The organism is Bacillus sp. FSL R5-0439 (assembly GCF_038008805.1).
In the GTDB taxonomy this organism is placed as follows: domain Bacteria; phylum Bacillota; class Bacilli; order Bacillales; family Bacillaceae; genus Bacillus; species Bacillus safensis.
Map to the genome: position 1 here is coordinate 1,440,338 of NZ_JBBOZW010000001.1, position 230,686 is coordinate 1,671,023.

Sequence of the window (230,686 nt, forward strand, 5' to 3'; positions counted from 1 at the left end):
GATGCTTCTGGTGCGAAAAGAAGTACAGGAATTTGTCATGGCCGAAGAGGATCGAATCAAATTCATAAGGCAGCGTCCTCTCTGGTACAGACAGCTGACGCGACATCCTGAAAATCTATCGTCCTTTGAATTAGATAAAATGAACTTTTACGAAAAAACCATTCCTCATCGTGTAAGTCAGTTGAGCAATAGCGTCCAAATGGCTGAAATGATGATTCAAATGTTCCAAGCAATGCGCAATCAAAATGGAGCCGGTTGAGGCTTTTTTGAGTTGATTAAGATGTCTATTTCCTGAGCATCCTATAAAAGTAGATGAAAGGAGAATCAGATGATGAAATGGATGCTGTCAATAGGCGCATTGCTTTTTCTTGTTACCGGGTGTCAAAGTCAACATGGAGAAGAGCAAGTGATCAAGCAAGACCCAGCATTACCAGTCATGCAGCAAGCCAAAAGCGAAATGAAGCAGCAAGGCTTTTTGAAATACAAAGTGCAGGGATCGTCGGTCTATATAGAAAGTACACTTCAAGATTTTCATCTTCAGCCAGAGCGTCTAAAAAAGAACGAGAAGGCGGGATATTTCACAGTGTATGTAGACGGGAAACGTGCAGGGAATGAGTATACTGCGGCATTTGTGGTCAAGCACCTTTCAAAAGGAAAGCATAAAATGACCGTTGTGCTGAATTCTCGTCATCCAGAATATAAACAGAAAAGAGAAACATGGGATGTATTTGTCACGTAAAAGCATTTTCTGATCCATAGGTTTCGTGGTAAACTATGAATTGGAGGTGCAACATTTATGTATGCGACAATCGAATCTGTGGAGCTCCAAGAGGAAGCAAATCAATTGGCTGCCATGATTCTTCAGTCGGAGGAGGCTGAACATTACCGCAACTGCTTTAAGCGTCTCCAGCAAGACGAAGAAGCCCAACAAATTATTGCCCATTTTACAAAAGTAAAAGAGCAATATGAGGATGTGCAGCGGTTCGGCAAATACCATCCGGACTATAGAACGATCTCAAAGGAAATGCGTGAGGTCAAAAGAAAGCTAGATCTTCACGATACAGTGGTTGATTTCAAAAAAGCAGAAACAGCGATTCAATCCATCTTAGATGAGATTAGTATTGAAATCGGTCAAGCTGTATCAGCATATATTAAAGTTCCAACAGGGAACCCATATTTTGATGGTCTATCATCATGCGGCGGTGGCTGTGGATCAGGTGGCAGCTGCGGCTGTAAAGTATCTTGACGAGACTTGAATGTCTCGTCTTTTACATAATGAATGAAAAGAATTGAAAAGCGGCAGGTGAAAAGATGGAAACCAAACGTCAAGGGATGGTCGTCTGGCTGCATTCGTTAAAGCAGTCAAAAGCGCTAAGAAAATTCGGGAATGTTCACTATATTTCAAGGAAAATGAAATATGCGGTGATCTATTGTGATATGAATGATCTTGAGCGCCATATGGCTAAGCTCAGCTCGTTACCATTTGTGAAACGTGTTGAGCCTTCATATAAACCTTTTATTAAATTAGAGTACGAGTCCAAATTGGACAAAGCAAAAGAGTATGATTATAAGGTGGGCTTTTAAAGACACAAAAAAATCCCCGCGGCATCACCCGCGGGGTCCTTCTATTCTTAATGATTCATTAAGGAGAAGGCAAAGGGAGAGGAGAAACCGGAGGAAGAACTTATGGGGAAACGTAAGTCTTCTCCGCGGTTGGCAACAGCACCACATCAGATGCTGTTATAAGTAGTATGACCCCGGATTTCTTGATCTATACATAGAAAATGAATGAAAATCCGCGCATTGTTCCTTGAGGAGTGATGTGGTAAGATAATGTTGAATTTTTTGTCATCAACAATGACCAATAGAAGCAAGCAGAAAAAGTGGTGGAAAAATGAGAGTCATCTCTGGAACGAGAAAAGGCCGCACACTTAAAGCGGTACCAGGTCAATCAACAAGACCGACGACAGATAAAGTAAAAGAATCGATATTTAATATGATCGGCCCGTATTTCGATGGCGGATGGGCCCTTGATTTATTTGCAGGAAGCGGTGGTTTAGGAATTGAAGCGCTTTCTAGAGGATTCGATCATTGCATATTTGTTGATCGCGATATGAAGGCGATTCAAACGATTAAAGGCAACCTGAATCAATTGTCGCTAATGGATCAAAGTGAAGTGTTTCGAAATGAAGCAAAGCGTGCACTCGCAGCTGTTGTGAAACGAGAGGAATCCTTTCAAGCCATCTTCCTTGATCCGCCCTATAAAGATCAACAGCTAAAAGCACTTCTTGAAATGATTGACGAGCACGCCTTGTTAACAGATGACGGCGTGATCGTGTGTGAGCACGACAAAGATGTGAAGCTGCCAGAAGAAGCAGGACAACTTCACATCACAAGACAGGAACTGTACGGATTGACTGGTATTACGATCTATAGAAAGCGGGGAAATTAATATGGGGAACATAGCCGTTTGTCCGGGCAGCTTCGATCCAGTCACATTGGGGCATTTGGATATCATCAAAAGAGGTGCAAAGATTTTTGATGAAGTGTATGTATGTGTATTAAATAATTCATCTAAAAAACCGTTATTTACTGTTGAAGAACGGTGTGAGCTTATTCGCCAAGCGACGAAGGAGCTGCCAAATATCAAAGTTGAATCCTTTCACGGCCTGCTCGTTGATTACGCAAAACAAAAAGAGGCCAAAGTTATTTTACGCGGACTAAGAGCTGTGACGGACTTTGAGTATGAGATGCAAGGCACCTCAATGAACAAAGTGTTAGACGATGAAATTGAAACGTTTTTTATGATGACCAACAATCAATATTCTTTCTTAAGCTCCAGCATTGTCAAAGAAGTAGCGAAATATCATGGGGCAGTCAAAGATCTTGTACCAAAAGAGGTAGAAGCAGCGCTGAAGGAAAAATTTAATGGATGAGTGCACCTGGCACTCATCCATTTTTTAATTTCCGATAGTAGAGCGCGATATACACAATCAAGCTGCAAAGTGTGATTAAGGGACCAGCTGTCACAAGCTGATTCCAAAGCACGCTGCTGAACATGACGACCTGCTGGCCTGCATCAAAGGCACCCGCCGGGAGAGCGATGTCTGATCGAGAGACATAAAGAGGCTTGAATAATAAAAAGGCAAAAACAGCTGCATAAATCCCGTGAAGCAAACGGGCGAAGAAAAATGGTTTAAAGCGGATATCGGTTGCCGCTAGAATGCCGGCGACTTGGGCTTGAACAGAAAACCCGCTGAATCCTAAAATAAAGCTGACGACAATGGTTTTAGCGAGAAGGGTGACTTCCTGTGCCCCCGTCATCTGGCTTCCTAATGTGATTTCAAATAAACCAGCAATCATGGCAAGGTCTAATTCTGGCGGAAGGTGCATCGTTTGCAGCATATATCCGAGCCCTATGGATAAAAGGTCTGTCACATGGACAACTGACAGCATTTTACTAAACACAGAAAATAAGATAATAAAGCCGCCAATCATAAAGAGTGTTTGGACTGATGACATGACTGCATCACTTAAAATTTGGCCGAGCGGTCTTTTCTCTGCGAGTCTTGCTGTATGAAGAGCATTGAATGCCTCTTTAAACGGCGGGAATAAAAATTTCTTACGGCTTCTTAGATGCGCATCATGCCTCGCTTTATATCCCCGCATCGTCACACCAACAGCAAGGTTCCCTAAATAATGTGCGCTTGCCAATACAATGCCTAGAGCAGGGTGATGAAAAAAACCAACAGCCACCGCACCGAAAATAAACAATGGATTCGATGAATTTGTAAAGGAAACGAGACGCTCTGCTTCGATCCGCGTCAGCTGCCTTTCCTGCCTCAATCTTGTCGTTAATTTCGCACCGGAAGGAAACCCTGAAGCCATTCCCATTGCTAGGACAAATCCGCCTACACCTGGCACCCGGAAGATGGGGCGCATAAATGGCTCTAATAATACTCCGACAAATCTGACAATCCCAAAACTAATTAATAGTTCGGACAAAATAAAAAAAGGAAGCAATGATGGAAACACAACCTCCCACCACATTGCAAGTCCATTTTTCGACGCTTGCAAAGAGGCTTGTGGGTGTGTAATCACAGTGGCTGTTAAAAAAATAAAAAAAGCAGCGATGAACAGAGTGTTCCATTTTTTCATGGAGATTTCGCCCCTTGCCGTTATGATCTATTGGCGAGCTCGTGATAAGAAATTTGCCGAGCCTGTCTTCTATTACTATACGAGCAGTAGGGGCATGTTTAGACCTATAGATTCGTATATATGCATAGAAAGAGGAGGGTGGATTTTCATGAAGCGACCGATCATCGGGCTTGCACTAGGCTCCGGGGGTGCGAGGGGAATGGCGCATATCGGGGTTTTGTCTAGTCTTGAGAAGCAAGGGATACAGGTAGATATGATCGCAGGAAGCAGTATTGGCGCACTTGTTGGGAGCTTTTATGCGGCAGGACAAGACGTAGAAAAAATGAAAAAACTTGCACTTGTCTTCAGAAGAAAGTATTATGCTGACTATACACTGCCAAAAATCGGTCTTTTAAAAGGAAATCGAATTTTGCAGCTGATTCACACGTTTACATATGGGAAAACATTCGAAGAATTAAGAATGCCCCTTGCGGTGGTCGCCTGTGACCTCGAAACAGGGGAAAAGGTTGTGTTTAAAGAAGGATCTGTCTCACAAGCAGTTAGAGCAAGCATCAGCATTCCAGGCGTGTTTGTTCCTCACGAAATGGGCGGCAGACAGCTAGTGGATGGAGCGGTTGTTGACCGCATTCCTGTGTCTGTGTTAAAAGAAATGGGCGCAGACCTTATCATCGCCTCTGATGTATCAAGGGTGAAAAAAACAGAAAAGGCGACGAGATTATCGGATGTGATTATGCAAAGTTTGGACATCCTTCAAAATGAATTGGTCCGTCATCAAACCATTCATGCAGATCTCATGATTCGGCCGAGGCTTGAAACATTTAGCTCTAGTTCGTTCACACAGGTTCAGGAGATGATTGAAGCTGGGGAGCTCGCCGCAGACCAATTAACAGGTAAACTGAAAGATGTCATTGATAAATGGGAGTGTTAATCGAATGAAAAAATTGAATATTCGCTGGCTCAGCTTTTTTGTCGTTGTTCTTGTCTTATTTGGCTTAACTTTTGTCAAACTGCCGTATTACGTGACAAAGCCGGGTGATGCAACAGAGATTGCCCCTCACATTCAAGTGGACGGTGGATACGGTGAGAAGGGCAGCTTCTCTCTTATGACAATTAAAGTAGGTCCAGCCAATCCGTATACGTATTTGCTTGCGAAAATGAATAAATATGACGAAATCGTCCCAGAAGAAAATATTAAAGCGGACGGAGAGTCGGATGAAGATTATATGAAAAGACAGCTTCAGCTAATGAAAAGCTCTCAAGAAAATGCCATGATTGCAGCGTATACAAAAGCAGGTAAAAAAGTAGATTATACGTTTAATGGGGTATATGCGAGCTACGTCATGAAAGGCATGCCTGCTTACGGCAAAATTGAAGTGGGTGACCGGATTAAAAGCGTTGATGGCAAGACGTATGACTCAGCTGATAAAATGGTGTCGTATATCAGTCGTCAAAAAGCAGGTACATCTGTCCGTTTTGTCCTTGAACGAAACGGCAAGGATATCACGCAGCAAGTGAAGTTAAAACCTTTTAAAGAAGAGCCGAATCGAGTCGGGATTGGCGTATCATTATTTACAGATCGAAATGTGAAAGTCTCGCCTTCCATTAAGGTCGATATTGAAAATATCGGCGGCCCGTCGGCAGGTTTAATGATGTCACTTGAAATTTATAACCAGCTAACAAAGGAAGACGAAACTCATGGCTATGCGATTGCAGGGACCGGAACGATTGACGCAGATGGCACGGTCGGGCCAATTGGCGGCATTGCTCAAAAGGTCGTTGCAGCAGATAAAGCAGGAAAAGATATCTTCTTTGCACCAAACGATAAAGGTGATCCAAACTCAGACTACAAAAATGCAGTGAAAACAGCGAAAGATATTAAAAGTGATATGAAAATCGTTCCTGTGGACACAATGCAGGACGCACTGAACTATTTAAACAAGTTAAAAGAGAAAGCATCTTAACTAAAAAAAGAGCAGCCTTCATCAAAGGCTGCTCTTTTTATCAAGATTGGAAGAGACCAGTCTCTTCATCATAGCGGATCGGTGAGGTTTTAAATTCTGCTTCTGTTAACTTTGTTTGCATTGGTTCGCTGATGGGAAGGCTGAAGACGCGGGAAGCACGAATGTCAAGATCAAGGGCAGGGTGTGAAAAGGAAGACAGCTTGCTGATGAGCGGTACGTCCAATTCTTTTTTGACAAGTGATAAGTATTGCTGTCCTTTCTTTGACATACCAAGTAAACGAATGTATGGCGTGTGTTTCTCGTTTAGCAGCTCATGCATCACAGTTTTCTTTACCCTCATTAAAAGGTGCGTATTCATCCGCTGCAGCCTTGTCCACGTATATCGTTTTGTTTTCAAAAGTGATAGATATTCCTCGTAGGAGGACGCATGCGTGATCGCCTTTTGCATGCGGTGTTCGATGCCTTCTTCAATTTCATAGATGCCTTCTAATTCTGCTGTATCCATTGTGTGAAACACATGTTTTAAGAAGCTGAAATAGTCTTCTTGTGTATGTAAAAGATCATAAGAAGAATAATAGTCATGTAATTGCTTAAGCGAAGCTTCCGGAAGATAAGAGGCGACAGTTTCAAATGACCCATTCTCTTTTAACGCTTTTCGGATGCTTGTTGCGCTTGCGATTTTCTGATGTTTAGGAAGCTCTTGATCATGATAACCTGATGCAATTCTTTGAGAGGTAAAGGGCTCTATGTGAGGAGATCTCTCTAAGATCGCTTTGACATAATGGAAGCCTAAAATGTTATTGGGCTTAGACAGATCCAGTAAGTGTTTAGGATCAATGATCTCTTGAAACGCAGCGGCAGAGGCAGCTGGATAACTAAGCCCTTCTTTGACCTTTGCTTTTGTGAAAAAATCAATTTCTTCTTTTTTCTCATGCCAAGCGTGAGCTGTTCGTTCAAATGCTTTGATATCTCCATCCTCGCTTCCGAAAAAAAGGGAGCGGCATTTTAAAGCGTCTAAAATGGACACAGCGCCGTTTGCAAAGGTTTCTGCCTTTTGCACTGCATAGATGTATGGAAGCTCACATACGATGTCTACACCGTTTTGTAATGCCATTTTAGTACGTGTCCATTTGGAGACGATGGCAGGCTCTCCGCGCTGGAGGAAGGAACCGCTCATGACGGCAATGGCTACATCTGAGGAGGTATGTGTTTTCGCCTGACGAACATGATAGGCATGTCCATAATGAAATGGATTGTACTCGACAACAACTCCTGTTGCTTTCAATAGATGTTCCGCCTTTCTTGCTATGGTTAAATGGTCTATGCTACAGTAGCATAAGGGAAAAATGAAGCCCATTTTTTTCAGTGTAGGCATTCCGTGAACTGATGTCAAACAACGCTCTGACATCACAAAGGACTGTAAAGAAAAAATATTGACAAATAGCATGATGAAAGCTATAATCATGTTTGTTGCTCTTAGAGGTGATACAATTGAAATGGACAGTTTATCAGTTACATCAAAAAGCTAAAAACAGCTTCGATTTTCATGAGACGGTTGACTTAAATGAACTTACTAGCCTTCATTCAGATATACGTCGCATTTCACCAGTAGAGGTGAAAGGGACTGGAGTGATCGAATCAAAGCAAGTCGCATTTGATTTAACCATCACAGGTGAAATGACATTGCCTTGTTCAAGAACGCTTGTTGATGTAAATTATCCATTTGCGATTTCAACGAAAGAACTATTTGTACTTCATAAGACAGACGATATAGAAGATGAAGACGTATCTGTTGTAGAAGACGATATCATCGACTTAACGCCTATAGTCAAGGAAGAAATTCTTCTTGAAGTGCCGATGCAAATCTTTTGCGACCAAACAGACGTAAAAGGTGCTGCACCACAGGAAGGGAACGACTGGGCGGTCATTTCGGAAGATGCACATCAAAACCGAATTGATCCGCGTCTGGAAGGCTTGAAGAAGCTCTTAGAAGAAAATAATGAATCTTAACTCTTTAAGGAGGTGGGAATAATGGCTGTACCTTTTAGAAGAACTTCTAAAATGAAAAAAAGATTGCGTCGTACGCATTTCAAACTACAAGTACCTGGTATGGTAGCTTGCCCAGAATGCGGTGAAATGAAAATTTCTCATCGTGTCTGCAAATCTTGCGGAACATACAAAGGCAAAGACGTAAAAAGCAACTAATGCTTGATAAAAAAGCGTAAGGGAATCTTCCCTTGCGTTTTTTTATTTGTCTATTTTTTAGGTTTCTCTCCTGCAAATAGTCTATCTACTCTAGTAAGCGCATATGATGTGGTATTCAGATTCAGGGGGGATGATCAATTGACGATTACAAGGCAGGATGCATGGACACAAGATGAAGATTTACTTTTAGCGGAAGTCGTCTTAAGGCACATTCGAGATGGAGGAACGCAGCTTTCCGCATTTGAGGAAGTCGGGAAAGCATTGTCAAGAACAGCTGCAGCATGTGGATTCAGATGGAACTCATACGTCAGAAAACAATATCAGGCAGGCATTGAGCTGGCGAAAAAACAGCGAAAAGAACTGCGTAAAAAGATTGGGATCCATTCCTCAGGTTTACCGCAAAATACGTTAACGATAGAAGAGAAGACATCTTCAGATCAGACTGAATTAACCTTGCGAGAAGTGATTCAGTTTTTAGAGCAGCTTGAAAAAGAACCTGCTGGCTCTGCTTATTTACGTGAAGAACTAGCGGATGCACAGCATCAACTGAAGTCGCTCACGGAAGAAAATGAACACTTGAAGCGACAATTAAAAATGACAGAAGAAGATTACCGGGCACTCATTGGGATTGTTGAAAGAGTCAAACAGAATATCAACTTAAAAGAATATGCTAAATAAGAAAACGCCCCTCACAGAGAAAGGAGGGGCGTTTTGCCATCAGTATTAAGCGGATTCACCTGTATTCTTTTGAATATGGGCGGGCTCCCAGATGAGTGGATTTTCACCTTTGTCGCGTTCCATATCATATTTCACCGCTTCAAAGCCCATTTTATCCCAAAAACCGGCAGATTTGACGCGTGGATTGGTTCGGATAGGCAACCCGAAAGATTTGGCGAAATCAACAAGTGCCTCGCCGTACCCTTTACGCTGATACCCAGGAAGCACTTCCAGCTTCCATAGCTCTAAATAATCATGATTGTGGTCAAAATACGTTGTCGTCGAGCCGTCCACTTGATAAAGGCTCATACGTGCAACCAGCTTATCTCCAAAATAAATCCCGTAAAATGGAGAGTTGCTGTCATTTTCTATCATATTACTTTCAAGGTCTTCAAGCATGGATAGTTCTTGTATGCCATATTCCTTAAATTGTTTAAATTCCTCTAAAGTTTTGTAATTGATTAGAAGTCGCTTTACTTGTGTCATATGATCTTCCCCCTTACACACATAATGTTGACAGTGATGTCGTTGAAGGCGTTTTCATCCCATCCGCCTCAAAAAGTTTTTACACTTATTATTATAGTTTTTAAATTAAAAAAATTCAATCGCGGCGCGCCATCTGCTTTTTGCATCGCGGCATGAAACTGTTAAAATGGTTGATATGATGAAGTAAACAGAAAAAGGGAAGTGCGGCAGTTGAACATTGGAATCATTGGCGGCGGTGCGATTGGTCTGCTTTGTGCTAGTTATTTATCACAGCATCATGACATCACTGTTTTGACAAGAGGAAAAGAACAGGCAGAGGAGATTCGAACATCAGGAATTAAACGAACGGTAAAAGGAGAGACATTCTGGTCGTCTGCCGAGGCAAGGGCAGAAATTACAGGAGGATTTGATCTGCTGATTGTGACGGTGAAATATCATCATTTGCAAGAGGTGCTTGATGACCTATCGACATTACCTCGTCAGCGAATCTTATTTTTACAAAATGGCATGGCCCACTTATTAGATTTAGAAAACTGGAAAACGGCGCATACAATATATATAGGTGTCGTAGAGCACGGGGCGATGAAGGTATCAGATCATGCGGTAAACCATACAGGGATTGGTGTCATCAAGTGGGGGGCTTTTCATCCTGAGGATGCAGCTGATGTGAGAAATGCTTTAAACGAAACGCCGGCTCATTTTCAGATGATTTATACGGATGAATGGAAAAAAGTGCTGGAGGAAAAACTGCTAGTCAATGTATGCATTAACCCGCTCACGGCTTTATTGCATGTGAAAAATGGGGAATTGATTGCAAATCCTTCATATGAATACATGATGAAATGTGCATTTGAAGAAGCATTGTCCATTTTAGGTCTGGATGAAAAAGAGCAGCTCTGGTCACACGTCGTTTCAATTTGTAAGAAAACGGCCGCCAATCAATCGTCGATGCTTCAAGATATCGTCAAAGGCCGTGAAACCGAAAGAAAAGCCATCGTTGGCTATCTTTTAAAAAAGGCTCAAGCTCAAGAGATTCTGGCGCCACATCTTACTTTCTTCAATCGAAGCTTGGAAGTATTGGAAAAAAAGCAAACAAAATCTTTTGAGTGAGCTCATTTACATGCTATACTTTTTTCGGGAAACTAACTATTTATTGAAGAAAGGAAGTTCTAAACATGCAATTGACTGAACTTTCCATCCGAAGTCAGAATTTATTCATACGTGATTATATAGAAGAAAAAAAAGAGATGACTGCTTTTTTTGATTATGATATACATTCTGAGCACACATGGAAAAAGAGATACGACGATCTCATGGAAATGAGCTTCCCGCGCGAGGCTTTAGCAGATTATATGAGCGCATACCACGCAAAGTTTGAATCGGCAGCGATGCGTCAGAACATTGAAAAGATCCGTGACAAGCGGAGTGTCATGGTGGTTGGAGGGCAGCAGGCAGGCCTACTTTCAGGACCGCTTTATACCATACATAAAATCATATCCATTATTCAGTTCGCAAAAGAAAAAGAATCAGCGCTTGGCGTTCCTGTGATTCCAGTCTTTTGGGTAGCAGGTGAGGATCATGACGTAGATGAAATTAATTTTGTCTACACATCTGACGAAAAAGGTCCAGTCAAGCAAAAGCTGCCATTACATAACGTTAAAAAAACTGCTGCAAAAAGAACACCGCTACATCAAGAAAAAACAGAGAAATGGCTACGTGACGTGTTTTCAACGTATGAGGAATCTGCATATACAAATGACTTGCTTGATCAGCTTCTTCGATGTTTACGCAAATCACAAACGTTTACTGATTTCTTTGAATGGATTGTATGCGACCTTTTTGAAGAAGATGGACTTCTTCTATTTAATTCAGGAGACTTAGGCGTTAAACCACTTGAGCGTACGTTGTTCAAGCACATTGTCGAGACAAATGATGCGGTCACAGCTCGTTTGAATGAAACGCAGGCTGCCATGAAACGAGCGGGATATCAGCCGATCATTGAAGCTGGTGACAATCAGGCGAACCTGTTTTACGAATATGATGAGGAGCGTTTCCTTATTGAAAAAGAAAACGGCCAGTTTTCTATATCAGAAGTGGGGCTTACATGGACGAAAGAAGAGATTTTGCAGGAAATTGAGGAGCACCCAGAACGGTTCAGCAACAATGTGGTGACGCGCCCCTTAATGCAGGAAACCCTTCTTCCGACACTTGCTTTTATGGCAGGACACGGTGAAGTCAACTATTGGGGGGAGCTGAAAGGAATCTTTGAGCATTTTAAATTGAAGATGGCACCTGTTCTTCCAAGACTGCACGTGACCATTCTTGAAAGGCACATCGATAAGAAGCTGCCGGCTAGAGAACTTTCTGTAGAAGAAGTGCTCACAAGCGGAGTAAAAGAAAAGAAAGAGGCTCACTTTGAGCAAAGCCTTCCAGACAGCTTTGTTCAAGCCGTTGATCATGCGAAACGTGAATTAGCGAAAGTTCACGGTGTATTGAGGCAAGAAGCACTGGAGGTTGAACCAAACTTCGAGCAGCTGCTAGATAAAAATGCCAAATTTATCGAAGACCAGCTTCAATTTGTTTATCAAAAGGTGGCGCAGCGTGTGGAAGAGAAGGAAGGATATATCCTTCGGGATTTTGAACGGATTGAAAACAGCTTAAAACCACTAGATGCCCCGCAAGAAAGAATTTGGAATATCATGTACTTTTTAAACAAATATGGTCCAGAATTCTTCAAAACGTTCAAAAATCTGCCATTTTCATTTCAAAACAAGCAGCAAATTGTCAAACTTTGAAATAAAGTTTTAATGAACCCTGACTAGTTCAGGGTTTTTTTTTATGTAGAAACAGTGTAAAATAAGTTTTGTGGAGAGAAGTGGTGGATAGTGGAGAGTAAGGGTGAGAAAGTGGGGCTCTGATTATCATGTTCATGGGTGAATACCAACATACGATTGATACAAAAGGGCGCATGATCATCCCTGCTAAATTTAGAGACGGTCTCGGAGAACAGTTTGTGCTGACGAGAGGGCTTGATCAATGTTTATTTGGCTACCCTATGAGTGAGTGGAAACTAATTGAAGAGAAACTCAAAGCACTGCCGCTAACGAAAAAAGATGCACGTGCGTTTACCCGGTTCTTCTTCTCCGGCGCAGTTGAATGCGATCTGGACAAGCAGGGGCGCATTAACATCGCATCAAACCTACTCCAATATGCAAAACTCGAAAAAGAATGTGTGGTCATCGGCGTTTCAAATCGAATTGAGTTGTGGAGTAAGTCGATCTGGGAACAATATACAGAAGAGCAAGAAGATTCTTTTGCTGAAATTGCTGAAAACATGATTGGGTTTGATATATAATAATCCCTTGTGCAGCAAGCTTTCTACACATTCATTTCTATTTGAAAAAGGTGGGACCATAACATCATGTTTCAACATGAGACAGTATTATTAAAAGAAACAGTTGACGGTTTAAACGTCAAAGAAGACGGTACATATGTAGACTGCACGCTGGGCGGAGCAGGTCATAGCTCATATTTACTATCTCAACTATCAGAAAAAGGTACATTGATTGGATTTGACCAAGACGATGCTGCACTGGATCATGCACGAGAGAAGCTCGCGGATTCTAAAGCGAACATTCTTTTCATAAAAAGCAACTTCCGATATTTAAAAGAACGTCTGAATGAACAAGGCATTACAAGCGTAGACGGTGTGATTTTTGATCTTGGGGTTTCATCTCCTCAGCTCGACACACCAGAGAGAGGCTTTAGTTATCACCATGATGCACCTCTTGACATGCGAATGGATCAAACAGCCGCATTGTCGGCAAAGCAAGTGGTGAATGAATGGCCATTTGAAGATCTAGTTCGGATTTTCTACAAATATGGGGAAGAAAAATTCAGCAAGCAAATCGCACGCAAAATTGAAGAAGCTAGAAAAAAAGCGCCAATTGAAACAACAGGGGAGCTTGTCGACATTATCAAAGAAGGAATTCCCGCACCTGCAAGACGAACTGGCGGACATCCAGCAAAAAGAGTGTTTCAAGCGATCCGAATTGCCGTAAATGATGAATTGAAAGTTTTTGAAGAAGCACTAGAACAAGCAATAGAGTTACTCAATCCGAAGGGGAGAATTTCTGTCATTACATTCCATTCACTTGAAGACCGGATTTGTAAAAGTACATTTAAAGAAATGTCTTCTCTTCCAGAACTTCCGCACGGACTACCAGTGATTCCAGAAGGACTTGAACCAAAGCTGAAGCTGATCACGAGAAAACCAATCGTTGCATCAGAACAAGAGCTGGAACATAACAACCGTGCCCGTTCAGCGAAGCTCCGAATTGCAGAAAAAAAGTAAAACGACACCATAGATGATGATAAAAAGGAGGTTTCTTATGAGTAATTTGGCTTACCAAAGAGAAGTAAAACAATATCAAACAGAGCAGCAAGGCCAATCGGTTGTTATTAAAAGAAGAGGTTCTATCACACTTGGTGAAAAAATCTTACTTGTCATGTTTGTCATGGCTCTTATGTGCAGCTCTATTCTCATCATTTCTAAAGCCTTTGCTGTCTATCACGCCAATATCGAGGTGCAGAAATTAGAGCAGCAAGTATCTTTAGAATCGAAGAAGATTACTGAGCTTCAAAAGGAAAAAGACTTGCTGAGTGAACCAGAAAGAATCATTGAAGCTGCGAAAAAAGCAGGCTTAAGCATTTCGAAAGATGTTAAGAAGGTCGATTAAGATGGCGATGCCTAAAAAGAATAAAATGATGAACAGAGGCGCGGCAATTGCGAGTATTTGCTTCGCCCTGTTTTTCTTTATCATCCTTGCACGTTTTATTTATATTCAGATTACAGGAACGGTCGATGGTCAAGTGTTAGCTGCAAAGGCAAATGAACAATATCAATCGAAGAAAACACTTGAAGCCAAAAGAGGATCTATTTTAGACCGAAATGGGAATGTGATTGCCGAGGATACATCTGTCTATAAGCTGATTGCGATCATGAGCAAGAAAATGACGGTCGATCCAAAGCACCCAATGCATGTCGTTGACAAAGAAAAGACAGCAAAAGAGCTGTCAAAAGTAATTGATATGAGCGAAAGCGAAATTTTAAAGCGTCTGAATACAAAAGATGCGTTCCAAGTTGAGTTTGGTAAAGCTGGGAAAGACATCAGTTTTTCAACAAAGGAAAAAATTGAAAAGCTGAAGCTTCCAGGAATCGCATTTGAAAAAGACACGAAGCGATATTATCCAAACGGCATGTTTGCTTCAAATCTGATCGGTTATGCAAGATTAGATGAGGCGACAAAGGACATGTCAGGCGCGATGGGACTTGAGAAGGCGCTGAACAAATTTTTAAAAGAAAAAGACGGCTATGTGACATATAACAGTGACAGAAGCGGATGGGCTCTTCCAAATAGTAAAGAAGACATTGTCGCTCCGAAGGATGGGAAAAACGTCACGCTGACCATCGATCAAAAAATCCAAGCGTTCCTTGAAGAAAGTATGACGCAGGTTGCTAAAAAATATAAACCGAAGAAAATCATTGCTACAGTCGTTGACCCAAAAACGGGAAAGGTGCTCGCGATGGGACAGCGGCCAAGCTTTAATTTAAATGAATTAGACATTACGAATTATAACAATGATGTCATTTCATATGCGTTTGAACCAGGTTCAACGATGAAAATCTTTACACTTGCTGCGGCAATCCAAGAAGGGGTCTACCAAGGCAATGATAAATATCAATCTGGTACTTATAAAGTAGGCGGCGGCCTTGTAAGAGACCACAACAACGGAAATGGCTGGGGGAAAATTGACTTTCATGAAGGTGTTCTCCGTTCGTCAAACGTAGCCTTTGCAAAGCTGGCAAAAGAAAAGTTAGGCTTCACGCGCTACGAACAATATTTGCAGAAGTTCCATTTCTACGACAAAACAGGTATTGACTTGCCGAATGAAGCGTCTAGTAAAATCAATTACAGATACGAATATGACAAAGCATCGACAGCTTACGGTCAAGCGTCTGCCATTACACCGATTCAACAAATTGAAGCAGCGACAGCGATAGCAAACGGTGGAACGATGATGAAGCCATATGTCATTGATCATATTACAGACCCGAACACAAACAAAACGATTTTACAGCACGAACCAACAGTAGCTGGAAAGCCAATTTCTTCAGATACAGCAAAGCAAGTACGTGACATTTTAGGTGAGGTTGTTTCCTCGAAGATTGGAACAGGTCAGCCTTACCAAATCAAAGGCTTTGACGTTGCTGGAAAAACAGGAACAGGACAAATCGGCGGTGCCGGCGGTTACCTCCAAGGAAGAAACGATTACGTCTTTTCATTTATGGGAATGGCGCCAAAAGATGATCCAAAGCTGCTCGTTTATGTAGCTGTACAGCAGCCGCAGCTGTCTGACACAGAAACTGGCTCTGCCCCAGTTGCACAAATCTTTAACCCAGTGATGAAAAATAGTCTGCTATATTTAAATATTGCACCAACAAAAACAGACGATAAAAAATCAGGCGAACAAAAAGTGAAGCAAGAAACAATGCCTTCATTCTTAGATTTAGAAGTGAAGCAGGCGGAAACAGAAGCTAAAAACAAAAACTTAACGCCTGTTGTCATCGGCGACGGCCTCTCCATTAAACGACAGTGGCCAAGTGCAGGCTCTGAATTCTCTGAAAGCCAGAAAGTTTTCTTGAAAACAGCAGGAAAAACCATCAAAATGCCTGATATGACAGGCTGGTCGAGAAGAGAAGTCCTTCAATATGCATCCATTTCTGGTGTGCATATCGAAACAAAGGGACAAGGATATGCTGTCAAACAAAGTGTGAAAAGTGGAGCGGAAATTTCAGATAAAGTTGTCACTGTGACATTTAAAAGCCCGAATTAATTGCAAAACCTAGCAAACGACTTGCTAGGTTTTTTCTTTTGCCGAGCGGGATAGACGAGACGTTCTATATAAGGACGGGCCTGCATATGATGGAAACAAGCCATATGTATGTAAGGAGTGAACCGGGCGTGCGAGTATCAAGTGTAACAGTGAGAAAACGATTGCTTTTCGTGCTGCTGATTGGGGTGATCATTTTTTTCATCATAGATACTAGATTAGGATATGTACAGTTTATTATGGGTGAGAAGCTCACAAGCTTAGCAAAAGATTCATGGAGCCGGAACCTCCCGTTCGAACCAGAAAGGGGAGATATTTTGGACCGAAATGGGGTAGAGCTTGCGACGAACAAAAGTGCCCCATCTATATTGGTCGTTCCGCGTCAAATTAAAGATCCCGCAGAAACAAGCAAGAAACTGGCGGCAGTACTGAATATGTCAGAGGAAAAAGCGTACAAGCACGTCACAAAGAAAACATCGATCGAACGAATTTCTCCAGAGGGAAGAAAAGTATCTCATGAAAAAGCAAAAGAAGTCAGAGAGCTTGATTTAGATGGCGTTTATGTCGCGGAAGACAGCATCAGACACTATCCCTTCGGCAGTTTTCTTTCTCATGTGCTTGGCTTCGCTGGAATTGATAATCAAGGGTTACTTGGACTTGAAGCCTATTATGATGATGACCTGAAAGGTGAAAAAGGCTCTGTAAAGTTCTATTCCGATGCAAAAGGGCAGAAAATGCCAGATGAAGCAGATGATTATACACCGCCTAAAGATGGGCTTGATATGAAGTTAACTGTCGATGCGAAAGTACAAACCATCATAGAGCGGGAATTAGACAACGCGCAGGCAAAATATAACCCAGACGGCATGATTGCAATTGCGATGAATCCGAAGAACGGTGAAGTGCTTGGAATGTCGAGCAGACCGGATTTTGATCCAGCGGATTATCAATCAGTTGACTCGAAAGTGTTTAACCGAAATCTACCGGTGTGGAGCACATATGAGCCAGGTTCGACGTTTAAAATAATTACACTTGCAGCAGCACTAGAAGAAAAAAAAGTCAATTTAAAACGCGATCATTTTTTTGACAGCGGATCTGTAACAGTAGATGGTGCAAGGCTTAGGTGCTGGAAAAAAGGCGGCCACGGATCACAGTCATTTTTAGAAGTGGTGCAAAACTCCTGTAACCCCGGCTTTGTTGAACTAGGCGACCGTCTAGGAAAGGATAAATTATTTTCCTATATTAAAAATTTCGGGTTTGGCCAAAAAACAGGAATTGATCTTCAAGGGGAAGGGCGAGGCATTTTGTTCCCGCTGGACCGGGTTGGCCCTGTAGAGCAGGCGACAACTGCCTTTGGTCAAGGTGTATCTGTTACGCCGATACAGCAAGTAGCTGCCGTAGCCGCAGCGGTAAATGGCGGAACACTTTACACGCCGTACATTGCAAAAGAATGGATAGATCCAATTACAAAAGAGGTTGTGAAAAAGCAATCGCCGATTGCCAAAAAGAAAGTGATTTCAGCAGAAACATCAAAAGAAATCAGATATGCGCTTGAAAGTGTAGTCGCTCAAGGGACTGGCCGAAATGCATTTGTTGAAGGATATCGAGTTGGCGGAAAAACAGGGACAGCACAGAAGGTAAAAGACGGCAAGTACATGGAAAATAACCACATTGTGTCGTTTATCGGGTTTGCGCCTGCTGATGATCCAAGTATCGTTGTATATGTGGCTGTAGATAACCCGAAAGGCACCATTCAATTTGGCGGGACAGTTGCTGCGCCAATTGTGGGTCATATTATGCGGGACAGCCTGCCTGAAATGGGTGTGAAAAAAAGAAAAGGACAAATTGAAAAGAAGTACCAGTGGCTGGACACAAAAACGATTGAAGTACCGAATCTTGTAGGGGGATCTGTTTCAGACCTTGAATCCCTCCTGATTAATCTTAAGATCGATGCTTCTGGAACTGGCAGTAAAGTGGTGAAGCAATCACCTGCTGCTGGGACGAAGGTCAAAGAAGGCTCCACCATCAGATTATACTTAAACGATGAATAATAAAGAATGAACAGAGGGTAGCCGCACTCATTCGGCTGCCTCTTTTTGTTGAAAGAGAAGGTCTGTTTGAAAAAAAGAACCTAAAGTGTGTTTTTTCCAAGAGAAACTTAAGGAATACGCTGGATGTATCCTTTTTTTTACGATAAAATATAGACTGTGTGTTTTTTTCGCAAGACATGCACGTGAACGAATTTGAGAGGTTTGATATGAAATGAAATTACAAGAACTCCTTACATACTTTAAAAGTGAAAACAACGAATTAATAAACGAAAATCCTGATATCACTTCCATCGAAATGGATTCTAGAGAGGTGAAAAAAGGAAGCCTTTTTGTCTGTATAAAAGGCTATACAGTAGATGGACACGATTATGCTGAAAAAGCGGTGAAAAGCGGGGCTGCAGCGATTGTAGCAGAACACCCTCTTAACATAACAGATGTACCAGTCATTATTGTGAAACACTCTCAAAGAGCTCTTGCAAGAATAGCTGATGCGTTTTACGAACAGCCAACTCATAAGCTGAATCTCATCGGGATCACAGGCACAAACGGAAAAACTTCCACAACACACATGATTGAACAAATGATGAGAAAAGCCGAAAAGAAAACAGGCTTAATCGGTACGATGTATATGAAGGTGAATGATGACATTCTCGATGTGAAAAACACGACACCTGAAAGTGTCACACTTCAGAAGACCTTTAAACAGATGCTTGATCAAGATGTAGACACAGCCATTATGGAAGTATCATCACACGCACTGCATCTTGGCAGGGTACATGGATGTGATTATGATATTGCCGTTTTCACAAACCTTTCGCAGGACCATCTTGACTACCACAACACAATGGAAGAATATAAACATGCGAAAAGCTTGCTGTTTTCACAGCTGGGCAGTGCCTTTCATCACGATAAGCCAAAGCATGCGATTTTAAATGCGGATGATGATGCTTCGAGTTACTATGAAAAAGTGACAGCTGCTGAAGTCATGACATATGGCTTAGAGCAAAAAGCAGATGTCATGGCAAAGAATATTCAAATCAAGCCCAAGGGAACTCAATTTGATTTAATCACTCCAATTGGCACCAAAAATGTGACAGTTGCCCTCATCGGTAAGTTTAATGTGTACAACATCCTAGCAGCTGTATCAGTAGGGATCGTATCTGGCTTAACATTTGAAACGATTGTAAGTGCTATTGAAGAGCTGGAGGGAGTCAAAGGCCGATTTGAACTTGTGAACTGTGATCAAGATTTCCCTGTGATCGTCGATTACGCCCATACACCTGACAGCTTAGAAAATGTCCTGACAACGTGTAGAGAATTAACAGCCGGCAAAATTTTCTGTGTGATAGGCTGCGGCGGCGACCGTGATAAAACAAAGCGTCCTCAAATGGCCCAAATCGCTGTGAAGTATGCAGATGAGCCTGTATTTACATCAGACAACCCAAGAAGCGAAGATCCTTCAGCTATCTTAAAGGATATGGAAAATGGTGTGCCAGACGCATATTATCATAGCTTTGTGAATCGCAAACAAGCCATCTTTTTTGCAATTGCCAATGCGAAAAAAGGCGATACAGTCTTAATAGCGGGTAAAGGCCATGAGACATATCAAATCGTTGGCGATCAAGTGTACGATTTTGATGATGCAAAGGTTGCAATGGACGCTATTTTAGATCTAAACAAATCTTAAAATGATGAAAAGAGTGTAATGAAATGAAGCATTTTGTACAAAAACAACATACGAAGAACGCGAATGAATACCTTAATAATGAATGCAATTTTCTGATGGAAAACGGCTTTGGAAATTCGGAAGGAGTAAAGAACGATGCTTGAACAGGTGATATTGTTTACAATCATAATGGGATTTTTAATCAGTGTTCTTTTATCCCCGATTTTTATTCCGTTTTTAAGAAGACTTAAATTTGGTCAAAGTATTAGAGAAGAAGGACCACAGTCTCACCAAAAGAAATCAGGTACTCCGACAATGGGCGGAATTATGATTATCTTTTCTATCACAATTACGACGATTGTGATGATCAACAAATTTTCTGAGATTAGTCCAGAAATGTTTTTATTGTTATTTGTCACGCTTGGCTACGGTCTATTAGGATTTTTAGATGATTATATTAAAGTAGCGATGAAACGAAACCTAGGTTTAACATCGAAACAGAAATTAATCGGTCAAATTGTGATCGCAGTGATTTTTTATGCAGTCTTCCATTATTATCAGTTTGCAACGACGATTCGCATTCCAGGAACAGATGTCAGCTTCGATTTAGGATGGGCTTACTTTATCCTTGTCGTTTTCATGCTTGTCGGGGGTTCAAATGCTGTGAACTTAACGGATGGACTGGATGGTCTATTATCTGGTACCGCTGCTATTGCCTTTGGAGCCTTTGCTATACTGGCTTGGAATCAATCACAGTACGATGTAGCGATCTTTTCAGTAGCTGTTGCTGGAGCCGTTCTTGGGTTTCTTGTGTTTAACGCGCATCCTGCAAAAGTATTTATGGGCGATACAGGGTCGCTTGCTTTAGGCGGAGCGATTGTAGCGATTGCCATTTTAACAAAGCTTGAAATTTTACTTGTCATTATTGGAGGAGTATTTGTTGTCGAAACGTTATCCGTTATTCTTCAAGTGATCTCCTTTAAAACAACTGGAAAAAGAATCTTTAAGATGAGTCCGCTTCACCACCACTATGAATTAGTTGGCTGGTCTGAGTGGAGAGTAGTTGTCACCTTCTGGACAGCTGGTTTATTACTTGCTGTTTTAGGAATTTACATCGAGGTGTGGTTATAATTGAATAAGATGCAAATGTTAAAAAACGAACATGTACTAGTATTAGGTCTTGCAAAAAGCGGATATGCGGCAGCTTCAATTCTTCATGAGCATGGAGTAAATGTCATAGTAAATGACCAAAAGCCGTTTGAAGAAAATGAACCTGCTCAGCTTCTTTCTGAAAAGGGGATTGATGTCATTTGTGGCAGCCATCCTCTTCGTATGTTCGATGATAATGAAATAACGATTTTAATTAAAAATCCAGGAATTCCATATGAAAATGTGATGGTTCAAGAGGCGATTCGCCGCCAAATTCCAGTTTGGACGGAAATTGAATTAGCTTATCATTTAACCTCAGCTCCTTTTATTGGGATTACTGGATCAAATGGAAAAACCACTACCACGACTTTGATTTATGAAATGCTGAAAAGCGATAGTCAAAAAACTTTAGTGGCAGGTAATATTGGCACAGTTGCCAGCGAAGTCGCTGCAAAGGCAGCTGGCGATGAGTGGATTGTAACTGAGCTGTCTTCTTTTCAGTTAATGGGAACAGTTGATTTTAGACCTAAAATCAGCTTAATATTAAATATTTTTGATGCACATTTAGACTATCACCACACTCGTGATGAATATGAAAAAGCAAAGCAGAAAGTATACGCACATCAACTTGAAGATGACATAGCTGTCATTAACCTTGATGATCCATCAGTTGTAAAACTAGCCGAAGCTTCAAAAGCAAAAAAAGTATTTTTCTCGGTAAAAGAGCAAGTAGAACATGGTGCGTATATTAAAAATGGTGCAATTTACTACATGAATGAACATATCATCGATTTAAAGGATGTTGTTCTTCCTGGTGAGCATAACCAAGAAAATATTTTGGCAGCTATATGTGTCGTGAAAAATACAGGCTGTTCAAATGAAGCAATCGCACACGTTCTCACGACTTTTAGTGGAGTGAAGCATCGTCTCCAGTTTGTAGATACAATTCAAAGCAGAAAATTCTATAACGATAGTAAAGCCACCAATATACTGGCAACAAGTAAAGCATTGTCAGCTTTTAAGCAGCCGACCATTTTACTAGCCGGCGGGCTTGATCGCGGTAATGAATTTGATGAATTGAAGCCTTTTATGAAAAATGTAAAAGGAATCATCACATTTGGTGAGACGGCACCTAAGTTTGTGAAGCTTGGTGAAGAACTGGGAATACATCACGTAAAACATGTCGATAATGTTGAACAAGCAGTACCTGCGGCGTTTAACATTTCTGAAGAAGAAGACGTGATTTTATTATCCCCGGCTTGTGCAAGCTGGGATCAACATAAAACATTTGAAGAACGTGGAGACATGTTTGTAAACGCCGTGCATATGCTTAAATAAGGGCTTGTCTCTCATAATGACTGACAGCCCAAATGAATTATGCTTGGGGTGTCGGTCTCTTGACGAATAAGAAAACTTCTCCGGACTTTTTGCTTGTTGTCATTACGTTACTTTTATTGACGATTGGTTTAATTATGGTGTACAGCGCTAGTGCTGTGTGGGCATCGTATAAATTTGATGATTCGTTTTATTTTGCAAAAAGACAGCTTTTGTTTGCCGGAATCGGAGTTATCGCGATGTTTTTCATTATGCGAGTCGATTATTGGACGTGGCGGACTTGGTCAAAGATATTGATTGCTGTTTGTTTTCTCCTTTTACTGCTTGTACTTATTCCAGGTATCGGTATGGAGAGAAATGGATCAAGAAGCTGGATCGGTGTCGGTGCGTTTAGTATTCAGCCCTCTGAATTTATGAAGCTTGCGATGATTGCGTTTCTTGCAAAATTCTTATCTGAAAAACAAAAAAATATCACATCCTTTCGTAAAGGTTTCGCACCAGCATTAGGCATTGTGTTTTCTGCATTTGCCATCATAATGCTGCAGCCAGATTTGGGAACAGGGACGGTAATGGTTGGAACCTGTATTATTATGATATTTGTTTCAGGTGCGAGAATTGCTCACTTTATATTTCTCGGTCTTTTAGGGCTCAGCGGATTTGCAGCACTCGTCTTATCAGCGCCCTACCGCATAAAACGAATTACATCGTACTTAAATCCTTGGGAAGATCCACTAGGCAGTGGGTTTCAAATTATTCAATCCTTATACGCTGTTGGTCCAGGCGGTCTGTTCGGAATGGGTCTCGGTCAAAGTAGACAGAAATTCTTTTATTTACCTGAGCCTCAAACAGACTTCATCTTTGCGATATTGTCTGAAGAGCTTGGCTTTATAGGAGGATCACTCATTTTGCTGCTCTTTAGTGTTCTATTATGGAGAGGCATACGAATAGCACTTGGAGCCCCAGACTTATACGGAAGTTTCCTAGCAGTTGGCATTATTTCAATGGTTGCCATTCAAGTGATGATTAATATCGCAGTTGTTACTGGACTCATCCCTGTGACAGGGATCACGCTCCCATTCCTAAGTTATGGCGGCTCATCACTGACATTAATGCTGATGGCAATTGGCGTACTTCTGAATGTAAGCAGGTACGCTAGATATTAATGTGCTGCTAGTTAATGAAACCATGATGACATTTATTTTGCAAAAGTACAAAAAAATGATTTGAAGAGTGAAAAAGACAGCTTTCGTATTGAAAACATGTTTTTTTGACTCTTCTTTACAGGTTTTAACGGAGCCCTGTTGTTTAAAACAGGGTTTATACTTTGTTCAGAGCAGAAAAAAATTGAGGGGAAATGGTATAATGCGTATAGTAATCAGTGGAGGCGGAACAGGCGGACATATTTATCCGGCCTTAGCTTTTATTAAAGAAGTGAAAAGACTGCATCCTAATGTAGAATTTTTATATATTGGTACTGAAAATGGACTTGAAAAGAAAATTGTAGAAAGAGAAAATATCCCTTTCAAGTCCATAGAAATTTCAGGTTTTAAAAGAAAGCTTTCCTTTGATAACGTAAAAACGGTGATGAGATTTCTAAAGGGCGTTCAAAAAAGTAAATCTTACTTAAAAGAATTCAAGCCAGATGCGGTCATTGGAACAGGTGGTTATGTGTGCGGCCCTGTTGTTTATGCAGCTTCTAAGCTGAAAATCCCGACTATTATTCACGAACAGAACAGTCTGCCTGGAATCACAAATAAGTTTCTGGCGAGATATGTTGATAAGGTAGCCATCTGTTTTGAAGAAGCAAAGGAACATTTTCCTTCTGAAAAGGTTGTATTTACGGGAAACCCTAGAGCCTCTGAAGTCGTCTCTATAAAAGAGGGGAAATCTCTTAAAGAGTTTGGGCTGGATGAAAAGAAAAAAACAGTTCTTATTTTTGGCGGGAGCCGGGGGGCTGCACCGATTAATAGAGCAGTCATTGACATGCAAAATGAATTAAAGGCTAAGAACTATCAGCTTTTATATATCACAGGTGAGGTTCATTATGAAAAAGTGCTGAACGAACTAAAGGAAAAAGATGCAGCACCTAATATGATCACAAAGCCTTTCTTGCACCAAATGCCGGAGTACTTGAAATCAATTGATGTGATTGTTGCAAGAGCGGGTGCCACAACGATTGCTGAAGTGACAGCCCTTGGAATCCCAACTATTTTTATTCCAAGCCCATACGTCACAGCAAATCATCAGGAAATTAATGCAAGATCATTAGAAAAGCATGACGCTGCAATCGTTTTAAGAGAATCAGAGCTTTCTGGAGAGAGCCTCCTTCATGCCATTGATGAAATTGCTGGTAATGAAGAAAAATTAAACGAAATGAGCCGCTTAACAAAAGAACTGGGAGTACCAGATGCGGCTGGACGTTTATATAATGTATTAAAAGAAATTACGACTACATGATGGAATGATATTAGGTAAGGCGGAGGGTAATATGGAGAACTTGAAGAATGAATTATTAGAAGCGCAAGTCGGTAAAGTGCTTGAAAATGAGCCGCTTGCAAATCATACGACAATGAAAATAGGCGGGCCGGCAGATCTATTGATTGTTCCTAAAGATATCGATGCAGTTAAAACGATCATGGATCAGATAAAAAAACACCACGCGGACTGGACGGTTATTGGGAGAGGGTCGAATTTACTCGTACTTGATAAAGGAATACGTGGCGTTGTCCTGAAGTTAGGTGCTGGACTTGATCATTTAACTGTAAATGATGAAGAAATTACAGTTGGCGGCGGCTATTCGGTTGTAAGGCTTGCAACGTCTCTTAGTAAGCAGGGTCTTTCAGGGCTGGAGTTTGCAGCTGGTATCCCGGGATCTATTGGCGGTGCTGTTTATATGAACGCAGGTGCGCACGGATCTGATATCAGTAAGATCCTTGTGAAAGCGAGAATCTTATTTGAAGATGGCAGCATCGAGTGGCTAACAAATGAGCAGATGAACTTTAGCTATAGAACATCTGTCCTTCAAAAGGAACGACCAGGCATTGTTCTCGAGGCCGTGTTTAAGCTCAAACAGGATGATCGCGAGAAAATCACAAAGAAAATGCAGCAAAATAAAGACTATCGTAAGGAAACACAGCCTTATAATCGACCATGTGCCGGAAGTATTTTTCGAAATCCGCTGCCTGAATATGCAGGACAGCTTGTAGAAAAAGCGAATTTAAAAGGGTACCAAATTGGCGGAGCAAGAATCTCTGATATGCATGGCAACTTTATTGTGAACGCTGGTGGTGCTACTGCTCAAGACGTGCTGGACTTAATTCAGTACATCCAAAAGAAAATTAAAGATGACTACAATGTAGATATGCATACAGAAGTAGAAATTATCGGTGAAGCAAATTAAAAGCTAGTTTTTATGAATGATGGCATCACAGGAAAACAAACGGCATGAAAGAATGCCGTTTGTTTTCTCATCAAAATGATGACCCAAAGGTGTGGACAAGCAGCTTTGAATGGGGTGAAGAATATACATGCGACCTGATCATGAAAATGAAAAGATCGTCAATATAGAAGAACGAATTCCTAAAATTAAAGAACAAAGGAAGCAGAAAGCGAACCGGAGACTAATCTCTTTTATTCTACTGTTTTTTATCATGGTTTTAATCATTATTTATTTGCAGACACCAATCAGTAAAATTTCTTCTTTAACTATTACGGGTAACGAGCATGTCCCTACAAAACAGCTTGTGAAACTTTCTCAAATCAAAGAAGGCGAAACAGAGTTTTGGAATTTAAATAAAGATTTAACAGCAGATCATATTAAACAAAACAAACTGATTAAAAGTGTCAGTATCAAAAAACATTTTCCAAATAAGGTCAGTATTGCTGTCAAAGAATATGCCAATATTGCGTATCTTCAAAAGGGAAATCTATACTATGAGCTTCTTGAAAATGGGACAGCATTACCAGAAGAAGTCACACCAAGTCATGCAGGACCTATTTTTGTGGATTGGGACAATAAAGAGAAGCTGAAGCAAACTGTAAGATCTTTAAATCAGCTGCCAGCCTCTATTCAGGAACTCATCTCGGAAATATATTATGTGCCGACAAGCTCAAACCAATGGCTCGTTAAATTTTATATGAATGATGGGAACACTGTGATTGCATCAATTAAAACATTCGCTGATAAAATGGAAACCTATCCTGCCATTGTAAAAGAACTTTCACCTTCTGAAAAAGGCACAATCCATATGGAAGTCGCGACGTATTTTGAAGCGTTTAAATCTAAGAAAAAGGAAGATGAACGTTGAGAGGCAAAACAGTTATATTCTCAATTGTAATGCTTGTTCTTGGTTTTCTGATTTCTTTTTCATACCAATATACTAAGCAGCATCAGGCAGAGGTCATTCGCACAGAGCAATGGAAAAAAGAATACTCCTTGAAAAGTCAGCTGACAAAGCAAGAAAAGGCGAATCAGAAACTTGAAAAAGAATTATACAGCCTTCAATCACAGGTTCAAGCCACTGAGTCCAATTTGAAAAATGAAAAAGAGCAGTATTTTAATGTATTGGAAGATGTTGAGAAATACAGGATGTTTACAGGAGAGATCGGCGTAAAAGGAAAAGGGGTAAAAGTATCCCTTGAAGATGCATCTTATATCCCGAGTGGACAAAATGTCAATAATTACATTGTTCATGAGAGCCACATTTTTCATGTGATAAACGAACTGTTTATATCAGGGGCCTCTGCCGTATCTATTAACGGACAGAGAATTACACACCAATCATACATACATTGCAACGGCCCAGTTGTCACAGTTGACGGTGTTCAGCATCCAGCGCCGTTTGTCATTTCTGCTATCGGTGATCCGGCTGTGTTAATACCTGCATTAAATATTGCAGGAGGAGTGGTCGATCAGCTGACAAGTGATCATATTTCGATGACGATTGAAAAAAAGGATATTCGTATGAATCCTCTTTTAAAACACAAAGATTAAAAGTGAAAAGGTGAGTGGTGTTGAGGAAAAAGAAGCCTTTACTTAGTTTGACAGTCTTAATGGTGATATTCGGCATCATGGTCTCCATCCAATTTAACTCATTGCAAAAGCCCAAAGTTCGTGATACTCGCGATGTGTGGGAGCTAAGAGAGGATTTATCTGCATCTAAAAGTAAAGAATTGGATTTACTGAAAGAAATTGATAAATATGATGAAATGCTGAAAAAGTATGGTCATCAAGGTGATCAATCAAAAGAAGCTCAACTAACAAAAACATTAAAAGATTTAAAAGAAAAGGCTGGTTTTACAGAAGTGACAGGAGAGGGAATTGAAGTTGATATCTCTCAGCTCTTCTCAAAGGATCTGACTGGAGAAGAAGTGAAAAATATCCCGCCTGATCTTCTGAAAAAGCTAATCAACGAAGCCAATATGTATGGGGCAAAGCATATTTCCATTAATGACCACCGTGTGATTAATACTAGTGTGATTCGAGATATTAATGGCACGACAAAAATGGATGGCTACAGCTTAGATGGTGATGAAGTGACCATCAAGATGATCAGCGACCAGGCCGACAAATTATACAGCCGTTTAAATGTATCAGATATTGCTGATTTGTTTGCTCAGGAAAATTTCGGCTTGAGTATTAGCCAGCCAAAGCAACAAATACAATTAAAAGCATATGACGGTGCAATTCAGGTAAACGAGTTGAAGCCTCTTGACGATGTAAAGGAGGGGAAATCTTAATGTGGCTTCCTGTACTTGGCTTAATCATAGGAGTTGCGATCGGTTTCTTAACAAATTTTACGATACCGAATGAGTATTCTAATTATCTTTCCCTCGCTGTACTTGCTGCACTTGATACATTGATTGGTGGAATCAGGGCACATCTGCAAGGGGCATACGATGAACTAGTGTTTGTATCAGGCTTCTTTTTTAATATTATACTTGCAATAAGTTTAGCTTTTCTGGGCGTCCATCTTGGTGTAGACTTGTATTTAGTCGGAATGTTTGCTTTCGGCGTTAGATTGTTTCAAAATATAGCAGTTATTCGAAGAATTCTACTAACTAAATGGACAATTTCTAGAGAAAAAAAGAAAAAAAGTGAGTCATAAAAAAGGATATACATATGATGTAACGAATATTTTCAGTAATCCTAATAAAAAATGTTGATTTTTTAAGTTTTGTTACACACTTGTAAAAACACATTCATTGTATTGTTGTTCAGCAAATAATAGAATAGAAAGTATTGATATGTGAGGAGGTGCCATAGAATGAACAACAATGAAATTTACGTCAGCCTTGACATCGGTACATCCAATATTAAAGTCATCGTCGGAGAAATGGCGGATGATTCGCTTAACATTATAGGTGTTGGAAATGTCCCTTCAGAAGGGTTAAAAAAAGGATCGATTGTTGATATAGATGAGACAGTTCATTCTATTAGACAAGCATTTGAACAGGCTGAAAGAATGGTAGGTTTTCCTTTACAAAAGGCGATTGTCGGAATTAACGGAAACCACATTCATATTCAGAATACGAGCGGCGTGGTCGCAGTATCTAGTGAAAACAAAGAAATACATGCTGAAGATGTGAGACGTGTCTTAGATGCTGCACAGGTAGTATCTATTCCTCAAGAACATCTCGTCGTAGACGTCATCCCGAGGCAATTTATCGTCGACGGAAGAGATGAGATCACTGATCCGAAAAAAATGCTTGGTGTTCGGCTAGAGGTGGATGGATCGTTAATTACAGGTTCTAAAACGATTCTACATAACTGGCTCCGATGTGTAGAGAGAGCTGGAATTGAAATTATGGATATTTGCTTGCAGCCGCTCGCATCGGGCTCAGCAGCATTATCGAAAGATGAAAAAAATCTAGGGGTAGCTCTCGTCGATATTGGCGGCGGATCTACAACGATTTCCGTATTTGAAAACGGGCATCTCTATTCTACTCACAGTATCCCTTTGGGCGGAGAGAACATTACAAAAGATTTGTCTATAGGACTTAGAACTTCTACTGAAGAAGCTGAACGAATCAAAAAACAATTTGGACATGCGTTTTATGATGAGGCATCGTCTGAGGAAACATTTGAAGTTTCTGTCATCGGTACCGATCAGAAACAGACGTATACACAGCTTGAAGCGGCCAATATCATCGAAGCTCGGCTGGAAGAAATCTTGCTCTTTGTGGCAGAGGAATTAAGAAATATGGGTGTCCATGATTTGCCTGGCGGATTCGTTCTAACAGGTGGACAGGCAGCTATACCAGGTATCCTTTCTCTTGCACAAACGGTCTTGCAAAACAATGTTAGAATTGCAAGTCCGAATTATATTGGGGTGAGAGAACCTCAGTATATGACAGGAGTGGGTCTGATCCACTTTGCTTATCGCAATGCAAAGATTCAGGGCAGACAGGTTGGATTCCAAATGCCGGATGAGGCGTTTCATGAAGTAGGCGCATCCATGGAGCCGGTTTCTTCTGCACCACAAGTAAAAGAAGCGCAGCCAAGACCGAAAGTAAAACAAAAAGCACAAGAAGAGACAAATAAAAAACCGGGCAAAATGAAAAAACTATTTAATATGTTCTGGGAATAGAATTAGATTTTCGACGGATTAGGAGGATTCAGCATGTTGGAGTTTGAAACAAATATAGACGGCCTAGCATCAATTAAAGTAATCGGAGTAGGTGGAGGCGGAAATAACGCTGTCAACCGAATGATCGAAAATGACGTACAAGGTGTCGATTTCATTGCAGTTAATACAGATGCACAGGCGTTAAATCTATCAAAAGCAGAAACGAAAATGCAAATCGGTGCTAAGCTGACAAGAGGGCTTGGAGCAGGTGCGAATCCTGAAGTCGGTAAAAAAGCTGCTGAGGAAAGCAAAGAACAGATTGAAGAAGTATTAAAAGGCGCAGACATGGTCTTTGTTACTGCTGGTATGGGCGGTGGAACTGGTACGGGTGCTGCACCTGTCATTGCAAAAATCGCAAAAGATTCTGGTGCATTGACAGTTGGAGTCGTGACTCGTCCTTTCACATTTGAAGGAAGAAAACGTCAGCTTCAAGCAGTAGAAGGAATTGCTTCTATGAAAGAAGCAGTTGACACATTAATTGTGATTCCAAACGATCGCTTGCTTGAAATTGTTGATAAAAACACGCCAATGCTTGAAGCATTCCGTGCAGCAGATAACGTACTACGACAAGGTGTTCAAGGGATCTCAGATCTTATTGCTACACCAGGTTTAATCAACCTTGACTTTGCTGACGTGAAAACGATCATGTCTAATAAAGGTTCTGCTCTTATGGGTATTGGTGTCGCAACAGGTGAAAATCGTGCTGCTGAAGCTGCGAAGAAAGCTATTTCTTCACCGCTTCTGGAAACGGCAATCGATGGTGCACAAGGTGTCATCATGAATATTACTGGTGGTACGAACCTAAGCCTTTATGAGGTACAAGAAGCAGCGGACATTGTTGCTTCTGCATCTGACGAAGATGTAAACATGATTTTCGGGTCTGTCATTAATGATAACTTGAAGGATGAAATTGTGGTAACCGTGATCGCAACTGGATTTATTGAGCAAGAGCCAGAGGTGACAAAACCACAAAGAAATCCATTAGGACAAGGATTAAAGCAAAATCAATCCATTCCTCAAAAGCGTGAAGTGAAACGTGAGGAGCATCAGCAGCCATCATCTCAGCCGAGACAAAATACACAATCAAGCGATGATACGCTGGATATCCCAACGTTCTTGCGCAATCGTAATAAACGCTAATCAAGTATTACTCATCCCCTTCCATTGGAAGGGGATTTTTTTCATGTCTCATATATAAAGAAACCCGTATGACTACTAATCAAAAAGTCTTAAATCTGTCTGGGTCACTTCATTCAAAATATGTATTTTGGCTTAGAGTGATTAAGTAAAAAGAATCATTTTTAAATCCTATTACAAAAAGCGACAAAATGATGATCTTTATTTGACTACATTAAATAGAACACCATGAATCTTGTCATGAACAAAGGAAAGGGAGGAGTGAGACCCGCACTCTGTTTGACCATTTGAGGAGGAGGGATTTGATTGAAAGTGAAGTTTCACAAAACCGCCGGCTATCGTTTGATGAGTCTTTTGGTGATTGGTACTTTAACGATGACAAGCTTTGGGATGGTTCAAGCAAAATCGACTTCTACCTCATATCAAGAGGAAGCTGTTTCCTCCAAGAAAACAAAAGCCAAGATCTCATCTAGGTTAATGAAACAGTTTCAACAAGAAGACAAGGTGACCTTTTTAGTCAAAATGAAGGAACAAACAAATGTCAAAAAAGTGGCGAAGGATGCTGTGTCAAAAGCAAAAAAACAGAAGTTAACAGCTGCTAAAACGCAGTACACAAAAAGATCAGCTGTTGTATCAGAACTAAGAGCAACATCTGAAGAGACGCAGGAAGCGCTGCTTGCTTATTTACAAAAGGCACAAAAGAAAAAGCAAGTGAAGGATATTCATTCGTACTATATTGTGAATGGTCTCGCTGTGACGGGAACGAAAGAAGTCATGGAAAAGGTTGCTTCCTTCCCAGAAGTAGATCAAGTGCTCCCAAATGAAATCCGTCAAATTCATCGTCCTGTTGATTTGAAGACTTCAAAGCCGAACAAACAAATCAAAGCAGCAGATGGAATCGAGTGGAATATTTCTCAAGTTCATGCCCCAGAAGCATGGGCTTTAGGCTATGACGGTACTGGTACCGTTGTGGCAAGTATTGATACAGGTGTGGAATGGGATCATCCTGCATTAAAAGAAAAGTACCGCGGATTTGATCCTGCACGTCCGAATGAACCTTCACATGAATTCAATTGGTACGATGCAACGACAGGTTCTGAAACGCCATACGATGATTTAGAGCATGGTACACATGTGACGGGAACGATGGTTGGCTCTGAGCCAAATGGAGAGAATCAAATTGGCGTCGCACCAGGTGCAAAATGGATTGCGGTGAAAGCTTTCTCAGAAGATGGTGGATCAGATGCTGATCTGCTTGACGCAGGTGAATGGATTTTAGCCCCAAAAGATGAAAACGGAAACCCTCATCCAGAAAAGGCACCTGACGTAGTGAATAATTCTTGGGGCGGCGGGCCTGGTCTTGATGATTGGTATAAAGATGTGGTCAATGCTTGGAGAGCGGCAGACATCTTCCCAGAGTTTTCAGCTGGTAATACGGATTTATTTAACCCTGGCGGTGAGGGATCTATTGCAAATCCTGCGAACTATCCAGAAGCCTTTGCGACGGGTGCAACAGATCAAAACAACAAATTGGGTTCTTTCTCTTTGCAAGGTCCCTCTCCATATGGCGTCATGAAACCAGATATTGCGGCCCCAGGGGTAAACATTCGTTCTTCTATACCTGGAAAAGGGTATGAGGATGGCTGGAATGGAACCTCGATGGCAGGTCCGCATGTTTCAGCTGTTGTGGCTCTTCTTCGCCAAGTACAGTCAGATCTGTCTGTGGAAGAGATCGAAGAAATTCTCATTGATACTGCAAAGCCGCTGACAGATCAGCAATTCCCGGAATCCCCTAACAATGGCTATGGGGCAGGATTAGTTGATGCAAGAGAGGCGATCACAGCATTAACAGATGGAATTGGCAAGATTGAAGGACAGGTAACAAAAGAAGGAGAAGATACAGAACCACCTGTTTTTTCTCATAAAGGACCGAATGAAATTTTTGCCTCTACGCCAACTCCTCTAAGCATCACAGCCGAAGATGAAGTAGCTGTGACAAATGTCTCCTTGAGCTATCAAGTGGATCAAGGGAAAAGGGAGACGCTGCAAGCAAAACGTACGGATGGAAATCATTTAAAGGGGACATATGTTGTCCAGCTGCCAGAACTTGAGGGAGAAAACGTCACGTACCGATGGATTGTGAAAGATTTTGGAGAAAATGAAGCCGCATCAGAACCGTATACGCTTCCGATTAAAACATCCATCACGACTGGCTACTCGCAAGATTTTGAAGCGTGGCCTAGTGGATGGTTCAGTGGTGGAACAAAAGATCCTTGGCAGTGGGGAAAGCCGACCACAGGTCCGAAACAAGCCTTTACTGGAGATCATGTCTACGCCACGAACCTAGACAGTCCTTATGAAAATCAAACAGATGCTCATTTATCCATGCCGATGATTGCTGTACCTGAGTCAGGCTCCTCCTTTTTACAATATCAATACTGGCATGACCTTGAAGCAAATTATGACTATGTGCATATTCATGTGCAGCCTGAGGGGGAAGATGCTGTCCAGGTGGCAGCCTATACAGGTAAAACAAGTGCATGGACAAAAGGAGAAGTTGATTTATCGGCCTACAAAGGTCAAAATGTGAGGGTTATTTTTCAGCTCAGAACGGATGGCAGTGTGACAAAAGACGGTTTTTATTTAGATGATGTGAAAATAACAGATCAAGCTCTGCCTCAAAAGGCAAAGAAACAACTTGGCATCATCAAAAAAGAAAAGCCTGCACAGGAGCAGAAGAAACCCGTCGATCCAAAAAGGGCAAAGCCTGCTAAAATAAAAGAAAAACATGTCCAGATGAAAAAGGAAAAAAGCTTAGATGCTCCGTCTATCAAAGCTCTTCCGATGAAGGCAGAAATCAGTGTTCTTGAAAGCGGCAAGTCCACGTACACAGATGAAGCGACAGGGAGATATCAGCTTTCTCATGGTGCAGGGGAGTTTACAGTGAAAGCTGAAGCATATGGATTTGAATCACGCACCCAAAAAGTCAATATTTCCTCAAATGACACGGCAGAGGCGAATTTCTCTTTGCAGCCACTTGAGAAACGAACGATCTCCGGCACAATTGTAAACGAAACAACGGGTGAAAAAGTCAAGGATGCCACGGTTTATCTTGTAGAAGATGCGAAAATTGAGCCGGTCAAAACAGATGAATCTGGCGAGTTTTCTCTAGAGGCATTGAGCGGTGTGTATACAGTCAAAGTATTTGCGAAAGGGTTTAAAGGATATTCGTTTACAGCGGATGTGACAGAAAAGCCGCTTGAAAAAGCAATTAAGCTTGAACCATTCATCGGTTTTGCTGGCGAAATTGGCTACGATGACGGAACAGCTGAAAATGCGCGGGCGTTCTATGATCCTGGCAATGGCTGGGCGGTGAAATTTTCATTAGAAAAGGGGAAGAAACAAGCGCAAGTCACAGGTGGGCTTTTCCGTTTCTGGACAACAGAGTGGCCAGCCCCTGGCGGGAATGAATTTGCGGTTGAAGTGTATGATGCATCCGGGAAGGACGGCGCTCCAGGTGAGAAAGTCGCTGGACCTTTCAAAGCGAATGCGCTGCGCAATGGTGAATGGACAAAAGTAGATTTAGAAGATCAAGCCATTACGGTGGAGGGAGATTTCTACCTTGTCTATATTCAAACGAAAAAGAATACGGAATCTCCAGGCCTTGCAACAGATGAAGATGGACCAAATGCTGAAAGAAGTTGGCAGCTGACAAGCGGTGCCTTTTCTCCTTCTCCAAAAGAAGAGGGAAATTATATGATTCGTGCGCTTGTCCAATATGAAGCAGATGTACCAGAAATAACGTCTCCAAAAGCAGGAACGGTCACGAACAAAGATGAACTGGAGATTGAAGGAAAAGCCTCTCCAGGGCTTGATGTAGCGATCTATCAAAATGATGAAGAGATTGCCAAAGTAAAAGCAGACCAGTCAGGTGTTTTCAAAGAGAAGGTCACAGTGTCAAGCGGAGAGCATGTATTCACGGCTGCTACTGTTACGGATAAAGGCGCAACGAAAAAATCCAAATCAGTAAAGGTGATCATTGATCAAACAGCCCCAGCGTTAACGATAGATACACCGAAAAAAGGGGAAAAGTCTAACAAAGAATCTCTCACTGTAGAAGGAAAGGTAACGGATGATCATCTTGATCAAGTCACTGTGGATGGAAAAAAGGCAGCAATAAAAGATGGGAAATATACTGCAAGAATACTGCTTGAAAACGGGAAAAATACGATCAAAGTAACAGCGAAAGATGCAGCAGGAAACAAAACGACTAAAAAAGTCGATATCGATGTTCAATACGAAGCACCTGAAATTTCGAAGCTGACCCCAGCAGAGAATGTCAATCTATCATCAGGTGAGTCTGTTAAAATTTCATTTCACAGCAGAGAAAAGTTAGACGCAACGTTTGTCATTCATATGCCGCTGACAAATGCTAGATCAAAGCTGCAAAATACAACAGAGCTGCCGCTTCGCGAGGTAGCTAACGGAACATATGAAGGCTACTGGACAGCTACCTCTACTGCCAAAGCAAAAGGTGCAGTCATTGAAGTGATTGTGCGGGATGATTATGGAAATGTCACACGACAAAAGGCTCCAGGCACATTAAATATCAATGAAAAATAATCCTTGAAAAAAGGCACGACTCCTAGGAGTGTGTCTTTTTCATTTCGAACAATTGTTTGAAGGCTTGTCCAGGAGCACACTCCCTTGCTTTACGCTCTCATTCCTCGACAAAAACAATAACAATCCACCAAAAGTTCTCTATCATCCCCAACAAGAATTGACAGACTTCCATCTCATGGCTGTTTTATACTGGTACAAACAAGTGCAAGTACTGCTTTTGATTCTTTGTTTCAGATGAAAGGAGCAGAAGGTGGTCATTTATTTAGATGTGATTTGGCTGTTAAACTTTTGTTTTGATCTATTGCTTCTCTTACTCACTGCATTTATTCTCAAACGACAAGTAAAAAAAAGGCGATATATGTTAGGAGCTCTGATTGGATCGAGCATTGTTCTCTTGCTCTTTACACCATTTGCAATGTTTGTGTCACACCCTCTAGGCAAACTGCTTTTTTCTGTCTTGATCGTGCTTGCAACTTTTGGATTTCAAAGATTTCGTTCCTTTTTTCAAAACCTGTTTGCTTTTTACTTTGTCACATTTTTGATGGGAGGAGGCATGATCGGGGTTCATTCGTTTTTACAAACCAATACTGTTATTCAAAACGGGCTGCTGATTTCACAAAATGATGGATTTGGTGATCCCATTAGCTGGCTTTTCGTTTTAACTGGCTTTCCTGCGATTTGGCTCTTTTCAAAGAAAAGATTAGGAGAGGTCGGTGCGAAAAAAAGACAGTTTGATGAACAAGTACTTGTGGAGATACACATTCACGGAGAGACCATCCGGCTAAAGGGACTCGTCGATTCTGGCAATCAGCTGTATGATCCTATGACGAAAACACCTGTGATGATTGTTCAGGCCGATCAGCTCATGTCCATTTGCGGAGAGCCTTTTATAGAGCTTATGAAGCAGTCTCATCCTGTTGAAGTGATGCAAAAGCTAGATGATCGATTTCCGCTTCTTGATCGTTTAAGACTTGTTCCATATCGAGCGGTCGGTCATGATCACGGGTTTCTTCTATGCTTAAAACCAGATACGGTCATCATTTATTCAAAAACACATATGATCCAGCCAGCCAAGTGTTTTGTAGGCATGAGTCTAAGCGGTTTATCAGCAGATCAGGAATTTCAATCCATCATTCATCCAGATATGTTAGACGGAAAAATCATCCAAGGGGTGTCTTAAGTTTTGGTGATGTCTTTTATCTTACGAGGTCAACTTGACATTTAGAAGGGAGAAGAAGATGAAAAAATTAAAATTTAAACTCACTTACTACTGGTATAAACTCCTCATGAAGCTAGGTCTAAAGAGTGATGAGATTTATTATATTGGTGGTAGTGAGGCGCTGCCGCCGCCATTATCAAAGGATGAAGAGCAGGAACTGCTTGTCAAATTACCAAAAGGTGATCAAACAGCAAGAGCCATCCTGATCGAAAGAAATTTGCGGTTGGTGGTCTACATCGCAAGAAAATTTGAAAACACAGGGATTAATATAGAGGATTTAATTAGTATTGGAACCATTGGCCTGATTAAGGCGGTCAATACATTTAACCCAGAAAAAAAGATCAAGCTCGCGACATATGCTTCGAGATGTATTGAAAATGAGATTTTGATGTATTTGCGCCGGAATAATAAAATTCGTTCAGAAGTGTCGTTTGATGAGCCGCTCAATATTGATTGGGACGGAAATGAACTGCTTTTATCAGACGTCCTTGGAACAGATGATGATATTATCACGCGGGATATTGAAGCAAATGTAGATAAAAAACTTTTGAAAAAAGCGCTGGAGCAATTAAATGACCGCGAAAAGCAGATCATGGAGCTCAGGTTCGGTTTGGTCGGCGGCGAAGAAAAAACCCAAAAAGATGTCGCTGACATGCTAGGAATTTCTCAATCGTATATTTCGAGGCTTGAAAAAAGAATTATTAAACGATTACAAAAAGAATTTAACAAAATGGTCTAAAAAAATTTTTTTGAAAGCTCTGTCCCTTTGCTGTCAAAGGAATCAACTTCTTTTCTCATGATTCTCATCATCACTCGTGCATATTTTTCCATCCCAAGGAGATACTGAACTTTGTACAACAGCTCCTGTAGGGAGGGAAAAAAGTGTCCAGAAATAAAGTGGAAATCTGCGGAGTCGACACCTCCAAACTGCCTGTTCTGAAAAACGAAGAGATGAGAAAATTGTTCAGACAGCTGCAAGATGAAGGTGACGATACAGCAAGAGAAAAGCTAGTCAATGGCAATTTGCGGTTGGTTTTAAGTGTGATTCAGCGTTTTAACAACAGAGGCGAGTATGTGGATGATCTCTTCCAAGTAGGCTGTATCGGATTAATGAAATCAATTGATAATTTTGATTTAAGCCACAATGTCAGATTTTCAACTTATGCGGTCCCTATGATCATAGGAGAAATCCGTCGATACTTGCGTGATAACAACCCGATTCGGGTGTCTCGTTCACTAAGAGATATTGCCTATAAAGCGCTTCAGGTCCGTGAGAGGCTGATTAGTGAGACAAGCAAGGAGCCAACGGCAGAAGACATTGCCAAAGTGCTGGAAGTGCCTCATGAGGAAATTGTCTTTGCCCTAGATGCGATTCAAGATCCTGTTTCTTTGTTTGAACCGATTTATAATGACGGAGGAGATCCGATTTATGTGATGGATCAAATTAGTGATGATCGGAACAAAGACACACAATGGGTAGAGGAATTAGCCTTAAAAGAGGGAATGCGCCGATTGAATGATCGAGAAAAAATGATTCTCCGCAAACGTTTCTTCCAAGGAAAAACGCAAATGGAAGTCGCTGAAGAGATCGGGATTTCTCAAGCACAAGTCTCAAGACTTGAAAAAGCAGCCATCAAACAAATGAATAAAAATATCTTTTAAAGCCGCCGCTTCATGTGCGGCTTTTTTCATTCTTGTGAGAGAGCACGTCTCTAGTATTGACTCTGTTATTTTTTTCATTTAATCTGTTTTTAACAAATGTTATTTTAGATATCATTTGTTAGGGAACACTTAAGCGGAAAGAAGGGTTATTATGACATTCCATGATGAAAGAAGGCTGCTCATAAAGGTTGCGCATATGTATTATGAAGAAGGCGCCACTCAATCTAAAATAGCAGAAGCTGTTGGGGTTAGCCGTTCGCTCATATCGAAATATTTGGCAAAAGCACGTGAAGCAGGAATCGTGGAAATCATTATTCATGATGAAGTGAATCAACAATATGGATCATTAGAAAGAAAAATAGAGCGGAAATATGGGCTGCGAGAAGTCGTCTGTGTGGAAACGCTCAGCCAAGAAACAACCAAAAGCCGAATCGGCGCTGCAGCGGCAGGCTTTTTGTTAAAAGTAATAAAGGATGGACAAGTTATCGGTTTTTCCTCAGGAACCACTTTGCATGAAATGGCGAAAGCGCTTACGTCAGTTCAGCACTTTCCATCCGTGACATTTGTTCCGCTTGTCGGGGGTGTGGGAAACGAAGATGTTGATATCCACGCCAACTATATTATTGCAAGGTGCACAGAAGCACTCAAATCTAAATGTGAGTTTTTACATGTGCCTGTTATGCTTGATACGAAAGAAGCGAAGGACGTACTAATCCGGCAGCCATCAATCAAAAAAGTGATTAAACTAGGAGAATCATCAAATATTGCGGTTGTCGGAATTGGCGGGGTTCCGCAGCATTCAACGATGGTGAAATCTTATATGACAAGCGGTGAGGAGGATATTCTTCAAGCGAAGGATGTGGCGGGTGACATTTGCTATAACTTTATTGATCATCAAGGGGAAGTGTATCCCCACCCGTGGAACGACCGGGTAATGGGCATAAGCCCGCAAAAGCTGAAGGAAATCCCGCTAGTCATTGGTGTCGCTGGAGGCGAAGAGAAAATTGAAGCGATCAGGGCAGCATTAGAAGGTGGATTAATTCATGTATTAATTACGGATGAACGAACAGGAGATGCCTTGTTAAAGTAACTACCTAATCATATTAGGTAGTTTTTTTGAGTCTTTAGACTCAAAAAGATTGAAAATTTTATCGATTTTAGCTTGACACAAAGTTGACACATCATATAAACTAAGTTCATAACAAATGATAAATAAAATAACAAATGTTACAAGAAACAGATTTTTGTTAATTTTTATAACATTTGTTAAAAGTTTCAGATTATTTTTCTAGCAATCTACCCGAGAAGCAAGAAAACCTGAAAGGATGATTTTTATGTCAATCTATCAACAATTGTTAGCTCGAGAACGCAGTGGAGATCCAATCAAAGTAGGCATTATTGGGGCAGGCCAAATGGGCTTTGGACTCATTTCACAAATTTCTAAAATTCCTGGCATGATTGTAGCAGGTGTTTGTGATATTCACCTTAGTGCAGCAGAGAAGGCAGCGAATTTTTACAAGCTGCATGCGAAGCCGCATCAAATGGTCGTCACAAATGATTATAGAGAAGTGATTCAATCAGATTTTGTGGAAGTAGTTGTAGATGCAACAGGTGTTCCAGAAGTCGGAGCAAACATTTCTTTGGAAGCGCTTAATTCAAAAAAACATCTCGTTCTTTTAAATGTAGAAGTTGATATTACCATCGGTTTGGTGATGCATAAATTATTCACAAATGCAGGACTTGTTTACTCTGGATCAGCTGGTGACGAACCGGCAGCAACACTAGAATTATATGAATTTGCGAAAACAATGGGACTTGAGGTGCTCGTTGCTGGGAAAGGCAAGAACAACCCATTCTTCCCAGAAGCAAATCCAGATACGTGTAAAGCAGAAGCAGATAGTAAACATATGAGTGCACATATGCTCGCTGCCTTCCAAGACGGAACAAAAACAATGGCAGAAATGAACTTATTAAGTAACGCGACAGGGCTTTTGCCAGATAAAGTCGGTATGCACGGAGTCGAAGCAAATTTAGAGAATGTAGCAGATAAATTGAATCAAAAACAACAAGGCGGCGTGCTCGATAACTTCGGAGTCGTTGAATATGTAAATGGGCTAGCACCAGGCGTATTCGTTATCGTCAAGAGTGATCTTGAGCCAGTAGATGAAGAGCTTCGTTACTTAAAAGTTGGAAAAGGTCCTCACTACACGCTTTACCGTCCCTTCCATTTAGCGAGTCTTGAAACACCTGTTACCATCGCCAAAGCGGTCTTACAGCATGACTCATCGATCCACCCGATTGGTGTACCAGTGTCAGAAACAGTCGCTGTTGCGAAAAGAGATATTCAAGCAGGAGAATCACTTGACGGAATTGGCGGATACTCCGTAAGAGGTGTACTTGAAACGCATCAAGACATGAAATCGAACGGTCATATTCCAATTGGCTTAATCAGCGGAAAAGTCGTAGCGAAAAAAGACATCAAATTAGGACAGTTCCTCACTCATGATGATGTAGAGCTTGATTCAAACACAACGGTTTGGAAGCTGCGTTCATTACAAGATCACTTATTTCAATCATAAGGACGTGAAGCTATGGAAAAATTAGCAATCGTACTTTGTATCATTCTCATCGTGCAGTATGGATTATCTTTTATTCAGATCAAGTATTACCGCAAAAGCATGGACTCACTAATTGATGACTACAGAGGGAAACAGGGATATCACTTATTTTCAGGAATGGAACGGCGCAAAGTTGGCCCTGGGGCCATTGCGCTCATCATTGTGGATGAATCGTATATCATTCAAAAATGTCATGTGCTTGGCGGCGTGTCGATCTTATCTAAATTTAAAGAAGTTCCTTCATATGAAGGAAAGCATGTAGGGGCTGTGCTGGACGAGCACCACATGATGAAGAAAACATTGAAAAAACGTAAAAAGACGCCAGCTGTCATGCAAGCACTATCCATGGCGGCTGAGCAGGCACTTGTCTCGATTTCGAAAAAAAATATAACAAATGTGAACTAAAGAAAGGGGAGATGAAACATGGAATGGATTCAATGGTTTGGAGAGCACTTTATCGGAATGTTTGAAGCCGGCGGAAAGCAATTCATGGGTCTTGTTACAGGTATCGTTCCAACGCTTGTTGTGTTACTTACTTTCACTTATGCTGTCATGAAATTTATTGGAGAAGAGCGAGTGAATAGAGCCATTCAGTTTGCAGCGAAGTATACCATTTTGCGCTACACGTTAATGCCGATCTTATCCGTTCTTATTTTGACAAACCCAATGGCTTATACGTTTGGCCGCTTCTTACCTGAAAAACAAAAACCAGCATTCTATGATTCAGCTGTTTCATTTGTTCATCCGGTGACATCACTGTTCCCGTATGCCAACGCAGGAGAACTATTTGTCTACTTGGGAATTGCGAACGGGATTAAAGAAGCTGGATATTCAATGTCAGAGCTTGCTGTTCGTTACTTCTTAGTCGGGATCGTCGTCATTTTACTACGCGGAATCATTACTGAATGGATTACAAAATATTTAGCAGGAAAAATGAAAGCGAATTCACAATAGGGGAGGGTTAGACATGACAAACCACAAAGTATTTGTTGCAAAAGGTGCTGGCGGATGGGGAGAAGGCTTAGAGCTTGAACCAACTGGTAAAAGAAGAAAGGTTGTTTCCATTACAGGTGGAGGCATTCACCCAGTTGCACGTAAAATTGCAGAAATGACAGGGACAGAAGCATGTGACGGCTTTAAAAACTCCATACCAGAAGATGAAATGATGTGTGTTGTCATTGACTGCGGAGGAACAGCGCGAATCGGACTTTATCCAATGAAACGCATTCCTACTGTAGACGTTTTGGCATCCTCTCCTTCTGGACCGCTTGCTAAACATATTACAGAAGATATCTTCGTATCAGGCGTAACAGAAAAAGATATTTCCTATGCAGAAGCATCTGATGGTGAGGCAAAAGCAGAAGGTCAGGAAAACAGTGAGTCGATTGACAAAGAGAATTTCAAAGAGACGTATGCAAAGCTGAAAGAGGAAAATATCGAGCGGCAGGAAAAAGGCAATTTTCTGATGAGATTCTCGCGTGGAATTGGGAAAGTCACCGGTACGTTCTACCAGGCTGGCCGTGATTCGGTTGATATGCTTTTGAAAAACATTATTCCATTCATGGCATTTGTCAGTATGTTAATTGGAATTATCAATTATACAAAAATTGGTGACCTGATTGCCCATTTTCTATCACCTTTGGCAGGATCTCTTTGGGGGCTCTTACTGCTCGTAGTGGTCTGTACATTGCCGTTCCTATCACCAGTCTTAGGACCTGGAGCAGTCATTGCCCAAGTTATCGGCGTTCTGATTGGTAGTCAAATCGCACTAGGAAACATTCCGCCTCAATTTGCACTTCCTGCACTATTTGCCATCAACGGTCAAGTAGGGTGTGATTTTATTCCAGTGGGGCTGTCACTTGGTGAAGCGAAGCCGGAAACGGTACAATATGGGGTACCAGCTGTTTTGTATAGCCGTCTCATTACAGGGGTTCTATCTGTTGTGATCGCATACGTTGCTAGCTTCGGTATGTATTAAACGTATTAAAGGAGGAATCGAGATACATGGTAACACAATCTGTCGTAAAAGAAATTGGGATCTTAGTCCCGCAATTTAAAGAAGATAAGCTGATTGTATTATTTGGACCCGCAGCGCCGCAGGAATTAAGAGATATGTCTGTCATTCATGAGTTCGAACATCTAGAAGAAGAGCCGCTGAAGCTGGGCGGAACCATTCAAGTGGGCGATCAAACGTACACGATCACAGCCCTCGGCAATAAAGCAAATGACAACTTTAAAGAGCTCGGCCATATTTCGATCTACTTCCAAGAGCCGTTTGATGATGTATTACCAGGAGCTGTATTTGCATCCCCGCACACGTTTCCTGATATAAAAGAAGGCGTACGAATTGAAATTTCGTAACCATAAAAAAAGCTGTTCCTAAAAAGGAGCAGCTTTTTTACATGAGGTTTACCAGAAAGAGCATTTGCGATATGCTGTAAACATTCATTATTTGTATATTCAGAATTTTTACTCAGGAGGAAGTTATCGTGTCACTTGAATTGAAGAATGTTTCATTAAAACGAAATGGGAAATGGCTGCTTGAGTCTATTGACTGGCAGGTGAACAAGCAGGAACACTGGGTACTTTACGGTTTAAATGGTGCGGGGAAAACCGCATTATTAAATATGCTCTGCTCTTATTATTTCCCCACGTCAGGCGAGATGACAGTGCTGGGACATGTCTTTGGCAAGGAGGCTCTTGGTGAAAAGCTCAGGAGGAAAATTGGACTCATCTCAGCAGGACTTGAAAAGAAATTGCACAGAGACGACAATGCTTTTGAAATTGTGCTGAGCGGCGCATTTGCTTCTATCGGGCTTTATGAAACCCCGACAGATGAAATGAGAGAGAAAGCCATTGATCTATTAAAAGCATTTGGTTCATTCAAATATGCCAACAGAACTTATGAAACACTCTCACAGGGAGAGAAGCAAAAAGTCTTGATTGCGAGAGCTTTAATGAATGATCCGCAGCTCTTGATTTTAGATGAACCTGTGACGGGTCTTGATTTTCTAGCAAGAGAGCAAGTGCTGGAGACCATCTCATTGATTGCAGCAAAGCCTGATGCGCCTACTTTGCTCTATACGACCCATCATGCAGAGGAGATTCTGCCTGTTTTTCAGCATACCTTATTATTAAAAAATGGATCTGTTTTTGATCAAGGAGAAACAAAAGAGATGATGACAAGCGGCCTGCTTTCTTCTTTTTTTGAATGTCCGGTAGATGTCATGTGGAGAAATGGCCGTCCGCATTTAAGTAAATTGTAGATAAAAGAAACTATTGGTCTGCGTCCCTGCTTTTCCATCATACATATTATAGTAGAAAACGAAAGGCGGGGAAGGACAGATGATCAGCATTTCTGAATTCCAAATCAAGGATGTCGTCGATGTATCCAGCGGGAAAAAACTAGGTACCATTGGGGACATTGATATTAATGTCACAAGCGGCAAAATCCAAGCGATTATTATTGGCGGCACAGGTAAAATGATGGGATTTTTCGGAAAAGAAGAGGAAATGATTGTCCCATGGCGAAATATAGTAAAAATTGGCGAAGATGTGATACTTGTCCGCTTGTCTTCTTAATTCGTATAACTCCTCAATGAATCATTCAATTTTTCCTTAAAATAAACTCTTCATTCTTAGCAAACAATGTCTTTTTCGGGTAAAAAGATTACGTTTTCATATCAATTTGAAAAAAAACCTGCAGAAAGGGCACATTTGAGTGTAATATTTAATGAATCCCACTAACTGTCTATGTATGTCTTGTGGTAAAATAGGAGCGAAATAAAGAGAGATGAATGAAAGGTGGGAGGCAGCTTTGACACACAAATATGACCCCTTTCAGCAGAAATCACCATATGCAATGACCATTCATGATTGGACGAACATGACATGTTCTGGTAAAGAGGTATTGGCCGGATTTACAACAAAAAATGGCGGCTTCAGCCTTACTCCATATCAATCATTGAACACTGGACTCCATGTAGGAGACGATGCTTCTAGTGTTCAAATGAATCGTCAAGTCATAGCAGATGCTGCTGCTGTGCCGCTCTCTGATTGGGTGTTTGCAGACCAAACACACGAGGATCGCATCCTGAAAGTCACCAAGGAGCAAAGAGGAAGAGGAAGTCTTCATTATGATGAGGCACTGCCAGGTACAGACGGTTTATATACGTCTGAGACGAACATGATGCTCGCTCTTTGTTTCGCTGATTGTGTTCCGCTTTATTTTCTAGCTCCGCAAAACGGATTAATTGGAACGGCTCATGCCGGCTGGAAAGGAACCGTCAAGCAAATTGGTGCAAAGATGGTTGATGTATGGGTCAGCCAAGAAGGTGCCAAGGTCGATCAGATTCAAGTCGTCATTGGACCATCCATTGGCAGCTGCTGCTACATAGTCGATGACGTCGTCATGGATCAAGTGAAACAGCTTCCTTTTTCAACAGAGGATGTGTATTCCGAGATTTCACAAGGACAATATAAAATTGATTTGAAAACACTAAACAAAAACGTATTGCTTCATGCAGGAATAAAAGAAGAAAACATACATGTCAGTTCGATGTGCACAAGCTGCAATGATCAGCTTTTCTTCTCACACCGGCGTGATCAAGGGAAAACAGGACGTATGATGTCTTTTGTCGGGTTTAAGGAGGCATAAGTGCAATTGAATGTACGAGAGAATCTCAGACAAATAAATGAACAAATAAACGAAGCATGTAAAAGAGCCGGTAGACAACCAGCAGATGTATCAGTCGTCGCTGTGACAAAATATGTCTCGATTGAACGAGCACTAGAAGCCAAGGAAGCAGGGATTGTGCACTTTGGTGAAAATCGAGACCAAGGGTTACTTGAAAAGCAGGCGGCCATAACCGATGAAAACATTAACTGGCACTTTATCGGCAGTTTACAAACACGAAAAGTGAAATCAGTCATTCAGACAATTGACTACTTACATTCGCTCGACAGAATGTCTCTTGCGAATGAAATTGAAAAAAGAGCGGATCACACAGTTCGCTGTTTTGTACAAGTGAACACATCACTTGAGGAGTCAAAACACGGCTTGAAAAGTGAAGACGTCATTCCATTTGTGAAGCAGCTCGCTGATTTCAAACAGATTGAAATTGCAGGACTGATGACGATGGCTCCATTTACAGAGGATCACACTGTGATTCGCAACTGTTTTAAAGCATTAAAAAACCTTCAAGAAGAAGTAAAACATCTTAACCAAGTAAATGCACCTTGTCAGCATTTATCGATGGGCATGTCAAATGATTTTGAAATCGCAATTGAAGAAGGTGCGACATTCGTTCGGATTGGCTCTTCACTTGTTGGAAATGAAACAGGAGGTGCGTGACATGAGCATAAAAAATAAGTTTAAAAGCTTTTTCACTCTCGACGATGAAGAGTATGAGTACGAATATATTGATGAAGAAAGAGAACCCGTTCAAGAAGAAAAAGGAACGAAGGACAAAGCAGCATTTCAAGAGCGCCCGCAGACAGGAAAACAAAATGTTGTCAGCTTGCAAAGCGTGCAGAAATCCTCTAAAGTGGTGTTAAGTGAGCCGCGTGTTTATGCAGAAGCGCAGGAGATTGCAGACCATATTAAAAACAGACGTGCAGTCGTCGTGAATTTGCAGCGCATTCAGCATGATCAAGCAAAGCGAATCATTGACTTCTTAAGCGGAACCGTTTATGCAATCGGTGGAGACATCCAGCGTATTGGCTCGAATATATTCCTCTGCACACCTGATAATGTAGATGTATCTGGCACAATATCAGAGCTATTGACAGAGGAAGAACCTCAGAGGTGGTAAATCATAGTGATTCTAAATTTCATTTTTAATATTTTAGGAACGGTATTAACGATTTACTCATTCGCGATTATTATTTACATCTTTATGTCATGGGTGCCATCTGCAAGAGAAACTGTGTTTGGCCGTTTTCTGACAAATATTTGCGAACCGTATTTAGAACCATTTCGTAAAATTATTCCGCCAATCGGTATGATTGACATCTCGCCGATTGTGGCATTGCTTGTGATTCGCTTTGCTTCAGAATATGGATTGAGAGGTCTTTATCAAATGATTGCAGGAATCATGTAAACAGGCTGCCGGGCTTGGCACTGCCAGGCTCTTTTACATAAGAGGGGAACAAAATGAGCGATATCTATCAGCATTTTAGAAAAGACGAACAGCCATTTGTCGACCAAGTGTTAGGCTGGAAAAAAATCGCACTCGACCAATATCGAATGAAATTAACAGACTTCCTTGATCCGCGTGAGCAATTTATTACCGAGTCCGTCATCCAGCATGCTGAAGAACTTGGGATCATGTTTTTTGGCGGGTATGAGGGAGCGGAGCGCAAAAGAGCTCTCATTTATCCTGATTATTTAGAACCTTCTATTGAAGATGTTGAGCTGTCATATTTTCAGGTGAACTATGCGAAAAAGTTTATTTCCTTAGAACACCCGAAGCTTCTCGGCTCATTGATTGGGACAGGCTTGAAGCGTCAAAAATTCGGAGATCTATTATTTTCAGAGGAAGATGTGCAGTTTATTTGTACAAGTGATGTCGCTGATTTTGTGCGGGCGCAGCTGACACATGTCGGCAGAGCATCCGTTTCATTAGAGGAAATCACGCAGGCAGAAATAAAGCCAGTGATGACGAAGACTGATATCAAAGAAGATACCATTTCTTCACTTCGGCTTGATGCTGTATGTGCTGCTGTCAGCCGTCAGTCTCGGCAAAAAGCACAGCTTTTAGTCAAAAATGGACTTGTCAAAGTCAATTGGAAAGTCACTGAGGACCCTTCCTTTACAATCGGTGAAGGCGATCAGCTCTCTGTAAGGGGATTTGGCCGCTTTAGCCTCAAAACGATTGATGGGAAGACCAAAAAAGATAAATTCAAAGTAACATTTGAGCTTATGACATAACGAACTTGAATCTGGAGGTGGCGAGGTTGCCATTAACACCTAATGATATTCATAATAAAACGTTCACAAAAAGCTTTCGCGGCTATGACGAAGACGAAGTAAACGAGTTTTTAAGCCAAGTACGTAAAGACTACGAGATCGTACTCCGTAAAAAGAACGAGCTTGAAGACAAAGTAAACGAGCTTGACGAAAGACTAGGTCATTTTGCCACAATTGAAGAAACATTAAACAAATCGATTCTTGTGGCGCAGGAAGCAGCAGAAGACGTTAAGCGTCATTCTGATAAAGAAGCAAAATTGATTATTCGTGAAGCAGAGAAAAATGCAGACCGTATTATCAACGAAGCGCTGTCAAAATCAAGAAAGATTGCAATGGAAATCGAAGAACTGAAGAAACAATCGAAGGTCTTTAGAACTCGTTTCCAAATGCTCATCGAAGCGCAGCTTGATCTTCTGAAAAATGACGATTGGGATCATTTACTGGAATATGAAGTGGACGCTGTCTTTGACGAAAAAGAATAAGCGCATCATCTTGACATGACGTGCTCATGTTGCATATAATACCATCATAAATTAACAAGAGATAAACGTTTGAAAGGGACACTCGCAGCTGTCACATGCGTAATTAAGCGAATCAGGGATGGTGGAAGCCTGACATTACGAGACGCTGCAATGAGATCACCCCTTTAGTTCCTTTTCTGAAAAAAACAGTAAGAAAAGGCGTCTGATCACGTTACGATTTTAGAGTGGATAAGCGGCTGCTTAAATAGCGCTTGTCTAAAAGGGTGGTACCGCGAGACAAGCCTTCTCGTCCCTTATGGGATGAGAGGGCTTTTTTTATTGTTTTTTAATCAGAATTTGCATGTGGAGGAATGGGTATGAACTACAAAGACACCTTATTAATGCCGAAAACAGAATTCCCAATGAGAGGGAACTTGCCGAACAAAGAGCCTGAAATCCAAGAGGAGTGGGCAGAGAAAGACATCTATCAAATGGTTTTAGAGCGGACAAAAGGACGCCCAACGTTTATTTTGCATGATGGGCCTCCATATGCGAATGGTGACATTCATATGGGGCATGCACTCAATAAAATCCTAAAAGATTTTATCGTCCGTTTTAAATCAATGAACGGGTACCATGCTCCGTATGTACCAGGCTGGGATACACACGGGCTGCCAATTGAAACAGCTCTTACTAAAAATAAAAAAGTAAAACGCAAAGAAATGTCTACAGCAGAATTCCGCAAACTATGCGAGGAGTATGCTTGGAAGCAAATTGAAGGTCAGCGCAGCCAGTTTAAACGCTTAGGCGTCAGAGCAGACTGGGACAATCCATATGTCACATTAAAGCCTGAATATGAAGCGCAGCAAATTCTTGTCTTTGGTGAAATGGCGAAGAGAGGCTATATCTATAAAGGATTAAAGCCAGTTAACTGGTCTCCTTCAAGTGAATCAGCTCTTGCTGAAGCGGAAATTGAATATAAAGACAAACGTTCACCATCGATTTACGTTTCGTTTAAAGTAAAAGATGGCAAAGGCGTTCTTGAAAACGGCGAACAATTCATTATCTGGACAACAACACCTTGGACGCTTCCGGCAAACCTTGGCATTTGTGTTCATCCAAACTTAGAGTACAGTGTTCTTCAAGTGGGTGCTGAGCGATATGTCGTAGCATCTGAATTGGTTGAACAAGTGGCAAAAACACTCGGCTTTGAAGAGTATGAAGTCGTGAAAACGCTAAAAGGAAAAGAATTAGACAACATCGTTGCAGAGCATCCAATCTATGGTAGAGATTCTCTTGTGATGCTTGGCGATCACGTGACAACGGATGCAGGAACAGGCTGTGTTCACACTGCACCAGGCCACGGGGAAGATGACTTTATTGTCGGTATGAAATACGGTCTTGATGTGCTCTGTCCAGTAGATGAAAAAGGTGTGATGACAGATGAGGCACCTGGTTTTGAAGGACTATTCTACGAGGATGCCAATAAAGCCATCACAGAACAGCTTGAAGCAAAAGGCGCGCTGAAGAAGCTCGACTTTATCACGCACTCCTATCCGCATGACTGGAGAACGAAAAAACCAACGATTTATCGTGCGACAGCTCAGTGGTTTGCATCCATTAAAGATTTTAGAGAAGCGTTATTAGACAATATTAAAGAAACGAAATGGGTTCCAGCATGGGGTGAAACACGCCTGTTCAATATGGTGCGTGACAGAGGTGACTGGTGCATTTCAAGACAGCGTGTATGGGGCGTTCCAATTCCGGTGTTTTATGCAGAAAATGGTGAGCCGATCATCACAGACGAAACCATCCAGCATGTATCTCAATTATTTAGAGAGCATGGCTCGAATATTTGGTTTGAAAAAGAAGCGAAAGAGCTATTGCCAGAAGGCTTTACACATCCAGGCAGCCCGAATGGTGAATTCACTAAAGAGCAGGACATCATGGATGTATGGTTTGATTCCGGTTCTTCTCACCAAGCCGTTTTAGAAGAAAGAGATGACCTAGTCCGTCCGGCAGATCTTTACCTTGAAGGCTCTGACCAATATCGCGGCTGGTTTAACTCCTCTTTATCAACAGCAGTTGCTGTCACTGGAAAAGCACCGTATAAAGGTGTCCTAAGCCACGGCTTTACGCTTGATAAAGAAGGACGTAAGATGAGTAAATCATTAGGCAACACGATTGACCCAACGAAGGTTGCGAAGCAGCTCGGTGCAGAAATTCTTAGACTTTGGGTATCTTCTGTCAACTATCAAGCCGATCATCCAGTGTCTGATGATATTTTGAAACAAGTAGCAGAAGTCTATCGTAAAATCCGTAACACATTCCGCTTCCTGCATGGAAACCTATTTGACTTTGATCCAGCAGTAAATGCTGTGCCAGTAGAAGAGCTTCGCGAAGTGGACCAATACATCTTGATCAAATTAAACAAATTGATTGATAAAGTGAAAAAAGCTTATGATGATTACGAATTTGCGGTCGTCTATCATGCGATTCACAATTTCTGTACGATTGAGCTCAGCTCTTTCTATCTCGATTTTGCAAAGGATGTCGTCTACATTGAGCATGCGGATCACCCAGACCGCCGCAGCATGCAGACTGTCTTCTACGAAACATTAATGGCATTAGTGAAGCTGACTGCACCAATTCTTCCGCATACAGCAGATGAATTATGGAGCCACTTAAGCTTTGTTGAAGAGCCAAGTGTTCAGTTAACAGATATGCCAGAAGGTGTGGCAGTTCCTCAAGCTGAAGCGACAGAAGCGAAGTTTGACCGCTTTATGGAGGTACGTGACGATGTGCTAAAAGCGCTGGAGATTGCGCGTAATGAGAAAGTCATCGGTCGTTCACTTGAAGCAAGTGTGACGCTTTATGCGACAGACGAAGTGAAAAACCTTCTTGCATCCATTAAAGAAGATGTGAAGCAGCTCTTTATCATCTCTGAATTAACGGTCGAGGATAAGCAGCATGCAGATACATCGGCGCCTGAATATACATCAGGAAGAATTGTGGTTCAAAAAGCAGAAGGAGAACTGTGCGAACGTTCCCGCATTATTTCAAAAGATGTTGGTGCAAATCCGAAATACCCAACATTGTCGCTGAAAAATGCTGAAATCGTGGAGAAATATTACCAAAATTAACAGTGCGATATCACAAGCTGGCGCCCCGTCATATGCGGGGCGTTTTCTTTTTTGAGAAAATGACAGCGTTTAGAACGAAAGGAAAAATCTTATGGCTTTAAAGTAACCAGGCAGGGCAACAATATGATTATCACGACAGGGCAGGAGTTGAAATAGCGACATGAATGGCGATCTAGAGACGATTTACACGGAACTCCTTCAAATCAAAGAAGAGCTGCAATCTAAACTGTTTGAATACGCATCATTTCGTTCACCCGCTGAGCATGTCTCGTTGAATGACGTTAAAACGACCACACTTCTTTATCACATCAAAGAAGAGCTGCAAGATGTGTCTCTCGCTATTGCAAAGATCGAACAAGGGACCTATGGCATATGTGAGGCGACAGGTAATATGATTCCGCTTGAACAAATGAGCATTCTTCCTACCGCCCGCACGGCTGACGACTTTTTATATCATAAGCAATACGAGAAAAAAGCATTCACTCCTTATCCTTCCGAATCAAATGATTCTCATTTTGAAGCCTTCCACATGTAGGGAGGTTTTTGTCTGTCAACTAAAGTTTCTTTACTCCTTCCCGTTTTCTTGATAAAATGCTTAAAGATCAAAGTATGAAGATGGAGGAACGTGTGTGTTCTATTACATAATCGCATTCGTTATCATTTGTTTAGACCAATTAACAAAATGGCTCATTGTCAAAAATATGATGCTCGGTGATTCTGTTCCAGTCATTGATGGATTCTTTTATATCACGTCTCACCGAAATTCAGGAGCCGCATGGGGAATTCTCCAAGGGCAAATGTGGTTTTTCTATGTGATCACACTCGTTGTTATTGCGGGAATTGTTTATTACTTACAAAAACATGGACAAAAGGACAAGCTGCTTGGAGTAGCGCTGGCCTTAATGCTTGGCGGAGCGATCGGAAACTTTATCGACCGTATTTTCCGTCAGGAAGTGGTTGATTTTGCTCATTTCGTATTTGGGGATTATCACTACCCAATCTTTAATATTGCAGATTCTTCTCTCTGTGTAGGGGTTATTCTGCTCTTCATTCAAATGCTGTTAGATGGAAAGAAAAATAAGGAGTCAACTACATGAATCAAGTAAATATTGCCGTTTCAGAAGAACAAACGAGTGAACGGCTAGATAAATTTCTAAGCACAACAGAACCAGAATGGTCAAGAACCCAAGTCCAGCAATGGGTAAAAGATGGGCTGATCGAAGTAAACGGGAAACAAGTAAAGGCCAATTACAAAGTACAAGCTGGGGATCAAATCAAAGTGGAGATTCCAGATCCGGAAGCGCTAGATGTAGAAGCAGAACCAATGGATCTTGATATTTATTATGAGGATGCAGATGTGTTAGTCGTAAATAAGCCTCGAGGAATGGTCGTTCATCCAGCCCCAGGTCATGTGTCAGGTACACTTGTAAATGGTCTGATGGCACATTGTACCGATTTATCAGGGATTAACGGTGTGATGCGTCCTGGAATTGTCCACCGAATTGATAAAGATACGTCTGGGCTGTTAATGGTTGCAAAAAACGATATCGCACATGAGTCACTCGTCAATCAGCTGGTGGCTAAAACTGTCACAAGAAAGTATACGGCTGTTGTCCACGGTATTATCCAGCATGATACAGGCACAATTGATGCACCAATTGGCAGAGACAAAAAAGACCGCCAAAGCATGACGGTCACAAAAGAAAATGCAAAACAGGCCGTCACTCACTTTGATGTGATTGAACGCTTTAAAGACTTCACGGTTGTCGAGTGCCGTCTGGAAACAGGAAGAACACACCAAATTCGTGTTCATATGAAATATATCGGCTACCCTCTTGCAGGAGATCCGAAATATGGGCCGAGAAAAACAGTCGATTTTAATGGACAGCTTCTGCATGCTGGTGTTTTAGGATTTGATCATCCTAGAACAGGAGAATATATCGAATTCACAGCACCAATTCCAGCTGATATGAGGGGCTTTATCGATTCATTAAGAAATAACGATTGACAGGCCGTTCTTTTTTTGAAATAATAAACGAAGAAATTGAGATTCTTTAAAACAGTCCAGAGAGGCTGAGAAGGATAACGGATCAATTTGTGCACGAGTATGCACAAATGAACGCCCCTCTCTGCCCTTTGCAGAAGGGGCTTTTTATTTGTCAAAAAGAGGTGTAAAAGATGGAACAAAAAGCAGTCATTCTTGATGAACAAGCGATCAGACGAGCGCTTACCCGAATTGCACATGAAATGATTGAGCGCAACAAAGGGATGAAGGATGTCATCCTTGCCGGGATCAAGACAAGAGGCATACATCTTGCAAAGCGCCTTGCAGAGCGCATCGAGCAAATTGAAGGAAATCCAGTCACTGTGGGTGAACTTGATATTACGCTATACCGTGATGACCTGACAAAGAAGACAGACAATCAAGACCCGCTTGTAAAGGGAGCAGACATCCCAGCTGACATTAATGACAAAACACTCATTGTCGTTGACGATGTCCTGTTTACAGGCAGAACCGTCAGAGCAGCTATGGATGCCCTTGTGGATGTAGGAAGACCATCTTCCATTCAGCTGGCTGTGCTCGTCGACAGGGGACACCGGGAGCTGCCAATTCGAGCGGATTATATCGGGAAAAACATTCCGACATCAAAAGCAGAGACCGTTATGGTTCAACTGAATGAAGTAGATCAAAACGACCTTGTCGCTATATACGAAAAATAACCTTTTTAAATGCATTCCAGAGAGTTTGCAAAGAGGGCAATAACAGAGACACCGAGCACACGGCTAACATGACGTGTCTGGTTTTTCTAGGCCTCTTTGCGCATACTCGCAAAGAGGCTTTTTTAATGAAAAAGGACACATCTAGGAGGAAAATCATGAGTCAGCAAAAAGCCAATTTAGGCATTCGAGATATCCCAAAACCATTCACATGGCTATCACTTAGCCTGCAGCATTTGTTTGCGATGTTTGGTGCAACCATTCTTGTACCAAAAATCATTGATATGAGTCCAGCCGTCGCGCTCATCTCAAGCGGTGTGGGAACGATTGTTTACTTAATCATCACAAGAGGACAAATTCCGGCGTATCTTGGATCGTCCTTTGCCTTCATCGCCCCCATACTGAATGTGAAAGCAACGGGCGGCCCCGGAGCCGCAATGGTTGGCGCCTTCATGGCGGGTGTCGCTTATGCGCTCATTGCCCTGTTCATTAAATGGCTCGGAACAGGCTGGCTGATGAAGCTTCTGCCGCCGGTCGTCGTAGGACCAGTCATTATGGTCATCGGACTCGGACTCGCTGGAACAGCAGTCAACATGGCGATGTATGTTGATCCGAATGCAACCGAGCTTGTTTACAGCCTCAAGCACTTAATGGTCGCTGGCTTCACACTGGCTGTCACGATTATCAGTATGATTTTCCTAAGAGGATTCCTTAGCTTAATCCCAGTTTTAATCGGCATTATCAGCGGCTATCTCTTTGCCTTAACACAAGGCATTGTGAACTTCCAGCCGGTCATTGACGCAAAATGGTTTGCTGTCCCAGACTTCGTCGTGCCATTTGTCGACTATACACCTGCTGTGACTTTAAGCATTCTCACAGTGATGGTGCCGGTTGCCTTTGTCACAATGTCTGAGCATATTGGCCACCAGGTGGTGTTAAGTAAGGTCGTAGGACAAGATTTTATTAAAAAACCTGGTCTTCACCGCTCCATTTTAGGAGACAGTGCGGCGACCATCTTCGCTTCACTTATTGGTGGACCACCAACAACAACTTATGGAGAGAACATTGGCGTACTTGCCATCACAAGAGTGTTCAGTATCTTCGTCATCGGCGGAGCAGCCGTGTTTGCGATCTGCTTCGGTTTTGTAGGGAAAATTTCAGCATTAATCAGTACAGTGCCGTCCGCGGTGATGGGAGGCGTTTCGTTCCTGCTCTTTGGAATCATTGCCTCAAGCGGCCTGAGAATCCTGATTGATCATAAAGTGAATTTTGAAGAAAAGCGTAATCTCATTATCGCATCAGTCATCCTAGTCATCGGAATTGGAGGGGCATTCATTGAGGTGAAACAAATCAATCTCACTCTATCTGGAATGGCACTTGCTGCGATTACGGGTGTCCTGTTAAACCTGATCCTGCCGCATCAAAAAGCGGAAGATGACGAGTCAAATGAATCAAATACAGAAAACCTTTTAAAAGAAGTCCAGTGAGGCTGACAAGGGTTCTAAATGGAGCAGAATGCACGAAAGTGCCGCTGCTTCTTTTGGAGAACCCTAAGCTGCCGAGGCTTAGGGTTTTTTTGAACCTGAAAGTGATGAAAAACTAGAGGGGGAAGAAAAAATGAATGATTTATCGACAATGAGCAGCTTATCAAAAGAAGAGATTTTTCAGCTGATTGAAGAAGCAGCTGCACTCAAAAAGGGGAAACAAGAACATGGATTAGCCGGAGAATTTGTGGCAAACCTCTTCTTTGAACCAAGCACAAGAACACGTTTTAGCTTCGAAGTAGCAGAGAAGAAATTAGGGATGAATGTCCTGAGCTTAGATGCAGCAAGCACCTCCGTTCAAAAGGGCGAAACACTTTACGATACGGTAAAAACACTGGAATCGATCGGAGTAAAGGCATGTGTGATCAGAGACAGCACCGATGAATATTATAACGAGCTGATCGGGAAGGTTGGAATTCCCATCATCAATGCAGGTGATGGCTGCGGACAGCATCCAACCCAATCACTGCTTGACCTCATGACCATTTTTGAAGAGTTTGGCGGCTTTGAAGGCTTAACGATTTCGATTCATGGAGACATCAAACATAGCAGGGTAGCAAGGTCAAATGCTGAGGTTCTCTCAAGGCTGGGAGCGACAGTCCTCTTTTCAGGACCTGCTTCCTTCCAGGATGAACAAAACCCTCACGGAACGTACGTCCAAGTAGATGAAGCCATCGCACTATCTGATGTGGTGATGCTGCTCAGAATCCAGCATGAACGGCACGCTGAAAAAATGGGCAGTGAAGATTACTTATCAACTTATGGATTAACAGTAGACAGAGCAAACAAAATGAAAGAACGCGCGATTATTATGCATCCAGCACCAGTAAACAGAGGTGTTGAAATAGATGATTCTTTAGTAGAGTCCAAGCAGTCAAGGATTTTCAAGCAAATGGAAAATGGTGTTTATATCCGAATGGCCGTATTAAAAAGAGCTTTTCAAAATAGCACACTACATCAAAAAGGGAGAGATTCTGTCTATGTCATATCTCATTAAAAACGGTTTTATCTTAACAAGCACAGGTGAAAGAGTGCAGCAGGATATTAGGCTAAAAGGAAAAGTGATTCAAGCGATTGGTCACCTAGAAAGAGAAGACGGAGAAGAGGTTATTGATGCAGCAGGGCTATTTGTGTCACCAGGCTTGATCGATCTGCATGTGCATTTAAGAGAGCCAGGCGGAGAGAAAAAGGAAACGATTGAAACAGGCTCTAAAGCAGCCGCAAGAGGCGGATATACGACGATTGCAGCGATGCCAAATACAAGACCGGTTCCAGATACAAAAGAGCAAATGGAATGGCTCATGAATCGAATCGAAGAGACTTCATCTGTGAGAGTACTGCCATACGCCTCCATCACAACGAGACAAATTGGGGAAGAGATGACGGATTTTGCAGCACTAAAAGAAGCAGGCGCCTTTGCTTTTACAGATGACGGTGTCGGCATCCAAACAGCAGGCATGATGTACGAAGCGATGAAACAGGCAGCAAGTCTTGATCAAGCGATTGTGGCGCACTGTGAAGATAACTCGCTCATTTACGGCGGGTGCGTTCATGAAGGAGAATTTTCAAAAGCAAATGGGTTAAACGGTATACCGTCCATTTGTGAATCGGTGCATATTGCAAGAGATGTTCTTTTAGCAGAAGCAGCGAACTGTCATTATCATGTATGTCATATCAGTACGAAAGAATCTGTACGGGTCGTACGCGATGCAAAAAAAGCAGGCATCCGTGTGACGGCTGAGGTGTCACCGCATCACCTGCTGTTGTGTGATACGGACATTCCAGGTCTTGATACAAACTATAAAATGAACCCGCCGCTCAGAGGGAAAGAGGATCGCGAGGCATTGATCGAGGGACTGTTAGATGGAACGATTGATTTCATCGCCACAGACCATGCGCCGCATACAGAAGAAGAAAAGAACGAAACCATGCAGCGTGCCCCGTTTGGAATTGTGGGACTTGAAACAGCGTTCCCGCTTCTGTATACACGATTTGTCAAAACAGGCGAATGGACATTAAAAGAACTCGTTGATTATATGACAATCAAACCAGCAGAAGCCTTTTCCCTTCCATACGGAAAGCTTGAAGAAGGACACATAGCTGATATTACACTCATTGATTTAAACAAAGAAATGGCAATCGATAAAACAAGCTTCTTATCAAAAGGACAAAATACACCGTTTGACAAATTGACTGTATCAGGATGGCCGGTCATGACACTTGCATCTGGGAAAGTCGTTTATGAAGAGGGGAGACTAGTAAAATGAAGAGACGCTTAGTGCTAGAAAACGGAACAGTATTCGAAGGAACAGGCTTTGGCAGCTTAGAACCATCAGTCGGAGAAGTCGTCTTTAATACAGGGATGACGGGCTATCAAGAAATTTTATCTGATCCATCATACTGCGGACAAATTGTCACACTCACTTACCCGCTTATCGGCAACTACGGCATTAACCGTGATGATTTTGAATCGATCACACCGTTTGTGAAAGGGCTGATTGTGAAAGAGCTTTGTGAAAAGCCCTCAAACTGGCGCTCTTCATACTCACTCGATGAATATTTAAAAATGAAAAACATTCCGGGGCTGAGCGGAATCGATACACGGAAGCTGACTAGAATGATTCGAAGTGCAGGGACTTTAAGAGGGGCGTTTGCAGGACCTGAAGAACAAGTGGAAGACGTTGTCCGCCGCCTTCAAACATTGCAGCTGCCAACTGATCAGGTGAGTCAAGTATCTGTGAAAAATGCGTACCCAAGCCCAGGCAGAGGGAAAAGAATTGTTCTTGTCGATTTCGGCATGAAGCACGGCATTTTGCGCGAGCTCAATAAACGTGATTGCGACGTTATTGTGGTGCCATACAACATCACTGCAGATGAAGTGCTGCAGCTAAAGCCTGATGGCATCATGCTTTCAAACGGACCTGGAGATCCTGTGGATGTACCAGAAGCCGTTGAGATGATTCAGCAATTGATTGGAAAGGTGCCGCTCTTTGGCATTTGCCTCGGACATCAGTTATTTGCTCTAGCGTGCGGTGCAAGCACAGAAAAAATGAAATTTGGTCACAGAGGGTCTAACCATCCAGTAAAAGAACTAGCAACTGGCAAGGTGACACTCACGTCTCAAAACCATGGCTACACGGTTAGCAAGATTAACGAAGACGTGCTCGAAGTCACACATATTGCCTTAAACGACAATACGATTGAAGGATTAAAACATAAAGAAGCACCAGCATTCACTGTTCAGTACCACCCAGAAGCATCACCGGGTCCAGAAGATGCAAACTACTTATTTGACCAGTTCATGGAAATGATTCATACGACTGAGAAAGAAGGGGAAGAAGTATGCCAAAACGCGTAGACATCAAAAAGATTTTAGTAATCGGATCAGGTCCTATCATCATCGGTCAGGCAGCGGAGTTTGACTATGCAGGCACACAGGCTTGCTTAGCACTAAAAGAAGAGGGCTATGAAGTCGTTCTTGTGAACTCTAACCCTGCTACCATCATGACAGATACAGAAATGGCCGACAAGGTATACATCGAACCACTGACACCAGAATTTTTAACACGAATCATTCGAAAAGAACGCCCTGATGCGATCTTGCCAACACTTGGCGGGCAAACTGGATTAAACCTTGCTGTTGAATTGTCAGACCTTGGTGTATTAGCTGAATGCGGCGTTGAAGTACTCGGTACAAAGCTGTCAGCCATCCAAAAAGCAGAGGATAGAGATTTATTCCGTAATTTGATGAATGAACTAAATGAGCCTGTACCAGAAAGTGAAATCATTCATAACCTGGAAGAAGCAATGGCGTTTACGGATCAAATCGGTTTCCCTGTCATCGTCAGACCAGCCTATACATTAGGTGGAACGGGCGGCGGAATTTGTACAAACGAGCAAGAACTGAAGGAAATCGTTGAAAACGGCCTGAAGCTAAGCCCAGTTACACAATGCTTACTTGAAAAAAGCATTGCAGGCTTTAAAGAAATTGAATATGAAGTCATGCGAGACAGCGGTGACCATGCAATCGTTGTTTGTAACATGGAAAACTTTGACCCTGTCGGTATCCATACAGGTGACAGTATTGTTGTAGCGCCAAGCCAAACGTTAAGTGATCGTGAATATCAGCTGCTTCGCAATGTGTCGCTTAAGCTGATCCGCGCACTTGGCATAGAAGGCGGCTGTAACGTTCAGCTGGCACTTGATCCAAACAGTTTTCAATACTATATCATCGAAGTAAACCCGCGTGTGAGCCGTTCCTCTGCACTTGCGTCAAAAGCGACAGGCTATCCAATTGCCAAATTGGCAGCGAAAATTGCAGTCGGCTTAACGCTTGATGAAATGATGAACCCAGTCACAGGTAAAACCTATGCAGCCTTCGAGCCTGCACTTGACTATATCGTTTCAAAAATACCGCGCTGGCCGTTCGATAAATTTGAATCTGCCAACAGACGTCTTGGTACGCAAATGAAGGCAACTGGTGAAGTCATGGCGATCGGCCGCACATTAGAAGAGTCTCTTCTAAAGGCTGTACGCTCACTTGAAGCCGATGTGCATCACATTGAATTAAAAGATGAAGCAGACATCACAAATGAAGTGCTTGAAAAACGGATTATTAAAGCGGGAGACGAACGATTATTTTATATCGCTGAGGCGCTTAGAAGAGGCTATACAGTCGAACAAATACACGAATTCTCAAAAATTGATTACTTCTTCCTTCATAAACTGGAAGGCATCATCGCCTTTGAGAAGACATTAAAAGAAAACAAAGGCAATACAGACGTATTAAAAGAAGCGAAAGAAAAAGGCTTCTCAGATATCTACATTAGCCGCGAGTGGAATATGAACGAAGCGGATGTCTACAAGCTAAGACAAGAAGCAGGCATTGTACCTGTATACAAAATGGTGGATACATGTGCGGCAGAATTTGAATCAGAGACACCTTATTTCTACAGCACGTATGAAGATGAAAATGAATCAGAACGTACAGACAAGAAAAGCGTTATCGTATTAGGTTCAGGTCCCATCCGAATTGGACAAGGGGTTGAATTTGATTATGCGACCGTTCACTCTGTGTGGGCAATTAAACAAGCAGGCTATGAAGCGATCATTATTAACAACAACCCTGAAACGGTCTCAACAGACTTTAGTATTTCAGATAAGCTCTACTTTGAACCACTCACTGTAGAAGACGTGATGCATATCATCGACCTTGAACAGCCTGAAGGAGTTGTCGTTCAGTTCGGCGGGCAAACAGCGATCAACTTAGCAGATGAATTATCAAATAGAGGGGTTAAAATTCTTGGAACTTCTCTAGAAGACCTAGACCGCGCAGAAAACCGGGACAAGTTTGAACAAACGTTAGAAACACTCGGCGTGCCCCAGCCTAAAGGGAAAACAGCAACGTCTGTGCCTGAAGCAGTAGCGATTGCCAATCAAATTGGCTACCCAGTCCTTGTCCGTCCTTCCTATGTATTAGGCGGCCGCGCGATGGAAATTGTGTATCAAGAAGCCGAGCTTCTTCACTACATGGAGAATGCGGTGAAGGTCAATCCGCAACATCCAGTGTTAATTGACAAGTATTTGACAGGAAAAGAAATTGAAGTAGATGCCGTGTCTGATGGCGAAACGGTCGTGATACCAGGCATTATGGAACACATTGAAAGAGCCGGAGTTCACTCTGGTGACTCGATTGCAGTCTATCCGCCGCAAACATTGTCTGAGGACATCAAAGCGAAGATCGCAGAATACACGATCAAGCTTGCAAAAGGACTCAACATTATTGGGCTTTTGAACATCCAATTTGTCCTATCAAAAGGCGAAGTGTATGTACTTGAAGTGAACCCGCGATCAAGCCGGACGGTTCCTTTCTTAAGTAAAATCACAGGCATCCCGATGGCCAACCTTGCGACAAAAGTCATCTTAGGCGACAAGCTCAAAAATTATGGCTACGAAGAAGGGCTTCACACAGAGCAAGAAGGAGTGTACGTTAAAGTCCCAGTCTTCTCTTTTGCTAAATTAAGAAGAGTCGATATTACACTCGGACCTGAAATGAAATCAACAGGTGAAGTCATGGGGAAAGATGTCACGATCGAAAAAGCCCTATATAAAGGATTGATTGCGTCAGGTATTCAAATTCCTAATGACGGAACAGTACTTCTGACAGTGGCTGATAAGGATAAAGAAGAAGGACTTGAGATCGCAAGAAGATTCCATACAATCGGCTATCATATTTTAGCGACAGAAGGAACGGCGAATTATTTAAAACAAGCCTCCATTCCATCAAGTGTGGTCGGCAAAATTGGAGAGGAAGGCAAAAACCTTCTCGATGTCATTCGAAACGGGGAAGCGCAATTTGTCATCAACACCTTAACAAAAGGAAAACAGCCGGCAAGAGACGGCTTTAGAATTAGACGTGAATCTGTTGAAAACGGAGTGGCCTGCTTAACGTCCTTAGATACAGCAGAAGCCATTTTAAGAGTGCTTGAGAGCATGACATTTAGAGCAGATGAAATGCCAGAAGTGAAAACGAATGCTGAGGTGACAGTAACGATATGAAAAAAGCATACTTGACGGTCGTCTCGAACCGAGAGATCGCTGATCATATTTACGAAATGACATTAAAAGGAGACCTTGTGGACTCCTTTCAAACGGCTGGACAATTCCTTCATCTAAAGGTCAGTGAATCCATGACACCGCTGCTGAGAAGACCGATCAGTATTGCCAACATTCATGCCGAGCAAAAAGAAGCAACCATCATTTACCGCGCAGAGGGAGAGGGCACAAAGCTCCTCTCCCAAAAGCGGGAGGGAGAATCAGTCGATGTATTAGGGCCGCTTGGAAACGGGTATGATCCTTCAGTCGTCCAGCCCGGAGAGACGGCATTACTAGTCGGCGGCGGAATTGGCGTACCGCCTCTATATGAACTGTCCAAGCGTTTAACGAAAAAAGGCGTCATCGTGAAGCATGTGCTCGGCTTTCAATCGAAAAAGGATGTATTTTACGAGGAGAAATTTCAAGCACTAGGCGATACGTTTATTGCAACGGTTGATGACACATACGGTGCTAAAGGCTTTGTAACAGATGTGATAAAAGAGCAAAACCTGAGCTTTGATGTGCTGCTTTCATGCGGTCCAACACCTATGCTAAAAGCGCTGAAAGACACGTATCCTGATAAGCCCGTCTATATTTCGATGGAAGAACGAATGGGCTGCGGAATTGGTGCGTGCTTTGCATGTGTCTGTCATACCGATCAGCTCGACAAACCTTACGTCAAAGTCTGTCTTGATGGACCTGTTTTTAAAGCAGAGGAGGTGGCGTTGTCATGCTAAACGTTGAGTTACCGGGATTATCTTTAAAAAATCCAATCATCCCTGCATCAGGCTGCTTCGGGTTCGGGAGAGAATTTGCATCCTTATATGACCTATCATTGCTAGGCGGTATCATGATCAAAGCCACAACCCTTGAACCGAGATTTGGCAATCCCACGCCAAGGGTAGCCGAGACAGGAGCTGGTATGCTTAATGCAATCGGCCTTCAAAATCCGGGTCTAAAAGGCGTGCTTGAAAATGAGCTGCCTTGGCTTGAACAATTTGATACACCTATTATTGCGAATGTTGCTGGCTCACAGGTTGATGATTATGTGGAAGTAGCCAAGCAAATCAGCCAAGCAAAAAATGTTCATGCCCTTGAACTGAATATTTCTTGCCCAAATGTGAAAACAGGCGGGATTGCCTTCGGTACAGATCCAAATATGGCGGCGTCATTGACAAAAGCGGTCAAGGAAGTCTCTTCTGTACCTGTCTATGTCAAGCTGTCACCTAACGTAGCCAATATTGTGGAGATTGCTCAAGCGATTGAAGCTGCTGGAGCGGATGGACTCACCATGATTAACACATTAATCGGTATGCGTTTAGATTTAAAAACGGGGAAACCCATCCTTGCCAATAAAACAGGCGGATTATCAGGACCAGCTGTCAAACCGGTCGCTGTGCGCATGGTACACGAGGTGAGTCAAGCGGTTTCTATTCCGATTATCGGGATGGGCGGAGTGCAAAGTGCTGAAGATGTACTTGAATTTTTACTAGCAGGTGCAAGTGCAGTAGCTGTCGGCACAGCCAATTTTGTGAATCCATTTATTTGCCCGGAAATCATTGAAGAGCTGCCAAATGTGTTAGCAGCATATGGTTATTCATCTGTAGAGGAATGTATCGGAAGGAGCTGGAAACATGAAGCACTTGCCCATCATCGCGCTTGATTTTCCATCAGGGAAGGACGCGCTTGCCTTTTTAGACCCTTTTGAAGGGACACCATTATTTGTGAAGGTAGGCATGGAGCTGTTTTACCAAGAAGGTCCTGCCATCATTGACGCACTAAAAGAAAAAAATTGCCGTATTTTCCTTGATCTGAAGCTTCATGATATTCCAACAACCGTGCAAAAAGCGATGAACCGGCTTGCTGCACTTGGTGTTGATTTGGTCAATGTGCATGCTGCTGGCGGGAAACGAATGATGCAGGCTGCGTTAGAGGGACTTGAAAGCGGGACTCCTGCTGGACAAAACCGCCCGGGCATTATTGCAGTGACCCAGCTGACTAGTACGTCAGAAGACATGATGAGAAACGAATTACTCATTGACCATCCGTTGCAAGAGACTGTTATCCGGTACGGACAATTAGCATATGAAAGTGGGCTGGACGGGGTTGTTTGCTCTGTTCATGAATCTAAAGCACTTCATGAACATATTTCACCATCCTTTCTCACTGTAACGCCAGGAATTCGCTTACCGAATGATCAAACTGATGATCAACAGCGCGTGGCGACACCTGCCTATGCAAAAGAGCAAGGTGTTTCACAAATCGTTGTCGGAAGATCAATCACAAAAGCTGATAAACCAATAGAAGCCTATCATCAAATTTTGAAAGAGTGGGAGTGACTGCCAGATGAAATCAAAAATCGCGAAACATCTATTACAAATCAAAGCGGTCTCATTAAAACCAGACGAACCGTTTACATGGGCGAGCGGTATAAAATCACCGATCTATTGTGATAACCGCCTGACATTGTCATATCCAGAAGTGAGACACGACATTGCTGAAGGTCTAAAAGATTTAATTCTCACTCATTTCAAGGGAGCAGAGGTTGTCGCGGGTACTGCAACAGCAGGCATTCCTCATGCGGCATTAGCAGCAGACCGCTTGAACATCCCGATGTGTTATGTCAGAAGTAAGCCGAAAGCACATGGAAAAGGAAATCAAATTGAAGGAGCCGTATCAAAAGGCCAAAAGGTTGTCGTCGTAGAAGACCTTATTTCCACAGGAGGCAGTGTGCTTGAAGTGGTCGCTGCTCTTCAAGATGAGGGCTGCGAGGTACTAGGAGTTGCCGCGATCTTCACATACGGACTGCCAAAAGCAGCGGCAGCATTTCAAGAAAAAAATATTCCATATGTCACCCTAACAGACTATGACACATTGACAGACGTGGCACTTGAACTGAAAGCGATTGAGCCTGCTGCGATGAACAAACTAAAACGCTGGAGACAAGATCCTTCCTCAGAATCTTGGATGGAAGAAACGGTCTGAAAAGTGAAAGCCCATCGTTAACAAAAACTGTGCCTGCCCGCACAGTTTTTTATTTAGGTAAAAATAGTAAAATAGACTCAAATTTTAATAAAAACTAATCCTATCAATAAAGTCGGGTTGACTTTTGTTTGAATTGTGTTAATATTTAAGACAAATTGAAACTCTTATCCAGAGAGGTGGAGGGACTGGCCCGATGAAACCCGGCAACCTGCGATTCGCAAGGTGCTACTTCCTGCAAAATGATTCTATTTTGAAAGATAAGGAAATCGTGAGCTTCCTCATCTTTCTTTCGGACTGAAAGAAAGTTTTTTTATTTTAACGGTGAGGAGGAAGAGGAGATGGAAGTGAAACAAAATCAGGATGAGGACTTAGTAAAGCATATGCAAGAACTGATTGGGGATATGAAATTCGGTTCAATAACGTTAATTGTTCAGGACGGTCAAGTGATTCAAGTGGAAAAGAACGAAAAAATTAGATTGAAGTAGTGCGGATAAAAGCAATATGAGCTGTACTCCGGAAGGGGAGAAATCATGTTAACTTATGAAAATTGGCAAGAGCCGTCCATTACATTTCAAGAAGATGATTTGTATAAAGGAGCCCTGTCTGTACTGAAATGGGCGTACGGTCATTATGGTGACCAGCTCGTATATGCGTGCAGCTTTGGGATTGAGGGCATCGTTCTGATTGATCTGATTGCAAAAGTAAAAAAAGATGCGAAAATTGTCTTTTTAGATACAGGTCTGCATTTTAAAGAAACATACGACACAATTGATGCGGTAAAGGAAAGATACCCGGGCTTAGACATTGAACTGAAAACGCCTGAGCTGACGGTTGAACAGCAAAATGAGCAGCACGGTGAACAATTATGGAAAACAAATCCTCAAAGTTGCTGCCATATGCGTAAGGTCATTCCTTTGCAAGAAGCCCTATCTGGTTATCCAGCTTGGCTTTCCGGTTTAAGAAGAGAGCAGTCACCAAAACGAGCAGGGACGAATTTCTTAAATAAGGATGAAAAATTCAAATCAGTGAAAGTATGTCCGCTTATCCATTGGACGTGGAAGGACATTTGGAGATATGCATCTAGAGAGGAACTTACTTATAATCCGCTGCACGACCAAGGATATCCAAGTATCGGCTGTGCACCGTGTACACAACCAGCATTTACTGCAGATGATCTGCGTTCTGGCAGATGGTCAGGCACAGCAAAGACAGAGTGCGGATTACATGAGTAAGGGAGCATAATGTATGGAAATCGCCGCAATTTTATTTAGTCTATTCTTTGCTTTAAACATAGGCGCAAGCGGAGCAGCTGCTTCTATGGGCATTGCGTACGGGTCAGGTGCGATTCAAAAGCCCATTTATGCGCTCAGCGTTTGTGCAATTGGGATTTTAGCAGGTTCAGTGATTGGCGGCGGTGAGGTCGTCAAAACGATCAGCTCTGGTATTATGCCAGAATCAGTCATTACACTTGAAATCGTTTGTATTATCATTGGTTCTGCTGCACTATCACTTTTCATAGCGAATCTGATGGCGATCCCTTTATCAACAAGTGAGGTCACAGTAGGGGCTGTGGTTGGTGTGGCCGTCGCGTATAAAGTATTGTTTGTGAAATCCATTTTAGTGATTGTGGCATTTTGGGTGATCATCCCGATTTTCGCCTTTCTTTTTACCTTTACTGTCGTCAAAATCATCAGAATGTTCCCTAAACGGAAGCTGTCTAAAAAAGGCACAGCTATTTTATCTGTCGTGTTAATCCTCAGCGGATTTCTAGAGGCGTTTTCAGCTGGTATGAACAATGTCGCAAATGCGGTCGGTCCGCTTGTCGCGTCAGGCGTTTTGTCAGTCGGGCAAGGAACTCTTTACGGCGGGATCTTTGTTGCACTTGGTGCGCTTTTGCTTGGGAGAAGGGTACTAGAAACAAACGGAAAGAAAATCACCCGCTATCAAACGGGCGAAGGGATTTTACTTTCGAGTACCGGTGCCGGGCTTGTCATCGTCAGCTCTATTTTTGGGCTGCCTGTTCCGCTTACACAAATCACCTCCTCGTCTATTATCGGGCTTGGAATGGCAAAAGGCGGGCCAAACATTTTTCACAAACATGTTGTGAAAAAAATGCTGAAAGTGTGGGTGGTGTCACCCTTCTTATCACTCAGCCTATCGTATTTGCTGGTGAGCCTTTTCTTAAAAGGAGACTATTACTCTATCTTTATCATGATGAGTGTACTGCTTGCCTCACTTGGTGCGCTGAGTCTGATGAAGGCAGTCAAAAATGAGAGCAGCTCTATTCATGAACAGGGCGGCGGGATTTAATCACAAATCCGACTATTAACATCTAATAAATATGAACATTGAGAGGAAGATGAACAAATGAGTTTAACACCACATGGTGGCGTATTAATTAATCGAGTAAATGAAGAATATGATCTCAGCACAGCTGCAAAGGAAATTGAACTAGATGCGATCTCCTTTGCAGACCTTGAACTCATTGCAATTGGCGGATATAGTCCAATTGAAGGGTTTTTAACAAAAGCTGATTATGAAGCAGTTGTGAGCAGTATGCGGCTAGCAAGTGGTGTCGTTTGGTCTCTTCCTATTACACTGCCAGTGACAAAAGAAAAGGCGGCGGAAATCCATCAAGGCGATATCGTGCGCTTATCTTATAATGGAACTGTATATGGGGTCATTGAAGTAGAGGATCAATACACACCAGATAAGGAAAAAGAAGCGGTAAATATCTATAAAACTGATGACCGCAATCATCCAGGCGTGAAAAAATTATTTGAACGCGGTGATACTTACATTGGCGGGAAAATTACACTGACGAAACGCAGTGAAAAACCATTCCCTCAATTTACGTATGAGCCAGAAGAAACAAGACGTCATTTTAAAGAAAATGGCTGGAAAACCATTGTTGGTTTCCAAACGAGAAACCCGGTTCATCGTGCGCATGAATATATTCAAAAAACAGCATTAGAAACGGTCGATGGTTTATTCTTAAATCCTCTTGTCGGTGAAACAAAATCTGACGATATCCCGGCAGATGTGAGAATGAAAAGCTATCAAGTGTTATTGAATGGTTATTATCCAAAAGACCGCGTCTTTTTAGGTGTTTTTCCTGCTGCAATGCGTTATGCTGGACCAAAGGAAGCGATATTTCACGCGCTTGTTCGTAAAAATTATGGCTGCACCCATTTTATTGTCGGAAGAGATCATGCAGGTGTTGGTGACTATTACGGCACATACGAGGCGCAGGAACTATTTGATCAATTTACAAGCGAAGAAATCGGTATTACGCCATTAAAATTTGAACACAGCTTCTACTGTAATACATGTGAAGCGATGGCCACACCAAAAACGTGTCCTCACGACAAAAGCGAGCATGTCATTCTTTCAGGTACAAAAGTTCGAACGATGCTGAGAAACGGTGAATTACCACCAAGCACGTTCAGCCGAAAAGAAGTCATTGAAACATTAATCGAAGGATTAAAAACGACGGTATCTTAAAGGGAGGGTATGACATGAGCAACGAACATATCGTGTGGCATGATGCATCTATTACAAAAAAAGAATATCAACAGAAAAACAAGCATAAAAGCGGCATTATCTGGCTTACAGGTTTAAGCGGATCAGGTAAATCAACGATTGCAAATGCAGCTGCAAGAGAGCTGTTTGAACAAGGCTATCAAGTCACCGTTCTTGACGGCGATAACGTGCGGCACGGACTCAATAAAGATCTAGGGTTTTCAGATGACGACAGAAAAGAAAACATCCGCCGAATCGGAGAAGTGGCGAAATTATTTGTGGAACAAGGTACGATTGTCATCACTGCTTTTATTTCTCCATTCCAAGAAGACCGCCACATTGTCAGACAGTTAGTCGAAGATGGGGAATTTCACGAAGTGTTTGTCAAATGTGATCTGAACGTGTGTGAAGAGCGTGATCCAAAAGGGTTATATAAAAAAGCGAGAAACGGCGAAATTCCATTTTTCACTGGAATCGATTCACCATATGAAGAGCCAGCTGAGCCTGAGCTCGTCTTAGATACAGGGGAATTATCCCGTGAGGAATCCAAACAGCGTCTTGTAGATTATGTAAAAGCAACAACGAAATAATCGCCTGATGGCAGGGGGAGAAAAGCAAGATGGGGAAAGTATACATTGTGGGTGCTGGACCCGGAGACCCAGATTTAATCACATTAAAGGCCCATAAGGCGATACAGCAGGCAGATGTCATCTTATATGATCGTCTTGTCAATCAAGACATTCTCGCCCACGCCAAACCAGAGGCGGAATTGATTTATTGCGGAAAACTGCCAAATCATCATACAATGAGACAGGAAGCCATCAATGAAGCGCTTGTGGCTCATGCAAAGGAAGGGAACGTTGTCGTTCGGCTGAAAGGCGGCGACCCCTTTGTCTTTGGCCGCGGCGGTGAAGAAATCGAATGCTTAGCTGAGCACGGAATTCCGTATGAGGTTGTCCCAGGAATTACTTCTGGTATTGCAGCGGCTGCTTATGCGGGCATCCCTGTGACACACCGTGAATTCAGCTCAAATGTTGCTTTTGTCACGGGTCACTATCAAAAGGATGAACATTTTGAAGAAAAGTGGGAGGCGCTGGCTACAGGGATTGATACTCTTGTGATTTACATGGGTGTCAAAAACGTGGAAAGAGTGCAGCGCCTGCTTTTAAAAAATGGACGGGATCCAGAAACACCCGCTGCATTTATACACTGGGGAACCACGACGAGGCAAAAGACAACTTGCTGCACTGTGGCGACACTGTCTGAAACCGTTGAAAAAGAAGGGATCGAGCATCCAAGTTTAATTGTTGTTGGAGATGTCGTTCATTTTCATCAAAAACTGAACTGGTTTGAACCCGCATTAATCGAGAAATGAGAATGATAGAGAAAAGACACGTACGTACATACATCGTGTCTTTTCGTCTGATGAAATAAGTGAGAGGGAGGAGCCGCATGAAACAAGCTGTCCTTTATGTTGGGCATGGAAGCCGAGTAAAAGAGGCGCAAGATAAGGCCATTTCTTTTATGAAAAGCTGTATGCCGTTAGTGAAAGCAGATATACAAGAAATTTGTTTTTTAGAGCTGACGGACCCTTCTATAGAAGAAGGATTTGAGGCCTGTGTGAAAAAAGGAGCGACACACATTGCCATCGTCCCGCTCCTCCTTTTAACTGCCATGCATGCCAAATCGGATATACCGGTCGAAATTGATAAAGTGCGCGTGCGATTTCCGCAAGTGAAGGTCACATATGGAAAGCCAATCGGGGTGAATCAAGAAGTAACAAAAGCGGTTGCCGCGAGAATTGAAGAAGCAGGATATCAAGGCGAGCGGGCGCGGATTCTTTTAATTGGCCGCGGGAGCTCTGATCCGGATGTGAAGCGAGATGTGTTTGGCATTGCAGACGATGTCAGAAGTCTGCTTCCACATGCAGAGGTTTTTCCGTGTTTTATCACAGCATGTGAGCCCAATTATCGAGATGTTCTCGCGCAGTTATCAGCAGATGACGATGGGCCTGTCTATATCGTTCCTTACTTGCTGTTTACCGGAATTTTAATGAAAGAAATTGAAAGTGAAGCCGCTCAGGCGAGAAAGCGGCTGAAAGATGTCCGGGTATGCCGGTATATTGGCTTTCATCCGCATGTTAAAGCAGCTTATATTGAACGCGTGCAAGAAACCATGTTAAACAAAGACGATGCGTTTCGTTTCCGAGGAGAAAGCCATGCTTCCAGTCCATCTTGATTTAACCAATAAACAAGTGGTCATTGCCGGCGGCGGATCTGTGGCGTTAAGAAGAGCAAAGGCGCTGTGCACGGAGCCTTGCCATATAACCGTTGTCAGTCCTAATCTTTCTGAAGAGATGGCACACTTCATTGATACATACCAATTGAATTGGAAGGAAAAGAAGGTAGACGCTGAAGATTTGAAGGATGCATTTTTCATTGTAGCTGCGACAAATGACCCTTCGGTAAATGAATGGATTGCACAAACAGCACAGCCTCACCAGCTTGTGAATTGTGTGAGCCAATCAGAGCTAGGCAATGTGATGGTGCCGAAGGTTGTCAAAGCAGGAAAAGTGACGATTTCAGTCTCTACAAGCGGTGCAAGCCCCGCCCGGACAAAACAGCTGGCGGCGGCAATTGAATCCTTGCTTGAACAAGAGGATATTGACGCACTTGATGCCCTTTACATCGAAAGAAAAAAACGACAAAGAAAAAGCCGATAAATCCTCATGTCAGGATTTTATCGGCTTTTCTTATTTATTTTCTCAGCTTGAGCACAAGATCTTGGTCAGGCGTGACAAATAATGTTTGCTGCTGATCATACGTAACAAAGCCAGGCTTTGCTCCGTTCGGTTTTTTCACATGCCGGATTTTTGTATAGTCGACAGGAACGGAGCTGGACTCTTTTGCTTTCGAAAAGTAGGCGGCAATTTGAGCCGCTTCAAGCAGCGTTTGTTCATCAGGTGCTTGGTGACGAATGACGACGTGTGATCCAGGAATATCCTTTGTATGCAGCCAAATATCATCACGAGCAGCTGCCTTTGTAGTCAAATGCTCGTTTTGTTTGTTATTTTTTCCAACTAAAATCGGAATACCTTGGGACGATTCATACGTTTCGAGCTGAATGGCCGCCGGTTTTTTCTTTTTGGCGTGACGCTTTTGTTTGGCGCGCAAATATTTTCCTTCAACAAGCTCTTCTCTCATTTCCTCTAAATCCTTCGGAGAAGCAGAGGACAGCTGCTGAATCAGCTCTTCAAAATAAGCAATTTCTTCATGAGTTCGCTCAATTTGTTCATTTACAGCTTCTACAGCATTTTTTGCCTTTTGATATTTTGTAAAATATGCTTGTGCATTTTCAGAAGGGGTTTTGTTTGTTTTAAGCGGGATTGTAATTTCTCCGCCGTCTTCATCGTAATAATTGATGACAGTCGCTTCTTTATCCCCTTTTTTGATCGCATATAAATTGGCTGTTAACAATTCGCCATAGAGCTGATACTTGTGTGCATCCTGAGATTCTTCAAGGGTTCTTTTTAGCTTTTTTAGCTTGTTTTCATTTTTCTTTTTTTCATTGACGACAAACCGTTCAAGGTCAGCCGCCTGCTGTTTGACTCTGTCTCTCTCAGCTTTTCCAAAATAAAAGCGGTCAAGCAGCTGGCTGAGTGAGTTGAATGTCTTCATCTCGCCTTGGACATGCTGAAGCTCTAATAAATAGAAATACTCTTTCCCGTCTTTTCTTGTAAGCTGCGGCGTAAAAGAATGCATGCGAATGAGCTGGAACATGTCGAGCAGTGTATTTGGGATCGTTTCTTGATTGGCAAGACCGGCCCGGTGTACTGCTTCCTTTGCAAAAAGCGGGGAAACCCCAGAGAAGGTATCGACAATTTGATTGGCGATCTTTCCTTCTTGAAAGCGTAAATGCTTCAAAATATCATCCTTTGTCACGTCAAAAGGATTCAATTTTTGCTGAGCAGGTGGCAGTAGGTATTCATAACCAGGGAGCACCGTTCGATAGCTGTTTACAGATGGAGAAAGGTGTTTCAGACCATCAATGATCTGCTGCGTTCCATCCTCTACAAGAATGAAGTTGCTATGACGTCCCATGATTTCAATGTAAAGCTTACGCGTCTGCTCATCGCCGATTTCGTTTCGGCTTCGCACGTGAAGCACAATGACCCTGTCAAATCCAATCTGTTCAAAACGTTCAATGAAGCCGCCCTCAAGATGCTTTCTGAGTAGCATACAAAACATTGGCGGCTCACTTGGATTATCGTATTGATGCTCGGTGAGCTGCACTCTTGCATAGCTCGGATGAGCCGATAAAAGGAGCTTATGATTTTTCCCGTTTGCTCGAATATGAAAAATCAGCTCGTGCTTATATGGCTGATGGATTTTTGAAATCCTTCCGCCAGTTAATGCCTTTTGCAATTCATTAGTCATACCATATGTAAAAATGCCGTCAAATGACATGTTGGATACACCCTCTTCTTTCACACAAATCTACTGAAAGAACCTTCCGTTTTCTCGTTCTTTAGGCAGTCTTATTATTATAGCATGATTTAGGACGAGTCTGAATAAACTGGCTTATAGAACACTGCATATGAGAGAGAACAAAAGAGGAGTGGACGAGGTCAAATGAATTGGCATGAACTGAACCAAACCGATTTATTAAAAACAATGAATACATCGATAGGTGACGGACTGTCAGAAAAAGATGTACAAAAGCGGCTTGAAAAACACGGGCCAAATGAATTGCAGGAAGGAAAAAAGGCGTCGGCTCTGATCATTTTTTTAGCACAGTTTAAAGATTTCATGGTGTTAATCTTGCTTGCTGCAACAATCATTTCTGCCTTTTTAGGAGAATACATTGATGCTGTTGCGATTGTGGCCATTGTTTTGATTAATGGTGTACTCGGCTTTTATCAAGAACGCCGGGCGGAAAAATCCCTTCAAGCGTTAAAGGAATTATCAACTCCGCACGTGTATGCAAGGAGAAATAATGAATGGGTCAAGATCCCGTCTAAACATCTCGTGCCAGGGGATATTGTGAAATTTTCAAGCGGAGACCGGATTGGGGCAGATATTAGATTACTAGATACAAAGAGCTTAGAAATTGAGGAGTCCGCCCTCACTGGTGAGTCTATCCCAGCAGTCAAACACGCAAGTCCACTTTCAAGCGGCCATGTTTCGCTCGGGGATTTGACGAACATGGCCTTTATGGGGACGCTTGTTACTAGAGGCAGCGGCGTAGGGGTTGTCATTGGTACAGGAATGAATACAGCGATGGGACAAATTGCCGGCATGCTGGATGCAGCAGGTAATATGGAAACGCCGCTGCAAAGGCGTCTCGAGCAGCTTGGAAAAATTCTGATTGTGGCTGCTTTATTTTTAACGGTGCTCGTTGTTGTTCTTGGTGTAGTGCAAGGACATGAATTGTATCATATGTTCCTAGCGGGTGTATCTCTTGCTGTGGCGGCGATTCCAGAAGGACTGCCGGCGATCGTCACTGTCGCCCTTTCCCTAGGGGTACAGCGGATGATCAAACAAAAATCGATTGTCAGAAAGCTCCCGGCAGTGGAAACACTCGGCTGCGCGTCAATCATTTGCTCTGATAAAACAGGAACCATGACGCAAAATAAAATGACTGTGACCCATGTGTGGGCAGAGGGAAAAACGTGGAATATTTCTGGCACAGGCTACGAGCCATCCGGTGACTTTACCTTAAACGGGGAAATCGTCCATGCCGACAAGCATCCAAGCCTGCAAAAGGTGTTATTATACGGGGCGCTTTGTAATACATCGACTATCGTTGAAAAAGACGGGGAGATGAGGCTGGATGGGGATCCGACAGAGGGAGCGCTCCTTACCGCAGCACGTAAAGCGGGTTTTACAGAGCAATTCATTGAAGCTGGATTTCATGTTATTGAGGAGTTTTCTTTTGACTCAGAAAGAAAGATGATGTCAGTCGTCGTTGAAACAAATCAAAAAGAGCGGTATGTCATTGCAAAAGGTGCGCCGGATGTACTAATGAACCGTTCAAGTCATATCATGCAAGGCGGACGCACAGCTTCTTTTTCAGCCACTCACAGGCAAGAAACAGAAGCTGCGATTCAAGGTTTAGCAAGACAGGCGCTTAGAACCATTGCCATTGCGTATAAAAAAGTCGGTCTGACAGAAAAAATCACCTCTGTACAGCAGGCTGAAGCTGATTTAACATTTATCGGATTAGAGGGCATGATCGATCCACCGCGTCCTGAAGTCAGACGAGCGATTAAAGAGTGCCGGGATGCTGGCATTAAAACGGTCATGATTACAGGGGATCACGTGGAAACGGCCAAAGCGATCGCAAAAGATTTAAGCCTTTTACCGAAGCAAGGACAGGTGCTCGACGGAAAAGCACTTGATCAAATGAGCGACAAAGAGCTTGAGCAAACGGCTGAAAATGTATATGTCTTTGCCCGGGTTTCTCCTGAGCATAAGCTGAGAATTGTCAAAGCCTATCAAAAAAATGGTCATGTTGTAGCGATGACAGGTGACGGGGTCAATGATGCGCCTGCCATTAAACAAGCAGATATCGGCATCTCCATGGGCATCACTGGTACAGACGTAGCCAAGGAAGCGTCTTCTCTTATTTTACTTGACGACAACTTTGCGACCATTAAATCCGCCATTAAAGAAGGCCGAAATATTTATGAAAACATTCGTAAGTTTGTCCGCTATTTGCTGGCATCAAATGTCGGAGAAATTTTGGTCATGCTGTTTGCGATGCTCCTCGCGCTTCCGCTTCCGCTCGTTCCTATACAAATCTTATGGGTAAACCTTGTCACAGATGGTCTACCGGCTATGGCACTTGGCATGGATAAGCCAGAAGGCGATGTCATGAAGAGAAAGCCGCGGAATGTGAAAGAGGGCATTTTTGCAAGGGGGCTTGGCTGGAAGGTCATCTCAAGAGGATTCCTCATCGGGCTTGCGACCCTTTTGGCATTTATATTTGTGTATCACCGCGATCCAAACAACCTGCAATATGCACAGACTGTCGCATTTAGTACGCTTGTTTTGGCGCAGCTCATTCATGTATTTGACTGCCGCAGTGAACGGTCCATTTTTGAACGTAATCCATTTGGGAACCTTTATTTGATCGGTGCGGTTTTGTCATCACTTTTACTCATGCTTGTGGTCATTTATTACCCGCCGCTTCAGCCAATTTTCAAAACGGTCGCGATTGCACCAATTGATTGGCTGCTGATCATCGGGATGTCTGCACTGCCAACTTTTTTACTGGCAGGATCACTTTTGACAAGAAAAAAATAATTCATTATGGTATAATTTTGAGGTAATAGTGTCTGCTATTACCTTTTTCATTTTATTAATATGAAAGAATTGGGTGTTTTAACATGATACGCAGTATGACGGGATTCGGCCAAGCGAGTAAAACGGATGGAGAACTGACAGTGTCAGTTGAGCTAAAATCGGTCAATCACCGTTTTAAAGAGGTTCATGCCCGTTTGCCGAGGCCGCTTTTATATTTCGAAGATACATTAAAAAAGATCATTCTTCGTCACGTGCAGCGCGGTAGAATTGAGCTGTTTGTCACGATTGAAGGCGGTAAACTAGCAAGCCGGTCCTTACAGATCGACTGGCCGCTGCTTGATGAATACATGAAAGCCGCAAAAGACCTCGAGGAACGCTATCACATTTCAGGCATTCAGCATGCACATGACTTATTGGGGCTTGAGCTTGCCGTTCAGGTGGAAGAGTCAGCCAGCCGAAATGAACAGCTAGAGCAGCTGCTGATGGAAGCTTGCGAGGATGCTGTCAAGGAGCTTTGCTTCATGAGAGAGCAAGAGGGAGCATCACTTCAAAAAGACTGTGAACTAAGGCTTTCTGAACTAGAGGCCTATACAGAAGAAATCAAAGTCTTTGCACCAGAGGTTGTGAGTCAGTACAAAGAACGATTGAATCAGCGATTGCAAGAATGGATCGGTGAGGCGCTTGACGAGAGCAGACTGACAACAGAGGCTGCCATCTTTGCTGACCGCTGCGACATTACAGAAGAGATTACGAGATTAAAAAGTCACTTTCAGCAATTTCAGCAAATCTTGCTGCAAGGCGGTGCTGCCGGCCGAAAACTTGACTTCCTTGTACAGGAGCTCAACCGTGAAGTGAACACCATTGGATCAAAAGCGAACCATCACCATTTAACAAAGCTGGTGGTTGAAATGAAAAGTGCTATTGAAAAAATAAAAGAACAAGTGCAAAATATAGAATAGTCATTGTGTATGCTGTTTACAGTGCGTCTCTTTCGGCGAGACTAGAGACGTTTATATTACAGGGGGACGAAAGAAGATGACCATAAAGTTGATCAATATCGGATTTGGAAACATCATTTCAGCGAATCGGATGATTTCGATCGTCAGTCCGGAATCAGCACCGATTAAACGAATGATACAAGACGCAAGAGATCGAGGCATGCTCATAGATGCTACATACGGAAGAAGAACCCGTGCTGTTGTCATTATGGACAGTGACCATGTCATCTTATCTGCCGTTCAGCCTGAGACTGTCGCGCAAAGACTTTCTGTAAAAGAAGAAATCATAGATGAAGGGCAGGGGTAATACGCCATTATGAAAGAAAGAGGACTTTTAATCGTTCTCTCTGGACCTTCGGGAGTTGGAAAAGGAACGGTCAGACAAGCCATTTTCTCCCAGGAAGATACGAAATTTGAATACTCTATTTCTGTGACGACACGCAAACCGCGTGAAGGTGAAAGAAATGGTGTCGATTATTTCTTTAAAACCAGGGAAGAATTTGAACATATGATTGAAAACAAAAAGCTGTTAGAATGGGCAGAGTACGTCGGGAATTACTACGGCACGCCTGTTGACTATGTTGAACAGACATTAAGCGAAGGAAAAGATGTTTTCCTTGAAATTGAAGTGCAAGGTGCACTTCAAGTAAGAGAAGCATTCCCGGAAGGTCTTTTTATTTTCCTTGCACCGCCTAGTCTTTCAGAACTTCAAAACCGCATCATTACACGCGGTACAGAATCTGAGGAGCTCATTCGAAACCGAATGGCCGCTGCGAAAGAAGAAATTGAAATGATGGATGCTTACGACTATGTCGTTGAAAACGATGATGTCGAGCTTGCTTGTGAAAGAATCAAAGCGATCGTCCTTGCAGAACACCTGCGCAGAGACAGAGTCGCACCGAGATATAAAAAAATGCTGGGGGTAGAATAAACCATGTTAGATCCTTCAATTGACTCATTGATGAACAAACTTGATTCAAAATATACACTTGTAACAGTGTCTGCACGCCGTGCACGTGAAATGCAGATCCACCAAGATCAGCAGATTGAAAACACAAAGTCTTACAAATTTGTAGGCAAAGCACTAGAAGAAATCGACGCTGGTCTTTTGACATTTGAAAAAGAGGATCAAGAATAACACATCGCTTCTGCAATGCAGATACGATACGTTCAAAAAAGTCAAAACTATGATTGGTTTTGACTTTTTTGAATTGTAGACGAATTTGTGAAAAAGGCCGTTAAGGGGGACAAACAAATGTTACAGTCAAAAAATATTTTGCTCGGTGTCAGCGGAGGAATCGCCGTATATAAAGCAGCAGCACTTACTAGTAAACTCGTACAAGCAGGCGCAAATGTCAGAGTGATTATGACGGAATCTGCTCGTGAGTTTGTGTCTCCGCTTACCTTCCAAGCTCTGTCTAGGCATGAGGTATATGTGGATACATTCAAAGAAAACAATCCAAGAGTCATTGCGCATATTGACGTAGCTGACTGGGCCGATCTCATTCTTGTTGCCCCTGCAACAGCACATACAATTGGTAAAATGGCCGCTGGACTTGCAGATGATATGCTGACGACGACTTTGCTTGCTTCAACAGCGCCTGTATGGATCGCTCCAGCGATGAATGTGCATATGTACGATCACCCGGCTGTGAAACGGAACATTCGCACATTATATGAAGACGGCTACCGCTTTATTGAGCCAAGTGAAGGTTATTTAGCCTGCGGGTACATTGGAAAAGGGCGATTAGAAGAGCCTGAAAAAATTGTGGAACACATCCGTGCTTTTTTTGAAGAGCCAAAAAGCTTACCGCTCTCAGGAAAAAAAGTCGTGGTGACAGCAGGTCCTACACGTGAAGTCATCGACCCTGTCCGATTCTTTACAAATCGTTCTAGTGGAAAAATGGGCTATGCGATTGCAGAGGCTGCTCAGCAAATGGGGGCAGATGTTACGCTGATTTCTGGACCTGTTTCTTTAACTGAACCTGACCATGTACATGTAGTGCACGTTGAATCAGCTGAAGAGATGTATCAAGCTGTGCTAGAGGTATATGGGGAAGCTGATCTTGTTATTAAATCAGCAGCTGTCGCCGATTACACCCCTGTCACGACCTATGCTCATAAAATGAAAAAACAGGACGGCGCTCTGGACATTGAATTCACCCGGACAAAAGATATTTTAAAAGAGCTGGGGAAAAGAAAAGAGCATCAAGTGCTGGTCGGCTTTGCAGCTGAAACGCAGGATGTAGAATATTATGCGAAAAAGAAAATTGAATCCAAGCATTTAGATATGATTGTTGCCAATAACGTCACAAAAGAGGGTGCAGGCTTTGGCACAGATACCAATGTGGCAGCGATGATCAAAGCAGATGGAACGAAAAAAGAGCTGCCGATGATGAGCAAAAAAGACCTCGCTTTTGAAATTTTAAAGGAGGCAATACAGCTGCTTCCAGAAGAGCGTGATCGAGCATGATTGCTGAAGTCATCGTAGATGTCACAACGAAAGCCATTGACCGGCCATTTGATTACCGTGTGCCAGATCGATTCAAAGATCTCGTCAAAGCGGGAATGAGGGTGGTCGTTCCCTTTGGCCCGAGGAAGATTCAAGGGTTTGTGACAAAAGTCAAAGATGAAACAGACATCAAGACAGGAAACATCAAAGAGATTGTCGATTTATTTGATTTATCACCTGTTCTGACAGATGAGCTATTGGAGCTTTCCCACTGGCTGACGGAAAAAACATTGTCTTATCATATCACGGCACTTCAATCGATGCTGCCCGCAGCCATGAAGGCAAAGTATGAAAAAGAAATTCAGGTGCTTTCAGAGGAAGAACTTCCGCAGTCATTGAAAGAGCTTTTCGGTCAGCGAGAAAGCATTCTTTATGCTGACATCCCGGCTGAACATTTAAAACAAATTCAAAAGCATGTTCAAAAAGGTCATCTAGAGGTGAGATACCATGTCTCGCAAAAATCTGGAAAGAAAAAGGTCCGCATGCTCCAGATGGCTGTATCGAAAGAAAAACTTGCAGAAAAACAGCAGCAGCTAAAGAAAAATGCGGTGAAACAAAAAGCACTGATCTCCTATCTGCTTCAAGCGGGAGAGACAACCTTTTTAGCGAAAGACTTGCAGCAGCAAACAGGCGCAAGTTCTCAAACGCTTAAAACCTTTATTCAAGAAGGGCTGTTAACAGAAAGCTATGAAGAGGTCTATCGAGATCCTTATCGTGACCGTGAGTTTACACCATCTGCTCCACTTGATCTCACGCCAGAGCAAAGAGAGGCGGCCGATCATATTCATCAAGCAGTGAGTGAGGATCAGCACGAAACCTTTCTTTTGCACGGAGTGACAGGAAGCGGCAAAACGGAGATTTACTTGCAGACAATCGATCATGTTCTTCAAAAAGGAAAAGAAGCGATCGTTTTAGTTCCTGAAATCTCGTTAACCCCTCAAATGGTGCAGCGATTTAAAGAACGATTTGGCTCAAATGTGGCCGTTCTTCACAGCGGCTTATCGACAGGAGAAAAATATGATGAATGGCGGAAAATCCATCGCAAGGAAGTCAAGCTTGTCGTTGGCGCAAGATCTGCTGTTTTCGCTCCATTTGAAAATCTAGGCATGATTATTATAGATGAAGAGCACGAATCCTCTTATAAACAAGAAGAAATGCCTCGTTACCATGCCAAGGATGTTGCCATTGAACGAGCAGGGCGGCATCAATGTCCAGTCGTATTAGGCAGTGCAACACCTTCACTTGAAACCTATGCACGTGCGAAAAAAGGCGTCTATACATTGCTGTCGCTCAGACACCGCGTCAACCAGCAGCAGCTGCCGCACGTTTCGTTAATTGATATGAGAGAAGAACTAAGAAATGGCAACCGCTCCATGTTTTCAGAGGAATTAATGCTTAGGTTAAAGGAAGTGCTTGAAAGAAAAGAACAAGCCGTTTTATTTCTGAACAAAAGAGGCTATTCATCCTTTGTCATGTGCCGTGATTGCGGATATGTAGAGCAATGTCCTCATTGCGAAATTTCTCTCACCTATCACCGCTATCAAAAACGGCTGAAGTGCCATTATTGTGGTCACGAAGCACCAGTACCTGCTGAATGTCCAGAATGCCACAGTGAGCATATTCGCTATTTTGGTACGGGGACGCAGCGTGTAGAAGAAGAGCTGACAAAAGTACTGCCAGAGGCAAGAGTCATCCGAATGGATGTGGATACAACGTCTCGTAAAGGTGCTCACGAAAAGCTACTTACCTCTTTTGGCAATAAAGAAGCGGACATTTTGCTCGGAACGCAAATGATTGCAAAGGGGCTGGATTTCCCAGATGTCACACTTGTTGGTGTTCTAAGTGCGGATACATCCCTTCACATCCCTGATTTCCGTTCAAGTGAAAAAACATTTCAGCTTCTCACACAGGTCAGCGGCAGGGCAGGGCGGCATGAAAAAGCGGGCTCGGTCATTATTCAATCGTATACGCCTTCTCACTATAGTATTGAATTAACGAAGCAGCATGACTACGAAGCCTTTTATGAACAGGAGATGCTGCATCGCCGCCACCAGTCCTATCCGCCGTATTACTTTTTGGCGATGGTGACAGTGTCACACGAAGAAGTGACGAAGGCAGCACATGTGACTGATCAAATTGTTCAGTTCCTAAAAATGAATTGTGCACCGAATACGCGAATCCTTGGCCCGGCTGCATCACCAATCGCTAAGATCAAAGATAGATATCGCTATCAATGCGTGATAAAATACAAAAGGGAAAATGAACTGGCAAGTTTACTACGGAAAATACAAGACCATTATCAAAAGGAAATGGAACAAAAACAATTGATGATTTCAATAGATATGAATCCATATATGATGATGTAAAACGGAGGGCTATAAGTGGCAGTAAAACCAATAGTCATACATCCGGCAGAAGTGCTTGAACAAAAGACAGAGCGTGTCGATACGTTCGATAAAAAGCTGAAAAAACTGCTGGATGATATGTATGATACAATGCTTGAGCTGGATGGAGTTGGACTAGCCGCACCACAAATCGGTGTTTCAAAAAGAATCGCTGTTGTAGATATTGGAGAAGAATCTGGCAGAATTGATTTAGTGAACCCCGAGGTGCTTGAAGTAGAAGGAAGCCAAACAGATATTGAAGGCTGCCTGAGCTTTCCATCCTTATACGGCACTGTAGAGAGACCAAACTATGTGAAGGTAAAAGCCTTTGATAAGAAAGGCAAACCATTTACAATAGAAGCAGATGGATTTTTAGCAAGAGCCTTATTACACGAAATTGATCATTTAGACGGCATTTTATTTACGTCAAAAATCATTGAAACCTATACAGAAAAAGAACTTGCGGAAATGGAAGGGTGAAGAAAATGGCACGTATCGTATTTATGGGAACCCCTGATTTCTCAGTACCTGTGCTGCAAACACTGATAACAGAAGGATACGAAGTGGTAGGGGTCGTCACGCAGCCAGACCGCCCGAAAGGAAGAAAGCGAGTGCTCACACCGCCTCCTGTGAAAGTGGAAGCCTTAAAGCACGGCATTCCTGTGTTGCAGCCTGAAAAGGTACGCCTAGATGAAGAAATTGATAAGGTGCTTGCATTACAGCCGGATTTAATCGTCACAGCGGCATTTGGACAAATTCTACCTAAACGGTTACTTGATGAACCTAAGTTTGGCTGTATCAACGTTCATGCCTCGCTCCTGCCAGAACTAAGAGGCGGCGCGCCGATTCATTATGCGATCCTTCAAGGCAAAAAGAAAACAGGCGTTACGATCATGTACATGGTGGAAAGGCTTGATGCAGGTGACATGATCAGTAAAGTAGAAGTGGAAATCGATGAATTAGACAATGTTGGAACATTGCATGACAAATTAAGTACAGCTGGTGCCGCACTGCTAAAAGATACGGTGCCAAATGTTCTGAGCGGATCTATTTCTCCGATTCCGCAAAATGAAGAAGCGGCCACATACGCACCAAATATTAAGCGGGAGCAAGAAAGGTTAGACTGGACAAAAACCGGTGAAGAGCTTTACAACCAAGTTCGCGGGCTAAATCCATGGCCAGTTGCCTATACTGAATGGAACGGCGCTCATCTAAAAGTATGGGAAGCGAAAAAGGTTCCGCTACAAGCGCAAGAAGAACCTGGGAAAGTGATTGAGCTTCAAAAAGAAGGTCCGGTCATTGGAACGGGTAATAAGCAAGGCCTCTTGTTAACAGGTGTGCAGCCAGCTGGTAAGAAAAAAATGAGCGGCGAAGACTTCTTAAGAGGCGCAAATATCGAAATTGGGCAGAAATTAGGGTTAATGAATGAAGAAAAGTAATGTGAGAGAAGTAGCGCTGGACGCTTTAATCAAACTCGAACAAAACCAAGCTTACAGTAATTTGCTTTTGCAGTCAGTCATGAAAGAAAAAGACTTAGCTGATCAAGACAAACCGCTGTTAACAGAGCTTGTGTATGGTACACTGCAAAATAAGCTGGCATTAGATTATATGCTTGCGCCCTTTGTGAAAAAACCGCAAAAGGTGGCTCCGTGGGTGATGCAGCTTTTACGGATGTCACTTTATCAAATGGTGTACCTTGAAAAAATCCCAGATCGTGCAGCCATTCATGAAGCTGTCGAGCTAACGAAAAAGCGCGGGCACAAAGGCATTTCTTCACTTGTGAACGGTGTTCTTCGTTCCGTACAAAGAGAAGGCATTCCGTCATTTGATGTGATCAAAGATCCAGTAAAGCGGCTGTCCATTGAGACAAGCCACCCATTATGGCTTGTGCAGGAATGGGTTCAGGCGTACGGATTTGAAGCGGCAGAAAACATGTGCCGCATTCATTTAGTCCCGCCAAAGCAAACCCTTCGCGTCAATCGAATGAAAACTGACCGGACGGCACTGCAGCAAAAACTAATGGATGCAGGCATCGAAACGGAGCTTGGCGACTTATCTGAAGATGCACTTAAGCTCATGAAAGGGTCCATCGTCTCAACCCCTTCTTTTCAAGAAGGCTATGTTACGATTCAAGATGAAAGCTCAATGCTTGTTGCAAGAGCGCTTGACCCTCAGCCAGGAGAAACGGTGCTTGACGCCTGTGCGGCTCCTGGCGGAAAATCAACTCATATTGCAGAACGTATGAATGATGAGGGGAAAATTGTTTCACTCGACTTACATGAACATAAAGTGAAACTCATCAAACAAGCAGCAAAACGTCTGAACCTTACTCACATTGAGGCAAAAGCACTTGATGCAAGGAAAGCGGCAGACTATTACAGCGAAGCTTCGTTTGACCGTATTCTCATTGATGCGCCGTGTTCCGGTTTTGGCGTCATTAGACGAAAACCAGATATGAAATATACAAAGTCACAAGAAGACTCAGCAAGGCTTGCAGCTATCCAGCAGGCCATTTTAAAGGAAGCGGCCCCGCTTTTAAAACCGGGCGGAACCCTTGTATACAGTACATGTACAATGGATCCAACAGAAAATCAACAAGTGATTCATGCGTTTTTACAAGAACACCAAGACTTCGAACCCGATCTATCTCTTAATGAACGGCTGCCTGAGCAGGTTGCTCCGTTTGTTCAAAACGGAAGTGTACAAATTCTTCCTCATTATTTCGGAACAGATGGTTTCTTTATTTGCAGCATGAGAAAGAAGGGATAAAAAATGACAGAACAAAAAGTAAGAAAAGAACTGAAGACAGAAATGCCGTCGATCTACTCATTTGAGCTTCACGAAATGAAAGAATGGTTAAAAGAACAAGGCGAAAAGCCTTTCCGCGCAGCTCAAATTTTCGAGTGGCTTTATGAGAAACGTGTGACATCCTTTGACGATATGTCTAACCTTTCAAAGGATTTAAGAGAAAAATTAAAAAATCAATTTGCGATCACCACATTAAAAACCGTGATCAAACAAACGTCTCAAGACGGAACGATCAAGTTTTTATTTGAATTACATGATGGTTATACCATTGAAACAGTGTTGATGCGCCACGAATACGGAAACTCTGTCTGTGTTACAACTCAGGTTGGCTGCCGAATTGGCTGTACATTCTGTGCATCTACACTTGGCGGGTTAAAACGAAACCTTGAAGCAGGAGAAATCGTTGCTCAAGTATTGAAAGTGCAACAGGCACTTGACGAAACAGATGAGAGAGTCAGCTCGGTTGTTATCATGGGAATTGGAGAACCATTTGATAACTTTGACGAAATGCTTGCTTTCCTTAAAATCATCAACCATGACAACGGCTTAAATATTGGCGCGCGTCATATTACAGTGTCGACAAGCGGAATCATTCCAAAGATCTATCAATTCGCTGATGAGCAAATGCAAATCAATTTTGCTGTCTCCCTGCATGCACCAAACACAGAAATCAGAAGCCGTCTAATGCCGATCAATAAGGCATATAAGCTGCCGAAATTAATGGAAGCCATTGAATACTACATTCAAAAAACAGGAAGACGTGTCAGCTTTGAATACGGCCTGTTTGGCGGAGTAAATGATCAAGTTCATCATGCAGAAGAGCTTGCAGACTTATTAAAAGGAATCAAGTGCCACGTGAACCTCATTCCGGTGAACTATGTACCGGAAAGGGATTATGTAAGAACACCGAGAGAACAAATCTTCCTATTTGAAAAAACGCTGAAAGAACGCGGCGTAAACGTAACGATTAGACGAGAGCAAGGCCATGATATTGATGCTGCTTGCGGTCAGCTAAGAGCGAAGGAGCGTCAGGAAGAGACGAGGTGACGAATGTTGATAAGGGCAGCCTTTCAAACCGATACAGGAAAAGTCCGTCAGCATAATGAAGATGATGCAGGTATTTTTGAAGCAAAAGAAGACACCCTTCTAGCTGTTGTAGCTGATGGAATGGGAGGTCATCTTGCTGGTGATGTCGCCAGCAGGATGGCCGTCTCTTCTTTAAAAGAATACTGGGAAGAAACATCTTCAATCCCAGCAAAACCAGCAGAGCAAGAAAGCTGGTTAATCTCAAAAATTAGTGACATTAATGATCAAGTATATGAACATGCGAAAAACAATGAGGAGTGCCAAGGAATGGGGACAACCATTGTTTGTGCGCTCGTTCATTTGCAAACGGTCACAATTGCCCATATTGGAGACAGCCGCTGCTACTTGCTAAGAGAAGGAGCACTGACCCAGCTAACAGATGACCATTCACTTGTAAATGAGCTTGTGAAAACAGGTGAAATTTCTAAAGAGGATGCAGAATATCATCCAAGAAAAAATGTGCTTACAAAAGCATTGGGAACAGATAAACACGTTCAAATCGATGCACATACTTTTGAAGTGGACCCAGGAGATCAAATCCTGCTTTGCTCAGATGGATTATCAAATAAAGTAGAAGAAGAGAATTTGATTCATATTTTAAACCAAACGACCGCACCAGATGAAAAAGTAACAGCATTAATCCAAACAGCGAATGACAACGGCGGTGAAGATAACATTACAGCAGTATTGTTAGAAATCTCCTCCCAGCCAGAGGAGGGTGACAGCAAGTGTTGATCGGAAAACGGATCAGCGGCCGTTATCAGATTCTTCGCGTCATAGGCGGAGGCGGAATGGCAAACGTTTATTTGGCGGAGGATATGATTTTAGATCGCGAAGTCGCGATTAAAATTTTGCGCTTTGACTTTGCAAGCGATGATGATTTTATTAGACGTTTCCGGCGCGAGGCGCAATCAGCCGCAAGCTTAGATCATTCAAATATTGTCAGCATCTACGATGTAGGGGAAGAAGATGACATTTATTATATTGTCATGGAATATGTCGAGGGGATGACGCTAAAAGAATACATACACGCCAATGGCCCGCTTCATCCGAAAGAAGCCGTTCGCATTATGGAGCAAGTCGTTGCGGCGATGGAAGAAGCCCATGCGAAACAGCTCGTCCACCGGGACATTAAGCCTCACAATATATTAATAGACAACATGGGGAATATTAAAGTCACTGATTTCGGGATTGCCATAGCACTCAGCTCAGCGACCATCACCCACACAAATTCGGTCCTAGGATCCGTGCACTATTTGTCTCCAGAACAAGCACGCGGAGGTCTTGCGACGAAAAAATCAGACATCTATTCACTTGGCATTGTGCTCTATGAACTCATTTCTGGCCGCATGCCATTTGAAGGGGAATCAGCTGTCAGTGTTGCGCTGAAGCATTTGCAATCAGAGCCGCCATCTGTGAGAAGGTGGAATCCTTCTGTTCCACAAAGCGTGGAAAACATCATTTTAAAGGCGATGGCCAAAGATCCTTTTTATCGATATGAAGATGCATCTGAAATGCAAAAAGATTTACAAACTGCTTTCGACCCTTCAAGGCTAAAAGAAAAACGCTTTGTGATCGAAGAAGATCATGAAGCAACGAAAGCGATCCCAATCATTCAAGATCATCAAGTCGATCAAGACAATGAAAAAACAGCTGTCCATCCAGTGCAAAAACCGAAGAAAAAAGAGAAACAAAAGCCGAAAAAGAAACGGAAAAAATGGCCTTGGATTGTGGCATCCATCCTATTTATTCTGACTGCTGCGACTATTTTAGCCATCACTGTGTTTCCGGGACTGCTTTTTCCAAAAGATGTGGAGGTCACTGATGTATCTGGCATGACGATTGATAAAGCCGAGGACACCTTGAAGAAAGCCGGCTTTACCGTCGCCTCTGATCCAATTGAGATCGCTGATGAAAAAATTGAAAAAGGGCTTGTCGTCAAAACAGACCCGAAAATCGGCACAAAGGTAAAAGAAGGAACCGAGATTCAGCTTTACCAAAGTACGGGCAAGGAAAAGACCGAATTACCTGATGTAACTGGTGAAAAGGTCGATAAAGCAAAAGAATTATTAGCGAAAAAAGGGTTTAAGCAAGTTGTTGTGGAGGAAGTAAATGATAATGACACCGAATCTGGGATTGTCATGGAACAGAAACCTTCAGCGAGTACTGAGCTTGTGGCAGCAGATGAAGAAGTGACGTTGACGGTCAGCATAGGTCCTGCCGATATTACTTTGCGGGATTTAACGACATATAGTAAACAGGCTGCATCGAATTATTTAGAGGATAACGGATTAAAGCTTGATGAAAAAGAAGCGTATTCTGATGATGTGCCAAAAGGTGAAGTGATGAAACAGGAGCCAGGAGCTGGTACTGCTGTGAAACCAGGTGATACGGTTAAGATCACCTTCTCACTCGGACCGAAGAAAAAACCGGCTAAAACAGTGACTGAGAAGATTGCCATCCCGTATGAACCAGTAACAGAAGGGCAAGAGATGACCGTTCAGATTTCCATTGACGATGCTGAGCATAGCATTTCTGATTCATATGAAACCTTTAACATCACTGCACCAACCGAACGGACCATTAAATTTAAGATTGAACCAGGTCAAAAAGGATACTATCAAGTGACGGTTGATGATAAAGTCGTAAGCTCTAAAACAATTGAATACCCTGAAGATGAATAAAGGAGGGACTTTATGCCTGAGGGCAAAATTATTAAAGCATTAAGCGGATTTTATTATGTGCTTGATGAGTCTTTAGAAAGTGGAAAAGTGATTCAGTGCAGAGCAAGAGGCATTTTTCGTAAAAACAAAATCACACCTCTTGTTGGAGATTATGTTGTGTATCAAGCAGACAACGATAAAGAAGGCTACTTATTAGAAGTAAAAGAGCGGACAAATGAACTTGTTCGTCCGCCTATTAGTAACGTCGATCAAGCGGTGCTCGTTTTCTCTGCGACAGAACCAACCTTCAGCACATCGCTTTTAGACAGATTTCTAGTGCTTGTAGAAGCAAATGATATTGAGCCGATTATCTGTATCACAAAAGTGGATTTATTGAAAACAGATGAAGAGCGTGAAAGTATTCAAGGCTATGCAGAGGACTATCGGCAAATTGGATATGATGTTCATTTAACATCCACGATCGAGGGAGACGGAATTGAAAAGCTGACCCCGCATTTTCACAATAAGATCACTGTATTTGCTGGTCAGTCTGGTGTAGGCAAGTCCTCCCTTTTAAATGCGATGAGTCCTGATCTGGCGCTGAAAACTAATGATATTTCCTCCCATCTTGGAAGAGGGAAGCATACGACAAGACATGTCGAACTCATTCGTACAGCAGAAGGGCTTATTGCAGATACACCTGGCTTTAGCTCACTCGAATTTACCGGCATCGAAGCGGAAGATTTAGGTCTTTACTTTTTAGAAATCAAAGAGCGGAGTGCAGATTGTAAGTTTAGAGGCTGCCTGCACGTGAAAGAGCCAGGCTGTGCGGTAAAAGATGCGGTCGAACAAGAGCAAATCAGAGAGTATCGCTATCAGCATTATTTAGAGTTTTTAACTGAAATCAAAGACAGAAAGCCGAGGTACTAAATCATGGTTTATATTGCCCCTTCCATTTTATCAGCAGATTTCGCCAATTTGGAGAAAGATATCCGTGATGTGGAACAAGGCGGAGCGGATTACATCCATATCGATGTGATGGACGGCCATTTTGTACCGAATATCACATTTGGGCCGAATGTTGTGCAAGCAATCAGACCGCATACAAAGCTGCCGCTTGATGTTCACTTAATGATTGAGCAGCCAGACCGGTATATTCCTGCATTCGCCAAAGCAGGTGCTGACATTATTTCTGTCCATGTTGAGGTTTGTCCGCACTTGCACCGAACGATACAGCACATAAAAGAACAAGGTGTAAAAGCAGGTGTCGTCTTGAACCCGCACACACCTGTTTCTCAGATTGAGCATGTATTAGAGGATGTAGACCTTGTCTTATTCATGACGGTGAATCCTGGTTTTGGCGGACAGGCGTTTATTCCTTCTGTCCTCACGAAGGTAAAAGAAGTGAAGACCCTTAGCGAACAAAAGGGCTTATCAGACTTACTCATAGAAATAGACGGCGGTGTCAATGTAGAGACTGCAAAAAGCTGTAAAGAGGCGGGCGCTAATTTACTTGTGGCCGGCTCAGCGGTATACGGTAAAGACAACCGTGCAGCTGCTATTCAGGCTATTCGAGAAGCGTAAAAAAAGGAACCAAAGTCACTCTGATCTTTGGTTCTTTTTACATGGAGAGGAGCGTATATCATGCACATACATATCGTAGCCGGCGGTCCTTTTGAATACATTCCGCCCCTTGAACATGAAGCATCGCAGGATGATATTCTCTGGGTTGGTGTAGACCGGGGAACGCTTTTTTTACTAGAGCGCGGCATCATGCCTGCCAAGGCTTTTGGTGATTTTGACAGTGTGACAGAAGAAGAGCTTTGTGAGCTGAAAAAGAAATTGCCTGCCCTGAATGTATTTCAGGCTGAAAAGGATGAAACCGATTTAGAGCTTGCACTGAACTGGGCCATGTGCCAGCACCCAGCGCATATTTACATCTACGGCATTACAGGAGGAAGGGCTGATCATTTTCTAGGAAATATTCACCTTCTATATCAAGGCATTCAGCACAAGCAGAACATGACTCTTGTAGATAAACAAAATATCATTCAAATGTTTGAGCCTGGTACATACGAAATCAAAGAAGACCCGGATAAAAAATATGTGTCGTTTCTGCCCTTTGGTACATCGGTTGAAAAGCTGACATTAAAAGGTTTCAAATATCCTCTGAAAAATTGTCATATTGAGCCCGGTTCCACACTATGTATTAGTAACGAACTCATCCACTCAAATGGTACTTTTTCTTTTCATAAAGGCATATTAATAATGGTAAGAAGCAAAGATTGACCAACCTATCAATGTGGATGGCTGATTAAGCTCAATTGTGCTGCAAGCGGTACTTTTAGGAGGGGGACAAAATGAAATTTTATACAATCAAACTGCCTAGATTTCTTGGCGGCATTGTCCGTGCGATGCTTGGTTCATTTAAAAAAGATTAATGAGTAATCTCCTTTATTTCCACATAAAAACGCCTGCTACAGTTTATTGTAGCAGGCGTTTACTCTTGCTTATACACGCTCAACTTTACCAGATTTCAAAGCTCGAGCTGATACATATACTCTTTTAGGCTTACCGTCCACTAGAATACGAACTTTTTGAAGGTTCGCGCCCCATGTACGTTTTGTAGAGTTCATTGCGTGAGAACGGTTGTTCCCAGCTTTTGTTTTTCTGCCTGTAATAACGCATTTACGTGCCATTTGTTTCCCTCCTAACTGCGAAAACATCATCATATTCTTCATATACGTACTTAGAGATGCCTCAAGATACTTTAATAATTTACCACAGCTTCAAGGGGTTTGCAAGGATTGTTTACTCCTCTTTCAAGAAAAATACCTTGACATCTTGATAAAAAATCAAGGCTATAGTATAAGTAGGATTGGGTCGGATTGAATGATTTCTTTTAAAAAGAAGGGTCTTATAGTAAAATAGTGATAACTCAGGGCAATTTCTCAAAAAGGGGGAACCAATGTGTCCATTGAACTTAGAACGAAATACGGACAAATTGATATATCAAATGAAGTCATTGCAATGGTGGCAGGAGGCGCTGCGATCGATTGCTATGGTATTGTTGGCATGGCGTCCAAAAATCAAATCAAGGACGGTTTGACGGATATTCTCCGCAAAGAGAACTTCAGCCGGGGTGTTCTTGTGCGTCAAAAAGAAGACCGCATTCATATTGATATGTACATCATCGTCAGCTACGGTACAAAAATATCAGAAGTCGCACATAATGTTCAAACGAAAGTCAAATACACGATTCATCACACAATTGGACTTTCTGTTGACTCGGTCAACATTTATGTACAAGGAGTAAAAGTTACGAACCCGTAGTAAGGAGGAAATATATTGTCTATTAGAAATCTTGATGGCCGCTCATTTGCAAAAATGATTCTTGCAGGTGCTCACCATCTTTCTCAAAACGCACAAATTGTGGATGCGTTAAATGTTTTTCCAGTGCCAGACGGAGACACGGGGACAAATATGAATTTGTCGATGACTTCAGGGGCAAAAGCAGTTGAAGAAACAAATACCGATCATATTGGGAAGGTCGGCGTGGCTCTCTCGAAAGGGTTATTGATGGGCGCAAGAGGAAACTCAGGCGTGATCCTGTCACAGCTCTTTAGAGGTTTCAGTAAACATATTGAACAAAAAGAAACGATTGATGCAAAAGAATTTGCTCTTGCCTTACAGGCGGGTGTTGATACAGCATATAAAGCCGTGATGAAACCGATTGAAGGAACCATCTTAACGGTTGCAAAGGATGCAGCAAAGAAAGCGGTTGCTGTTTCAGCGGCAGAAGATCAAATTGACCGCGTTCTAGAGTTAACGATTGAGGAAGCAAGAGCATCACTTGATCGAACGCCAGATCTGCTTCCTGTCTTAAAAGAAGTGGGTGTTGTCGATAGTGGAGGTAAAGGACTTCTATGCGTATATGAAGGTTTCCTTGCTTCATTAAGAGGAGAAGAGCTTCCTCCTAAAGCTGCTTCTTTACCGACGCTAAAAGAACTTGTCAGTGCAGAGCATCATAAAAGTGCGCAAAGCCATATGAACACAGAAGATATCGAATTTGGCTATTGTACTGAATTTATGGTGAAATTTGAAGAAGACAAACAGTCCTTTGATGAGAATGCCTTCAGAGAAGACTTAAGTGAATTCGGAGATTCACTTCTTGTAGTGTCTGACGATACACTTGCGAAAGTTCATATTCATGCAGAGCAGCCGGGAGATGTTTTATCATATGCCCAGCGCTACGGCAGCTTGATTAATATGAAAATTGAGAACATGAGAGAGCAGCATAGCTCAATCGTAAACGAAGAAAGAGAACATGCACCTGCTGCACCAAAAGCACCTGCTGCTGAAAAACAGCGCTTTGGTGTCGTCAGTGTCGCAATGGGAGAAGGAATTGCTGACTTGTTCAAAAGCATCGGAGCTTCCGTCGTCATTGAAGGCGGGCAGACGATGAATCCGAGCACAGAAGACATTGTCACAGCAATAGAAAGCGTACATGCCGAAACCGTCTTTATCTTACCTAATAATTCTAATATTGTCATGGCAGCTAAACAGGCGGCAACTGTCTCAAACCGTGAGGTCGTTGTCATTCCGACGAAGACCGTTCCTCAAGGAATGTCGGCACTTCTTTCTCTCAATGAAGCAGCTTCAAATGAAGATAACGAAAGAGCGATGCTAGAAGCGATTGACCATGTGAAAAGCGGGCAAATTACCTTTGCAGTGAGAGATACCCAAATTGATGGAATCGACATTGCGAAAGGTGACTATATGGGTCTGTTCAACGGGAAAATCACCTTAACAGCGAAAAATCAATTAGATGCAGCAAAAGAACTTCTCGCCAAAATGGTGACAGAAGATGATGAGATTGTCACCATCATTAAAGGGGAAGATGCATCATCCGATGAGCTGGATGCGTTACAAGCCTTTATTGAAGAATCATTTGAAGATGTAGAAGTTGAAGTCCACGATGGAAAACAGCCGCTTTATTCATATATTTTGGCGGTTGAATAACGAAAGAAGGGCAAATAAAGCCCTTCTTCTTCTTTTGCAATTTTTTACTAGCCATTCAACGGTAAAATGAGTTGCGGGAAACGAATGAATCCATTAGTCTAAAGAAAGAACCAAACCATACGTGAGTGGTGATGAGAGGGGAAGACCTATGAAATTTAGAAGTGTGTTTGATATTATTGGACCTGTCATGATTGGGCCATCAAGTTCGCACACAGCGGGTGCGGCTCGTATCGGGAGAGTAGCTCGCAGCTTATTTGGAAGAGAGCCGAAACGAATTGTCGTTTCATTTTATGGTTCCTTTAAAGATACGTATAAAGGGCATGGTACAGATGTCGCCATTATCGGCGGTGTTCTTGACTTTGATACATTTGATGAACGAATCAAAACAGCGATCGATATTGCTAAAAGCAAAGAGATCGATATTGAATTTAAAGAAGAAGAGGCAGTGCCGGCGCATCCAAATACAGCAAAAGTAGAGATTTCAGATGCGAACGGAAGCCTTGAATTAATCGGCATTTCCATCGGCGGAGGTAAAATTGAAATCACAGAATTAAATGGCTTTGAGCTCAGGCTTTCAGGGAATCATCCTGCCATTCTTGTGGTTCATAACGATCGCTACGGGACGATTGCGGCAGTTGCCAATGTCTTAGCGAAATTCGCCATCAACATCGGTCATATGGAAGTGGCGCGTAAAGATGTCGGGCAAGAGGCGCTGATGACGATTGAAGTGGATCAAAATATTGACCCAGCTGTCCTATCAGAGCTTGAAACGCTGCCAAACATTATTCAAGTCACACAAATAGCAGAGTAACAACAAGGAGGTTATGAATGATGTTTAAAAACGTCAAAGAACTCGTGCAGCTAACAGAAGAACGGAATACCTCCATTTCAGAAATTATGATTGTGCAAGAAATGGAAGTGACAGGGAAGTCACGTGAAGAAATTTTCTCCCAGATGTACCGCAATCTAGAAGTGATGGAGCAGGCTGTGGAAAACGGGCTGAAGGGTGTGAAATCATTATCAGGGTTAACAGGCGGAGATGCAGTCAAACTTCAAGCCTATATCGCATCAGGCAAAACGCTGTCTGGTCATACAATATTAGATGCTGTTAGTAAGGCTGTTGCAACAAATGAAGTCAATGCCGCAATGGGAACCATTTGTGCAACGCCTACAGCAGGCTCAGCAGGTGTTGTACCAGGTACGTTATTTGCAGTAAAAGAAACATTAAAGCCAACAAAGGAACAAATGGTCAGATTCCTGTTTACTTCTGGTGCATTTGGTTTTGTTGTGGCGAATAACGCCAGCATTTCTGGTGCAGCAGGCGGCTGTCAGGCAGAGGTAGGTTCTGCATCAGGTATGGCAGCAGCAGCAATTGTCGAAATGGCAGGCGGTACACCGCAGCAATCTGCAGAAGCGATGGCGATTACACTCAAAAATATGCTTGGACTTGTTTGCGATCCAGTAGCAGGACTTGTCGAAGTGCCGTGCGTGAAACGAAATGCAATGGGTGCATCTAACGCTATGATCGCAGCAGACATGGCACTTGCCGGCATCACTAGCCGCATTCCTTGTGATGAAGTCATTGATGCGATGTACAAGATCGGTCAAACGATGCCAACAGCTCTTCGTGAAACAGCACAAGGCGGACTCGCTGCGACACCGACAGCAAGAGAGCTTGAAAAGAAGATTTTCGGAGGTGTGACCTCATCTCGTGATACAGAAACTGCAAGATAATGTCTCTGTCCTGAAGGGGATTGGAGAGGAAACCGAAAAAACACTCAATGAACTTGGAATCTACACAGTAGCCGATTTACTCGGCTACTTTCCTTATCGATATGACGACTATGAGCTTCGTAACTTAGAAGAAGTAAGGCATGACGAACGAGTCACAGTTGAAGGGAAAGTACATAGTGAGCCCGTTCTCACCTATTATGGAAAAAAACGAAGCAGGCTGACATTCAGGCTGCTTGTCGGGCGTTTTCTCATTACAGCGATTTGTTTCAATCGTCCATATTTAAAACGAAACCTTGTGTTAGGTGATACAGTTTCCGTCACAGGAAAATGGGATAAAAACCGCCAATCTATCATGGTCCAGGAATTTAAAAAAGGAACGCACGAGCAAGATGGCAGTATAGAGCCCGTTTATTCAGTAAAAGAAAATGTGACCGTGAAAATGATGAGACGCTTTGTGAAACAAGCCTTGTCACTTTATGCAGACAAAGCTGAAGATCCATTGCCAAAGCAGCTTGTTTCTGCCTATAAACTCATGTCCTATCAGGAAGCATTAAAAACCATTCATCTCCCAGAAACAAGAGACTCACTCAAGCAAGCAAGACGCCGTTTTGTGTACGAGGAATTTCTCATCTTTCAGCTGAAGATGCAGGCGATTAGAAAGAAAGAACGAGAGAGAACATCAGGCATCCAGCATCCGTTTTCCAAAGAGGCTGTTTTTGAGTTTGTTCACAGCCTGCCATTTCCACTGACAAAGGCACAATCACGAGTGCTTGATGAAATCATGTCGGACATGGCGTCTCCATATCGAATGAACCGTCTGCTTCAAGGAGATGTAGGTTCAGGGAAAACAGCTGTTGCAGCCATTGCGCTTTATGCCGCTCATTTATCAGGTTTTCAAGGTGCATTAATGGTCCCAACAGAAATTTTAGCAGAACAGCATGCTGATTCGCTTTACCAGCTGTTTGAAAAATGGGGACTGAATATCGCCCTTTTGACAAGCTCTGTGAAAGGAAAGCGCCGCAGAGAATTGCTTGAACGTCTAAAAGAAGGCGAGATTGACATTTTAGTCGGTACCCACGCACTCATTCAAGACGAAGTCGAATTTCAGCAGCTCGGTCTAGTCATCACAGATGAGCAGCACCGGTTTGGCGTAGAGCAGCGGAAAAAACTGCGAAGTAAAGGGCAGGATCCGGATGTCTTGTTTATGACTGCTACACCTATTCCGCGAACACTTGCGATTACTGTCTTTGGAGAAATGGATGTATCCGTCATTGATGAATTGCCAGCTGGCAGAAAACAAATCGAAACGTATTGGGTGAAGCATGACATGCTTGAGAGAATTCTTGCTTTTGTGGATAAAGAGCTGAGAAAAGGCAGACAGGCATATATTATTTGTCCGCTCATTGAAGAATCAGACAAGCTGGATGTTCAAAATGCGCTTGATGTCCATAGCATGCTCACTGAGGCATACCGCGGCAAGTGGTCAATCGGCTTAATGCATGGGAAACTGGCAAGTGATGAAAAAGATCAAGTCATGAGAGCCTTTACCGCAAATGAAGTGCAAATTCTTGTTTCAACCACAGTCGTTGAAGTCGGGGTCAACGTGCCGAATGCAACCATCATGGTTATTTATGATGCAGACCGCTTCGGGTTGTCTCAGCTTCATCAGCTAAGAGGGCGGGTCGGCCGAGGAGAGCATCAATCATTTTGTATTTTAATGGCTGATCCAAAGTCAGAAACGGGAAAAGAGCGGATGCGGATCATGTCCGAAACAACCGATGGCTTTGAGCTGTCTGAAAAGGACTTAGAACTAAGAGGACCCGGCGACTTCTTCGGTAAAAAACAAAGCGGGATGCCCGAATTTAAGGTAGCAGATATGGTTCACGACTATAGAGCGCTGGAAACGGCTAGAAAAGATGCGGCAGACCTTGTCCAATCGGACGCCTTTTGGACTGATCCCGAATACAAAGAACTCCGGCAAACGCTGATAGACAGCGGTGTGTTGGGCGGAGATAAATTAAGCTGATCAAACGCTGGAGGAATTTTCTTGTCTTTTTGAAACAAGGATTGATTTATCATCTATGAGATTATATACTACTATTAGTACCTAGTCATAAATGTACGGATGGTGTCTGCATATGAAACTAAATAAAAAAGAACGTCAAAAGCTCCTCCAGCAAACGATCAGCTCGACTCCATTCATTACTGATGAAGAATTGGCAAGTAAATTCGGTGTCAGCATACAAACGGTTCGTCTTGATCGTTTAGAGCTGTCGATCCCTGAATTACGCGAAAGAATTAAGCATGTGGCCGAAAAGACATTAGAGGATGAAGTAAAATCACTTCCACTGGATGAAGTGATTGGAGAAATGATTGATGTAGAACTTGATGACCAAGCCATTTCCATTTTAGAAGTGAGAAAAGAGCATGTATTCAGCCGAAACCAAATTGCCAGGGGACATCATCTCTTCGCCCAGGCAAATTCGCTGGCAGTTGCCGTAATCGACGATGAATTGGCTTTGACAGCAAAAGCGAATATCAGGTTTACAAGGCAGGTGAAACAAGGCGAAAGAGTCGTCTCTAAAGCCAAAGTAGCCTCACATGATAAAGAAAAAGGAAGAACCGTAGTTGAAGTAAACAGCTATGTTGGTGAGGAAGTTGTCTTCTCAGGTGACTTCGTCATGTATCGCTCAAAACAAAAGTAAAAGGTGGCACGTAATATGAGAATTGCAGTCGATGCAATGGGGGGAGATCATGCCCCTAAAGCCATTATTGACGGTGTGCAAAAAAGCTTAACAGCATTTTCAGATATCGAGATTACACTTGTCGGCGATGAAAACAAAATCAAACCATACATAACAAACAACGATCGCATCACGATTTTAGATGCAAAAGAAGTCATTGAACCGACGGATGAACCAGTGCGTGCAGTCAGACGTAAAAAGGATTCATCTATGGTGAAAATGGCGCAGGAAGTCTCCGAGGGACGAGCAGATGCCTGCATCTCAGCAGGAAATACCGGTGCCCTCATGACAGCTGGGCTGTTTATCGTAGGCAGAATTGACGGTATTGACAGACCAGCCCTTGCCCCAACTTTGCCAACACTGGATAGCAGCGGCTTCTTATTACTAGATGTTGGTGCCAACGTTGATGCAAAACCAGAACATCTCGTGCAATATGCCATGATGGGATCCATCTACGCAGAGCGTGTCTTCCCAAAGAGCAATCCGCGTGTTGGACTGTTAAATGTAGGAACAGAAGATAAAAAAGGCAACGATTTAACGAAAAAAACCTTTGAATTATTAAAAGCATCAGACTTGAATTTTGTAGGAAATGTAGAGTCCCGTGACTTATTAGAAGGTGTTGCTGACGTTGTTGTCACAGATGGTTTCACAGGAAATATTGCGCTTAAAACAATTGAAGGCACAGCCCTTTCTGTCTTTAAAATGCTGAAAGAAACATTAACATCCAGTTTCACAGCAAAAATAGCAGCAGGCATGATGAAGCCGAAATTGATGCAGATGAAATCTAAAATGGATTACTCTGAATATGGCGGTGCCGCTTTATTTGGTTTAAAGGCACCTGTTATTAAAGCGCACGGCTCCTCTGATGAAAATGCCATTTTCCATGCAATTCGTCAGGCACGTGATATCGTAGAAAAAGACGTTTCAGCTATCATTCATCAAGAAGTCCAAAAAGAAACGACGAAAGAGTCTTAATGGAGGTAAAGCAGCATGACTAAAATTGCATTTTTATTCCCTGGCCAAGGCTCTCAAAAAATTGGCATGGGAAAAGATTTATTTGATCAAGAAGCAGTATCTAAAGCTGTATTTGAAGAAGCAGACAATACCCTCGGGTTTGATTTATCTTCTATGATTTTTGAAGGGGATGCAGAAGAACTGACGCTCACTTATAACGCGCAGCCAGCTCTTTTAACGACAAGTATCGCCATCTTAAAAAAATTTGAAGAGAGCGGAATCAAAGCCGATTATGCAGCGGGACACAGTCTTGGCGAATACACTGCCCTCGTTGCAGCAGGCGCACTTTCGTTTAAAGATGCTGTTTATGCAGTCAGAAAGCGCGGAGAATTAATGAATGAAGCTGTTCCAGCAGGAGAAGGCGCCATGGCAGCGATTCTCGGCTTAGACAAAGCGGCACTTGTCGAAGTGACAAAAGAAGTGACAGAAAGCGGTCACCTTGTAGAGCTCGCTAACTTAAACTGTCCTGGTCAAATCGTCATCTCTGGTACAGCAAAAGGGGTAGAACTTGCTTCAGAGAAAGCGAAAGAAAAAGGCGCAAAACGTGCAATTGCTCTTGAAGTGAGCGGACCTTTCCATTCTGCATTAATGAAACCAGCTGCTGAAAAATTTACAGATGTTTTGTCAAAGCTGGATATTGCGGATGCCAAAACTCCGGTCATCTCAAATGTAACAGCAGACATCGTGACATCTCGTGATGACATTGAGACAAAGCTCATTGAACAACTGTATTCTCCAGTTCGTTTTGAAGAAAGTGTGGAACGCCTTATTGATCTAGGCGTCACAACATTTATTGAAATTGGTCCTGGCAAAGTGCTTTCAGGTCTTGTGAAAAAAGTGAATCGCCGCCTGACGACGATTTCCGTTTCAGATCAAGAAACCATTGAAGCAGCCATTCAAACACTCAAGGGGGATTCTTGATGCTTACAAATAAAACAGCCGTTGTAACAGGAGCATCACGCGGGATTGGCCGTTCCATCGCGATTGATTTAGCGAAAAGTGGTGCAAATGTTGTCGTGAACTATTCTGGAAACGAAGCAAAAGCAAATGAAGTCGTCGATGAAATCAAAGCACTCGGCCAGCAGGCATTTGCTGTGAAAGCTGATGTCTCAAATGCTGAAGAAGTACAAGCCATGATGAAACAAGCGATCGATACCTTTGGTTCAATTGACATTCTTGTGAATAATGCAGGAATCACAAAGGACAACCTGCTCATGAGAATGAAAGAGAATGAATGGGATGATGTTATTAACATAAACTTAAAAGGTGTCTTTAACTGTACAAAAGCCGTGACACGTCAAATGATGAAGCAGCGAAACGGAAGAATCATCAATTTGGCTTCAGTTGTTGGTGTGTGTGGTAACCCTGGACAAGCAAACTATGTTGCAGCAAAAGCTGGCGTCATTGGATTAACGAAAACAACAGCAAAAGAGCTGGCAACCCGTCATATTACAGTTAATGCAGTAGCGCCAGGCTTTATTTCAACAGATATGACAGACAAGCTTGATGAAAATGTACAGACGGAAATGCTCAAGCAAATTCCGCTCGCACGCTTTGGTGCACCTGAAGATATTAGCAACGTCGTTGTCTTTTTAGCTTCAGAAGGAGCAGGTTATATTACAGGCCAAACCATCCAAGTAGATGGCGGAATGGTCATGTCCTAAGAAATATCAAAATTTCATTAGGTTTTCTCTAGTTTTTTAAAAACAATTCAACTATAATACTTTGAGGGGAGGTGAAAGGCAATGGCAGACGTATTAGAGCGTGTATCAAAAATTATTGTAGACCGCCTTGGCGTTGATGAGGCTGACGTGAAAATGGAAGCTTCATTTAAAGAAGATTTAGGCGCTGATTCCCTTGATGTAGTTGAGCTAGTTATGGAACTTGAAGATGAGTTCGATATGGAAATTTCTGACGAAGATGCTGAAAAAATTGCAACAGTCGGTGACGCTGTGAACTACATAAATAACCAGCAATAAGCGTAACAAAGTCCCGTCTACTTTCGACGGGACTTTGAAAATTTATGTTAGTTTCAACACATTCAGCTGATCAATTGTCAGCCTTTTTCAGATGCTGGGAGCAATGTTTCCCTGCATGTAGAAAGAGAGACTCCATATAATCAGTATCCTTAAAGGCGATTACGCCTACCTGGAGGTTGCTATGCCAAAACAATATAAAGACAAACAGAAACAGAGCAAAAAACTAGAGCAATTTAGAGAATTCCAGCAGCGCATTTCTGTACACTTTAAAAATGAAAAGCTTCTATATCAAGCTTTTACCCATTCCTCTTATGTGAATGAACACCGGAAAAAGCCATACGAGGACAATGAAAGACTTGAATTTTTAGGAGATGCTGTTTTAGAATTGACCATCTCTCAATTCTTATTTGCAAAATATCCAGCGATGAGCGAGGGAGATTTAACGAAACTAAGAGCGGCGATCGTATGTGAACCGTCACTTGTATCACTAGCGCATGAGCTGTCCTTCGGTGACCTTGTTCTCTTAGGAAAAGGCGAAGAAATGACAGGCGGCAGAAAACGCCCAGCACTCTTAGCGGACGTATTCGAGGCGTTTATCGGTGCACTTTATTTAGATCAGGGGCTGGAACCAGTTGAACGGTTCCTAGAAGCGTACGTTTATCCGAAAATTAATGATGGAGCGTTCTCGCACGTCATGGACTTTAAAAGCCAACTGCAAGAATTTGTGCAGCGCGATGGAAAAGGTGTGCTTGAATACCGCATCCTGCATGAAAAAGGGCCTGCACATAACCGGGAATTTGAAGCAAATGTATCCCTTCGAGGTGAAGTGCTCGGAATCGGAAATGGACGCTCTAAAAAAGAAGCAGAACAGCACGCTGCACAGGAAGCACTTGCTAAATTGCAGAAACATCATATGAACCAATAAAATCCCCCTCGTTATTCAGGGGGATTTCACTCTGTTTTCCATCATCTTTTTACACTTCATATGGTAAGATGATAGTACTTTAAATACATAAGGAGGATCACTCTCATGTTCCTCAAACGTTTAGACGTGATAGGATTCAAATCATTTGCACAGCGAGTGACCGTGGACTTTGTCAAAGGGGTCACAGCTGTTGTTGGACCAAACGGAAGCGGCAAAAGCAATATTACCGATGCCATCCGCTGGGTACTTGGAGAACAATCAGCGAAAAGCCTCCGCGGAGGAAAAATGGAAGATATCATTTTTGCAGGAAGTGACTCAAGGAAAAGAGTCAATCTAGCAGAGGTGACTTTAACATTAGATAACGAAGACCACTTTTTACCGATCGATTTTCACGAAGTCAGTGTGACAAGAAGGGTTTATCGTTCAGGAGAAAGTGAATTTCTCATCAACAATCAATCTGTCCGCTTAAAGGATATTATTGATCTTTTCATGGATTCAGGTCTTGGAAAAGAAGCTTTTTCAATCATCAGTCAAGGAAAGGTAGAAGAAATTCTATCAAGTAAGGCAGAAGAGAGAAGAAGCATCTTTGAAGAAGCGGCTGGTGTTTTGAAATATAAAACAAGAAAGAAAAAAGCCGAGAATAAACTGTTTGAAACGCAGGACAACTTAAACCGAGTAGAAGATATTCTGCATGAACTAGAAGATCAAGTAGAACCATTAAGAATGCAAGCCTCTATTGCAAAAGACTATTTGCAAAAAAAAGAAGAGCTTGAAAATGTCGAAATCGCCCTCACTGTCCATGACATCGAAGCACTTCATGAAAAATGGACAACACTTGGTGAAGCAGTCGAGCGCTTCAAACAAGATGAAATGAAGCAGTCTACAGATATCCAAGCAAAAGAAGCCAAAATTGAAGAGTCGAGAGACCGCATTCAAGCGCTTGATGAATCAATTAATGACCTGCAAGAAGTTCTTCTTTTCACAAGTGAAGAATTAGAAAAGCTTGAAGGAAAAAAAGAAGTGCTAAAAGAACGAAAAAAAAATGCCGCCGCAAACCAAGGGCAGCTAGAAGAAACGCTCGTTCGCTTAAGTAAAAAGCAGGCACTGTTAACCGAAAAGATTGAACAGCAGAAAATTACGCGGGACAGCTTGCAAAAAGAAGTGCAGCAGCTAAAAGATGAAGTGAACACAAAGCAGCATCAACTGTCGCTTCATAGCGAAGATGTGGAAGGTCAAATTGAACAGCTGAAAAGCGATTATTTTGATCTGCTCAATGAACAGGCTTCCATCCGTAATGAACGTAAATTACTAGAAGAACAGCAGCGCCAAGCGGCGATGCAGCTAGAGCGACTGACGCAAAATAACCAAAAACATATCGAAGAACGAGTGTCTGTCAAAGAAAAGAAAACAGAGGCTGAGCAGCAGCTTTCAGCACTGGAAGATGACATTCTGGCTCAAGTCAAACGTTTTAGAGAAGCAGAACAAAAGCTTGAGCAAATAAAACGTCAATACGAGAAAAAAGAAACGGCTCTTTACCAAGCCTATCAATACGTACAGCAGGCAAAATCCAAAAAAGAGATGCTTGAATCCATGCAGGAAGACTTCTCAGGCTTTTTCCAAGGAGTGAAAGAGGTCTTAAAGGCAAAAGAACGGTTAGGCGGTATTCACGGTGCCATTGCAGAGCTGATTCAAACGGATCAGCAGTATGAGACAGCAATTGAAATAGCGCTAGGTGCAGCCACGCAGCACGTCGTCACAGAAAATGAAGCTGCTGCGAGACAAGCGATTGGATACTTAAAGCAGCATTCCTTTGGACGTGCAACCTTCCTGCCAATGAACGTCATCAAAGAAAGAACCATTCAGCTCAGAGATGTCCAAACAGCAGAGCAGCACGCTGCATTTATCGGTGTAGCGAGTCACCTCGTTTCCTTTGACGAAAAGTATCAAAAGGTGATTCAGAATTTACTTGGAACTGTGCTGATCGTTAGAGACTTAAAAGGCGCCAATGAATTGGCAAAAATGCTTGGACATCGTTACCGTATCGTGACCCTTGATGGAGATGTCGTAAACCCCGGCGGTTCAATGACCGGTGGCGGCGTAAAGAAAAAGAACAACTCTCTTCTTTCAAGAAACCGGGAGATCGAAACGTTAACAAAGCAGCTCGTTGAAATGGAAGAGAAAACAACGATCCTTGAAAAAGAAACAAAAGAAACGAAGCAATTGATCGGAGCAAACGAAAGCCAATTAAACGAACTGCGCCAGCGCGGCGAAACGCTTCGTGAAAAGCAGCAAGAACTCAAAGGAAAGCTATACGAACTGCAAGTCGCAGAAAAAAATATCAATGCTCATCTTGAACTCTATGATCAAGAAAAAGAAGAATTGCAGCAGCGTTCTACTGAACTTGCGGATAAGGACAAAAAGCAGGTTACTCTTGAAGCCTCTATAGGTGAAAAATTGACGGCTCTTGATCAAGAGATCAATACATTAACAAAGCGTAAGCAGACGCAAAGCTCAACGAAAGAAACCATTTCTGCCGAATTAACAGAGCTGAAAATCTCGCTTGCCAAAAAAGATCAGTCCTTAGCCAATGAACAAGAAAAGCTTTCGAGTTTAATGGCTGAATTAGAAGAGGCTGAACAGACGCTGATGGAAACAAAAGAAGATCTGTCACTCTTAACAAGTGAAATGTCATCTAGTTCAAGCGGAGCCGAACAACTGGAAGAAGCGGCGAAAGAGAAGCTGGAAAACAAAAACAAAACAACCGCACTCATTTCAGAGCGGCGTAAGCAGCGTCTTGCTCTTTCTGAAACATTAGAATTCGCTGAACGTGAACTTAAAGAACAAAAGCGTTTATACAAGCAGCTCACTACAAGCTTAAAAGATGAAGAGATTAAGCTAGGCCGTATGGAAGTCGAGCTCGATAACCTGATTGCTTATTTGAACGATGAATATGCTCTTTCGTTTGAAGGAGCAAAAGAGATGTATCAGTTGACGTTATCGCCAGATGAAGCGAGAAAACGAGTGAAGCTGATCAAACTAGCGATTGAAGAGCTTGGAACAGTAAACTTAGGCAGCATTGACGAGTATGAACGTGTCAATGAACGCTATCTCTTCTTAACAGAGCAGCGAAATGATCTGACAGAAGCGAAAAATACATTATTCCAAGTCATCGAAGAAATGGATCAAGAGATGACAAAGCGCTTCTCTGAGACATTCTCTCAAATTCGCGGGCACTTTGAATCTGTATTCCAAGCATTATTTGGCGGCGGAAGAGCTGATCTTAAGCTGACAGATCCAAATGATTTGCTCAACTCTGGCGTTGATATTGTCGCGCAGCCGCCAGGGAAAAAACTGCAAAACTTAAGCCTGCTTTCAGGCGGGGAGAGAGCCTTAACAGCGATCGCTTTACTATTCTCTATTTTAAAAGTGAGACCTGTTCCATTCTGCGTATTAGATGAGGTAGAAGCGGCGCTTGATGAAGCAAATGTTTTCCGTTTTGCGCAATATTTAAAGAAATACAGCGAGGAAACACAGTTCATTGTCATTACGCACCGCAAGGGAACAATGGAAGAAGCCGATGTGCTCTACGGTGTGACCATGCAGGAATCAGGTGTTTCTAAGCTTGTATCTGTCAAACTAGAAGAAACGAAAGAGCTTGTCCAGTAATTAAAGGAGGTTTTTGAACCAATGAGCTTTTTTAAGAAATTAAAAGAAAAATTTACGCAGCAAACCGATTCAGTATCAGAAAAGTTTAAAGATGGACTCGAAAAAACGAGAAACTCCTTCCAGGGAAAAGTAAATGAACTGATTTCTCGCTACCGCAAAGTCGATGAAGACTTTTTTGAAGAGCTCGAAGAGGTTCTGATCGGCGCTGATGTTGGTTTCACAACTGTGATGGAACTGATTGATGAGCTGAAAAAAGAAGTGAAATTAAGAAACATTCAAGACCCAAGTGAAGTACAAGCGGTGATTTCTGAAAAACTGGTTGACATCTACAATAGCGGAGAGGAACAAATTTCTGCGCTGAACATTGAAGACGGGCGTTTGAATATCATTTTGTTTGTAGGCGTCAACGGTGTTGGGAAAACAACGACTATCGGCAAGCTTGCAAACAAGCTGAAAAATGAAGGGAAATCCGTCATTTTAGCAGCAGGTGATACGTTCCGTGCCGGTGCGATCGAGCAGCTTGAAGTTTGGGGAGAGCGTTCAGGTGTTCCTGTCGTCAAACAAACAGCAGGCTCTGATCCAGCAGCGGTGATCTATGATGCCGTTCAATCAGCAAAAGCGAAAAATGCAGATGTCCTCATCTGCGATACAGCAGGAAGACTTCAAAACAAAGTCAACTTGATGAAAGAGCTGGAGAAAGTCAAGAGAGTTATTGAGCGCGAGGTTCCAGATGCACCTCATGAAGTATTGCTCGCTCTTGATGCGACAACAGGTCAAAATGCCATGGCACAAGCCAAGGAATTTTCTAAAGCGACAAATGTGACAGGGATTGCTTTAACAAAGCTTGACGGTACTGCAAAAGGCGGAATTGTTCTTGCGATTCGAAATGAGCTGAACATCCCAGTAAAGCTTGTCGGTTTAGGTGAAAAGGTGGACGATTTGCAAGAGTTTGATGCAGAATCGTATGTGTATGGATTATTCTCAGACGTAATTGATCAACAAGACTAACAAAAAAATGCCGGCAAAACTGCTGGCATTTTTATTTATACGTAGCTTCATGAAGTGACAAGATAAAAACTTGACACACAGAAGAGAACCGTGTAAACTTAGTTGATGTAAAGGGAATGAACTTAACAAAGGGGAGAGAGCCCATGACGCTTGAAAAAACAACGAGAATGAATTACTTGTTTGACTTCTATCAATCGTTGTTGACCGCAAAGCAAAAGAGCTACATGTCGCTTTACTACCTAGACGATTTTTCCCTCGGTGAAATTGCGGATGAATATGAAGTATCAAGGCAGGCTGTTTATGATAATATTAAACGGACTGAAGCGATGCTTGAACAATATGAAGAAAAGCTGCTCTTGTTTAAGAAATTTAAAGAGCGTAAAGAACTTCTCAAAAAAATGAGAGAGCTTGTAGCTGATTCTGCGCAAACGGAAGAAGCAGAAGCTTTAATTGAATCGCTTGAGAAATTAGATTAGGAGGCGGCACAGTATGGCATTTGAAGGATTAGCCGACCGACTGCAGCAGACGATTTCAAAAATCCGCGGCAAAGGAAAAGTGTCAGAGCAAGATGTAAAAGAAATGATGCGCGAGGTACGCCTTGCCCTTCTTGAAGCTGACGTCAATTTTAAAGTAGTCAAAGACTTTGTGAAAAAAGTAAGTGAGCGGGCAGTTGGACAAGAGGTCATGAAAAGCCTTACCCCTGGACAACAGGTCATTAAAGTTGTAAAAGAAGAACTCACTGAATTAATGGGCGGAGAAGAGAGTAAGATCGCTGTAGCGAAAAAATCTCCAACAGTCATTATGATGGTTGGTCTTCAAGGGGCAGGTAAAACAACCACAACTGGGAAGCTTGCCAATTTACTTCGCAAAAAACATAATCGCAAGCCGATGATGGTGGCTGCTGATATTTATAGACCAGCAGCGATCCAGCAGCTTCAAACGCTTGGGAAACAGCTTGATATGCCGGTGTTTTCATTAGGTGATCAAGTCAGCCCTGTCGAAATTGCCAAACAGGCAATTGAAAAAGCGAAAGAAGAACACCATGATTATGTCATTTTAGATACAGCAGGACGTCTTCATATCGATGAAGAATTAATGGATGAACTTCAAAAAGTAAAAGAAGTAGCGAATCCAGAAGAAATTTTCCTAGTTGTTGACTCTATGACTGGTCAAGATGCTGTCAATGTCGCAAAAAGCTTTAATGAACAGCTTGGTTTAACAGGTGTTGTTCTCACAAAACTAGACGGTGATACAAGAGGCGGTGCAGCCCTTTCTATTCGAGCTGTCACCAATACGCCGATTAAATTCGCTGCACTAGGAGAAAAGCTTGATGCAATTGAACCATTCCATCCAGAGCGGATGGCATCAAGAATTCTTGGCATGGGAGATGTGCTCACGCTGATTGAAAAAGCACAGGCAAACGTCGACCAAGATAAAGCGAAAGAGCTTGAGCAAAAAATGCGGACAATGAGCTTCACGCTCGATGATTTCCTCGAGCAGCTTGGCCAAGTTCGAAATATGGGTCCTCTTGATGAACTGATCCAAATGATGCCGGGAGCCGGTAAAATGAAAGGGCTCAAAAACGTCCAAGTGGACGAAAAGCAGCTCAATCACATCGAAGCGATCATTAAATCAATGACGACTCAGGAAAAAGAACAGCCAGAGGTCATCAATGCAAGCCGAAGAAAACGGATTGCAAAAGGAAGCGGAACATCTGTACAGGAAGTCAATCGCCTTTTAAAGCAATTTGATGAAATGAAAAAGATGATGAAGCAAATGACCAACATGTCCAAAGGAAAGAAAAAGGGCTTTAAATTACCATTTATGTAATTGGTTATACATGATAAAACCGTTGTTAAGAAAAAACACTTTACAAACCCTTTTATCATTGTTAATATACTATCTTGTTGAAATATTTTCGGAGGTGCTAGTAAAATGGCAGTAAAAATTCGTTTAAAACGTATGGGAGCAAAAAAATCTCCTTTCTATCGTATTGTTGTAGCAGATTCTCGTTCACCACGTGACGGTCGTTTCATCGAAACAGTTGGAACTTACAACCCAGTGGTATCACCAGCTGAGGTGAAAATCAACGAAGAATTAGCGCTTAAATGGCTTCAAAATGGTGCGAAACCATCTGATACAGTTCGCAACCTTTTCTCAAGCCAAGGAATTCTTGAAAAATTTCATAATGCGAAAAACAGCAAATAATGAATGAGCTGTCCTTGGAAGAATTGATTGTGTCCATCGTCGAGCCACTTGTTGATTTCCCTGAAGATATTCACGTATCTTCATTAGAAAAAGATGAGCAGGTGATTTACACACTGTCTGTCAATGCTGAAGATACCGGAAAAGTGATCGGAAAGCAGGGACGTACAGCAAAAGCGATACGAACAGTCATTTTTGCAGCAAGTGCAGAGTCTTCTAAGAAAGTTCAACTTGAGATTGCTGACTAAAAAGGGAGAGGGCTTAGGACCTCCCCTTTTTTTACACGTTTAAATCTATTTTTCGTTATACTGTAGAGGACAAATGCCTTCGGATAGGGGGACAAAAAGGAAGATGCAGATCATTCAACATGTCACCGTGATGCAAGTATTAACTGAAAGCAGTAAGGACAAACTGTTAACGACTTTTTTGGAGAAAAAAGAAAGACTAGAACGTGAATGCAATCAATTATATTTTCAACTAAAAAAACATGAAAAAGAACCACATCAGCAAGAAGCCATCCCTCAATTTCAAAAAGCGATCGATAAAAGGCAAGAGAAGATCAGGCAGATTGATTTTCAAGTAGAGCAGCTTCATATTTTGCCGCTTGGAAGTGAAATGAAAGAAACAGAAGTGGATGCACTGGTTGAAGTAAAAATAGGTGATAAATGGGATGACAAAATGCAAGATAATGTCATCGTCGTGAAAGACGGCACCATTGTGGAAATACGTCAGGGGTGATTGAGAACATGGAGCTAGAATGGTTGAATGTTGGAAAGATCGTCAATACACACGGAGTGCGCGGAGAAGTACGCGTCGTGTCAAAGACGGATTTCCCAGAAGAGCGTTACAAAAAGGGAAGCGTGCTCTATATTTTTAAACAAGGTCAAAAAGAGCCGCTGAAAGTGACTGTCGCATCACACCGCCAGCACAAACAGTTTGATTTACTCACATTTGAAGAAATCAACTCATTAAATGAAGCAGAGCTTCTGAAAGAGTCAATCTTAAAGGTAGAAAAAGAACATCTTGGGTCATTAGACGAAGGAGAATTTTATTTTCACCAAATCATTGGCTGTGAAGTATACGATGAAGAGGACAAGCTGATCGGCCAAATCAAAGAAATCCTTACGCCAGGGGCAAATGATGTGTGGGTGGTTGGAAGAAAAGGCAAAAAAGATGCCCTCATTCCATATATTCCATCTGTCGTCAAAAACATTGATATCTCATCCAAAACTGTTCGCATTGAAATGATGGAAGGACTCATTGACGAATGAAAATCGACTTTTTAACCCTTTTTCCTGAAATGTTCGAAGGTGTGCTTCACTCATCGATCTTAAAAAAAGCACAGGAGAAAGAAGCTGTTTCATTTCATGTTGTCAATTTTAGAGAGTATTCGGATCATAAGCATAAAACAGTGGATGACTATCCGTATGGCGGCGGTGCTGGTATGGTACTGAAAGCACAGCCCGTATTTGATGCGGTAGAAGATTTAACGAAGAAAGCAAGCACGAAGCCCCGAGTTATTCTTGTCTGTCCTCAAGGGGAAAGATATACACAAAAAAAGGCAGAAGAACTTGCAAAAGAAGAGCATCTTATGTTCATTTGCGGCCACTATGAAGGCTACGATGAGCGCATCAGGGAGCATCTTGTCACAGATGAGATCTCAATCGGAGATTTCGTCCTCACAGGCGGAGAGCTGCCAGCGATGATGATTGCAGACAGTGTGGTCAGGCTTTTGCCTCATGTGCTTGGAAAAGAAGCATCTCACATCGAAGATTCATTCAGTACAGGTCTGCTTGAGCACCCGCACTATACAAGGCCAGCGGATTATAAAGGACTAAAAGTGCCGGATGTGCTCCTCTCTGGAAATCATGCCAAAATAGAAGAGTGGCGGCGCAAAGAATCATTGAAGCGAACTTATACAAGACGGCCAGATTTGATCGATTCTTGCAAAACATTAACGGATGATGAAAAAAGATGGCTTTGGCAGCTTCATAATGACTAGATTGTATTGCACACGGCATAGAGGTATGGTATGATACTACTTGTGACTTGGACGGCTTGCTGATCCAAGTTTGAAAACGATGTTCCGCTGCAATGAAGAAAGAGGACATGAGCATCTGTTGGAAGGAGTTGAAAACGATGCAACATTTGATTGAAGAAATCACAAAAGAACAATTACGCACTGATCTTCCTGCGTTCCGTCCTGGTGACACTTTACGTGTACACGTTAAAGTTGTCGAGGGTACTCGTGAGCGTATCCAGATCTTTGAAGGTGTTGTAATTAAGCGTCGTGGTGGTGGAATCAGCGAAACTTTCACAGTTCGTAAGATCTCTTACGGTGTAGGCGTTGAGCGTACATTCCCTGTACACACACCAAAAATCGCTAAGATCGAAGTTGTACGTCACGGTAAGGTACGTCGTGCGAAACTTTACTACCTACGTGAACTTCGCGGTAAAGCGGCTCGTATCAAAGAAATCAGACGATAATGATATCAAAGGAAAGAGCTTGTTACCTGTAACAGGCTCTTTTTTTGTACAATGTATAAAGATAACAGGTAGAAGAGAGAAGGTGCACATATGACGATTCAATGGTTTCCAGGCCATATGGCAAAAGCAAGACGTGAAGTCACAGAAAAATTAAAGCTCATCGACATCGTATTTGAATTAACCGATGCAAGAATTCCGATGTCCTCTAGAAACCCAATGATCGAAGAAATCCTTCAAAATAAACCCAAAATCATGCTATTAAACAAAGCTGATAAAGCAGATCCTCGTATGACAAAGGAGTGGCAGGCGCATTTTGAGCAGCAAGGCGTTCGGTCACTAGCTATTAACTCTGTCGATGGACAAGGGTTAAATCAGATCATCACAACTTCAAAAGAAATTTTAAAAGAAAAGTTCGACCGCATGAAAGCGAAAGGCGTCAAACCACGTGCCATTCGAGCACTGATTATCGGGATTCCCAACGTCGGAAAATCGACCTTAATCAATCGTTTAGCGAAAAAGAACATTGCCAAAACAGGAGACCGTCCTGGTATTACGACATCACAGCAATGGGTAAAGGTAGGGAAAGAACTAGAGCTGCTCGATACCCCTGGAATCCTCTGGCCGAAGTTTGAAGATGAGCAAGTAGGACTCAGACTTGCGGTGACTGGAGCGATCAAAGATTCGATCATCAACTTACAGGATGTCGCTGTGTATGCACTTCGTTTTCTAGAAGAGAACTACCCAGAGCGATTAAAAAAACGCTATGACCTAGCGGAGATACCTGAAGATACGGTTGAGCTGTTTGATGCAATTGGGACTAAGCGCGGCTGTCTAATGAGCGGGGGATTCATAAACTATGACAAAACCACCGAAATCATTATTCGGGATATTCGAACAGAAAAATTTGGTCCCCTCACTTTTGAGAAGCCTGAAAGCTAAAAGACACGCAGCTCATGCGGGTCTTTATTTTTTGTGAAAAACTGCCGATATAAAGAAGGAGGCTGCGAAAAAGCCTATGTACACGGTGAAACAAATAAAAGAACTAATAGAAAAGCATGCAGGCGATGAGTCATACATTCGTGAGCTTGTAAAAGGTGATACGAGAAAAAGTGTCCAAAAACTCATAGAAAAGTGGCACAAAGAGAGAGAAAAGCAGCAAGCACTTCGCGTGGCATGGGATGACATGCTGCAATTTGAAAACAAAGCAAAGGCGCAGGGATACACATGTATTGCGGGAATAGATGAAGCAGGAAGAGGACCGCTCGCCGGCCCAGTTGTGGCAGCAGCCGTCATATTAAAGGAAGATACAGTCCTGCTCGGTTTAAACGACTCAAAGCAATTATCTGAGAAAAAAAGATTGGCTTATTATGATTTAATTCAAAAAGAAGCACTTGATATCGGAATCGGCATTGTTGATGCGGCGACGATCGACGAAATCAATATTTACGAAGCATCAAGACTGGCGATGGTGAGAGCTGTGGAGCAGTTAACTCATACACCAGATTATCTACTCATAGATGCCATGACACTCCCGCTTTCAACTCACCAAGAGAATATCATCAAAGGAGATGCAAAAAGTGCATCCATTGCAGCAGGTGCATGTATTGCGAAGGTGACAAGGGATCAGATGATGGAAGAGTATGGGCGTAAGTATCCTGAGTATCAATTTGAAAAACATAAAGGGTACGGAACGAAAGAGCACTTGGCTGCGATTCAAACATATGGTACGGCCCCAATCCACCGATTATCGTTTGCGCCAGTGAAATCTGTTATATCATAAATTTTAATCTAAGGAGGCTGCCTGTGATGACAAGAGTTGAGGATATACATACAGCACTGAATAGCCGGCTGAATACGGCTGAATCTGTTCCATTAAACACCGAAGGGAAGGAAAATGTTCATCGGCTGATTCTCGGTAAAGTACTAAAAATGCTTGGAGATGATACAGCCCTTGTTCAAATAGGCTCAACGAAAATAAAAGCGCAGCTGGCGGCTCAGCTTAAAGCAGACGCATTTTATTGGTTCCAATTTGAACAAGAGGGCGGAGGCAGCCTCAATAAACTAAGACCCGTTCAGCAATTTGATCAAGATCCTAAGACGTTAAAGGATGCAGCAGCTAAACTATTAGAAGGACTTTCACTGAAAAATGGGCTTGAAAACATGCTGACAGCTACAGCTTTTTTAAAGGAAAAGTCCGTCATTAACGAAGGGGAGTTAAAAACGGCAGTGAAATGGATCGAACAGCTTCAAGGAGCTGATGTGAAGAAAGGGCTCCAAGCACTCCTCTTTGCTTTAAAGAAAGATTTACCGATCCAGCAAGGGGTACTTCAATCTATTTTAGCCGTGAAATCATCCTCTGCTCTTCATCAGGATATAACAGCGCTGCTAAATCAATTAACACAGCTTCCGAAGCACACAGATGCTACACAGACCCTTACACAAGCCGTTCGGTCAGTTGTAGATGCAGAGACAGCCGTCCATGCAGAAAAGCTCTTATCAGTCCTTGTAGCAGCGAGAGAAGGCGAGGCGAAGCAAGGCGGTAGTTTACCAGTAACGACTCAGCTCAATCCGTCTAAGCAAAAAGAAAATAGCCATGCCCCAATCGTTCAAGAGCGTCAGCCGTCCCAAGTTCTTCAGACAAACGTGCAGCAGCAGTCAATAAGTCCAAAAGAGCTGCAAATCCCGCTTCAGCAAATTGAGCGGATACTGGCCAGCTTGATGAAACAAGGTGCAGATGGGCAGCAAGAACCCAACTTAAAACAGCTCACAGCATTGCTGCACGGACTCCAGCAGGCAGGCACTCAGCCTGACGCAAAAGCAGCTGTACTGCAAAAAGAGTTCCCATTCCTTTCGAAACCGGAGGCGAAAGCATTGGCTCAGGCGGTGCAGCAGACTGAACCAACATTAAGCAATAAAACTGATGTGCTCGATTTACTAATGACGATGAAAAAGGCAATCGGTGTGCGTGATGAAATTGGTATGCTGAAACTGCTTGAAAAAGGCAGCCAGGATGTCAAAAGTCAGGAGCTGCACCAATTAAAGCTTACCTTAAATGATGTGAGACAGGCTGATTTACCAGAGCACGTTAAAAAAGAAGTGGATCAATTATTTCATAGATTGAATGGACAGTTATTTGTGCAGCAGGAGAACCAAACCGTCAGTCAAATGATGGTTTCCTATCCTCTTTTCTCAAAACATAGTGTTCAAGATTTAACCTTTATACTAAAGGGACATAAGAAAAAAGATGGTTCTATTGATATTTCTCAGTGCCGCCTGATGTTTTATTTAAACATGGAAAACCTTGAAGAAACCTTAATAGACTGTACGATTCAGCAAAAGGTCATGTCCATTACTGTCGAGACAGCTCATGAACTGCAAGGAACCATTAATCCGATGATTCCGGCTGTACGGGAGAATTTAAATGCTCTAGGATACAGTTTAACGGGAATTACAGCAAAAAAGAGACAAGAGCCAGTAGATCCGTCTCAATTTCTAGATGAACACTTTCATAAAATCAGCGAGAAAGGGCTGGACTTACGAGTATGAAGGATTCAAAACCGCTTAGAAGAGCGGTCGCTCTGCATTACGATGAAGAAAAACAAAAGGCGCCAAAAGTCGTTGCAACAGGCAGCGGCTATGTGGCAGATCATATTATTGAAGAAGCAAAAAAGTCGGGAGTCCCTATCCAGGAAGACCGTAATTTAGTCGAACTCATGCGCCACTTAACGTTAGATGAGGAGATCCCTGAAGCGTTATACGATACTGTAGCAGAAATTTTTTCGTTTATCTACAGGTTAGATCAAAAAATGAAAAAATAAGGTAAAATAAGTGATTTGACTGAAAAATTTATATTTTTAATAAAATAAAAGTTTGAATGTTTAGAAGGATTTTACGATTTTACATAGAACCCTAGACATTCTCTTTTTTATTCTTTAAAATGAAAGCGCAGTCTATTTTATAATTTTTGTTTCTACATATGTTGGGAGGATGGGAAATGAATATCCATGAGTACCAAGGAAAAGAAATCCTAAGAAAATATGGGGTTTCAGTTCCAAATGGTAAAGTAGCATTTACACCTGATGAAGCAGTGAAAGCATCAGAAGAGCTAGGGAGCTCTGTATATGTCGTAAAAGCACAGATTCATGCAGGCGGCCGTGGTAAAGCAGGCGGGGTAAAAATTGCAAAAACGAAAGATGAAGTGAAAGGGTTTGCAGAGGAATTGCTCGGCAAGACACTTGTCACACATCAAACAGGGCCTGAAGGGCGCGAAATAAAACGCTTACTTATTGAAGAAGGCTGCGATATTCAAAAGGAATACTATGTTGGACTAGTTTTGGACAGAGCGACATCAAGAATTGTATTGATGGCATCTGAAGAAGGCGGTACTGAAATTGAAGAAGTAGCAGAAAAAACGCCAGAAAAAATCGTGAAAGTTGTTATCGATCCAGCGATTGGCCTGCAAGGCTATCAGGCGAGAGAAGTAGCATTTAAAATTAATATTCCAACAAAATTAGTTGGCCAAGCTGTTAAGTTTATGACAAGCCTTTACAATGCGTTTGTTGAAAAAGATTGTTCAATTGCTGAGATTAATCCACTGGTTGTAACAGGCGATGGAAAAGTCATGGCACTTGATGCAAAATTAAACTTTGATAGCAATGCCTTATATAGACAAAAAGATATATTAGAATACCGTGACCTTGATGAAGAGGATCCAAAAGAAATTGAAGCATCTAAGTATGACTTAAGCTACATTTCTCTAGATGGAAACATTGGCTGTATGGTCAATGGAGCAGGTCTTGCGATGTCTACAATGGATATCATCAAGCATTACGGCGGGGACCCTGCAAACTTCCTAGATGTTGGCGGCGGTGCAACAGCTGAAAAAGTAACGGAAGCATTTAAAATCATCTTATCTGATCAAAATGTAAAAGGGATTTTCGTGAACATTTTTGGCGGCATCATGAAATGTGATGTCATTGCAGAAGGTGTTGTTGAAGCGACGAAACAAGTCGGCTTAACATTACCACTTGTTGTACGTCTGGAAGGAACAAACGTTGAATTAGGGAAGAAAATCCTGAGTGATTCAGGCTTAAATATCACTTCTGCTGAGTCTATGGCTGACGGGGCAGAAAAGATTGTATCTTTAGTCAAGTAGAGCAGAAAGGCAGGGAACCTAAATGAGTGTATTTATTAATAAAAATACGAGAGTAATTGTTCAGGGGATTACCGGTTCAACCGCATTGTTCCATACAAAACAAATGATTGAGTACGGAACAAATATTGTTGGCGGTGTCACACCTGGAAAAGGTGGAACTGAAGTAGAAGGAGTTCCTGTATTTAATACTGTATCTGAAGCAGTTCAGACAACTGGAGCGAACGCTTCTGTTATCTATGTACCAGCACCATTTGCGGCAGATGCCATTTTAGAGGCTGTTGACGCAGAAGTCGATCTCGTCATTTGTATCACAGAACATATTCCAGTTCTGGACATGGTCAAAGTGAAGCGTTACATGGAAGGTAAGAAAACAAGACTTGTTGGACCAAACTGCCCAGGTGTCATCACACCTGAAGAATGTAAAATTGGTATCATGCCTGGCTACATTCATAAAAAAGGTCATGTGGGTGTTGTTTCTCGTTCTGGAACGCTTACATATGAAGCGGTACATCAGCTTTCAGAAGCTGGCGTTGGTCAATCGACAGCTGTAGGAATCGGGGGGGACCCGGTAAATGGGACAAACTTTATTGATGTGTTAAAAGCATTCAATGAAGATCCTGAAACGCATGCTGTGATTATGATCGGTGAAATCGGTGGTACGGCTGAAGAAGAAGCAGCTGAATGGGTAAAAGCAAATATGACTAAACCAGTCGTAGGCTTTATTGGCGGTAAAACGGCGCCTCCAGGAAAACGTATGGGACATGCTGGTGCCATTATTTCTGGTGGTAAAGGAACAGCTGATGAAAAGGTAAAAACAATGCGTGAATGTGGTATTGAAGTGGCAGAAACACCATCTGTCATGGGAGAAACGTTGATTAAAGTATTAAAAGAGAAGAATCTCTTCGAAGCTTGTAAAACGCATTAATGACACAAGAAGACTTGTTCTTTGACAAGTCTTCTTCTTTCTATCTTAAACTGGAGGAATGGTATGTACAACGTGTCCGAAAGAATGATTTTTCACCGCTTAAAAGGCCTCATCTCACCCTCATTACTTACAAAATGGTGGAAAGTCGATCCTGAGCTATATATAAATGAAGAAACACATCATTTTAAACAGGATCGAGCATTACAAACAATCGACTTTACCCGCTTAAAACAAGCTGAAGAAAATGAATTCCCCATTTTTCAACACATCGTTCAAGCCTATTTAAAGCAAAACATTCACATGATTCCCATCACATCACCCTTATATCCAAGCACACTAAAAAATATTTATGATCCTCCCCCTGTGTTATTCCTAAAAGGAAACGTATCATATTTAAATGAAGAAAAAAGTTTAGGTGTAGTCGGCACGCGACTTCCATCGTCTTATGGAGAAGCATGTGTGAAAAAAATTGTTGGTGACCTTGTCAAAGAAGAGTGGATGATTGTTAGTGGGCTAGCTAAAGGAATCGATGGACTTGCACATAAAGAGAGCATCAGGAAAAAAGGGAAAACGATCGGCATTATAGCCGGCGGCTTTCAGCATTTATACCCAAAAGAGCATGCGCAAATGGCTCAATACATGAGCGAGCATCATTTGCTTTTGTCAGAGCATCCGCCTTATGTCAAACCAGAAAAGTGGCATTTTCCAATGAGAAATCGTTTAATTAGTGCGTTGACGAGAGGAACTCTTGTGATTCAGTGCAAAGAAAAGAGCGGTTCTCTTATTACAGCCTATCAAGCACTTGAGCAAGGAAAAGAAGTATTTGCGGTTGCCGGATCCATCTTTGATCCTAATTCCACAGGGCCGGCAAGACTCATTCAGCAAGGGGCAAAGCTTGTTCATTCCACAAAGGATATTTTAGAGGAATTCTCCTTCCGCAGCGTTCAATATACTGAACTCTCATAAAAATATCGTTTGACAAAAGACATCGGAATATTTAATAATAGTGAGGATTTAAGTTTACACTTTGTTTTTCGTGTTTATAATGATGTTCATCATAAAGAATTTTTAACGATTGCCTGTTAGATAGGTGCAATTAACATAAATATGAATTGTGAAATGTATAAAGAGAGAACACCTCTTAAGGGGGATTTTGAGTATGGCTGATTATTTAGTCATCGTTGAGTCGCCAGCAAAGGCGAAAACGATTGAGCGTTATTTAGGAAAAAAGTATAAAGTAAAGGCTTCAATGGGACACGTAAGGGATTTACCGAAAAGTCAGCTCGGTGTTGACACTGAGCATGACTTCGAACCGAGATATATTACGATTCGCGGGAAAGGCCCAGTTTTAAAGGAATTAAAAACAGCGGCGAAAAAAGCAAAGAAAGTCTTTCTCGCGGCTGACCCCGATAGAGAGGGAGAAGCGATTGCTTGGCATTTAGCACATAGCCTTGACCTTGACCTCTCTTCTGACTGCCGTGTTGTTTTTAACGAGATTACAAAAGATGCGATTAAAGATTCCTTTAAGCATCCTCGTATGATCGATATGGACTTAGTTGATGCACAGCAGGCAAGACGAATTTTAGATCGTCTCGTTGGGTACAAAATCAGTCCGATTTTATGGAAGAAAGTGAAAAAGGGCTTAAGTGCTGGCCGTGTTCAATCAGTTGCACTCCGACTCATTATTGATCGCGAGAATGAAATTAATGAATTTAAACCAGAAGAATACTGGACAATTGACGGTACATTCCTCAAAGGAAAAGAAAGCTTCGAAGCAAGTTTCTTTGGCCTCAACGGGAAAAAGCATCCACTGAAAACAAAAGAAGATGTAAAAGAAATCCTTTCGAAATTAAAAGGAAACAAATTCTCTGTAGAGAAAGTAACGAAAAAAGAACGTAAACGTAATCCAGCTGTTCCGTTTACGACTTCTACTTTACAGCAAGAGGCTGCAAGAAAATTAAACTTCCGTGCAAAAAAGACGATGATGATTGCACAGCAATTATATGAAGGAATTGATCTTGGTAAAGAAGGTACAGTCGGTCTCATCACTTATATGAGAACGGACTCAACACGTATTTCAAATACGGCGATTGAAGAAGTATCTGCTTTCATTGATCAGACGTACGGCAAGAATTTCTTAAATACAACAAAACGAACGGCTAAAAAGAATGAAAACGCACAAGATGCTCACGAAGCCATCCGTCCGACTTCTACGTTAAGAAAACCGGCAGATGTCAAGCATGTGCTAAGCCGTGATCAGCTTCGCCTGTACAAATTGATTTGGGAACGATTCGTGGCAAGCCAAATGGCGCCGGCTGTTCTTGATACAATGAGTGTGGATCTTGATCATAATGGTCTTACTTTCCGTGCGAATGGAAGTAAAGTGAAATTCCCTGGGTTTATGAAGGTTTATGTAGAAGGGAAGGACGACCAGCTCGAGGAAAAGGACAAAATGCTTCCTGATCTGAAAGAAGGGGATACAGTCCTTTCAAAAGATATCGAACCTGAACAGCATTTCACACAGCCGCCTCCACGCTACACAGAGGCAAGATTGGTCAAAACACTTGAAGAGCTCGGTATAGGCCGTCCATCTACGTATGCACCAACATTAGATACGATTCAAAAGCGCGGTTATGTCGCGCTTGATAATAAACGATTTACTCCGACAGAGCTTGGAGAGATTGTACTCAACTTAATCATCGAATTCTTTCCTGAAATCATTAACGTTGAATTTACAGCGAAAATGGAAAAGGAACTTGATAGTGTTGAAGAAGGTACGATCGAATGGGTTCGTATTATCGACAGCTTCTATCAAGACTTTGCAAAACGGGTAGAAAAAGCTGAAGCAGAGATGCAAGAAGTTGAGATTGAGCCGGAATACGCAGGTGTTGATTGTGAAGAGTGCGGACATCCGATGGTGTACAAAATGGGTAGATACGGCAAGTTCATGGCGTGCTCTAACTTTCCTGACTGCCGTAACACAAAACCAATTGTCAAAGATATCGGTGTCAAATGCCCGTCATGTCATGAAGGAAACATCGTTGAACGAAAATCGAAGAAACGCCGCATTTTTTACGGCTGTGATCGTTTTCCAGAGTGTGAATTCGTTTCTTGGGACAAACCAATTGAAAGAAAGTGTCCAAAATGCGAAAATATGCTTGTAGAGAAAAAGCTGAAAAAAGGCGTTCAAGTTCAATGTGTGAACTGTGATTATAAAGAGGAACAACAAAAATAGCGGTGAGCAACCTTGTTCACCTGCTTTTTTATGTCATCAAACAGAACTTACGAAATAGGAGAGTTGTCGAATGAGTCAATTTGTAAATGTGATCGGAGCCGGTTTAGCTGGAAGTGAAGCTGCATGGCAAATCGCTAAACGAGGAATTAAAGTCAATTTATACGAAATGAGACCTGTGAAACAAACGCCGGCTCACCACACAGATAAATTTGCGGAGCTTGTATGCAGCAACTCACTGCGTGCGAACGCTTTGACGAATGCAGTAGGTGTATTAAAGGAAGAAATGCGTCATTTAGATTCAGCCATTATCGCAGCGGCAGATGAAAGCTCAGTTCCTGCAGGCGGCGCGCTTGCAGTAGACCGTCATGAATTTGCAGCAAACGTGACAGATCGCGTGAAAAATCATCCGAATGTTACGGTTTTTCAAGAAGAAGTGCAAAGCATTCCAGAAGGTCCGACAATTATCGCGACTGGCCCGCTGACATCAGAAGCACTTTCCAAAGAATTAAAATCGTTAACAGGAGAAGAATATCTCTATTTCTACGATGCAGCGGCACCTATTCTAGAGAAAGATAGCATTGATATGGATAAGGTGTACTTGAAATCACGCTATGACAAAGGAGAAGCCGCATATTTAAACTGTCCAATGACAGAAGAAGAATTCGATCGTTTTTATGAGGCGCTCATTTCTGCTGAAACTGTGCCATTAAAAGAATTTGAAAAAGAAATCTTCTTTGAAGGCTGCATGCCAATTGAAGTCATGGCGAAAAGAGGAAAGAAAACGATGCTGTTTGGCCCGATGAAGCCAGTAGGACTGGAAGATCCGAAAACAGGAAAAAGACCTTACGCTGTTGTTCAATTAAGACAGGATGATGCAGCAGGTACTTTATATAACATCGTTGGCTTCCAGACACATCTAAAGTGGGGCGATCAAAAGGAAGTATTCCGTTTGATTCCAGGCCTTGAAGAAGCAGAGATTGTTCGTTACGGAGTAATGCACCGTAATACATTTATTAACTCGCCAAGCCTTTTAAGACCGACTTATCAGTTTAAAAATAGAGATGATCTATTCTTTGCCGGACAAATGACAGGCGTTGAAGGGTATGTCGAGTCTGCAGCTTCCGGACTTGTAGCAGGCATTAACGCCGCTCGTTTTGTCAAAGGAGAAGAGCTTGTGACACTTCCTGAGGAAACGGCGATTGGCAGTATGGCTTATTACATCACGTCGACAAACAAGAAAAGCTTCCAGCCGATGAATGCGAATTTTGGTTTGCTGAAAGATCTAGGTGTTCGAATTAAAAACAAACAAGAACGTTATGCAGAGTACGCTAAGCGCGCAATCGAAACTATTCAAACTATTTCGAAATCTCTGTAGTAAAACATTGCACGGAAAGCAAGATATGTGATACCATTTAAAAGCCTTAAAGAGGTGTAAAAATGACGAATAAACAGCGTCTTGTCCACTTATTCATTGAATATCTGCAAATTGAAAAAAACTATTCAGCTTTAACGATCTCAGGATATACAGAAGCCATTGAAGAGTTTGTCAGATTTATGAACATTCAAGGAATAGACGGTTTTGAAGAGGTATCCTATCAAGATACGAGAATTTATTTAACAGAAGCTTATGAAAAAGGCCTGACAAGAAGAACGATTAGTAAGAAAGTCTCTGCGCTTCGCAGCTTTTATAAATTTTTATTAAGAGAACAGCTTGTGAAAGAAAATCCTTTTTTACTCGTTAGCTTACCAAAACAGGATAAGCGGATTCCTTCATTTTTGTATGAGGAGGAACTAAAAGAGCTTTTTACAGTTTCTGATGTCAGCACACCGCTTGGGCAAAGAAATCAAGCCATTTTAGAACTTCTTTATGCAACAGGTATGAGGGTCAGTGAGTTATGTTCATTAAAAGAATCTGATCTTGATTTATCGATGGATACAGTGCTAGTTCATGGGAAAGGCAGCAAGCAGCGGTATGTTCCTTTCGGGTCATATGCTCATGAAGCGCTCATTACTTATTTAGAGGATGGAAGGCAGAAGCTGAAATCTAAGGGGAAAGAACGCGCTGATGCACATGTGTTTTTGAATCAGCGCGGGACGCCTCTTACAGACCGAGGTGTTCGATTCATTCTCACTGAATTAATGAAAAAGGCGTCAGGTACATTACATATCCATCCTCACATGTTAAGGCACACCTTTGCCACGCATCTCTTAAACGCGGGGGCGGATTTGAGAAGTGTTCAAGAACTTCTCGGTCATTCAAATTTATCATCTACACAGGTGTACACGCATGTATCAAAAGATTCTTTAAGAAACACGTACATGTCTCATCACCCAAGGGCTTTTAAACGATCCTAAAAGGAGGTTTTTTCATGTCATCATTTCATGCAACAACCATCTTTGCCGTTCAACATAAAGGAAAAAGTGCAATGGCTGGCGACGGTCAAGTTACTTTCGGGCAGGCTGTCGTAATGAAACACACAGCAAAAAAAGTGCGCCGTCTTTTCGGAGGCAAGGTGCTTGCAGGTTTTGCAGGTTCAGTAGCAGATGCGTTTACACTCTTTGAAAAGTTTGAAACAAAGCTTGAAGAATATGGTGGCAACTTAAAGCGGGCAGCCGTAGAACTAGCGAAGGAATGGCGAAGTGACAAGATGCTAAGGCAGCTTGAGGCCATGCTCATCGTCATGAACAAAGAGAGCATCCTGCTCGTCTCTGGAACTGGAGAGGTCATTGAACCAGATGATGGGATTTTGGCCATTGGCTCAGGCGGCAACTATGCCCTTAGCGCAGGGAGAGCACTCAAAACCCATGCAGGTGATCATCTCTCAGCGAGAGAAATTGCAAAGGCCGCTCTTGAAACGGCCGGAGAAATCTGTGTCTACACGAACGATCAAATCACTTTAGAAGAGCTTGAATAGAAAGGACATGAGACGTATGGAGAAAAAGCCGTTCACCCCAAGAGAGATAGTTGAAAAGCTTGATCAATATATCATTGGTCAGCTTGATGCGAAAAAAGCAGTGGCGGTGGCTTTAAGAAACCGTTACAGAAGAAGTCTTTTACATGATAAGCTAAAGGATGAAGTCGTTCCTAAAAATATTTTAATGATCGGCCCTACAGGTGTGGGGAAAACAGAAATTGCCCGAAGAATTGCTCGAATTTCTGGTGCGCCTTTTATTAAAGTGGAAGCGACGAAATTTACTGAAGTGGGTTATGTTGGCCGTGACGTAGAGTCAATGGTGAGAGATTTAGTTGAAACAGCGATTAGACTCGTCAAAGAAGAAAAAATGAAAGATGTTCAAGATGAAGCAGAAAAACAAGCAAATAAACGTCTTGTTCATTTACTTGTTCCTGGTAAGAAAAAAAGCCAGTCTGTAAAAAATCCTTTTGAGATGCTGTTTGGCGGTTCAGATGAAGATGACCGTGATCGAGATCATTCAAATGAAGAAGTGGAACTCGAATCGACAAGAAAGCGAATTGCTCATCAGCTGGCGATGGGAGAACTTGAAGATCATTACGTCACGATCGAAGTAGAAGAACAGCAGCCTTCCATGTTTGATATGCTTCAAGGCTCGGGTATGGAGCAAATGGGTATGAACATGCAGGATGCGCTCGGCAATCTCATGCCTAAAAAGAAAAAACGCAGAAAGCTGACTGTCAGAGAAGCAAGAAAGGCGTTAACGGCTGAGGAAGCTTCAAAACTGATTGATATGGATGAAGTCAGTCAGGAAGCGGTCTACAAAGCAGAGCAGCAAGGAATTATTTTTATCGATGAAATCGACAAAATCGCCAAAAGCGGCGGTGCATCATCTGCAGATGTTTCTCGTGAAGGTGTTCAGCGTGATATTTTACCGATTGTAGAAGGTTCAACTGTGATGACGAAATATGGTGCCGTTAAAACTGATCATGTGCTTTTTGTTGCAGCAGGTGCATTTCATATGGCAAAGCCATCAGATTTGATTCCCGAGCTTCAGGGGCGCTTCCCAATTCGTGTAGAATTAGATAAATTAAGTATAGAAGACTTTGTGAAAATCTTAACGGAACCAGATAATGCATTATTAAAGCAATATAAAGCTTTACTTGAAACAGAAGGTATATCTCTTGAATTTTCTGACGATGCTATTCATAAGATTGCCGAAGTGGCTTATCATGTCAATCAGGAGACAGATAACATCGGTGCAAGAAGGCTTCATACCATACTTGAGAAGCTGCTTGAAGAGCTTTCATTTGAGGCGCCTGATATTACGATGGAGACAGTGACCATTACCCCTCAGTATGTCGAAGAGAAGCTAGGAAAGATTGCAAATAACAAAGATTTAAGTCAATTTATACTTTAACAAATGAATAAAGTAATCTAGGAGGATCATTATTATGGCGTTACTACAAAAAACAAGGATTATTAACTCAATGCTGCAAGATGCAGCGGGGAAACCAGTTAATTTCAAAGAGATGGCGGAAACACTGAGAGATGTCATTGATTCAAACATTTTCGTATTAAGCAGAAGGGGAAAGCTTCTTGGTTACTCCATTAATCAACAGATCGAAAATGCACGTATGAAAAAAATGCTTGAAGATCGTCAGTTCCCTGAAGAATATACAAAGAGTCTATTCAATGTCCCAGAAACGTCTTCAAACCTTGATATTAACAGTGAATATACAGCTTTCCCGATTGAGAACCGTGACTTATTCCAATCAGGTTTAACAACAATTGTTCCAATTATCGGCGGAGGAGATCGTTTAGGTACGTTAATCCTGTCCCGCTTACAAGATACATTCACAGATGATGATTTAATTCTTGCTGAATACGGGGCAACAGTTGTTGGAATGGAGATTCTTCGCGAGAAAGCAGAGGAAATCGAAGAAGAAGCAAGAAGTAAAGCGGTTGTCCAAATGGCGATTAGCTCTCTATCATACAGTGAGCTTGAAGCGATTGAGCACATTTTTGAAGAGCTTGATGGAAACGAAGGTCTTCTTGTCGCAAGTAAAATTGCAGACCGTGTAGGGATCACTCGTTCAGTGATCGTAAACGCATTACGTAAGTTAGAAAGTGCAGGCGTAATCGAATCTCGTTCTCTTGGAATGAAGGGAACGTACATCAAAGTGTTAAACAACAAATTTTTAATTGAACTCGAAAATTTAAAATCTCATTAATCAAAAACCCTTTTTAGCCGAAATAAATGCTGAAAAGGGTTTTTTTATGTGAAAAAATGAGGATTTGTCCGAAAAATGTCACTCTTTTTTCCAAGAAACCCCTTACAAATCTGTAGTGCTTTGAATCTAGGCCTTTATACCTATTCGTAAAATAGATATATATTACGAGTTTTTTTTACATATACATCATAGACTTTAATCCTATTATTTCTTACAATGAACATATGGTTTTACAAATCTCGACATGATTAAATGGAATGAAATACATATGATTGGAGGTATATGGTTTTGGATATATTTTCTGGAACGATAAGCAACCTTGAGAATGCCTTGGGTAGAGCGAATGTTAAGCAAAAAGTCATAAGCAATAATATCGCGAATATAGACACACCGAACTACAAGTCGAAAAACGTCGCATTCCATGACATGCTAAATGACGCATCGAACAAATTAGATGCTAAAAAAACATACCAAGGTCACATTGATTTTTCAAAAACAGGGTCTAATTATTCAGTTGTTTCTAGCAACCGTACTTCATATCAAGAAAACGGAAATAATGTCGATATTGATCAAGAGATGAGTGAACTCGCTAAAAACCAAATTCAGTATAATGCTTTGGTGGAAAGAATGAGCGGGAAATTTAATTCTCTTAAAACAGTTTTGACAGGAGGTAAGTGATGTCGATTTTTTCAGGAGTGAACGCTTCGGCCTCAGCATTAACGGCACAGAGGCTCAGAATGGACGTTGTATCCTCAAACCTTGCAAATATGGATACAACAAGAGCTAAACAGGTTGATGGCAACTGGGAGCCTTATAGACGTAAACTTGTCACATTACAGCCGTCAGGTGAATCATTTTCATCTATATTGAACTCAAGTATGAATTCGAGCGGCAAATTAGGAAACGGCGTCAAAGTAACAAAGATTACAGAAGACGAAACTCCATTCAACCTTCAATATGATCCTACAAATCCCGATGCCAATGAAAATGGATATGTTCAAACACCAAATGTCGATCCATTAAAAGAAATGGTCGACCTCATCAGCAGCTCAAGATCATATGAAGCGAACGTGACTGCTCTAAATGCGAACAAAAACATGCTGATGAAAGCTTTAGAAATAGGAAAGTAAGGTGAAAAGAATTGGTTAATGCAATATCTCCTTTCCAGCTTCAAACCGCTCAGCAAGCAAGTGAATTGACGAATGCATCGTCCTTGCAGGCGGCTGCACCTAAAAGTCAAACGAATTTCTCTGATGTGCTGAAGAATTCCATTGAGGCATTAAATCAATCACAGCTGAAATCAGACCAGTATACAAATGCGCTTGCACAAGGAAAAGATGTCAATCTCGATGAAGTCATGATTGCTTCACAAAAAGCGAGTGTCACACTCACAGCTGCGACAGAGTTTCGAAATAAAGCAGTCGAAGCGTACCAAGAGATTATGAGAATGCAGATGTAGGAGGTGCTGGTGGACAAAAAAAGACTGAATGGAATGACCGGGGGTTAAGATGAATCGTACTTTAATGCAATTAAGAACAAAAACAGTTGAGTTTTGGCGAAATCGATCAAAATTACAAAAAATACTCATGATTGGCGGCGTTGCTGCCCTAGCAATCATTATTACGGTTGTTAGCATCTTTGCTTCTTCTGAAAAAATGGTTCCGCTCTTTAGAGACTTGTCTGAGGCAGAAGCTGGACAAATCAAACAGGAACTAGATGGCAAAAACGTTAAATCGGAACTTGCAAACAATGGAACAACGATTCTCGTTCCAGAAAAGCAAGCAGACTCTTTAAAAGTAACACTCGCATCTGAAGGGCTTCCTAAGACAGGCAACATTGATTATTCCTTCTTTGCAAACAATTCAGGCTTCGGTTTAACAGATAATGAATTTGATGTTCTGAAAGTAGACGCAACTCAGACAGAACTATCCAATCTGATCAACACAATTGATGGGATTAAAGATTCAAAAGTGATGATTAACCTGCCAAAAGATTCCGTTTTTGTTGGAGAAGAGCAAAGTAATGCATCAGCATCCATTGTGCTGCAAGTTGAGCCTGGCTACACGCTTACGCCGCAGCAAGTAAAAGGCCTTTATCATCTTATTTCAAAAAGTGTGCCGAATTTAAAAACAGAAAACATTGTCATTATGGACCAAGATTCCAACTACTACGACTTAAACACCAGTTCCGATTCTTATGCAAGTGGAATGGATGCACAGCAGCAGAAAAAAGAGGAAATCGAAAAGAATCTTCAAAGAAAAATTCAGCAGCTGCTCGGAACAATGATGGGTCAAGATAAAGTGGCTGTATCGGTCACAACAGACATTGATTTTACTGAAGAAAAAAGAAAAGAAGACCTTGTAGAACCTGTTGATAAAGAAAACATGCAGGGGATTGCTGTCAGCGCTGAAAAGATTGCTGAAACATATTCAGGCAATGGAGCAGCAGCTGGAGGCACCGCTGGAACAGGTGACGATGATGTCACAAATTATCAAGGTGCCGATGGAGCGAATGGAAGCGGAGATTACGAGAAGAGTGAAGATCGTATCAATTATGAAGTCAACCGCATTCATAAAGATATCAAAGAAAGCCCTTATAAAATTAGAGATGTTGGCATTCAAGCGTTGGTCGAACCACCAACTGCAAACGATGCAAACTCTTTAACAGCTGAAAGACAAGATGATATCAAAAAGATTCTTTCAACGATCATTAGCACATCGATTGATAAAGAATACACAAATGGTCAAGCGCTCACTCAAGCAGACTTAGATAACAAAATCGTTTTATCAGTATCAAAATTAGACGGTAAACAGCAAACTGCGGCAGATAACCCTTCAAATAATATTCCAATCTGGGTTTATATTGTAGGCGGTGTGCTCCTACTTGCAATTATCGCTCTTATCATTCTTCTTGTACGTAAGCGTAGAAGAGATGAGGAAGAAGAGTTTGAGTTTGATGAACGTACACCAATCGATGTTCCTGATATCGACACTGAACCAGAAACAGAAGAAATGGTGAGAAAAAATCAGCTTGAAAAAATGGCAAAAGAAAAACCAGAAGACTTTGCTAAATTGCTACGCAGCTGGCTGTCCGAGGATTAGGAGGAATACACATGTCGAGAAAAGATCCAAATCGACTAACAGGCAGACAAAAAGCAGCAATCCTAATGATTTCCTTAGGGCTAGACGTGTCAGCATCTGTATACAAACATCTGTCTGAAGACGAAATAGAAAAATTAACATTAGAAATTTCCAATGTACGAAGTGTAGATACTGCTAAAAAAGATGAAATCATCGAAGAGTTTCACAGCATTGCCATCGCGCAGGACTACATATCGCAGGGCGGTCTTATGTACGCAAGACAAGTGCTTGAAAAAGCGCTTGGTGAGGACAAAGCGGACAGCATCTTAAACCGGTTAACATCCTCTCTTCAAGTAAAACCATTTGATTTTGCTCGAAAGGCTGAACCAGAACAAATTTTAAACTTTATCCAGCATGAGCATCCACAAACGATTGCGCTCATCCTTTCCTACCTGGATCCAGTGCAGGCTGGGCAAATTTTATCTGAATTAGGCGAGGAAGTACAAACTGAGGTTGCAAGACGTATTGCCTTAATGGACCGCACATCTCCAGAGATCATCAATGAGGTGGAACGCATTCTTGAACAAAAGCTGTCTTCAACCTTTACGCAGGACTACACGCAAACAGGCGGAGTCGAAGCGGTTGTGGAAGTGCTAAATGGTGTAGACCGTGCTACGGAGAAGACCATTTTAGACACACTTGAAATTCAAGATCCTGAACTTGCTGATGAAATTAAGAAACGTATGTTTGTCTTTGAAGATATTGTCACTCTTGACAGCAGAGCGATTCAGCGTGTCATCAGAGATGTTGAAAATGATGACTTATTGCTCGCACTCAAAGTGGCAAGCGAAGAGGTCAAAGAAATTGTCTTCCGCAACATGTCACAGCGGATGGTCGAAACATTCAAGGAAGAAATGGAGTTTATGGGGCCTGTCCGGCTTAGAGATGTCGAGGAAGCACAAACCCGTATTGTCAGCATCGTAAGACGACTTGAGGAAGCTGGAGAAATCGTCATAGCTCGAGGCGGAGGAGACGATATCATTGTCTAGGATTATCAAACATGAAACATCTGTTATTCCTGAACAAGGACGGCAAACGATTCCTTTACAGCAAGTGGAGTTTAAAAGAGAACATCACGAAGAAGAGCTTGTCAATGAAACCGAGGCATCACAGCTTGTACTTAGTGATGCAGAAGATCAGGCGAGCCGCATATTAGAACAAGCAAACAGTGAGCTGGAAAAAACAATGGCTGAAATCAATCAGCGCAGAACTGATTTTGAAGAAGAAAGAATACAGCTCATTGAAGAAGCGAAACAAGCAGGTTATCAAGACGGCTTTCAAAAGGGCGAAGCAGATGCGAATTTGCAGTACCAAGCTATTCTTGATCAAGCAAATGACATCGCCGGTCTTGCAAGGCAGGACTACGAAGAAAAAATTGAAAGCTCTGCTGAGCAAATTGTGGAACTTGCTTTTGAACTCGCCAAACGCGTTTGGAATGCAGCAGAGGAGACGAAAGATCAATTTTTGGCTCTTGTGAAGCAGGTCATTTCAGAAGTGAAAGAATATGACGATATTTCCATCTATGTTGACCCTGAACATTACGAGCATGTGATGGAATATAAAGACGAATTGATTAGAATCCTTCAAAAGGATACACATCTTGCCATTTACTCGGATGAAAAAGCGCCAAGAGGAACTTGTTACGTAGAAACAAGTTTTGGAAAAGTGGAAGCGAGTGTTGATACCCAATTGAATCAGTTGAAAGAAAAATTATTAGAAGTCATTGATTCAGGTGATCACAAATGAAAATGGATGTGTTAAAAGAAACGATTGAAACCGCTGATCCTTATAAACGATTTGGAAAAGTCAACCGAGTGGTTGGGCTGATGATTGAATCTAAGGGGCCGGAGAGTTCGATCGGTGACGTGTGTCTCATTCATAAAAAAGGGAGCAAGCACCATCCGATCAAAGCAGAGGTCGTAGGGTTTAGAGATGAAAACATTCTGCTCATGCCTTATGTAGAAGCATCCAATATTTCACCAGGAAGTCTTGTGGAAGCGACGGGTGAGTCGCTGAAGGTCAAAGTAGGGACTGGATTAATTGGTGAAGTCGTTGATGCCTTCGGTGATCCGCTTGATGGCAGTATGCTTCCGAAAGGACTTGCACCTGTTTCGACAGATCAATCACCCCCAAATCCGATGGACAGACCGCCTATTCGAGAAAAGATGGGTGTCGGCGTTAGAGTCATTGATAGTCTGCTCACAGTTGGCACTGGTCAAAGGATCGGGATTTTTGCCGGAAGTGGTGTTGGAAAAAGTACCTTAATGGGGATGATTGCAAAGCAGACAGAAGCAGACCTCAATGTGATTGCCCTTGTTGGAGAGCGTGGCCGTGAAGTTCGTGAGTTTATTGAAAAGGATTTAGGTGCTGAAGGACTGAAGCGATCAATTGTTGTCGTCGCAACTTCTGACCAGCCTGCACTGACGAGACTGAAAGCTGCCTATACTGCAACAGCCATTGCGGAATATTTCAGAGATAGAGGCAAAAATGTCATGTTCATGATGGATTCTGTTACGAGGGTTGCCATGGCGCAAAGGGAAATAGGTCTTGCAACTGGCGAACCGCCAACAACAAAAGGATATACACCATCAGTGTTCGCTATACTGCCAAAATTGCTCGAACGAACTGGAACAAATCAGCTTGGTTCGATCACAGCGTTTTACACAGTTCTTGTTGATGGGGACGATATGAATGAACCGATCGCTGATACAGTGAGGGGGATCCTGGATGGCCACATTGTCCTTGATCGTGCTTTAGCCAACAAAGGACAATTTCCCGCTGTTAATATTTTGAAAAGTATCAGCCGTGTCATGAGCAATATCGCAAGTCATGATCACAAGGAAGCGGCTAACCGGTTCCGCCAGCTTTTATCCACTTATCAAAACGCTGAAGACCTCATTAATATAGGAGCATATAAAAAAGGCTCCTCCAAAGATATTGATGAGGCCATGCAGGCTTACCCTCATCTGATTTCATTTTTAAAGCAGGATGTAGAAGAGGCTGTATCTATTGAAGACAGTGTGAGTTTATTGCTCAGTTTGATGAATAGAGAGGATTGACAAAAACAGTGAGATATCAATACAAATTTCAAAAGCTCTTAGAACTGAAAGAAAGTGAAAAAGACAAGTCACTTGCAGCGTACCAACAATCCGTTTCGGCATTTGAGCAAGTCGCTGAAAAACTCTATGAAAATATGAGTAAAAAAGAGCTAATGGAAAAAAGCAAAGAAGAAAAGCTGAGAAGTGGAATGAGTGTTCAAGAAATGCGTCATTACCAGCAATTTGTGACCAACTTAGATAACACCATTCAGCATTATCAGCAGCTTGTGATCATGAAACGTCATCAAATGAATGAAAAACAATCTGATTTAACTGAAAAAAACATTGAGTTTAAAAAGTTTGAAAAAATGAAAGAAAAGCAATTTGAAAAGTTTTCCCTTGAACATAAGGCAATTGAAATGAAAGAAATGGATGATATCTCTATCAGCCAATTCATGTTTCAAGGACATTAGGAGTCGAGATGAATGCCTAAGAAGGAAAAAACAAAGGAATCAGGCGGCGGGAAATTTCAATGGATCTTGTTTATTGTCATCATCCCATTGATTGTGCTTGTGATTGTCACTGGCACGATCCTTTATATGGCAGGTTTTGATCTAAAAAAACCGCTCCAAAACATTCCGGTGATCAGCAGCTTAGTTGGTTCAGATGACACCTCAAAAACGTCATCTTCACCTAATGATCAAAGCGATGCAGAGTTGAAAGAACTGAAAAAGACTATTAAAGAGCAAAAAAATGAGCTCGAAATTGCACAAAAAGATTTGAAAACAAGTGATGAAGAGATTAAAAGACTGAATCAAAAAATCAACTCACTTGAAAAAACATCTGAAAATGATGCAAAGAATACGTCAGCCAATGACAGTTCATCGAATAACAGCTCATCAAATAATACGTCAGGTAATAACTCGGCAGCGGAGTCCTCTGATGCAGCGGCATCCTCTAATCAGCAGACAAAAGGAAAGATCGCCAGCATTTATGAAAGCATGGACCCAGGGAAATCCGCCAAAATTTTATCAGAACTAAGTGATAAAGAGGCATTAAAAATCCTTGAAGAGCTGAGCAAAAATAAACTGACAGACATATTAGCAAAACTGACACCTCAGAAGGCAGCAACGTTTACAAAAGAGCTTGCCAAAAAAGAAGAACGTGAAAATGGGGGTGGACAATAAGTGAAGCTATTGGATATTGCAGCCTTACAGCAATCTTCTCAAGGTCTCTCGGGACTAAAGGGAGGCGGCGCGGCAACTGCCAGCGGTTTGTTTAAACAATTACTTAGCGGAGCAGGCGCCCAAAGCGGTCCTGTTGATGCTGAGACAGCCGCTTCTACCTCACTTTCTATCAATGATGCGATGCAGATCATTGAAAAATGGATGCAATCACCTGAAGAAGGAATGAGCGCAGATCTACTAAGTGCGCTTCAAACACTACAAGGTCAAACACTTGAAGCAACTGATCTCAAGTCACTTGAAGAATTATTTCAAAAAATGGAATCTTCCATTTACGGTGATCAAGCTGAAAAGCCAGGTTCTGAACATAGTGAACAGCTCATACAAGTCCACTTTTTCATCTATCAATTGCTTAATCAACAGCCGCTCAGCTTTGATGCGAAACTTGTGCAGGATATTGAAGGAAAAGGTCAAGACTTCATCGACTTTCTTTCGAAAAACGGGGTAGATGAGAAACTCGTTCAGCAAGTAAAAGAGCAGTTCTTTTCGCAGGGTTCAGCACCAAAGCTGAATTCGATGACTCAAAGTGAGCTAAAGCACTTTAATCAGTTAATCGATCATATGATGGCGAGTGCGAAAGGATCTGACAAAGAGTGGAAAATTTCACTAGGAGAGTTGAAGGAACTGGTCTCTCCAAAACAAGAATCTACTCTCGCTTCTCCGGCAAAAGGGAATGCATCTCTTGAGTGGCTCATCAAAAAAGAAGTCGTTAAAGGACAAAGCACTGCTGCGCCAGCTTCTGAAAAAATAATGACCCACTCGCTTCTGCCAGGTCATAAGCAGTTTTTCCACCTGCAGTCAGCGGCTCCTGTTCAGCAGACACAAACGACGGATGAAAAGCCAGGAACAGTTGATCAGCAAATTCTAAACACGTGGAAGCAAATGAAATTCACGCCGTTTGGCAATTCAAGCGGACGGTTTACCGTTCGATTAAATCCTGAAAATCTTGGATTTATTACCATTCAGCTAACGAAACAAAACGGTATGTATGCGAGTAAAATTACTGCCTCGACGCAAGCAGCAAAAGAGCTGTTAGAGCATCACCTTCCGCAGCTCAAGCAGGCGCTTCCGAATATGTCGGTTCAAGTGGACCGTTTCCATATACCGCTTCAATCAAATGAGCAGCCGTTATTTGGACAGTTTAGTGAAGAAAACAAGCAGCAGCAGCCAAAAGGACAGAATTTCCAGCAGACTGATGAACAGGAAGCAGAATTCCAAGATGTCCTAGATGCTCTTGTTGGGTCAGATGAAGAAGAGGAGGAGATCTAATGGCAACAGTTGATGCTACGAATAGAACAGCCGCACAAACAGACACTTCTTCAAAAGCAGAAAAGAAAACAGATACGCTCGGCAAAGATCAATTCTTGAAAATTTTGCTCACACAGCTTCAAAACCAAGATCCGACAAACCCACTTGATGACCGTGAGTTTGTCACGCAGCTTGCCACTTTTTCATCTTTAGAACAGCAAACCAATATGAACGATTCGATCACCAAGCTGAATCAGCTCATGTCTACATTTGTTGCACACCAAGATCCGTTTACGACGTATGTAGGCTGGATTGGTAAAGAAGTATCGGGCAAGCTGGATGATAAAGAGATATCGGGCACTGTGAAGTCTGTTAAAAACATAGACAATGAATACTTGCTTATTTTGGAAGATGGAACGAAAATCAGCCCTTGGGACGTTACAGCAGTTGGAGAAAAAACGAAGTAATTCGAGGAGGAAAATAAATGTTACGCTCACTTTACTCAGGAATTAGCGGAATGAAAAACTTCCAAACAAAATTAGATGTGGTAGCCAATAACGTAGCCAACGTCAATACACACGGATACAAAAAAAGCCGTATCACGTTTAAAGATATGGTCAGTCAAACCATTTCAAGCTCAGGTGGACCGACGAACAATTCTGGTTCGATCAACTCAAAACAAGTTGGTTTAGGATCATCTTTATCTTCTATTGATAAAATCATGAAACCAGGCTCTTCTCAAAATACAGACGAACCATATGATTTCTATATTAATGGAGATGGATTTTTCCGTATTCAAAAGCAAGGTGAAATCCTATTTACAAGAACAGGGAACTTCAAACCTGATTCAAATGGGGATTTGGCAACACCTGATGGAAACTATCTACTTGGCATGGATGGACAAAGAATCAACATTCCAAGCGACAATGTGTCAAGTGTCAGTGTTGGGCCAGATGGGACCGTTTCTGTTGTTGAGAACAACGTTTCTCGTACTGTTGGGCAAATATCACTTGTGTCATTCAGTAATGCAGGAGGATTAGATAAGATTGGGGATAACCTATATCGCCAAACGCTCAGTTCCGGTGCACCAAGTAATGCCATCGCTCCTGGAACTCAAGGAACAGGTGAACTTCAAACAGGGAAACTTGAAATGTCAAACGTTGATTTAACAGACGAGTTTACCGAAATGATTATCGCGCAGCGCGGATTCCAATCGAATGCAAAGACGATCACAACTTCTGATGAAATTCTGCAAGAGCTTGTGAATCTGAAACGATAGGAGGTAGGGGGAGCGGATGATCGCTTCTCTGCTCAATATGATTGAAGTGACAAGATTAAATGGCAAAGGATTTATGCTGAACGCTCTCCATATCGAGCAAATCGAAAGTTTTCCAGACACGACCATTACTTTGGCCAATGGAAAGAAATTCGTTGTGAAAGAAGATGAAGAGCAGCTTCAAGAGAAAATCATTTCTTTCTACAGAAAAATCCAAGTCATTTCATTGAATCAAGGAATAGAGGAATTTGAATGAAGAAGAAATTAGTCGTAGTAATGCTAATCATGATTATTGCCATCGTCGGAATTGGAGCAGGCATCTTTTTTCTGCTGAATGGGTCAGACGAAGCAAAAGCTGAAAAAGAGCCAACAGCAGATGAAGTCGTAAAAGCTTCTGTTGAAATTCCTGAGATTATCACCAATTTAAAATCTGAAGGAAATGCTGTCAAACTTGTCCTGAATATTGAAACGGACTCTGAAAAGGCAAAATCAGAGCTTGAGAAAAGAAGTTTCCAAGTAAAAGATGCTGTAATCGACATTTTATCAGACACGAATGCAGATGAACTTGATGGCAAAAAAGGCAGAGAACATTTTAAAACACAAGTCAAAAACAAAGTGAATAACTATTTGCAAGATGGCAAGGTGAAAGAAGTATATATAACCTCCTTTAATCTGCAATAGAGGCGATTAATTAACGCGACGGAGGTGAAGAAATGTCAGGAGAAGTGCTTTCCCAGAATGAGATCGACGCATTATTATCCGCCATCTCAACAGGCGAAATGGATGCAGAAGAGCTGAAAAAAGAAGAAACGACGAAAAAAGTGAAAGTGTATGACTTTAAACGTGCACTGCGCTTTTCAAAAGACCAGATTCGAAGTTTAACAAGGATTCATGATAACTTCGCTAGACTGCTCACCACGCATTTTTCAGCGCAGCTAAGATCATATATTCAAATTACTGTCAGCTCGGTTGACCAAGTACCATACGAAGAATTTATTCGTTCGATTCCTAATATGACATTATTAAACTTATTTTATGTCAGCCCGCTTGAAGGAAGAATCATGCTTGAAGTGAACCCAACAATCGGCTATGCGATGATGGACAGGCTGATGGGCGGGATTGGCATTAGTCATAATAAGACAGAATCACTTACAGAAATTGAAACAAAGATTATCTCAAACATGTTTGAGGGAGCTTTGGAAAATTACAGAGAAGCGTGGCAGTCCATAACCGACATCGAGCCTGAAATGGCAGATTTCGAGGTAAATCCCCAGTTTGTTCAAATGGTGTCACCAAACGAAACAGTTGTCGTCATTTCTCTTAATACACAGATTGGCGAGGTAAGCGGGGTTATTAACCTATGTATTCCTCACGTTGTATTAGAGCCTATTATTCCGAAGCTGTCTGTACACTACTGGATGCAGTCTGAACGAAATGAACCAAAACAGCAAGAGACAAAGGCCATTGAAAAACGGATTATGAAGGCAAAAATACCGGTAGTCGCAGAGCTGGGACAATCGGAAATGACGGTGGAAGAGTTTTTGAATTTGGAAATTGGTGATTGTATTGCCTTGGACAAACCAGTAAATGCGCCTCTTACTGTTATGGTCGGAAATAAACCGAAATTCTTGGGACAGGCCGGCCGCGTGAATCGGAAACAGGCGATTCAAATTCTAGATCACGACATAAGAGGTGAAGAAGATGGAGAATAACGGAAGTAAATTATCACAAGACGAAATCGATGCGCTCCTTAAAGGAGGCAGCAATGATGATATAGAGCCTGATACAATCCTTTCTGCAATGGAGCAAGATGCCATTGGAGAAATCGGTAATATTTCATTTGGCAGCTCTGCAACAGCACTTTCAACCCTATTAAATCAAAAAGTGGAGATTACAACTCCAACGGTTACAGTGATTCAAAAAAGTAAGCTGAATGAGGAATTTCCTCATCCGTATGTCGCTATTGAAGTGAATTATACAGAAGGCTTCAGCGCAAGTAACCTGCTTGTTATCCAGCAAACAGATGCAGCAGTCATTGCGGACTTAATGATGGGCGGAGACGGGACAAATGCTGACCCTTCTTTAAGCGAAATTCATTTAAGTGCAGTGCAAGAAGCGATGAACCAAATGATGGGTTCTGCTGCGACGTCTATGTCGACAGTCTTTAATAAAAAGATTGATATTTCTCCGCCGCGCGTCGAATTACTTGATGTGAAAGAAGGAGAAGGGACAGACCGTATTCCAGCTGAAGAAATGCTTGTCAAAGTATCCTTCAGATTAACAATAGGTGAACTGATCGATTCAAATATTATGCAGCTTTATCCTATTACATTTGCGAAGGATTTAATCGCAGAATTAACAGTCCCTGCGAATGAAGAAGAGCCTGTTCAAGAAGCTCAAGTGAGCACACCTGAACCTCAGCTGGCAGCACCGCAAACGCAGTCTGCCCCAGCGCAGCAAGCAGCACCGCCGAAAAGACAGGCGAAGCCGGCAGCACCTGTAAATGTGGCGCCAGTCGAATTTGAAGCGTTCAGTGAGCCTCAGCATACAACAAGCCAGCTTGGAAATCTTGATATGCTGATGGACATTCCGCTTTCCATTACGGTGGAACTTGGAAGAACTCAGCGCAGTGTGAAAGAAGTTCTTGAGCTTTCAGCTGGAAGTATCATTGAACTGGACAAACTTGCTGGTGAGCCAGTAGACATTCTAGTTAACAAACGAATCGTCGCCAAAGGGGAAGTCGTTGTCATTGATGAGAACTTTGGTGTTCGTGTGACTGACATTTTAAGCCAGTCAGAAAGACTTTCTAATTTAAAATAAACAAACATACAGGGAGAGAATAAGTAAATGGCTACTAAGGTATTAATCGTAGATGATGCAGCATTCATGAGAATGATGATCAAGGATATTCTTGTAAAAAACGGATTTGATGTAGTAGGAGAAGCAGAAAACGGCGCACAAGCAGTTGAAAAATACAAAGAAACATCTCCTGATCTTGTCACAATGGATATCACAATGCCAGAAATGGACGGAATCACTGCACTAAAAGAAATTAAACAAATCGATGCTTCTGCAAAAATCATCATGTGTTCTGCAATGGGACAGCAGTCAATGGTTATTGACGCGATCCAAGCAGGCGCAAAAGACTTTATCGTGAAGCCATTCCAGGCAGACCGTGTACTTGAAGCAATTAATAAAACGTTAGGCTAAAAAAGGGTGTAAGATTTGTTGAAAAAACGTTTGATATGTATAGCAATGATCAGTTTTATGCTTTTCTTGACGATGCAGCCTGCCTCACTGTTTGCTGAAACGAAAGATCCTGAGAATGGCACAGTGAATGACTGGCTCAAAGATGAGAAAGAAAGCAAAAAGGATACAGAGAAGAAAACCACTGACAATCAAACGAATCCGGCAGAAGAAGTTCCCTCTTCTTCTGTCTCCATTATGGATTTTGTCAAAATGATTGGTGCCTTACTATTTGTCATCCTGCTTATTTATGGATTGGTGAGATTTGTTGGTAAGCAAAACCGCTTACTCAAACCATTTCGCTATGTTGAAAATATTGGCGGAACGACAGTCGGACAAAACCGTTCAGTCCAGCTGATCAAGGTGGGCAAACGAGTATTAGTTGTCGGCGTAGCAGATTCAATCCAGCTGCTAAAAGAAATTGATGATGAACAAGAATGTGAAGCAATCGTAAAACAATATGAAGAAGCGATGGAGAGTAAGACCGATTTACCAAAAATGGTTCAAAAATTCACCTCGCAGGTAAAGAAACATGATCAGCCGACCACTTCTTCTTTTTCAGCCAATTTAAAGGCGCAGCTAGCCGAATTGAAAAAGACCCAATCAGAAGTCAGAAAGAAAGGCCCGAAACAAAATGAATGAGTTTATCGATTTATTTAATTCCAGCGGTGCAGGAAATATTAGCACATCTGTCCGTCTTCTATTACTTTTAACTGTATTTTCGGTTGCACCGGGCATTCTCATTTTAATGACGTGTTTTACACGGATTGTGATTGTTCTTTCATTTGTCAGAACATCACTTGCAACCAACTCAATGCCGCCAAACCAAGTGCTTGTTGGACTTGCTTTGTTTCTCACATTTTTTATCATGGCACCCACGTTCTCACAGATTAATAAAGAGGCGCTCACGCCGCTTTTAAATGATGACATCACGTTAAATCAGGCGTATGAAAAAGCCGAAGTGCCGATTAAAGAGTTTATGAGTAAACATACAAGACAGAAAGATTTGGCTTTATTTCTTAGCTACGCAAAAATGGATACACCTGAATCGATTAAAGATATTCCATTAACGGCGATGGTTCCCGCTTTTGCCATCTCAGAATTAAAGACGGCATTTCAAATTGGTTTTATGATCTTTATTCCATTTTTAATTATTGACATGGTGGTCGCAAGTGTTCTGATGTCAATGGGGATGATGATGCTTCCGCCGGTTATGATATCACTCCCTTTCAAAATATTGTTATTTGTTTTAGTCGATGGATGGTATTTGATAGTTAAATCTTTGCTGCAAAGCTTTTAGAGTAGGTGCTTAAAACATGAGTTCAGAATTTGTCATTACGATGGCTGAAAGATCAGTGTATGTAGTATTGCTTGTGAGTGGGCCGCTTCTAGCGCTCGCACTCATTGTGGGACTGATTGTCAGTGTGTTTCAGGCGACAACCCAAATTCAAGAACAGACGCTTGCGTTTATTCCTAAGATTGTTGCAGTACTCATTGGACTCGTTGTGTTTGGTCCATGGATGCTTTCAACAATTGTGTCTTTTACGACAGAACTGTTCTCGAATTTAGATCGATTTGCAGGTTAAGCAGAGATGTCAATCATAGAATTATTCCCTGCTTTTCTTTTAGTTTTTATTCGGATCACCGCTTTTTTTGTGACAGTACCGCTTTTAGCGCATAGAACGATCCCAGCTGTACACAGAGTTGGATTCTCACTGTTTTTAGCTGTCATTAGTTTTAGCACCATAAAAGAACCGCCAGCACTTGACATCGACGGTCTTTATATGATGCTTGCGGTGAAAGAAGCAATGGTCGGTCTGCTGCTTGGGCTGATTGCATACATCATGGTGTCCGCTGTTCAAATTGCCGGCTCATTCATTGATTTTCAAATGGGTTTTGCGATTGCCAATATTATCGATCCGCAAACAGGGGCGCAGACGCCGCTGATGGGACAGTTTTTTTATACGGTCACACTGCTGTTGATGCTGGCAACAAACGCACATCACCTGCTGCTTGATGGAATCTATTACAGCTTTCAATACATTGCAGTTGATCAATACGCGCTGAATTTCGGCAGTGAATCCTTTGCTTACTTTATCGCAAAGAGCTTCAACCAAATGTTTATCATTGCCTTTCAAATCTCGGCACCTGTAGTGGCAAGTCTGTTTTTAGTCGATTTGGCACTGGGGATTGTGGCACGTACAGTTCCGCAAATGAACGTTTTTGTGGTCGGACTTCCTATTAAAATGGGTGTGAGTTTTATTATGATCATCATCTGTATGGGCGTCATCTTCGGTGTTGTCCAAAATACATTTGAAACGATTGTACTCACCATGAGGAATTTCTTAGCATTGGTCGGTGGTTCGTCATGATGACAAGGCTTAGACTAGACTTGCAATTTTTCGCAGGTGAAAAAACAGAAAAAGCAACGCCGAAAAAAAGACGGGATTCACGTAAAAAAGGACAGGTTGCCAAAAGTACCGACGTCAATACAGCCATCTCATTTCTATTAATCTTTTTATCATTCTTTTTTATTGGGCCTTTTATGAAAGAGCGGATTATCGCGCTCATTGAACGTTTTTATTCAACAACCATGCTAATGAAGGTTAGCACATCTAATATTCATCAATTATTCTTGGAATTGCTTCAGGAAACAGGGATCCTCCTTATGCCAATCCTTGGTGTTGGTATGCTGGCAGGCGTTCTCAGTAACTATTTACAAGTCGGCTTTCTCTTTTCGACAGAAGTGATTCAACCGAAATTAGAAAAGCTTGACCCAATCAAAGGATTTAAACGAATATACAGTATTCGAGCCCTCGTAGAGCTATTAAAATCCATTTTGAAAATTGGCTTTGTTGGCTTTGCGACATTTATTGCTCTTTGGATGCACTTTGATGAAATTCTGCGGCTTCCTTTATTAACAGCAGAGGAAACCCTTCATTTCGTCGCAAATATGACCTTGATTATGGGGCTGTATGCTGCTGGTGCTCTTCTGATCTTGGCAGGGCTTGATTATATGTATCAGAAATTTGATTATGAAAAAAACTTGCGGATGTCCAAACAAGACATCAAAGATGAGTATAAAAAATCAGAGGGTGACCCGCTCATCAAATCAAAGATTAAACAGCGTCAGCGGGAAATGGCCATGAGACGGATGATGCAGGAAGTCCCAAAAGCGGACGTCATCATTACAAACCCAACCCACTATGCCATTGCTTTAAAGTATGACGAAGAAAAAATGGACGCGCCCTATGTTGTAGCAAAGGGAACGGATATTTTGGCTTTGAAAATTAGAACGATTGCGAAAGAACATGATGTCATGACTGTAGAGAACAGGCCGCTTGCCCGCGCGCTCTATGATCAGGTCGACATCGACCAAGCGGTGCCAGAAGAATACTTTAAGGCCATCGCAGAAATTTTAGCTTACGTCTATAAAACGAAACAAAAGATTTTATGAATTTTTGGTTTTAAAAGGAGAGAACAGGCATGTCAGCAAGAGATTTATCTGTTTTATTCAGTGTTATTTTAATTGTGGCGATGCTGGTCATACCGTTTCCGCCCGTTTTATTAAGTATTTTAATCATTATTAATATTTCTCTTGCGCTTATCGTGCTTCTCACCACAATGAACATGCAAGAACCACTGCAATTTTCAATTTTTCCATCATTGCTTTTGCTCTTAACGCTGTTTCGTTTAGGGCTTAACATCTCTACAACACGTTCTATTCTTTCAACAGGAGATGCTGGGAAAGTTGTCGAAACGTTCGGTTCATTTGTTGTTGGAGGAAATATCCTCGTTGGTCTTGTTGTTTTCCTTATCCTGATCATCATTCAGTTTATTGTTATCACAAAAGGGGCAGAGCGTGTATCAGAGGTTGCGGCAAGATTTACACTCGATGCGATGCCTGGTAAACAAATGAGTATTGACGCAGATTTAAATGCAGGAATGCTGACAGAAAGTGAAGCAAGAAATCGCCGTGAAAAAGTAGCGAGAGAAGCAGACTTTTATGGAGCGATGGATGGTGCCAGTAAGTTCGTTAAAGGGGACGCCATCGCAGGTATTATCATCGTCATCATCAATATTATATTTGGAATCATTATCGGGATGCTTCAGCAAGGCATGTCGATTCAAGAATCAGCTTCACACTTTACCCTATTAACGGTAGGAGACGGAATCGTTTCGCAAATTCCGGCACTCCTCATTTCAACGGCGACAGGGATTGTTGTGACTAGAGCAGCTTCTAATGGAAACCTTGGGTCAGACATTACAGGTCAGCTCTTCGCATTCCCAGCCATGCTTTATGTGACAGCGGGCACGATCTTCCTTCTTGGGCTGTTTACGCCAATCGGCATACTTTTGACAGGGCCGATCGCAGGTTTACTTGCACTTGGCGCATACATGATGTCGAAAAACAAACAAGACCAAGAAGAAATTGAAGAGGTACTGGAGGAACAGGCAGAGGTAGAAGAGATGAAAAGTCCAGAAAGCGTTATTCATCTCCTGCAAATGGATGCCATTGAATTTGAATTTGGCTACGGCCTCATCCCGCTCGCTGATGCAAACCAGGGCGGTGACCTGTTAGACCGAATTGTGATGATCCGAAGGCAGCTTGCCCTCGAACTGGGTCTTGTCATTCCAGTCGTCCGGATCCGGGACAATATTGCACTGAACCCAAATGAATACCGATTGAAAATTAAAGGGAACGAAGTAGCAAAAGGGGAGCTGCTGCTTGATCACTACTTAGCGATGTCCCCAACGCCTGATGATGATCCAATTGAAGGGATTGAAACAATCGAACCATCCTTTGGACTGCCGGCTAAATGGATATCCGAAGCAGAAAAAGATCAGGCTGAGATGCTAGGCTATACGGTTGTGGACCCAGCATCTGTCGTGTCTACTCACATCACAGAGAAGATTAGACAAAACACACACGAACTGCTCGGACGCCAAGAAACGAAGCAATTAATCGATCATCTGAAAGAAAGTTATCCTGTCTTAGTGGATGAGGTAACGCCAAATCCGCTGGCAGTCGGTGATATTCAAAAAGTACTGGCGAAGCTGCTGAAAGAAAAGGTCTCTATCCGAAACCTTGTCACCATTTTTGAGACGCTTGCAGACTACGGAAAATTAACGACTGATACAGATTTATTAACAGAGTATGTCAGACAGGCCCTGGCAAGACAGATTACCGCACAGTATGCAAGAGAAGATGAATCACTCAAAGTCGTGACATGCTCAGGCCGAGTAGAAAAGGTGATTGCAGACAGCGTTCAGCAAACAGAGCATGGCAACTACTTATCGTTAGATCCAGAATCCTCTGAAAGTGTGATTCAATCAGTGGCGAGAGAAATTGAACAGCTTTCGCTTCGTCAGGAAACGCCGGTTCTATTATGCTCTCCTCCTATAAGAATGTACGTGAAGCAGTTGTTAGAAAGATATTTCCCAGATTTACCGGTACTATCTTATAACGAACTAGAAGCGAATGTGGAAGTACAGAGCATCGGAGTGGTGGATATCTAATGAAAATGAAAAAAATCACAGCAAATTCTATGCAGGAGGCAACGATTCAAATCAGGCAGCAGCTTGGGAAAGATGCCGTTATTTTAAATTCCAAAACCGTTGTCAAACGCAAACTGTTTGGTTTAAAGAAACAGCAAATGGTCGAAGTGATTGCAGTGCTGGATCAAGATTTCGAAGAAAGAGCTGGTAAAGGGTTAAACCCTGTGCCGCCTCTTCCAGTGTTACCAAAAAAGGAACAAGTTCAAAAGCAGCCCGAAGAGCCATCCTTTGCTCCCAAAGCGGCGAAACCAGCGCATACTCATACTCATACTCAGCCTTTAGAATATGTGAGGAATGAACGGCATGCTGGTATTCTGCCTGAACCTCTCGTAGCAATCGATCAAAAGCTAAAGGATCAAGGTCTTGATGATGCTATTCGAGACGAATGCCTGAAAGGTCTTTTAACAAAGGGCGCGGTTAAAGAAGATCACATAGAAAAAGAACTTGAACAACTGCTGACAGATATGCTACCAGCTAAAACCTCTGATGAGCCGATGATTTCTTCAAAATACATTGTACTGTTCGGTTCAACTGGAGCTGGTAAAACGACAACGATTGCAAAGCTGGCTGCTAAAACGGCCATTCAGCAGCAAAAAAAGATCGCTTTTATTACAACTGATACGTACCGGATTGCAGCGATCGAACAGCTGAAAACATATGCTGAACTGCTGAATGCACCGCTTGAGGTTTGTTATTCGAGAGAGGATTTTGTAAAAGCTCAAGAGACCTTTAAAGAGTATGATCATATTTTCATCGATACAGCAGGCCGTAACTTTAAAGAAGAAGCGTATATCAAAGAGCTGACCGACATTATTCCATTTGATGAGAGCATTCAAAGTTTTCTCGTGATGAGTGCTACATCAAAATATCAAGACATGAAAGCCATGGTCAAGCGCTTTGAACACGTTCCAATCGATCAATTCATTTTTACAAAAGTAGATGAAACGGACACGATGGGAACCATTTTTCAAATCATTGCTGACTCTCAAATCAAACTTGGTTTTTTAACAAATGGCCAAAATGTGCCTGAGGATATTCTTGAAGGTTCTCCTCGTGAACTTACAAGGATGGTTTTACAATCATGAAGCCCGACCAAGCAGAAGGGTTAAGAAAACTAGTTCAGCAGAGTCAAATGATCACACCGGCTCCTCATAACGTCAACGGACAGGCAAAAACCATTGCCGTTATGAGCGGCAAAGGCGGGGTAGGTAAATCGAATTTGACACTGAATATGGCACTGTCTATCGCAAGCACAGGCAAAAGAGTGTTAGTGATCGATCTTGATTTTGGGATGGGGAATATTGATATTTTACTAGGGAAAACATCGACTAGCTCTATATTAGATGTTCTCGTTAGAAAAAAATCCTTCCAAGCAGCTATGACAAAAGGAACGGACAACCTATATTACATTTCTGGCGGAAGCGGACTTGAACAGCTGTTTTCTTTAGATAAAGATCAATGGTCGTTCTTTTTGGAAGAGATGGAAAAAATGATGCAGGGCTTCGATTGTATTTTCTTTGATATGGGTGCCGGGCTGTCAAAAGATCAGCTGCCATTTGTCTTATCAGCAGGAGAAGTAGTCGTTGTGACTACGCCAGAGCCAACATCCATCATGGATGCCTACAGCGCAATTAAACACTTAGCCATTCATCAGTTTGAACGGTCTGTGCAAATCATTGTCAACCGGTGTAAAACCCCGTCAGAAGGGTCTGAAACCTACCGGAAATTAGCAGGAGTGGTCACAAGTTTTCTTCACAGAAAACTTGTATTCGCTGGCGCTGTGCCTGATGATCCTGCGGTTCCTAAAGCAGTATCAGAACAAATTCCATTTTATATGAAGCAGCCTCATTCAAGGCTGAGTAAAACCATTAAGATGCTGGCAGAAACACTATATCATCAGCAGATAAGAGAGGCACGGAGAGAACAGCATACGTTTATAGATAAGTTGTCCTCTTTTTTTAAAAGGAGGAAGGTGGACTCATGATTAGAGTGCTAGTAGTAGATGACTCGGCCTTTATGAGAAAACTCATTAGTGATTTTCTAAGTGCTGAGCAAGAAATTGAAGTCGTCGGAACGGCGCGAAATGGGGAAGATGCCTTAAAACGGATCAAGGAACTGAATCCAGATGTTGTCACATTAGATGTGGAAATGCCTGTTTTAAATGGAACAGAAGCATTAAAACAAATTCTGGCTGAACACGACCTTGCCGTAATTATGGTGTCAAGCCAGACAAAGCAAGGAAAAGATTTAACCATCCATTGCTTAGAACTCGGTGCTTTCGACTTTGTGACAAAACCTTCGGGAAGTATTTCGCTCGATTTGCACAAAGTGAGAGGGCAAATTGTAGAGCGGGTACTTGCGGCAGGACTGTCAAGGAAACGCACTGAAGAGAAGGTGTCTCCTAAGCCGGTGATAAAGCCGCCAAGTCCAGTGGCTGCACCCCGTCTGCAAACAGTAAAAGGCGCCTCACTCCGAAAGATTATTTCTATTGGAACATCTACAGGAGGGCCAAGGGCACTTCAACGAGTCGTAACGAAGCTGCCTAAGGACATAGAGGCACCTATATTGATTGTGCAGCATATGCCGGCAGGATTTACGGCATCACTTGCTGCTAGGTTAGACCATTTATCACAAATTACGATTAAAGAAGCGCAAGATGGAGACATCGCGAAAAATGGAGTGGCTTACATAGCTCCTGGTGGAATGAATATGTCACTTCATGACCAAGGGGGATCACTTGTTATCAGGCTGTCCCCTGAAGACACGGAAAGCCGGCACAAACCATCTGTTAACTATTTATTTGAATCCATCAGCAATATAAAGGGTTACGAGAAAATCGCTGTCATTATGACAGGCATGGGCAGTGACGGTACGGAAGGTGTCAAAAAAATGGTCGCAAGCGGTCATACGAAAGTCATTGCAGAAAAAGAAGAATCATGTGTTGTTTTCGGAATGCCTAAATCAGTCATTAAAGCATGCCTTGCACATGAAACAAGGCATGTGGATGACATCGCACATGCAATTATAAGCTCCATGAAAAAAGAGAGGGCGTGAACACGTTGGATGTAAACCAATACTTAGATATCTTTTTAGATGAAAGCAGAGAACACTTACAAACTTGTAATGAAAAACTTCTTGATTTAGAAAAGAACCCAACCGACTTGCAGCTAGTGAATGATATATTCAGAGCAGCTCATACATTGAAAGGCATGAGTGCAACGATGGGCTTTGATGATATGGCTCACTTAACGCATCATTTAGAAAACATGTTTGATGCTATCCGTAATGAACAAATGATTGTCACTCCTGAGTCAATGGATACGATGTTCGAAGCACTCGATCATCTTGAAGCAATGGTTCAATCGATTGCAGAAGGAGGAGACGGGAAACGTGATGTCACTGAGATTAGTAAAAAGCTAGATGTGACAGGAAGCCATGCTGAGGCAGCTTCTAGCGTTGAAACAGCAGATGCATCAGCAGCTGCTAATGACTTAGATTATAACGAATTTGAACGAACGGTTCTTGATGAAGCGAGAGAGCAAGGCTTTAAATGCTATGAACTCAACGTGACATTAAGCGAAGCGTGCTTACTAAAAGCCGTTCGTGTCTATATGATTTTTGAAAGACTAAATGAAGCAGGCGAGGTTGTCAAAACCGTTCCGAATGCAGAGCTGTTAGAATCAGAAGATTTCGAATCAGAATTCAGCATTTCTTATCTTTCTAAACTGCCGATGGACGAAGTGCAGAAAATCGTCACGGCGATCTCAGAGGTTGAGAAGGTTGAGATCTCTGAAGTCTCCGCATTTGATGAAGCAGCTCCGGCTGAAAAACAAGAGGCGCAGCCTGAACAGAAAAAAGAAGAAGTCTCCGTTCCTGCTGCGAAAGCGCCAGCAAATGATGCACCAAAAGCAAATGGCAATAACGGTGCAGCTGCCGGCGGAACAAAAACAATTCGTGTCAACATCGACCGTCTAGATTCTCTAATGAATCTATTTGAAGAACTTGTGATTGATAGAGGCCGATTAGAACAGATTGCCAAAGAACTAGAAAATAACGAACTCACAGACACAGTCGAAAGAATGACACGTATTTCTGGAGACCTGCAATCAATCATCCTGAACATGAGAATGGTACCTGTGGAAACTGTCTTTAACAGATTCCCGCGTATGATTCGTCAATTGACGAAAGAGCTTAATAAGAAAATTGAACTTATTATTGAGGGTGCTGAGACAGAGCTTGATCGAACAGTGATCGACGAGATTGGAGATCCGCTCTTGCACTTACTTAGAAACAGTCTAGATCACGGGATTGAATCACCAGAAGAACGTGTGAAAAAAGGCAAGCCGGAAAAAGGTACGGTTCTATTAAAAGCGTATCATAGCGGAAACCATGTCTTCATTGAAGTAGAGGATGATGGAGGCGGGATTAACCGTAAAAAGGTGCTTGAAAAAGCATTAGAGCGCGGAGTTATTACAGAAAGAGAAGCAGAAACACTTGAAGATCATCAAATTGATTCATTGATCTTTGCAGCAGGATTCTCTACAGCTGACACGATTTCTGACATCTCAGGCCGCGGTGTAGGTCTTGACGTTGTGAAAAACAAGCTGGAATCACTTGGCGGATCTGTGAGTATTAACTCAACAGAGGGACAGGGCTCCCTATTCTCGATCCAGCTTCCGCTGACACTATCGATTATTTCCGTTCTTCTTGTAAAACTGGAAGAGGAAACATTTGCGATTCCGATTTCTTCTATTATTGAAACGGCTGTCATTAAGAAAAGTGACATCCTGCAAACGCATGATCGTGAAGTGATTGATTTCCGCGGATTTATCGTACCGGTCGTGTACTTGAAGAAACAATTCCACGTACCAAATGCGAATGAATTAGAGGAAGAGCTGCACATCATTGTTGTTCGTAAAGGAGACAAGCTGACAGCATTTGTGGTCGATTCATTTATTGGTCAGCAAGAGGTTGTATTGAAATCACTAGGAGATTATCTGCCAAACGTATTTGCGATATCCGGCGCAACGATCCTAGGTGACGGTCAAGTTGCACTCATCGTTGACTGTAATGCACTGATCAAGTAAAAAACAATAGAGGAGCGGTCTGAAATGAGTACAGATATCAAAACTGGCGAAAAGATGATTGTGTTTATCGTAAACAAAAAAGAATACGCCATTTCAGTATCAGAAGTAAAGTCCATTGAAAAATGGCAGCAGCCGACAAGAGTTCCTGGCGTTGCCCCTTATATATGCGGTGTTATTAATTTACGCGGTGTCGTGACACCTGTCATTGACCTGAGAGTCAGACTTGGTTCTACTGACAACGAGATTACAGATGAAACAAGAATGATCATTGTACAAGTTGGTGATATTGAAGTCGGCTGGATTGTTGATGAAGCAAATGATGTCATAACCGTCCATCAGGAAGAAGTAGAATCTTCTCCTGAATCGGCTGAAAAAGAAGGACAGTCATGGGTGACAGGTATTATTAAGCATGATCAGCGTCTTTTCAATATCATTCATGCCGGTGCTGTCCTCGACAAGAGCGTTCAAGGTGCACCTGTTCATTAAGGGGGATGTGAAATGAGCATTTTCAACGAAATTAAAGATGAACAGCTAGATATTTTAGGAGAGGTTGGTAATATCGGGGCAGGCCACGCAGCGTCTGCTCTTGCCAACCTATTGGATCGCAAAATTGATATGGCTGTTCCTTTTGTCAAGGTTCTCTCGTTTGAAGATTTAATGGATTTCTTTGGCGGTGCAGACCTTCCCGTTGCAAGCATTTTCCTGCGAATGGAAGGGGATTTAACCGGGTCAATCTTTTTCATTATGCCGTTTGAGCAAGCGGAGCAATTTGTAAGAGAGCTTGTCCAGGATCCGGCATTTGATATTGATACGATTCATGAACATGAGATGGGGACGTCAGCACTTCATGAACTGGGAAATATTTTAGCGGGCTCTTATCTATCAGCCCTTGCCGATTTAACAAAATTGCAGCTTTACCCAAGTGTTCCAGATGTCACGCTCGATATGTTCGGAGCTGTCATTAGTGAAGGGTTAATGCAATTCAGTCCTCTTGGTGATCAGGCGATTGTGATTGATACATCTATTTTTGATGATCAAAATAAGCAAGAGCTGAAAGGAAATATGTTTCTATTACCAGACTTTGAATCGTTTGAAAAACTATTCAAAGCATTAGGTAACCTATAATGAACGTGCAAATTCCGGCAGTTGTAAAGGTTGGTATTGCGGATGTTCAGCTTGTCAAAACACCGGACCGCATTCGGACATCAGGTCTTGGTTCTTGCGTAGGGCTTGTCTTGTTTGATCAAGAGAAAAAGCTGGCAGGCCTTGTCCATGTTATGCTGCCAGACTCCTCTCTTTCAAAAGGGACGGTGGAGAACTTGGCTAAATATGCAGATACAGGTGTCAAGCATACAATTGATCTGCTCCTAAAAGCAGGCGCACGCAAACATGCGCTAAAGGCAAAACTTGCTGGCGGGGCGGAAATGTTTAAGTTTAAGTCAACCAATGATCTTATGAGAATTGGACCTAGAAACGTTTCAGCTGTGAAAGAACATCTGTCTCTTCATCATATCCCGATTATTAGTGAGGATACAGGCGGAAACAGTGGCCGTACGATTGAATTCGATCCGCTTACGGCAGAGCTTGAGATCCGTACTGTGAAGCAAGGCATTATGAAGATATAACTAAGGAAGTATAGGGGGATAAAGATGCAATCCTTAAATTACGAAGATCAGGCGCTATGGGCTAGATGGAAAGAGTGGAAAGACCCTGCTGCTGGAGATGATCTTATGCGCCGCTATATGCCGCTCGTCACATATCATGTTGGAAGAATTTCCATCGGTCTCCCGAAGTCAGTGCATAAAGAAGACTTGATCAGTCTAGGGATGCTCGGTTTATATGATGCCCTTGAAAAATTTGATCCCGGAAGAGATCTGAAGTTTGATACATATGCATCCTTCAGAATCCGCGGGGCCATCATCGACGGTCTTCGTAAAGAGGACTGGCTGCCTCGTACATCAAGAGAAAAAACAAAAAAAGTAGAAGCGGCTATTGAAAAGCTTGAACAGCGTTATTTGCGTAATGTGACGCCGACAGAGGTGGCTGAGGAACTCGGCATGAGTGAACAAGATGTTGTCACAACGATGAATGAAGGATTCTTTGCAAATCTGCTCTCAATCGATGAGAAGCTGCATGATCAAGAAGACGGAGAAAACGTCCAAGTCATGATTCGCGACGAGAAGTCTGTGACTCCAGAAGAGAAAATGCTGAAAGATGAATTAATTGAACAGCTTTCTGAAAAAATCACTGAGCTTTCAGAAAAAGAAAAGCTCGTGATCAGTCTTTTCTATAAAGAAGAACTGACATTAACGGAAATCGGTCAAGTGCTCAATTTATCTACCTCGCGCATTTCGCAAATTCATTCAAAGGCCTTGTTCAAGCTTAAGCATCTGCTTGATAAAGCCATTCAATCTTAAAGAGTTAGTGAGTGAAAAAATATGTTATGGCTGATTAGCTTCATGCTTCATGCTGCACTTATTTATTTTGTGATTATTTTATATACGAGAATGAATTCGCTGAAGGCAACAGAACAAAAACAGCGAGAACTTCTAGAAGAAACGGAAAATACCCTGGCTGCATTTTTGATGGAAGTCAAAGAAGAGAATGACAAGCTAACAAAAGTGGCAGCCGCTTCCCCTGATTTTTCTGCTGAAGAGCTGAAATCGGATCTTCAGACACCAAAGCAGCCACAACCACCAATTGAATCCCAGCAATCGGTCGAAAGTGAAGATCCCGTACCAGAGCACCTGTCGGCTCTCCTTAGTGAAGTTGAGGTGCAGGAAGAGAAGGTAAACGAACCCGTTCCACCACTTGAAACAGAGGCTTCTCTGCCTTCTGAAAGTGAAATAGAAGAAACATTCGAAAATCAAGTGAAGACCCTATATGATGAAGGGCGGTCACTAGAAGAAATAGCGAAAGAAATGAAAACTGGCAAGACAGAAATCGAGCTTTTATTAAAATTTAGCGGAAAGCTGTAAAGGATTCTTGATTGTCAGTCCATCATGTGTTATATTATTTCTTGGTGTTAAATACACACGCTTAATGATTCGTATGAAGGTGCTGCCGTGGCGCAGTTTTATGTGAACATGACTTAAGCGGAGGAAAAAAAACCATTATATTAGGAGGCAACAAAATGTCAGTTATTTCTATGAAACAATTGCTAGAAGCTGGTGTTCACTTCGGTCACCAAACTCGCCGTTGGAACCCAAAAATGAAGCGTTACATCTTTACAGAGCGTAACGGTATCTACATCATCGACCTTCAAAAAACGGTGAAAAAAGTAGAGGAAGCTTACAACTTCACGAAAAACCTTGCTGCTGACGGAGGAAAAATCCTTTTCGTTGGTACGAAAAAGCAAGCACAAGATTCAGTGAAAGAAGAAGCAATCCGTTCTGGTATGTTCTATGTGAACCAACGCTGGCTTGGTGGAACTTTAACAAACTTTGAAACAATCCAAAAACGTATTAAACGTTTGAAAGATATTGAAAAAATGCAAGAAAACGGTACATTCGAAGTTCTTCCTAAGAAAGAAGTCGTTCAACTGAAAAAAGAATTAGAGCGTCTTGAAAAATTCCTAGGCGGAATCAAAGACATGAAGAGTCTTCCGGATGCACTTTTCATTATCGACCCTCGTAAAGAGCGTATTGCAGTTGCAGAAGCTCGTAAATTGAATATCCCAATCATCGGTATCGTTGACACAAACTGTGATCCAGACGAAATTGATGTTGTGATCCCTGCAAACGATGATGCAATCCGTGCTGTAAAACTTCTAACTGCTAAAATGGCAGATGCAATTCTTGAGTCTAAACAAGGCGAAGAAGAAGCTGTTGTAGAAGAAACGACAGAAACTGAAACAACAACTGCGTAACCTATTCAAAAGGTGATAAGAGGGAAATGCCTTTTATCACCTTTTTTTCACCTAGTAATCCGTGTTTTAACATAGAAGGAGGAAATGTAAAATGGCAATTACTGCTCAATTAGTTAAAGAACTGCGTCAAAAAACTGGTGCAGGTATGATGGACTGTAAAAAAGCGTTAACAGAAACTGATGGTGACATCGAGAAAGCAATCGACCTTCTAAGAGAAAAAGGAATCGCAAAAGCTGCGAAAAAAGCAGACCGTATTGCGGCAGAAGGATTAACTCTTATCAAAACTGACGGCAACACAGGCGTCATTCTAGAAGTGAACTCTGAGACTGATTTCGTTGCGAAAAACGAAGGATTCCAAGCACTTCTTAACGAACTTGCTGATCATTTGCTTGCTGCTAAACCTGCAACAATTGAAGAAGCTCATGCTTCTAAAATGGAAAACGGTTCAACAGTTGAAGAGCATATCACATCTGCAATTGCGAAAATCGGAGAGAAAATCACTCTACGCCGTTTCTCTGTCATCACAAAAGAAGATAATGCTGCATTCGGTTCATACCTGCACATGGGCGGACGTATTGGTGTGTTAGCTGTTCTTAACGGAACAACTGACGAAGAGCTTGCAAGAGACATCGCAATGCACGTTGCAGCTGTAAACCCTAAATACATTTCTCGTGACCAAGTGTCAGAAGAAGAAGCAAACCGTGAGCGTGAAGTATTAACACAGCAAGCGCTTCAAGAAGGAAAGCCTGAAAACATCGTAGCTAAAATGGTAGAAGGCCGTCTAAACAAATTCTTCGAAGAAATTTGCTTACTTGACCAAGCGTTCGTTAAAAACCCAGATGAAAAAGTGAAACAAGTTGTAGCTGCGAAAAACGCAACTGTTCAAACTTATGTTCGCTATGAAGTGGGCGAAGGTATCGAAAAACGTCAAGACAACTTTGCTGAAGAAGTTATGAGCCAAGTGAAAAAATAATGTTTGAAAAGCTCTCTGGGGCTTTTTTAGGGGAGCACAAGCACTGTGTTCCCTATTTTTTAGAGGATATTGATTTACAAAAGGCAGTTTCTTACGCATAATAAGAGACGGTATAGTTTACACTTGGAGGTTATCATGAGCAAACCGAAATATAATCGCATTGTACTGAAGCTAAGTGGCGAAGCACTAGCGGGTGATGCTGGAAATGGAATTAACCCAACTGTCATTCAATCCATTGCAAAGCAAGTAAAAGAAATTGCAGAGCTTGATGTTGAAGTTGCAGTCGTTGTAGGCGGAGGAAACCTTTGGCGCGGAAAGACAGGCAGTGATCTAGGAATGGACCGTGCAACAGCAGACTACATGGGGATGCTGGCAACAGTGATGAACTCACTGGCGTTACAGGACAGCCTAGAAACGCTTGGCATTCAGTCTAGAGTGCAAACCTCTATCGAAATGAGACAGGTTGCAGAACCATACATAAGAAGAAAAGCGATCCGTCATCTTGAGAAGAAACGTGTCGTCATTTTTGCTGCTGGAACAGGTAACCCTTATTTCTCTACAGATACTACGGCAGCACTTCGTGCAGCAGAAATTGAAGCAGATGTCATTTTAATGGCGAAAAATAATGTAGATGGTGTCTACAGTGCTGATCCTCGTACAGATGCGGATGCAGTAAAATATGATAAGCTTTCATATCTTGATGTACTTAAAGAAGGGCTTGCTGTAATGGATTCTACTGCGTCCTCATTATGTATGGACAATGACATTCCATTAATTGTCTTCTCCATTATGGAAGAAGGAAATATTAAACGTGCCGTAAATGGCGAATCAATCGGAACGATCGTGAGGGGGAAATAACGTGTCAAAAGAAGTGTTGAACCAAACGAAAGAAAAAATGGAAAAAGCTGTACAAGCATACGGACGTGAGCTTGCAACTGTTCGTGCAGGCCGTGCAAATGCTTCACTGCTTGATAAAGTGACAGTTGATTATTACGGTGCACAAACACCTCTTAACCAAATTGCGTCAATCACAGTGCCAGAAGCACGTATGCTGATTATCACACCTTACGATAAAACAGCAATCGGTGATATCGAAAAAGCGATCCAAAAGTCTGATCTTGGCATCACGCCAACAAGTGACGGAAATGTGATCCGCATTGCGATTCCTGCGCTGACAGAAGAAAGACGTAAAGAGCTTGTGAAAGTAGTGAAAAAATACTCAGAAGAAGCAAAAGTAGCTGTTCGTAACGTTCGTCGTGATGCAAACGATGATTTGAAAAAGCTTGAGAAAAATGGGGAGATCACTGAAGATGAATTAAGATCATCGACAGAGGATGTCCAAAAATTGACAGATGAATATGTCGCTAAAATTGATGACGTGACGAAAGATAAAGAAAAAGAAATCATGGAAGTTTAAGAAAAAACTATGTACAATAGATAATAGTGAAAAGACCCTCTTCATGTTTACAGGGGGTTTTTTTGTTAATACTGTTGATGACTATATTATTAGCGGGAACGCAACCTTTTTGGGTGATGGAGGAATCTCATGCTCAATATACTCAAAAATTGGAAGAATCAGCAAACAGCAGCTTCCAACTTAGAAAGCCTGACAAAAGAAGACATATTAAATGGAGAAATTCCTGAACATATCGCCATTATCATGGATGGGAACGGAAGATGGGCGAAAAAACGTGCTCTTCCACGGGTAGCAGGTCATCATGAAGGAATGAAAGTCGTCAAGCGCATGACAAAGCTTGCAAATGAGCTGAATGTCAAAGTGCTGACTTTGTATGCTTTCTCTACGGAAAATTGGAAACGTCCAAAACTAGAAGTAGACTTTTTAATGAAACTTCCTGAAGAATTTTTAAACATCTACCTGCCTGAACTCATCGAGGAGAATGTCCGTGTGCGTTTAACAGGTGATCCAGACGGCCTCCCGCAGCATACGAAAAAAGCGGTAGAGAATGCAGTAAAGAGTACGGCAAATAACGACGGACTCGTTTTGAACTTTGCGCTCAACTATGGGGGGCGCACAGAAATCGTCTCCGCATGCAGACAAATTTCTGAAATGGTCAAAGAAGGTAAGCTTCAAGCAGAAGACATCACAGAAGAGATGTTTTCAGCTTATTTAATGACAGAATCTCTTCAAGATCCGGATTTGCTCATTCGCACGAGTGGAGAAATTAGATTAAGCAACTTTATGCTTTGGCAAATTGCTTACAGCGAGTTTGTCTTTACGGATGTGCTTTGGCCTGACTTTTCTGATGAGCACCTTATAGGCGCTATTGGAGAGTACCAGCGCCGCGGCCGGAGGTTCGGTGGAATTTAGAGGGTGGTGCAGATGAAACAAAGAATTTTGACGGGTGTTTTGGCAGCTGCAGTCTTTTTACTTGCTGTTATATATGGACAGATGCCATTTACCCTGCTGATTTATTTAATGGGAAGTGTCGCTCTCTTTGAGCTTTTAAGAATGAAAAAAATCTCGATTTTCAGCTTTCCTGGTATTGTCAGCTTAATATTGCTTTGGCTTTTAATGGGCGGAGACAACAGTTTCTTCCCAAACGTGGACGCATCAAAAATGCAGATTGCTTTATTCGCAGTCTTAATACTTTTAACTTATACAGTTTTGAGCAAAAACTCTTTTACATTCGATGAGGTTGCTTTTGTTGTATTAGCCACATTATATATTGGCGTTAGTTTCTATTATTTTATCCAAATTAGAGGCTTATATGGCATGAGTGCGATCTTCTTCGCAGCAGTGATTATTTGGTCTACTGACTCAGGAGCCTACTTTATTGGGAAATCTATGGGGAAACGAAAGCTTTGGCCTGAAATCAGCCCAAACAAAACAGTAGAAGGATTTATCGGCGGAATCGTCACAGCGGTCGTGTTGTCACTTGTGTTTCAGGCGGTTACAGGATTTTTGCCATCATATCTGCTTGTGATGTTTATTACTCTTTTACTCAGTATCTTTGGACAGCTTGGCGACCTAGTGGAATCTGCTTTAAAGCGTCATTATCACGTGAAGGATTCAGGGACAATTCTCCCTGGCCATGGCGGAATTTTGGACAGGTTTGACAGCTTTTTATTCGTTCTGCCGTTTTTATACTTACTGCTCGCAACGTTTGCCAGCTAACCTCATAGAAACTTATTGAACGAGAGAAGGAGTGGCAATTTGAAATATATTTCGCTATTAGGCGCAACAGGATCAATTGGAGAACAAACGTTAGATGTGATCAGGCAGCACCCGGACAAATTTAAGCTGAAAGCCATGACCTTTGGCAGAAATATAGCAAAAGCGATTCCGATCATTGAGCGCTTTCAGCCTGAATTCGTTGGCTGTGTAGACGAAGAAACCTATCGCATGCTAAAAAATCATTCATTTGCATACGGTGTGAAGCTGGCTGCTGGTGATGAAGCCAACATCGAGGCAGCGACCTATGATGCAGTGGACGTAGTGGTAAATGCACTTGTAGGAAGTGTTGGACTTGTTCCAACATTAAAGGCCATTGAACAAAAAAAGACGATTGCACTCGCAAATAAGGAAACACTTGTAACAGCTGGTCATATAGTAAAAGAGTACGCTAAAACATATGATGTACCTTTACTTCCTGTCGATAGTGAGCATTCCGCTATTTTTCAATGCCTGCAAGGTGAACAAGCTAAAAATATTGAACGCTTAATCGTGACAGCTTCAGGTGGTAGTTTCCGAGATAAAAAACGAACTGAACTTGAAGGTGTTACGGTTGAAGAAGCGCTGAACCACCCGAACTGGTCGATGGGAGCGAAAATCACCATTGATTCAGCGACGATGATGAATAAAGGGCTCGAGGTGATTGAGGCACATTGGTTGTTTGATATCCCTTATGAACAAATTGATGTGCTGCTACATAAAGAGAGCATTATCCATTCGATGGTGGAATTTCACGACAAAAGCGTCATGGCTCAGTTAGGGACACCTGACATGAGAGTGCCTATTCAATATGCACTCACATACCCTGACAGGGCGCCGTTACAAGAAGCGAAATCATTGAACCTTTGGGAGATTGGACAATTGAATTTCCAAAAAGCGGATTTTGACAGGTATCGCTGCTTACATTTTGCTTATGAATCAGGTAAAATAGGAGGGACAATGCCTGCTGTACTTAATGCAGCAAATGAAATAGCAGTCGATGCATTTCTGAAAGGCAAAGTAACGTTCCTGCAAATTGAAGAATTGATTGAAAAGGCACTAATTAGACATCATGTGATTTCAACGCCTAGTTTGCAAGATATCCATGAAGTGGACAAAGATACACGAGACTTTGTTCAATCAATCCTCACATAAGGTGGTATGTTCGTGAATACAGTGATTGCGTTTATTATTATTTTTGGAACGCTCGTTTTTTTCCACGAGCTTGGCCATTTAATTATGGCGCAGCGCGCGGGGATTTTATGCCGCGAGTTCGCAATTGGTTTTGGGCCGAAGATTTTCTCCTTTAAACGAAAGGAAACCGTTTATACCATTAGACTCCTCCCTATTGGCGGATTTGTGAAAATGGCTGGAGAAGACCCAGAAGTCATCGAAATTAAACCAGGTCATACAGTGGGGCTCTTATTCAATGAGCAAAATGAAGTAGAAAAGATCATTTTAAATGATAAAGAAAAATATCCTGATGCACTTGTCATCGAAGTGGAGCAGATCGATTTAGATCATGCCATGAGAATCTCGGGATATGAAGCTGGAAATGAAGATATTCTGACTGGCTACAATGTCAGTCAAACAAGCTTCTATATTGCAGATGGTGAAGAAATTCAAATTGCACCATACAATCGTCAATTTGGTTCAAAAACAGTTTGGCAGCGAATTAAAGCCATCGCAGCTGGACCAATTATGAACTTTATCCTGGCGTATGTGATTTTGGTTGCTTTAGGCTTTATCCAAGGGGTAACCGTTGATGATCCTGTACTCGGTAAGCTGACAAAAGATGGACGAGCGGCGGAAGCTGGACTGATGCAGGGAGATCACATCGTGTCCATTAACGGCGAGAAAATGAATTCTTGGACAGACGTCGTTCAAACAGTTCAAAAGAACCCTGAGAAAAAAATGAATGTCGTCATTGACCGAGACGGCAAAGAAAGTACTGTGCAGGTTGTACCAGAAGCTGTGAAAGCTGACGGAAAAAGCATTGGCCGTTTCGGATCATATCCGCCAACGGAAAATGGATTTTTGAAAGTCATTTCATCTTCAGGCACAACTGTCATTTCAACGGCAGGTCTGATCTTAACGAACTTGCAAAAAATTGTCACAGGACAATTTTCACTAGATATGTTAGCAGGTCCTGTTGGAATTTATGACATGACAGGAGAAGTAGCCAAACAAGGTGTGTTAACATTAATGCAGTTTGCGGCGTTCCTCAGTATCAACCTAGGCATCGTGAATTTGTTACCGATTCCTGCATTAGACGGAGGACGTTTACTATTCTTATTTGTTGAAGCCATTCGCGGTAAACCAATTAATCGTGAGAAAGAAGCACTTGTTGTCTTTATTGGTGTTGCTTTCCTCATGCTGTTAATGTTAGTGGTAACGTGGAATGACATCCAGCGGTTATTTTTATAAAAACCATTCTCTCTTGTTTCTCATTCCGGGAAACAAGAGTTTTTGTGAGAAGTCCTATTTCATAAATGAGGTGTAACGACATGAGACAATCCCTGACTTTCATTCCAACTCTTCGAGAGGTGCCGGCAGATGCTGAGGCAAAAAGCCATCAACTCTTAGTAAGAGCTGGATTTATTAGACAAAATACAAGTGGAATCTATCATTATCTGCCGCTTGCGCATAAAGTCATTCAGCATATTCAATCCATCGTCCGCAAGGAAATGGAAAAGGCAGGCGCAGCTGAGCTGTTAATGCCAGTGCTTCAGCAGGCAGAAATGTGGCAAGAGTCAGGAAGATGGTATACATACGGTCCAGAACTGATGCGTATGAAGGATCGCCATGGCCGCGAATTTGCGCTTGGTCCAACCCATGAAGAAGTGATTACATCACTAGTACGCAGCGAAGTGAAATCGTATAAGAAGCTACCTTTAACTCTATATCAAATTCAATCAAAATTCCGTGATGAACAGAGACCACGCTTTGGACTGCTGCGCGGACGTGAATTTATTATGAAGGATGCATACTCATTCCATTCTTCACCAGAAAGCCTTGACGAGACATACAACAAAATGTTTACAGCTTACTCTAATGTGTTCTCAAAAGTGGGTCTCAACTTTAGACCAGTCATTGCAGATTCTGGGGCAATGGGCGGAAAAGATACACATGAGTTCATGGCACTCTCAGAGGTCGGAGAGGATACCATCGCTTATTCTGATACTTCCTCATATGCTGCAAACATTGAAATGGCTGAGGCTGTATATCACGGAGAAGAAGCAAATCCTGTGGACTTCAAAGAGCTTGAAAAAGTCCACACGCCGCAAGCGAAAACAATTCAAGATGTGGCTGGATTATTAGAAGTTGATCCTTCTGCATGCATGAAATCTGTTTTGTTTAAAGCAGACGATGCGTATGTTCTCATCCTTACTAGAGGCGATCATGAAGTAAATGATGTGAAAGTGAAAAACTTAGTAGGAGCACAGCTTGTTGAACTAGCATCACGCGAAGAAGTGCTAGAAGTCATTGGAACTGAGCCTGGATTTGTTGGACCTGTTAAACTGGAAGCAGAAGTCGATATTTATGCGGACCTTGCTGTGAAGGGAATGACAAATGCAGTCGCTGGTGCAAATGAAGCGGATTATCACTATGTCAATGTCAACCCTGCACGTGATGTGTCAGTGAAAGAATTCACAGATCTTCGCTTGATTCAAGAAGGAGATGTTTCTCCAGACGGGGAAGGCACCATCCAGTTTGCAAAAGGGATTGAAGTAGGACAAGTCTTTAAACTCGGCACTCGTTATTCTGAGTCAATGGATGCAACGTACCTTGATGAGAATGGACGGGCGCAGCCAATGATTATGGGCTGCTATGGCATCGGCATCTCTAGAACTCTTTCAGCGATTGTTGAACAGCATCATGATGAGAAAGGAATCATTTGGCCGGAAACAGTGGCACCATATGACCTTCACCTTCTTGCATTAAATATGAAAAACGATGCGCAAAAAGAACTGGCTGAAACGTTGTACGAGCGCTTAGAAGATGAAGGCTTTGACGTACTTTTCGATGACCGCCAGGAGCGTGCAGGAGTGAAATTTGCAGACAGTGATTTAATTGGACTGCCAATTCGCATTAGCTGCGGTAAACGTTCAGAAGAAGGTATTGTTGAAGTGAAGTTTAGAAAATCAGGTGAATCACATGAAGTATCTGTTGATGATCTGATTTCATTTATACGCCAAGCATAAAACGAACAAAAAAATGAAGGTACCTCCTGTAGAAAAGAGGTACCTTTCTGATTGACAAAAGGAGGGTCCTGTCTTGGATGAACAATTACCGATCACACGGCGGCAATTTCATATATTACTCAATCAGATTCAAATGACAGATGATGACCTCAGTCGTTACTTTGAAGAAGGAGAAATCGTCAAATTGACGGTGCACAAAGCGACGAAAACATGGCATTTCCTTTTTAAATTTAAGGCTCTTTTGCCTTACAAAGTATACGCCATGTTTCTCAGCAGACTGACAAATGCATTTTCTCATATTGCACAAATTACTTGTACGATTGAAGTGAGTGATCCGCACATCTCTGAAGATCTCGTACAATCGTACTGGTCACATTGTGTGGAAGAACTTCAAGGAATTTCTCCCCCAATCATCAGTTTGCTTCAGCAGCAAAAACCATCGCTGTCTGGCCATAAAATCATCATTAAAACGAAAAGCGAAACAGAGGCACTCGCTATTAAGAAGAAGTACAGCCCGATGCTCCAGGCCGCATTTAAACAAGTAGGTTTTCCAGAGCTGCAATTCGATACAGAAATTTTTGTATCAGATCAAGAGATTCAGAAGTTCAGAGAACAAAAGCTTGCTGAAGATCAAGAAAGAGCCATGCAAGCCCTCACTGAGATGGAGAAGAAAGAAAGTGAGGAGCAGGATGAAGCTCCATCAGGCCCTCTGATGATTGGCTATCAAATCAAAGACAATGAAGAAATTCGTACGCTTGACAGTATCATGGACGAGGAAAGAAGAATCACCGTTCAAGGCTACGTATTCGATGCAGAAACGCGTGAGCTGAAAAGCGGGAGAACGCTTTGTATCTTTAAGATCACTGATTATACAAATAGTATATTGATCAAAATGTTTGCAAGAGAAAAAGAAGATGCTCAGCTGATGAAATCATTGAAAAAAGGCATGTGGGTGAAAGCAAGAGGAAGCATTCAAAATGATACGTTTGTCAGAGATCTTGTCATGATCGCTAATGATGTCAATGAAATGAAACCGCAGCTGAAAGAAGATACAGCACCTGAGGGTGAAAAGCGTGTGGAGCTTCATTTACATTCACCTATGAGCCAAATGGATGCTGTCACTGGCATCGGCAGGCTTGTTGAACAAGCAAAAAAATGGGGACATGAAGCCATTGCCCTGACAGATCATGCCGTTGTACAATCCTTCCCGGATGCGTATGCAGCAAGTAAAAAGCATGGCATCAAAATGATGTACGGTGTGGAAATCAATTTAGTGGACGACGGGGTACCGATTGCATATAACCCAGAGCACCGCTTGTTAGAGGATGCGACATATGTCGTATTTGACGTAGAGACAACTGGACTTTCAGCCGTTTATGACACGATCATTGAGCTGGCAGCAGTGAAAATCAAAGGCGGGGAAATCATTGACCGCTTTGAGGCGTTTGCAAATCCCCATCACCCGTTATCAGCGACAACCATCGAATTAACAGGTATCACCGATGATATGGTGAGAGATGCACCAGATGTCGTCGACGTCGTACGGGATTTCAAAGAATGGATTGGACAAGATATTCTTGTTGCGCACAATGCGAGCTTTGATATGGGCTTTTTAAATGCAGCGTATAAACGCCTCTTAAAAACAGATAAAGCGTCAAACCCTGTCATTGATACACTTGAACTTGGCCGTTTCCTTTACCCAGAATTTAAAAATCACCGGCTGAACACCCTCTGTAAAAAGTTTGATATTGAACTAACGCAGCATCACCGGGCGATTTATGATGCAGAGGCGACAGGCTATCTCATGCTGAAGATGCTAAAAGATGCGGCTGAAAAAGAGATTGCCTATCACGATCAATTGAATGAAAACATGGGGCAGTCGAATGCTTACCAGCGCTCACGTCCTTACCATGCAACTTTGATTGCTCAAAATGAGACAGGTCTTAAGAATTTATTTAAGCTTGTTTCACTTTCTCATATTCATTATTTCTACCGTGTCCCGCGTATTCCACGCTCCCAGCTTGAGAAATATCGAGAAGGTTTAATTGTTGGGTCTGCTTGTGATAAGGGTGAGGTATTTGAAGGAATGATGCAAAAGTCACCTGATGAGGTGGAAGACATTGCAGCATTTTATGACTATTTAGAGGTACATCCGCCAGAAGTGTATCAGCACCTGCTGCAGCTTGAGCTAGTTCGAGATGAACGTGCGTTAAAAGAAATCATCACAAACATTGTCAAACTTGGCGAAAAGCTGAATAAACCAGTTGTGGCGACTGGGAATGTACATTACCTGCATCCAGAAGACAAAATTTATCGTAAAATCTTAATTTCATCACAAGGTGGAGCGAATCCGCTGAACCGACATGAACTGCCAAAAGTTCATTTTAGAACGACAGATGAAATGCTTGAAGCGTTCTCCTTCCTAGGAGACGAAAAAGCGAAAGAGATCGTCGTAACAAATACGCAAAAAGTATCTGAGATGGTCGAAAGCATTAAACCTATCAAAGATGATCTTTACACACCAAAAATTGAAGGTGCAGATGAAGAAATACGGGAAATGAGCTATCAAATGGCGCGCAGTATCTACGGAGATGACCTGCCGAAAATCGTAGAAGACCGCATTGAGAAAGAATTAAAAAGTATTATCGGTCATGGTTTCGCCGTTATTTACTTAATCTCTCATAAGCTCGTAAAAAAATCACTTGATGATGGATATCTTGTTGGTTCAAGGGGATCTGTCGGATCATCTCTTGTTGCGACATTAACAGAGATTACTGAAGTAAATCCACTTGCACCTCATTATGTATGCCCAAGCTGTAAGCACTCTGAGTTCTTTAATGACGGATCTGTTGGTTCAGGCTTTGACCTTCCAGATAAAGACTGTCCTGAATGTGGAACGCCGTATAAAAAAGACGGACATGATATTCCGTTTGAAACGTTCTTAGGTTTTAAAGGAGACAAAGTCCCTGATATTGACTTGAACTTCTCAGGTGAATATCAGCCGATAGCGCATAACTATACGAAAGAGTTGTTCGGAGAAGAGTATGTATACCGAGCAGGGACGATTGGTACCGTTGCAGAAAAAACAGCATACGGTTACGTGAAAGGCTATGCAGGGGATCATAACCTTCATATGAGAGGTGCTGAAATCGACCGGCTTGTACAAGGCTGTACAGGGGTAAAACGGACAACGGGCCAGCATCCAGGCGGGATTATCGTTGTGCCGGATTATATGGACATTTACGATTTCTCACCTATTCAATACCCAGCAGATGCGACAGGTTCTGATTGGAAGACGACACATTTTGATTTCCATTCGATTCACGATAACTTGCTCAAGCTGGATATTCTTGGGCACGATGATCCAACGGTCATTCGTATGCTTCAAGATTTAAGCGGAATCGATCCAAAAACGATTCCAACAGATGACCCTGAAGTCATGAAGATTTTCCAAGGGACAGAGCCGCTAGGTGTAACAGAAGAGCAAATAGGCTGTAAAACAGGTACACTCGGTATCCCGGAATTTGGAACAAGATTTGTTCGGCAAATGCTAGAGGATACAAAACCAACGACCTTCTCAGAGCTTGTTCAGATTTCTGGACTCTCACACGGTACGGATGTATGGCTCGGAAACGCACAAGAGCTCATTCACAATAAAACGTGTGAACTAAGTGAAGTCATTGGGTGCCGTGATGATATTATGGTCTATCTCATCTATCAAGGCTTAGAGCCGTCACTTGCCTTTAAAATCATGGAATCTGTTCGTAAAGGAAAGGGACTTCCTCCTGAATGGGAAGAAGAAATGAAGAATAATAATGTACCAAACTGGTATATTGATTCTTGTAAAAAGATCAAATACATGTTCCCTAAAGCCCACGCGGCTGCTTATGTATTGATGGCTGTTCGTATTGCTTATTTCAAGGTGCATCATGCACTCCTGTACTATGCGGCTTACTTTACCGTTCGTGCGGATGACTTTGATATTGAAACGATGACAAAAGGATCGAATGCGATTCGAGCCGTTATGGATGATATTAATTCAAAAGGTTTAGATGCATCACCGAAAGAAAAGAACCTATTAACTGTACTAGAGCTTGCCCTTGAAATGTGCGAAAGAGGCTACCATTTCAAAAAAGTTGACCTCTATCGCTCAAGTGCAACAGAGTTTATCATTGATGGAGACGGACTAATTCCACCATTCAACTCGATCCCTGGACTCGGAACAAACGTTGCGTTAAATATTGTTCGCGCGCGGCAAGATGGGGAATTCCTTTCAAAAGAAGATTTACAAAAGCGTGGAAAAGTCTCAAAGACTATTCTTGAGTATTTAGATCGTCAAGGCTGTTTAGAAGCACTTCCTGATCAAAATCAGCTTTCTTTATTCTAATGTGATGAATAAGAGCGCCCTTAAAAGGGCGTTCTTTTCTATGTATACAATAATATTATTATGTTAACTAATAAAGATTTTTCATCAACTGGAATTATTTTCATATCCATTCATATATCTTGATTTAGCGTGATGTTTTAAGAGAAGAGATTGTATGTCATTCTTTCTACCCAAATAGAGCTCAAAAGAGAATTTCGCCGTCTGAAATGTTCTTAAGCGACATATGATCATTCTGGGTACAGTCAGAAGGAGAATCAAGAGAAAACTTCGATGAGCGTAAAGCTGATTGCTGTTTACTATGCTTATTTTTGAAACATATTTGATTCTTTTCAAAACTGTACAGATCACGAAACGAAGTATCAAAAGGAGGCGGTGCGTCTATTGATCAATGTTTCACTAAAAAGAAGGGGTGAGCAATAGAGAAATGGCATCTTACAACTATGTAGAGGTTTTACAAAAATCCATGCTTTTTTATGAAGCGCAGCGGTCAGGCCGGCTTCCGGAAAACAATCGTCTTAACTGGCGGGGAGATTCTGGGCTAGAGGACGGGAAGGATGTTGGGCATGATTTAACTGGCGGCTGGTATGATGCAGGAGATCATGTGAAATTTGGACTTCCGATGGCTTATTCAGCAGCCGTGCTTGCATGGACAGTATATGAATACCGGGAAGCTTATGAAGAGGCGGAGCTGCTTGATGAGATACTAGATCAAATCAAGTGGGCAACGGATTATTTTTTGAAAGCACATACGGGCCCGAATGAATTTTGGGCGCAAGTAGGTGATGGAAATGCTGATCATGCTTGGTGGGGACCAGCAGAAGTGATGCCGATGAACCGGCCAGCTTTTAAAATTGATGAACATTGTCCTGGAACAGAAGTAGCTGCACAAACTGCGGCGGCTTTAGCAGCAGGTTCTATCATTTTTAAAGAAACAGATGCGTCTTATGCGGCAAAGCTTTTGACGCACGCTAAACAGCTATATGCATTTGCTGACAAGTATCGCGGCAAATATTCAGATTGTGTCACCAATGCGCAGCCATTTTACAACTCCTGGAGCGGCTATGTTGACGAACTGATTTGGGGCGGAATCTGGCTGTACTTGGCGACAAATGAAGAAACTTATTTAAACCAAGCATTAAAAGCGGTAGAGGAATGGCCGGAGGATTGGGATTATACGTTTACCATGTCATGGGACAATACTTTTTTTGCTTCACAAATCTTACTTGCAAGAATCACGAAAGAGAACAGATTTATAGAATCCACTGAGCGCAATCTTGATTACTGGACCACAGGCCTCGTTCAAAATGGAAAAGTAGAAAGAATCACCTATACGCCTGGTGGTTTGGCATGGCTAGATCAATGGGGTTCACTTCGTTATGCCGCCAATGCAGCATTTTTAGCCTTTGTTTATGCTGATTGGGTATCTGATCAAGAAAAGAAGAATCGATACCAATCGTTTGCGATCAAGCAAACTCACTATATGTTAGGTGATAATCCGCTGAATAGAAGCTACGTCGTTGGGTTTGGCCAGAATCCGCCGAAGCACCCGCACCATCGTACTGCACATGGCTCATGGTCTAACCAGCTGACAATCCCTCCAAATCACCGGCACACACTTTATGGAGCGCTTGTTGGAGGTCCTAATGCACAGGATCAATATGACGATGACATCTCTGATTATATATCTAACGAAGTGGCGACTGATTATAATGCCGCCTTTACTGGAAATATCGCCAAAATGGTGCAGCTCTTTGGTCAAGGCCAATCAAAGCTGCCAAATTTCCCGCCTAAAGAACAGGTGGAGGATGAGTTCTTTGTAGAGGCAGCTGTGATGCATAACGATACAACATCTACTCAAGTGAAAGCAGTGCTGTACAACAGGTCCGGCTGGCCGGCAAGAACCAGTCAAACACTCTCCTTCAGATATTACGTTAATCTGAGCGAGGTCTTTGCAAAGGGATTGACTGAAAAGGATATTCAGGTGACAGCAGCCTACAATGAAGGCGCTTCCTTATCGCCTTTAAAGGTATATGACGCATCAGCTCGCGTCTATTTTGCAGAAATTGATTTTACCGGCGTAGCTATTTCTCCTAGAGGAGAATCTGAGCATAAGAAGGAAATACAATTTCGAATATCTGCTCCAAATGGATCGAATATATGGGATGCCTCAAATGATTATTCCTATCAAGGATTAACATCCACTATGCAAAAAACAACGAAGATTCCTGTCTTTGACGATGGTGCTTTAGTATTTGGCACACTTCCAGACAAATAAAAATCAACGATTTTATTGAAAGGGTGAAGGTCTTGTCAAATAAAGAACGGTTTTTAACGCTTTATCATCAAATCAAAAGCGATGCGAATGGATATTTTTCACCAGAAGGAATTCCGTATCATTCAATCGAGACGCTCATTTGCGAAGCGCCTGATTACGGACATATGACAACTTCAGAAGCGTATAGCTATTGGCTATGGCTTGAGGTACTGTACGGACATTACACAGGGGATTGGAGCAAATTAGAGGCAGCTTGGGACAATATGGAGAAGTACATCATCCCAGTCAATGAAGATGGACATGATGAGCAGCCGCATATGAATGCTTATAATCCGTCCAGTCCAGCCACATATGCAGCAGAGAAACCATTTCCGGATCAATACCCAAGCCAATTAACCGGTGCCCGTCCTGCTGGTCAAGATCCAATTGATGGTGAATTAAAATCAACCTATGGATCGAATGAAACGTATTTAATGCACTGGCTCCTTGACGTAGATAACTGGTATGGCTATGGGAACTTGCTCAACCCATCACATACAGCCGCATATGTGAACACATTCCAGCGTGGTCCACAGGAATCTGTATGGGAGTCCATCCCTCATCCATCACAAGACGATAAATCTTTTGGTAAGCCGAATGAAGGCTTTATGAGCTTGTTCACAAAAGAAAATCAAGCTCCAGCTGCTCAGTGGCGTTATACGAATGCAACAGATGCTGATGCACGTGCGATACAAGCGATGTATTGGGCGAAGGAGCTCGGCTATAATCAGTCAGCTTATCTTGATAAAGCGAAAAAAATGGGGGATTTCCTTCGTTACGGCATGTACGATAAATATTTTCAAACGATTGGAAGCGGGAAGCAGGGGAATCCGTATCCTGGAAACGGAAAGGGTGCCTGTCATTACTTAATGGCTTGGTATACCTCTTGGGGCGGAGGACTTGGGGAGTATGCAAACTGGTCATGGCGTATTGGAGCGAGCCATTGTCATCAGGGATATCAAAATCCTGTCGCTGCTTATGCTTTATCCTCAGATAAAGGAGGCTTAAAGCCATCTTCTGCTACCGGGGCAAGCGATTGGGAAAAAACTTTAAAGAGACAGCTTGAATTTTACGTATGGCTTCAATCGAAAGAAGGAGCCATAGCAGGAGGCGCAACCAATAGCTGGAATGGAGACTATAGCGCTTATCCGGCGGGAAGAAGTACTTTTTACGATATGGCATATGAAGATGCGCCTGTTTACCTTGATCCACCATCAAATAACTGGTTTGGAATGCAGGCGTGGCCAATGGAGCGCGTAGCAGAGCTTTATTATATTTTTGTCAAAGATGGCGACAAAACATCTGAAAATGTCCAAATGGCCAAATCTGCCATAACAAAATGGGTCAACTATGCATTAGATTATATTTTTATCGGCAGCCGTCCTGTGTCGGATGAAGAGGGTTATTTCTTAGATGAGCAAGGACAGAGAATTCTAGGAGGAACAAATGTTTCGGTTGCTACAACAAGTGCGCCTGGAGAGTTTTGGCTACCTGGAAATATTGCTTGGAGCGGACAGCCTGATACTTGGAATGGATTCCAGTCTGCAACAGGAAATCCAAATTTAACAGCTGTCACAAAAGATCCAACTCAGGATACAGGCGTATTAGGGAGTCTTGCCAAAGCTTTGATTTTCTTTGCTGCAGCCACAAAGCTGGAAACAGGTGATTATACAGCGCTTGGTGCAAGAGCGAAAGATGCAGCCGCGCAGCTTCTAGAGGTTGCATGGAATTACAATGATGGCGTCGGCATAGTGACCGAGGAAGATAGAGAAGACTATGACCGTTTCTTTAGAAAAGAAGTGTATTTTCCAAATGGATGGAACGGGACATTTGGTCAAGGAAATCAGATTCCTGGAGCCAGCACCGTTCCTTCTGACCCGCAGCGAGGAGGGAATGGGGTCTATACGAGTTTTGCTGACCTTCGTCCGAAGATTAAACAAGATCCAGCGTGGTCTTCACTCGAAAGTAAATATCAGTCTTCATTTAATGAAGCTACAGGCAAATGGGAGAATGGCGCACCAGTTTTCACTTATCACCGCTTCTGGTCTCAAGTGGATATGGCCACTGCCTATGCTGAATATCATCGTCTGATCAACTAAGAGATCAAAGGTCAAATTCAAGCTGTCGGCTTCTAGCCGGCAGTTTGAATAGAAAATATCAAGAATCCAATGAAGATAAGGGTGAGTTTATATGGTCAAAGAAAGAAGTTTTCTTCATCATTCATTCAATAGGGGCGAAAATGGACAGGACAGTCTGATGTGGAAAAAAGAGGCGGATGATCGAATCTCAGAGCATAGACAAAGAGATCTTGTGATCAACGTAACAAACGGTGAAAAAAAGCCAATAGCAGGTATAGAGGTTGAAATAAAGCAAATCAGACATGAATTCGCCTTTGGTTCAGCGATGAATGATCAAGTGTTATTTAATCAACAATATGCTGATTTTTTCGTGAAGTATTTTAATTGGGCTGTTTTTGAAAATGAGGCAAAATGGTATGCGAATGAGCCACAAAGAGGGAGAATCACCTACGAAAAAGCAGATGCGATGCTGAATTTTGCAGATCGACATCAGCTTTCAGTGAGAGGGCACGCTTTGTTTTGGGAGGTAGAGGATGCGAATCCAAGCTGGCTAAGGTCACTGCCAAATCATGAAGTATATGAAGCCATGAAAAACCGGCTTGAGCATGCGGGCAATCACTTTAAGGGAAGGTTCCGTCATTGGGATGTAAACAATGAAATGATGCATGGTTCATTTTTTAAAGATCGCTTTGGGAAAAATATTTGGAAGTGGATGTATGAAGAAACGAAAAAAATTGACCCTCAAGCACTATTGTTTGTGAATGATTATAATGTGATCTCATATGGTGAACACCATGCCTATAAAGCGCATATCAATGAACTGCGTCAGTTAGGCGCACCTATTGAGGCGATTGGGGTTCAAGGCCATTTTGAAGAACGGGTCGATCCAGTCATTGTCAAAGAGAGACTCGATGTGCTTGCTGAGCTAGGTCTTCCAATATGGGTCACAGAGTACGATTCGGTTCACCCTGACCCTAATCGAAGAGCGGATAACCTGGAAGCTTTATATCGCGTCGCATTTAGTCATCCAGCCGTAAAAGGAGTGCTGATGTGGGGATTTTGGGCAGGAGCCCATTGGAGAGGGGAAAATGCAGCCATCGTGAATTATGATTGGTCTTTAAATGAAGCAGGAAGACGTTATGAAAAGCTTCTAAATGAGTGGACGACCCAAAGAATTGAAAAAACAGATGCTAATGGCCATGTGAGATGTCCAGCATTTCACGGAACATATGAGGTTCGAATCGGTAAAGAAAGTAAAATGTTGAAACAGCAGACGATTGAACTTGATTCAAATGAACAAACACCGTTTCAACTAGACGTGATCCTGCCTCAAGAAGGATAGAGATAGATTGTGAGGAGAATGTAAATGAAAAAGTGGGCTCAAAGAGTATCTTGCTTCATACTTGTGGCCGCTATATGGTCCGGCTGGTTTTCGCTTACGATTAAAGCGGCCGCTTATGTGCAGACGTCTGGTACACAATTTACGCTGAACAATCAACCATTTTACTTCGCCGGCACAAATAATTACTATTTCCATTACAAATCTAAAAAAATGGTAGATGCTGTGTTCGATGATATGAAAGCAATGAATTTAAAGGTCATACGGATTTGGGGCTTTCACGACGGGGCCCCTCAAGAAAACTCAGTCTTACAATCTAGTCCAGGGGTCTATGAAGAATCGGGATTTCAAAAACTAGATTATGCCATTTATAAAGCAGGAAAGGAAGGAATAAAGCTTGTCATCCCACTAGTGAACAATTGGGATGACTTCGGCGGTATGAATCAATATGTGAAGTGGTTCGGGGCAGGATCGCATGATGCCTTTTATACAGATCCTCGTATTCAAAAGGCTTACAAAAATTATGTCCGCTATGTATTAGAAAGAACCAATACGTATACAGGTGTTCAATATAAAGACGATCCAGCTATTATGACGTGGGAATTAGCCAACGAGCCGCGGATGCAGTCAGATCCAACGGGAAATGGACTAGTCAAATGGGCAGATGAAATGAGTACATGGATCAAATCGCTTGATCGTCACCACCTTGTTGCAGTAGGAGATGAAGGATTCTTTCGTATACCAGGACATGAAGATTGGTTTTACGGAGGAGGGGAAGGCGTCGATTGGGACCGTCTAACATCTCTTCCTAATATCGATTATGGAACCTATCATCTGTACCCAGACCATTGGAACAAGTCTGCTGTCTGGGGAGTGAAATGGATCGAAGACCATATCACCCGCGGAAATTCAATCGGAAAACCAGTTGTGCTAGAAGAGTTTGGCTACCAAAATCAATCAGCTCGTCCAGACGTATATCAAAGCTGGCTGTCAGCGGTAGAGCGGCTTGGAGGAGCTGGCAGTCAATTTTGGATTTTAACAAGCATTCAGGATGATGACTCGCTTTATCCGGATTATGACGGATTCCGCATCATAAAAGGGAGCAGGGAGGCAGCACTTATCAGTGAACATGCGAAAAGAATGAATGAAAAAAACCGATGATGAATGCCTGCTGAATAAGGAACTTCATTTGCATAAAAAAATTGGATATGGTATAGTTTTTATGGAAATGCTAACGATTACCGAGACAAGAGTGGGGAAACCCGCTCTTTTGTATTGAACAGGCAATTTTTGTCTCGACATTATTCATCCGTTTTCTGCTCCCCCTGCTCACATAAAGCAGGGTTTTTATGCAGAATGATTGATAAGAGCGTTTATCGAAAGCACAAGGAGGAAGAGAATGAGCAAAAAAGTAGTGGATGTCGTAAGCGAAATGGTGCAGCCAATTTTAGATGGCTTACAGCTTGAACTCGTTGATGTTGAATTTGTCAAAGAGGGTCAAAACTGGTTCCTTCGCGTGTTTATTGACTCTGATAAAGGTGTCGATATCGAAGAGTGTGCCAAAGTGAGCGAAGCCTTGAGCGAAAAGCTTGATGAGGCAGATCCGATTAGCCAAAACTACTTTCTTGAAGTGTCCTCTCCTGGAGCGGAGCGCCCATTAAAGAAAAAAGCTGATTTTGAAAAAGCACTTGGAAAAAATGTTTTCATGAAAACATATGAACCAATTGATGGTGAAAAAGCATTTGAAGGTGAGCTTACAAGCTTTGATGGTGAGATTGCAACAGTGACAGTGAAGATCAAGACAAGAAAGAAAGAGATCAATATTCCATACGAAAAAATAGCTAACGCAAGATTAGCAGTTTCGTTCAATTAACCTTTTCATTGATATAAGGGGGAACCATAAAAATGAGTAGTGAGTTGTTAGATGCCCTGACTGTTCTTGAGAAAGAGAAGGGTATTAGTAAAGAAATTATAATTGAAGCGATAGAAGCTGCACTCATTTCTGCATATAAGCGTAATTTTAATCAAGCACAAAATGTTCGTGTTGATTTAAACCGCGAAACGGGAACGATTCGTGTGTTCGCAAGAAAAGATGTTGTAGATGAAGTGTATGATTCTCGCCTTGAAATCTCTGTAGATGATGCAGCCAATATTAACCCGAATTACATGGTGGGTGACGTCGTTGAGATTGAAGTCACACCAAAAGACTTCGGACGCATTGCAGCTCAGACAGCGAAACAAGTTGTGACGCAGCGAGTGAGAGAAGCAGAGCGTGGTGTTATCTACACTGAGTTTATCGACCGCGAGGAAGACATTATGACGGGAATCGTTCAGCGAATTGACAGTAAATTCATTTACGTGTCACTTGGCAAAATCGAAGCCCTTCTTCCTGTCAATGAACAAATGCCAAATGAAGAATACAAACCTCATGACCGCATTAAAGTGTTCATTACAAAAGTAGAAAAAACAACAAAAGGGCCACAAATTTATGTGTCTAGAACACATCCAGGTCTTTTAAAGCGTTTATTTGAAATTGAAGTACCAGAAATTTATGATGGTACTGTAGAGCTTAAATCGGTTGCTAGAGAAGCTGGAGACCGTTCTAAAATATCTGTTCGTACAGATGATCCTGATGTTGATCCAGTTGGCTCCTGTGTTGGACCAAAAGGTCAGCGTGTACAAGCAATTGTCAATGAGCTAAAAGGCGAAAAAATTGACATTGTCCATTGGTCTAATGACCCGGTTGAATTTGTTGCCAATGCGCTGAGTCCATCAAAAGTACTTGATGTCATTGTGAATGAAGAAGACAAGGCGACAACAGTCATTGTCCCTGATTATCAGCTGTCATTAGCGATTGGTAAAAGAGGTCAAAATGCTCGTCTTGCAGCGAAGCTGACCAGCTGGAAAATTGACATTAAAAGCGAAACAGATGCAAGGGAACTCGGTATTTTCCCAAGAACTGAAGACTCTGAATCTCTTTTCTTAGAGGCTGAACCAGTAGCTGAGGAATCTGACGAATAAGAGGTGATATAAAAGGTGAAAAGCCGAAAAAAAATCCCGCTTAGAAAATGCGTCGTGACGGGAGAAATGAAACCAAAGAAAGAACTGATCCGTGTTGTTCGTTCGAAAGAAGGAGAAGTGTCAGTTGACGCTACTGGAAAAATGAACGGACGCGGAGCTTACCTTTCTCTCGATAAAGAAACCATTCTTGCGGCAAAGAACAAACGCAGTTTACAGCAGCAATTTCAGACACAGATTGACGAACACATATTTGAAGAATTACTAGAACTAGCTGAAAAGGTGAAAAAACCTAATGAATGAATCTGAATGGTATCCTTTGCTTGGTCTAGCAAATCGAGCTCGTAAAGTCGTGTCAGGAGAAGATCTGGTGATCAAAGAAATTAGACATGCGCGTGCTAAGCTGGTTCTTCTTGCAGCAGATGCCTCACCTAACACAGAAAAAAAGGTATCTGACAAATGCAAATTTTATAATGTTCCGGTTAGAAAAGTTGAAGACCGTTCCGTTCTCGGACGTTCTATTGGGAAAGAAGCTCGCGTAGTTGTCGCTGTCACTGACCAAGGCTTCGCTAAGAAGCTCATAAGCTTGCTCGATTAATTTATTTGGGGGTGAACGAATGGCTAAAGTGAGAGTATATGAATACGCAAAAGCCATAGATGTTTCAAGTAAAGATATTATAGCAGCGCTTAAGGATATGAACGTGGAAGTGAACAACCACATGGCGACGCTTGAAGACGACACTGTGAAAAAGCTAGACGCTATCTATAAAAAAGCCAAAGCAAAAGAGACAGCTAACGAGAAACCCGCAGAACAAAAAAAACAATCATCTAACAAAAACAATGATAGAAAGAAGAATGACGTGCAGAATAATCAATTTAATAAAAACAAAAAAAACAACAACCAAAACAAAAACAAAAATAAACGCGGTGGAAATAACAAACCGCAGCATCAGCAAGCTAGACCTGTGAAGCCTAAAAAAGAGCTTCCTGAAAAAATTGAATTTACAAATTCAATGACTGTCGGCCAGCTGGCTGATGAGCTTGGAAAAGAAACAGCTGAAATCATCAAAAAGCTGATGATGCTTGGTGTCATGGCAACGATCAACCAAGAACTTGACAAAGATACAGTTGAATTAATCGCTTCTGAATATGGTGTTCCAGTAGAGGAAGTCATTATTTTAGAAGAAACTGAACTTGAAAAGTATGAAGTTGAAGATAAAGAAGAAGATATGCAAGTACGCCCTCCAGTTGTAACGATCATGGGACACGTTGACCACGGGAAAACAACTCTTCTTGACAGCATTCGTAAGACAAAAGTCGTCGAAGGCGAAGCAGGTGGAATCACGCAGCATATCGGTGCATACCAAATCGAAGAAAATGGCAAAAAAATTACGTTCCTTGATACACCTGGACACGCAGCATTTACAACGATGCGTGCACGTGGTGCCGAAGTAACGGATACGACAATTCTGGTCGTTGCAGCAGATGATGGTGTCATGCCGCAAACAATTGAAGCGATTAACCATGCGAAAGCGGCAGAAGTGCCAATCATTGTCGCTGTCAATAAAATTGACAAACCAACAGCAAACCCTGACCGCGTGATGCAGGAATTAACTGAGCATGGTCTTGTACCAGAAGCTTGGGGCGGGGAAACGATCTTCGTGCCACTATCTGCAAAAACAGGTGAAGGCATTGACGAATTGATCGAAATGATCCTTCTTGTCAGCGAAGTAGCAGAACTGAAAGCCAACCCAAATCGTGCGGCAAAAGGGACTGTTATCGAGGCTGAGCTTGATAAAGGAAGAGGTTCTGTTGCAACCCTTCTTGTTCAAACAGGTACACTTCATGTAGGTGACCCAATCGTTGTCGGAAATACCTTTGGCCGTGTACGTGCAATGGTTAATGACATCGGCCGCCGCGTGAAAACAGCTGGACCATCTACACCTGTTGAAATCACTGGTTTAAATGATGTACCAAATGCAGGGGATCAGTTCCTCGTGTTCAAAGATGAAAAAACAGCTCGTCAAGTCGGTGAGGCGCGTGCTTCTAAGCAGCTGGACGAACAGCGTTCAGACAAAGCAAAATTATCTCTAGACGACCTATTTGAGCAAATCAAACAAGGTGACGTAAAAGATATCAACTTGATCGTGAAAGCAGACGTACAAGGCTCTGCTGAAGCATTAACGGCAGCTCTACAAAAAATTGAAGTCGAAGGCGTAAAAGTGAAAATCATCCATACGGGTGTTGGAGCGATTACAGAATCAGACATCATTTTAGCAAGTGCTTCTAATGCCATCGTAATCGGCTTTAACGTACGCCCTGATGGAAATGCGAAGAGCACAGCTGAAACAGAGAACGTAGATATCCGTTTGCACCGCATTATCTATAAAGTCATCGATGAAATTGAAGCTGCGATGAAAGGAATGCTTGACCCTGAATATGAAGAAAAAGTCATCGGTCAAGTTGAAGTTCGTCAAACGTTCAAAGTATCTAAAATCGGTACAATTGCTGGCGGCTATGTAACTGAAGGAACGATTACAAGAGATAGCGGAATCCGCTTAATCCGTGACGGCGTCGTTATTTTCGAAGGCGAAGTTGACGTATTAAAACGATTTAAAGATGATGTGAAAGAAGTTTCACAAGGCTATGAATGTGGTATTACCATTAAGAAATACAATGATATCCGTGAAGGTGATGTTATGGAATCATTCGTTATGCAAGAAATCGAAAGAAAATGATCGGTTATACCGAATGTGAGTGTATGATCTATGATGCATCCTCACTGAAGGAAAAACGTGCGGTTCTTCAGCGTATATTGACAAGAACGCGTCATAAATTCAATGTAACCATTGCTGAAATGGATTACCAGGATACATGGCAGCGTACATCAATTGGAATCGCCGTGGTTTCCTCATCTCGGGTTCAAGTGGAAAAGGAACTTCAGCGTGTATTAAGCTTTATCGATTCTTTTCCAGAAATTGAACGAACGATCACGAAAACTGAGTGGTTTTAATTAGAGGTGATAAGATCATGAGTATGAGAGCAACCCGTGTGGGTGAGCAAATGAAAAAAGAATTGGGCGACATCCTAGGCAGAAAGCTAAAAGATCCAAGAATCGGCTTTTTGACTGTAACCGATGTCGAAGTATCCGGTGATTTGCAAATTGCCAAAGTCTACATTTCTGTTCTTGGCGACGAGAAGAAAAGAGAGGAAACCTTAAAAGGCCTTGCAAAGGCTAAAGGGTACATCCGCTCTGAAATTGGCAATCGAATCAGACTTCGCAAAACACCAGAACTTCATTTTGAATTCGACGAATCCGTAGATTACGGAAACCGAATTGAAAGCCTGATTGCTGAATTAAACACAAAAGATCACGAATAAGACGTTGAAATAAGGATAGGCGATGATCGTCTGTCCTTTTTCATCGTTTATGAAAGGAGAGAACGCAGATGATAAATGGTGTTCTTTTATTACATAAAGAAAGAGGCATGACCTCTCATGACTGTGTGTTTAAGGTAAGAAAAATCTTGCACACAAAAAAAGTCGGACATACAGGCACCCTCGACCCAGAGGTTTCAGGTGTTCTGCCTATTTGTATCGGAAGAGCAACGAAGATTGTAGAATACTTAACAGATAAATCGAAAACGTATGATGCAGAAATCACGATTGGTTTTTCTACAACAACAGAAGACCAAACAGGTGAGATCGTAGAAGAAAAAAAAGTGGAAAAACCGATCTCAGAAAAAGACATTGATGCGGCGCTGAAGCAGTTTGAAGGAACCATTGAACAAATTCCTCCCATGTTTTCTGCTGTGAAAATTGGCGGGAAAAAGCTCTATGAATATGCTAGAGAAGGTATTGAAATTGAACGGCCAAGCCGTGAAATTACCATTCACCGTATCGAGCGGACTACACCTGTCACATATGAGGATGGCAGCGTGTCATTTAGATTCACCGTACTATGCTCAAAGGGAACATATGTGAGAACATTAGCGGTTGATATCGGGAAGAAACTAGGGTTTCCAGCCCACATGTCACACCTCATTCGCACAGGGTCTGGTGATTTTACACTTGATGAATGTATCACGCTGGATGAGCTGCGAGAGATAAGCGAGGAAGGAACTGTAGATGAGCACCTTGTTCCGATCGAGCGTGCGCTCAATCATTTGCCGAAATGGGAGATAAATGATACATTAGCAAGTAAAGTGGAAAACGGTGCAGTCCTGCCAATGCCTGATGAATTTGCTCATTTCGCAGAGGAGGATCGTGTCGCTGTTTTTGCTCCTTCAGGTCGTTGTCTGGCGATATATATGAAGCACCCGACCAAACCGAACCTGATGAAGCCGGCGAAGATCTTATCTCAGGACAAGCAATCTTAAAGAAAAGGTGACATCTCGTGAAGACTATACATATTTCACACCCACATACATTGAATCAAAAGGATCAAGTCCCGTCTGTCATGGCTTTAGGGTACTTTGACGGTGTTCACCTCGGGCATCAAAAAGTCATTGATGAAGCAAGAAGCATTGCGAAAAAAGAAGGATTGGCCTTAGCGGTCATGACCTTTCATCCGCATCCATCACATGTTTTGCAAAAGGCACGGGAACCAAAAGACTTAATTACACCGCTTGAGGATAAAATTGATTTTATCAAGCAGCTGGGCGCTGACTATTTATACATCGTACAATTCAGCGAGAGCTTTGCAGCTCTATCTCCTCAAGAGTTTGTGGATCAATATTTGGATGAATTGAATGTGAAGCACGCAGTAGCGGGGTTTGATTTTACGTTTGGCCGTTTTGGTGCAGGCACAATGGAAACGTTTGATGAATATGGAAAAGGCCGTATCACGGCAACCATCGTCCCTAAGCTGTCCAATCAAGACCGAAAAGTCAGCTCCACTCTCATCCGTTCCGCATTAAAAAATGGGGATGTTGAATATGTGAGCGAGCTTCTAGGAAAACCTTATCAGCTTCGCGGCATTGTCATCCATGGAGACAAACGCGGACGGACGATCGGGTTTCCGACAGCTAATGTCGGCTTATCTGCTGAATACATTATTCCGCCAACAGGGGTATATGCTGTAAGAGCAGAAGTGAAAGGCAAAGTATATGACGGCGTTTGTAATGTTGGGTATAAACCAACGTTTTATGAAAAGCGACCTGATCAGCCTGCCATTGAAGTAAACCTCTTTGATTTTAACGAAGAAATATATGGCCAGCCGATTAAATTACAATGGTTCAAGCGCATACGCAGTGAACGTAAATTTAACGGAATTCAGGAGCTGACGGCTCAAATTAGTCAAGATAAAGAAGAAGCGATTCAGTTTTTTCAAGATCAACACAAGCAAACAAAAAAAATATAGAAAAACTGCTCTACCATTTGCAAATTCAGCATATTTTTAGTATGATAATTCCTGTAGCTTTAAAACCACTTACTTGGCAGGCCGACTTCACCGACGGTTGCGAGGTAGATGGGGCTAACATGATTTGGAGGTGAAACAGGATGGCAATTACTCAAGAGCGTAAAACGCAATTAATTAATGAGTTCAAAACACACGAATCTGATACTGGATCTCCAGAAGTTCAGATCGCTGTCCTAACAGAATCAATTAACAACTTGAACGAGCATTTACGTACTCATAAGAAAGATCACCACTCACGTCGCGGTCTTTTGAAAATGGTAGGTAGACGTCGTAATCTTCTTACGTATCTACGTAATAAAGACGTAACTCGTTACCGTGAGTTAATTAACAAACTAGGCTTACGTCGATAATCGTAAAAAGCGGGAGGATTCCCGCTTTTTTATCGTATAATCACTAATATTTTATGGTTAAAATGTTGAAAGAATGGCAAAAACCCTTCTACATACAGCTTTCACATTGATATGTGAAAATCATTTTGTTCATAATAAGAACTAACTAAAACTTTACGATAAGAGAGGAGTTTATCTCAGAATGGGACAAGAGAAACATGTCTTCACCATAGACTGGGCTGGACGTCAACTGACAGTTGAAACTGGCCAGCTTGCAAAGCAAGCAAACGGAGCGGTCCTCGTACGCTACGGAGATACAGCTGTGCTTAGCTCAGCAACAGCTTCTAAAGAACCAAAACCACTTGATTTCTTCCCGCTCACTGTGAACTACGAAGAAAGACTATACGCAGTAGGTAAAATTCCTGGCGGCTTCATTAAAAGAGAAGGCCGTCCAAGTGAAAAGGCGATCCTTGCAAGCCGCTTAATTGACAGACCAATTCGTCCGCTGTTTGCAGATGGATTTAGAAACGAAGTACAAGTTATTAGTATCGTCATGAGTGTGGATCAAGATTGCTCATCTGAAATGGCTGCAATGTTTGGCTCATCTTTAGCTTTATGTGTGTCTGACATTCCATTTGAGGGACCAATCGCCGGCGTTACAGTAGGACGAGTGGATGGAAAGCTGATCATTAACCCAAATGTGGAGCAGCTTGAACAAAGTGACATCAATCTTGTGGTTGCTGGAACAAAAGATGCGATCAACATGGTAGAAGCTGGTGCTGATGAAGTACCGGAAGAAACAATGCTTGAAGCGATCATGTACGGTCACCAAGAAATAAAACGCTTAATCGAATTCCAAGAAGAAATTGTGAAGGCAGTCGGTAAAGAAAAAATCGATATTCCTTTATATGAAGTAGATCAAACGTTAGCAGACGAAGTAAAAGCCCTTGCTGAAGCAGACCTGCTGAAAGCGATTCAAGTACATGAGAAGCATGCGCGTGAGGATGCAATCAGTGCTGTGAAAAAAGCTGTAGTCGAAAAGTTTGAAGCAGAAGAACGTGACGAAGCAACGATTAAACAAGCGAAAGATGTATTAAATAAGCTTGTCAAAAACGAAGTTCGCCGTCTGATCACTGAAGAGAAAGTACGTCCAGATGGACGCGGTGTAGATCAAATCCGCCCACTTTCTTCAGAAGTAGGACTCCTGCCAAGAACGCACGGTTCAGGCTTATTTACAAGAGGACAAACACAGGCGCTCAGTATTTGTACATTAGGTGCACTTGGCGATGTGCAAATTCTTGATGGTCTAGGTGTTGAAGAATCAAAACGCTTCATGCATCATTACAACTTCCCGCAATTCAGTGTTGGTGAGACAGGTCCAATGCGTGGTCCAGGCCGCCGTGAGATCGGACATGGCGCACTAGGTGAACGTGCACTAGAACCGGTGATTCCATCCGAAAAAGATTTCCCTTATACGGTTCGCCTTGTTTCAGAGGTATTAGAATCAAACGGGTCTACATCACAAGCAAGTATTTGCGCAAGCACACTTGCGATGATGGATGCGGGTGTTCCAATTAAAGCACCAGTTGCAGGGATTGCAATGGGACTTGTGAAATCAGGGGAATACTACACAGTGCTGACAGACATTCAAGGAATGGAAGATGCACTTGGAGATATGGACTTTAAAGTTGCAGGTACATCAAAAGGTGTCACAGCACTTCAAATGGACATCAAAATCGATGGTCTATCAAAAGACATCTTAGAAGAAGCTCTTCAACAAGCGAAAAAAGGAAGAATGGAAATCCTAGACAGCATGCTGTCAACGATTCCTGCTTCTAGAGGAGAATTGTCTCGTTATGCACCAAAAATCTTAACGATGACAATCAATCCGGATAAAATTCGCGATGTCATTGGACCAAGCGGTAAACAAATCAATAAAATCATTGAAGATACCGGTGTGAAAATCGATATTGAACAAGATGGTACAATCTTTATTTCTTCTACAGAAGAAGATATGAACCAAAAAGCGAAGAAAATCATTGAAGATCTTGTGAGAGAAGTTGAAGTAGGACAGCTTTACCTAGGTAAAGTCAAACGCATTGAAAAATTCGGTGCCTTCCTTGAAATCTTCAGTGGAAAAGATGGACTTGTTCATATTTCTGAGCTTGCGCTTGAGCGTGTGGGCAAAGTAGAAGATGTTGTGAAACTTGGCGATGAATTACTTGTCAAAGTCACTGAAATCGATAAACAAGGCCGTGTGAACCTTTCTCGGAAAGCTGTTTTACGTGAAGAAAAGGAAAAAGAAGAAAAGCAGTCTTAATGAGATCAAATAAAATGTGTTAGAAGCCAGGTATCCGTGCCAGGCTTCTTTCTTTTCTTGCGCTAACAATAGTTCTAGCTTGTTTCTCCCCATCATAATTTGTGGTAAAGGGGAGGGACAACCATTGAAAAAAACGTTACCATTCATTGTGTTTGTATTTTTACTGCTCGTGTCATATCAAACGATGAAGCAGCCGGCTGCTGTTACATATATTGAATCAATGAAAGAGCATGCCGAGGTAGCATCTGTTTCAAAAGATATTTTATATCAGGAGATTGAATCGAAGTCTTCTGACTATGAAGTAAAGGCGCAAAATGCTAAGATTGATAAAGTGTGGAAAAAGATACCTGGCTTAAATGGACAGACAGTTGATATCGATGCTTCTTATGAAAAAATGAAGAAACAAGGGTCATTCGATGAAAAGCTGCTTGTTTTGAATGAAACAAAACCATCTATTCATTTACATGAACTTGGTGCTGAGCCCATTTATAAAGGCCATCCAGATAAAAAAATGAATGCATTCCTCATCAACGTAGCTTGGGGTGACGAGCATTTAATCAACATGTTAAAGACGCTGGAAAAGCATCAAGTCAAGGCGACCTTTTTCTTAGAAGGCAAATGGGTGAAAAAAAGCACAGAGCTTGCTAAAAAAATCGTGGCAGATGGTCATGAAATTGGAAATCATTCATACAATCACCCAGATATGCGCACACTGACAAGAGAACGAGCATTAGAGCAGATAACGAAAACAAATCGCCAAATTGAAGAATCCCTTGGGAAGAAACCAAAATGGTTTGCGCCTCCAAGCGGCAGCTTTAAAGAAGAAACAGTTAAGCTTGCCAAACAAGAAGGCATGGAAACCATTATGTGGACAGTAGACACCATCGACTGGCAAAAGCCATCACCGGCTATTTTACAAAAGCGGGTGCTTGGGAAAATTCACAATGGGGCGATGATATTAATGCATCCAACAGATGCAACGGCGAAAAGTCTTGACGCACTTATCACTCAAATCAAGGAAAGAGGATATGAATTAGGGACGGTTTCTGACCTCCTAAGTGAAAAAAGACATCCGTGATGCGATCTGTTTGTTGAATAGGAGGAGCAAAACTTGGTCAAAACGTATACTTGCCAAAACGGAGTAAGAATTGTACTCGAAAACAATCCCACTGTAAGGTCTGTCGCAATTGGCGTCTGGATTGGAACAGGCTCTAGACATGAGACACCTGAAATTAATGGGATCTCACACTTTTTAGAGCATATGTTCTTTAAAGGGACAAAGACAAGATCTGCACGTGATATCGCAGAATCCTTTGACCGCATTGGTGGTCAAGTGAATGCCTTTACATCAAAAGAATATACTTGCTACTATGCAAAGGTGCTTGATTCACATGCTGGCTACGCCCTCGATGTATTAAGCGACATGTTCTTTCACTCTGCTTTTGATGAAGAAGAGCTGAAAAAAGAAAAAAATGTGGTGTATGAAGAAATTAAAATGTATGAGGATACACCTGATGACATCGTTCATGATTTATTAAGCAAAGCCATTTATGGTGAACATTCATTAGGATATCCGATTTTAGGAACAGAGGAAACACTTTCTACCTTTAACGGAGACTCACTTAGAAAATATATGGATGAATTCTACACGCCGGACCGCGTTGTGATCTCTGTTGCAGGGAACGTAGATGAGACCTTTATTCGTGAGGTTGAAAAGCTATTCGGCTCTTATGAAGGAAAAGGGAAAAAGCAGCCTGTCGAAGCCCCAGCATTTCATTATGACAAGCTCACACGCAAAAAGGAAACGGAACAAGCGCACCTATGCCTGGGCTTTAATGGCCTTCCAGCGGGAGATAAAGGCATCTATGACTTAATCGTCTTAAATAATGTTCTTGGCGGAAGCATGAGCAGCCGATTATTCCAGGATGTAAGAGAGGACAAAGGACTTGCTTATTCCGTCTTCAGCTATCACAGTTCATTTGCAGATAATGGAATGCTGACGATTTATGGCGGAACTGGAGCGAAGCAGCTAAACCTGCTTTCTGAGACCATTTTACAAACATTAGACGTCTTAAAGCGTGAGGGAATCACGCAGAAAGAACTAGAGAACTCTAAGGAGCAAATGAAAGGCAACCTTATGCTCAGCCTTGAAAGCACAAACAGCAAGATGAGCCGAAACGGTAAAAATGAACTGCTCCTTGGCAAACATCGGACACTCGATGAAATTATTGACGAAATCAACAGCGTCACATTAGACGGCGTGAATAACTTATCTAAACGCATCTTTACAGAAGATTACGCGCTCTCGCTTATTAGTCCGACGGGTGATCAGCCATCATAATGTAAACAACACGGCAGACTCAAAACAGTCTGCCGTTTTTATTGTAGGTAAAGAAGAAAGGGGTTCTGCTTTCATGGAACTTGAAAAACTGAAACAGCTTTCTCCACTTCTGACACAAACTATTTCCTTCCAACGAATGACATCTGGTTTTTCGGGAGATCGTACCTTTTTGGTTACAATATCATCTAGTGAAAAGATGGTGCTTAAATTATCGGACATTCAAACGTATTCCCGCTTTAAAAGAAAAGCATCAGTTCAGCGGAAGTTTAAAGATCGAGGGATTCTTTGTTCTGAATTGATTGAGATTGGAATAAGTGCTGAACTAAACTGTACCTATCGTATTTTCTCCTATATTGAAGGCGAGATTGGTAGAGATTCCATCCATCTACTCACGAATGAAGAGCAGTATGAGATCGGGAGGCGGGCAGGTAGAGAGCTAAGTTTGATGCATGCATGTCATGCACCTTCTCATGTTCGTCCATGGAATGAGAAGGTCATGGCAAAACATGAACGGTATGTACATGCTTATCAATCAAGTGGCTTGTCGTTTCCCAATGATCAGTTTGTATTAGATTTTATCAAGTCGCATGCTGATGATGTAAAAGAGAGACCTAACCAGTTCCAGCATGATGATTTTCATTTAGGGAATATCATCATACAAGGTAATCAGTATGCTGGTGTGATTGATTTCGATCAATCCGACTGGGGCGACCCGGTTCATGACTTTTATAAATTGTCCTTATTTAGTCGAGAAAGCAGCATTCCGTTTTCAGTTGGACAATTGGATGAATACCTAAGTAAGCAGTCCACAAATAATTTTTGGATTCTTTTTTCCATCTATACAGCAATGAGCTGCTTTTCCTCTATTGTCTGGACACTTTCCTATGATCCGGGACATGTAAAAGACATGTTGAACCGAGTGGAGAGAATGCTGACAGATCATAATTACTTTCATCAACTTAAGCCTATTTGGTATACCAACTCGCATCACATAACTTGAAAAGAGCAGGACGGTCTATTTCTTCCTTTTGATGCATATATGATACGGAAGGGAAGTGATGCGATTTTGAGGCTGAGTGAACTGTCGGGAAAAGAGATTGTCGATATTAAAAGAGCGGAGCGGCTTGGCGTGCTTGGACAAACTGATCTTGAAATCAATGAACAGGACGGTCAAATTACAGCACTCATTATACCTTCCGTGAAGTGGTTTGGCTTTCGAAAACAAGGAAATGACATCCGCGTCCCGTGGAATCACATTCAAAAAATAGGATCAGATATGATCATTCTCGATGTGCCTGAAGAACTTCAGCCGCACGGAGAAAAAGAGCACCCACAATAATGGGTGCTCTTTTTCTTTTCTCTCTCTGATTCGTTCACAGGCTGAATCCTCTCCTCATATGCTGAAAGGGAGATTCAGAAAATATTACAGACTTTTTTAAATAAAGAAGGTGAACGGTCAGTATGTTGAGCGGTTTAACGGTTGCGGTGATCGGGGGAGATGCAAGGCAGCTTGAAATTATTCGCAAGTTGTCACAGCAGCATGCCAAAGTGTTTTTGGTCGGATTTGATCAGCTGGATCATGGATTTATCGGTGCTGAAAAGCTGAAAATGTCTGAACTTCCATTCGAACAAGTAGACAGTATGATCCTGCCAGTATCAGGGGCAACGGATGAAGGCGCTGTTGCTACAGTTTTTTCAAACGAGCAGGTCTTGCTAGAAGCTAAATATTTAGAAAGAACCCCTGCCCATTGTACCTTGTACTCAGGTATTTCAAATACGTACTTAGACAATCTGGCAAAGCAGGTGAACCGGAAGCTTGTGAAGCTGTTTGAGCGAGATGATATTGCCATATATAACTCTATTCCAACAGTTGAAGGAATTATCATGATGGCCATTCAGCAAACGGACTATACGATTCACGGGTCTCACGTCGCTGTTCTCGGACTTGGAAGAACAGGACTCACCATTGCGCGCACATTTCGGGCACTAGGGGCAGACGTAAAAGTAGGGGCGGCAGACACAGCACATTTAGCGCGTGCCTTTGAGATGGGACTTGATCCATTTTCAATGGACCAGTTAAAAGAAGAAGTAACGGATGTTGATATTATCATCAATACCATTCCAAGTCTTGTATTAGATTCATCTGTCATCGTCAGCATGACACCAAAGACACTCATTTTGGATATCGCCTCCCGCCCAGGCGGAACAGACTTTGACTTTGCACAAAAGCACGGAGTGAAGGCACTTCTTGCACCAGGACTCCCAGGGATTGTTGCACCAAAGACAGCAGGACAAATCATTGCAAAAGTGCTTTCCGGGCTTTTATGTGAACTTGCGGAGGAAAAAAGGGGGATGGAATCATGACAACATTAAAAGGGAAAAGAATCGGCTTTGGTTTAACAGGTTCCCACTGTACGTATGAAGCCGTTTTTCCGCAAATCGAAGCACTTGTAAAAGAAGGGGCAGAGGTGCGTCCAGTAGTGTCGTACACGGTGCAGAGCACGAATACGAGATTTGGAGAGGGAGCAGAGTGGATCGAGCGGATTGAGAAGCTGACTGGATTTAAGGCGATTGACTCAATCGTGAAAGCAGAGCCGCTTGGACCTAAGCTGCCGCTTGATTGTATGGTCATTGCTCCTTTAACTGGAAACTCAATGGCGAAATTTGCAAATGCCATGACAGACAGTCCTGTTTTAATGGCTGCTAAAGCGACCATTCGAAATCATCGACCTGTCGTTTTAGGTATCTCAACAAATGATGCGTTAGGCTTAAATGGTACAAATCTGATGAGACTGATGTCGACAAAGAATATTTTCTTTATTCCGTTTGGCCAAGATGATCCATTCAAAAAACCGACCTCTATGGTCGCAAATATGGATCTGCTATCTCAAACAGTAGAAGAGGCACTCCAGCATAGACAAATTCAGCCGATTTTAATTGGACCAAACGAATAATAGATTCACTAGAAAATCATGAAAGATTCAAAAAAGATGCTTCAAGCCTTGCTTTTCTATGGTAAAATAAAATGTAAAAAGTCATAGGATGGCCATCCGAAAGAAAAGAATCATGGATGGGTCGGAAGGAGTTTTACTGATGGGAAGAGGATTGCATGTAGCTGTAGTTGGAGCGACTGGAGCTGTCGGTCAACAAATGTTAAAAACACTAGCTGACAGAGATTTTGAAATGGATACACTTACTCTACTATCCTCAAAACGTTCTGCTGGAACAAAAGTGACATTCAGAGGTCAAGAGTACACTGTTCAGGAAGCAACACCTGAAAGTTTTGAAGGAGTGAATATTGCATTATTCAGTGCTGGAGGAAATGTTTCTAAAGCGCTGGCTCCTGAAGCAGTCAAACGAGGTGCGATTGTTGTAGACAACACTAGTGCTTTTCGTATGGACGAAAACATCCCTCTTGTCGTACCAGAGGTAAACGAAAAAGATTTGCATGATCATCAAGGGATCATTGCAAACCCTAACTGTTCAACGATTCAAATGGTAGCGGCATTAGAACCGCTTCGTCAGGCGTATGGAATGAAAAAAGTCATTGTTTCTACGTATCAAGCAGTATCAGGTGCGGGACATGAGGCCATTGACGAACTATACAGCCAATCACAAGCCATTTTAAATAAAGAAGATGTAACACCAGAAGTTATGCCTTATCAAATTGCATTTAATGCGATTCCGCAAATTGATAAATTCCAAGACAATGGCTATACATTCGAAGAAATGAAAATGATCAACGAAACGAAAAAAATCATGCATATGCCAGAGCTCGAAGTAGCGGCAACATGCGTGAGACTTCCAATTGAAACGGGACATTCAGAATCTGTCTACGTCGAACTAGAATCAAATGATGCAACAGTGGAAGACCTCAAATCAATTCTAAAAGATGCACCAGGAATTACGCTGCAAGATGATCCGTCTCAGCAAATTTATCCAATGCCTGCAGATGCTGTTGGGAAAAACGACGTATTTGTCGGCCGCATTCGGAAAGATTTGGACCGTCCAAACGGGTTCCATATGTGGATTGTATCTGATAACCTGCTTAAAGGTGCTGCATGGAACTCAGTTCAAATTGCAGAAAGCTTAAAAGCATTAAAATTAGTTTAACATTCAATGGATGATGAGGACGAACAGAAGAGAGTTAGGCATCTTTCGCCTGCTCTCTTCTGTTACGTCAGAATGAACTTGGAGTGAAAACAGTGAAAATAATTGTCCAAAAATTTGGCGGTACATCTGTCAAAGATGATCAAGGTAGAAAAAGGGCACTTGCACATATCTTATCTGCAAAAGAGAAAGGATATAAGTCGGTTGTCGTCGTTTCTGCAATGGGAAGAAAAGGCGATCCCTATGCGACAGATACGCTGCTTGGTCTGCTTTACGGCAGCGCGCAGCATATGACAAATCGAGAAAAAGACTTGCTTGTTTCCTGCGGAGAGAACATCTCAGCTGTTGTGTTTTCAAGTATGTTGAACGAGAACGGTCTAAAGGCTGTAGCGATGACTGGAGCTCAGGCGGGCTTTGTGACAGATAAGGAGCATACAAGTGCGAAAATTATTGACATGAAGTGCGAACGTCTGGAGGCAGCACTGTCTGAACATGATGTTGTCGTTGTTGCTGGATTCCAGGGAGCTGCGAAAAATGGAGACGTGACAACAATCGGACGAGGTGGCAGTGATACGTCCGCCGCTGCTTTAGGCGCAGCATTGCAGGCAGACTTTATTGATATTTTTACAGATGTAGAAGGTGTTATGACAGCAGATCCCCGCATTGTTGAAAATGCAAAACCGCTGAGAGTCGTGACATATACGGAAATTTGCAACCTCGCATATCAAGGGGCAAAAGTCATTCACCCGAGAGCTGTCGAAATTGCGATGCAGGCAAAAGTACCAATGAGGGTCCGTTCAACATACTCTGATGATGAGGGCACACTCGTTACATCACACTACTCAGATAAAATGAGCCATGATGTGTACGACCGCCTCATTACGGGTATTGCACATGTCAATGATGTGACGCAAATCAAAGTTCCAGCAAAAGAAGGTCAGTACAGCGTACAAACAGAGGTCTTCAAAGCAATGGCAAACGCACAAATCAGTGTCGACTTCTTCAACATCACACCGAGTGAAATTGTGTATACAGTAACAGGTGCAATGACTGAAAAGGCAACGTCGATCCTAAAAGATCTTGGCTATACGCCAATTGTGACAACAAATTGTGCGAAAGTATCAGCTGTTGGCGCAGGAATTATGGGTGTACCAGGTGTCACATCTAAAATTGTATCGGCACTATCCGAGCAAAACATTCCGATTTTACAATCTGCTGACAGTCATACGACCATTTGGGTGTTAGTGAACGAAGAAAACATGAGAGCGGCCGTCAATGCCCTGCATGAAGTGTTTGAACTTTCAAGATAAATGTGATTGAATCATGATGAGGTGAAAAAAATGAATTTCGGAAATATCGCAACAGCTATGATTACACCTTTTGATAAAAAGGGCAACATCGATTTCCAAAAGCTATCAATTCTCATTGATTATTTATTAAAAAACGGCAGTGACTCCTTAGTCGTTGCAGGGACAACAGGCGAATCGCCAACTTTATCGAATGAAGAAAAAGTCGCTCTTTTTCAGCAATCGGTCAAATTAGCAAATGGTCGTTGTAAAATCATTGCAGGAACAGGCAGTAATAATACAAATGCGTCTATCAAACTAACGAAAAAAGCAGAAGAAGCGGGCGTTGATGCAGTGATGCTTGTCGTACCTTATTACAACAAGCCATCACAGGAAGGCATGTATGCACACTTTAAAGCCATTGCCGAGTCTACATCTCTTCCTGTCATGCTTTACAATGTACCAGGAAGAACGGTCGCTTCATTAGCACCAGAAACAACGATTAAGCTTGCGCAAATACCTAACATTGTTGCCATCAAAGAAGCAAGCGGCGATCTTGATGCCATGACAAAAATCATTGCTGAGACGCCAGAAGATTTCGATGTATATTCAGGGGACGACAGCTTAACACTTCCGGCTGTATCTGTTGGTGCAAAAGGAGTTGTCTCTGTTGCGTCTCATATCGTAGGGCTTGATATGCAGCAAATGCTGAAAAGCTATGCTTCAGGCCAAACAGCGAATGCAGCATTGATCCATCAAAAGCTGCTTCCAATCATGAAACAGCTTTTCTCAGCGCCAAATCCAACGCCTGTCAAAACAGCTCTTCAGCTGAAAGGACTAGACGTCGGATCTGTTCGTCTTCCGCTTTTGCCTTTGTCAGAAGAAGAGAGACTGGATTTAAGCAGCGTTTTAAACAGCTGATCAAAACAAAAGATTTCGTAAGCGGTCATTCTCAGATGTCCCTGAGTATGACCGTTTTTTATACATAAACACTTTCTTAAAATGTGACTTCATCTTGTTTTCTAAAATTAGATTCAGTTATAATAGCATTAAGCGATGATGGACGGGCTTGAGACTAGGAGGATAAGAATTTTGAAAAAGAAAAATACAGAGAACGTAAGAATTATTGCACTCGGAGGCGTTGGAGAAATCGGAAAAAACCTATATGTCATTGAGATTGACTCTGACATATATGTAGTAGATGCAGGTTTAATGCATCCAGAAAATGAAATGCTGGGCATTGACGTCGTCATTCCTGATATCTCTTACTTAACAGAACGTGCTGATCGGGTGAAAGCAATTTTTCTTACCCACGGACATGATGAAGCAATCGGAGGCGTATTCCATTGCTTGAGCAAATTGTCTGTACCAGTCTACGGAACGAAGCTGACCCTTGCGTTACTTCGAGAAAAATTAAAGCAGTATGGCTTCAATCAAAAAGCTGATTTGCGTGAGGTACATGCAAAATCAGTCATTACTTTTGAAACAACAAAAGTATCATTCTTTAGAACGAATCACAGCATCCCTGATTCAGTTGGGATCAGCTTCAAAACCTCTCTTGGTTCAATCGTATGCACAGGTGATTTTAAATTTGATCAAACCCCAGCGCTTAACCAAGCCTGTGACATCGGAGAGATTGCGAAAATTGGAAACAATGGCGTTTTAGCACTACTTTCAGACAGTGCAAATGCTGAAAAACCAGGCTATACACCTTCTGAGGCGCTCGTCCAAGACGAAATCTCAAATGCGATGTACAATGCTGAAAATCGTGTGATTGTTGCTGTGTCTTCATCTAATATTAACCGCGTGCAGCAGATCATTAATGCAACCAATCAAAATGGCCGTAAGCTTGCCGTTGCAGGGAAGAATATGATGACAACCCTTCAGCTGGCGATCAAGCTTGGTTATGTGACAGCAGACGAAGAATTATTTGTACCCGTTCAAGAAGTGAAGAAAATGGCGAAAAACGATGTGGTCATCCTGACTGCTGGAAGCCACGGAGAGCCGCTTGCTGCTTTAACAAAAATGGCAAAGCAAAATCACAAACAGCTTCATATTGAAAAAGATGACACTGTCGTGATTGCATCTACACCACTTCCTGGACAAGAACTCACATACTCTAAAACAGTGGATTTCCTCACAAGAAGCGGAGCACAAGTCATTTTTGCACAAAAACGTGTGCATGTATCTGGACATGGCTGCCAAGAAGAGTTAAAGCTTATGCTGAACTTACTAAAACCGAAGTATTTAATTCCGGTGAATGGCGAATATCGTATGCAAAAAGCACATTCTCGTATTGCCGAAGAAGTAGGTATGAAACGTAGCGACATTTTCTTGATTGATAAAGGAGATGTGGTTGAGTTTAGAGGACAGAACGTCAAAATCGGTGAAAAAGTTCACCAAGGGAACATTTTAATCGATGGTCTTGGCGTTGGTGATATCGGAAACATCGTGCTACGCGATAGACGCCTGTTGTCTCAAGACGGCATCTTGATCGTTGTCATTACGCTCGATAAACAAAAGAAACAATTAATTTCTGGACCTGAAATCATCACAAGAGGATTTGTCTATGTAAGAGAATCCGAAGAGCTGATTGTGAAAGCAACAGAAATGGTCAAAGGGATTGTCAAAGAGCAAACGGAAAACTCAATTGTTGAATGGTCAACATTGAAACAATCCATGCGCGATGTTCTCAATCAATTCCTATATGAAAAAACAAAACGTAAGCCGATGATCATTCCAATTATTATGGAAGTGTGATGAGAAAAGCCCAAAGAGTATAAGCTCTTTGGGCTTTAGATTATTGACAAAGTGCTAAAATGAACTTTATTTTAGCACTTTGTCTTCTTTTTAGCGTGATAGAAAACCTTTGCAGTCTAGAAAGGACGAGCACCGGAGCGGAGCGAATTTGACATTCGTGAGCACCGAAGCGCAGGACTGCGGGCGAATGCGAGGGTTTGTCTACACGCTAAGCCCAAGGAGCATAAGCTCTTTGGGCTTTTTTGATGTAGCGTGAGGAATGCGGATGGAATATGGGCTATTTGTTCATAATAGGAGAAGAGTTTGAGGAAAGGATGGAGACAAATGGACGAAAAGAATGAACAGCAGCCTGAGCGAAAGCCAGAAGAAAAAGACAGCATTATGAGCAAAATACAGCAGCTTGGTGAAACAGCCGTTCCGCAGCTGCCGCAAGATACAAATATCCATTGCCTCACCATTATTGGACAAATTGAAGGCCATATGCAGCTTCCACCACAAAATAAAACAACCAAATACGAACATGTCATTCCACAAATCGTAGCCGTTGAACAAAACCCGAAAATAGAGGGCCTTTTGATCATTTTAAATACAGTAGGGGGAGATGTTGAAGCGGGACTCGCAATTGCAGAAATGCTTGCTTCTTTATCAAAACCAACTGTTTCGATTGTGCTTGGCGGCGGCCACTCGATAGGTGTCCCGATTGCTGTATCGTGTGACTATTCGTATATTGCCGAAACAGCCACGATGACCATTCACCCTGTGCGATTAACAGGTCTTGTCATTGGTGTTCCGCAAACCTTTGAATACTTAGATAAAATGCAGGAAAGAGTTATTAACTTTGTCACAAGCCACTCCAACATTACAGAAGAGAAGTTTAAAGAGCTCATGTTCTCCAAAGGCAATTTGACAAGAGACATCGGAACAAATGTCGTTGGTCATGAGGCAGCGGAATACGGACTCATGAATGAAGTCGGCGGTGTAGGACAAGCGATTAAAAAGTTGAATGAACTTATCGGAGAAAGGGCATCTCAAAACGAGGGGCTGATCCAATGATTTTATATACGCCTATGCCATATGAAGCCATTTACGCTGAGGAACGGGGAGAACGTAAACTCCAGCAGGTAAACATTCAAGGTGTGCCAGTGATGGTTGAAATGAAAGAAGATGAAGCAGAAATCGTTCAGGTCATGAGCACCAATCCTATGGATTTTCTCAATCAAGAGCTTGCACCAGGCAAGCGATTGAAGTTACATTTAGGCACCAATCAAACCGACTCATATGAATGATTCTATGCTATAATAAAGGGAAAACTTACAACAAGATGCAGCCAAAACCAGGCTGCTTTCTTTCTGATCTTTCGGTAGGTTATATTTTCTTTCGTAGTAAGGTGATGAGTATGGCTAAAAAGAGAAAACGGAAAACGAGAAAAAAACAAAATAAACAGCTAAAACTGAAATATGAATTAAATGGGTTAGTCTGTATTGCCATAGCGATCATTGCCATTTTACAGCTGGGCGTTGTTGGACAAACCTTTGTACATCTATTCCGATTCTTTGCAGGTGAATGGTTTATTCTCTGCCTTATCGGATTATTTCTTTTTGGTGTGACGATTTTCTGGAAAAAACAAATCCCAGATATTTTGACAAGAAGAAAAGCAGGTCTCTACTGCATCATTGCGAGTATCTTGCTTTTGTCACATGTGAAGCTTTTCCAGCATCTTTCATCTGCTGGCGTCATTGGCTCTCAAAGTGTAATTAGAAATACATTTGAGCTTTTCTTGATGGATATGAAAGGTGAAACAGGGTCATCTGATTTAGGAGGCGGCATGATCGGAGCTGTATTGTTTGCTGCTTCTTATTTCTTATTTGCGCAAGCAGGCTCGCAAATCATGGCGATTGTTCTGATGCTGATTGGAATTGTTCTGATTACAAACCGATCCCTGCAGGAAATGGTGAAAAAAGTGACGATTCCTGTATCACAATTTATGGTGAAGCAGTGGAAGGCGTTTGTTGAAGATATGAAAGGAATCAGGCAGGCGAAAAAGAGCGCGTCCTCTCAGAAAACAGGTGAAAAGAAAAAACGTTCACGCATTCAAGAACAGGACGAGGATGATCTGATCTTGATCGAAGAGGAAACGCCGTCTTCTGAGAATAGCCAGCCGATTATTTCAAGCTTTGCAGACAGAGATGACATTCTCACCCCGCCCGTTCAAAAGAAGCAGGCGGCAAAAGAGACAGAGCCTCTTCAAGAGTCTGTGCAAAGTGCACCAGTTCAATCAGATACAGCTGATGAACCAAAAGAGGCACCGCCGATGACATTTACAGAACTTGAAAACAAAGATTACGAATTGCCATCACTTGATATTTTGGCAGAGCCGCAGCATTCAGGTCAGCAAACAGATAAGAAAAATATATATGAAAATGCAAGAAAGCTTGAAAAAACATTTCAAAGCTTTGGTGTGAAAGCAAAAGTCACACAGGTTCATTTAGGTCCAGCTGTGACCAAATATGAAGTATATCCAGATGTTGGCGTGAAGGTCAGCAAAATCGTCAATCTAAGTGATGATTTAGCACTCGCCCTTGCAGCAAAGGACATTCGAATTGAGGCGCCGATTCCTGGTAAATCAGCCATCGGGATTGAAGTTCCGAATGCAGAAATCGCTATGGTTTCATTAAAAGAGGTATTAGAATCGAAGCAAAATGACCGTCCAAATGCTAAGCTCCTTATTGGCTTAGGCCGCAATATCTCGGGTGAAGCCGTGCTTGCTGAAATGAACAAAATGCCGCATTTACTTGTAGCAGGTTCGACTGGAAGCGGAAAAAGTGTGTGTATCAATGGCATTATCACAAGTATTCTCATGAGAGCGAAGCCTCATGAAGTGAAAATGATGATGATTGATCCAAAAATGGTTGAATTAAATGTGTATAACGGCATTCCGCACCTTTTGGCACCTGTCGTAACAGACCCTAAGAAAGCTTCTCAAGCACTTAAAAAAGTAGTCAGCGAAATGGAACGCCGCTATGAATTGTTTTCTCATACGGGGACAAGAAATATTGAAGGATACAATGATTACATTAAACGAATGAATCAAACAGAAGATGCCAAACAGCCAGAGCTTCCTTATATTGTTGTCATTGTAGACGAGCTTGCTGATTTAATGATGGTGGCTTCCTCTGATGTGGAAGACTCCATTACAAGACTTTCTCAAATGGCTCGTGCTGCGGGAATTCATTTGATTATCGCCACACAAAGACCTTCTGTCGATGTCATTACAGGTGTCATTAAAGCCAATATCCCGTCCCGCATCGCCTTTAGCGTATCCTCCCAAACAGATTCAAGGACGATCCTTGATATGGGGGGCGCAGAAAAGTTGCTGGGCAGAGGGGACATGCTGTTTTTACCTGTTGGTGCAAACAAGCCGGTTCGTGTGCAAGGCGCCTTTTTATCAGATGAAGAAGTGGAACATGTTGTTGATCATGTGATCACACAGCAAAAAGCCCAATACCAAGAGGAAATGATTCCAAGCGAAGAAACGCAGGATCAGCTTGCAGCTGTGGAAGATGATCTATATGATGAAGCAGTTGAACTGATCATTGGCATGCAGACGGCTTCTGTCTCTATGCTGCAAAGAAGGTTCCGCATTGGTTATACCCGGGCAGCACGTCTCATTGACGCAATGGAAGAGCGAGGCGTTGTAGGCCCATATGAAGGAAGTAAACCAAGAGAGGTTCTTCTCTCAAAAGAACAATATGACGAGCTCTCTTCATAAGTTGAAGAGAGCTTTCGTGAAAATCAGTAAACGATAGTATGATTATGTTAACTGGATGTCAGACTATTTATTTATTTGCAAAAACATGATATAGTTATGTTCAACTTATCTCGGAATAGAGATTTCTCATCTTATCATTTGCATTGATTAGACGGAGGGAAAACATGTCGACCAAAACAGACAATCGCCATTTATATTTGAAAGTGATTGACCGTATTAAAGAAGATATTCAAACAGGTGTATATGCCGAAAAAGAAAAGCTGCCTTCTGAGTTTGAGCTCTCAAAGCTTTTAGGTGTGAGCAGAGCGACACTGCGTGAAGCCCTTCGTATATTAGAAGAAGAAAAGTATTTAATAAGAAGGCATGGTGTGGGGACTTTCGTCAACTCAAGACCACTTTTTTCGACAGGCATAGAACAGCTGACAAGTGTCACGAAAATGATTGAGCAGGTCAATATGACGCCTGGTACCATCTTTTTATCCTCGCAAGAAGGGGAGCCAACAGAAAATGATGTCATTCGTTTTCAGTGTGATGAATCTGATGGGATTTTTTCAATGGAACGCGTTCGAACGGCAGATGGACAGCCAGTTGTTTATTGTTTAGATAAAATTCCAGTCAAACACCTTCCCGCTTCTTTTACACATGAAGAAGAGTCTCTTTTTGAGCTGTTTGGAAGAGAACCGCACAGTGGGATTAAATATGCAGTTGCAGACATTGAACCAATTGGCTACCACGATCAGGTTTCACCGATTCTAGATTGTGACCCTGAAACGGCGTTATTATTACTCAAACAAATGCACTATGATCAGGATGATCAGCCGGTCTTATACTCCCTCAATTATTTTCGAGCGGATAAATTCAGCTTTCATGTCATACGCAAACGATTTTAAAAAGCAGTCGCTTCCATAGGCGGCTGCTTTTTGTTTGCCATACATAATACTCGTCAAACTTGCCACACTAATACGTAACAGTATATAGAATTGGGTGAATGATGTTGGGCGAGAAAACAGTCAGTAAAAAGAATATCATTGCGTTATCATCAGTCCCTCTAATCATGACACTAGGGAACTCGATGTTAATACCTGTATTGCCAGAGATAGAAAAGAAACTCTCGATCACTTCCTTTCAAGTCTCTCTCATTATTACGGTATATTCGGTTGTAGCAATCTTATGTATTCCAATCGCCGGTTATTTATCAGACCGGATTGGGCGGAAAAAGGTACTGCTGCCGTGTCTTTTAATCGCCGGACTTGGAGGGGCTGTGGCAGCAGTCGCCTCAACAATCATGAAAGAACCGTATATGTGGATCCTTCTTGGCAGGGTCCTTCAAGGTGTCGGTTCAGCTGGAGCGGCACCTGTTGTTATGCCATTTATAGGAGATTTGTTTCATGATGATGAAGAGGTCAGTGCGGGACTTGGCGCCATTGAAACCTCTAACACAGCGGGAAAGGTCCTAAGCCCGATTATTGGGGCACTTCTTGCTTCATGGTTTTGGTATGTGCCGTTTTGGTTCATTCCGTTCTTTTCGGCCATCAGCTTTCTCATGGTACTGTTCATGGTAGAGTCGGCGAAAAAAGAGGAGGACCCGCCTACATTTAAAGAGTTTTTAAAAGCAACAAAGACCATTTTTAAGCATGAGGGACGCTGGCTTTATGCCATTTTTGCTATTGGCGGTTTTATTATGTTTCTTCTTTTTGGTGTGCTTTTTTACTTATCCGATAATCTAGAGGCGGCTTATCAAATAAAAGGTGTCAAAAAAGGGTTTCTGCTGAGTATTCCGCTCCTTTTTCTATCAATCAGTTCCTTCGTTGCTGGAAAAACGATTGGAAAAGAAAAAGGCAAAATGAGGATCTTTTTAATCGCAGGTATGGCTTTGTTATCACTTTCTTATATTTTTTTATGGTGGAATCACAGCTTTTACGTATTGTTTATCTGTTTAAGCATTGGCGGTGTTGGTATCGGTATTGTGCTGCCTGCACTTGATGCGCTGATTACAGAAGGAATTGAAAAAGAACAATGCGGTACCATTACGTCATTTTATAGCAGTATGCGTTTTATCGGTGTTGCTTTAGGACCTCCGATTTTTGCCTATCTTATGGATAAAGGGGACTCCATTGTTTTTATTCTCTCGACCATTTGCAGTCTCATTTCACTATTTTTGGTCCTCTTTTTCATCCAGCCAGATGAAGAGGATGAGAGTGAACAATTGAAAACAGTTTAAATATAGAAAAAAGACGGCATTTTGCCATCTTTTTTCTTTTTTATAAATTGACATGTAAAATTTTGATAGTTAAACTAATGTATAGTAATATCTTTTAAATTATCCCAAATTGGAGGTGTTCAAAAACATTCATTTTCTGTCTTTCTTTAGGCAGAAATTGAGCTCGCGTGCTGATGATGGAGATGTGTTTCTTCAACACGTAAGGACAATTGAATAGGTCATCCTGCCATTTGAAGGAGACGCAGTCAGCACTTCAGACACGCTCAAATACAGCAAATTGATTGATGAACTAGAAGGAGCTTGAAGCAGCTATGTTGCAAATAATTAAAGCAAGATGGATTGTATTAGTGGTGTGGATGATAACAGCTGTGATTCTGTTTATTACTGCGCCCAATTTAGAGGAATTAACAAGAGAAAAAGGGCAATTAAAGGTTCCGGAGGGGACACCAACAGCTGAGGCACTTCACCTATTGGATAAGCTATCAGATAAGAACGGGAAAAAAGATACAGGTGTGCTTGTATTCTCCGAACAACATCTGTTCCCTGCGAAAGAGCAGGAATTAAAAAAGGCTTTAGCTGCACTCATGACACATGCCCCAGAACTCCACATTGACGGAATTACTTCATATTTTCATGTAGATCCGGACATTCAAAAACAACTTTTATCAAAAGATAAAAGTACACTTCTTGTTCCATTCAAATTCGACCACTACGAAACAAAAGCTGTGAAGATTAAAGAACAAATTGAGGAAGTTTTAAAGCCCTATCATGTCTCATATGAAATAACGGGTCAAAAATTTGTGGATTCAGATGTCATTAAAAGCTCTCAACAAGGTCTGAAGAAAACTGAACTTATCACGATGATTTTTATTTTCTTTATTTTAATAATTGTTTTCAGATCGATATTGGCACCTGTTGTTCCGCTCATTACGATAGGCATTTCTTACGCTGTCAGCCGGTGTATTGTGGCTTTTCTTGTAGAATATACACAATTTCCTCTATCTAATTTTACTCAGATTTTTATGGTAGCCATTATGTTCGGTATCGGAACAGATTATTGCATCCTGCTGTTAAGCCGTTTTAAAGAGGAGATCGGTCAAGGCCGTGATGTCAAAGAGTCGATTATCGTCACGTATCAATGTGCAGGGAAGACGGTATTTTTCAGCGGCTTAGCCGTGTTAGTCGGCTTCTCAAGTATTGGATTTGCTAAATTCCAATTGTATCAATCAGCCGTTAGTGTTGCCGTTGGAGTGGGCGTTCTGCTGATTGCCCTTGTTACCATCGTTCCCTTTTTTATGTCTGTTTTCGGAAAATCTCTATTCTGGCCATCTAAAAGAGAAAACATCCGGCACCCGCAAAGTAAAATGTGGGAATGGGCTGGGCGCTTTTCATTTAGAAGGCCGCTGATCAGCTTAGGTTTAGTCGCTCTTATTACGGTGCCTCCTATTCTGATGTACGACGGCACCCTATCTTATAACAGTTTAAATGAAATTGGGAATAAGTATGAGTCAGTGTCTGCATTTAATACGATATCAGAGCAATTTGGCTTTGGTGAAGCGCTGCCTCTGAATGTGCTTGTTGAAAGTGACAATAAGCTAGATAATCAAAAAAAGATTGTGATCATTGAAAAACTGACCCGTAAATTAAATGACATTGACGAAGTCAAAACAGTCCGCAGTGTCACGCGCCCTGTTGGAGACGGACTGAGCCAGCTTTATGTCACCTCTCAAGCGAAAGAGCTAGGAGGAGAACTTGGCAAAGGACATGAAGGAATCGGGAAAATTTCTGATGGCTTGACAGAAACAAATCTGGCCCTTCTCAAACAAAAACCAAAAATTGAAGAATCCGCTCAAGGCATTGACAAGCTGATTGATGGAACGAAAGCAATCAAAAGCGGTATCGGAGAAGTCAGGGAATCCCTTATCTCTTTAGAAGATGGGGTGAGGCGCAGTAAAGATGGCGTCGGTACGATTCGAAGTAAAATCAAAGAAGCGAAAAAAGAATTAGAGCAAGAATATCGCAGCAGTGAAACGATGATTCAAGAGCTAGAGCAAGTGGTGAAAACACTGGAACGCCATGCGAAATCGAATCAGCAGCTGATGACAACCATTAAGAAAGTAAAGAAATCTTATGAAAATCTATCATTTGAAGCACTAGAAAATCGTCTTCCAGAAGTAAAAGACATGGAAGAATATAAAGAAATCAAGAAAGTATTCAAAGAAACAAAAGGAATGCTTGATCAAGCAGGGGATCAAATGAGTGTATATGAAGAGGAAGCCTCTCACTTTAAGCAAAAGATCAAGCAGGCAGATCAAGTGATTCAAACCTTATCAAGCAAGCAAAAAGAAGTAAAACGCCAAGTGCAAGCGCTCATGGATGGGCTTGATCAAATTTATGACGGTCTTGACCAAACAAATGAGGGCCAAAAACAATTGATTAAAGAAATGCCTAAAATTGAAGATGGTGCAGAGAAGTTGACAGACGGCCAAAAAGCCATCAAAAAAGGATTTGGCCAGCTTTCATCAAAACTTACATTATTAACAGATGGATTAGATGAAAGTATTGAAGGGCTTGAGCAGGTCAAAAGCGGCTTCACCGAGGCTGACGGCTACTTAAAGCAGCTTCAGCAAGCGCCAGATGAAGAAATAACAGGCTGGTTTATTCCAGAAGAAGTGCTGAAACGCCAAGAATTTAAGCAAATCTTTCATACGTATATGTCTCCAGATCGTAAATTAACGACTTTTGAAGTCATCCTAAATGTGAATCCATATAGCAATGAAGCGATGAAAGGTGTCGCAAAAATTGAGGAAACCCTCGATCAATATTTACCTGTAAGTGGACTCAAAAATGCCAAATACGGTGTATCTGGTATCTCAAGCTTAAATGTGGACTTAAAAGAAACGTCTGACGGTGACTTTATTCGAACTGTCATCTTCATGTTAATTGGTATTTTTATAATTTTAATTATTTTATTACGGTCAATCGTTATGCCGATATACTTAACACTTTCACTGATTTTAACGTATTTTACATCGATCGGGTTAACAGAATGGATCTTTAAAACATTTTTTGGCTACGATGGTGTCAGCTGGGCTGTCCCATTTTTCAGCTTTGTTATTCTTGTGACACTCGGGATCGATTATTCCATCTTCCTCATGGATCGTTTTAATGAATGGAAGGGAGAGCATGTACAAGCATCGATGATATCAGCGATGAGAAATATGGGTTCTGTCATTATTTCTGCAGTGGCCATTTTGGCAGGTACGTTCGCCGCTATGCTGCCATCGGGAGTATTATCACTTGTTGAAATTGCAACGGTCGTACTCATTGGACTTTTATTATATGCTTTTGTTGTATTGCCGCTCTTTATTCCGGTTATGGTTCGTATTTTTGGTAAATGGAATTGGTGGCCGTTTAGAACGAAATAATGACTGGCGTCTCTGCTATGAGCAGAGGCGTTTTTATTTCCTATCCTTTCCTCTGATTGATATAATGTCTATTAAATGGCTGTTTCACGTATATATCAGCTATGTTCTAATACATAATAAATAGGATGAACAAAGGAGGTTTCTCATGACGTACTTACAAGAGAAGACACTGGACACACCTGGTCTTCATACTCATATTGTCAAAACAGAAAAATTTAAAACCGTGACAATCCTTTTTAAAATGCTTGCACCGTTATCCAAAGATGACGTCACCATGCGTTCTCTTTTCCCGCATGTGTTGTTAAGAGGAACAGAAAAGATGCCGAAAACAGGTGCATTGCGTGCTTATTTTGATGAGCTCTATGGAGCAACCGTTTCGGCAGACATGGCGAAAAAAGGTGAGAATCACATTATTACCTTCCGTCTAGAAATGGCGAATGAAAAATATCTAAAGGATCAAACTCCTTTACTAGAAAAAGGGATTGCCTTACTATCTGACCTATTATTCCACCCGTATGTTGAAGATGGGGTGTTTAGTCAATTATATGTAGATCAAGAAAAACGCACGTTAAAACAGCGAATTCAGGCAGTCTATGATGATAAAATGCGTTATTCAAATTTAAGACTCGTGCAGGAAATGTGTAAAGGTGAACCATATGCACTGCACGTCAATGGTGAAATGGAAGACATCGACGCAATCACCGCTCACTCGCTCTTTGAAGCTTATGAGCATGCGCTTCAATCAAACCAGCTTGATCTTTATGTAGTAGGAGATGTTGACGAACAAGACATCAGCCGAATGGTCTCCCAATACTTTAAAACAAGTGAAAGAGAACCGATCAAACAACAGACTGAATCAGCAAGACCTCAAAATGAACCAAAAGAAGTCATTGATGAAGAGGACGTAAAACAAGGCAAACTGAACATCGGCTTTCGCACACATACAACGATTGCAGATAAAGATTATCCGGCGCTGCATTTGTTTAATGGTATATTCGGCGGTTTCTCGCATTCTAAGCTATTCATCAATGTTCGTGAAAAAGCAAGTCTTGCGTACTACGCTGTTTCTAGACTTGAGAGCTTTAAAGGCTTGATGATGGTCATGTCAGGGATTGAAGTTGGCAACTACCAGCAGGCAGTAGACATCATCAAAGAACAATTTGAAGCGATGCAAAAAGGTGATTTTTCTGATGAAGCAATTGATCAAACAAAAGCAGTCGTCAAAAACCAGCTGCTTGAAACGATCGATACATCTTATGGGACAGCAGAATATTTATATCAGCATGCCGTTGTGCCAACTGGGGAAACCCTTGATTCCTTTTTGGAAGCATTAGACCGAGTGACAAAAGAGGACATCATCAAAGTGGGTCAGAAAATCGAGTGGGATACGACCTATTTTCTTAAAGGAACGGAGGGTGCTTCATGACAGTGAAAACAATTCAATTCGATCAGCTGCAAGAAACGGTCTATCACGAAAAAATGGAAAGCGGACTTGACGTCTATGTGCTGCCAAAGCAAGGGTTTAACAAAACCTATGCGACCTTTACAACAAAATATGGCTCAGTTGATAATGAATTTGTGCCGCTTGGCAAAGAAGACATGATTCGAGTGCCTGACGGAATTGCTCATTTCTTAGAGCATAAGCTGTTTGAAAAAGAAGATGGAGACGTGTTTCATACCTTTAGTAAACAAGGAGCATCCGCAAACGCTTTTACTACGTTTACGAGAACGGCTTATTTATTCTCAAGCACCTCAAATGTCGAACAAAATCTTGAGACACTTATTGATTTTGTTCAGGAGCCTTATTTTACTGAAAAAACAGTCGAAAAAGAAAAGGGTATTATTGGCCAAGAGATTAACATGTATGACGACAATCCGGACTGGCGTTTATTCTTTGGTCTGATTGAAAATTTATATCAAGAGCATCCTGTGAGAATAGATATTGCTGGAACAGTAGAGAGCATTGCCCCTATTACAAAAGATCATTTGTATGAATGCTATGAAACGTTCTATCACCCGAGCAATATGCTTCTTTTCGTTGTCGGTCCCGTTGATCCGAAGCAAATTTTAGATCAAGTCAGAGCGAATCAGGCGAAAAAGCCATTTACAGATCAGCCGGAGATCAAACGAAAAGACATCAATGAGCCTGAAGGTGTATATCGGAAAGAATACGAACTACCAATGAACGTACAAGGCTCTAAATGTATGTTCGGGTTGAAAACAAAAAATCCGCATAAAAAAGGAAATCAACTGCTAAAGCATGAGCTTGGGATGAACCTCATTTTAGAGACGCTGTTTGGCAAAAGCTCTTTACAATATGAACAGATGTATGAAAAAGGCTTAATTGATGAAACATTCAGCTACGATTATACAGAAGAAGGCGGCTTTGGCTTCACTTCAGTTGGCGGGGATACAAATGATCCTGATCAACTCGCAAAAGTATTAAAAGAAACCCTTCTTCAAGCAAAAAGCCTCATGACAGAAGAGAAAATTGAGCTTGCCCGCAAGAAAAAAATTGGCAGCTTTTTAAAAGCCATGAATTCTCCAGAATACATTGCGAACCAATTTACTCGATATGCATTCTTAGACATGAGCTTATTTGATGTCGTCACAGTGCTGGAACAAATTCAATTGGCTGATATTCAGCAAATTTTAGATGAAGAAATTGATGAAGAACGGATGTCCGTTTTCAAAGTCGTTCCAAAAACAAAATAAATGTAAAAAGACAAACTCATATCGGCAGAGTTTGTCTTTTTTTATGTTTATTGAAAAAGCCGCTTTATTTGCGAGGATATTCATTGACAATTGTTTTGTTCGTTAGTTAAACTCTTTAATAGTTAAACACTTAAACTAAAAAGGAGCAGCGTATGGAACAAAATAAAATTGCCCAGCTCATCCAGAGGTATACAGATGTCTATCTCATGATGGAGAAAAAAGTATCGAGTATGATCACAGAAAAGCTTGATAAAGAGCTGACGCTTGATCAATATTACTCCCTTCGATACATCAATTTACATCCGGGGTGTACATCAACGGACCTGGCTTATGTATGTAATGTAAACAAAAGTGCTGTAACATCTATGACCAATCGTCTTTTTACGAGAAACTATATTTTTCGTGAACATGATCAAGCTGACAGAAGAAATGTTCACCTGTACGTCACGCCAGAGGGCAAAGATGTAGTCAGCCGAATGGAAAAGCAGCTTCAAGACCTAGTTCGATCTTATTTTGAAAAGCTTGAAGAAAAAGAAATGGAATCATTTATTCAAACATATGAAAAGATCTATCAAGTGATCATCGAAGAGGAGGCACAAAGTACTAATGAGAGCAATCATAAAGGGTAGATGGCTGATCACGATCCTGTGGGTTGTATTAGCGGCAGTGTTACTCATCACCGCTCCTAATATGGCACAATTAACAAAAGAAAAAGGGCAAATTTCTGTACCAGACGGCTATCCGTCCTCATATGCCAATCAGTTATTAAAGAAAATGTCTGAAAACGGGGATACAGAAAAATCAATCGTCATTGTCTTTCAAGAAAAGAACATTGTGAAAGAAAGAGAAACCTCTTTAAAAAAGGCAATGGACATTTTAGAAAAGGATCAAGATCTCCACATAGAGGACATCACTTCTTATTTTGAAGCCAATAAAGATATTAAAAAACAAATGCTCTCTAAAGATCAAACGACACTTCTTGTTCCAGTTACATATGACTCAAACAAAATCAAAGCATCCGATTTTAAAGAAAGAGTCAATGAAAAGCTGAAAAGCTTAAACCTGAAATTTGAAATGACAGGGCAGCCGTTAATTGATGATGATGTTATCACAAGCTCGCAGGAAGGCTTGAAGAAAACAGAATTCATTACGATTGGGTTTATTCTCGTCGTCCTTGTTCTTGTTTTTAGGTCAGCTGTGGCGCCTTTCGTTCCGTTAGTCACAGTGGCACTGTCTTACTTGGTGAGTCAATCGATCGTGGCTTATTTAGTAAAATATGTAGACTTTCCGCTCTCGACCTTTACTCAAATCTTTATGGTCGCGATCATGTTTGGAATTGGAACGGACTACTGCATACTGCTTCTCAGCCGCTTTAAGGAAGAGATCGCACATGGTAAAGATAAAATTGAGGCGATTCTCATTACGTATAAAACAGCAGGAAAGACTGTCTTATTCAGCGGAATTGCGGTTCTGATTGGTTTTACATGTATTGGTCTGGCACAATTTCAGCTTTATAAATCAGCTGTTGCAGTAGCAGTCGGGGTTGCTGTGCTCATTGTGGCCCTTCTCACGATTGTACCGTTCTTTATGGCGGTTTTAGGAAAGGTGTTATTTTGGCCGATTAAAGGCGATATTGCTCATCCGCAGTCAAAAATGTGGGAAACAGCAGGCCGCTTTTCATTTAAGAAACCGCTTTTCAGCTTATTAATCGTAGGAATCATTACACTTCCGCCCATTCTGATGTATAAAGGAACCCTTTCTTATAACAGCTTAGATGAAATTGGTAACAAATACGAATCGGTCAACGCATTCAATACCATTTCTGACAAGTTTGGACCGGGTGAAGCACTTCCGGCAACAGTGATCGTGAAATCAGCTGATGTTTTAGACAACAATGAAGGGCTGATTGCCATCGAAAAACTCAGCCGTGCAATTGAACAAACAGATGGTGTCAGCAAAGTCAGAAGTGCCACCCGTCCTGTCGGTAAAGGGCTGAGTGATCTGTACGTGAAATCACAAGCCAAGGAACTGAACACAGGGCTTGATAAAAGCAATGAAGGATTGAAAAAAATTCAGGATGCTCTCACAACAATGAGTCAATCCATTGAGGATCAAACGCCGCAAATCAAATCATCAGGAAAAGGGATTAACCAGCTGATTTCTGGTACAGAATCAGTGCAAACAGGCATTCAAAATGTTGAAAAACATTTAAGGGATTTGCAAGACGGAATTGATCAAAACAAAAAAGGTGTAGCAGCCATTAAAGATGAAATCAAAGGTGCGAAAAAGGAATTAACGGCTCAAGTCGCACAAGTGAATCAGCAAGTTTCGCTGTATAAAAGCATTTCTAAAGAACTAAAGGCGGCGTTAGCGCAAGTGGATACATCATCCTCTGCCGCAGCAGATGTAAAAGCGTTAATCAAACAAGCAAATACACAATTTAGTACACTTGAAAAGCAAATCCCGCAGGTAAAAGAAAATCAATCGTATCAAGCGATCAAAGCTTCGTACAATGAACTTTCTGCGACCTTGCAAGAAGGGGCGAAACAGGCAGACAGCTATGCCAAACAAGCGAAAGAAGCTAGAAAGCAGCTTGAGGCAGCTGATGCCTTTATCGCAAAAGCTTCAGAGCAGCAAAAAGTCTTGACTAGTCAAATCGATGAACTCATTGCTGGCTTAGATGCAGTTGAAACTGGACTGGATCAAACGTCTAAAGGCCAAGGACAATTAGCTGATAATATGCCAAAGCTTGCAAATGGAGCGGGCGACATCATTAATGGTCAAAAGCAAATGAAAGAAAAGATTGGCGGCTTTGGGGATGATCTGACAAAGCTGACAGATGGCCTGAACAAAAGTGTTAATGGACTGGAGAAAATTTCGAGCGGCTTAATGGGTGCAGGTGACTACTTAGATGAACTGAAAAATGCACCAGATCAAGACATGGCCGGCTGGTTTATTCCAAAAGACGTCTTAAAAAATAAAGCGTTCAAGCAAGTATTTGATTCATACATGTCAGATGATCGCAAGATGACAAAAATTGATGTCATTTTAGAAAAAAATCCATATGGAAATGAAGCTCTGTCAACAATAAAACAAGTGGAAGCTTCTGTTGAGCGGGCACTTCCTGAAACAAACCTAAAAGATGCGTCATTTGGCGTCTCAGGTGTATCAAGTATGAACGCTGATCTGAAACAGCTGTCAGACCAAGATTTCAATAAGACGGTGCTTTATATGATGATTGGTATTTTCCTTATTTTGGTGATCTTGTTCCGTTCGCTTGTTATGCCGCTGTACTTGGTAGGTTCACTCATATTGACTTACTTTACAGCAATCGGTATAACAGAATTTATTTTCACCCATTTCTTCGGATATCCAGGCATTAACTGGGCTGTACCATTCTTTGGATTTGTCATATTAATGGCGCTCGGAGTCGATTATTCGATTTTCTTAATGGAGCGATTCAATGAATACAAAACAAAAGACATCCAGTTTGCCATGACCGAATCAATGAAAAATATGGGGTCTGTCATTATGTCTGCTGCTGTTATTCTGGCAGGAACATTTGCTGCAATGCTTCCATCAGGTGTGCTGTCTCTCTTGCAGATTGCAACACTTGTCCTCACAGGACTTTTATTGTACGCACTCGTTGTGTTACCATTGTTCGTACCTGTAATGGTGAAATTGTTCGGATCAGCCAACTGGTTCCCATTTAAACGAAAAGAATAGGTATCCCATATAGAAAGAAGGAATCAATGTGATGAGTCGTTGGGCGCTGATAACAGGTGCCAGTGGCGGGATTGGGCAGGCAGCAGCCAAAAAGCTTGCCCAAGAAGGCTGCAACCTAATGCTTCATTATCATAAAAATGAACAGGCAGCTGTGCGCCTCGCCGCTCATTTGGATGAGGCATATCACATTCAGACGCATGTCGTTCAAGCAGATTTAGCTATAACGGGCGGAGCAGATGAGCTTGTCAGCCGCCTGCCGCTCTGTCCAGATATACTTGTTTTAAATAGCGGCAGGAGCCATGTCGGATTGGTGACAGACACAGAAAAAGATGTATTAGCCAGTATGGTGCAGCTTCATGTCACAAGTCCATATGAGCTTACCCAATCCCTTTTACCTGCCATGATCCAAAAGAAAGCAGGCCATATCATTGCGGTCAGCTCGATATGGGGAGAAACGGGAGCATCGTGTGAAGTGCTGTACAGCATGGTCAAAGGTGCGCAAAATGCTTTTATAAAAGGATTAGCAAAAGAGCTTGCCCCAAGTGGAATTAGAGCAAATGCTGTCTCACCAGGTGCTGTCAAAACAGACATGATGAGTAGTTTTACGCAGGAAGACATCGCAATGCTGGAAGAAGAAATCCCGCTTGGCCGGCTTGCATCGCCTGAGGAAGTTGCAGATGTCATTTGGTTTCTCGCCTCAAAACAGTCAAGTTATATCACAGGTCAAATTTTATCTGTTAATGGCGGCTGGTACTGTTAAAAAACGTGTATAATTCGCCTCTCCATGACAAAAGCTATGGCTGTAATTCATCTTTTCGAATGGAGGAATCGACATGTCTGTACTTGAGAACTGGGACCATTGGAAAAACTTTTTAGGTGATCGCTTAAATCATGCGCAGGATAAAGGTTTAGAAGATGAGACCATCAATAACCTTGCATATGAAATTGGCGGATATCTAGCTAACGAAGTTGAGGCAAAGAACGAGCAGGAAAGAGTACTTGCTGACCTTTGGAGCGTTGCATCAGAAGATGAGCAGCGTGCCATTGCAAATATGATGGTCAAGTTAGTTGAAAATAATAGCTCGCACTAAACAAAAAGAGGGGTCGTTTGTGCCTCTCTTTTTATTTTAACCGTTTCACAACATTGTGCTTTCTAAAAATGTGAAAATGCTTTATGATAAAGGAAGGTAAAAATTTGCCACAATGAAGGGGGTAATATCATTTGGCAAAGCTCGAATGGTATTTTGAATATGAGATACAGGTAAACCGTCCCGGACTTTTAGGAGACATTTCTTCTCTAATGGGGATGCTTTCAATTAATATTGTGACAATCAATGGTGTTGATGTATCAAGACGCGGAATGCTTTTACGCTGTGACCACACAGATCAAATTAAGCGGCTTGAATCAATTTTAAATACAATGGAAACGATAAAAGTAACGAAATTAAGACAGCCAAAGCTTCGTGACCGCTTAGCTGTTCGTCATGGAAGATACATACAGCGTGATGCGGATGACAAAAAGACGTTCCGTTTTGAAAGAGACGAGCTCGGTCTTCTTGTTGATTTTATGGCTGAACTCTTTAAAAAAGAAGGACATAAATTGATTGGGATTCGCGGTATGCCGCGTGTCGGAAAAACAGAATCAATTGTGGCTTCAAGTGTTTGTGCAAGCAAGAGATGGCTGTTTGTATCGTCTACTCTTTTGAAACAGACGATCCGAAGTCAGCTGATCGCAGATGAATACAGCCCAGATAACGTCTTTATTATTGATGGAATTGTGTCGACAAGAAGAGGTTCTGAGAAGCATTTGCAGCTTTTAAGGGAAATTATGAGACTGCCGGCAACAAAGGTGGTCGAGCATCCAGACATCTTTATTCAAAATTCAGAATATACAATGGATGATTTCGACTATATCATTGAATTGCGTAATAGCGCAGACGAAGAGATTACATATGAACACGCTGAAGAACCACAAGTGTTTGATCATTCTGGTTTTTCTGGCTTCGATTTTTAATATGGTAATGGTAGGTGTTTGTTTTGACTGAATTGGGAAAACGGCTCGTTGAGGCCAGAGAGGAAAAAGGGATGTCGCTGGAGGATCTTCAGACGGTTACCAAGATCCAAAAGCGCTATTTGCTAGCAATCGAACAAGGAAACTATGATATTATTCCAGGTAAATTTTACGTCAGAGCGTTTATTAAACAATATGCCGAAGCCGTTGGACTGAATCCTGAACAATTGTTCGAAGAGTTTCGTAAAGATGTTCCAAGCACGTACAATGATGAAGTATCTGATAAATTATCGAATATTAAGCCGCAAAGAGAGCTGCCAAAGCCTGCCTCGAAAGTGCTTGAACTATTGCCGACAATTTTAATTATTGGAGGCATCATTGTGGTCATCGCCATCATTTATGTGATCGTGCAGGCGGTCAATCATGATAGCGGACAGAAGAATAATCAGGCGGCCCCTCAGCAATCAGAATCTAAATATGAAGTATCTGAGGATTCATCTCTTGCAAAAGATCAAAAGAAAAAAGAAAAAGCTTCGTCAGATGATAAAGAAAAATCATCTAAAAAAGATGATTCATCAAAAGACAATGAAACGGTCTCTTTAAAGGCGACGAATACAGAAGGCTCAACGACAACGTATGAAGTATCAGGTGCTGACGAAATGGAGTTAACCATTTCTGCCTCGCAAGCTTCATGGCTGCGCGTAAGAGACGAATCTGGAAAAGTGCTGAAGATGGGTGAACTAAAAGATGGCGAATCGTTTAAAACAGACCTTTCTGATCTTTCTCAGGTCGATATCCGTCTAGGCAATGCGTCTGGAATTGATATCAAGGTAAATGACGAGACACTTAAGTACGAATTAGACCCTAAGAATACCATGACACAAAACATTGTGATTGTGAATAAAGGAAAGGAAAAGTCATCTTAAGCAAGTAGATGACTTTTCTTTTGTTCCTACTATTATATATACATAAAAAATTGCATTATTGGAGGATTGAATTTCATGTTTAACTTACCGAATAAAATAACCCTTTCTAGGATCGCCTTGATCCCTGTTTTTATGATCATTATGCTTGCACCGTTTGATTGGGGTGTCGCACGCTTTGGCGACGTCAGCATCGAAGTAACGCACCTTGTTGGAGCGATTCTGTTTATTGTCGCTTCAACAACTGACTGGATTGATGGCTACTACGCACGTAAACTTAATTTAGTGACGAACTTTGGTAAATTTTTAGATCCGCTTGCAGATAAATTGCTTGTTTCAGCTGCTTTAATTATACTTGTTCAATACAACCTCACACCGGCATGGATGGCGATAGTGATCATCAGCCGTGAATTTGCTGTAACAGGTCTAAGACTTGTATTAGCTGGAGGCGGTGAAGTAGTGGCGGCGAATATGCTTGGAAAAGTGAAGACATGGGCGCAAATCATTGCGATTTCAGCACTTTTACTGCATAACCTGCCGTTTGAACTTGTATCATTCCCGTTTGGTGATCTAGCGATGTGGGTAGCGGTGTTCTTCACTGTTGTCTCAGGCTGGGATTACTTTGCAAAAAACTGGGAAGCTTTAAAGAATTCTAACTAAAAAGGACGTGTACGCTTTGAAGTCAGAGAGAAAAGCAGAAATTATTGCAGTCGGTTCTGAACTCTTGCTAGGGCAAATTACGAATACGAATGCACAATTCATCAGCAAACAACTAGCTGAAATTGGTGTGAATGTTTATTACCACACAGCAGTTGGTGACAATCCAGAGCGTTTAAAACAGGCCATTCAGGTGGCGCAGGAAAGATCTAATTTTATTATCTTCTCAGGTGGTCTTGGACCAACCAAAGATGACTTAACAAAAGAAACAATTGCGAGTACGCTCGGTAAAGAGCTTGTACTAAATGAAGAAGCATTTGAATCGATTCAAGACTACTTTCGAAAGACCGGCCGCGATATGTCACCGAACAATCGTAAGCAGGCACTCGTTCTAGAAGGATCAGATGTGCTCGTGAACCGTTTCGGGATGGCTCCAGGTATGTTTGTTCAAGAAGACGATACGTTTTATATGCTTCTTCCTGGACCGCCAAGTGAATTGCACCCGATGTTTGAAAACGAGGCAAAGCCGCTGATTTCTGAGAAGCTTGGCTTAAAGGAAAAAATTGTGTCTGTTGTTCTGCGCTTCTTCGGAATCGGTGAATCGCAGCTTGAAACAGACCTAGAAGATTTAATTGATGCTCAAACCAACCCGACGATTGCACCACTCGCATCTGACGGTGAAGTGACGCTAAGGCTGACTGCTAAGCATGAGGATGAAAAAGAAACAGGGCGTCTGTTAAAAGAAACAGAATCGCAAATTTTAGCACGGGTAGGAGAGTACTTCTACGGATATGGGGATACATCGCTTGTCCGCGAAGCGTCCAAAGCCTTGCACGAGCACGGGAAAACAGTAGCAGCAGCAGAAAGTCTGACGGGTGGAATGTTCTCCGAATGGCTGACAGATCTCGAAGGAGCATCATCCATTTTGAACGGAAGTGTGGTTTGTTATACAAACCAAGTAAAGCAGCAGGTACTTGGCTGCCGGGAAGAAACACTGTCTTCTTATGGGGCTGTCAGCAAAGAGTGCGCTTTAGAGCTTGCTGAAGGGGTTAGAAAGCTGACCGGAAGTGATATTGGCATTAGCTTTACGGGTGTAGCAGGACCTGATACCCAAGAGGGTCAGCCTGTTGGAAAAGTGTTCATTGGACTATCGACGAAAGACCAGACGGACGTGTTTGAATGGATGTTTACAGGCAGCCGGTCGGGCATTCGAAAGCGCGCTGTGAAATATGGTCTACATCACTTACTCAATTTATTAAAAGAGAGTTAATTTTGTTTTTTGTTAGGTTTACTCCTTTATAAAAGAGCGTTTTTTTCTAATAGAAAACACTCTTTTCTTAAAAAATCTGCCGAGAAAAAAATCGAATATGTGTTCGTTTTTTTCTTGGCAAATGACGTAAAACAAGGTATAGTATAGATAGTGGAATTGATAAAGGAGGAAACAATAGAATGAGTGATCGTCAAGCAGCCTTAGATATGGCTCTTAAACAAATAGAAAAACAGTTTGGTAAAGGCTCTATTATGAAACTAGGAGAGCAAACAGATACACGTATTTCAACAGTACCGAGTGGTTCGTTAGCACTTGATACTGCGCTTGGAATAGGCGGATATCCCCGAGGCCGTATTATCGAAGTATATGGTCCAGAGAGTTCTGGTAAAACGACAGTAGCCCTTCATGCCATTGCTGAAGTTCAGCAGCAGGGAGGACAAGCTGCATTTATTGATGCAGAGCATGCACTCGATCCAGTTTACGCTCAAAAACTAGGTGTCAACATTGATGAACTGTTACTTTCTCAGCCGGATACAGGAGAGCAAGCACTTGAAATTGCAGAAGCTCTTGTCCGCAGCGGGGCAGTTGATATTGTTGTGATTGACTCTGTAGCTGCTCTTGTACCAAAAGCAGAGATTGAAGGAGACATGGGTGATTCACACGTTGGTCTTCAAGCGCGTTTGATGTCTCAAGCACTTCGTAAGCTATCAGGTGCTATCAACAAATCAAAAACAATTGCCATCTTTATTAACCAAATTCGTGAAAAAGTTGGGGTTATGTTTGGTAACCCTGAAACAACGCCTGGTGGACGTGCGCTGAAGTTCTATTCGTCTGTTCGTTTAGAAGTGCGCCGTGCTGAACAGCTGAAACAAGGCAATGACATTATGGGGAATAAAACGAGAATTAAAGTGGTGAAAAACAAAGTAGCACCGCCATTCCGTATTGCGGAAGTAGACATTATGTACGGTGAAGGGATCTCAAAAGAGGGAGAAATCATCGACCTTGGAAGCGAACTAGATATCGTACAAAAGAGCGGCGCTTGGTATTCTTACCAAGAGGAACGTCTTGGACAAGGTCGTGAAAATGCGAAACAGTTCCTAAAAGAAAATAAAGATATCATGCTGATGATCCAGGAGCAAATTCGAGAACATTACGGCTTGGATACTAACGGAGTAACGCAGCAGGAATCTGAAGAAGCGCTAGAACAATTAGAATTAGAATAAAAATTAAATTAGTATGAAATGATAAAAAAGGCTGGGTGAAAAACTCAGCCTTTTTTATTTTGCAAAAAACTTTCGACAACTTTTTCAGTACTTCATCCGTCTAAAGTGTACAAAATGGCATTTATTTTGGGAGGAAAAACTAATGACAAGCCCGACCCGCAGAAGAAATGCAAAACGTAGCCGGAAACAACCAAGTCAGAAGGGAAAAATTGTGTTTGTTTTTTTAGTAGCGATGATTTGCTTAACGATGTGGAATGTGCTTCATCGAAATAGTGAAGAGAAATACCCGTTTCAAAAAACGGCAGTAGCTTTAGAAAACAGCCAGAAAAAAGAAGTCAAAAGGAAAACCGCCAAAATATCAAAGGAACAAATCAAAACAGTGGACCGCAATCACAAAATCAGCAGTTATTTAAATAAGATCGGTTTCAGCGGAACAGCCATGATTGTTAGAAATGGAGAAATCATAACAAATAAAGGTTTTGGTTATGCAGACCGTAAACGAAAAATTCGAAATAATCCATCAACATCTTTTTATGTCGGTTCGTCACAAAAAGCGCTGATTGCAACCGCCATTTTACAGCTTGAGGAAAAGGGAAAACTTCAGACAAGTGATCCGGTAAGCACGTATTTACCTCATTTCCCTAACGGACATACAATTACTTTGAAAAATCTGCTGACACATACATCGGGAATAAACGGACATATTGAAGGAAACGGTGCAATTACTCCGGACGAATTAATAAAAGACATAGAACGTCAGGGAATTAATCGTCAGCCGGGCGTATGGGGCTACAAGGATTCCAACTATTCTGTTCTTGCTTATATTGTTGCTGAAGTAAGCGGTGAGTCCTATGAACAATATATAAAGAATCATATTTTTAAACCGGCGGGAATGACGCATGCAGGCTTTTACAAAACATATGAAAAAGAACCTTATCCTGCTGTCGGGTATAAGCTGAAAGGCAGCAAAGCGGTTACACCGTATATGCCCGATCTATCTCAGCTGTATGGTGCTGGAGATATTTATATGAGTGCTATAGATATGTACAAATTTGACCAAGCCCTGATTGACGGCAAACTGTATTCGCAGAAGAGCTATAAAAAGATGTTTACGCCAGGAAGCAGCTCCACATACGGAATGGGATTTTATGTTGCTCCCGGTAGCTATTCAAGCCATGGTGTCATGCCGGGCTTCAACATTTTGAACAGCTTTAGCAAATCTGGTCAAACCATTGTTGTTTTGTTCTCAAACATTCAAAATAACATTAAACTGGGACAAGTGAACAATAAAGTATATCAGCTGCTGAATCAAGAATAATTCTGATCTGCTTTTGCAAACGCTAAGATGGCACGCTTGACAAGTATTTCCGACACAATTACAATGGGAATGTATCACTTGTTTTTCTTAACATGATTGATAACTAATTTAAACTTGACAAGGGCAGTGAGGATCTCATTCCCTGTGAAGGCCCTGTATGTTGAGACACAAAACAATGTACATGCCGACACTTTATTTGTAAAACCAAGTTCATAGCAAGAGGAGGTGAAAATATGTCGCCTACGATGTTTACGATCATCTCCATTTTGCTGAGCCTAATCTGTTTAGTTGTTGGCTACTTTGTTCGTAAAACCATTGCAGAAGCAAAAATATCCGGCGCAAGAAACATGGCCGAACAAATTGTTGAGGATGCAAAGCGTGATGCGGAAGCATTGAAGAAAGAAGCGCTCTTGGAAGCGAAAGATGAAATTCATTCGTTTCGTGTAGAGGCGGAGCAAGAAGTTCGTGAAAGACGAAATGAGCTTCAAAGACAAGAAAACCGTTTACTTCAAAAAGAGGAAAATCTTGATCGCAAAGACGAATCTTTAGATAAACGGGAGTCCCTGTTGGAGAAGAGAGATCATTCTCTGAATGAACGACAACAACATATTGAAGAGATGGAAAGCAAAGTGGATGATATGATTCGTTTGCAGAAAGCCGAGTTGGAACGCATTTCAAGTCTAACTCGAGATGAAGCGAAGCAAATCATTCTGGATCAAGTTGAAAATGAGCTTTCCCACGACATTGCAGTCATGACGAAAGAATCTGAAAACCGAGCGAAAGAAGAGGCTGACAAAAAGGCGAAAAACATTCTTTCACTTGCGTTACAGCGTTGCGCAGCTGATCATGTAGCTGAAACAACGGTATCTGTAGTCAATCTTCCAAATGATGAGATGAAAGGTCGTATTATCGGACGTGAAGGACGAAATATCCGTACGTTAGAAACGTTAACTGGTATTGACTTGATCATAGATGATACACCTGAAGCTGTTATCCTATCGGGCTTTGATCCGATTAGACGTGAAACAGCGAGGATAGCTCTGGACAAGCTAGTCCAGGATGGCCGCATTCATCCTGCACGAATTGAAGAAATGGTGGAAAAATCACGCCGTGAAGTCGATGATTATATCCGCGAGATGGGTGAGCAAACGACATTCGAAGTCGGAGTTCACGGTCTGCATCCGGATCTTATCAAAATTCTCGGCCGCTTGAAATTCCGTACAAGTTATGGACAAAATGTCCTGAAGCATTCAATTGAGGTTGCACATCTTGCAGGTCTCATGGCTTCAGAGCTTGGAGAAGATGCAAAGCTTGCAAAACGAGCAGGTCTTCTGCATGACATTGGAAAAGCCATTGATCATGAAGTAGAAGGAAGCCACGTAGAAATTGGCGTTGAGCTTGCGACGAAATATAAAGAGCATCCTGTTGTCATCAACAGTATTGCCTCTCACCACGGTGACCAAGAACCGACATCTATTATCGCTGTTCTTGTTGCGGCAGCTGATGCATTATCTGCAGCACGCCCTGGTGCAAGAAGTGAGACGCTTGAAAATTACATTCGGAGACTTGAGAAATTAGAAGATATCTCTGAATCTTATGAAGGTGTTGAAAAATCGTTTGCGATACAGGCTGGACGTGAAGTACGTATAATGGTGAAGCCAGATTCAATTAATGATCTTGAAGCTCACCGTCTAGCAAGGGATATTCGTAAGCGAATTGAGGACGAGCTCGATTACCCTGGTCACATTAAAGTGACAGTCATTCGAGAAACTCGCGCAGTAGAGTATGCAAAATAGAGCGGTGCGCTTAGCGCCGCTTTATTTTTTTGTGTAAATATGCAACACTGATAAGAAGATCAATTTATAAGAGAAAGGGTTCAAAAGCGCATGAAAATATTATTTGTTGGAGATATCGTCGGTTCACCTGGCAGAGACACACTGAAAGAATACTTGCCAAAGCTGAAGAAAAAATATCAGCCGCACTTTACCATTGTCAACGGAGAAAATGCTGCTCACGGGAAAGGCCTGACTGAAAAAATCTATCATGAGCTCCTGCAAGCAGGAGCTGATGTGCTCACAATGGGCAACCATACATGGGATAAAAGAGACATTTTCGATTTCATCGATGATGCAGCCAATATGGTCCGTCCTGCTAACTTCCCAGAAGGCACACCTGGAAAAGGTCTCACGTTTATTAAAAAACAAGGAAAAGAATTGGCTGTCATTAACCTGCAAGGACGTACGTTTTTACCGCCAATTGACTGCCCATTTCAAAAAGTAGATGAATTAATTGCGGAAGCATCCAAACGGACACCGTTTATTTTTATTGATTTTCATGGTGAAGCCACAAGTGAAAAGCAAGCAATGGGCTGGTATACAGACGGCCGTGCATCATGTGTCGTTGGAACGCATACACATGTTCAAACAGCAGATAACCGCGTATTGCCAAAAGGAACTGCGTATATTTCAGATGTTGGGATGACAGGGCCTTATGATGGCATTTTGGGTGTTGACCGAGAAACGATTATTAAACGATTCAAAACAAGTCTCCCAGTCCGGTTTGAAATTGCAGAAGGCCGCACAACATTAAGTGCAGTAATCGTAGAAATTGACGAACAGTCGAAAAAAGCTGTCAAAATTGATCGAATTTTGATAAATGATGACCATATTTTCTTTGAATAAATGTTCACATATTTATTTCAGAAAAATATTAATCAGAAAGAAGGAATATGCGCCCTCTATCGTGAATATAGTAAAAATGGTAGGTAGCCTGCTATTTTTGAAAAACATTTTGGGGATGGATTTTCAAAAAAATAGCATCATCTAACAAAGATTGTTCTAATGAACACTCACTTATCCATTGTAAATTTAAGGGGGAGCAGAAATGGAAATTTTAAAAGTTTCAGCAAAGTCAAATCCGAATTCAGTAGCAGGAGCATTAGCGGGCGTTTTACGTGAACGCGGTGCAGCAGAAATACAAGCAATCGGCGCTGGAGCACTGAATCAGGCGGTTAAGGCTGTCGCCATTGCAAGGGGATTTGTTGCGCCAAGCGGAGTGGATTTGATATGCATTCCAGCCTTTACTGACATTCTGATCGATGGAGAAGAAAGAACAGCCATCAAATTGATTGTTGAGCCACGATAATTCTAATTTTATTATTTTCAACCTGCTTACATCATGTAAGCAGGTTGTTTTTGTTTACCGCTATACATTTCTTATATAACATATTCAGTTCGTGAAATAGATAAAAATGACATATTAGAGCTTGCATTTTTTCACCATGATGATAAATTAAGATTAAGTTGAATTTACTACATCAAAAATAAATATTTAAGTAGGTGAAATAATGTTTGAAGCTTTTTTGAAAAGAGGAAAGCTTGTTTTTATTTTATTTTTTATCGTTCTCATTGCTGGCGGCTATTTATTCGCGCAGCTTCCTAAACGAGAACTGCCAGAATTCGAGGCGAATCTCGTCACGATTTCTACCGTTTTCCCTGGTGCAGATGCAAAACAGGTGGAAAGAGACGTCACCAATAAGCTGGAATCAGCTTTATCTGATATCAATGGTGTAGAGAAAACGAGCTCGGTTTCTGCCATTGGTTTCTCAAATATTGTGCTTGAAATTGAGGATCAAGCCGACTTTCAAAAGGTGGCAAGTCAAATTAAGAATGAAACGACAAGTGCTGCGTCATCTTTTCCTGACGGAGTGATGGAGCCGGATATAAAGGATGAGTTCGGCAGCGTACCCGTTGGTTCTTATATGATTGTGTCGAGTCAATCATCGGACTTAGCAAAGAGTCAGAAATCGCTGCGTGCATTGAAGGAAAAAGTAGAGGACATCAAAGGGGTAGACAATGTCGTTATCAAAGGCTTCAATGACAAACAAGCGATATTAAACTTAGATTCAAACAAGCTGGAGGGGGAAGGGTTCAATGTAACTGATGTCACAAATGCCATCAATCAGGAATTTGACACATCTCCACTAGGCGATATTCGGGCAGGTAAAGAGAAGGTCAAGCTGTCCATCGATACATATGACCGCTTAGATCAAGTCAAAAAAATTGAGCTTTTCTCAAAAACAAAACGAGAGCCGGTCACAATTAGTCAGCTTGGCAGCTTAAAAGAAGTAGAAAAAGAGAAAAGTGATATTGTGTCCTATAACGGAAAGCCCGCCTATTCATTTACAGTGAATATTAAACCAGGGCTTGATATTCCTAAAATGTATGACAAAGTCAATGATGTCATTGAGAAAGAAAAGCAGCTGCCAAATGGGGTGGAGTGGGTAGACTACTATTCACAAAAAAGTGAAGTGGATGCCATTTTCAATGATTTAATAAAAGAAGCCATTGTTGCAGTCATCGCGGTCATTATCGTTACTACACTTGGACTCACGATTGGCGGGGCGTTTATCGTTTCACTCGCCATTCCGCTATCCATTACAATTGGAACCATTCCGCTGCCATTTTTACAAGTGGATCTCAATCAAATTTCGATCATCGGCTTTATCATTGCCTTAGGGATACTTGTCGATGATGCGATTGTCGTCAATGATAATATTTTAAGACAAATGAAAAAATACGAAAGTCCGCTTAAAGGAACAATTGCTGGCGTAAAAGAAGTCGCAGGGTCCATTTTGACATCAACACTTGCTGTTGTGTTTGCCTTCCTGCCGCTTCTTTTCTTATCAGGTGCAAACGGTTCATTTATTCGGGCACTACCGTCTGTTCTAGTAACGACTGTGCTTGCGTCCATGGTGATTTCGCTGACACTTGTGCCGGTCTATCAATATACTGTGAACAGGAAAAGAAAGAACAAGAAGAGTCAAAAAGAGCCGGGCTTCCTAGGAAAACCATTAAAAAAGCTGGCGGATTTCTATGCAGACCGTGTGCTGAAAAACATTGTGAAGCGGCCGCTCGTTATTGGACTAAGTGGCTTGCTTGTTGCAACGCTTGCTTTTTTACTTATTTTCGTCACACCATTTGAATTTTTCCCTGCGGCGAATAAGAAAGAAGTGGTCGTCACGGTCACGCTTCCAAGTGAAACAACATTAGACAAAACAAATGAAACACTAAAGAAAATAGAACAAGAAATTAAGCAGCAAAAAGGCATTGAAGAAACGGCGATTTTTGCAGGCGGCGGGGTGCCGAATCTGTTTAATGAAAGTATTTCAAATGCAAGTGACCACACCGGTCAGATTGTTGTAAGAGTAGACAATGATCAGATGACAAGTAAGGCATTGATAGATCGTATGACCGAGCCTTTGCGAGAGAAATTCAAAGAGGCTGATCTCTTTATGAAAACCATTGTTCAAGGACCGCCAACTGGAGCGCCAGTGACAGTAACAGTTGCGGGTGACTCTTTCACAAAGCTCATTGATGTCAAAGAAACGCTGACAAATGAAATGAAAGACAAAGGAGCAAGCTTGATTACAGATGATGTCAATAAGCCGGCGAAAACGATTTCCTTTGAATTAAACCGTGAGCGAATGGCAGAGGATGGGCTCAGTGCTCAATTTGTCAGCAGACAGCTTGGGCTTGTGACAGAAGGGATTCCATTAGGTACCTTTAAACAAGGAACAAATGACATCGATTTAGTGGTAAAACAGGATACAGGTACACATCAAAATGGTTTAAAGCTAAAAGAATTGAAAGTACCTGTGAAGACCAACGAGGGTGGTATGCCTCAACTTGAGCCGCTTAGCCGATATGTAACAGAAAAAGAAACAGAGCAGTATGAAAGCATTCCACATGAAAATGGAGTTCCAACCATTACGCTAAAGGCGTATCCCGGCGCATCAGATTCGTTTAAAGACGATATGAAAGAAGTCGTTAATCAAGTGGGGAAAAGCGCGGCAGCGAAGGATTTGACCATTTCACAAGGTGGAGAAAATGAAAATCAGACCCAGTTCTTTATTGAAATTAGTCTCTTATTTGCGGTTGTCCTGCTGCTCATTTACGTGACCATCGCATTCCAGTTCAATTCATTAATGCTTCCACTGTTAGTTCTAGGAACGGTTTACTTAGCCGTATCAGGAGCCATTATCGGACTGTTTGTCACACAAACGCCATTCAGCTTTATGGCAACAATGGGAATTGTCTCATTGGCTGGTATTGTCGTTCGAAATGCGGTCGTCTTATTCGAATTTATTGAACAGCGGCGCAAGCAAGGATTTGATCAACAGACAGCCGTCATTGAAGCGGGAAGAGCAAGGATTAGACCGATACTTTTAACAGCATTTACGGCATTAGTTGCATTAATGCCTGTTGCATTAAGTCATGATCCACTCTTTAAGCCGCTGGCCATCTGCATTGTATCAGGTGTCTTTTTCTCAACGATTCTGACATTATTTATTGTGCCAGCCCTATATGTTGCCGTTTCAAAGAAACGCTGACGATGAAAGTAAATCTCCTTTCAACCGGAGATTTGCTTTTTTTTTTTAGAAAATATCTAAAAAAATATGTGGGGTGTTCATTTGTCTTTATCTAGTAGACAGTGGTGTTTACGACTAAAATAAGTCGTGTTAAAATCTGATTGGGAGAAGTTTTTTAACAAAGGGGTTGTACGTCATGTGTGGAACGATGAAAGCAATTGTTAAAAAAGAAAGCGCTTACGGAGCGGTGCTGACGGAGATGCCGATTCCAGAAATCAAAGATCATGAAGTATTGATAAAGGTGAAAGCCACTTCGATATGCGGAACAGACGTGCATATTTATAATTGGGATGACTGGGCTAAGGGGCGAGTCAAAGCGCCCTACATTTTTGGTCATGAATTTACAGGGGAAGTTGTCAAAGTGGGGAAGCAGGTCTCACGAGCAAAAGTAGGGGATTTTGTATCGGCTGAGACGCATGTTGTATGTAATCAATGTTATATGTGCTTAACAGGGCAGCAGCATTTGTGCAGTGAAACGAAAATTTTAGGGGTAGACATTGATGGCTGTTTTGCTGAATATGTCAAAATACCTGAACAAAATGTGTGGCATAATCCGGCTCAAATGCCAGTTGAACTTGCCTCTATACAAGAGCCGCTAGGAAATGCTGTCCATACAGTACTGCACACACCTGTTTCAGGTAAATCTGTGGCGATTTTTGGCTGCGGACCAATCGGCTTAATGGCAATCGCTGTCGCAAAAGCTTCTGGAGCTGTTCAAGTGTTCGCCGTTGATAAAAATGAATACAGGCTCGATCTAGCCCGAAAAATGGGTGCAGATCATATCGTGGATATTGGAAAAGATGATCCAGTCGCGATGATTAAGCAGCTCACGCGGATGGAAGGGGCAGACGTAATGTGTGAGATGTCAGGTCATCCAGCTGCCATTAATCAAGCACTCGAAGCTTGTGCAAATGGAGGAAAAGTCAATATACTAAGCTTGCCAGAACGGCCAGTGACAATTGATATTACGAACCAAATTGTTTTTAGGGGATTAACTGTGCAAGGGATCACGGGGAGAAAAATGTTTGAGACGTGGCGTCAAGTATCTGAGCTGTTAAGAACGAATACCATTGATGTAAAGCCAGTTGTCACTCACACACTGCCATTTGAAGAGTTCGAAAAGGGCTTTGAACTCATGCGGAATGGTACGTGCGGAAAAGTCGTACTGATGATGCCATCATATCAAAGGGGGAAGAAATGATGAAGGAATTCACGTATTTACAAGATGAATTGGAAACAATGAAGCAGCAAGGCACTCACCAAACCTTAAAAGAGATCGACTCAAAACAATCATCCACTGTTACTTTAAATGAACAATCTGTTATACAACTCTCCTCAAATAACTACTTAGGTCTCACCTCGCACCCAAGGCTGATGAAAGCAGCAAAAGAGGCGATTGATAAATTCGGAGCGGGTACAGGATCCGTACGAACCATCGCCGGCACAATGACAATGCATGAACGTCTTGAAAAAAAGCTTGCTGCATTTAAAAAGACAGAGGCAGCCCTTGTGTTCCAATCAGGCTTTACGACCAACCAAGGGGTTTTATCAAGTATCCTGACAAAAGATGATATTGTCATTTCGGATGAACTGAATCATGCCTCAATTATTGATGGAATCCGACTAACCAAAGCAGATAAAAAGGTATACAGTCATTCCAATATGGAAGAGCTGGAGAAGATTTTGAAAAAATCAATGAATTATCGCGTCCGCCTCATCGTTACAGACGGTGTTTTCTCAATGGATGGTGATATCGCGCCACTTCCTGAAATCGTCAGGCTAGCAGAAGCATATGATGCATTTGTCATGGTAGACGATGCGCATGCCTCGGGCGTGCTTGGTGAGAATGGCCGCGGGACGGTCAACCATTTTAAACTCGACGGCAGAGTGCACATACAGGTCGGGACCCTTAGTAAAGCTGTCGGAGTGCTCGGCGGTTACGTAGCTGGTTCAGCGGTTTTAATTGATTATTTAAAACATAAAGCAAGACCGTTTTTATTCAGCACCTCACATCCGCCGGCTGTGACTAGAGCGTGTGAAGAAGCGATTGAAGTGCTGTTAGATGAACCGAAGCGAATCGATACACTTTGGGAGAACGCCGCTTATTTTAAAGAAAAGGTCATCAGCCTTGGATTTCAAGTCGCCCCAACAGAGACACCGATTATCCCAATCATGATTGGAGACGAAGCACTTACTTTTCGTTTCTCAAAAGCTTTAATAGAACGAGGCGTGTTTGCTCAAGGCATCGCCTTCCCAACAGTAGCAAAAGGCAAGGCAAGAATTAGAGCCATCATCACAGCCGAGCACACAAAAGAAGAACTAAACCGGGCACTGACAATCATTGAAGAAGAAGCAAAAAAACTAAACATACTTGATTGAGAGAGCGCAGGCTCTCTTTTTCATTTTATGAAAAATGGTTATGACTAATAGACAATTTTCATAGAAGAACCGTATATGATTTATTTTCAATTCATCACAAAATAGTCTATACTGTAGGGTGGAACTTGGTTTGAAAGGAGTACAAATTCATGAATGAAGAGCAGAGAAAAGCGAGCGGACAAGTAAGTTCATCGGACAAAAAATCCGAGAAGGACTACAGCAAATATTTTGAAGCTGTGTACATTCCGCCTTCCTTAAAAGATGCAAAAAAACGGGGTAAAGAAGAAGTCGAATACAATCAATTTCAAATTGACGAGCAGTTTCAAGGGTTAGGGAACGGCCGCAAGTTTTATATTCGCACATACGGCTGTCAAATGAATGAGCATGACACAGAAGTGATGGCTGGTATTTTTATGGCGCTAGGCTATGAACCAACAAATTCAACGGAAGATGCAAATGTCATCTTATTAAACACTTGTGCTATTCGTGAAAATGCAGAAAACAAAGTGTTTGGAGAGCTTGGTCATTTAAAAGCATTAAAACGCGAAAAGCCAGATTTAATTTTAGGTGTATGCGGATGTATGTCACAAGAAGAATCTGTCGTGAGCCGTATTTTGAAGAAACACCCATTTGTTGATTTGATTTTCGGCACGCACAACATTCACCGCCTGCCAGAGCTGTTATCTGAATGCTACCTTTCAAAAGAAATGGTCATTGAGGTTTGGTCAAAAGAAGGCGACGTGATTGAGAACCTTCCGAGAGCCCGTCAAGGTAAAATCAAAGGCTGGGTGAATATTATGTACGGCTGTGATAAATTCTGTACATACTGTATCGTGCCTTATACGCGCGGCAAGGAAAGAAGCCGCCGCCCAGACGAAATTATTCAAGAGGTCAGACGTTTAGCAGCAGAAGGATATAAGGAAATTACCCTTCTTGGTCAAAACGTGAATGCATATGGAAAAGATTTTGAAGATATGGAATATGGTCTTGGCCACCTGATGGATGAGCTGCGAAAAATTGATATTCCACGTATCCGTTTTACAACAAGTCACCCGCGTGATTTTGATGATCACTTAATTGAAGTGCTAGCCAAGGGCGGAAATCTTCTTGATCATATTCATCTGCCAGTACAATCGGGAAGTTCTTCTGTGCTGAAGCTTATGGCGAGAAAATATGACCGTGAGCGCTACCTTGATCTTGTGCGCAAAATCAAAGAAGCTATGCCGAATGCTTCATTAACAACGGACATTATTGTTGGGTTCCCAAATGAAACAGATGAGCAGTTTGAAGAAACACTTTCCCTCTATCGCGAGGTTGAGTTTGATGCCGCTTATACGTTCATTTATTCTCCAAGAGAAGGAACGCCGGCAGCGAAAATGAAAGACAACGTGCCAATGCGTGTGAAAAAAGAACGTCTGCAGCGCCTAAATGCACTTGTGAATGAAATTTCCGCGAAAAAAATGAAGGAATATGAAGGGCAGATTGTCGAAGTATTAGTAGAGGGTGAAAGTAAAAACAACCCTGAGATCCTAGCCGGATATACAAGTAAAAGCAAGCTTGTGAATTTTAAAGCACCAAAAGAAGCGATTGGCAACATCGTCAAAGTGAAAATCACACAAGCCAAAACTTGGTCTCTTGACGGAGAAATGGTTGGAGAAGCTATCGAGGTGAATTAAAATGACACTTTATTCAAAGAAAGAGATTGTCGAGCGCGCAAGAGAGCTCGCTAAAATGATTTCTGAAACGGAAGAAGTTGATTTCTTCAAAAAAGCAGAAGCGCAAATCAATGAAAATACAAAAATTTCAACGATCATTAATCAAATTAAGGCGCTTCAAAAACAAGCTGTGAACTTAAAGCATTACGGCAAACATGAAGCCTTAAAGCAAGTCGAAGAAAAAATCGATTCCCTGCAAGAAGAACTGGATGACATCCCAGTCATTCAAGAATTCAAAGAATCACAAATGGAAGTCAATTCCCTGCTTCAGCTTGTAGCGCACACAATTTCGAATCAAGTAACAGATGAAATCATTCTTTCAACCGGCGGTGACCTCTTATTAGGAGAAACCGGTTCAAAAGTGAAAAACTCATCACCAAGTTGCTCCATTAAATGAGAAAACCCCGCAGATGCGGGGTTTTTTATTATATAGATTATATGTTATTTGTATTTTGCTACTGCATCAACATTTTGTTGTTGATGCAGTAGCCCTTGTATTTCGTAAAAAATAAATATTATATTGAAGTGTTATCAACTAAAAATGAATTGATTCTACAGATTAAAAGATTTGAATTGAAACTTAATACTTAATCCAAAAATATTTATTACAATATGAAACTCTCTCATAAAATCCCCTCCCTATATAAAGAAGGGCTACTATCTTTATTACATCAAATGACACCATTTCAGTCAACTCCAAATCTCTCACTCTCCAACTTTTCCAATTTTCAAGGCAAGTTTATGGGCGACCATGCATACACTGAAACAGAAATGAATTTAATTGAACATGAAGTTCAAAATCGTGACACACTAGACGAATGCCCAGCATAAGATAAAACGATCAAGAACAAGGAGGCATGCCGGAATGTCTGAATACAGAGAAATTATTACAAAAGCGGTGGTTGCAAAAGGGAGGAAATTCACCCAAAGCACACACACCATTTCTCCATCGCAAAAACCAACCAGCATCCTAGGTGGTTGGATCATTAATCATAAGTATGATGCTGAAAAGGTCGGTAAAACGGTTGAGATCGAAGGAACATTTGATATTAACGTATGGTACTCTTACGCTGACAACACGAAAACAGAAGTCGTCACAGAGCGTGTGAAGTATGTAGACATCATTAAACTGAGATATAAAGATAAAAATTTTCTTGATGATGAGCACGAAGTGATTGCGAAAGTTTTGCAGCAGCCCAATTGCTTAGAAGTGACCATTTCTCCAAATGGCAATAAAATTATCGTTCAGGCAGAGCGAGAGTTCATTGCTGAGGTAGTCGGTGAAACAAAAATTGTTGTAGAGGTCAATTCAGACTGGAAAGAAAAAGATGATCACGAGTGGGAAGAAGAAGTGGATGAGGAGTTAGAGGATATTCATCCAGAGTTCCTAGCAGGTGATCCAGAAGAGTAAGGAATGACTAGGGCGCATATCCCCCTAGTTTTTTTGTGCCTGATCTAGGAGAAAAAAGGTGATTTTTTATGCTATAATTGAAGATGGTATGAATTCGAAAGTAATATAGTGAGGGATTAGAAATATGGCAAGTTATACGCCCATGATACAGCAATATTTAAAGATCAAGGCAGATTATCAAGATGCCTTTTTATTTTTTCGCTTAGGCGATTTTTATGAGATGTTTTTTGATGATGCGAAAGAAGCGGCGCAAGAACTGGAAATTACGTTAACAAGCAGAGACGGCGGCACCATTCCAATGTGCGGTGTTCCATATCATTCTGCTTCTGCATACATAGAACAGTTGATTTCAAAAGGCTACAAGGTCGCCATTTGTGAGCAGGTGGAAGATCCTAAAACGGCAAAAGGTGTAGTCAAAAGGGAAGTTGTTCAACTGATTACACCAGGTACCGTCATGGATGGTAAAGGTTTAAGTGAAAACGAGAACAACTTTATTGCGTCTGTTACCAGCTTTCAAAATGGATACGGTCTTGCGCTGTCTGATTTATCAACAGGTGAAAACATGGCGGCTTTCATCGATCGATTAGATGAAGTCGTATCAGAAATTTATTCTGTTGGTGCAAAAGAAATTGTGGTGTCAAAGCAGCTGGATGAGGAAACAACCAAAACCCTTAAAGAACGCTGCCAAGCAACTATTTCATACGAAGATAGTGATGAACTATTAGAGGAAGCTGAACAGCTCGTTTCCCATCTTGACGACAAGTTAAAAACGGCATTTTTAACACTATATGCCTACTTAAGAAGAACGCAAAAAAGAAGCTTGGATCACCTTCAGAAAGTTCAAGTGTTTGAGCTTGAACAAACGATGAAAATTGATCTTTACTCAAAACGAAACCTTGAATTAACAGAAACGATTCGTTCAAAAAGCAAAAAAGGCTCTTTATTATGGCTGTTAGATGAAACAAAAACAGCGATGGGCGGCAGACTGCTCAAGCAATGGATCGACCGGCCGCTCATTCGTCTTTCGCAAATTAACGAGCGCCAGGAAATGGTGCAAATTCTGATGGATCATTTCTTTGAGCGCGAGGATCTGCGCGAACGATTAAAGCAAGTATATGATCTTGAGCGTCTAGCGGGCCGCGTGGCATTTGGCAACGTGAATGCCCGTGATCTCATCCAGCTCAAGGAATCTTTAAAACAAGTACCTGATATTAAACAACTCGTTCAATCATTACCAGAGGAAATGGCAAAATCAAGAGCGAATGAGATTGATCCTTGTGG

Annotated in this window: 221 protein-coding genes, 1 riboswitch and 1 other annotated feature (1 of these 223 only partly in view); of the genes, 216 read left to right on the forward strand and 5 right to left on the reverse strand. The window is 41.9% G+C overall.

Annotation, left to right across the window (positions count from 1 at the left end):
* Nucleotides 1-10: 10 nt before the first annotated feature.
* From NST59_RS07290 to coaD, 6 genes are all read left to right on the forward strand, one after another.
* The gene (locus tag NST59_RS07290; protein WP_039178297.1) at nt 11-259 is read left to right on the forward strand and encodes a YlbE-like family protein; all 249 of its coding nucleotides are present in this window, start codon (nt 11-13) and stop codon (nt 257-259) included.
* Between the two features lie 72 nt (nt 260-331).
* Complete coding sequence (locus NST59_RS07295) at nt 332-739, forward strand: hypothetical protein (protein ID WP_059377049.1); 408 nt, start codon at nt 332-334, stop codon at nt 737-739.
* A gap of 57 nt (nt 740-796) precedes the next feature.
* Nucleotides 797-1,246, forward strand: a complete 450-nt coding sequence (locus tag NST59_RS07300; protein ID WP_007499807.1) for a YlbF family regulator — start codon at nt 797-799, stop codon at nt 1,244-1,246.
* Between the two features lie 65 nt (nt 1,247-1,311).
* Nucleotides 1,312-1,584 (forward strand): YlbG family protein, encoded by a 273-nt coding sequence (locus tag NST59_RS07305; protein ID WP_003212137.1) that lies wholly within the window; start codon nt 1,312-1,314, stop codon nt 1,582-1,584.
* Nucleotides 1,585-1,894: 310 nt separating this feature from the next.
* The gene (gene rsmD / locus NST59_RS07310) at nt 1,895-2,452 is read left to right on the forward strand and encodes a 16S rRNA (guanine(966)-N(2))-methyltransferase RsmD (RefSeq protein WP_039178303.1); all 558 of its coding nucleotides are present in this window, start codon (nt 1,895-1,897) and stop codon (nt 2,450-2,452) included.
* 1 nt (nt 2,453) lies between these two features.
* Nucleotides 2,454-2,936 carry a pantetheine-phosphate adenylyltransferase gene (gene coaD / locus NST59_RS07315; RefSeq protein WP_024426917.1) on the forward strand — a complete coding sequence of 161 codons (483 nt, stop codon included), beginning with the start codon at nt 2,454-2,456 and terminating at the stop codon, nt 2,934-2,936.
* Nucleotides 2,937-2,949: 13 nt separating this feature from the next.
* Here coaD and ylbJ read toward each other — a convergent pair whose 3' ends face one another.
* Nucleotides 2,950-4,158 (reverse strand): sporulation integral membrane protein YlbJ, encoded by a 1,209-nt coding sequence (ylbJ, locus tag NST59_RS07320; protein WP_106025212.1) that lies wholly within the window; start codon nt 4,156-4,158, stop codon nt 2,950-2,952.
* A gap of 148 nt (nt 4,159-4,306) precedes the next feature.
* Between ylbJ and NST59_RS07325 the strand changes: the two genes are divergently transcribed.
* Nucleotides 4,307-5,086: a patatin-like phospholipase family protein gene (locus tag NST59_RS07325; RefSeq protein WP_041084940.1), complete on the forward strand. Its 780-nt coding sequence runs from the start codon at nt 4,307-4,309 to the stop codon at nt 5,084-5,086.
* A gap of 4 nt (nt 5,087-5,090) precedes the next feature.
* On the forward strand, nt 5,091-6,119 hold the full coding sequence (locus tag NST59_RS07330) for a SepM family pheromone-processing serine protease (RefSeq protein WP_144491176.1): 1,029 nt from the start codon (nt 5,091-5,093) through the stop codon (nt 6,117-6,119).
* A 40-nt stretch (nt 6,120-6,159) separates the two neighbouring features.
* Here the strand turns inward: NST59_RS07330 and NST59_RS07335 are convergent, their stop codons facing one another.
* Nucleotides 6,160-7,404, reverse strand: a complete 1,245-nt coding sequence (locus NST59_RS07335) for a nucleotidyltransferase (protein WP_186319780.1) — start codon at nt 7,402-7,404, stop codon at nt 6,160-6,162.
* Nucleotides 7,405-7,610: 206 nt separating this feature from the next.
* Between NST59_RS07335 and NST59_RS07340 the strand changes: the two genes are divergently transcribed.
* From NST59_RS07340 to gerR, 3 genes are all read left to right on the forward strand, one after another.
* A complete protein-coding gene (locus NST59_RS07340) occupies nt 7,611-8,129 on the forward strand; it encodes a YceD family protein (protein WP_019743276.1) in 519 nt (172 codons plus the stop codon).
* 21 nt (nt 8,130-8,150) lie between these two features.
* Nucleotides 8,151-8,324, forward strand: coding sequence for a 50S ribosomal protein L32 (gene rpmF, locus NST59_RS07345; RefSeq protein ID WP_008354700.1), 174 nt, complete (start codon nt 8,151-8,153; stop codon nt 8,322-8,324).
* A gap of 138 nt (nt 8,325-8,462) precedes the next feature.
* Nucleotides 8,463-9,002, forward strand: a complete 540-nt coding sequence (gerR, locus tag NST59_RS07350; RefSeq protein WP_039178316.1) for a sporulation-specific transcriptional regulator GerR — start codon at nt 8,463-8,465, stop codon at nt 9,000-9,002.
* A gap of 45 nt (nt 9,003-9,047) precedes the next feature.
* On the opposite strand, the gene NST59_RS07355 is transcribed toward gerR, so the two are convergent.
* The gene (locus NST59_RS07355; RefSeq protein ID WP_007499784.1) at nt 9,048-9,527 is read right to left on the reverse strand and encodes an N-acetyltransferase; all 480 of its coding nucleotides are present in this window, start codon (nt 9,525-9,527) and stop codon (nt 9,048-9,050) included.
* A 201-nt stretch (nt 9,528-9,728) separates the two neighbouring features.
* Here NST59_RS07355 and NST59_RS07360 point away from each other — a divergent pair, with 201 nt between their 5' ends.
* From NST59_RS07360 to NST59_RS07650, 59 genes are all read left to right on the forward strand, one after another.
* Nucleotides 9,729-10,637, forward strand: coding sequence for a 2-dehydropantoate 2-reductase (locus NST59_RS07360; protein ID WP_341040549.1), 909 nt, complete (start codon nt 9,729-9,731; stop codon nt 10,635-10,637).
* 65 nt (nt 10,638-10,702) lie between these two features.
* The gene (gene bshC, locus NST59_RS07365) at nt 10,703-12,322 is read left to right on the forward strand and encodes a bacillithiol biosynthesis cysteine-adding enzyme BshC (RefSeq protein WP_106025210.1); all 1,620 of its coding nucleotides are present in this window, start codon (nt 10,703-10,705) and stop codon (nt 12,320-12,322) included.
* Nucleotides 12,323-12,450: 128 nt separating this feature from the next.
* Nucleotides 12,451-12,882 (forward strand): division/cell wall cluster transcriptional repressor MraZ, encoded by a 432-nt coding sequence (gene mraZ / locus NST59_RS07370; protein WP_003211163.1) that lies wholly within the window; start codon nt 12,451-12,453, stop codon nt 12,880-12,882.
* Nucleotides 12,883-12,948: 66 nt separating this feature from the next.
* Nucleotides 12,949-13,881, forward strand: a complete 933-nt coding sequence (rsmH, locus tag NST59_RS07375; RefSeq protein ID WP_024426925.1) for a 16S rRNA (cytosine(1402)-N(4))-methyltransferase RsmH — start codon at nt 12,949-12,951, stop codon at nt 13,879-13,881.
* A 37-nt stretch (nt 13,882-13,918) separates the two neighbouring features.
* The gene (ftsL, locus tag NST59_RS07380; protein ID WP_039178324.1) at nt 13,919-14,266 is read left to right on the forward strand and encodes a cell division protein FtsL; all 348 of its coding nucleotides are present in this window, start codon (nt 13,919-13,921) and stop codon (nt 14,264-14,266) included.
* A 7-nt stretch (nt 14,267-14,273) separates the two neighbouring features.
* Entirely contained in the window at nt 14,274-16,424 is a 2,151-nt protein-coding gene (locus tag NST59_RS07385) for a penicillin-binding protein (RefSeq protein WP_222126557.1), read from the forward strand.
* Between the two features lie 128 nt (nt 16,425-16,552).
* Nucleotides 16,553-18,472 carry a stage V sporulation protein D gene (locus NST59_RS07390; protein WP_039178327.1) on the forward strand — a complete coding sequence of 640 codons (1,920 nt, stop codon included), beginning with the start codon at nt 16,553-16,555 and terminating at the stop codon, nt 18,470-18,472.
* A gap of 211 nt (nt 18,473-18,683) precedes the next feature.
* Nucleotides 18,684-20,159 carry a UDP-N-acetylmuramoyl-L-alanyl-D-glutamate--2,6-diaminopimelate ligase gene (locus tag NST59_RS07395; protein WP_039178333.1) on the forward strand — a complete coding sequence of 492 codons (1,476 nt, stop codon included), beginning with the start codon at nt 18,684-18,686 and terminating at the stop codon, nt 20,157-20,159.
* 135 nt (nt 20,160-20,294) lie between these two features.
* Nucleotides 20,295-21,269 carry a phospho-N-acetylmuramoyl-pentapeptide-transferase gene (gene mraY / locus NST59_RS07400; RefSeq protein WP_003211854.1) on the forward strand — a complete coding sequence of 325 codons (975 nt, stop codon included), beginning with the start codon at nt 20,295-20,297 and terminating at the stop codon, nt 21,267-21,269.
* A 9-nt stretch (nt 21,270-21,278) separates the two neighbouring features.
* Nucleotides 21,279-22,625, forward strand: coding sequence for a UDP-N-acetylmuramoyl-L-alanine--D-glutamate ligase (gene murD, locus NST59_RS07405; RefSeq protein ID WP_052196550.1), 1,347 nt, complete (start codon nt 21,279-21,281; stop codon nt 22,623-22,625).
* 59 nt (nt 22,626-22,684) lie between these two features.
* Nucleotides 22,685-23,785 carry a stage V sporulation protein E gene (gene spoVE / locus NST59_RS07410; RefSeq protein WP_024424259.1) on the forward strand — a complete coding sequence of 367 codons (1,101 nt, stop codon included), beginning with the start codon at nt 22,685-22,687 and terminating at the stop codon, nt 23,783-23,785.
* 199 nt (nt 23,786-23,984) lie between these two features.
* Entirely contained in the window at nt 23,985-25,079 is a 1,095-nt protein-coding gene (gene murG, locus NST59_RS07415) for an undecaprenyldiphospho-muramoylpentapeptide beta-N-acetylglucosaminyltransferase (protein WP_058837741.1), read from the forward strand.
* 31 nt (nt 25,080-25,110) lie between these two features.
* On the forward strand, nt 25,111-26,022 hold the full coding sequence (murB, locus tag NST59_RS07420) for a UDP-N-acetylmuramate dehydrogenase (protein ID WP_041084933.1): 912 nt from the start codon (nt 25,111-25,113) through the stop codon (nt 26,020-26,022).
* A gap of 127 nt (nt 26,023-26,149) precedes the next feature.
* Entirely contained in the window at nt 26,150-26,929 is a 780-nt protein-coding gene (locus NST59_RS07425; protein ID WP_039178345.1) for a cell division protein FtsQ/DivIB, read from the forward strand.
* On the forward strand, nt 26,926-27,615 hold the full coding sequence (locus tag NST59_RS07430) for a DUF881 domain-containing protein (protein WP_039178348.1): 690 nt from the start codon (nt 26,926-26,928) through the stop codon (nt 27,613-27,615). Before NST59_RS07425 ends, NST59_RS07430 begins: the two co-directional genes overlap by 4 nt.
* A 20-nt stretch (nt 27,616-27,635) precedes the next feature.
* Nucleotides 27,636-28,361: a DUF881 domain-containing protein gene (locus NST59_RS07435; protein ID WP_058837740.1), complete on the forward strand. Its 726-nt coding sequence runs from the start codon at nt 27,636-27,638 to the stop codon at nt 28,359-28,361.
* A complete protein-coding gene (locus NST59_RS07440; protein ID WP_003210988.1) occupies nt 28,361-28,729 on the forward strand; it encodes a small basic family protein in 369 nt (122 codons plus the stop codon). The genes NST59_RS07435 and NST59_RS07440 overlap by 1 nt, the downstream gene beginning before the upstream one ends.
* 159 nt (nt 28,730-28,888) lie before the next feature.
* Nucleotides 28,889-30,211 carry a cell division protein FtsA gene (gene ftsA / locus NST59_RS07445; protein ID WP_024424253.1) on the forward strand — a complete coding sequence of 441 codons (1,323 nt, stop codon included), beginning with the start codon at nt 28,889-28,891 and terminating at the stop codon, nt 30,209-30,211.
* A gap of 33 nt (nt 30,212-30,244) precedes the next feature.
* Nucleotides 30,245-31,390 carry a cell division protein FtsZ gene (gene ftsZ / locus NST59_RS07450; RefSeq protein WP_024424252.1) on the forward strand — a complete coding sequence of 382 codons (1,146 nt, stop codon included), beginning with the start codon at nt 30,245-30,247 and terminating at the stop codon, nt 31,388-31,390.
* Nucleotides 31,391-31,693: 303 nt separating this feature from the next.
* Nucleotides 31,694-36,010: a S8 family serine peptidase gene (locus tag NST59_RS07455; RefSeq protein WP_445285723.1), complete on the forward strand. Its 4,317-nt coding sequence runs from the start codon at nt 31,694-31,696 to the stop codon at nt 36,008-36,010.
* Between the two features lie 250 nt (nt 36,011-36,260).
* Entirely contained in the window at nt 36,261-37,190 is a 930-nt protein-coding gene (gene spoIIGA, locus NST59_RS07460; protein ID WP_039178359.1) for a sigma-E processing peptidase SpoIIGA, read from the forward strand.
* Nucleotides 37,191-37,248: 58 nt separating this feature from the next.
* Nucleotides 37,249-37,968, forward strand: coding sequence for an RNA polymerase sporulation sigma factor SigE (gene sigE / locus NST59_RS07465; RefSeq protein WP_007499746.1), 720 nt, complete (start codon nt 37,249-37,251; stop codon nt 37,966-37,968).
* Nucleotides 37,969-38,111: 143 nt separating this feature from the next.
* Complete coding sequence (sigG, locus tag NST59_RS07470; RefSeq protein WP_024424250.1) at nt 38,112-38,891, forward strand: RNA polymerase sporulation sigma factor SigG; 780 nt, start codon at nt 38,112-38,114, stop codon at nt 38,889-38,891.
* A gap of 151 nt (nt 38,892-39,042) precedes the next feature.
* The gene (locus NST59_RS07475) at nt 39,043-39,981 is read left to right on the forward strand and encodes a sugar-binding transcriptional regulator (protein ID WP_039178363.1); all 939 of its coding nucleotides are present in this window, start codon (nt 39,043-39,045) and stop codon (nt 39,979-39,981) included.
* Nucleotides 39,982-40,225: 244 nt separating this feature from the next.
* Nucleotides 40,226-41,470 carry an NAD(P)H-dependent oxidoreductase gene (locus NST59_RS07480; RefSeq protein WP_327841980.1) on the forward strand — a complete coding sequence of 415 codons (1,245 nt, stop codon included), beginning with the start codon at nt 40,226-40,228 and terminating at the stop codon, nt 41,468-41,470.
* 12 nt (nt 41,471-41,482) lie between these two features.
* A complete protein-coding gene (locus NST59_RS07485) occupies nt 41,483-41,914 on the forward strand; it encodes a transcriptional regulator GutM (protein ID WP_039178369.1) in 432 nt (143 codons plus the stop codon).
* An 18-nt stretch (nt 41,915-41,932) separates the two neighbouring features.
* On the forward strand, nt 41,933-42,463 hold the full coding sequence (srlA, locus tag NST59_RS07490) for a PTS glucitol/sorbitol transporter subunit IIC (protein WP_003210918.1): 531 nt from the start codon (nt 41,933-41,935) through the stop codon (nt 42,461-42,463).
* Nucleotides 42,464-42,476: 13 nt separating this feature from the next.
* Nucleotides 42,477-43,487, forward strand: a complete 1,011-nt coding sequence (gene srlE / locus NST59_RS07495) for a PTS glucitol/sorbitol transporter subunit IIB (RefSeq protein ID WP_024426936.1) — start codon at nt 42,477-42,479, stop codon at nt 43,485-43,487.
* A 26-nt stretch (nt 43,488-43,513) separates the two neighbouring features.
* A complete protein-coding gene (locus tag NST59_RS07500; RefSeq protein WP_007499733.1) occupies nt 43,514-43,870 on the forward strand; it encodes a PTS glucitol/sorbitol transporter subunit IIA in 357 nt (118 codons plus the stop codon).
* A 128-nt stretch (nt 43,871-43,998) separates the two neighbouring features.
* On the forward strand, nt 43,999-44,775 hold the full coding sequence (locus tag NST59_RS07505) for an ABC transporter ATP-binding protein (protein WP_039178373.1): 777 nt from the start codon (nt 43,999-44,001) through the stop codon (nt 44,773-44,775).
* Nucleotides 44,776-44,854: 79 nt separating this feature from the next.
* Nucleotides 44,855-45,091 (forward strand): YlmC/YmxH family sporulation protein, encoded by a 237-nt coding sequence (locus NST59_RS07510; protein ID WP_008344958.1) that lies wholly within the window; start codon nt 44,855-44,857, stop codon nt 45,089-45,091.
* 211 nt (nt 45,092-45,302) lie between these two features.
* Nucleotides 45,303-46,166, forward strand: coding sequence for a peptidoglycan editing factor PgeF (gene pgeF / locus NST59_RS07515; RefSeq protein WP_039178375.1), 864 nt, complete (start codon nt 45,303-45,305; stop codon nt 46,164-46,166).
* Nucleotides 46,167-46,172: 6 nt separating this feature from the next.
* Nucleotides 46,173-46,862, forward strand: a complete 690-nt coding sequence (locus NST59_RS07520; protein WP_039183105.1) for a YggS family pyridoxal phosphate-dependent enzyme — start codon at nt 46,173-46,175, stop codon at nt 46,860-46,862.
* Between the two features lies 1 nt (nt 46,863).
* The gene (gene sepF, locus NST59_RS07525; RefSeq protein ID WP_003212271.1) at nt 46,864-47,322 is read left to right on the forward strand and encodes a cell division protein SepF; all 459 of its coding nucleotides are present in this window, start codon (nt 46,864-46,866) and stop codon (nt 47,320-47,322) included.
* A 6-nt stretch (nt 47,323-47,328) separates the two neighbouring features.
* A complete protein-coding gene (locus NST59_RS07530; RefSeq protein WP_041084921.1) occupies nt 47,329-47,610 on the forward strand; it encodes a YggT family protein in 282 nt (93 codons plus the stop codon).
* A 53-nt stretch (nt 47,611-47,663) separates the two neighbouring features.
* Nucleotides 47,664-48,440 carry a YlmH family RNA-binding protein gene (locus tag NST59_RS07535; protein ID WP_039178378.1) on the forward strand — a complete coding sequence of 259 codons (777 nt, stop codon included), beginning with the start codon at nt 47,664-47,666 and terminating at the stop codon, nt 48,438-48,440.
* A 26-nt stretch (nt 48,441-48,466) separates the two neighbouring features.
* Nucleotides 48,467-48,961, forward strand: a complete 495-nt coding sequence (locus NST59_RS07540) for a DivIVA domain-containing protein (RefSeq protein WP_008344947.1) — start codon at nt 48,467-48,469, stop codon at nt 48,959-48,961.
* Nucleotides 48,962-49,020: 59 nt separating this feature from the next.
* Nucleotides 49,021-49,258: a binding site (T-box leader), on the forward strand.
* Between the two features lie 59 nt (nt 49,259-49,317).
* Nucleotides 49,318-52,083, forward strand: a complete 2,766-nt coding sequence (gene ileS, locus NST59_RS07545; RefSeq protein WP_247544218.1) for an isoleucine--tRNA ligase — start codon at nt 49,318-49,320, stop codon at nt 52,081-52,083.
* 160 nt (nt 52,084-52,243) lie between these two features.
* Nucleotides 52,244-52,618 (forward strand): TraR/DksA family transcriptional regulator, encoded by a 375-nt coding sequence (locus NST59_RS07550; protein ID WP_039178384.1) that lies wholly within the window; start codon nt 52,244-52,246, stop codon nt 52,616-52,618.
* A gap of 94 nt (nt 52,619-52,712) precedes the next feature.
* Nucleotides 52,713-53,180, forward strand: coding sequence for a signal peptidase II (gene lspA / locus NST59_RS07555; protein WP_024424236.1), 468 nt, complete (start codon nt 52,713-52,715; stop codon nt 53,178-53,180).
* Complete coding sequence (locus NST59_RS07560; protein WP_039178386.1) at nt 53,177-54,091, forward strand: RluA family pseudouridine synthase; 915 nt, start codon at nt 53,177-53,179, stop codon at nt 54,089-54,091. Before lspA ends, NST59_RS07560 begins: the two co-directional genes overlap by 4 nt.
* A gap of 170 nt (nt 54,092-54,261) precedes the next feature.
* Nucleotides 54,262-54,804, forward strand: a complete 543-nt coding sequence (gene pyrR, locus NST59_RS07565) for a bifunctional pyr operon transcriptional regulator/uracil phosphoribosyltransferase PyrR (RefSeq protein ID WP_024424234.1) — start codon at nt 54,262-54,264, stop codon at nt 54,802-54,804.
* A 155-nt stretch (nt 54,805-54,959) separates the two neighbouring features.
* Nucleotides 54,960-56,288: a solute carrier family 23 protein gene (locus NST59_RS07570; protein WP_039178389.1), complete on the forward strand. Its 1,329-nt coding sequence runs from the start codon at nt 54,960-54,962 to the stop codon at nt 56,286-56,288.
* Between the two features lie 130 nt (nt 56,289-56,418).
* Nucleotides 56,419-57,342: an aspartate carbamoyltransferase catalytic subunit gene (locus tag NST59_RS07575; RefSeq protein WP_327841981.1), complete on the forward strand. Its 924-nt coding sequence runs from the start codon at nt 56,419-56,421 to the stop codon at nt 57,340-57,342.
* The gene (locus NST59_RS07580; RefSeq protein WP_341040550.1) at nt 57,326-58,612 is read left to right on the forward strand and encodes a dihydroorotase; all 1,287 of its coding nucleotides are present in this window, start codon (nt 57,326-57,328) and stop codon (nt 58,610-58,612) included. The genes NST59_RS07575 and NST59_RS07580 overlap by 17 nt, the downstream gene beginning before the upstream one ends.
* The gene (locus NST59_RS07585) at nt 58,609-59,703 is read left to right on the forward strand and encodes a carbamoyl phosphate synthase small subunit (protein WP_058837736.1); all 1,095 of its coding nucleotides are present in this window, start codon (nt 58,609-58,611) and stop codon (nt 59,701-59,703) included. Before NST59_RS07580 ends, NST59_RS07585 begins: the two co-directional genes overlap by 4 nt.
* The gene (gene carB / locus NST59_RS07590) at nt 59,688-62,903 is read left to right on the forward strand and encodes a carbamoyl-phosphate synthase (glutamine-hydrolyzing) large subunit (protein ID WP_327841982.1); all 3,216 of its coding nucleotides are present in this window, start codon (nt 59,688-59,690) and stop codon (nt 62,901-62,903) included. The genes NST59_RS07585 and carB overlap by 16 nt, the downstream gene beginning before the upstream one ends.
* The gene (locus NST59_RS07595; protein ID WP_268464660.1) at nt 62,900-63,676 is read left to right on the forward strand and encodes a dihydroorotate dehydrogenase electron transfer subunit; all 777 of its coding nucleotides are present in this window, start codon (nt 62,900-62,902) and stop codon (nt 63,674-63,676) included. The genes carB and NST59_RS07595 overlap by 4 nt, the downstream gene beginning before the upstream one ends.
* The gene (locus NST59_RS07600) at nt 63,670-64,602 is read left to right on the forward strand and encodes a dihydroorotate dehydrogenase (protein WP_047202127.1); all 933 of its coding nucleotides are present in this window, start codon (nt 63,670-63,672) and stop codon (nt 64,600-64,602) included. Before NST59_RS07595 ends, NST59_RS07600 begins: the two co-directional genes overlap by 7 nt.
* Entirely contained in the window at nt 64,574-65,278 is a 705-nt protein-coding gene (gene pyrF, locus NST59_RS07605) for an orotidine-5'-phosphate decarboxylase (protein WP_327841983.1), read from the forward strand. Before NST59_RS07600 ends, pyrF begins: the two co-directional genes overlap by 29 nt.
* 7 nt (nt 65,279-65,285) lie before the next feature.
* Entirely contained in the window at nt 65,286-65,924 is a 639-nt protein-coding gene (pyrE, locus tag NST59_RS07610) for an orotate phosphoribosyltransferase (RefSeq protein ID WP_039178408.1), read from the forward strand.
* 161 nt (nt 65,925-66,085) lie between these two features.
* A riboswitch (SAM riboswitch) is annotated at nt 66,086-66,188 on the forward strand.
* A gap of 116 nt (nt 66,189-66,304) precedes the next feature.
* Nucleotides 66,305-66,409, forward strand: coding sequence for a DUF2292 domain-containing protein (locus NST59_RS07615; protein WP_369810469.1), 105 nt, complete (start codon nt 66,305-66,307; stop codon nt 66,407-66,409).
* Nucleotides 66,410-66,454: 45 nt separating this feature from the next.
* A complete protein-coding gene (locus NST59_RS07620; RefSeq protein ID WP_047202129.1) occupies nt 66,455-67,156 on the forward strand; it encodes a phosphoadenylyl-sulfate reductase in 702 nt (233 codons plus the stop codon).
* Nucleotides 67,157-67,169: 13 nt separating this feature from the next.
* Nucleotides 67,170-68,234 (forward strand): inorganic phosphate transporter, encoded by a 1,065-nt coding sequence (locus NST59_RS07625; RefSeq protein WP_268502226.1) that lies wholly within the window; start codon nt 67,170-67,172, stop codon nt 68,232-68,234.
* Nucleotides 68,235-68,291: 57 nt separating this feature from the next.
* Entirely contained in the window at nt 68,292-69,428 is a 1,137-nt protein-coding gene (gene sat / locus NST59_RS07630) for a sulfate adenylyltransferase (protein WP_039178416.1), read from the forward strand.
* A gap of 14 nt (nt 69,429-69,442) precedes the next feature.
* Complete coding sequence (gene cysC / locus NST59_RS07635) at nt 69,443-70,036, forward strand: adenylyl-sulfate kinase (protein WP_059377086.1); 594 nt, start codon at nt 69,443-69,445, stop codon at nt 70,034-70,036.
* Between the two features lie 29 nt (nt 70,037-70,065).
* Entirely contained in the window at nt 70,066-70,821 is a 756-nt protein-coding gene (cobA, locus tag NST59_RS07640; RefSeq protein ID WP_047202132.1) for a uroporphyrinogen-III C-methyltransferase, read from the forward strand.
* A 77-nt stretch (nt 70,822-70,898) separates the two neighbouring features.
* Nucleotides 70,899-71,684: a sirohydrochlorin chelatase gene (locus tag NST59_RS07645; protein ID WP_126681791.1), complete on the forward strand. Its 786-nt coding sequence runs from the start codon at nt 70,899-70,901 to the stop codon at nt 71,682-71,684.
* On the forward strand, nt 71,665-72,168 hold the full coding sequence (locus tag NST59_RS07650; RefSeq protein ID WP_047202134.1) for a precorrin-2 dehydrogenase/sirohydrochlorin ferrochelatase family protein: 504 nt from the start codon (nt 71,665-71,667) through the stop codon (nt 72,166-72,168). The genes NST59_RS07645 and NST59_RS07650 overlap by 20 nt, the downstream gene beginning before the upstream one ends.
* Nucleotides 72,169-72,202: 34 nt before the next feature.
* Here the strand turns inward: NST59_RS07650 and NST59_RS07655 are convergent, their stop codons facing one another.
* Nucleotides 72,203-73,912 (reverse strand): Rqc2 family fibronectin-binding protein, encoded by a 1,710-nt coding sequence (locus tag NST59_RS07655; protein WP_251180734.1) that lies wholly within the window; start codon nt 73,910-73,912, stop codon nt 72,203-72,205.
* Between the two features lie 165 nt (nt 73,913-74,077).
* Here NST59_RS07655 and NST59_RS07660 point away from each other — a divergent pair, with 165 nt between their 5' ends.
* The 17 genes from NST59_RS07660 to spoVM all read left to right on the forward strand — a co-directional run bounded on the left by NST59_RS07660 (nt 74,078) and on the right by spoVM (nt 91,645).
* Nucleotides 74,078-76,753, forward strand: coding sequence for a calcium-translocating P-type ATPase, SERCA-type (locus tag NST59_RS07660; protein ID WP_341040551.1), 2,676 nt, complete (start codon nt 74,078-74,080; stop codon nt 76,751-76,753).
* 83 nt (nt 76,754-76,836) lie between these two features.
* Nucleotides 76,837-77,712 (forward strand): YicC/YloC family endoribonuclease, encoded by an 876-nt coding sequence (locus tag NST59_RS07665; RefSeq protein WP_058837724.1) that lies wholly within the window; start codon nt 76,837-76,839, stop codon nt 77,710-77,712.
* A gap of 76 nt (nt 77,713-77,788) precedes the next feature.
* Nucleotides 77,789-78,058, forward strand: coding sequence for an extracellular matrix/biofilm regulator RemA (gene remA / locus NST59_RS07670; RefSeq protein ID WP_008344898.1), 270 nt, complete (start codon nt 77,789-77,791; stop codon nt 78,056-78,058).
* Between the two features lie 9 nt (nt 78,059-78,067).
* A complete protein-coding gene (gene gmk / locus NST59_RS07675) occupies nt 78,068-78,682 on the forward strand; it encodes a guanylate kinase (protein WP_024424214.1) in 615 nt (204 codons plus the stop codon).
* A gap of 3 nt (nt 78,683-78,685) precedes the next feature.
* The gene (gene rpoZ, locus NST59_RS07680; RefSeq protein WP_003211647.1) at nt 78,686-78,889 is read left to right on the forward strand and encodes a DNA-directed RNA polymerase subunit omega; all 204 of its coding nucleotides are present in this window, start codon (nt 78,686-78,688) and stop codon (nt 78,887-78,889) included.
* Nucleotides 78,890-79,006: 117 nt separating this feature from the next.
* Nucleotides 79,007-80,224 (forward strand): bifunctional phosphopantothenoylcysteine decarboxylase/phosphopantothenate--cysteine ligase CoaBC, encoded by a 1,218-nt coding sequence (coaBC, locus tag NST59_RS07685; protein WP_059375053.1) that lies wholly within the window; start codon nt 79,007-79,009, stop codon nt 80,222-80,224.
* Nucleotides 80,221-82,629 (forward strand): primosomal protein N', encoded by a 2,409-nt coding sequence (priA, locus tag NST59_RS07690; RefSeq protein WP_144490567.1) that lies wholly within the window; start codon nt 80,221-80,223, stop codon nt 82,627-82,629. The genes coaBC and priA overlap by 4 nt, the downstream gene beginning before the upstream one ends.
* Nucleotides 82,630-82,644: 15 nt before the next feature.
* Nucleotides 82,645-83,127, forward strand: a complete 483-nt coding sequence (gene def / locus NST59_RS07695) for a peptide deformylase (RefSeq protein ID WP_039178446.1) — start codon at nt 82,645-82,647, stop codon at nt 83,125-83,127.
* A 5-nt stretch (nt 83,128-83,132) separates the two neighbouring features.
* On the forward strand, nt 83,133-84,086 hold the full coding sequence (gene fmt, locus NST59_RS07700) for a methionyl-tRNA formyltransferase (RefSeq protein WP_039178449.1): 954 nt from the start codon (nt 83,133-83,135) through the stop codon (nt 84,084-84,086).
* A complete protein-coding gene (gene rsmB / locus NST59_RS07705; protein ID WP_144490566.1) occupies nt 84,073-85,416 on the forward strand; it encodes a 16S rRNA (cytosine(967)-C(5))-methyltransferase RsmB in 1,344 nt (447 codons plus the stop codon). Before fmt ends, rsmB begins: the two co-directional genes overlap by 14 nt.
* 3 nt (nt 85,417-85,419) lie before the next feature.
* Nucleotides 85,420-86,502 carry a 23S rRNA (adenine(2503)-C(2))-methyltransferase RlmN gene (gene rlmN, locus NST59_RS07710; protein ID WP_024424208.1) on the forward strand — a complete coding sequence of 361 codons (1,083 nt, stop codon included), beginning with the start codon at nt 85,420-85,422 and terminating at the stop codon, nt 86,500-86,502.
* Between the two features lie 3 nt (nt 86,503-86,505).
* Complete coding sequence (locus NST59_RS07715) at nt 86,506-87,276, forward strand: Stp1/IreP family PP2C-type Ser/Thr phosphatase (RefSeq protein ID WP_029706534.1); 771 nt, start codon at nt 86,506-86,508, stop codon at nt 87,274-87,276.
* Nucleotides 87,270-89,225 (forward strand): Stk1 family PASTA domain-containing Ser/Thr kinase, encoded by a 1,956-nt coding sequence (gene pknB / locus NST59_RS07720; RefSeq protein WP_144490564.1) that lies wholly within the window; start codon nt 87,270-87,272, stop codon nt 89,223-89,225. Before NST59_RS07715 ends, pknB begins: the two co-directional genes overlap by 7 nt.
* A gap of 12 nt (nt 89,226-89,237) precedes the next feature.
* Complete coding sequence (gene rsgA / locus NST59_RS07725; protein WP_144490563.1) at nt 89,238-90,134, forward strand: ribosome small subunit-dependent GTPase A; 897 nt, start codon at nt 89,238-89,240, stop codon at nt 90,132-90,134.
* A gap of 3 nt (nt 90,135-90,137) precedes the next feature.
* Nucleotides 90,138-90,788 carry a ribulose-phosphate 3-epimerase gene (gene rpe / locus NST59_RS07730; RefSeq protein WP_144490561.1) on the forward strand — a complete coding sequence of 217 codons (651 nt, stop codon included), beginning with the start codon at nt 90,138-90,140 and terminating at the stop codon, nt 90,786-90,788.
* A gap of 60 nt (nt 90,789-90,848) precedes the next feature.
* Nucleotides 90,849-91,493 carry a thiamine diphosphokinase gene (locus NST59_RS07735; RefSeq protein ID WP_144490560.1) on the forward strand — a complete coding sequence of 215 codons (645 nt, stop codon included), beginning with the start codon at nt 90,849-90,851 and terminating at the stop codon, nt 91,491-91,493.
* A gap of 71 nt (nt 91,494-91,564) precedes the next feature.
* Complete coding sequence (spoVM, locus tag NST59_RS07740) at nt 91,565-91,645, forward strand: stage V sporulation protein SpoVM (RefSeq protein WP_008354550.1); 81 nt, start codon at nt 91,565-91,567, stop codon at nt 91,643-91,645.
* A 69-nt stretch (nt 91,646-91,714) separates the two neighbouring features.
* Here the strand turns inward: spoVM and rpmB are convergent, their stop codons facing one another.
* Nucleotides 91,715-91,903 (reverse strand): 50S ribosomal protein L28, encoded by a 189-nt coding sequence (rpmB, locus tag NST59_RS07745; RefSeq protein ID WP_003212514.1) that lies wholly within the window; start codon nt 91,901-91,903, stop codon nt 91,715-91,717.
* A gap of 271 nt (nt 91,904-92,174) precedes the next feature.
* On the opposite strand from rpmB, the gene NST59_RS07750 reads away from it, so the two are divergent.
* The 129 genes from NST59_RS07750 to mutS form a co-directional block, all read left to right on the forward strand.
* On the forward strand, nt 92,175-92,537 hold the full coding sequence (locus tag NST59_RS07750; protein WP_008344871.1) for an Asp23/Gls24 family envelope stress response protein: 363 nt from the start codon (nt 92,175-92,177) through the stop codon (nt 92,535-92,537).
* A 15-nt stretch (nt 92,538-92,552) separates the two neighbouring features.
* On the forward strand, nt 92,553-94,226 hold the full coding sequence (locus NST59_RS07755; protein ID WP_144490558.1) for a DAK2 domain-containing protein: 1,674 nt from the start codon (nt 92,553-92,555) through the stop codon (nt 94,224-94,226).
* Between the two features lie 148 nt (nt 94,227-94,374).
* On the forward strand, nt 94,375-95,037 hold the full coding sequence (gene sdaAB / locus NST59_RS07760; RefSeq protein WP_024424201.1) for an L-serine ammonia-lyase, iron-sulfur-dependent subunit beta: 663 nt from the start codon (nt 94,375-94,377) through the stop codon (nt 95,035-95,037).
* 20 nt (nt 95,038-95,057) lie between these two features.
* Nucleotides 95,058-95,960: an L-serine ammonia-lyase, iron-sulfur-dependent, subunit alpha gene (gene sdaAA / locus NST59_RS07765; protein WP_024424200.1), complete on the forward strand. Its 903-nt coding sequence runs from the start codon at nt 95,058-95,060 to the stop codon at nt 95,958-95,960.
* Nucleotides 95,938-97,986, forward strand: coding sequence for an ATP-dependent DNA helicase RecG (gene recG, locus NST59_RS07770; protein WP_144491194.1), 2,049 nt, complete (start codon nt 95,938-95,940; stop codon nt 97,984-97,986). Before sdaAA ends, recG begins: the two co-directional genes overlap by 23 nt.
* Nucleotides 97,987-98,098: 112 nt before the next feature.
* Nucleotides 98,099-98,665 carry a transcription factor FapR gene (gene fapR, locus NST59_RS07775; protein WP_024424199.1) on the forward strand — a complete coding sequence of 189 codons (567 nt, stop codon included), beginning with the start codon at nt 98,099-98,101 and terminating at the stop codon, nt 98,663-98,665.
* Between the two features lie 15 nt (nt 98,666-98,680).
* Nucleotides 98,681-99,679: a phosphate acyltransferase PlsX gene (plsX, locus tag NST59_RS07780; RefSeq protein ID WP_144491195.1), complete on the forward strand. Its 999-nt coding sequence runs from the start codon at nt 98,681-98,683 to the stop codon at nt 99,677-99,679.
* A gap of 15 nt (nt 99,680-99,694) precedes the next feature.
* On the forward strand, nt 99,695-100,639 hold the full coding sequence (fabD, locus tag NST59_RS07785) for an ACP S-malonyltransferase (RefSeq protein WP_047202149.1): 945 nt from the start codon (nt 99,695-99,697) through the stop codon (nt 100,637-100,639).
* On the forward strand, nt 100,639-101,382 hold the full coding sequence (gene fabG / locus NST59_RS07790; protein ID WP_048239680.1) for a 3-oxoacyl-[acyl-carrier-protein] reductase: 744 nt from the start codon (nt 100,639-100,641) through the stop codon (nt 101,380-101,382). The genes fabD and fabG overlap by 1 nt, the downstream gene beginning before the upstream one ends.
* An 81-nt stretch (nt 101,383-101,463) precedes the next feature.
* On the forward strand, nt 101,464-101,697 hold the full coding sequence (gene acpP, locus NST59_RS07795) for an acyl carrier protein (protein ID WP_008344853.1): 234 nt from the start codon (nt 101,464-101,466) through the stop codon (nt 101,695-101,697).
* A 181-nt stretch (nt 101,698-101,878) separates the two neighbouring features.
* Entirely contained in the window at nt 101,879-102,622 is a 744-nt protein-coding gene (gene rnc, locus NST59_RS07800) for a ribonuclease III (RefSeq protein WP_008344850.1), read from the forward strand.
* 105 nt (nt 102,623-102,727) lie between these two features.
* The gene (smc, locus tag NST59_RS07805; RefSeq protein WP_327841988.1) at nt 102,728-106,288 is read left to right on the forward strand and encodes a chromosome segregation protein SMC; all 3,561 of its coding nucleotides are present in this window, start codon (nt 102,728-102,730) and stop codon (nt 106,286-106,288) included.
* Nucleotides 106,289-106,309: 21 nt separating this feature from the next.
* Nucleotides 106,310-107,296 carry a signal recognition particle-docking protein FtsY gene (gene ftsY, locus NST59_RS07810; RefSeq protein ID WP_024424194.1) on the forward strand — a complete coding sequence of 329 codons (987 nt, stop codon included), beginning with the start codon at nt 106,310-106,312 and terminating at the stop codon, nt 107,294-107,296.
* Between the two features lie 143 nt (nt 107,297-107,439).
* Nucleotides 107,440-107,772 (forward strand): putative DNA-binding protein, encoded by a 333-nt coding sequence (locus NST59_RS07815; RefSeq protein ID WP_012009935.1) that lies wholly within the window; start codon nt 107,440-107,442, stop codon nt 107,770-107,772.
* 13 nt (nt 107,773-107,785) lie between these two features.
* Nucleotides 107,786-109,126 carry a signal recognition particle protein gene (ffh, locus tag NST59_RS07820; protein ID WP_024426967.1) on the forward strand — a complete coding sequence of 447 codons (1,341 nt, stop codon included), beginning with the start codon at nt 107,786-107,788 and terminating at the stop codon, nt 109,124-109,126.
* A 105-nt stretch (nt 109,127-109,231) separates the two neighbouring features.
* Nucleotides 109,232-109,504: a 30S ribosomal protein S16 gene (gene rpsP / locus NST59_RS07825; protein ID WP_008344841.1), complete on the forward strand. Its 273-nt coding sequence runs from the start codon at nt 109,232-109,234 to the stop codon at nt 109,502-109,504.
* Nucleotides 109,504-109,749 carry a KH domain-containing protein gene (locus tag NST59_RS07830; RefSeq protein ID WP_024424192.1) on the forward strand — a complete coding sequence of 82 codons (246 nt, stop codon included), beginning with the start codon at nt 109,504-109,506 and terminating at the stop codon, nt 109,747-109,749. The genes rpsP and NST59_RS07830 overlap by 1 nt, the downstream gene beginning before the upstream one ends.
* A 103-nt stretch (nt 109,750-109,852) precedes the next feature.
* Nucleotides 109,853-110,239 (forward strand): YlqD family protein, encoded by a 387-nt coding sequence (locus NST59_RS07835; RefSeq protein WP_024424191.1) that lies wholly within the window; start codon nt 109,853-109,855, stop codon nt 110,237-110,239.
* 8 nt (nt 110,240-110,247) lie between these two features.
* Nucleotides 110,248-110,772, forward strand: coding sequence for a ribosome maturation factor RimM (gene rimM, locus NST59_RS07840; RefSeq protein ID WP_058837711.1), 525 nt, complete (start codon nt 110,248-110,250; stop codon nt 110,770-110,772).
* The gene (trmD, locus tag NST59_RS07845) at nt 110,769-111,503 is read left to right on the forward strand and encodes a tRNA (guanosine(37)-N1)-methyltransferase TrmD (protein WP_058837710.1); all 735 of its coding nucleotides are present in this window, start codon (nt 110,769-110,771) and stop codon (nt 111,501-111,503) included. Before rimM ends, trmD begins: the two co-directional genes overlap by 4 nt.
* A 137-nt stretch (nt 111,504-111,640) precedes the next feature.
* Nucleotides 111,641-111,988: a 50S ribosomal protein L19 gene (rplS, locus tag NST59_RS07850; protein WP_008354510.1), complete on the forward strand. Its 348-nt coding sequence runs from the start codon at nt 111,641-111,643 to the stop codon at nt 111,986-111,988.
* 90 nt (nt 111,989-112,078) lie between these two features.
* Nucleotides 112,079-112,927 carry a ribosome biogenesis GTPase YlqF gene (ylqF, locus tag NST59_RS07855; protein WP_024424188.1) on the forward strand — a complete coding sequence of 283 codons (849 nt, stop codon included), beginning with the start codon at nt 112,079-112,081 and terminating at the stop codon, nt 112,925-112,927.
* Nucleotides 112,928-113,003: 76 nt separating this feature from the next.
* Nucleotides 113,004-113,768 (forward strand): ribonuclease HII, encoded by a 765-nt coding sequence (locus NST59_RS07860; RefSeq protein ID WP_327841989.1) that lies wholly within the window; start codon nt 113,004-113,006, stop codon nt 113,766-113,768.
* A gap of 26 nt (nt 113,769-113,794) precedes the next feature.
* Nucleotides 113,795-115,534, forward strand: a complete 1,740-nt coding sequence (locus tag NST59_RS07865) for a glycosyltransferase (protein WP_247544199.1) — start codon at nt 113,795-113,797, stop codon at nt 115,532-115,534.
* Nucleotides 115,531-115,806, forward strand: a complete 276-nt coding sequence (locus NST59_RS07870; RefSeq protein ID WP_003211418.1) for a FlhB-like flagellar biosynthesis protein — start codon at nt 115,531-115,533, stop codon at nt 115,804-115,806. Before NST59_RS07865 ends, NST59_RS07870 begins: the two co-directional genes overlap by 4 nt.
* Nucleotides 115,807-115,982: 176 nt before the next feature.
* Nucleotides 115,983-117,143 carry an ADP-forming succinate--CoA ligase subunit beta gene (sucC, locus tag NST59_RS07875; RefSeq protein WP_059375084.1) on the forward strand — a complete coding sequence of 387 codons (1,161 nt, stop codon included), beginning with the start codon at nt 115,983-115,985 and terminating at the stop codon, nt 117,141-117,143.
* Nucleotides 117,144-117,165: 22 nt separating this feature from the next.
* The gene (gene sucD / locus NST59_RS07880; RefSeq protein ID WP_007499624.1) at nt 117,166-118,068 is read left to right on the forward strand and encodes a succinate--CoA ligase subunit alpha; all 903 of its coding nucleotides are present in this window, start codon (nt 117,166-117,168) and stop codon (nt 118,066-118,068) included.
* Between the two features lie 63 nt (nt 118,069-118,131).
* On the forward strand, nt 118,132-119,034 hold the full coding sequence (gene dprA, locus NST59_RS07885) for a DNA-processing protein DprA (RefSeq protein ID WP_247544197.1): 903 nt from the start codon (nt 118,132-118,134) through the stop codon (nt 119,032-119,034).
* 193 nt (nt 119,035-119,227) lie between these two features.
* Entirely contained in the window at nt 119,228-121,303 is a 2,076-nt protein-coding gene (gene topA, locus NST59_RS07890) for a type I DNA topoisomerase (protein ID WP_058837708.1), read from the forward strand.
* 70 nt (nt 121,304-121,373) lie between these two features.
* Nucleotides 121,374-122,678, forward strand: a complete 1,305-nt coding sequence (trmFO, locus tag NST59_RS07895) for an FADH(2)-oxidizing methylenetetrahydrofolate--tRNA-(uracil(54)-C(5))-methyltransferase TrmFO (RefSeq protein ID WP_034317774.1) — start codon at nt 121,374-121,376, stop codon at nt 122,676-122,678.
* Nucleotides 122,679-122,740: 62 nt separating this feature from the next.
* Nucleotides 122,741-123,658, forward strand: a complete 918-nt coding sequence (gene xerC, locus NST59_RS07900) for a tyrosine recombinase XerC (protein WP_327841990.1) — start codon at nt 122,741-122,743, stop codon at nt 123,656-123,658.
* A gap of 14 nt (nt 123,659-123,672) precedes the next feature.
* Nucleotides 123,673-124,218 (forward strand): ATP-dependent protease subunit HslV, encoded by a 546-nt coding sequence (hslV, locus tag NST59_RS07905; RefSeq protein WP_024424181.1) that lies wholly within the window; start codon nt 123,673-123,675, stop codon nt 124,216-124,218.
* A 16-nt stretch (nt 124,219-124,234) separates the two neighbouring features.
* The gene (gene hslU / locus NST59_RS07910) at nt 124,235-125,635 is read left to right on the forward strand and encodes an HslU--HslV peptidase ATPase subunit (RefSeq protein ID WP_039178511.1); all 1,401 of its coding nucleotides are present in this window, start codon (nt 124,235-124,237) and stop codon (nt 125,633-125,635) included.
* 34 nt (nt 125,636-125,669) lie between these two features.
* Entirely contained in the window at nt 125,670-126,449 is a 780-nt protein-coding gene (gene codY, locus NST59_RS07915; RefSeq protein WP_007499612.1) for a GTP-sensing pleiotropic transcriptional regulator CodY, read from the forward strand.
* Between the two features lie 288 nt (nt 126,450-126,737).
* Entirely contained in the window at nt 126,738-127,127 is a 390-nt protein-coding gene (gene flgB / locus NST59_RS07920; protein ID WP_039178512.1) for a flagellar basal body rod protein FlgB, read from the forward strand.
* Complete coding sequence (gene flgC, locus NST59_RS07925; protein WP_327842534.1) at nt 127,127-127,579, forward strand: flagellar basal body rod protein FlgC; 453 nt, start codon at nt 127,127-127,129, stop codon at nt 127,577-127,579. Before flgB ends, flgC begins: the two co-directional genes overlap by 1 nt.
* Nucleotides 127,580-127,590: 11 nt before the next feature.
* Nucleotides 127,591-127,908, forward strand: coding sequence for a flagellar hook-basal body complex protein FliE (gene fliE / locus NST59_RS07930; protein ID WP_039178515.1), 318 nt, complete (start codon nt 127,591-127,593; stop codon nt 127,906-127,908).
* Nucleotides 127,909-127,957: 49 nt separating this feature from the next.
* A complete protein-coding gene (gene fliF, locus NST59_RS07935) occupies nt 127,958-129,550 on the forward strand; it encodes a flagellar basal-body MS-ring/collar protein FliF (protein ID WP_039178517.1) in 1,593 nt (530 codons plus the stop codon).
* 11 nt (nt 129,551-129,561) lie between these two features.
* Nucleotides 129,562-130,578: a flagellar motor switch protein FliG gene (fliG, locus tag NST59_RS07940; RefSeq protein WP_039178520.1), complete on the forward strand. Its 1,017-nt coding sequence runs from the start codon at nt 129,562-129,564 to the stop codon at nt 130,576-130,578.
* A complete protein-coding gene (gene fliH, locus NST59_RS07945; protein ID WP_144490552.1) occupies nt 130,571-131,335 on the forward strand; it encodes a flagellar assembly protein FliH in 765 nt (254 codons plus the stop codon). Before fliG ends, fliH begins: the two co-directional genes overlap by 8 nt.
* Complete coding sequence (gene fliI, locus NST59_RS07950; RefSeq protein ID WP_024424174.1) at nt 131,332-132,648, forward strand: flagellar protein export ATPase FliI; 1,317 nt, start codon at nt 131,332-131,334, stop codon at nt 132,646-132,648. The genes fliH and fliI overlap by 4 nt, the downstream gene beginning before the upstream one ends.
* Before the next feature lie 8 nt (nt 132,649-132,656).
* Nucleotides 132,657-133,100 (forward strand): flagellar export protein FliJ, encoded by a 444-nt coding sequence (fliJ, locus tag NST59_RS07955; protein WP_024424173.1) that lies wholly within the window; start codon nt 132,657-132,659, stop codon nt 133,098-133,100.
* Nucleotides 133,101-133,112: 12 nt separating this feature from the next.
* On the forward strand, nt 133,113-133,814 hold the full coding sequence (locus NST59_RS07960) for a MotE family protein (protein ID WP_126681804.1): 702 nt from the start codon (nt 133,113-133,115) through the stop codon (nt 133,812-133,814).
* On the forward strand, nt 133,815-135,140 hold the full coding sequence (fliK, locus tag NST59_RS07965) for a flagellar hook-length control protein FliK (RefSeq protein ID WP_126681805.1): 1,326 nt from the start codon (nt 133,815-133,817) through the stop codon (nt 135,138-135,140).
* Entirely contained in the window at nt 135,140-135,586 is a 447-nt protein-coding gene (gene flgD, locus NST59_RS07970) for a flagellar hook assembly protein FlgD (protein ID WP_039178531.1), read from the forward strand. The genes fliK and flgD overlap by 1 nt, the downstream gene beginning before the upstream one ends.
* Before the next feature lie 17 nt (nt 135,587-135,603).
* Entirely contained in the window at nt 135,604-136,398 is a 795-nt protein-coding gene (gene flgG, locus NST59_RS07975) for a flagellar basal body rod protein FlgG (protein WP_039178534.1), read from the forward strand.
* A gap of 37 nt (nt 136,399-136,435) precedes the next feature.
* A complete protein-coding gene (locus NST59_RS07980; protein ID WP_008344794.1) occupies nt 136,436-136,651 on the forward strand; it encodes a flagellar FlbD family protein in 216 nt (71 codons plus the stop codon).
* Nucleotides 136,648-137,076: a flagellar basal body-associated protein FliL gene (fliL, locus tag NST59_RS07985; protein ID WP_024424168.1), complete on the forward strand. Its 429-nt coding sequence runs from the start codon at nt 136,648-136,650 to the stop codon at nt 137,074-137,076. Before NST59_RS07980 ends, fliL begins: the two co-directional genes overlap by 4 nt.
* A gap of 32 nt (nt 137,077-137,108) precedes the next feature.
* The gene (gene fliM / locus NST59_RS07990) at nt 137,109-138,107 is read left to right on the forward strand and encodes a flagellar motor switch protein FliM (RefSeq protein WP_024424167.1); all 999 of its coding nucleotides are present in this window, start codon (nt 137,109-137,111) and stop codon (nt 138,105-138,107) included.
* Nucleotides 138,097-139,215, forward strand: a complete 1,119-nt coding sequence (gene fliY, locus NST59_RS07995) for a flagellar motor switch phosphatase FliY (RefSeq protein ID WP_144494940.1) — start codon at nt 138,097-138,099, stop codon at nt 139,213-139,215. Before fliM ends, fliY begins: the two co-directional genes overlap by 11 nt.
* Nucleotides 139,216-139,242: 27 nt before the next feature.
* Nucleotides 139,243-139,605: a response regulator gene (locus NST59_RS08000; RefSeq protein ID WP_007499584.1), complete on the forward strand. Its 363-nt coding sequence runs from the start codon at nt 139,243-139,245 to the stop codon at nt 139,603-139,605.
* An 18-nt stretch (nt 139,606-139,623) separates the two neighbouring features.
* Entirely contained in the window at nt 139,624-140,283 is a 660-nt protein-coding gene (gene fliZ, locus NST59_RS08005; protein WP_039178546.1) for a flagella biosynthesis regulatory protein FliZ, read from the forward strand.
* Nucleotides 140,276-140,941 carry a flagellar type III secretion system pore protein FliP gene (fliP, locus tag NST59_RS08010; RefSeq protein ID WP_008354479.1) on the forward strand — a complete coding sequence of 222 codons (666 nt, stop codon included), beginning with the start codon at nt 140,276-140,278 and terminating at the stop codon, nt 140,939-140,941. Before fliZ ends, fliP begins: the two co-directional genes overlap by 8 nt.
* Before the next feature lie 16 nt (nt 140,942-140,957).
* Entirely contained in the window at nt 140,958-141,227 is a 270-nt protein-coding gene (fliQ, locus tag NST59_RS08015) for a flagellar biosynthesis protein FliQ (protein WP_003211206.1), read from the forward strand.
* Between the two features lie 6 nt (nt 141,228-141,233).
* Entirely contained in the window at nt 141,234-142,013 is a 780-nt protein-coding gene (fliR, locus tag NST59_RS08020) for a flagellar biosynthetic protein FliR (protein WP_024426982.1), read from the forward strand.
* Nucleotides 142,010-143,098, forward strand: coding sequence for a flagellar biosynthesis protein FlhB (gene flhB / locus NST59_RS08025; RefSeq protein WP_039178554.1), 1,089 nt, complete (start codon nt 142,010-142,012; stop codon nt 143,096-143,098). Before fliR ends, flhB begins: the two co-directional genes overlap by 4 nt.
* Nucleotides 143,099-143,127: 29 nt before the next feature.
* A complete protein-coding gene (gene flhA / locus NST59_RS08030) occupies nt 143,128-145,161 on the forward strand; it encodes a flagellar biosynthesis protein FlhA (protein WP_039178556.1) in 2,034 nt (677 codons plus the stop codon).
* Entirely contained in the window at nt 145,161-146,285 is a 1,125-nt protein-coding gene (gene flhF, locus NST59_RS08035; protein ID WP_247544190.1) for a flagellar biosynthesis protein FlhF, read from the forward strand. The genes flhA and flhF overlap by 1 nt, the downstream gene beginning before the upstream one ends.
* Complete coding sequence (locus NST59_RS08040; protein ID WP_059375106.1) at nt 146,279-147,184, forward strand: MinD/ParA family protein; 906 nt, start codon at nt 146,279-146,281, stop codon at nt 147,182-147,184. Before flhF ends, NST59_RS08040 begins: the two co-directional genes overlap by 7 nt.
* A complete protein-coding gene (locus NST59_RS08045) occupies nt 147,181-148,254 on the forward strand; it encodes a protein-glutamate methylesterase/protein-glutamine glutaminase (protein ID WP_341040552.1) in 1,074 nt (357 codons plus the stop codon). The genes NST59_RS08040 and NST59_RS08045 overlap by 4 nt, the downstream gene beginning before the upstream one ends.
* A gap of 5 nt (nt 148,255-148,259) precedes the next feature.
* Entirely contained in the window at nt 148,260-150,287 is a 2,028-nt protein-coding gene (locus NST59_RS08050) for a chemotaxis protein CheA (protein ID WP_039178565.1), read from the forward strand.
* A gap of 24 nt (nt 150,288-150,311) precedes the next feature.
* Complete coding sequence (locus NST59_RS08055) at nt 150,312-150,773, forward strand: chemotaxis protein CheW (RefSeq protein WP_024424157.1); 462 nt, start codon at nt 150,312-150,314, stop codon at nt 150,771-150,773.
* Nucleotides 150,774-150,785: 12 nt separating this feature from the next.
* Nucleotides 150,786-151,412 carry a chemotaxis protein CheC gene (locus NST59_RS08060; protein WP_024424156.1) on the forward strand — a complete coding sequence of 209 codons (627 nt, stop codon included), beginning with the start codon at nt 150,786-150,788 and terminating at the stop codon, nt 151,410-151,412.
* Nucleotides 151,412-151,912: a chemotaxis protein CheD gene (locus NST59_RS08065; protein WP_039178568.1), complete on the forward strand. Its 501-nt coding sequence runs from the start codon at nt 151,412-151,414 to the stop codon at nt 151,910-151,912. The genes NST59_RS08060 and NST59_RS08065 overlap by 1 nt, the downstream gene beginning before the upstream one ends.
* 24 nt (nt 151,913-151,936) lie before the next feature.
* Complete coding sequence (locus NST59_RS08070; protein WP_024424154.1) at nt 151,937-152,704, forward strand: FliA/WhiG family RNA polymerase sigma factor; 768 nt, start codon at nt 151,937-151,939, stop codon at nt 152,702-152,704.
* Nucleotides 152,705-152,725: 21 nt separating this feature from the next.
* Nucleotides 152,726-153,265 carry a hypothetical protein gene (locus tag NST59_RS08075; RefSeq protein ID WP_064498448.1) on the forward strand — a complete coding sequence of 180 codons (540 nt, stop codon included), beginning with the start codon at nt 152,726-152,728 and terminating at the stop codon, nt 153,263-153,265.
* 155 nt (nt 153,266-153,420) lie between these two features.
* On the forward strand, nt 153,421-154,155 hold the full coding sequence (rpsB, locus tag NST59_RS08080; protein WP_024426991.1) for a 30S ribosomal protein S2: 735 nt from the start codon (nt 153,421-153,423) through the stop codon (nt 154,153-154,155).
* A 91-nt stretch (nt 154,156-154,246) separates the two neighbouring features.
* Nucleotides 154,247-155,128 (forward strand): translation elongation factor Ts, encoded by an 882-nt coding sequence (tsf, locus tag NST59_RS08085; protein ID WP_034281801.1) that lies wholly within the window; start codon nt 154,247-154,249, stop codon nt 155,126-155,128.
* A gap of 135 nt (nt 155,129-155,263) precedes the next feature.
* Nucleotides 155,264-155,986, forward strand: a complete 723-nt coding sequence (pyrH, locus tag NST59_RS08090) for a UMP kinase (RefSeq protein WP_008344767.1) — start codon at nt 155,264-155,266, stop codon at nt 155,984-155,986.
* 1 nt (nt 155,987) lies between these two features.
* Nucleotides 155,988-156,545: a ribosome recycling factor gene (gene frr / locus NST59_RS08095; RefSeq protein WP_024424150.1), complete on the forward strand. Its 558-nt coding sequence runs from the start codon at nt 155,988-155,990 to the stop codon at nt 156,543-156,545.
* Between the two features lie 129 nt (nt 156,546-156,674).
* Entirely contained in the window at nt 156,675-157,457 is a 783-nt protein-coding gene (locus NST59_RS08100) for an isoprenyl transferase (protein ID WP_039178577.1), read from the forward strand.
* A 12-nt stretch (nt 157,458-157,469) separates the two neighbouring features.
* Entirely contained in the window at nt 157,470-158,264 is a 795-nt protein-coding gene (locus tag NST59_RS08105; protein WP_024424148.1) for a phosphatidate cytidylyltransferase, read from the forward strand.
* Between the two features lie 39 nt (nt 158,265-158,303).
* Nucleotides 158,304-159,455 carry a 1-deoxy-D-xylulose-5-phosphate reductoisomerase gene (gene dxr, locus NST59_RS08110; RefSeq protein WP_039178581.1) on the forward strand — a complete coding sequence of 384 codons (1,152 nt, stop codon included), beginning with the start codon at nt 158,304-158,306 and terminating at the stop codon, nt 159,453-159,455.
* A 6-nt stretch (nt 159,456-159,461) separates the two neighbouring features.
* Complete coding sequence (gene rseP, locus NST59_RS08115; protein ID WP_087975441.1) at nt 159,462-160,727, forward strand: RIP metalloprotease RseP; 1,266 nt, start codon at nt 159,462-159,464, stop codon at nt 160,725-160,727.
* 80 nt (nt 160,728-160,807) lie between these two features.
* On the forward strand, nt 160,808-162,505 hold the full coding sequence (locus NST59_RS08120) for a proline--tRNA ligase (protein ID WP_144490545.1): 1,698 nt from the start codon (nt 160,808-160,810) through the stop codon (nt 162,503-162,505).
* A gap of 73 nt (nt 162,506-162,578) precedes the next feature.
* Nucleotides 162,579-166,892, forward strand: a complete 4,314-nt coding sequence (locus tag NST59_RS08125; RefSeq protein WP_106025191.1) for a PolC-type DNA polymerase III — start codon at nt 162,579-162,581, stop codon at nt 166,890-166,892.
* Between the two features lie 424 nt (nt 166,893-167,316).
* Entirely contained in the window at nt 167,317-169,167 is a 1,851-nt protein-coding gene (locus NST59_RS08130; RefSeq protein WP_039178590.1) for a glycoside hydrolase family 9 protein, read from the forward strand.
* 32 nt (nt 169,168-169,199) lie between these two features.
* Nucleotides 169,200-171,305 carry a glycoside hydrolase family 48 protein gene (locus tag NST59_RS08135; RefSeq protein WP_047202176.1) on the forward strand — a complete coding sequence of 702 codons (2,106 nt, stop codon included), beginning with the start codon at nt 169,200-169,202 and terminating at the stop codon, nt 171,303-171,305.
* A 91-nt stretch (nt 171,306-171,396) separates the two neighbouring features.
* Nucleotides 171,397-172,626, forward strand: coding sequence for an endo-1,4-beta-xylanase (locus NST59_RS08140; RefSeq protein WP_144490543.1), 1,230 nt, complete (start codon nt 171,397-171,399; stop codon nt 172,624-172,626).
* Nucleotides 172,627-172,650: 24 nt separating this feature from the next.
* Complete coding sequence (locus NST59_RS08145) at nt 172,651-173,784, forward strand: glycoside hydrolase 5 family protein (protein ID WP_064498452.1); 1,134 nt, start codon at nt 172,651-172,653, stop codon at nt 173,782-173,784.
* Between the two features lie 238 nt (nt 173,785-174,022).
* Nucleotides 174,023-174,496, forward strand: a complete 474-nt coding sequence (gene rimP, locus NST59_RS08150) for a ribosome maturation factor RimP (protein WP_003211398.1) — start codon at nt 174,023-174,025, stop codon at nt 174,494-174,496.
* A gap of 32 nt (nt 174,497-174,528) precedes the next feature.
* Nucleotides 174,529-175,644, forward strand: a complete 1,116-nt coding sequence (gene nusA, locus NST59_RS08155) for a transcription termination factor NusA (RefSeq protein ID WP_024424140.1) — start codon at nt 174,529-174,531, stop codon at nt 175,642-175,644.
* A 15-nt stretch (nt 175,645-175,659) separates the two neighbouring features.
* Nucleotides 175,660-175,944, forward strand: a complete 285-nt coding sequence (rnpM, locus tag NST59_RS08160) for an RNase P modulator RnpM (protein WP_024424139.1) — start codon at nt 175,660-175,662, stop codon at nt 175,942-175,944.
* Nucleotides 175,937-176,239: a YlxQ family RNA-binding protein gene (locus NST59_RS08165; protein ID WP_039178647.1), complete on the forward strand. Its 303-nt coding sequence runs from the start codon at nt 175,937-175,939 to the stop codon at nt 176,237-176,239. The genes rnpM and NST59_RS08165 overlap by 8 nt, the downstream gene beginning before the upstream one ends.
* Nucleotides 176,240-176,258: 19 nt before the next feature.
* The gene (gene infB / locus NST59_RS08170; protein WP_025092597.1) at nt 176,259-178,379 is read left to right on the forward strand and encodes a translation initiation factor IF-2; all 2,121 of its coding nucleotides are present in this window, start codon (nt 176,259-176,261) and stop codon (nt 178,377-178,379) included.
* Nucleotides 178,376-178,654 (forward strand): DUF503 domain-containing protein, encoded by a 279-nt coding sequence (locus tag NST59_RS08175; RefSeq protein WP_144490542.1) that lies wholly within the window; start codon nt 178,376-178,378, stop codon nt 178,652-178,654. Before infB ends, NST59_RS08175 begins: the two co-directional genes overlap by 4 nt.
* Nucleotides 178,655-178,671: 17 nt before the next feature.
* Nucleotides 178,672-179,022 (forward strand): 30S ribosome-binding factor RbfA, encoded by a 351-nt coding sequence (gene rbfA / locus NST59_RS08180; RefSeq protein WP_007499525.1) that lies wholly within the window; start codon nt 178,672-178,674, stop codon nt 179,020-179,022.
* Nucleotides 179,023-179,090: 68 nt separating this feature from the next.
* Nucleotides 179,091-180,020: a tRNA pseudouridine(55) synthase TruB gene (truB, locus tag NST59_RS08185; protein WP_144490540.1), complete on the forward strand. Its 930-nt coding sequence runs from the start codon at nt 179,091-179,093 to the stop codon at nt 180,018-180,020.
* Between the two features lie 17 nt (nt 180,021-180,037).
* Nucleotides 180,038-181,003: a bifunctional riboflavin kinase/FAD synthetase gene (gene ribF / locus NST59_RS08190; RefSeq protein ID WP_039178659.1), complete on the forward strand. Its 966-nt coding sequence runs from the start codon at nt 180,038-180,040 to the stop codon at nt 181,001-181,003.
* A gap of 140 nt (nt 181,004-181,143) precedes the next feature.
* Nucleotides 181,144-181,413, forward strand: coding sequence for a 30S ribosomal protein S15 (gene rpsO, locus NST59_RS08195; RefSeq protein ID WP_008354438.1), 270 nt, complete (start codon nt 181,144-181,146; stop codon nt 181,411-181,413).
* Between the two features lie 181 nt (nt 181,414-181,594).
* Nucleotides 181,595-183,712 (forward strand): polyribonucleotide nucleotidyltransferase, encoded by a 2,118-nt coding sequence (gene pnp, locus NST59_RS08200; protein ID WP_024424134.1) that lies wholly within the window; start codon nt 181,595-181,597, stop codon nt 183,710-183,712.
* Nucleotides 183,713-183,836: 124 nt separating this feature from the next.
* Nucleotides 183,837-184,790 (forward strand): polysaccharide deacetylase family protein, encoded by a 954-nt coding sequence (locus NST59_RS08205; protein ID WP_039178663.1) that lies wholly within the window; start codon nt 183,837-183,839, stop codon nt 184,788-184,790.
* 33 nt (nt 184,791-184,823) lie between these two features.
* Nucleotides 184,824-186,053: a M16 family metallopeptidase gene (locus NST59_RS08210; protein ID WP_039178666.1), complete on the forward strand. Its 1,230-nt coding sequence runs from the start codon at nt 184,824-184,826 to the stop codon at nt 186,051-186,053.
* Nucleotides 186,054-186,126: 73 nt separating this feature from the next.
* Nucleotides 186,127-187,053 (forward strand): aminoglycoside phosphotransferase family protein, encoded by a 927-nt coding sequence (locus tag NST59_RS08215; RefSeq protein WP_247544184.1) that lies wholly within the window; start codon nt 186,127-186,129, stop codon nt 187,051-187,053.
* A 66-nt stretch (nt 187,054-187,119) separates the two neighbouring features.
* Nucleotides 187,120-187,392, forward strand: coding sequence for a YlmC/YmxH family sporulation protein (locus NST59_RS08220; protein ID WP_024424130.1), 273 nt, complete (start codon nt 187,120-187,122; stop codon nt 187,390-187,392).
* 122 nt (nt 187,393-187,514) lie between these two features.
* Nucleotides 187,515-188,417, forward strand: coding sequence for a dipicolinic acid synthetase subunit A (dpaA, locus tag NST59_RS08225; RefSeq protein WP_047202196.1), 903 nt, complete (start codon nt 187,515-187,517; stop codon nt 188,415-188,417).
* Nucleotides 188,414-189,007: a dipicolinate synthase subunit B gene (dpaB, locus tag NST59_RS08230; protein ID WP_058837664.1), complete on the forward strand. Its 594-nt coding sequence runs from the start codon at nt 188,414-188,416 to the stop codon at nt 189,005-189,007. Before dpaA ends, dpaB begins: the two co-directional genes overlap by 4 nt.
* A gap of 139 nt (nt 189,008-189,146) precedes the next feature.
* Nucleotides 189,147-190,166, forward strand: coding sequence for an aspartate-semialdehyde dehydrogenase (gene asd, locus NST59_RS08235; RefSeq protein WP_024427010.1), 1,020 nt, complete (start codon nt 189,147-189,149; stop codon nt 190,164-190,166).
* 92 nt (nt 190,167-190,258) lie between these two features.
* Nucleotides 190,259-191,473 carry an aspartate kinase gene (dapG, locus tag NST59_RS08240; protein ID WP_034662253.1) on the forward strand — a complete coding sequence of 405 codons (1,215 nt, stop codon included), beginning with the start codon at nt 190,259-190,261 and terminating at the stop codon, nt 191,471-191,473.
* A gap of 30 nt (nt 191,474-191,503) precedes the next feature.
* The gene (gene dapA, locus NST59_RS08245; protein WP_039178685.1) at nt 191,504-192,370 is read left to right on the forward strand and encodes a 4-hydroxy-tetrahydrodipicolinate synthase; all 867 of its coding nucleotides are present in this window, start codon (nt 191,504-191,506) and stop codon (nt 192,368-192,370) included.
* Nucleotides 192,371-192,541: 171 nt separating this feature from the next.
* On the forward strand, nt 192,542-194,209 hold the full coding sequence (gene rnjB / locus NST59_RS08250; protein ID WP_012010007.1) for a ribonuclease J2: 1,668 nt from the start codon (nt 192,542-192,544) through the stop codon (nt 194,207-194,209).
* Between the two features lie 324 nt (nt 194,210-194,533).
* Nucleotides 194,534-195,262 carry a ClpP family protease gene (locus NST59_RS08255; RefSeq protein WP_064498475.1) on the forward strand — a complete coding sequence of 243 codons (729 nt, stop codon included), beginning with the start codon at nt 194,534-194,536 and terminating at the stop codon, nt 195,260-195,262.
* The gene (locus tag NST59_RS08260) at nt 195,259-195,495 is read left to right on the forward strand and encodes a YlzJ-like family protein (protein WP_341040553.1); all 237 of its coding nucleotides are present in this window, start codon (nt 195,259-195,261) and stop codon (nt 195,493-195,495) included. Before NST59_RS08255 ends, NST59_RS08260 begins: the two co-directional genes overlap by 4 nt.
* 110 nt (nt 195,496-195,605) lie before the next feature.
* Nucleotides 195,606-197,978, forward strand: coding sequence for an FtsK/SpoIIIE family DNA translocase (locus NST59_RS08265; protein ID WP_341040554.1), 2,373 nt, complete (start codon nt 195,606-195,608; stop codon nt 197,976-197,978).
* 164 nt (nt 197,979-198,142) lie between these two features.
* A complete protein-coding gene (locus tag NST59_RS08270) occupies nt 198,143-198,868 on the forward strand; it encodes a GntR family transcriptional regulator (protein ID WP_039178693.1) in 726 nt (241 codons plus the stop codon).
* A 101-nt stretch (nt 198,869-198,969) separates the two neighbouring features.
* Complete coding sequence (locus NST59_RS08275; protein ID WP_247544397.1) at nt 198,970-200,199, forward strand: MFS transporter; 1,230 nt, start codon at nt 198,970-198,972, stop codon at nt 200,197-200,199.
* A gap of 311 nt (nt 200,200-200,510) precedes the next feature.
* A complete protein-coding gene (locus NST59_RS08280) occupies nt 200,511-203,627 on the forward strand; it encodes an MMPL family transporter (protein WP_341040555.1) in 3,117 nt (1,038 codons plus the stop codon).
* A gap of 145 nt (nt 203,628-203,772) precedes the next feature.
* On the forward strand, nt 203,773-205,053 hold the full coding sequence (gene yfmF / locus NST59_RS08285; RefSeq protein ID WP_144491237.1) for an EF-P 5-aminopentanol modification-associated protein YfmF: 1,281 nt from the start codon (nt 203,773-203,775) through the stop codon (nt 205,051-205,053).
* The gene (gene yfmH, locus NST59_RS08290; RefSeq protein ID WP_039178701.1) at nt 205,050-206,342 is read left to right on the forward strand and encodes an EF-P 5-aminopentanol modification-associated protein YfmH; all 1,293 of its coding nucleotides are present in this window, start codon (nt 205,050-205,052) and stop codon (nt 206,340-206,342) included. The genes yfmF and yfmH overlap by 4 nt, the downstream gene beginning before the upstream one ends.
* 152 nt (nt 206,343-206,494) lie before the next feature.
* Nucleotides 206,495-206,971, forward strand: coding sequence for a MarR family winged helix-turn-helix transcriptional regulator (locus NST59_RS08295; RefSeq protein ID WP_039178702.1), 477 nt, complete (start codon nt 206,495-206,497; stop codon nt 206,969-206,971).
* A complete protein-coding gene (locus NST59_RS08300; protein ID WP_341040556.1) occupies nt 206,949-210,068 on the forward strand; it encodes an MMPL family transporter in 3,120 nt (1,039 codons plus the stop codon). The genes NST59_RS08295 and NST59_RS08300 overlap by 23 nt, the downstream gene beginning before the upstream one ends.
* 31 nt (nt 210,069-210,099) lie before the next feature.
* On the forward strand, nt 210,100-210,828 hold the full coding sequence (ymfI, locus tag NST59_RS08305; RefSeq protein ID WP_144491238.1) for an elongation factor P 5-aminopentanone reductase: 729 nt from the start codon (nt 210,100-210,102) through the stop codon (nt 210,826-210,828).
* Nucleotides 210,829-210,901: 73 nt separating this feature from the next.
* Nucleotides 210,902-211,159: a DUF3243 domain-containing protein gene (locus NST59_RS08310; RefSeq protein ID WP_024424114.1), complete on the forward strand. Its 258-nt coding sequence runs from the start codon at nt 210,902-210,904 to the stop codon at nt 211,157-211,159.
* A gap of 131 nt (nt 211,160-211,290) precedes the next feature.
* Nucleotides 211,291-212,082, forward strand: coding sequence for a DUF3388 domain-containing protein (locus tag NST59_RS08315; RefSeq protein WP_003211480.1), 792 nt, complete (start codon nt 211,291-211,293; stop codon nt 212,080-212,082).
* A 23-nt stretch (nt 212,083-212,105) separates the two neighbouring features.
* Nucleotides 212,106-213,005: a helix-turn-helix domain-containing protein gene (locus NST59_RS08320; protein ID WP_341040557.1), complete on the forward strand. Its 900-nt coding sequence runs from the start codon at nt 212,106-212,108 to the stop codon at nt 213,003-213,005.
* Nucleotides 213,006-213,080: 75 nt separating this feature from the next.
* Nucleotides 213,081-213,662 (forward strand): CDP-diacylglycerol--glycerol-3-phosphate 3-phosphatidyltransferase, encoded by a 582-nt coding sequence (gene pgsA, locus NST59_RS08325; RefSeq protein ID WP_047202208.1) that lies wholly within the window; start codon nt 213,081-213,083, stop codon nt 213,660-213,662.
* A 16-nt stretch (nt 213,663-213,678) separates the two neighbouring features.
* Nucleotides 213,679-214,929, forward strand: a complete 1,251-nt coding sequence (locus NST59_RS08330) for a competence/damage-inducible protein A (protein WP_144491239.1) — start codon at nt 213,679-213,681, stop codon at nt 214,927-214,929.
* 179 nt (nt 214,930-215,108) lie between these two features.
* Nucleotides 215,109-216,152: a recombinase RecA gene (recA, locus tag NST59_RS08335; RefSeq protein ID WP_039178719.1), complete on the forward strand. Its 1,044-nt coding sequence runs from the start codon at nt 215,109-215,111 to the stop codon at nt 216,150-216,152.
* Nucleotides 216,153-216,294: 142 nt separating this feature from the next.
* Complete coding sequence (locus tag NST59_RS08340; RefSeq protein ID WP_064498482.1) at nt 216,295-217,470, forward strand: serine hydrolase domain-containing protein; 1,176 nt, start codon at nt 216,295-216,297, stop codon at nt 217,468-217,470.
* Between the two features lie 233 nt (nt 217,471-217,703).
* Nucleotides 217,704-219,266, forward strand: coding sequence for a ribonuclease Y (rny, locus tag NST59_RS08345; protein ID WP_003211958.1), 1,563 nt, complete (start codon nt 217,704-217,706; stop codon nt 219,264-219,266).
* 90 nt (nt 219,267-219,356) lie between these two features.
* Nucleotides 219,357-220,151, forward strand: a complete 795-nt coding sequence (locus tag NST59_RS08350; protein WP_024424109.1) for a TIGR00282 family metallophosphoesterase — start codon at nt 219,357-219,359, stop codon at nt 220,149-220,151.
* A gap of 202 nt (nt 220,152-220,353) precedes the next feature.
* Nucleotides 220,354-220,614, forward strand: a complete 261-nt coding sequence (spoVS, locus tag NST59_RS08355) for a stage V sporulation protein SpoVS (protein ID WP_003211281.1) — start codon at nt 220,354-220,356, stop codon at nt 220,612-220,614.
* 202 nt (nt 220,615-220,816) lie between these two features.
* A complete protein-coding gene (locus tag NST59_RS08360) occupies nt 220,817-223,861 on the forward strand; it encodes an efflux RND transporter permease subunit (protein WP_144491240.1) in 3,045 nt (1,014 codons plus the stop codon).
* A gap of 175 nt (nt 223,862-224,036) precedes the next feature.
* Entirely contained in the window at nt 224,037-225,101 is a 1,065-nt protein-coding gene (gene tdh, locus NST59_RS08365) for an L-threonine 3-dehydrogenase (RefSeq protein WP_039178727.1), read from the forward strand.
* Nucleotides 225,101-226,279 (forward strand): glycine C-acetyltransferase, encoded by a 1,179-nt coding sequence (locus NST59_RS08370; protein ID WP_144491241.1) that lies wholly within the window; start codon nt 225,101-225,103, stop codon nt 226,277-226,279. Before tdh ends, NST59_RS08370 begins: the two co-directional genes overlap by 1 nt.
* Nucleotides 226,280-226,428: 149 nt before the next feature.
* On the forward strand, nt 226,429-227,955 hold the full coding sequence (miaB, locus tag NST59_RS08375; protein ID WP_034281907.1) for a tRNA (N6-isopentenyl adenosine(37)-C2)-methylthiotransferase MiaB: 1,527 nt from the start codon (nt 226,429-226,431) through the stop codon (nt 227,953-227,955).
* A gap of 1 nt (nt 227,956) precedes the next feature.
* On the forward strand, nt 227,957-228,391 hold the full coding sequence (locus NST59_RS08380) for a RicAFT regulatory complex protein RicA family protein (protein WP_338594951.1): 435 nt from the start codon (nt 227,957-227,959) through the stop codon (nt 228,389-228,391).
* Between the two features lie 468 nt (nt 228,392-228,859).
* Nucleotides 228,860-229,405: an outer spore coat protein CotE gene (gene cotE, locus NST59_RS08385; protein ID WP_039178732.1), complete on the forward strand. Its 546-nt coding sequence runs from the start codon at nt 228,860-228,862 to the stop codon at nt 229,403-229,405.
* 124 nt (nt 229,406-229,529) lie between these two features.
* Nucleotides 229,530-230,686, forward strand: the beginning of a protein-coding gene (mutS, locus tag NST59_RS08390) for a DNA mismatch repair protein MutS (RefSeq protein ID WP_341040558.1). Its footprint extends 1,420 nt past the window's final position; the window shows 1,157 of its 2,577 coding nt (coding positions 1-1,157); the start codon lies at nt 229,530-229,532; the stop codon falls past the right edge of the window.

Coding starts and splice junctions, on each gene's coding strand:
- NST59_RS08105 (WP_024424148.1), top strand. CDS start 157,470: ATGAAACAAAGAATTTTGACGGGTGTTTTGGCAGCTGCAGTCTTTTTA.
- NST59_RS07570 (WP_039178389.1), top strand. CDS start 54,960: ATGAGTCAGCAAAAAGCCAATTTAGGCATTCGAGATATCCCAAAACCA.
- spoVM (WP_008354550.1), top strand. CDS start 91,565: ATGAAATTTTATACAATCAAACTGCCTAGATTTCTTGGCGGCATTGTC.
- NST59_RS08310 (WP_024424114.1), top strand. CDS start 210,902: ATGTCTGTACTTGAGAACTGGGACCATTGGAAAAACTTTTTAGGTGAT.
- NST59_RS07600 (WP_047202127.1), top strand. CDS start 63,670: ATGCTAAACGTTGAGTTACCGGGATTATCTTTAAAAAATCCAATCATC.
- srlE (WP_024426936.1), top strand. CDS start 42,477: ATGACAAACCACAAAGTATTTGTTGCAAAAGGTGCTGGCGGATGGGGA.
- flhB (WP_039178554.1), top strand. CDS start 142,010: ATGATGACAAGGCTTAGACTAGACTTGCAATTTTTCGCAGGTGAAAAA.
- fmt (WP_039178449.1), top strand. CDS start 83,133: ATGGCACGTATCGTATTTATGGGAACCCCTGATTTCTCAGTACCTGTG.
- NST59_RS07440 (WP_003210988.1), top strand. CDS start 28,361: ATGTGGCTTCCTGTACTTGGCTTAATCATAGGAGTTGCGATCGGTTTC.
- acpP (WP_008344853.1), top strand. CDS start 101,464: ATGGCAGACGTATTAGAGCGTGTATCAAAAATTATTGTAGACCGCCTT.
- NST59_RS08060 (WP_024424156.1), top strand. CDS start 150,786: ATGAGCATTTTCAACGAAATTAAAGATGAACAGCTAGATATTTTAGGA.
- NST59_RS07325 (WP_041084940.1), top strand. CDS start 4,307: ATGAAGCGACCGATCATCGGGCTTGCACTAGGCTCCGGGGGTGCGAGG.
- NST59_RS07550 (WP_039178384.1), top strand. CDS start 52,244: ATGAATGGCGATCTAGAGACGATTTACACGGAACTCCTTCAAATCAAA.
- dpaA (WP_047202196.1), top strand. CDS start 187,515: ATGTTGAGCGGTTTAACGGTTGCGGTGATCGGGGGAGATGCAAGGCAG.
- hslV (WP_024424181.1), top strand. CDS start 123,673: ATGTCATCATTTCATGCAACAACCATCTTTGCCGTTCAACATAAAGGA.
- cysC (WP_059377086.1), top strand. CDS start 69,443: ATGAGCAACGAACATATCGTGTGGCATGATGCATCTATTACAAAAAAA.
- priA (WP_144490567.1), top strand. CDS start 80,221: ATGATTGCTGAAGTCATCGTAGATGTCACAACGAAAGCCATTGACCGG.
- fliR (WP_024426982.1), top strand. CDS start 141,234: ATGTCAATCATAGAATTATTCCCTGCTTTTCTTTTAGTTTTTATTCGG.
- NST59_RS07425 (WP_039178345.1), top strand. CDS start 26,150: ATGCGACCTGATCATGAAAATGAAAAGATCGTCAATATAGAAGAACGA.
- NST59_RS08130 (WP_039178590.1), top strand. CDS start 167,317: ATGGCATCTTACAACTATGTAGAGGTTTTACAAAAATCCATGCTTTTT.
- rpsB (WP_024426991.1), top strand. CDS start 153,421: ATGTCAGTTATTTCTATGAAACAATTGCTAGAAGCTGGTGTTCACTTC.
- rsmB (WP_144490566.1), top strand. CDS start 84,073: ATGAAGAAAAGTAATGTGAGAGAAGTAGCGCTGGACGCTTTAATCAAA.
- fliI (WP_024424174.1), top strand. CDS start 131,332: ATGAAAATGGATGTGTTAAAAGAAACGATTGAAACCGCTGATCCTTAT.
- dapA (WP_039178685.1), top strand. CDS start 191,504: ATGAATTTCGGAAATATCGCAACAGCTATGATTACACCTTTTGATAAA.
- tdh (WP_039178727.1), top strand. CDS start 224,037: ATGTGTGGAACGATGAAAGCAATTGTTAAAAAAGAAAGCGCTTACGGA.
- rsmD (WP_039178303.1), top strand. CDS start 1,895: ATGAGAGTCATCTCTGGAACGAGAAAAGGCCGCACACTTAAAGCGGTA.
- pyrR (WP_024424234.1), top strand. CDS start 54,262: ATGGAACAAAAAGCAGTCATTCTTGATGAACAAGCGATCAGACGAGCG.
- ftsL (WP_039178324.1), top strand. CDS start 13,919: ATGAGTAATTTGGCTTACCAAAGAGAAGTAAAACAATATCAAACAGAG.
- mraY (WP_003211854.1), top strand. CDS start 20,295: ATGCTTGAACAGGTGATATTGTTTACAATCATAATGGGATTTTTAATC.
- NST59_RS08075 (WP_064498448.1), top strand. CDS start 152,726: ATGTTATGGCTGATTAGCTTCATGCTTCATGCTGCACTTATTTATTTT.
- pnp (WP_024424134.1), top strand. CDS start 181,595: ATGGGACAAGAGAAACATGTCTTCACCATAGACTGGGCTGGACGTCAA.
- NST59_RS08360 (WP_144491240.1), top strand. CDS start 220,817: ATGTTTGAAGCTTTTTTGAAAAGAGGAAAGCTTGTTTTTATTTTATTT.
- ftsA (WP_024424253.1), top strand. CDS start 28,889: ATGAACAACAATGAAATTTACGTCAGCCTTGACATCGGTACATCCAAT.
- NST59_RS07715 (WP_029706534.1), top strand. CDS start 86,506: ATGTTGATAAGGGCAGCCTTTCAAACCGATACAGGAAAAGTCCGTCAG.
- rimP (WP_003211398.1), top strand. CDS start 174,023: ATGAGCAAAAAAGTAGTGGATGTCGTAAGCGAAATGGTGCAGCCAATT.
- NST59_RS08045 (WP_341040552.1), top strand. CDS start 147,181: ATGATTAGAGTGCTAGTAGTAGATGACTCGGCCTTTATGAGAAAACTC.
- fliG (WP_039178520.1), top strand. CDS start 129,562: ATGTCGAGAAAAGATCCAAATCGACTAACAGGCAGACAAAAAGCAGCA.
- miaB (WP_034281907.1), top strand. CDS start 226,429: ATGAATGAAGAGCAGAGAAAAGCGAGCGGACAAGTAAGTTCATCGGAC.
- rbfA (WP_007499525.1), top strand. CDS start 178,672: ATGAGTATGAGAGCAACCCGTGTGGGTGAGCAAATGAAAAAAGAATTG.
- NST59_RS07835 (WP_024424191.1), top strand. CDS start 109,853: ATGCAGATCATTCAACATGTCACCGTGATGCAAGTATTAACTGAAAGC.
- fabD (WP_047202149.1), top strand. CDS start 99,695: ATGACTAAAATTGCATTTTTATTCCCTGGCCAAGGCTCTCAAAAAATT.
- NST59_RS07330 (WP_144491176.1), top strand. CDS start 5,091: ATGAAAAAATTGAATATTCGCTGGCTCAGCTTTTTTGTCGTTGTTCTT.
- NST59_RS07595 (WP_268464660.1), top strand. CDS start 62,900: ATGAAAAAAGCATACTTGACGGTCGTCTCGAACCGAGAGATCGCTGAT.
- NST59_RS08100 (WP_039178577.1), top strand. CDS start 156,675: ATGCTCAATATACTCAAAAATTGGAAGAATCAGCAAACAGCAGCTTCC.
- pyrF (WP_327841983.1), top strand. CDS start 64,574: ATGAAGCACTTGCCCATCATCGCGCTTGATTTTCCATCAGGGAAGGAC.
- NST59_RS08055 (WP_024424157.1), top strand. CDS start 150,312: ATGAGTACAGATATCAAAACTGGCGAAAAGATGATTGTGTTTATCGTA.
- NST59_RS07480 (WP_327841980.1), top strand. CDS start 40,226: ATGTCAATCTATCAACAATTGTTAGCTCGAGAACGCAGTGGAGATCCA.
- smc (WP_327841988.1), top strand. CDS start 102,728: ATGTTCCTCAAACGTTTAGACGTGATAGGATTCAAATCATTTGCACAG.
- NST59_RS08260 (WP_341040553.1), top strand. CDS start 195,259: ATGATTTTATATACGCCTATGCCATATGAAGCCATTTACGCTGAGGAA.
- flgC (WP_327842534.1), top strand. CDS start 127,127: ATGTCGATTTTTTCAGGAGTGAACGCTTCGGCCTCAGCATTAACGGCA.
- rlmN (WP_024424208.1), top strand. CDS start 85,420: ATGACAGAACAAAAAGTAAGAAAAGAACTGAAGACAGAAATGCCGTCG.
- sdaAB (WP_024424201.1), top strand. CDS start 94,375: ATGAAATTTAGAAGTGTGTTTGATATTATTGGACCTGTCATGATTGGG.
- fliQ (WP_003211206.1), top strand. CDS start 140,958: ATGAGTTCAGAATTTGTCATTACGATGGCTGAAAGATCAGTGTATGTA.
- NST59_RS07585 (WP_058837736.1), top strand. CDS start 58,609: ATGAAGAGACGCTTAGTGCTAGAAAACGGAACAGTATTCGAAGGAACA.
- fabG (WP_048239680.1), top strand. CDS start 100,639: ATGCTTACAAATAAAACAGCCGTTGTAACAGGAGCATCACGCGGGATT.
- tsf (WP_034281801.1), top strand. CDS start 154,247: ATGGCAATTACTGCTCAATTAGTTAAAGAACTGCGTCAAAAAACTGGT.
- rpoZ (WP_003211647.1), top strand. CDS start 78,686: ATGTTAGATCCTTCAATTGACTCATTGATGAACAAACTTGATTCAAAA.
- NST59_RS07625 (WP_268502226.1), top strand. CDS start 67,170: ATGGAAATCGCCGCAATTTTATTTAGTCTATTCTTTGCTTTAAACATA.
- remA (WP_008344898.1), top strand. CDS start 77,789: ATGACCATAAAGTTGATCAATATCGGATTTGGAAACATCATTTCAGCG.
- NST59_RS08380 (WP_338594951.1), top strand. CDS start 227,957: ATGACACTTTATTCAAAGAAAGAGATTGTCGAGCGCGCAAGAGAGCTC.
- NST59_RS07500 (WP_007499733.1), top strand. CDS start 43,514: ATGGTAACACAATCTGTCGTAAAAGAAATTGGGATCTTAGTCCCGCAA.
- cotE (WP_039178732.1), top strand. CDS start 228,860: ATGTCTGAATACAGAGAAATTATTACAAAAGCGGTGGTTGCAAAAGGG.
- flgD (WP_039178531.1), top strand. CDS start 135,140: ATGGCAACAGTTGATGCTACGAATAGAACAGCCGCACAAACAGACACT.
- NST59_RS07300 (WP_007499807.1), top strand. CDS start 797: ATGTATGCGACAATCGAATCTGTGGAGCTCCAAGAGGAAGCAAATCAA.
- NST59_RS07660 (WP_341040551.1), top strand. CDS start 74,078: ATGAATTGGCATGAACTGAACCAAACCGATTTATTAAAAACAATGAAT.
- srlA (WP_003210918.1), top strand. CDS start 41,933: ATGGAATGGATTCAATGGTTTGGAGAGCACTTTATCGGAATGTTTGAA.
- fliL (WP_024424168.1), top strand. CDS start 136,648: ATGAAGAAGAAATTAGTCGTAGTAATGCTAATCATGATTATTGCCATC.
- rsgA (WP_144490563.1), top strand. CDS start 89,238: ATGCCTGAGGGCAAAATTATTAAAGCATTAAGCGGATTTTATTATGTG.
- rpe (WP_144490561.1), top strand. CDS start 90,138: ATGGTTTATATTGCCCCTTCCATTTTATCAGCAGATTTCGCCAATTTG.
- NST59_RS07575 (WP_327841981.1), top strand. CDS start 56,419: ATGAATGATTTATCGACAATGAGCAGCTTATCAAAAGAAGAGATTTTT.
- murD (WP_052196550.1), top strand. CDS start 21,279: ATGCAAATGTTAAAAAACGAACATGTACTAGTATTAGGTCTTGCAAAA.
- spoVS (WP_003211281.1), top strand. CDS start 220,354: ATGGAAATTTTAAAAGTTTCAGCAAAGTCAAATCCGAATTCAGTAGCA.
- NST59_RS07475 (WP_039178363.1), top strand. CDS start 39,043: ATGACATTCCATGATGAAAGAAGGCTGCTCATAAAGGTTGCGCATATG.
- codY (WP_007499612.1), top strand. CDS start 125,670: ATGGCGTTACTACAAAAAACAAGGATTATTAACTCAATGCTGCAAGAT.
- fapR (WP_024424199.1), top strand. CDS start 98,099: ATGAAACTAAATAAAAAAGAACGTCAAAAGCTCCTCCAGCAAACGATC.
- flhA (WP_039178556.1), top strand. CDS start 143,128: ATGTCAGCAAGAGATTTATCTGTTTTATTCAGTGTTATTTTAATTGTG.
- murB (WP_041084933.1), top strand. CDS start 25,111: ATGGAGAACTTGAAGAATGAATTATTAGAAGCGCAAGTCGGTAAAGTG.
- yfmH (WP_039178701.1), top strand. CDS start 205,050: ATGACAGTGAAAACAATTCAATTCGATCAGCTGCAAGAAACGGTCTAT.
- NST59_RS07655 (WP_251180734.1), bottom strand. CDS start 73,912: ATGTCATTTGACGGCATTTTTACATATGGTATGACTAATGAATTGCAA.
- NST59_RS07980 (WP_008344794.1), top strand. CDS start 136,436: ATGATTGAAGTGACAAGATTAAATGGCAAAGGATTTATGCTGAACGCT.
- trmFO (WP_034317774.1), top strand. CDS start 121,374: ATGAGTCAATTTGTAAATGTGATCGGAGCCGGTTTAGCTGGAAGTGAA.
- NST59_RS07645 (WP_126681791.1), top strand. CDS start 70,899: ATGAAACAAGCTGTCCTTTATGTTGGGCATGGAAGCCGAGTAAAAGAG.
- rpsP (WP_008344841.1), top strand. CDS start 109,232: ATGGCAGTAAAAATTCGTTTAAAACGTATGGGAGCAAAAAAATCTCCT.
- NST59_RS07960 (WP_126681804.1), top strand. CDS start 133,113: ATGCCTAAGAAGGAAAAAACAAAGGAATCAGGCGGCGGGAAATTTCAA.
- rseP (WP_087975441.1), top strand. CDS start 159,462: ATGTTCGTGAATACAGTGATTGCGTTTATTATTATTTTTGGAACGCTC.
- rimM (WP_058837711.1), top strand. CDS start 110,248: ATGGAGCTAGAATGGTTGAATGTTGGAAAGATCGTCAATACACACGGA.
- plsX (WP_144491195.1), top strand. CDS start 98,681: ATGAGAATTGCAGTCGATGCAATGGGGGGAGATCATGCCCCTAAAGCC.
- fliY (WP_144494940.1), top strand. CDS start 138,097: ATGGAGAATAACGGAAGTAAATTATCACAAGACGAAATCGATGCGCTC.
- NST59_RS08350 (WP_024424109.1), top strand. CDS start 219,357: ATGAAAATATTATTTGTTGGAGATATCGTCGGTTCACCTGGCAGAGAC.
- topA (WP_058837708.1), top strand. CDS start 119,228: ATGGCTGATTATTTAGTCATCGTTGAGTCGCCAGCAAAGGCGAAAACG.
- trmD (WP_058837710.1), top strand. CDS start 110,769: ATGAAAATCGACTTTTTAACCCTTTTTCCTGAAATGTTCGAAGGTGTG.
- sdaAA (WP_024424200.1), top strand. CDS start 95,058: ATGTTTAAAAACGTCAAAGAACTCGTGCAGCTAACAGAAGAACGGAAT.
- pgeF (WP_039178375.1), top strand. CDS start 45,303: ATGAATGAAAGGTGGGAGGCAGCTTTGACACACAAATATGACCCCTTT.
- NST59_RS08340 (WP_064498482.1), top strand. CDS start 216,295: ATGACAAGCCCGACCCGCAGAAGAAATGCAAAACGTAGCCGGAAACAA.
- cobA (WP_047202132.1), top strand. CDS start 70,066: ATGGGGAAAGTATACATTGTGGGTGCTGGACCCGGAGACCCAGATTTA.
- yfmF (WP_144491237.1), top strand. CDS start 203,773: ATGACGTACTTACAAGAGAAGACACTGGACACACCTGGTCTTCATACT.
- NST59_RS08120 (WP_144490545.1), top strand. CDS start 160,808: ATGAGACAATCCCTGACTTTCATTCCAACTCTTCGAGAGGTGCCGGCA.
- asd (WP_024427010.1), top strand. CDS start 189,147: ATGGGAAGAGGATTGCATGTAGCTGTAGTTGGAGCGACTGGAGCTGTC.
- ffh (WP_024426967.1), top strand. CDS start 107,786: ATGGCATTTGAAGGATTAGCCGACCGACTGCAGCAGACGATTTCAAAA.
- NST59_RS08065 (WP_039178568.1), top strand. CDS start 151,412: ATGAACGTGCAAATTCCGGCAGTTGTAAAGGTTGGTATTGCGGATGTT.
- rsmH (WP_024426925.1), top strand. CDS start 12,949: ATGTTTCAACATGAGACAGTATTATTAAAAGAAACAGTTGACGGTTTA.
- pgsA (WP_047202208.1), top strand. CDS start 213,081: ATGTTTAACTTACCGAATAAAATAACCCTTTCTAGGATCGCCTTGATC.
- NST59_RS08145 (WP_064498452.1), top strand. CDS start 172,651: ATGAAAAAGTGGGCTCAAAGAGTATCTTGCTTCATACTTGTGGCCGCT.
- NST59_RS07870 (WP_003211418.1), top strand. CDS start 115,531: ATGAAGGATTCAAAACCGCTTAGAAGAGCGGTCGCTCTGCATTACGAT.
- NST59_RS07620 (WP_047202129.1), top strand. CDS start 66,455: ATGTTAACTTATGAAAATTGGCAAGAGCCGTCCATTACATTTCAAGAA.
- NST59_RS07830 (WP_024424192.1), top strand. CDS start 109,504: ATGAATGAGCTGTCCTTGGAAGAATTGATTGTGTCCATCGTCGAGCCA.
- NST59_RS08265 (WP_341040554.1), top strand. CDS start 195,606: ATGGCTAAAAAGAGAAAACGGAAAACGAGAAAAAAACAAAATAAACAG.
- NST59_RS07650 (WP_047202134.1), top strand. CDS start 71,665: ATGCTTCCAGTCCATCTTGATTTAACCAATAAACAAGTGGTCATTGCC.
- carB (WP_327841982.1), top strand. CDS start 59,688: ATGCCAAAACGCGTAGACATCAAAAAGATTTTAGTAATCGGATCAGGT.
- gmk (WP_024424214.1), top strand. CDS start 78,068: ATGAAAGAAAGAGGACTTTTAATCGTTCTCTCTGGACCTTCGGGAGTT.
- NST59_RS07615 (WP_369810469.1), top strand. CDS start 66,305: ATGCAAGAACTGATTGGGGATATGAAATTCGGTTCAATAACGTTAATT.
- infB (WP_025092597.1), top strand. CDS start 176,259: ATGGCTAAAGTGAGAGTATATGAATACGCAAAAGCCATAGATGTTTCA.
- sepF (WP_003212271.1), top strand. CDS start 46,864: ATGAGCATAAAAAATAAGTTTAAAAGCTTTTTCACTCTCGACGATGAA.
- bshC (WP_106025210.1), top strand. CDS start 10,703: ATGCAATTGACTGAACTTTCCATCCGAAGTCAGAATTTATTCATACGT.
- NST59_RS08165 (WP_039178647.1), top strand. CDS start 175,937: ATGAATGAATCTGAATGGTATCCTTTGCTTGGTCTAGCAAATCGAGCT.
- dprA (WP_247544197.1), top strand. CDS start 118,132: ATGTACAACGTGTCCGAAAGAATGATTTTTCACCGCTTAAAAGGCCTC.
- ylbJ (WP_106025212.1), bottom strand. CDS start 4,158: ATGAAAAAATGGAACACTCTGTTCATCGCTGCTTTTTTTATTTTTTTA.
- recA (WP_039178719.1), top strand. CDS start 215,109: ATGAGTGATCGTCAAGCAGCCTTAGATATGGCTCTTAAACAAATAGAA.
- truB (WP_144490540.1), top strand. CDS start 179,091: ATGATAAATGGTGTTCTTTTATTACATAAAGAAAGAGGCATGACCTCT.
- rpmB (WP_003212514.1), bottom strand. CDS start 91,903: ATGGCACGTAAATGCGTTATTACAGGCAGAAAAACAAAAGCTGGGAAC.
- NST59_RS07865 (WP_247544199.1), top strand. CDS start 113,795: ATGACAAGAGTTGAGGATATACATACAGCACTGAATAGCCGGCTGAAT.
- rplS (WP_008354510.1), top strand. CDS start 111,641: ATGCAACATTTGATTGAAGAAATCACAAAAGAACAATTACGCACTGAT.
- NST59_RS07560 (WP_039178386.1), top strand. CDS start 53,177: ATGAATCAAGTAAATATTGCCGTTTCAGAAGAACAAACGAGTGAACGG.
- NST59_RS08270 (WP_039178693.1), top strand. CDS start 198,143: ATGTCGACCAAAACAGACAATCGCCATTTATATTTGAAAGTGATTGAC.
- mraZ (WP_003211163.1), top strand. CDS start 12,451: ATGTTCATGGGTGAATACCAACATACGATTGATACAAAAGGGCGCATG.
- fliP (WP_008354479.1), top strand. CDS start 140,276: ATGAATGAGTTTATCGATTTATTTAATTCCAGCGGTGCAGGAAATATT.
- NST59_RS08000 (WP_007499584.1), top strand. CDS start 139,243: ATGGCTACTAAGGTATTAATCGTAGATGATGCAGCATTCATGAGAATG.
- ftsZ (WP_024424252.1), top strand. CDS start 30,245: ATGTTGGAGTTTGAAACAAATATAGACGGCCTAGCATCAATTAAAGTA.
- NST59_RS08140 (WP_144490543.1), top strand. CDS start 171,397: ATGGTCAAAGAAAGAAGTTTTCTTCATCATTCATTCAATAGGGGCGAA.
- rny (WP_003211958.1), top strand. CDS start 217,704: ATGTCGCCTACGATGTTTACGATCATCTCCATTTTGCTGAGCCTAATC.
- NST59_RS07295 (WP_059377049.1), top strand. CDS start 332: ATGAAATGGATGCTGTCAATAGGCGCATTGCTTTTTCTTGTTACCGGG.
- NST59_RS07815 (WP_012009935.1), top strand. CDS start 107,440: ATGACGCTTGAAAAAACAACGAGAATGAATTACTTGTTTGACTTCTAT.
- NST59_RS07735 (WP_144490560.1), top strand. CDS start 90,849: ATGCACATACATATCGTAGCCGGCGGTCCTTTTGAATACATTCCGCCC.
- NST59_RS07385 (WP_222126557.1), top strand. CDS start 14,274: ATGCCTAAAAAGAATAAAATGATGAACAGAGGCGCGGCAATTGCGAGT.
- hslU (WP_039178511.1), top strand. CDS start 124,235: ATGGAGAAAAAGCCGTTCACCCCAAGAGAGATAGTTGAAAAGCTTGAT.
- NST59_RS07510 (WP_008344958.1), top strand. CDS start 44,855: ATGATCAGCATTTCTGAATTCCAAATCAAGGATGTCGTCGATGTATCC.
- nusA (WP_024424140.1), top strand. CDS start 174,529: ATGAGTAGTGAGTTGTTAGATGCCCTGACTGTTCTTGAGAAAGAGAAG.
- NST59_RS08070 (WP_024424154.1), top strand. CDS start 151,937: ATGCAATCCTTAAATTACGAAGATCAGGCGCTATGGGCTAGATGGAAA.
- NST59_RS07535 (WP_039178378.1), top strand. CDS start 47,664: ATGAGCGATATCTATCAGCATTTTAGAAAAGACGAACAGCCATTTGTC.
- pyrH (WP_008344767.1), top strand. CDS start 155,264: ATGAGCAAACCGAAATATAATCGCATTGTACTGAAGCTAAGTGGCGAA.
- ftsY (WP_024424194.1), top strand. CDS start 106,310: ATGAGCTTTTTTAAGAAATTAAAAGAAAAATTTACGCAGCAAACCGAT.
- NST59_RS08280 (WP_341040555.1), top strand. CDS start 200,511: ATGTTGCAAATAATTAAAGCAAGATGGATTGTATTAGTGGTGTGGATG.
- flgG (WP_039178534.1), top strand. CDS start 135,604: ATGTTACGCTCACTTTACTCAGGAATTAGCGGAATGAAAAACTTCCAA.
- sucD (WP_007499624.1), top strand. CDS start 117,166: ATGAGTGTATTTATTAATAAAAATACGAGAGTAATTGTTCAGGGGATT.
- murG (WP_058837741.1), top strand. CDS start 23,985: ATGCGTATAGTAATCAGTGGAGGCGGAACAGGCGGACATATTTATCCG.
- sat (WP_039178416.1), top strand. CDS start 68,292: ATGAGTTTAACACCACATGGTGGCGTATTAATTAATCGAGTAAATGAA.
- sigE (WP_007499746.1), top strand. CDS start 37,249: ATGAAAAAATTAAAATTTAAACTCACTTACTACTGGTATAAACTCCTC.
- rpsO (WP_008354438.1), top strand. CDS start 181,144: ATGGCAATTACTCAAGAGCGTAAAACGCAATTAATTAATGAGTTCAAA.
- ylqF (WP_024424188.1), top strand. CDS start 112,079: ATGACGATTCAATGGTTTCCAGGCCATATGGCAAAAGCAAGACGTGAA.
- NST59_RS07665 (WP_058837724.1), top strand. CDS start 76,837: ATGATACGCAGTATGACGGGATTCGGCCAAGCGAGTAAAACGGATGGA.
- coaBC (WP_059375053.1), top strand. CDS start 79,007: ATGTTACAGTCAAAAAATATTTTGCTCGGTGTCAGCGGAGGAATCGCC.
- NST59_RS08300 (WP_341040556.1), top strand. CDS start 206,949: ATGAGAGCAATCATAAAGGGTAGATGGCTGATCACGATCCTGTGGGTT.
- NST59_RS08175 (WP_144490542.1), top strand. CDS start 178,376: ATGATCGGTTATACCGAATGTGAGTGTATGATCTATGATGCATCCTCA.
- dpaB (WP_058837664.1), top strand. CDS start 188,414: ATGACAACATTAAAAGGGAAAAGAATCGGCTTTGGTTTAACAGGTTCC.
- NST59_RS07355 (WP_007499784.1), bottom strand. CDS start 9,527: ATGACACAAGTAAAGCGACTTCTAATCAATTACAAAACTTTAGAGGAA.
- NST59_RS07395 (WP_039178333.1), top strand. CDS start 18,684: ATGAAATTACAAGAACTCCTTACATACTTTAAAAGTGAAAACAACGAA.
- NST59_RS08275 (WP_247544397.1), top strand. CDS start 198,970: ATGTTGGGCGAGAAAACAGTCAGTAAAAAGAATATCATTGCGTTATCA.
- NST59_RS07305 (WP_003212137.1), top strand. CDS start 1,312: ATGGAAACCAAACGTCAAGGGATGGTCGTCTGGCTGCATTCGTTAAAG.
- ileS (WP_247544218.1), top strand. CDS start 49,318: ATGAACTACAAAGACACCTTATTAATGCCGAAAACAGAATTCCCAATG.
- sucC (WP_059375084.1), top strand. CDS start 115,983: ATGAATATCCATGAGTACCAAGGAAAAGAAATCCTAAGAAAATATGGG.
- pyrE (WP_039178408.1), top strand. CDS start 65,286: ATGAAATCAAAAATCGCGAAACATCTATTACAAATCAAAGCGGTCTCA.
- ymfI (WP_144491238.1), top strand. CDS start 210,100: ATGAGTCGTTGGGCGCTGATAACAGGTGCCAGTGGCGGGATTGGGCAG.
- rpmF (WP_008354700.1), top strand. CDS start 8,151: ATGGCTGTACCTTTTAGAAGAACTTCTAAAATGAAAAAAAGATTGCGT.
- NST59_RS08255 (WP_064498475.1), top strand. CDS start 194,534: ATGGACGAAAAGAATGAACAGCAGCCTGAGCGAAAGCCAGAAGAAAAA.
- NST59_RS08370 (WP_144491241.1), top strand. CDS start 225,101: ATGAAGGAATTCACGTATTTACAAGATGAATTGGAAACAATGAAGCAG.
- coaD (WP_024426917.1), top strand. CDS start 2,454: ATGGGGAACATAGCCGTTTGTCCGGGCAGCTTCGATCCAGTCACATTG.
- fliM (WP_024424167.1), top strand. CDS start 137,109: ATGTCAGGAGAAGTGCTTTCCCAGAATGAGATCGACGCATTATTATCC.
- fliF (WP_039178517.1), top strand. CDS start 127,958: ATGAATCGTACTTTAATGCAATTAAGAACAAAAACAGTTGAGTTTTGG.
- NST59_RS08215 (WP_247544184.1), top strand. CDS start 186,127: ATGGAACTTGAAAAACTGAAACAGCTTTCTCCACTTCTGACACAAACT.
- flhF (WP_247544190.1), top strand. CDS start 145,161: ATGAAAATGAAAAAAATCACAGCAAATTCTATGCAGGAGGCAACGATT.
- NST59_RS08295 (WP_039178702.1), top strand. CDS start 206,495: ATGGAACAAAATAAAATTGCCCAGCTCATCCAGAGGTATACAGATGTC.
- xerC (WP_327841990.1), top strand. CDS start 122,741: ATGACGAATAAACAGCGTCTTGTCCACTTATTCATTGAATATCTGCAA.
- NST59_RS07580 (WP_341040550.1), top strand. CDS start 57,326: ATGTCATATCTCATTAAAAACGGTTTTATCTTAACAAGCACAGGTGAA.
- NST59_RS07860 (WP_327841989.1), top strand. CDS start 113,004: ATGTACACGGTGAAACAAATAAAAGAACTAATAGAAAAGCATGCAGGC.
- NST59_RS07485 (WP_039178369.1), top strand. CDS start 41,483: ATGGAAAAATTAGCAATCGTACTTTGTATCATTCTCATCGTGCAGTAT.
- rnc (WP_008344850.1), top strand. CDS start 101,879: ATGCCAAAACAATATAAAGACAAACAGAAACAGAGCAAAAAACTAGAG.